The 210,652-nt window shown below is 70.7% G+C and carries 195 protein-coding genes and 2 pseudogenes (1 of these 197 cut by a window edge); 99 read left to right on the forward strand and 98 right to left on the reverse strand.

Annotated features, from left to right (window positions below):
• From NE236_RS08855 to NE236_RS08865, 3 genes are all read left to right on the forward strand, one after another.
• Window positions 1–442, forward strand: the 3' portion of a protein-coding gene (locus NE236_RS08855; protein WP_252841368.1) for a YceI family protein. Its footprint begins 368 nt before the window's first position; 442 of the gene's 810 nt are visible here — the last part of the coding sequence; the start codon falls outside the window, past its left edge; it ends in the stop codon at window positions 440–442.
• A 101-nt stretch (window positions 443–543) separates the two neighbouring features.
• Entirely contained in the window at window positions 544–903 is a 360-nt protein-coding gene (locus tag NE236_RS08860; protein ID WP_252841369.1) for a hypothetical protein, read from the forward strand.
• Window positions 896–1,294, forward strand: a complete 399-nt coding sequence (locus NE236_RS08865) for a hypothetical protein (protein WP_252841370.1) — start codon at window positions 896–898, stop codon at window positions 1,292–1,294. The genes NE236_RS08860 and NE236_RS08865 overlap by 8 nt, the downstream gene beginning before the upstream one ends.
• Before the next feature lie 93 nt (window positions 1,295–1,387).
• Here the strand turns inward: NE236_RS08865 and NE236_RS08870 are convergent, their stop codons facing one another.
• Both NE236_RS08870 and NE236_RS08875 read right to left on the reverse strand, forming a co-directional pair.
• Window positions 1,388–2,479, reverse strand: a complete 1,092-nt coding sequence (locus NE236_RS08870) for a lysylphosphatidylglycerol synthase transmembrane domain-containing protein (RefSeq protein ID WP_252841371.1) — start codon at window positions 2,477–2,479, stop codon at window positions 1,388–1,390.
• 189 nt (window positions 2,480–2,668) lie between these two features.
• The gene (locus NE236_RS08875) at window positions 2,669–4,174 is read right to left on the reverse strand and encodes a hypothetical protein (protein WP_252841372.1); all 1,506 of its coding nucleotides are present in this window, start codon (window positions 4,172–4,174) and stop codon (window positions 2,669–2,671) included.
• A gap of 272 nt (window positions 4,175–4,446) precedes the next feature.
• On the opposite strand from NE236_RS08875, the gene NE236_RS08880 reads away from it, so the two are divergent.
• From NE236_RS08880 to NE236_RS08890, 3 genes are read left to right on the forward strand one after another with little or no spacing between them, the layout of a single operon-like run.
• Entirely contained in the window at window positions 4,447–4,983 is a 537-nt protein-coding gene (locus NE236_RS08880) for a hypothetical protein (RefSeq protein ID WP_252841373.1), read from the forward strand.
• Window positions 4,983–6,056, forward strand: a complete 1,074-nt coding sequence (locus tag NE236_RS08885) for an alpha/beta hydrolase (RefSeq protein WP_252841374.1) — start codon at window positions 4,983–4,985, stop codon at window positions 6,054–6,056. The genes NE236_RS08880 and NE236_RS08885 overlap by 1 nt, the downstream gene beginning before the upstream one ends.
• Window positions 6,023–7,183 (forward strand): alpha/beta hydrolase, encoded by a 1,161-nt coding sequence (locus NE236_RS08890; protein ID WP_252841375.1) that lies wholly within the window; start codon window positions 6,023–6,025, stop codon window positions 7,181–7,183. Before NE236_RS08885 ends, NE236_RS08890 begins: the two co-directional genes overlap by 34 nt.
• Window positions 7,184–7,303: 120 nt before the next feature.
• Here NE236_RS08890 and NE236_RS08895 read toward each other — a convergent pair whose 3' ends face one another.
• A complete protein-coding gene (locus NE236_RS08895) occupies window positions 7,304–10,123 on the reverse strand; it encodes an FHA domain-containing protein (protein WP_252841376.1) in 2,820 nt (939 codons plus the stop codon).
• 276 nt (window positions 10,124–10,399) lie between these two features.
• On the opposite strand from NE236_RS08895, the gene NE236_RS08900 reads away from it, so the two are divergent.
• Together NE236_RS08900 and NE236_RS08905 are read left to right on the forward strand one after the other, a co-directional pair.
• Entirely contained in the window at window positions 10,400–12,013 is a 1,614-nt protein-coding gene (locus NE236_RS08900; RefSeq protein ID WP_252841377.1) for a DUF8823 domain-containing protein, read from the forward strand.
• Between the two features lie 118 nt (window positions 12,014–12,131).
• On the forward strand, window positions 12,132–13,148 hold the full coding sequence (locus tag NE236_RS08905; RefSeq protein ID WP_252841378.1) for an ROK family protein: 1,017 nt from the start codon (window positions 12,132–12,134) through the stop codon (window positions 13,146–13,148).
• Window positions 13,149–13,279: 131 nt separating this feature from the next.
• On the opposite strand, the gene NE236_RS08910 is transcribed toward NE236_RS08905, so the two are convergent.
• The gene (locus NE236_RS08910) at window positions 13,280–13,714 is read right to left on the reverse strand and encodes a DoxX family protein (RefSeq protein WP_252841379.1); all 435 of its coding nucleotides are present in this window, start codon (window positions 13,712–13,714) and stop codon (window positions 13,280–13,282) included.
• Window positions 13,715–13,805: 91 nt separating this feature from the next.
• Here NE236_RS08910 and NE236_RS08915 point away from each other — a divergent pair, with 91 nt between their 5' ends.
• On the forward strand, window positions 13,806–14,324 hold the full coding sequence (locus tag NE236_RS08915; protein WP_252841380.1) for a MarR family winged helix-turn-helix transcriptional regulator: 519 nt from the start codon (window positions 13,806–13,808) through the stop codon (window positions 14,322–14,324).
• A gap of 90 nt (window positions 14,325–14,414) precedes the next feature.
• On the opposite strand, the gene NE236_RS08920 is transcribed toward NE236_RS08915, so the two are convergent.
• From NE236_RS08920 to NE236_RS08935, 4 genes are all read right to left on the reverse strand, one after another.
• Window positions 14,415–15,890, reverse strand: coding sequence for an NADH-quinone oxidoreductase subunit NuoF family protein (locus tag NE236_RS08920; RefSeq protein WP_252841381.1), 1,476 nt, complete (start codon window positions 15,888–15,890; stop codon window positions 14,415–14,417).
• Window positions 15,887–16,789 (reverse strand): hypothetical protein, encoded by a 903-nt coding sequence (locus NE236_RS08925; RefSeq protein ID WP_252841382.1) that lies wholly within the window; start codon window positions 16,787–16,789, stop codon window positions 15,887–15,889. The genes NE236_RS08920 and NE236_RS08925 overlap by 4 nt, the downstream gene beginning before the upstream one ends.
• Window positions 16,776–17,978 carry a M23 family metallopeptidase gene (locus NE236_RS08930; RefSeq protein ID WP_252841383.1) on the reverse strand — a complete coding sequence of 401 codons (1,203 nt, stop codon included), beginning with the start codon at window positions 17,976–17,978 and terminating at the stop codon, window positions 16,776–16,778. The genes NE236_RS08925 and NE236_RS08930 overlap by 14 nt, the downstream gene beginning before the upstream one ends.
• Before the next feature lie 339 nt (window positions 17,979–18,317).
• Window positions 18,318–21,182, reverse strand: coding sequence for a glycoside hydrolase family 2 protein (locus NE236_RS08935; RefSeq protein WP_252841384.1), 2,865 nt, complete (start codon window positions 21,180–21,182; stop codon window positions 18,318–18,320).
• A 249-nt stretch (window positions 21,183–21,431) separates the two neighbouring features.
• Between NE236_RS08935 and NE236_RS08940 the strand changes: the two genes are divergently transcribed.
• The gene (locus tag NE236_RS08940) at window positions 21,432–21,635 is read left to right on the forward strand and encodes a hypothetical protein (RefSeq protein WP_252841385.1); all 204 of its coding nucleotides are present in this window, start codon (window positions 21,432–21,434) and stop codon (window positions 21,633–21,635) included.
• Between the two features lie 81 nt (window positions 21,636–21,716).
• Here NE236_RS08940 and NE236_RS08945 read toward each other — a convergent pair whose 3' ends face one another.
• Window positions 21,717–22,571 (reverse strand): SDR family oxidoreductase, encoded by an 855-nt coding sequence (locus tag NE236_RS08945; RefSeq protein ID WP_252841386.1) that lies wholly within the window; start codon window positions 22,569–22,571, stop codon window positions 21,717–21,719.
• A 142-nt stretch (window positions 22,572–22,713) separates the two neighbouring features.
• Here NE236_RS08945 and NE236_RS08950 point away from each other — a divergent pair, with 142 nt between their 5' ends.
• Both NE236_RS08950 and NE236_RS08955 read left to right on the forward strand, forming a co-directional pair.
• Entirely contained in the window at window positions 22,714–23,157 is a 444-nt protein-coding gene (locus NE236_RS08950) for a winged helix-turn-helix transcriptional regulator (protein WP_252841387.1), read from the forward strand.
• A 232-nt stretch (window positions 23,158–23,389) separates the two neighbouring features.
• The gene (locus tag NE236_RS08955) at window positions 23,390–24,031 is read left to right on the forward strand and encodes a pentapeptide repeat-containing protein (protein WP_252841388.1); all 642 of its coding nucleotides are present in this window, start codon (window positions 23,390–23,392) and stop codon (window positions 24,029–24,031) included.
• A gap of 3 nt (window positions 24,032–24,034) precedes the next feature.
• On the opposite strand, the gene NE236_RS08960 is transcribed toward NE236_RS08955, so the two are convergent.
• Together NE236_RS08960 and pgm are read right to left on the reverse strand one after the other, a co-directional pair.
• Window positions 24,035–24,556 carry a hypothetical protein gene (locus NE236_RS08960; RefSeq protein WP_252841389.1) on the reverse strand — a complete coding sequence of 174 codons (522 nt, stop codon included), beginning with the start codon at window positions 24,554–24,556 and terminating at the stop codon, window positions 24,035–24,037.
• 23 nt (window positions 24,557–24,579) lie between these two features.
• Window positions 24,580–26,229 carry a phosphoglucomutase (alpha-D-glucose-1,6-bisphosphate-dependent) gene (gene pgm, locus NE236_RS08965; protein ID WP_252841390.1) on the reverse strand — a complete coding sequence of 550 codons (1,650 nt, stop codon included), beginning with the start codon at window positions 26,227–26,229 and terminating at the stop codon, window positions 24,580–24,582.
• Between the two features lie 153 nt (window positions 26,230–26,382).
• On the opposite strand from pgm, the gene NE236_RS08970 reads away from it, so the two are divergent.
• Window positions 26,383–27,144, forward strand: a complete 762-nt coding sequence (locus NE236_RS08970) for a pirin family protein (protein ID WP_252841391.1) — start codon at window positions 26,383–26,385, stop codon at window positions 27,142–27,144.
• A gap of 408 nt (window positions 27,145–27,552) precedes the next feature.
• Here the strand turns inward: NE236_RS08970 and NE236_RS08975 are convergent, their stop codons facing one another.
• Entirely contained in the window at window positions 27,553–28,128 is a 576-nt protein-coding gene (locus NE236_RS08975; RefSeq protein WP_252841392.1) for a hemerythrin domain-containing protein, read from the reverse strand.
• A gap of 348 nt (window positions 28,129–28,476) precedes the next feature.
• On the opposite strand from NE236_RS08975, the gene NE236_RS08980 reads away from it, so the two are divergent.
• Window positions 28,477–29,661: an MraY family glycosyltransferase gene (locus NE236_RS08980; RefSeq protein WP_252841393.1), complete on the forward strand. Its 1,185-nt coding sequence runs from the start codon at window positions 28,477–28,479 to the stop codon at window positions 29,659–29,661.
• 153 nt (window positions 29,662–29,814) lie between these two features.
• Here the strand turns inward: NE236_RS08980 and NE236_RS08985 are convergent, their stop codons facing one another.
• Window positions 29,815–30,831, reverse strand: coding sequence for a hemolysin family protein (locus NE236_RS08985; protein WP_252841394.1), 1,017 nt, complete (start codon window positions 30,829–30,831; stop codon window positions 29,815–29,817).
• Window positions 30,819–32,261, reverse strand: coding sequence for a hemolysin family protein (locus NE236_RS08990; RefSeq protein ID WP_252841395.1), 1,443 nt, complete (start codon window positions 32,259–32,261; stop codon window positions 30,819–30,821). Before NE236_RS08990 ends, NE236_RS08985 begins: the two co-directional genes overlap by 13 nt.
• A 407-nt stretch (window positions 32,262–32,668) precedes the next feature.
• Between NE236_RS08990 and NE236_RS08995 the strand changes: the two genes are divergently transcribed.
• From NE236_RS08995 to NE236_RS09030, 8 genes are all read left to right on the forward strand, one after another.
• Entirely contained in the window at window positions 32,669–33,679 is a 1,011-nt protein-coding gene (locus tag NE236_RS08995) for a LacI family DNA-binding transcriptional regulator (RefSeq protein ID WP_252841396.1), read from the forward strand.
• 52 nt (window positions 33,680–33,731) lie between these two features.
• Window positions 33,732–35,018 (forward strand): ABC transporter substrate-binding protein, encoded by a 1,287-nt coding sequence (locus NE236_RS09000; protein ID WP_252841397.1) that lies wholly within the window; start codon window positions 33,732–33,734, stop codon window positions 35,016–35,018.
• Between the two features lie 55 nt (window positions 35,019–35,073).
• On the forward strand, window positions 35,074–36,084 hold the full coding sequence (locus NE236_RS09005) for a carbohydrate ABC transporter permease (RefSeq protein ID WP_252841398.1): 1,011 nt from the start codon (window positions 35,074–35,076) through the stop codon (window positions 36,082–36,084).
• Complete coding sequence (locus NE236_RS09010) at window positions 36,081–36,950, forward strand: carbohydrate ABC transporter permease (RefSeq protein WP_252841399.1); 870 nt, start codon at window positions 36,081–36,083, stop codon at window positions 36,948–36,950. Before NE236_RS09005 ends, NE236_RS09010 begins: the two co-directional genes overlap by 4 nt.
• 33 nt (window positions 36,951–36,983) lie before the next feature.
• A complete protein-coding gene (locus tag NE236_RS09015) occupies window positions 36,984–38,618 on the forward strand; it encodes a glycoside hydrolase family 13 protein (RefSeq protein ID WP_252841400.1) in 1,635 nt (544 codons plus the stop codon).
• 248 nt (window positions 38,619–38,866) lie between these two features.
• Window positions 38,867–41,482 carry a glucosidase family protein gene (locus tag NE236_RS09020; protein WP_252841401.1) on the forward strand — a complete coding sequence of 872 codons (2,616 nt, stop codon included), beginning with the start codon at window positions 38,867–38,869 and terminating at the stop codon, window positions 41,480–41,482.
• A 60-nt stretch (window positions 41,483–41,542) separates the two neighbouring features.
• Window positions 41,543–43,678, forward strand: a complete 2,136-nt coding sequence (locus NE236_RS09025; protein ID WP_252841402.1) for a glycogen debranching N-terminal domain-containing protein — start codon at window positions 41,543–41,545, stop codon at window positions 43,676–43,678.
• Between the two features lie 190 nt (window positions 43,679–43,868).
• Window positions 43,869–45,287, forward strand: coding sequence for a serine hydrolase (locus NE236_RS09030; protein ID WP_252841403.1), 1,419 nt, complete (start codon window positions 43,869–43,871; stop codon window positions 45,285–45,287).
• Between the two features lie 230 nt (window positions 45,288–45,517).
• On the opposite strand, the gene NE236_RS09035 is transcribed toward NE236_RS09030, so the two are convergent.
• On the reverse strand, window positions 45,518–45,721 hold the full coding sequence (locus tag NE236_RS09035) for a hypothetical protein (RefSeq protein WP_252841404.1): 204 nt from the start codon (window positions 45,719–45,721) through the stop codon (window positions 45,518–45,520).
• A gap of 105 nt (window positions 45,722–45,826) precedes the next feature.
• Window positions 45,827–45,985 carry a hypothetical protein gene (locus NE236_RS09040; RefSeq protein ID WP_252841405.1) on the reverse strand — a complete coding sequence of 53 codons (159 nt, stop codon included), beginning with the start codon at window positions 45,983–45,985 and terminating at the stop codon, window positions 45,827–45,829.
• 376 nt (window positions 45,986–46,361) lie between these two features.
• Here NE236_RS09040 and NE236_RS09045 point away from each other — a divergent pair, with 376 nt between their 5' ends.
• On the forward strand, window positions 46,362–46,589 hold the full coding sequence (locus tag NE236_RS09045) for a hypothetical protein (RefSeq protein WP_252841406.1): 228 nt from the start codon (window positions 46,362–46,364) through the stop codon (window positions 46,587–46,589).
• Window positions 46,590–46,732: 143 nt separating this feature from the next.
• On the opposite strand, the gene NE236_RS09050 is transcribed toward NE236_RS09045, so the two are convergent.
• Window positions 46,733–47,413, reverse strand: a complete 681-nt coding sequence (locus tag NE236_RS09050; protein WP_308209070.1) for a GNAT family N-acetyltransferase — start codon at window positions 47,411–47,413, stop codon at window positions 46,733–46,735.
• Between the two features lie 59 nt (window positions 47,414–47,472).
• Between NE236_RS09050 and NE236_RS09055 the strand changes: the two genes are divergently transcribed.
• A complete protein-coding gene (locus NE236_RS09055) occupies window positions 47,473–50,958 on the forward strand; it encodes a HEAT repeat domain-containing protein (protein ID WP_252841407.1) in 3,486 nt (1,161 codons plus the stop codon).
• A gap of 282 nt (window positions 50,959–51,240) precedes the next feature.
• Here the strand turns inward: NE236_RS09055 and NE236_RS09060 are convergent, their stop codons facing one another.
• Window positions 51,241–52,203, reverse strand: a complete 963-nt coding sequence (locus NE236_RS09060) for a threonine ammonia-lyase (protein ID WP_252841408.1) — start codon at window positions 52,201–52,203, stop codon at window positions 51,241–51,243.
• A gap of 231 nt (window positions 52,204–52,434) precedes the next feature.
• Between NE236_RS09060 and NE236_RS09065 the strand changes: the two genes are divergently transcribed.
• Window positions 52,435–52,767 carry a YciI family protein gene (locus tag NE236_RS09065; protein ID WP_252841409.1) on the forward strand — a complete coding sequence of 111 codons (333 nt, stop codon included), beginning with the start codon at window positions 52,435–52,437 and terminating at the stop codon, window positions 52,765–52,767.
• Between the two features lie 118 nt (window positions 52,768–52,885).
• Here NE236_RS09065 and NE236_RS09070 read toward each other — a convergent pair whose 3' ends face one another.
• Together NE236_RS09070 and NE236_RS09075 are read right to left on the reverse strand one after the other, a co-directional pair.
• A complete protein-coding gene (locus NE236_RS09070) occupies window positions 52,886–53,623 on the reverse strand; it encodes a 5-formyltetrahydrofolate cyclo-ligase (protein ID WP_252841410.1) in 738 nt (245 codons plus the stop codon).
• 15 nt (window positions 53,624–53,638) lie between these two features.
• Entirely contained in the window at window positions 53,639–54,805 is a 1,167-nt protein-coding gene (locus NE236_RS09075; RefSeq protein WP_252841411.1) for an NsdA family TPR-like regulatory protein, read from the reverse strand.
• A 206-nt stretch (window positions 54,806–55,011) separates the two neighbouring features.
• On the opposite strand from NE236_RS09075, the gene NE236_RS09080 reads away from it, so the two are divergent.
• The 6 genes from NE236_RS09080 (at window position 55,012) to NE236_RS09105 (ending at window position 59,397) form a co-directional block, all read left to right on the forward strand.
• Entirely contained in the window at window positions 55,012–55,335 is a 324-nt protein-coding gene (locus tag NE236_RS09080) for a recombinase family protein (protein WP_252841412.1), read from the forward strand.
• 75 nt (window positions 55,336–55,410) lie between these two features.
• A complete protein-coding gene (locus NE236_RS09085; protein ID WP_252841413.1) occupies window positions 55,411–56,031 on the forward strand; it encodes an ATP-binding protein in 621 nt (206 codons plus the stop codon).
• 67 nt (window positions 56,032–56,098) lie between these two features.
• Window positions 56,099–56,878: a DNA glycosylase family protein gene (locus tag NE236_RS09090; protein ID WP_252841414.1), complete on the forward strand. Its 780-nt coding sequence runs from the start codon at window positions 56,099–56,101 to the stop codon at window positions 56,876–56,878.
• A complete protein-coding gene (locus NE236_RS09095; RefSeq protein WP_252841415.1) occupies window positions 56,862–58,328 on the forward strand; it encodes a B12-binding domain-containing radical SAM protein in 1,467 nt (488 codons plus the stop codon). Before NE236_RS09090 ends, NE236_RS09095 begins: the two co-directional genes overlap by 17 nt.
• Window positions 58,325–58,945: a dTMP kinase gene (tmk, locus tag NE236_RS09100; protein WP_252841416.1), complete on the forward strand. Its 621-nt coding sequence runs from the start codon at window positions 58,325–58,327 to the stop codon at window positions 58,943–58,945. Before NE236_RS09095 ends, tmk begins: the two co-directional genes overlap by 4 nt.
• A 14-nt stretch (window positions 58,946–58,959) precedes the next feature.
• Entirely contained in the window at window positions 58,960–59,397 is a 438-nt protein-coding gene (locus tag NE236_RS09105; RefSeq protein ID WP_252841417.1) for an NUDIX hydrolase, read from the forward strand.
• 315 nt (window positions 59,398–59,712) lie between these two features.
• On the opposite strand, the gene NE236_RS09110 is transcribed toward NE236_RS09105, so the two are convergent.
• The gene (locus NE236_RS09110) at window positions 59,713–60,393 is read right to left on the reverse strand and encodes a GNAT family N-acetyltransferase (protein WP_252841418.1); all 681 of its coding nucleotides are present in this window, start codon (window positions 60,391–60,393) and stop codon (window positions 59,713–59,715) included.
• Between the two features lie 138 nt (window positions 60,394–60,531).
• On the opposite strand from NE236_RS09110, the gene NE236_RS09115 reads away from it, so the two are divergent.
• Window positions 60,532–61,230 (forward strand): AraC family transcriptional regulator, encoded by a 699-nt coding sequence (locus NE236_RS09115; RefSeq protein ID WP_252841419.1) that lies wholly within the window; start codon window positions 60,532–60,534, stop codon window positions 61,228–61,230.
• Here the strand turns inward: NE236_RS09115 and NE236_RS09120 are convergent.
• The 7 genes from NE236_RS09120 to larE form a co-directional block, all read right to left on the reverse strand.
• A complete protein-coding gene (locus NE236_RS09120) occupies window positions 61,209–61,862 on the reverse strand; it encodes a class I SAM-dependent methyltransferase (protein ID WP_252841420.1) in 654 nt (217 codons plus the stop codon). The two genes, NE236_RS09115 and NE236_RS09120, sit on opposite strands and share 22 nt — an antisense overlap.
• Window positions 61,863–61,961: 99 nt before the next feature.
• Window positions 61,962–62,444 (reverse strand): hypothetical protein, encoded by a 483-nt coding sequence (locus NE236_RS09125; protein ID WP_252841421.1) that lies wholly within the window; start codon window positions 62,442–62,444, stop codon window positions 61,962–61,964.
• Window positions 62,445–62,560: 116 nt separating this feature from the next.
• The gene (locus tag NE236_RS09130) at window positions 62,561–63,526 is read right to left on the reverse strand and encodes a lysophospholipid acyltransferase family protein (protein ID WP_252841422.1); all 966 of its coding nucleotides are present in this window, start codon (window positions 63,524–63,526) and stop codon (window positions 62,561–62,563) included.
• Window positions 63,523–65,100 carry an NPN-dependent hydroxyacid isomerase, LarAH14/15/16 family gene (gene larAH / locus NE236_RS09135; protein WP_252841423.1) on the reverse strand — a complete coding sequence of 526 codons (1,578 nt, stop codon included), beginning with the start codon at window positions 65,098–65,100 and terminating at the stop codon, window positions 63,523–63,525. Before larAH ends, NE236_RS09130 begins: the two co-directional genes overlap by 4 nt.
• Window positions 65,101–65,257: 157 nt before the next feature.
• On the reverse strand, window positions 65,258–66,454 hold the full coding sequence (locus NE236_RS09140) for a zinc-dependent alcohol dehydrogenase (protein ID WP_252841424.1): 1,197 nt from the start codon (window positions 66,452–66,454) through the stop codon (window positions 65,258–65,260).
• Window positions 66,451–68,736, reverse strand: a complete 2,286-nt coding sequence (locus NE236_RS09145) for an HAD-IB family hydrolase (RefSeq protein ID WP_252841425.1) — start codon at window positions 68,734–68,736, stop codon at window positions 66,451–66,453. Before NE236_RS09145 ends, NE236_RS09140 begins: the two co-directional genes overlap by 4 nt.
• 147 nt (window positions 68,737–68,883) lie before the next feature.
• Window positions 68,884–69,711: an ATP-dependent sacrificial sulfur transferase LarE gene (gene larE / locus NE236_RS09150; protein WP_252841426.1), complete on the reverse strand. Its 828-nt coding sequence runs from the start codon at window positions 69,709–69,711 to the stop codon at window positions 68,884–68,886.
• Between the two features lie 30 nt (window positions 69,712–69,741).
• On the opposite strand from larE, the gene larB reads away from it, so the two are divergent.
• The 3 genes from larB to NE236_RS09165 are packed head-to-tail and all read left to right on the forward strand — an operon-like array spanning window position 69,742 to window position 72,338.
• Window positions 69,742–70,434, forward strand: coding sequence for a nickel pincer cofactor biosynthesis protein LarB (gene larB, locus NE236_RS09155; RefSeq protein WP_252841427.1), 693 nt, complete (start codon window positions 69,742–69,744; stop codon window positions 70,432–70,434).
• 49 nt (window positions 70,435–70,483) lie between these two features.
• Window positions 70,484–71,686 (forward strand): nickel pincer cofactor biosynthesis protein LarC, encoded by a 1,203-nt coding sequence (gene larC / locus NE236_RS09160; protein WP_252841428.1) that lies wholly within the window; start codon window positions 70,484–70,486, stop codon window positions 71,684–71,686.
• A 37-nt stretch (window positions 71,687–71,723) separates the two neighbouring features.
• The gene (locus tag NE236_RS09165) at window positions 71,724–72,338 is read left to right on the forward strand and encodes a DUF5937 family protein (protein WP_252841429.1); all 615 of its coding nucleotides are present in this window, start codon (window positions 71,724–71,726) and stop codon (window positions 72,336–72,338) included.
• On the opposite strand, the gene NE236_RS09170 is transcribed toward NE236_RS09165, so the two are convergent.
• The 3 genes from NE236_RS09170 to NE236_RS09175 all read right to left on the reverse strand — a co-directional run bounded on the left by NE236_RS09170 (window position 72,328) and on the right by NE236_RS09175 (window position 74,297).
• Window positions 72,328–73,182: a DUF1963 domain-containing protein gene (locus NE236_RS09170; RefSeq protein ID WP_252841430.1), complete on the reverse strand. Its 855-nt coding sequence runs from the start codon at window positions 73,180–73,182 to the stop codon at window positions 72,328–72,330. The genes NE236_RS09165 and NE236_RS09170 overlap by 11 nt on opposite strands.
• Window positions 73,183–73,437: 255 nt before the next feature.
• Window positions 73,438–73,530: a DUF397 domain-containing protein gene (locus tag NE236_RS45000; RefSeq protein WP_372494283.1), complete on the reverse strand. Its 93-nt coding sequence runs from the start codon at window positions 73,528–73,530 to the stop codon at window positions 73,438–73,440.
• Complete coding sequence (locus tag NE236_RS09175) at window positions 73,521–74,297, reverse strand: helix-turn-helix domain-containing protein (protein ID WP_252841431.1); 777 nt, start codon at window positions 74,295–74,297, stop codon at window positions 73,521–73,523. Before NE236_RS09175 ends, NE236_RS45000 begins: the two co-directional genes overlap by 10 nt.
• Before the next feature lie 145 nt (window positions 74,298–74,442).
• Between NE236_RS09175 and NE236_RS09180 the strand changes: the two genes are divergently transcribed.
• The 3 genes from NE236_RS09180 (at window position 74,443) to NE236_RS09190 (ending at window position 76,890) form a co-directional block, all read left to right on the forward strand.
• Window positions 74,443–74,883: an ATP-binding protein gene (locus NE236_RS09180; RefSeq protein WP_252841432.1), complete on the forward strand. Its 441-nt coding sequence runs from the start codon at window positions 74,443–74,445 to the stop codon at window positions 74,881–74,883.
• Entirely contained in the window at window positions 74,880–75,095 is a 216-nt protein-coding gene (locus NE236_RS09185) for a hypothetical protein (protein WP_252841433.1), read from the forward strand. The genes NE236_RS09180 and NE236_RS09185 overlap by 4 nt, the downstream gene beginning before the upstream one ends.
• 376 nt (window positions 75,096–75,471) lie before the next feature.
• The gene (locus tag NE236_RS09190; RefSeq protein ID WP_252841434.1) at window positions 75,472–76,890 is read left to right on the forward strand and encodes a purine-cytosine permease family protein; all 1,419 of its coding nucleotides are present in this window, start codon (window positions 75,472–75,474) and stop codon (window positions 76,888–76,890) included.
• 25 nt (window positions 76,891–76,915) lie between these two features.
• Here the strand turns inward: NE236_RS09190 and NE236_RS09195 are convergent, their stop codons facing one another.
• Window positions 76,916–77,401 (reverse strand): MarR family winged helix-turn-helix transcriptional regulator, encoded by a 486-nt coding sequence (locus NE236_RS09195; RefSeq protein ID WP_252841435.1) that lies wholly within the window; start codon window positions 77,399–77,401, stop codon window positions 76,916–76,918.
• A gap of 101 nt (window positions 77,402–77,502) precedes the next feature.
• On the opposite strand from NE236_RS09195, the gene NE236_RS09200 reads away from it, so the two are divergent.
• Window positions 77,503–79,521: an ABC transporter ATP-binding protein gene (locus tag NE236_RS09200; protein WP_308209071.1), complete on the forward strand. Its 2,019-nt coding sequence runs from the start codon at window positions 77,503–77,505 to the stop codon at window positions 79,519–79,521.
• Here the strand turns inward: NE236_RS09200 and NE236_RS09205 are convergent.
• The gene (locus tag NE236_RS09205) at window positions 79,495–80,895 is read right to left on the reverse strand and encodes a DHA2 family efflux MFS transporter permease subunit (RefSeq protein WP_252841436.1); all 1,401 of its coding nucleotides are present in this window, start codon (window positions 80,893–80,895) and stop codon (window positions 79,495–79,497) included. The genes NE236_RS09200 and NE236_RS09205 overlap by 27 nt on opposite strands.
• Window positions 80,896–81,099: 204 nt before the next feature.
• On the opposite strand from NE236_RS09205, the gene NE236_RS09210 reads away from it, so the two are divergent.
• Window positions 81,100–81,363 carry an ArsR/SmtB family transcription factor gene (locus NE236_RS09210; protein ID WP_252841437.1) on the forward strand — a complete coding sequence of 88 codons (264 nt, stop codon included), beginning with the start codon at window positions 81,100–81,102 and terminating at the stop codon, window positions 81,361–81,363.
• A gap of 290 nt (window positions 81,364–81,653) precedes the next feature.
• On the opposite strand, the gene NE236_RS09215 is transcribed toward NE236_RS09210, so the two are convergent.
• The 3 genes from NE236_RS09215 to NE236_RS09225 all read right to left on the reverse strand — a co-directional run bounded on the left by NE236_RS09215 (window position 81,654) and on the right by NE236_RS09225 (window position 86,097).
• Window positions 81,654–83,360: a glycerol-3-phosphate dehydrogenase/oxidase gene (locus tag NE236_RS09215; protein WP_252841438.1), complete on the reverse strand. Its 1,707-nt coding sequence runs from the start codon at window positions 83,358–83,360 to the stop codon at window positions 81,654–81,656.
• Window positions 83,361–83,659: 299 nt separating this feature from the next.
• Complete coding sequence (gene glpK / locus NE236_RS09220; RefSeq protein ID WP_252841439.1) at window positions 83,660–85,177, reverse strand: glycerol kinase GlpK; 1,518 nt, start codon at window positions 85,175–85,177, stop codon at window positions 83,660–83,662.
• Between the two features lie 92 nt (window positions 85,178–85,269).
• Window positions 85,270–86,097, reverse strand: a complete 828-nt coding sequence (locus NE236_RS09225; RefSeq protein ID WP_252841440.1) for an MIP/aquaporin family protein — start codon at window positions 86,095–86,097, stop codon at window positions 85,270–85,272.
• A 307-nt stretch (window positions 86,098–86,404) separates the two neighbouring features.
• Between NE236_RS09225 and NE236_RS09230 the strand changes: the two genes are divergently transcribed.
• The gene (locus NE236_RS09230) at window positions 86,405–87,172 is read left to right on the forward strand and encodes an IclR family transcriptional regulator (RefSeq protein ID WP_252841441.1); all 768 of its coding nucleotides are present in this window, start codon (window positions 86,405–86,407) and stop codon (window positions 87,170–87,172) included.
• Window positions 87,173–87,206: 34 nt separating this feature from the next.
• Window positions 87,207–88,718, forward strand: a complete 1,512-nt coding sequence (glpK, locus tag NE236_RS09235; protein WP_252841442.1) for a glycerol kinase GlpK — start codon at window positions 87,207–87,209, stop codon at window positions 88,716–88,718.
• Window positions 88,719–88,763: 45 nt separating this feature from the next.
• On the opposite strand, the gene NE236_RS09240 is transcribed toward glpK (NE236_RS09235), so the two are convergent.
• The 5 genes from NE236_RS09240 to NE236_RS09260 all read right to left on the reverse strand — a co-directional run bounded on the left by NE236_RS09240 (window position 88,764) and on the right by NE236_RS09260 (window position 93,384).
• Window positions 88,764–89,450: an aggregation-promoting factor C-terminal-like domain-containing protein gene (locus NE236_RS09240; RefSeq protein WP_252841443.1), complete on the reverse strand. Its 687-nt coding sequence runs from the start codon at window positions 89,448–89,450 to the stop codon at window positions 88,764–88,766.
• Between the two features lie 84 nt (window positions 89,451–89,534).
• On the reverse strand, window positions 89,535–90,509 hold the full coding sequence (locus NE236_RS09245) for a carbohydrate kinase family protein (protein WP_252841444.1): 975 nt from the start codon (window positions 90,507–90,509) through the stop codon (window positions 89,535–89,537).
• A gap of 34 nt (window positions 90,510–90,543) precedes the next feature.
• On the reverse strand, window positions 90,544–91,356 hold the full coding sequence (locus tag NE236_RS09250; RefSeq protein ID WP_252841445.1) for an ATP-binding cassette domain-containing protein: 813 nt from the start codon (window positions 91,354–91,356) through the stop codon (window positions 90,544–90,546).
• A complete protein-coding gene (locus NE236_RS09255) occupies window positions 91,353–92,363 on the reverse strand; it encodes an ABC transporter permease (protein WP_252841446.1) in 1,011 nt (336 codons plus the stop codon). Before NE236_RS09255 ends, NE236_RS09250 begins: the two co-directional genes overlap by 4 nt.
• A gap of 4 nt (window positions 92,364–92,367) precedes the next feature.
• Window positions 92,368–93,384 carry a sugar ABC transporter substrate-binding protein gene (locus NE236_RS09260; RefSeq protein ID WP_252841447.1) on the reverse strand — a complete coding sequence of 339 codons (1,017 nt, stop codon included), beginning with the start codon at window positions 93,382–93,384 and terminating at the stop codon, window positions 92,368–92,370.
• Between the two features lie 171 nt (window positions 93,385–93,555).
• Between NE236_RS09260 and NE236_RS09265 the strand changes: the two genes are divergently transcribed.
• The 4 genes from NE236_RS09265 (at window position 93,556) to NE236_RS09280 (ending at window position 99,530) form a co-directional block, all read left to right on the forward strand.
• Window positions 93,556–94,602 (forward strand): LacI family DNA-binding transcriptional regulator, encoded by a 1,047-nt coding sequence (locus NE236_RS09265; protein WP_252841448.1) that lies wholly within the window; start codon window positions 93,556–93,558, stop codon window positions 94,600–94,602.
• A 276-nt stretch (window positions 94,603–94,878) separates the two neighbouring features.
• Window positions 94,879–96,858 (forward strand): WD40 repeat domain-containing serine/threonine protein kinase, encoded by a 1,980-nt coding sequence (locus NE236_RS09270; protein WP_252841449.1) that lies wholly within the window; start codon window positions 94,879–94,881, stop codon window positions 96,856–96,858.
• 135 nt (window positions 96,859–96,993) lie between these two features.
• Window positions 96,994–98,874 (forward strand): WD40 repeat domain-containing serine/threonine protein kinase, encoded by a 1,881-nt coding sequence (locus NE236_RS09275; protein ID WP_289850109.1) that lies wholly within the window; start codon window positions 96,994–96,996, stop codon window positions 98,872–98,874.
• Window positions 98,859–99,530: a hypothetical protein gene (locus NE236_RS09280; RefSeq protein ID WP_252841450.1), complete on the forward strand. Its 672-nt coding sequence runs from the start codon at window positions 98,859–98,861 to the stop codon at window positions 99,528–99,530. The genes NE236_RS09275 and NE236_RS09280 overlap by 16 nt, the downstream gene beginning before the upstream one ends.
• A gap of 141 nt (window positions 99,531–99,671) precedes the next feature.
• On the opposite strand, the gene NE236_RS09285 is transcribed toward NE236_RS09280, so the two are convergent.
• The 4 genes from NE236_RS09285 to NE236_RS09300 form a co-directional block, all read right to left on the reverse strand.
• Window positions 99,672–102,956, reverse strand: a complete 3,285-nt coding sequence (locus NE236_RS09285; RefSeq protein ID WP_252841451.1) for an error-prone DNA polymerase — start codon at window positions 102,954–102,956, stop codon at window positions 99,672–99,674.
• A 29-nt stretch (window positions 102,957–102,985) separates the two neighbouring features.
• Window positions 102,986–104,527, reverse strand: a complete 1,542-nt coding sequence (locus NE236_RS09290) for a DNA polymerase Y family protein (protein WP_252841452.1) — start codon at window positions 104,525–104,527, stop codon at window positions 102,986–102,988.
• Between the two features lie 211 nt (window positions 104,528–104,738).
• Entirely contained in the window at window positions 104,739–105,401 is a 663-nt protein-coding gene (imuA', locus tag NE236_RS09295) for a DnaE2-dependent mutagenesis accessory factor ImuA' (protein WP_252841453.1), read from the reverse strand.
• Window positions 105,402–105,679: 278 nt separating this feature from the next.
• Window positions 105,680–106,672: a zinc-dependent alcohol dehydrogenase family protein gene (locus tag NE236_RS09300; protein ID WP_252841454.1), complete on the reverse strand. Its 993-nt coding sequence runs from the start codon at window positions 106,670–106,672 to the stop codon at window positions 105,680–105,682.
• 93 nt (window positions 106,673–106,765) lie between these two features.
• Here NE236_RS09300 and NE236_RS09305 point away from each other — a divergent pair, with 93 nt between their 5' ends.
• Window positions 106,766–107,479, forward strand: coding sequence for a TetR/AcrR family transcriptional regulator (locus NE236_RS09305; protein ID WP_252841455.1), 714 nt, complete (start codon window positions 106,766–106,768; stop codon window positions 107,477–107,479).
• 334 nt (window positions 107,480–107,813) lie between these two features.
• On the opposite strand, the gene NE236_RS09310 is transcribed toward NE236_RS09305, so the two are convergent.
• Window positions 107,814–108,233 (reverse strand): VOC family protein, encoded by a 420-nt coding sequence (locus tag NE236_RS09310; RefSeq protein WP_252841456.1) that lies wholly within the window; start codon window positions 108,231–108,233, stop codon window positions 107,814–107,816.
• Window positions 108,234–108,455: 222 nt separating this feature from the next.
• Here NE236_RS09310 and NE236_RS09315 point away from each other — a divergent pair, with 222 nt between their 5' ends.
• Window positions 108,456–108,791 carry a YnfA family protein gene (locus NE236_RS09315; RefSeq protein WP_252841457.1) on the forward strand — a complete coding sequence of 112 codons (336 nt, stop codon included), beginning with the start codon at window positions 108,456–108,458 and terminating at the stop codon, window positions 108,789–108,791.
• Here NE236_RS09315 and NE236_RS09320 read toward each other — a convergent pair.
• The 4 genes from NE236_RS09320 to NE236_RS09335 form a co-directional block, all read right to left on the reverse strand.
• Window positions 108,766–110,235, reverse strand: coding sequence for a sensor histidine kinase (locus NE236_RS09320; protein ID WP_252841458.1), 1,470 nt, complete (start codon window positions 110,233–110,235; stop codon window positions 108,766–108,768). The genes NE236_RS09315 and NE236_RS09320 overlap by 26 nt on opposite strands.
• Window positions 110,235–110,936: a response regulator transcription factor gene (locus tag NE236_RS09325; RefSeq protein WP_252841459.1), complete on the reverse strand. Its 702-nt coding sequence runs from the start codon at window positions 110,934–110,936 to the stop codon at window positions 110,235–110,237. Before NE236_RS09325 ends, NE236_RS09320 begins: the two co-directional genes overlap by 1 nt.
• Window positions 110,937–111,111: 175 nt before the next feature.
• Window positions 111,112–114,012 carry a poly(A) polymerase gene (locus tag NE236_RS44370; protein WP_252841460.1) on the reverse strand — a complete coding sequence of 967 codons (2,901 nt, stop codon included), beginning with the start codon at window positions 114,010–114,012 and terminating at the stop codon, window positions 111,112–111,114.
• Window positions 113,999–115,873 carry an RNA ligase family protein gene (locus tag NE236_RS09335; protein ID WP_252841461.1) on the reverse strand — a complete coding sequence of 625 codons (1,875 nt, stop codon included), beginning with the start codon at window positions 115,871–115,873 and terminating at the stop codon, window positions 113,999–114,001. The genes NE236_RS44370 and NE236_RS09335 overlap by 14 nt, the downstream gene beginning before the upstream one ends.
• A gap of 230 nt (window positions 115,874–116,103) precedes the next feature.
• Here NE236_RS09335 and NE236_RS09340 point away from each other — a divergent pair, with 230 nt between their 5' ends.
• Window positions 116,104–116,667 carry a GtrA family protein gene (locus NE236_RS09340; protein ID WP_252841462.1) on the forward strand — a complete coding sequence of 188 codons (564 nt, stop codon included), beginning with the start codon at window positions 116,104–116,106 and terminating at the stop codon, window positions 116,665–116,667.
• A 73-nt stretch (window positions 116,668–116,740) separates the two neighbouring features.
• Here NE236_RS09340 and NE236_RS09345 read toward each other — a convergent pair whose 3' ends face one another.
• Both NE236_RS09345 and NE236_RS09350 read right to left on the reverse strand, forming a co-directional pair.
• A complete protein-coding gene (locus NE236_RS09345) occupies window positions 116,741–117,796 on the reverse strand; it encodes a DUF2293 domain-containing protein (protein ID WP_252841463.1) in 1,056 nt (351 codons plus the stop codon).
• A gap of 64 nt (window positions 117,797–117,860) precedes the next feature.
• Window positions 117,861–120,059 (reverse strand): molybdopterin oxidoreductase family protein, encoded by a 2,199-nt coding sequence (locus NE236_RS09350; RefSeq protein ID WP_252841464.1) that lies wholly within the window; start codon window positions 120,057–120,059, stop codon window positions 117,861–117,863.
• A 251-nt stretch (window positions 120,060–120,310) separates the two neighbouring features.
• Between NE236_RS09350 and NE236_RS09355 the strand changes: the two genes are divergently transcribed.
• The 3 genes from NE236_RS09355 (at window position 120,311) to NE236_RS09365 (ending at window position 122,713) form a co-directional block, all read left to right on the forward strand.
• On the forward strand, window positions 120,311–120,472 hold the full coding sequence (locus NE236_RS09355; protein WP_252841465.1) for a hypothetical protein: 162 nt from the start codon (window positions 120,311–120,313) through the stop codon (window positions 120,470–120,472).
• 199 nt (window positions 120,473–120,671) lie between these two features.
• The gene (locus NE236_RS09360) at window positions 120,672–121,361 is read left to right on the forward strand and encodes a response regulator transcription factor (RefSeq protein ID WP_252841466.1); all 690 of its coding nucleotides are present in this window, start codon (window positions 120,672–120,674) and stop codon (window positions 121,359–121,361) included.
• The gene (locus NE236_RS09365; RefSeq protein ID WP_252841467.1) at window positions 121,358–122,713 is read left to right on the forward strand and encodes a sensor histidine kinase; all 1,356 of its coding nucleotides are present in this window, start codon (window positions 121,358–121,360) and stop codon (window positions 122,711–122,713) included. Before NE236_RS09360 ends, NE236_RS09365 begins: the two co-directional genes overlap by 4 nt.
• On the opposite strand, the gene NE236_RS09370 is transcribed toward NE236_RS09365, so the two are convergent.
• The 5 genes from NE236_RS09370 to NE236_RS09390 form a co-directional block, all read right to left on the reverse strand.
• A complete protein-coding gene (locus NE236_RS09370; RefSeq protein WP_252841468.1) occupies window positions 122,661–124,205 on the reverse strand; it encodes an MFS transporter in 1,545 nt (514 codons plus the stop codon). The two genes, NE236_RS09365 and NE236_RS09370, sit on opposite strands and share 53 nt — an antisense overlap.
• Window positions 124,202–125,572, reverse strand: a complete 1,371-nt coding sequence (locus tag NE236_RS09375) for a cytochrome P450 (RefSeq protein WP_252841469.1) — start codon at window positions 125,570–125,572, stop codon at window positions 124,202–124,204. Before NE236_RS09375 ends, NE236_RS09370 begins: the two co-directional genes overlap by 4 nt.
• Complete coding sequence (locus NE236_RS09380; RefSeq protein ID WP_252841470.1) at window positions 125,569–126,603, reverse strand: alpha-hydroxy acid oxidase; 1,035 nt, start codon at window positions 126,601–126,603, stop codon at window positions 125,569–125,571. Before NE236_RS09380 ends, NE236_RS09375 begins: the two co-directional genes overlap by 4 nt.
• A 10-nt stretch (window positions 126,604–126,613) precedes the next feature.
• A complete protein-coding gene (locus NE236_RS09385) occupies window positions 126,614–128,146 on the reverse strand; it encodes an NAD(P)-binding domain-containing protein (protein WP_252841471.1) in 1,533 nt (510 codons plus the stop codon).
• Between the two features lie 274 nt (window positions 128,147–128,420).
• Window positions 128,421–129,332, reverse strand: coding sequence for a WD40 repeat domain-containing protein (locus NE236_RS09390; RefSeq protein ID WP_252841472.1), 912 nt, complete (start codon window positions 129,330–129,332; stop codon window positions 128,421–128,423).
• Window positions 129,333–129,435: 103 nt separating this feature from the next.
• Here NE236_RS09390 and NE236_RS09395 point away from each other — a divergent pair, with 103 nt between their 5' ends.
• A complete protein-coding gene (locus NE236_RS09395) occupies window positions 129,436–129,588 on the forward strand; it encodes a hypothetical protein (RefSeq protein ID WP_252841473.1) in 153 nt (50 codons plus the stop codon).
• Window positions 129,589–129,718: 130 nt separating this feature from the next.
• Here NE236_RS09395 and NE236_RS09400 read toward each other — a convergent pair whose 3' ends face one another.
• The 3 genes from NE236_RS09400 to NE236_RS09410 form a co-directional block, all read right to left on the reverse strand.
• Window positions 129,719–130,561, reverse strand: a complete 843-nt coding sequence (locus NE236_RS09400) for a dienelactone hydrolase family protein (RefSeq protein WP_252841474.1) — start codon at window positions 130,559–130,561, stop codon at window positions 129,719–129,721.
• 251 nt (window positions 130,562–130,812) lie between these two features.
• Window positions 130,813–131,157: a hypothetical protein gene (locus NE236_RS09405; RefSeq protein ID WP_252841475.1), complete on the reverse strand. Its 345-nt coding sequence runs from the start codon at window positions 131,155–131,157 to the stop codon at window positions 130,813–130,815.
• A gap of 17 nt (window positions 131,158–131,174) precedes the next feature.
• Window positions 131,175–131,477 carry a hypothetical protein gene (locus NE236_RS09410; protein ID WP_252841476.1) on the reverse strand — a complete coding sequence of 101 codons (303 nt, stop codon included), beginning with the start codon at window positions 131,475–131,477 and terminating at the stop codon, window positions 131,175–131,177.
• A 91-nt stretch (window positions 131,478–131,568) separates the two neighbouring features.
• Between NE236_RS09410 and NE236_RS09415 the strand changes: the two genes are divergently transcribed.
• From NE236_RS09415 to NE236_RS45010, 4 genes are read left to right on the forward strand one after another with little or no spacing between them, the layout of a single operon-like run.
• Window positions 131,569–132,402, forward strand: a complete 834-nt coding sequence (locus NE236_RS09415) for a helix-turn-helix domain-containing protein (RefSeq protein WP_252841477.1) — start codon at window positions 131,569–131,571, stop codon at window positions 132,400–132,402.
• A complete protein-coding gene (locus NE236_RS09420) occupies window positions 132,393–132,488 on the forward strand; it encodes a DUF397 domain-containing protein (RefSeq protein ID WP_252841478.1) in 96 nt (31 codons plus the stop codon). The genes NE236_RS09415 and NE236_RS09420 overlap by 10 nt, the downstream gene beginning before the upstream one ends.
• A 42-nt stretch (window positions 132,489–132,530) precedes the next feature.
• Window positions 132,531–132,641 (forward strand): DUF397 domain-containing protein, encoded by a 111-nt coding sequence (locus NE236_RS45005; RefSeq protein WP_372494289.1) that lies wholly within the window; start codon window positions 132,531–132,533, stop codon window positions 132,639–132,641.
• Entirely contained in the window at window positions 132,632–132,727 is a 96-nt protein-coding gene (locus tag NE236_RS45010; RefSeq protein WP_372494290.1) for a DUF397 domain-containing protein, read from the forward strand. Before NE236_RS45005 ends, NE236_RS45010 begins: the two co-directional genes overlap by 10 nt.
• 208 nt (window positions 132,728–132,935) lie before the next feature.
• Here the strand turns inward: NE236_RS45010 and NE236_RS09425 are convergent, their stop codons facing one another.
• Window positions 132,936–133,487, reverse strand: coding sequence for a YwqG family protein (locus NE236_RS09425; RefSeq protein WP_252841479.1), 552 nt, complete (start codon window positions 133,485–133,487; stop codon window positions 132,936–132,938).
• A gap of 145 nt (window positions 133,488–133,632) precedes the next feature.
• Complete coding sequence (locus NE236_RS09430) at window positions 133,633–134,142, reverse strand: MarR family winged helix-turn-helix transcriptional regulator (protein WP_252841480.1); 510 nt, start codon at window positions 134,140–134,142, stop codon at window positions 133,633–133,635.
• Between the two features lie 73 nt (window positions 134,143–134,215).
• Here NE236_RS09430 and NE236_RS09435 point away from each other — a divergent pair, with 73 nt between their 5' ends.
• The 3 genes and pseudogenes from NE236_RS09435 (at window position 134,216) to NE236_RS43390 (ending at window position 134,983) form a co-directional block, all read left to right on the forward strand.
• A complete protein-coding gene (locus NE236_RS09435) occupies window positions 134,216–134,362 on the forward strand; it encodes a hypothetical protein (RefSeq protein WP_252841481.1) in 147 nt (48 codons plus the stop codon).
• 13 nt (window positions 134,363–134,375) lie between these two features.
• A pseudogene (locus NE236_RS09440) lies at window positions 134,376–134,765 on the forward strand (cupin domain-containing protein); the annotation flags it as partial.
• A gap of 95 nt (window positions 134,766–134,860) precedes the next feature.
• Entirely contained in the window at window positions 134,861–134,983 is a 123-nt protein-coding gene (locus NE236_RS43390) for a hypothetical protein (protein ID WP_289850111.1), read from the forward strand.
• Between the two features lie 151 nt (window positions 134,984–135,134).
• Here the strand turns inward: NE236_RS43390 and NE236_RS09445 are convergent, their stop codons facing one another.
• Window positions 135,135–135,554 (reverse strand): nuclear transport factor 2 family protein, encoded by a 420-nt coding sequence (locus tag NE236_RS09445; protein ID WP_252841482.1) that lies wholly within the window; start codon window positions 135,552–135,554, stop codon window positions 135,135–135,137.
• 89 nt (window positions 135,555–135,643) lie between these two features.
• Here NE236_RS09445 and NE236_RS09450 point away from each other — a divergent pair, with 89 nt between their 5' ends.
• On the forward strand, window positions 135,644–136,213 hold the full coding sequence (locus NE236_RS09450; protein WP_252841483.1) for a TetR/AcrR family transcriptional regulator: 570 nt from the start codon (window positions 135,644–135,646) through the stop codon (window positions 136,211–136,213).
• 228 nt (window positions 136,214–136,441) lie between these two features.
• On the opposite strand, the gene NE236_RS09455 is transcribed toward NE236_RS09450, so the two are convergent.
• Entirely contained in the window at window positions 136,442–136,864 is a 423-nt protein-coding gene (locus tag NE236_RS09455; RefSeq protein WP_252841484.1) for a VOC family protein, read from the reverse strand.
• 309 nt (window positions 136,865–137,173) lie between these two features.
• Between NE236_RS09455 and NE236_RS09460 the strand changes: the two genes are divergently transcribed.
• The gene (locus NE236_RS09460) at window positions 137,174–137,923 is read left to right on the forward strand and encodes a class I SAM-dependent methyltransferase (RefSeq protein WP_252841485.1); all 750 of its coding nucleotides are present in this window, start codon (window positions 137,174–137,176) and stop codon (window positions 137,921–137,923) included.
• 48 nt (window positions 137,924–137,971) lie between these two features.
• Here NE236_RS09460 and NE236_RS09465 read toward each other — a convergent pair whose 3' ends face one another.
• Window positions 137,972–138,226, reverse strand: a complete 255-nt coding sequence (locus NE236_RS09465; protein ID WP_252841486.1) for a hypothetical protein — start codon at window positions 138,224–138,226, stop codon at window positions 137,972–137,974.
• Window positions 138,227–138,786: 560 nt separating this feature from the next.
• Window positions 138,787–139,638 (reverse strand): YwqG family protein, encoded by an 852-nt coding sequence (locus NE236_RS09470; RefSeq protein WP_252841487.1) that lies wholly within the window; start codon window positions 139,636–139,638, stop codon window positions 138,787–138,789.
• 143 nt (window positions 139,639–139,781) lie between these two features.
• On the opposite strand from NE236_RS09470, the gene NE236_RS09475 reads away from it, so the two are divergent.
• From NE236_RS09475 to NE236_RS09485, 3 genes are all read left to right on the forward strand, one after another.
• Window positions 139,782–139,949: a hypothetical protein gene (locus NE236_RS09475; RefSeq protein ID WP_252841488.1), complete on the forward strand. Its 168-nt coding sequence runs from the start codon at window positions 139,782–139,784 to the stop codon at window positions 139,947–139,949.
• 342 nt (window positions 139,950–140,291) lie between these two features.
• Entirely contained in the window at window positions 140,292–140,870 is a 579-nt protein-coding gene (locus tag NE236_RS09480; RefSeq protein WP_252841489.1) for a hypothetical protein, read from the forward strand.
• Window positions 140,871–140,887: 17 nt separating this feature from the next.
• Window positions 140,888–141,112 carry a hypothetical protein gene (locus tag NE236_RS09485; RefSeq protein ID WP_252841490.1) on the forward strand — a complete coding sequence of 75 codons (225 nt, stop codon included), beginning with the start codon at window positions 140,888–140,890 and terminating at the stop codon, window positions 141,110–141,112.
• A gap of 178 nt (window positions 141,113–141,290) precedes the next feature.
• Here NE236_RS09485 and xylB read toward each other — a convergent pair whose 3' ends face one another.
• A complete protein-coding gene (gene xylB / locus NE236_RS09490; RefSeq protein WP_252841491.1) occupies window positions 141,291–142,673 on the reverse strand; it encodes a xylulokinase in 1,383 nt (460 codons plus the stop codon).
• Window positions 142,674–142,707: 34 nt separating this feature from the next.
• Window positions 142,708–143,850, reverse strand: a complete 1,143-nt coding sequence (gene xylA / locus NE236_RS09495; protein ID WP_252841492.1) for a xylose isomerase — start codon at window positions 143,848–143,850, stop codon at window positions 142,708–142,710.
• Between the two features lie 93 nt (window positions 143,851–143,943).
• Between xylA and NE236_RS09500 the strand changes: the two genes are divergently transcribed.
• From NE236_RS09500 to NE236_RS09520, 5 genes are all read left to right on the forward strand, one after another.
• A complete protein-coding gene (locus tag NE236_RS09500) occupies window positions 143,944–145,191 on the forward strand; it encodes an ROK family transcriptional regulator (protein ID WP_252841493.1) in 1,248 nt (415 codons plus the stop codon).
• A 154-nt stretch (window positions 145,192–145,345) separates the two neighbouring features.
• The gene (locus tag NE236_RS09505; protein ID WP_252841494.1) at window positions 145,346–146,194 is read left to right on the forward strand and encodes a hypothetical protein; all 849 of its coding nucleotides are present in this window, start codon (window positions 145,346–145,348) and stop codon (window positions 146,192–146,194) included.
• A gap of 138 nt (window positions 146,195–146,332) precedes the next feature.
• A complete protein-coding gene (locus NE236_RS09510) occupies window positions 146,333–147,172 on the forward strand; it encodes a PaaX family transcriptional regulator (RefSeq protein ID WP_252841495.1) in 840 nt (279 codons plus the stop codon).
• A 293-nt stretch (window positions 147,173–147,465) separates the two neighbouring features.
• Window positions 147,466–148,881, forward strand: a complete 1,416-nt coding sequence (locus NE236_RS09515; protein WP_252841496.1) for a phenylacetate--CoA ligase family protein — start codon at window positions 147,466–147,468, stop codon at window positions 148,879–148,881.
• Complete coding sequence (locus tag NE236_RS09520) at window positions 148,878–149,786, forward strand: hypothetical protein (protein ID WP_252841497.1); 909 nt, start codon at window positions 148,878–148,880, stop codon at window positions 149,784–149,786. The genes NE236_RS09515 and NE236_RS09520 overlap by 4 nt, the downstream gene beginning before the upstream one ends.
• A gap of 39 nt (window positions 149,787–149,825) precedes the next feature.
• Here NE236_RS09520 and NE236_RS09525 read toward each other — a convergent pair whose 3' ends face one another.
• The 3 genes from NE236_RS09525 to boxC are packed head-to-tail and all read right to left on the reverse strand — an operon-like array spanning window position 149,826 to window position 154,467.
• The gene (locus NE236_RS09525) at window positions 149,826–151,433 is read right to left on the reverse strand and encodes a benzoate-CoA ligase family protein (RefSeq protein ID WP_252841498.1); all 1,608 of its coding nucleotides are present in this window, start codon (window positions 151,431–151,433) and stop codon (window positions 149,826–149,828) included.
• 8 nt (window positions 151,434–151,441) lie between these two features.
• Entirely contained in the window at window positions 151,442–152,851 is a 1,410-nt protein-coding gene (gene boxB / locus NE236_RS09530; RefSeq protein ID WP_252841499.1) for a benzoyl-CoA 2,3-epoxidase subunit BoxB, read from the reverse strand.
• 5 nt (window positions 152,852–152,856) lie between these two features.
• Entirely contained in the window at window positions 152,857–154,467 is a 1,611-nt protein-coding gene (gene boxC, locus NE236_RS09535) for a 2,3-epoxybenzoyl-CoA dihydrolase (protein ID WP_252841500.1), read from the reverse strand.
• A gap of 107 nt (window positions 154,468–154,574) precedes the next feature.
• Between boxC and NE236_RS09540 the strand changes: the two genes are divergently transcribed.
• The gene (locus NE236_RS09540; protein WP_252841501.1) at window positions 154,575–155,132 is read left to right on the forward strand and encodes a helix-turn-helix transcriptional regulator; all 558 of its coding nucleotides are present in this window, start codon (window positions 154,575–154,577) and stop codon (window positions 155,130–155,132) included.
• A 27-nt stretch (window positions 155,133–155,159) separates the two neighbouring features.
• On the opposite strand, the gene NE236_RS09545 is transcribed toward NE236_RS09540, so the two are convergent.
• The 5 genes from NE236_RS09545 to NE236_RS09565 all read right to left on the reverse strand — a co-directional run bounded on the left by NE236_RS09545 (window position 155,160) and on the right by NE236_RS09565 (window position 160,920).
• On the reverse strand, window positions 155,160–157,457 hold the full coding sequence (locus NE236_RS09545; protein ID WP_252841502.1) for a CaiB/BaiF CoA-transferase family protein: 2,298 nt from the start codon (window positions 157,455–157,457) through the stop codon (window positions 155,160–155,162).
• Window positions 157,454–158,377, reverse strand: coding sequence for an LLM class flavin-dependent oxidoreductase (locus NE236_RS09550; RefSeq protein WP_252841503.1), 924 nt, complete (start codon window positions 158,375–158,377; stop codon window positions 157,454–157,456). The genes NE236_RS09545 and NE236_RS09550 overlap by 4 nt, the downstream gene beginning before the upstream one ends.
• A gap of 1 nt (window position 158,378) precedes the next feature.
• A complete protein-coding gene (gene fdxA / locus NE236_RS09555) occupies window positions 158,379–158,699 on the reverse strand; it encodes a ferredoxin (protein ID WP_252841504.1) in 321 nt (106 codons plus the stop codon).
• Between the two features lies 1 nt (window position 158,700).
• A complete protein-coding gene (locus NE236_RS09560; protein ID WP_252841505.1) occupies window positions 158,701–159,708 on the reverse strand; it encodes an NAD(P)/FAD-dependent oxidoreductase in 1,008 nt (335 codons plus the stop codon).
• Window positions 159,709–159,879: 171 nt separating this feature from the next.
• Entirely contained in the window at window positions 159,880–160,920 is a 1,041-nt protein-coding gene (locus NE236_RS09565; RefSeq protein ID WP_252841506.1) for an Lrp/AsnC family transcriptional regulator, read from the reverse strand.
• A 137-nt stretch (window positions 160,921–161,057) separates the two neighbouring features.
• On the opposite strand from NE236_RS09565, the gene NE236_RS09570 reads away from it, so the two are divergent.
• The 11 genes and pseudogenes from NE236_RS09570 to NE236_RS09620 all read left to right on the forward strand — a co-directional run.
• Complete coding sequence (locus NE236_RS09570; RefSeq protein ID WP_252841507.1) at window positions 161,058–162,329, forward strand: metal-dependent hydrolase family protein; 1,272 nt, start codon at window positions 161,058–161,060, stop codon at window positions 162,327–162,329.
• 58 nt (window positions 162,330–162,387) lie between these two features.
• Window positions 162,388–163,929: an AbgT family transporter gene (locus tag NE236_RS09575; RefSeq protein WP_252841508.1), complete on the forward strand. Its 1,542-nt coding sequence runs from the start codon at window positions 162,388–162,390 to the stop codon at window positions 163,927–163,929.
• Between the two features lie 87 nt (window positions 163,930–164,016).
• Window positions 164,017–164,805, forward strand: coding sequence for a 2-keto-4-pentenoate hydratase (locus NE236_RS09580; protein WP_252841509.1), 789 nt, complete (start codon window positions 164,017–164,019; stop codon window positions 164,803–164,805).
• A gap of 13 nt (window positions 164,806–164,818) precedes the next feature.
• Entirely contained in the window at window positions 164,819–165,712 is an 894-nt protein-coding gene (locus tag NE236_RS09585) for an acetaldehyde dehydrogenase (acetylating) (RefSeq protein ID WP_252841510.1), read from the forward strand.
• Complete coding sequence (dmpG, locus tag NE236_RS09590) at window positions 165,712–166,737, forward strand: 4-hydroxy-2-oxovalerate aldolase (RefSeq protein ID WP_252841511.1); 1,026 nt, start codon at window positions 165,712–165,714, stop codon at window positions 166,735–166,737. Before NE236_RS09585 ends, dmpG begins: the two co-directional genes overlap by 1 nt.
• Window positions 166,734–167,714, forward strand: coding sequence for an ABC transporter substrate-binding protein (locus NE236_RS09595; protein WP_252841512.1), 981 nt, complete (start codon window positions 166,734–166,736; stop codon window positions 167,712–167,714). The genes dmpG and NE236_RS09595 overlap by 4 nt, the downstream gene beginning before the upstream one ends.
• Window positions 167,711–168,229, forward strand: a complete 519-nt coding sequence (locus NE236_RS09600; RefSeq protein WP_252841513.1) for an FAS1-like dehydratase domain-containing protein — start codon at window positions 167,711–167,713, stop codon at window positions 168,227–168,229. The genes NE236_RS09595 and NE236_RS09600 overlap by 4 nt, the downstream gene beginning before the upstream one ends.
• Window positions 168,219–168,620, forward strand: coding sequence for a hotdog family protein (locus tag NE236_RS09605; protein WP_252841514.1), 402 nt, complete (start codon window positions 168,219–168,221; stop codon window positions 168,618–168,620). Before NE236_RS09600 ends, NE236_RS09605 begins: the two co-directional genes overlap by 11 nt.
• Before the next feature lie 18 nt (window positions 168,621–168,638).
• Complete coding sequence (locus tag NE236_RS09610; RefSeq protein WP_252841515.1) at window positions 168,639–169,391, forward strand: SDR family NAD(P)-dependent oxidoreductase; 753 nt, start codon at window positions 168,639–168,641, stop codon at window positions 169,389–169,391.
• Between the two features lie 40 nt (window positions 169,392–169,431).
• Window positions 169,432–170,694, forward strand: a complete 1,263-nt coding sequence (locus NE236_RS09615) for a metal-dependent hydrolase family protein (protein ID WP_252841516.1) — start codon at window positions 169,432–169,434, stop codon at window positions 170,692–170,694.
• Window positions 170,695–170,883: 189 nt separating this feature from the next.
• A pseudogene (locus NE236_RS09620) lies at window positions 170,884–171,036 on the forward strand (IS630 family transposase); the annotation flags it as partial.
• Window positions 171,037–171,115: 79 nt separating this feature from the next.
• Here the strand turns inward: NE236_RS09620 and NE236_RS09625 are convergent.
• Together NE236_RS09625 and NE236_RS09630 are read right to left on the reverse strand one after the other, a co-directional pair.
• Complete coding sequence (locus NE236_RS09625; protein ID WP_252841518.1) at window positions 171,116–171,793, reverse strand: DUF1963 domain-containing protein; 678 nt, start codon at window positions 171,791–171,793, stop codon at window positions 171,116–171,118.
• A 447-nt stretch (window positions 171,794–172,240) separates the two neighbouring features.
• Window positions 172,241–172,831, reverse strand: coding sequence for a hypothetical protein (locus tag NE236_RS09630; RefSeq protein WP_252841519.1), 591 nt, complete (start codon window positions 172,829–172,831; stop codon window positions 172,241–172,243).
• A 462-nt stretch (window positions 172,832–173,293) separates the two neighbouring features.
• Between NE236_RS09630 and NE236_RS09635 the strand changes: the two genes are divergently transcribed.
• Window positions 173,294–173,770: a DUF4279 domain-containing protein gene (locus tag NE236_RS09635; RefSeq protein WP_252841520.1), complete on the forward strand. Its 477-nt coding sequence runs from the start codon at window positions 173,294–173,296 to the stop codon at window positions 173,768–173,770.
• Between the two features lie 174 nt (window positions 173,771–173,944).
• On the opposite strand, the gene NE236_RS09640 is transcribed toward NE236_RS09635, so the two are convergent.
• The gene (locus tag NE236_RS09640; protein WP_252841521.1) at window positions 173,945–175,054 is read right to left on the reverse strand and encodes a hypothetical protein; all 1,110 of its coding nucleotides are present in this window, start codon (window positions 175,052–175,054) and stop codon (window positions 173,945–173,947) included.
• 613 nt (window positions 175,055–175,667) lie between these two features.
• Here NE236_RS09640 and NE236_RS09645 point away from each other — a divergent pair.
• Both NE236_RS09645 and NE236_RS09650 read left to right on the forward strand, forming a co-directional pair.
• The gene (locus NE236_RS09645) at window positions 175,668–176,630 is read left to right on the forward strand and encodes a hypothetical protein (protein WP_252841522.1); all 963 of its coding nucleotides are present in this window, start codon (window positions 175,668–175,670) and stop codon (window positions 176,628–176,630) included.
• Window positions 176,631–176,647: 17 nt separating this feature from the next.
• Window positions 176,648–177,310, forward strand: coding sequence for an HAD family hydrolase (locus NE236_RS09650; protein WP_252841523.1), 663 nt, complete (start codon window positions 176,648–176,650; stop codon window positions 177,308–177,310).
• On the opposite strand, the gene NE236_RS09655 is transcribed toward NE236_RS09650, so the two are convergent.
• A complete protein-coding gene (locus NE236_RS09655) occupies window positions 177,288–177,707 on the reverse strand; it encodes a hypothetical protein (RefSeq protein WP_252841524.1) in 420 nt (139 codons plus the stop codon). The genes NE236_RS09650 and NE236_RS09655 overlap by 23 nt on opposite strands.
• A gap of 1,839 nt (window positions 177,708–179,546) precedes the next feature.
• Between NE236_RS09655 and NE236_RS09660 the strand changes: the two genes are divergently transcribed.
• Window positions 179,547–179,762: a hypothetical protein gene (locus NE236_RS09660; RefSeq protein ID WP_252841525.1), complete on the forward strand. Its 216-nt coding sequence runs from the start codon at window positions 179,547–179,549 to the stop codon at window positions 179,760–179,762.
• Window positions 179,763–179,834: 72 nt separating this feature from the next.
• Here the strand turns inward: NE236_RS09660 and NE236_RS09665 are convergent, their stop codons facing one another.
• From NE236_RS09665 to NE236_RS09685, 5 genes are all read right to left on the reverse strand, one after another.
• Complete coding sequence (locus tag NE236_RS09665; RefSeq protein WP_252841526.1) at window positions 179,835–180,593, reverse strand: NUDIX hydrolase; 759 nt, start codon at window positions 180,591–180,593, stop codon at window positions 179,835–179,837.
• A 194-nt stretch (window positions 180,594–180,787) separates the two neighbouring features.
• Entirely contained in the window at window positions 180,788–181,342 is a 555-nt protein-coding gene (locus tag NE236_RS09670; RefSeq protein WP_252841527.1) for a hypothetical protein, read from the reverse strand.
• A gap of 273 nt (window positions 181,343–181,615) precedes the next feature.
• Window positions 181,616–183,430 (reverse strand): group II intron reverse transcriptase/maturase, encoded by a 1,815-nt coding sequence (ltrA, locus tag NE236_RS09675; RefSeq protein ID WP_252841528.1) that lies wholly within the window; start codon window positions 183,428–183,430, stop codon window positions 181,616–181,618.
• Window positions 183,431–184,541: 1,111 nt separating this feature from the next.
• Window positions 184,542–184,997 carry a hypothetical protein gene (locus NE236_RS09680; protein WP_252841529.1) on the reverse strand — a complete coding sequence of 152 codons (456 nt, stop codon included), beginning with the start codon at window positions 184,995–184,997 and terminating at the stop codon, window positions 184,542–184,544.
• A gap of 1,451 nt (window positions 184,998–186,448) precedes the next feature.
• Window positions 186,449–187,174, reverse strand: coding sequence for a hypothetical protein (locus NE236_RS09685; RefSeq protein ID WP_252841530.1), 726 nt, complete (start codon window positions 187,172–187,174; stop codon window positions 186,449–186,451).
• Between the two features lie 446 nt (window positions 187,175–187,620).
• Between NE236_RS09685 and NE236_RS09690 the strand changes: the two genes are divergently transcribed.
• Together NE236_RS09690 and NE236_RS09695 are read left to right on the forward strand one after the other, a co-directional pair.
• Entirely contained in the window at window positions 187,621–188,358 is a 738-nt protein-coding gene (locus NE236_RS09690; RefSeq protein WP_252841531.1) for a hypothetical protein, read from the forward strand.
• Window positions 188,355–188,519: a hypothetical protein gene (locus NE236_RS09695; protein ID WP_252841532.1), complete on the forward strand. Its 165-nt coding sequence runs from the start codon at window positions 188,355–188,357 to the stop codon at window positions 188,517–188,519. The genes NE236_RS09690 and NE236_RS09695 overlap by 4 nt, the downstream gene beginning before the upstream one ends.
• 548 nt (window positions 188,520–189,067) lie before the next feature.
• Here NE236_RS09695 and NE236_RS09700 read toward each other — a convergent pair.
• The 6 genes from NE236_RS09700 to NE236_RS09725 all read right to left on the reverse strand — a co-directional run bounded on the left by NE236_RS09700 (window position 189,068) and on the right by NE236_RS09725 (window position 195,114).
• Window positions 189,068–189,877 carry an IclR family transcriptional regulator gene (locus tag NE236_RS09700; RefSeq protein WP_252841533.1) on the reverse strand — a complete coding sequence of 270 codons (810 nt, stop codon included), beginning with the start codon at window positions 189,875–189,877 and terminating at the stop codon, window positions 189,068–189,070.
• Complete coding sequence (locus tag NE236_RS09705; RefSeq protein ID WP_252841534.1) at window positions 189,874–190,659, reverse strand: alpha/beta fold hydrolase; 786 nt, start codon at window positions 190,657–190,659, stop codon at window positions 189,874–189,876. The genes NE236_RS09700 and NE236_RS09705 overlap by 4 nt, the downstream gene beginning before the upstream one ends.
• On the reverse strand, window positions 190,656–191,513 hold the full coding sequence (locus NE236_RS09710) for an alpha/beta fold hydrolase (RefSeq protein WP_252841535.1): 858 nt from the start codon (window positions 191,511–191,513) through the stop codon (window positions 190,656–190,658). The genes NE236_RS09705 and NE236_RS09710 overlap by 4 nt, the downstream gene beginning before the upstream one ends.
• Window positions 191,510–192,466, reverse strand: a complete 957-nt coding sequence (locus NE236_RS09715; RefSeq protein ID WP_252841536.1) for a DODA-type extradiol aromatic ring-opening family dioxygenase — start codon at window positions 192,464–192,466, stop codon at window positions 191,510–191,512. Before NE236_RS09715 ends, NE236_RS09710 begins: the two co-directional genes overlap by 4 nt.
• The gene (locus NE236_RS09720; protein WP_252841537.1) at window positions 192,463–193,785 is read right to left on the reverse strand and encodes a M20 family metallopeptidase; all 1,323 of its coding nucleotides are present in this window, start codon (window positions 193,783–193,785) and stop codon (window positions 192,463–192,465) included. The genes NE236_RS09715 and NE236_RS09720 overlap by 4 nt, the downstream gene beginning before the upstream one ends.
• 129 nt (window positions 193,786–193,914) lie before the next feature.
• On the reverse strand, window positions 193,915–195,114 hold the full coding sequence (locus NE236_RS09725) for a Rieske 2Fe-2S domain-containing protein (protein ID WP_252841538.1): 1,200 nt from the start codon (window positions 195,112–195,114) through the stop codon (window positions 193,915–193,917).
• Window positions 195,115–195,364: 250 nt separating this feature from the next.
• Between NE236_RS09725 and NE236_RS09730 the strand changes: the two genes are divergently transcribed.
• Genes NE236_RS09730 through NE236_RS44375 form a run of 4 tightly spaced genes read left to right on the forward strand, consistent with a single transcriptional unit; the run spans window position 195,365 to window position 198,957 of the window.
• Window positions 195,365–196,348, forward strand: a complete 984-nt coding sequence (locus NE236_RS09730; RefSeq protein ID WP_252841539.1) for an ABC transporter substrate-binding protein — start codon at window positions 195,365–195,367, stop codon at window positions 196,346–196,348.
• Between the two features lie 7 nt (window positions 196,349–196,355).
• On the forward strand, window positions 196,356–197,180 hold the full coding sequence (locus NE236_RS09735; RefSeq protein WP_252841540.1) for an ABC transporter ATP-binding protein: 825 nt from the start codon (window positions 196,356–196,358) through the stop codon (window positions 197,178–197,180).
• Window positions 197,177–198,010 (forward strand): ABC transporter permease, encoded by an 834-nt coding sequence (locus NE236_RS09740; protein ID WP_252841541.1) that lies wholly within the window; start codon window positions 197,177–197,179, stop codon window positions 198,008–198,010. Before NE236_RS09735 ends, NE236_RS09740 begins: the two co-directional genes overlap by 4 nt.
• Complete coding sequence (locus tag NE236_RS44375; RefSeq protein WP_252841542.1) at window positions 198,007–198,957, forward strand: quinone oxidoreductase family protein; 951 nt, start codon at window positions 198,007–198,009, stop codon at window positions 198,955–198,957. Before NE236_RS09740 ends, NE236_RS44375 begins: the two co-directional genes overlap by 4 nt.
• A gap of 130 nt (window positions 198,958–199,087) precedes the next feature.
• On the opposite strand, the gene NE236_RS09750 is transcribed toward NE236_RS44375, so the two are convergent.
• Both NE236_RS09750 and NE236_RS09755 read right to left on the reverse strand, forming a co-directional pair.
• Window positions 199,088–199,522: a hotdog family protein gene (locus NE236_RS09750; protein ID WP_252841543.1), complete on the reverse strand. Its 435-nt coding sequence runs from the start codon at window positions 199,520–199,522 to the stop codon at window positions 199,088–199,090.
• Window positions 199,523–199,557: 35 nt separating this feature from the next.
• Window positions 199,558–200,043, reverse strand: a complete 486-nt coding sequence (locus NE236_RS09755; RefSeq protein WP_252841544.1) for an FAS1-like dehydratase domain-containing protein — start codon at window positions 200,041–200,043, stop codon at window positions 199,558–199,560.
• A 129-nt stretch (window positions 200,044–200,172) separates the two neighbouring features.
• Here NE236_RS09755 and NE236_RS09760 point away from each other — a divergent pair, with 129 nt between their 5' ends.
• A complete protein-coding gene (locus NE236_RS09760) occupies window positions 200,173–201,033 on the forward strand; it encodes an alpha/beta fold hydrolase (RefSeq protein WP_252841545.1) in 861 nt (286 codons plus the stop codon).
• 179 nt (window positions 201,034–201,212) lie between these two features.
• Here the strand turns inward: NE236_RS09760 and NE236_RS09765 are convergent, their stop codons facing one another.
• Window positions 201,213–202,895: a class I adenylate-forming enzyme family protein gene (locus tag NE236_RS09765; protein ID WP_252841546.1), complete on the reverse strand. Its 1,683-nt coding sequence runs from the start codon at window positions 202,893–202,895 to the stop codon at window positions 201,213–201,215.
• Window positions 202,896–202,948: 53 nt separating this feature from the next.
• Complete coding sequence (locus NE236_RS09770; RefSeq protein WP_252841547.1) at window positions 202,949–203,758, reverse strand: SAM-dependent methyltransferase; 810 nt, start codon at window positions 203,756–203,758, stop codon at window positions 202,949–202,951.
• 299 nt (window positions 203,759–204,057) lie between these two features.
• Between NE236_RS09770 and NE236_RS09775 the strand changes: the two genes are divergently transcribed.
• The 3 genes from NE236_RS09775 to NE236_RS09785 are packed head-to-tail and all read left to right on the forward strand — an operon-like array spanning window position 204,058 to window position 205,263.
• On the forward strand, window positions 204,058–204,912 hold the full coding sequence (locus NE236_RS09775) for a Sco1979 family transcriptional regulator (RefSeq protein WP_252841548.1): 855 nt from the start codon (window positions 204,058–204,060) through the stop codon (window positions 204,910–204,912).
• Complete coding sequence (locus tag NE236_RS09780; protein ID WP_252841549.1) at window positions 204,912–205,007, forward strand: DUF397 domain-containing protein; 96 nt, start codon at window positions 204,912–204,914, stop codon at window positions 205,005–205,007. The genes NE236_RS09775 and NE236_RS09780 overlap by 1 nt, the downstream gene beginning before the upstream one ends.
• Before the next feature lie 55 nt (window positions 205,008–205,062).
• Window positions 205,063–205,263: a hypothetical protein gene (locus NE236_RS09785; protein ID WP_252841550.1), complete on the forward strand. Its 201-nt coding sequence runs from the start codon at window positions 205,063–205,065 to the stop codon at window positions 205,261–205,263.
• Between the two features lie 137 nt (window positions 205,264–205,400).
• Here the strand turns inward: NE236_RS09785 and NE236_RS09790 are convergent, their stop codons facing one another.
• The gene (locus NE236_RS09790) at window positions 205,401–206,930 is read right to left on the reverse strand and encodes an MFS transporter (protein WP_252841551.1); all 1,530 of its coding nucleotides are present in this window, start codon (window positions 206,928–206,930) and stop codon (window positions 205,401–205,403) included.
• Between the two features lie 160 nt (window positions 206,931–207,090).
• On the opposite strand from NE236_RS09790, the gene NE236_RS09795 reads away from it, so the two are divergent.
• The gene (locus tag NE236_RS09795; RefSeq protein ID WP_252841552.1) at window positions 207,091–207,711 is read left to right on the forward strand and encodes a TetR/AcrR family transcriptional regulator; all 621 of its coding nucleotides are present in this window, start codon (window positions 207,091–207,093) and stop codon (window positions 207,709–207,711) included.
• A 17-nt stretch (window positions 207,712–207,728) separates the two neighbouring features.
• Window positions 207,729–209,273 (forward strand): AMP-binding protein, encoded by a 1,545-nt coding sequence (locus NE236_RS09800; protein WP_252841553.1) that lies wholly within the window; start codon window positions 207,729–207,731, stop codon window positions 209,271–209,273.
• 2 nt (window positions 209,274–209,275) lie between these two features.
• Here the strand turns inward: NE236_RS09800 and NE236_RS09805 are convergent, their stop codons facing one another.
• Window positions 209,276–210,013, reverse strand: coding sequence for a hypothetical protein (locus NE236_RS09805; protein WP_252841554.1), 738 nt, complete (start codon window positions 210,011–210,013; stop codon window positions 209,276–209,278).
• Window positions 210,014–210,098: 85 nt separating this feature from the next.
• Entirely contained in the window at window positions 210,099–210,398 is a 300-nt protein-coding gene (locus NE236_RS09810; protein ID WP_252841555.1) for a beta/alpha barrel domain-containing protein, read from the reverse strand.
• Between NE236_RS09810 and NE236_RS09815 the strand changes: the two genes are divergently transcribed.
• Window positions 210,393–210,652: hypothetical protein (locus NE236_RS09815; RefSeq protein ID WP_252841556.1), on the forward strand; the 260-nt coding region annotated here is incomplete at its 3' end. The two genes, NE236_RS09810 and NE236_RS09815, sit on opposite strands and share 6 nt — an antisense overlap.

Here is a 210,652-nt window from a genome sequence, read left to right on the forward strand (position 1 = left end):
GCGGATCGCCGAGTTCGGCGGCGAGGTCGTCGTCACCGATCCGGTGGAGAACTCCACCGTGGAGGTCGCCCTGCGGGCCGCCAGCGTCGACACCGGCAACGCCGACCGCGACACGCACCTGCGCAGCGCGGACTTCCTGTACGTCGAGGCCTTCCCCGAGATCGTCTTCCGCAGCAAGGGGCTGCGGCCGCTGGCCGACGACCAGTGGGCGATGGACGGCGAGCTCACCATCCGTGGCGTCACCCGCCCCGTCACGCTCGACACCACGTACCTCGGGACGGGCCCGGACCAGTTTGGCGGCGTGCGCTGCGGCTTCCACGCGGTCACCGAGCTGAACCGTGACGAGTTCGCGGTCGACTGGAACCAGGCGGTCCGGGTCGGGATCGGCATCGTCGGCGGCACCCTGCAGGTCGAGCTCGACATCGAGATCGTCCGCCGCTGACGGCATCGCCGACGCGCCTGTTGCGGGGTGCCGATCGGGAGTACTACATGGCGTAGTACCGTCTTCGTCCGAAGGCGAACCCGGATGAGGAAGGCTGACGTGTGGTCCACGCCCTAGCGGTGTCACTGATCATCGGCGTGCTGGCGCTCGCCGGTCTCGCCCTCGTGGCGGCCGCCCTGAACCGTCGGGTCGGCGTGCTCCTGCTGGGTGCCGCCGCCGTGGGTGAGGCAGGTCTCCTGGTGCAGGTCGTCTGGGCCGTCGTACGGCTGGCGGGCGGTGCCCGCCCGGTCGGCGGGATGGCGATCTTCATCGGCTACCTCGCCGGGTCGCTGGTGATCCTGCCCATCGCCGCCTTGTGGGGACTGGGCGAGCGCAGCCGCTGGGGCCCGGTCGTCGTGGCCGCGGGGTTCCTGGTGACCGCCGTGCTGATCGTCCGCATGCAGCAGGTGTGGCATGGCTGAGGAGGCCGCGCGGCGCTCCGGCCCTGGGCGGGTGCTGGTCGCCGTCTACGGGGTGTTCGCCCTCGCCGCCGGGTCGCGGGCCGGCGTGCAGATCGCCACACGGTTCCACGAGGCGCCGGTCGCCTACGTGCTGTCGGCCTTCGCCGCCGTCGTGTACGTGCTGGCCACCGTGACACTGGCCCGCTCCGGCCGTACGTCGTATCGCCTCGCCGTCGCCTCCTGCACGATCGAGCTGATCGGCGTGCTCGCGGTCGGCACCTACAGTCTCACGGACAAGGCCGCCTTCCCCGACGCGACCGTGTGGTCCGGCTACGGCAGCGGGTACGGCTTCGTGCCCCTCGTGCTCCCGGTGCTCGGGCTGCTCTGGCTGCGCCGCACCGCACCGCGCTGAGCTCGCTGCGCTGGGCGGGCATGACGAAGACCGGCTGCCGCGTACGCCTGGCCGTCTTCGCCGGCCGGTACGCTCTGACCTGACCGGCGGCGGTCACAGCCCGTGCGTGCGGCGAAGGCGCCGGGTGCTGATGATGCCCACCGGGACAGGGGCCCAGAAGGTCATGGCCCGGAAGAGCAGGACCCCTTCGGCCGCCTGGCCGGTCGGGACGTGGGCAGCCGTCAGCGCGGTGATCAGGGCCGCCTCGGTCGACCCGACACCGGCCGGCGTCGGGATCGCGGCACCGGCCGTCGCGCCGACCAGGTAGACGGCCAGGAGCACGCCGAAGGCACTGCCGTCCGTCCCGGGAACGGCGAGCAGGCTCACCGCGAACGCCAGGGCCAGCGCGACGTGCGCGCCGGTCGACGCGACGAGCGTCGTCAGCAGGCAGCGCGGGCGGCGAAGGAGGTGCCGCAGCGACCTGCCGACCCCGGTCACGGTGGTCCGCGTCCAGGCGCGTCCCCGGCCGCCCGGCCAGCAGAACACGACGAGGCCGAGCAGGACCGCCACGCCGGCGACCGAGATGAGGATCGGGACGATGAGTCCGGAGTGGCGGGCGACGAGCCGGTCGAGGCGGATCGCGGGCGCCGACGGGTCGCCCAGGCCGTTCCACACACCGACGGCCAGGGCGACGAGACCGAGCTTCGTCACGCCGCGCACCAGGCCGGCCGCGGCCATCGCCGCGGTCGCCTCGCACATCGGCAGGCCGCGCCGGGAGAGGTACCGGCAGGTGACGGCGGCGGAGCCGAGTCCGCTGGGCGCCAGCCGGTTCGCGGCCGCCCCCGCGAACTGCGCCGACGTCACCTCCCACAGGCGGAGCCGCCGGCCGGACACGCCGTCGGCGGCGGCGCGCACGCCGAGTGCCGACGCGAGGTAGTGCACCGTCGTCAGGGCGGCGATCAGCGGCAGGTACCCCCACTGGATCCGGCTCGCCCCGGAGGACAGCGCCTCGGCCCATTGCCGGACGTCGGCGTCGTCGACGTCGACGTCGGCCAGGCGCGCGCCGGCGACGACCCCGCACAGGGCGGCGGTGAGGAGTCCCGCGACCATCCAGCTCCGTGCCGGGAACCGCGCCACGACCGACCCGTCGAGCCGCTCGATGAGAGGGTCGGGCATCCGTCGGCGGGTGAAGATGCGTCGGCTCATGGCCTCAACCTTCCCCGCCGGATGGAGCATTGGTGAAACACGGGATGAGGGGCGGCTGACGTGATGGGGTTCCTCCAGGTCCGCCGGCGGACGGTGCCGTCGCCGACCAGGGGCCGCCGGGCATCTCACTGGCTGAATGGTACAACGAGGCTGCTGTGCGTGATCATGCCTTCCGTGGAGCCCGGGGCGTCACCCGTGTGGGGCGTACACCGTGCCCGGCGGGACGTAGACGCGCCATCGCCACTGGGCCGGGGTGATGAGGACGTACCGGCGCCAGCCGCGCGCGTAGCGCGGCCGGGCACCGGTCCGCCGCAGGTCGGCGAAGCGCGTGGTCCGGGCGGCTAGCAGGAGCCCGGCGACGCTGGTGGCGGCGTTGTTCCCGGTGACCTCGACGGACCGGCAGCCCGCGTAGAAGGCCAGCGGCTGCGCCCGGTCCCCGGAGAGCGTGCACGGCGGGCGCAGGCCGAGGTCGCGCAGGCCGGCGGCGAGCCAGGAATAGTCACGGCGGGACCGGTCCTCGACCGCGCTCCTGCGCGTGAGCACGATCTGCTGACCGGCGGCGAGGACGACCAGTGCGGCCGCCACGCCTCCGGCGGCCACGACGCGCCATCGTCCCCGCGCCAGGACCACCAGTCCGGTGGCGAGCTCGGCGACCGGCAGGGCCAGCAGCGCGTAGGCGGGGATGAGGAAGCGCGGCGCGGCGTAGCCCACGAACAACAGGTACGCCGCCGCCAGCACGGCCCCGCAGGCGGCGGGCGGTACGAGCAGGCGCAGCCGTCCCCGCCGGGCGGCCAGGACCAGCCCTGCCACGACGAGCGGGGGGAGCGCCGGCCACCAGAGCGCGAGCGTCGGGACGTGCGAGATCGCGGTGCCACAGGGCCGGCACAGGATGGAGTCGTTCAGGGCGCGCAGGTTCATCGCGACGCCCTCGGGATGCCAGCCCAGGCCGCCCTCGACTCTGCTGGAGTCCCGCAGCCGCCGCAGCGGGTCGCCGAACCTCGCGTAGGCCTCCGCCGCCCACGGCAGGAGGCCGGCGGTCAGGCCCAGGGCCATCGCGGCGAGGAGACCGAGCCGGTTCCGGCCGACGATGACGGCCGCCCCCGTCAACGGGAGCACGAGCCACACGGCGTCGCCCGGGCGCAGCAGAGCGGTGCACGCCACGGCGACCCCGAGCCACGCGCACGCCCGTCGCGGGGGGATGCCGAGTGCCCGATGTGGCGTGTCCGGTCCGGAGTTCGCCGCGTGCGCGAACCAGCCGGCCGCCGCGACCGCTCCGTACGCCACGTACAGGTTGGGCATGACCTCATTGCCGTAGAACCGCACCATCCACAGGCTGGCGAGGAGCAACGCGGCGAGCCCGGCCGTGACCGGGCGGAGGAGACGGGCCCACGGCCAGTACGCGACGACCAGTCCGAGGGACGACAGCACGGTCATGTACCACCGCAGCGCCGTCAGCGACGGCGTCGCCGCCACGATCGGCGCGGCCGGCAGGGTGATCCCCCGGGCGCGCGGGGCGCTGAAGAACGCGGCGGGGACCCGCGGGCTCACCTGGCTGATGTAGACGGTCTCGTCCCAGCCGAGCCGCATGTGCGCGGTCGCGCCGACGAGCTGCGCGACGCCGTACACGACGGCGACGACCAGCAACGGCACGCCGGCGCGGGCGGCCGGCGTCGTCGTCCTCCAGGACTCGTTCACCCTGGTCAGGGTAGAGAGGGAGGTCACGCGAGACCCGCGCACCGCGCCGAGGACGCGGCGACCTGTTCCGGCGTCCCGGATCGCCCGGACGCTTTCTCCGCGCGGCCTCTTGATCGCCTGTACGCTGCCTCAGCGTCATCTCAGTGTCGCCCCGGGGAAAGGTGAGCGCGGCGCTAACCATGCGTTGATCCGGTGCTGACCCGGGGGTTCCTACGCTGGCGGCAGCGATTTCGCGTACGAGGGGATCCGTGCACCCGCGGAAACAAGAACACATGCTCAATGCTCATCTGGTCGGCGGCCACTGGTCGCACCTGGCGCTGGTCGGCTGGGCGGCCTTCGGCCCCATCATGTTCGCCGGCCTGCTCGCGGCCGGATGGTGGACCGCCCGTCACCGGCGCGCCGCCGTCATGGCCGCGGCGGCATGGGCGCCGTTCGGTGTCATCGCCGCCGTTCTGGTCAACCAGCCGATCGAGCAGATGCCGACCGTACGGCTGCCGATGGGCACGGCGGGCCACATCGCCGAGCTTCCGGCGCCGAGCGACCACATGGCGGTCGCCGCGGCCACCGCGGCCGGCCTGGTGCTCGTGAGCCGGTGGCTGGTACTGCTGGCGATCGGCGCCGCGGGCGTCATGGCGCTGACCTTCGCCGTCGGAGGCGCCCCGCTGGAGGACCTCGCCGGGGGCGCGGTCGTGGGAGTGACGGTGACACTGATCGGATTCGTCCTGTTCGAAGGACCGGTGCGGCGTCTCGTCGTGCGCGCCCGCCGGACGCGGCTGCGTCCGATCGCCGGGCCGGGGAAGGCCTCTTGATGGGCCTGACCGATGGCCCGTTCGTCGTCCTGCTCGGCGTCCTGGGGGTGGCCGCGTTCGTGGCCTGCGTCGTCCTGCTGCCCCGCGTGGGGGGAGGCGGGCCGCGCCGGGTGGCGGCGCGGGCGGGCCTCGTGGTGGGCACCCAGTTCGTCGCGGTCTTCGCGGTGCTCGTTGCGGTGAACTCCTCGTTCGGCTTCTTCGGGTCGTGGGCCGACATGCTCGGCACGGACAAGAGCCGGGTCCGGATCGTCGGCGGATCGGCGTCGACGCCGCCCGCCGCGGGGTCGCTGCCGTCCCTGCGCCCCAGCTCCGACGCGTTGTCGCGGGCCCTGCCCCCGAAGGAGGGACGCCTGGACGCGGTCGTCGTCCACGGCCCCCGCTCCGGCATCACCTCCGCGGGCTACGTGTACCTGCCTCCGCAGTACTCCGAGCACGCCTACCGGCATCGGCGCCTGCCCGTCGTGCTGGTCATGACGGCGGACGTGCGCGCCGCGCTCACCAGGTTGCGCCTGCCGTCCGTCGCGGCCGGTCAGATCGCCGGGGGTGCCGTGCAGCCGACGGTGTACGTCCTCATGAGCCCGGTGGGCTCCTGCGTCGACGCGCCCGGCGGGCGGCAGGCCGACACGTTCTTCGCCGAGGACGTGCCGATGGCGGTCGCGGCGTCCTACCGCGTGGCCCGGGACGGGCCCGGATGGGGAGTGATCGGCGACGCGGACGGCGGCTACTGCGCGGCCAAGCTCGCGCTGGAGTCCGGCGACCGGTTCGCGGCGGCGGCCTGTGCCGCGGCGGACTACGGCGCCCCGGCCGGCGACCTGTACGGGCGCAGCACGGCGGTCCGCGACGAGAACGACCTGCTGTGGAGGCTGCGGCACCGCCCGCCGCCCCCGGCCCACCTCCTCGTCGTCACCGCCGGCGGTGACACCGAACCGGCGCGGCAACTGACCGCGCTGGCCCAGCCGCCGACCCGTGCCGACTCCCTCACCGTCGCCGGTGGCGGCACGCTCCCGACCTGGCAGCGGGACCTTCCTGCCGTACTGCGATGGCTCAGCGGCCGCCTGAGCACGGAGAACTGACGCCGATGGGCCTCACCGGCACCCCCTTCATCCTGCTCACCTGTCTCCTCGCCGCGGTCGCGCTGGCCGGCGTCGTCTGGGTCGCACCGCGCGCGGCGGGCCGGGTCCCGGCGCGGATCGGCCTGTTGCTGGTGCCCCAGGTCCTCCTCCTGGCCGCCCTGCTCACCGTGGCCAACGCCTACTTCGCCTTTTACGGATCCTGGGGCGACCTGCTCGGCATGCCCGGAGGTCCGGCAGGCGGCATGGGGAATCCCACCCGCCACCTCACCCGGGGCGCGGGCGGACCCGCCGGTCAGGACCCGCCGCTCGTTCCGACCCGGGACGCGTTCATCGACGGGCACCGGCTGCCCGTCAAGGACGGACGGCTGGAGGCGGTCACGATCCACGGGGGGCGATCGGGGATCACCGCCCTGGCCTACGTCTACCTGCCGCCGCAGTACTTCCGCGACCGGACCCGGCGCTTCCCGGTGACGCTCGCGCTCACCGGCTACCCCGGGAACGCCCAGAACCTCATCACCCGTCTGAACCTCCCGCAGACGGCCGCCCGCGAGATCGCCGCCCGCCGCGTCAAGCCCATGATCTTCGTGATGATGCGGCCCATGGTGACCCCGCCCCGGGACACCGAGTGCACCGACGTCCCGGGAGGCCCGCTCGCCGAGACGTTCTTCGCGCGGGACCTGCCCGCCGCGATCCAGACGGCGTACCGCACCGTGCCCGGGCCGACCGGGTGGAGCGCGATGGGGGACTCCACCGGCGGGTACTGCGCGCTCAAGCTCGCCATGCGGCACTCGGACCGGTTCGCGGCGGCGATCTGCCTGTCGGGCTACTACAAGGCGCTGCGCGACTTCACCACGGGCGACCTGTACGGCGGGAGCCCGGCCTACCGGAACGAGAACGACCTGGCCTGGCGCCTCCGGCACCGGCCCGCCCCGCCGGTCGACGTCCTGGTCACGACCAGCAAGGTGGGGGAGAAGGACTACGCGGCGACGCGGCACTTCATCGCGCTCGTCCGTGCTCCGATGCGCGTGTCCTCGATCACCCTGCCGACGGGCGGCCACCACTTCAGCGTGTGGCGCCGCGAACTGACCCCGGCCCTCCGCTGGCTCAGCGGCCGTCTGGGCGTGTGATCCGCCAGTCGGACGTGTCCCGTCTGGGCGGGCCCTCCCCGCAGCCGGCGATGTCCGATCAAGAATATAGAGGGGAACACCGGGTGAACCGCCCGATGTTCCCCTCTCGCGCGCGGCGCGCTACTTGCGCATGACCTCGGGCTCCTGGCGGCGGAGCATCCGCGTGACCAGGAATGTCAGGACCACCACCTGGACGACCATGATCCCCATGTCGAACGCCCACGTGCCGGTGTCCTGCTTCCACAGCGGGTCCGGCGTCTCGCCCCGGTGGGGGATCAGCTCACCGGCGTTGAGCGTGCCGGCCATCGCGGCGAGCGCCCACCGGGCAGGGACCAGCCAGGAGATCTGCTCCAGCCCCGGCTTGCCATCGAGGTGTACGAGGGCGCCGCAGAACACGACCTGGACCAGCGTGGACATCACCAGGAGCGGCATCGTCATCTCGCTGGTCTTGACCAGCGCGGAGATCAGCAGGCCGAGGGTCATCGCGGTGAAGGACAGCAGGGCGATCGCGAGCACCAGCTCGGTCAACGGAGTCGTGAGCACGCCTTTGTCGTGCGTCTTGACGCCGAGCATGGCCACCAGGGTCAGCACGACGCCCTGCCCGATGGTGATCAGGCCGAGCACGAGCAGTTTCGAGGCGAGATACGCGGATCTGGACAGTCCGACCGCACGTTCTCGCTGGTAGATGGCTCGTTCCTTGACGAGTTCGCGCACCGCGTTGGCGGCGCCGGTGAGGCATCCGCCGATGCACAGGATAAGCAGGAGGTTCGCCGCCTGGCTGTCATTGCCGGGAGGCGCCAGCAGGTTGCCGGTGGGCACCGCGCGGGCCAGCAGGCCCATGATGATCGGTAGCAGCACCGTGATGCCGAGGAACATCGGGTCGGCCACGATGCTCCGCACGTAGCGGCGGATCAGCGTGCTCAGCTGCTCCGGCCAGCTCTGCGGCTTGGGCGGCGGCTCGAAGTTGCCGGCGACCGGGCCGGTCTGTGCGACCGGCTGGACCAGCTCCGCCTGGACGTACCGCTGGTGCTCCTGAGAGTGCAGGTAGCGGCCGCCCCAGTCGATGGACGGGTCGTCGAACGCCTGGAACACGTCCGCCCAGTCGCCGAACCCGAGGAACGGCAGCGCCTCTTTCGGCGGGCCGAAGTACGCGATCCGCCCGCCCGGCGCCATGACGAGCAGCCGGTCGCAGATGTCGAGGTTCGCGACGCTGTGTGTGACGACGGCGACCGTACGACCGTCGTCGGCCAGGCCGCGCAGCATCTGCATGACCGACTTGTCCAAACCCGGGTCGAGGCCGGAGGTGGGCTCGTCGAGGAACAGCAGCGACGGCTTGGTGAGCAGCTCGAGGGCGACACTGACGCGCTTGCGCTGACCGCCGGACAGCGCCGAGACCTTGTTGTCCCGGCGGTGGTCCAGACCCAGTTCCTTGAGCACCTCGTCCACGCGCGCCTTGCGCTCGCTCTGCCGGGTGTCGTCGGGGAACCGCAGCTCGGCGGCGTAGAGGAGGGCCCGGCGTACGGTGAGCTGCGTGTGCAGGATGTCGTCCTGCGGCACGAGCCCGATGCGGGAGCGCAGCTCGGCGTAGTCGCGGTACAGGTCGCGCCCGTCGTACGAGACCACGCCCTGGTCGGCGGGGCGCAGGCCGGTGAGCGCGCGCAGCAGCGTCGACTTGCCCGAGCCACTGGGGCCGATGACCGCGACCAGGCACTTCTCCCCCAGCGGGAAGGTCACGTGGTCGAGCAGCACCTTGCCCTTGTCGACGGTGACGGTGAGGTCGTGGGCGCTGAGCCGGACCGCTCCGGCGTCGACGTACTCCATGAGGACGTCGTCCACGAGATGGAACGTCGAGGGCCCGATGCCGATGATGTCCTGCGGGCCGATGGGGGCGCGCTCCACCCGCCGCCCGTTGACGTACGTGCCGCTCCGGCTGCCCAGGTCGACGATCTCGTACGTCCCGCCGGCGGAGCGCAGCTCGGCGTGCTGACGCGACACCCGCAGGTCAGCGATGACCATGTCGTTCTCGGGACCACGGCCGATGCGCACCACCTGCGAGCCGCCGAGGTTCCGGACGTGCGCGGGCTCGCGGTACTGGCCGCTCATCGTCTGCACGATCGGCGACCGCGGGCGGGGGCCCTGAGCCGGGTGATGCGTCGGGGCGCTCTGCCAGGCGGGGGCGCCGCCGGGTCCGGGCGGCGCCGGGTACGCCTGCTGCCCCGGTCCGCCGCCGTATCCCGGCTGCGGAGCGGCACCGCCATATCCGGGCTGCGTCTGAGGAGCGGTGCCGCCGTACGGAGGCGGCTGCTGGTGCGGGGGCGCGGACGCCCCCGGGGGCGGGGCCGCCGCCGGAGGGGTCTGGCCGGGGTACGCCTCCGGCGCGGGCGGGTACGCGTGGGGGGCCGTGCCGCCGGACGCGGCGGGCCGCTGAGGCGCGCGTTCCGGCGGCGGGTACTGCCCGGGGACGCCGGGCTGCGACGGGCCGGCGGGCGGGGCTCCCTGCCAGGGCGCCTCCTGCTGGTACGGCGCGGCCGGCCGGGGGGAGGGCTCAGCGGCGGGCGAGCGGCCCGGAGACGAGACGCCCCCGCCCTGCGACGGGGCGGCGGAGAAACCGGGCGTGGTCGGTCCCGTACCCGCGGCGGGCCCGGCCTCCCCGGCCCGGAAGACGAGGGGGACGCCCTGGTCCGGGTGGCCGAGACGAATCTCACTGCCGGGAGCGACGGCGACCCGCTGGACCCGGCGGCCGCGATCCCACGTGCCGTTCGCGCTGCCGTTGTCCTCCAGGACCCACTGACCGGCCTCGAAACGCAGGATGGCGTGCGACCGGGAGACGCCGTCGACGGCGACGACGATCTCCGATCCCGGGTCCCGGCCCACCCGGTAGGTGCGTCGTGGATCGAGAGCCACCGACGTGCCGTTGCCCTCCACGACAAGCTGAGTCACGAAACCGCCTTCCCGTCACTGCCTCGAGGCCCGTTCGCGTGGCTCGTCGGAGGCGCACACCCACTGGTCCGACGGTAAACACTAAGGCTTCGCCATCAAACGCTGCAATGTTTCGGAAAAGTGGCAAGCATCCCCCACGACCGAAATGCCGGAGGGGAGATTGATGTTCCTCGGCGCGCCTGATTTGCCCCCGGCCCGCCCATCCTCGATGATTGACCGAATGTCCCCCGAGCCTCACGCGCCCCATCAGGCGCTTCCGGAGAGTGCCGCCGGGCGATGACCACCACGCTACAGCCGGCACGCACGGCCGACGCCCCACGCACCCGACGGGTCACCCACCGGCGGTGGCTCTTCCATCCGGTCGTGGTCACGGCGGTGGTCGCGGCCGTCCTGCACCTGCTCTGGGCACGGTACGCCGCGACCGACGGCGGAGACCTCGCCGCGCAGTACGCCTGGACGCGGTTCGCGCTGCGCCACCCCGGCTCCGCCTACGACTTCGCGTGGTACGGCGGCATGCACCCGGCGTCCTACAGCGTCCTCTCGCCGTACCTCATGGCGCTGATCGGCGTGCGTACGACCGCGGTGATCGCCGGGACCGTCTCGGCCGCCCTGGTCGCCCTGCTGCTCGTCCGCTCGGGCGTCTCCCGCCCGCTGGCACCCGCGCTGTGGGCGGCGTTCTCCCTGTCGTGCAACGCCGTGTCCGGCCGCGTGACGTTCGCGCTCGGCGTGCTGTTCGGGCTGGCCGCCGTGACCGTGGTGTTCGTGACCCGGGGCCCGCGGACGCTGCGCGCCGCCGCCGTGATCGGCCTCGGGCTGCTGGCCACGCTCGCCAGCCCGGTCGCCGGGCTGTTCCTGGAGGTCGTCGCCGCGGCGCTGTTCCTCAACCGGCGCCGCCCGGCCGCCTACGCGGTGGCCGCCGGCCCGCCGGTCGTCGTGGCGGGATCCGCGCTGCTGTTCCCCTTCGGGGGAGTCCAGCCGTTCCCCTGGTATCTCGTGGTGGCCCCGGTGGTCGCGTCGGCGGCGCTGGTCGCGTTCGCGCCCCGCGACTGGCGGGCCGTGCGCCTGTGCGCGGTCGTGTACGCCATCGGCACCCTTCTCACCTGGGTGATCCCGTCCCAGGTGGGCAGCAACGTCGACCGGATGGCGCTGCTGTTCGGCGGAACCGTGCTGCTCGCCGCGGCCCTGCACCGGCGCATGGCCGTCCTGTACGTCGCGTTCGCGGCCACCGTGATCTCCCAGGTGGCCCGGCCGGTCTTCGACCTCGTCAACACGGCCGCGAACGTCGGGCACACGGCGAGCCTGGTCAGCGAGCTGCGGCGCGTACGCGCCGACCAGGGCCGCGTGGAGGTCGTACCGGAGCGCACTCACCTGGAGGCGTCCGAGCTGGCCTCGGAGGTGAACCTGGCCCGCGGCTGGAACCGCCAGGCCGACGTGCAGCGCAACGCCGTCTTCTACGACGGCACGCTGAGCCCGGACACCTACCACGCCTGGCTGCGCCGCTGGGCCGTGGGCTTTGTCGTCCTGCCCGCCGCCCAGCCCGACTGGCAGGCCATCGACGAGGCGCACATCGTCCGGGCGGGCCAGCCCTGGCTGCGGCCGGTGTGGCACAACCGCCACTGGCGGCTGTACCGCGTCACCGACGCCGTCCCGCTCGCCGACCCGCCGGCGACCGTGGACCGCGCGCTGGACAACGAGCTGGACGTCACCCTCACGGCCGGGGGATCGGTGCTGATCCGGGTCCCCTGGTCGCCCTGGCTCAAGGTCCTGAACGGCCGGCCCGGCTGCATCGCGAAGGCGGGTGACTGGACGCGCCTGTACGCCTCCGAACCCGGCCACTACCGCATCGGCGCGCCGTACCGCCTCCCGCGCGGCTCCTCCTGCCACGGCTGATCCTGCCGATCGGCGGGTGGCCGGACGCACCTGGACGACCACGCGACCGGAACAGGCCCCTCCCCGGCGCGCGCGTCGGCGCGGGCCGTACCATCATGAGGCCGAAAGGGGATGTGGAATGCCGGAGACGTGGGTGTTTGTCGGTCTGGACAACGGCGGGACCAGCAACAACGCGACACTGCTGGACGCCGCGGGGAACTTCCTCGTCGACCGTCTCGTGGAGACGCCCAGCCGGGTGCTCGAAGGGCCGGAGGTCGCCGTCGAGGCCCTCGCCACGGCCCTGACCGGAATCCTCGAGGTGACCGGAACCGACCCGGCGCGGGTGCGCGCGGTCGGCCTGGACACCCCCGGTCCGGCGAGCGCGAGCGGCGTGATCTCGAGTAGGGGCGCGACCAACTTCCCCCAGCCCGAGTGGTGGGGCTTCGACATCCGCAGCGCACTCGAGGAGCGTCTGCGGCTCCCCGTCGTCTACAACAACGACGGCAACGCGGCGGCCCTCTACGCGCACCACTCCCACTTCGGCGCCGACGCGTCCCGGCACTCGTCGGTCTCCGCGATCGTGGGCACCGGTCTGGGCGGCGGCGTGATCGAGGCGGGCAAGGTCGTCAAGGGCGCCGCCGGGATGGCCGGTGAGCTCGGGCACGTGCACATTCCGATGGAGGGCCTGCTGGAGGACGCCCAGCCGGTGCCCGCCTGCAACTGCAGCTTCACCGCCGACGCCGAGAGCGTCGCCTCGCTCACTGGGATCGCCAACAACCTGCTGCCGTACTGGCTGACCCGGTTCGAGGGGCACCCGCTGGCCGACGAGGCGCCGGCCAGGGCGGCGAAGCTCGTGCGCGGGTACGGCGAGAAGGAAGACCCGCTGGCTCTCAAGATCTTCGAGCAGCAGGCGATCGCGCTCGGTCGGCTGTTCACGATCGCGGCCAACTTCACCGACCCGAGCGCGTATTTCGTCGGCGGCGGAGTGGTCGAGACCGGTCCGAAATTCCGGGAGTGGTTCCTGGACAAGGTCCGCGAGCACACGGTGCTGCGGGAGGAACAGGTCCGCGTCGCGGAGTTCTCCCTGGTCCGCGACCTCGACATGGCGGGGGCCCGCGGCGCCGCCATCGCCGCCCGCGACGCCCTGCCGTCGTAACGGCGACATCTCCGCTCCCGCGGCGACGGGCGTTCACCGCTCACGGGGCCGCCCGCGTCGCCCCATCGCCGTGACGCGGGTACCCGCCGCGCGGGAGCGGTAGGCGGCCGAGACGCCGCTGTGCGGGCCGGTCAGGCCGCGTTCGCGGGCGTGCGCCGCCCGAACAGGCCGTCGACGCTGATGCGGCCGGCGCCCACCGCCGCGAGGGCCAGGGTGACCGCGGCGAGGGTGAGGACGAGTTCGTAGCCGCCCTTGTCGACGAACAGGCCCTTGTCGACGTGCACCGTGAGGAACGCGCCGACCATGTCGAGGAAGAGCAGCGCTCCGGCGATGGGCGTGAGCAGCCCGAGGATCAGGAGGATCCCTCCGCCCAGTTCGACGAACGTGGCGTAGTAGGCCGAGAGCGTCGGAGCGGGGACGCCCATGGCCTTGAACGCGTGCCCGGTCGCGGTCAGGCCGTTGGTGTGCAGCTTCTGCCAGCCGTGGGCGATGAAGACGACGCCGATCGCGACACGGGCGACGAGCAGGGCCACATCGACCGTCGGCGACGGGATTCGGCGGGACATGAGCTGACTCCTCCTGGTTTGCCGGGTTCTTGAACGTTCAAGGAACCTAGCAGCTACTTGAAAGCTCAACAACCCGATAGACTGTCCCGCGATGAACGACACGCGATGGCTGAACCCCGAGGAGGAGCACACCTGGCGCGCGTATCTGCACGCGCACCGGTTGCTGCTCGACGCGATCGACGCGCAGCTCCGCCGCGATTCGGGCATGCCGCACGCGTACTACGAGATCCTCGTGCGCCTCTCGGAGACTCCCGGCCGTGTCCTGCGGATGTCCGTGCTCGCCGAGGGGACCCGTGTCTCCGCGAGCCGGCTGTCCCACGCGATCGCGCGGCTGGAAGAGCGGGGCTGGGTGCGCCGGGAGGACTGCCCAACCGACAAACGGGGACAGCTCGCAGTCCTCACCGACGAGGGGTTCGCCGCCCTGGCCGCCGCCGCACCGGGACACGTCGAGGCCGTCCGGGGGGCGCTGTTCGACGCACTCGACCCCGAGCAGGTCCGGTGGCTCGGCGCCGTCAGCCAGACCCTCGCGGACCACCTCGGCGCGACCGGCGGCCGGGTCGGCCCGCAGGAACCAAACGGCACGGCCGGGGCACCCGTCAGGGAATCCTGAGCCAGAGCCCGGGGCGGGCGTTCCGGCGGCCGGATCGGCCTCCCAGGGCGTCCTGAGGGGGATGCGCATCCGGGCGGCCGTACCGGCGCGTCAGGGCGTCTTGAGCCGTAGGGCCAGCGCGGGGCACATCTCGATCGCCTGATTGGCCTGCCGGAGCAGTCGCTGCGGCACCGTCTTGCTCTCGACGACGGGGAAGCCGAATTCGTCGAGGCTCACGAGGTCGGGGACGAGGTGCCCGCACAGGCCGTGCCCGGCGCACCGCGCCCAGTCCACCGTCAGGCGCAGCCCGGTGTCCTCCGTCTCCTCCGCGGCCGCCTCCTCGCCGTCGATCGGCAGCAGCCCGCGTACCGGGCGGCCGCAGGTCCCGTCGGCCAGGTGGGTGGCGACGTCTTCCTTGAACACCTCGAGCGCCGACGCGATGAAGCGCGACGTGCCGTCCGGGTGGTGGCACGCACCGCGCCCCTTGACGACCTGCATGCCCTGCCGTACGGCCGACACCGCATCGGACCCCGCGTCGCCCTCCGCCAGCGCGCGCAGCGACCGGGCGAGGGCCGGCAACCCCAGGCGGCAGGGGCCGCACTGCCCGGCGGACTCCATGCCCATGTAGGCGGCGACCCGGGCGGCCTCGCCGAGCGGGCAGACGTCCGCGGCGAGCGGCAGGATGATGCCGGCCCCCAGACTCGCGCCGGCGCGCGCGATGTCCTCCCGCGAGACCCGTGCCCGGTTCGCGGCGACGGGCGTGAGCCACGCGCCGTGGTATCCGCCCATCAGGACGCCCTGACCGACGTCGGCCCGGCACAGGTCGAGCACCTGGAACAGCGGGGTGCCGGCCGGGGCCTCGACCACGACGGGCCGTCCGCTGGGCCCCCAGACGGAGAGCAGGACGGTTCCCGGTTCCTCGGCGGTTCCGATCGCCGCGTACAGGTCCGCGCCGAGCTGGGACAGCAGCGCCAGCTGGGCGAACGTCTCGGCGTTGGACAGCAGGGTGGGCAGCCCGTCCACGCCGCGTTCCGCAGCGCGCACCTTGCGGCCCGGGGGCAGCGCGGGGGCGCCGTTGACGCCGTTGACGAGCGCGCCGCCCTCGCCGGTGACGAAACGCTCCGGCAGCCGGACGACGCGGATGAACCCGCCGAGGTTGCCCTCCACGACGGCGCTGCGGATCGACCGGCCGGCCCGGCCCCCGTCGGTCACGCCGATGACCACCTCGCGGGCGCCCAGCGCCAGGGCGGCGAGCATGGCCCCGTCGAGGATGAGGTGCGGCGCGCGGGCCATCAGCAGCTTGTCCTTGGCGCTGGCGGGCTCGCCCTCGGTCGCGTTGACCAGGACGACGGTCTGGGCGTCCTGGCGGCGGGCCGCCGAGACCACCGCCTTGACCTTGCGGGCGAAGGGAAAGGCCGCGCCGCCCCGGCCGCGCAGGTCGACCTTCTCCGCCAGCGCGATCAGCTCGCGCAGGCTGCGCCGCTCGAACTCTCCGTGGATCTCGCGATGGGCCGTCTGGTCGATCCGCTGGTGGCGGTGCAGTCCGCGGCCGAGGCGCGGCGGCCCCACGTACCGGTAGTCCATCATCTCCGGTCACCGCGCCAGGGCCCGGTCTCGGCGCGCAACGCCGCCCAGAACTCCTCGTCCGGCAGCTCGCCGGTGTCCCGGCGCGGGGCGCCGACCCGGTCGCGGGGCTCGGTGGGAGCGCGGCGCGGCGCGGTCCCGGTGCCCGTGACGCGCCCGTCGCCCCTGGCCTTGCGCGTGCGGAGCATGCGCCGGTCACGGGCCAGGCGCGGCAGCCGGCCCGTCGCCGCGATCAGTACCAGGGCGGCGCAGACGATGTAGCTCCAGGTGACCCAGGCCTTCGGTGGACGGCCCGCCGTCAGGCCGTGGATGATCGCCACGGGCCACATCACGTACGCCAGAGCGTGCACCGTTCGCCACAGCCACGGGCGGGGGCCGACGACGAACCGGCCGCGCAGCATCCCGGTGGCCACCACGACGACGAGCAGGTCGCCGGCGATGGTGCCCAGGCCGATCAGGAAGGCCCGCTGCCCGTGGCCGGTGAAGGGCAGGAACGCGTCCAGGACGCTCGCGTGCGCCTCCATGACCTTCAGGACGATGTGCGTGACCAGGAAGCCTACGGCCATCACGGCGGTCGAGCGGTGGGCTCCCTGGGCGAGGATGCGCAACCCGATCGGCAGGATCCGCTGGGCGGCGATCACGCCGGCGACGACCGCCGCGGTCGCCGCCAGGAGGGCGAAGACGCCGACGTAGAACTCCAGGAACACCCGGAGCCGCTCGACCAGGGCCACTCCCTGCGGGGTACGGCCGGCGACCAGCACTGCGGCGAGGAGCACCAGCGTCAGCAGCACCGTCCGGGCGCGCCCGGGTCTTCGGGAGGGGCGGCGCCGTGCCCGGCGACGCCGCGCCCCGGGCTCCCGGGCGGCGTGCCGGGAAGCGGCGACCTGGTCAGACACGGGCATCAGGGCTCCCACCGGGCAGGAGGAGGTCGGGGACGCGCGTGCTCGGTGGGCCGGACTTCGGCGTGCCGCTGGGGGAGGGGCTCCCGGACGCCGGAGGGGTGGGCATCACGCCGAAGTTGAGCACCGGATTGCCCGCGTCGACCCGGACGCCGGCGCGCTCGGCGAACGTCGCCGCCGCCGTCTCGCGCAGCGTCCAGCCGCCGATCTGCAGGCGGTCGAGCCGCGTGGGGCCGTTCGCGTCGCCGACCGCGAACCCGACCATCCGCTGCGGCGCCGCACCGCCACCGCAGGGCTGCTCGGTGCCCGTACGGCCGAGGTAGTCGCCTCGTTTCACGAGGCTGCCGTCCCGTACCGCCGTCACGTCGGTCATCTGGTAGTACTCGGTGGCCAGGCCGTTCGGGTGGATCAGGAGCACGAGCCCGTGGCCGGGGGCGGAGGAGCACAGCCGGTAGATCCGGCCGTCGCCTGCGGCGAGGACCCGCCCGTCGCCGCCGTCGAAGCCCGCGACGCCCTTGTCCGTGGCGAGCAGGGACCAGGACTGCCCGATGCCCCACGGCAGCATGAGGCCGGTGTCCACCGGCGTGTCGGGCGCGTCGCTGAACTTCGCCAGCACCGGCCGTTCGGCGTCCGGAACGACCGAGGCCGGCGCCTTCCCCAGGAGCGTCGTGAACTGCGGCGTCCCGGCCAGGCCCACCTGCCAGCCGGTCCCGGTCAGCTGCGCGAGGTACAGGGAGGACTCCGGCATCGCCGTCATCCCACGCGGCGGAGGAATCGTCTCGGTGCCGAACGCCCAGGTGCGCCGGTGGTCCATCCTGCTCAGCCGCACGATGGGCGCGGACAGCGTGCCGACGCCGTAGTCCCGCCGGGCCACGGGGCTGCGCTCGGCGAGGACGACCTTCTCCACCTTCTGGCTCAGCTGGGCGGCGGGGCTCATCGGTGCCCGGGACGGGGAGGCGTGGCTCGGGACCGGACGGCGCGAACGCGTGTGCGTGGCGTGCACGGGGCGCCGTTCGGCGACCGGGTGCCTCGCGGCCGGCGGCGTGGCGCCCTGCTCGACGATGGCGGCCAGGGCCAGGCCCACCGCGATGACGACGACTCCGCCCAGTGCGGAGATCTTCTCACCCAGTGACGCCGTGAGCCGCTGACGCCGTAGACGATCGAGCCCTTGCCTTCGATGGGTCCTCGGCATCGACCTACCTCTCCAGAGGACGACCGGATGTGATCGAAACCGGATTGCGAGAGGAGTGTAGGGCTTTGTGACCTTTTAGAGCGCAGAAAACGTGAAAAACAGTCACGGATAAGGTGCTCTTCGCGGAGCGGAATGGGATCGTCACGCCGCGCGGCCGATTCAGCCCTGTTCCGGGTATCCGGCCATTTCGCGAAGGGAAAGAACGAACCGCCCGGGGCGCGACCCGGCCGACAGATGATCTTGAGAGTGGTCTTTTCCTCTTGGGCGCGCGCCACCGAGCGGTTCAATTGTCCGGATCCGGTCTGCTTCCGGGCAGTAGGAAATACGTCGCGGAGCGTGTCAGCCTTGCGCGGCCACGGTCAGACCGGCGAGGTTCCAGCCGGTGATGCCGACCACCGGGGCCGCGCCCCGCAGGTCCGCGACGCGGTAGCGCGCGGTCAGCGTCTGGCTCTGCCCCGGCCAGAGGGTGATGTCGTTGTCGCTCCAGCGGAGCGGCAGGACCTGGTCGTCGCCTCCCAGCGCACGGCCGTCGCGCGTCCCCCGGCGCACGTCGGCGCGGGTGAACACCGCGGGCACCGGCTTGGCGCCCACGTTGCGGACGGTCACCGTCGTGATCGCCTCCGCACCGCTCCGGCGGGTCGACGCGGACACCTGGACGTTCGCGGCGGGCAGGCTCCGCAGCCCCGTCAGGTCGGCGTAGCCGCCGGGCTTGAACACCGCTCCGCTGCCCTCGCCGATCGTCTTGGACCAGTCGATGTCATCCGCCTTCGTCGACAGCCAGTAGACGTTACGGCTCACCGTCACGCCCGGACGCGTCAGCGTCAGCTCCAGGAAGTACGTCCGGGAGATGCCGGCCGGCACCTTCGGCGTCAGCACGGTCCGTACGTCCTGGCTCGCGAGCGTGGGAACGGCCCGCCGGACGGTCGCCCGTACCGCGCCGTTCAGGTCGATGAACCGCGCGGTGGCGGTCAGGCCGGTCTGGCTGGTGGTGGTGAGGTTCGCGGCCTTGACCGAGCCGTCGGCGTAGTCGTACATCACGTGCACGGGCTCGCCGGCCTTCTTGGCGCCGAAGTACACGCCGGGCTGGTCGAAGTCGTAGTTGTACAGATTCCAGTGCAGCGACGGCCAGGCCTTGTTCGCCATCCAGTAGATGACACCGGTGCTGGGATTGGCGGGGTCCTTCGAATGCCCGAGGTACGCCTCGAACTGCGCACGCGTGACCTCGTACCCGCCCATCTGGGCGATCTTCTGGTAGGACGCCATGTCCGACCAGTTCCCGTAGCGGTTCCACAACGGAGTGTTGTACTGCCCCATTCGGGCGGTCTTCGTGTAGTCGTTGTACTTCGGATACACGTGGTAGATGTCCGGGCCGGAACCCGGGCCGCCCGCCGTGCTCGGATCCCATATCTTCCGCTGGTCCGCCGGTGTCAGGAACCGGTCGAGGGAGTCCTGGGTCGGCACGGTGTTGCCGGCGCTGGTCTCGGTGTCGTACGCCCACGCGCTGCCCGCGTTGGTGTAGGTGGCGTCGCTCCCCACGGTCTCCGGCCCGTTCGCCCACCAGTAGCCCGGCGGGACGTAGTTGTACGGGCCCTCCTTCGAACCGGACGGGCCGAGTTTCGGCGACGACTTGTACTCCGCGGAGGACACCTGCGGCGTCGGCCAGTCCGCCGCTGTGAACGCCGCCAGGTAGATCGCCTCCTTGGCCGCGTCGGGCGCCTCGTCGCTGCCCTGGTAGAAGGTGAGGACGCTCGGGTGGTCGCGCAGCCACTCGGCGACGTGCCTCGCCTGGTTCGCGGCGTTGGCCTTGAGCGCCTCCGGCCACTTGGAGGACGGGTGCTCCCACCGGTCGCAGCACTGCCAACCCGGCATGACGAGCACGCCCTCCCGGTCCATCTGGGCGAACATGTCGTCGGGCGGCAGGTTCCCCTCGAACCGCAGGGTGTTCAGCCCGAGGTTCTTGATGTACGACAGCTGGTCGTGGATGTTCTGCGGGGAGTAGCGCATGAACATGTCCGGCGACCAGCCGCCGCCGCGGATCACCAGCGGGACGCCGTTGACGACGACCCGCCGCGAGCCGTGCGAGGCGTGGGTGCCCGAGGCGACCGGAGTCAGGGACGAGGTGACGGTGCGGATGCCGAAGTCCTCGTCGGTGCGGTCAGAGACCCGTCCGGCCACGCCGGCGCTCGCGGCGAGGTGGTAGAGCGGCTGCGCGCCGAGCTGGTACGGCCACCAGACGGCGGGGTGTGCCAGGTGGAGCGCCCGGTGGTCCGCCGGCGTCAGCGTCACCGTCCGGGTCGACCTGGCGGGTACGGTGACGTCCGCCGCGACGGCGACGCGCGTGCCGCCGCGGGTGATCGTCGTGTCCAGGCGTGCCTTCTGTTCCGCGTCGGTGTCGTTGCGCAGGGCGGCCTTTACCGTGAGGTCGGAGCTGCCGAGGTCCGCGGCGTTGTGCTGGAGGACGTGCACGTCGCGCAGCGAGACCGGGCCGGCCTGGGCGAGGCGCGGCGCGAAGCGCAGGCCAGTGTTGCGGTCCGGCGCGGGCGGGTTCCAGTCCAGCTGACTGTCGGTCAGGTACGTCTTCGGGTCGTTCTTGGCGATGTCGAGGGCGATCGCGTTCTCGCCGTCCCGGACGTACGGCGTGATGTCGTACTCCAGGCGCGAGTAGGCGCCCTGGAGCTGCGACCGGTCGGCGACCTTCGTGCCGTTGACCCACAGGTCCGCGGTGCCGAGGACACCGTTCATGATCAGGAAGGTGCGACCGTCACGGCGCGGGTGGACGGTCAGCTGCTCGCGGTACCACCAGTTCACGCTGAACTGGTCGGCGGGGACCTTCGCCAGGTTGTCGGAGTAGAAGACGTTCGGGTACCGCCCATTCTCGAGCAGCCCGGCCATCACCGTCTCCGGACTGCTGATCGGCAGCCAGCCGGTCGTCGCGTAGTCGGGCCGGGAGATCGTCGCGCCGGAGCCGCCCGCGACGGCCGAGGACTGGATCTTCCAGCCGGAGTTCAGCTCGGCGGCGGAGGAGGGCGCGGCCGAGGTCGCGCCGGGTACCGGCGTGGCGGCGATCGGCGCCACACCGGCACCGGTCCGGTCCGTCGGGGCGGCTCCGTCGAGGGCCGGGCGGGCGGCCGCCGAGGACGGCGTGGCCACGGCGAGCACGGCGCATGCCGCCAGGACGATCGGGTGCGACCTCAGCCTGGACACGGCGCCTCCTGGAGATCTTGGAATCGCATCCGGTAAGTCCCCTGCGCGAGGTAATCGTTAACCACATTAACAATGGCCGGAAACGGACAGCGGCCGATGTGCGGATTCCGCTTCGAGCGGTGCGGGCGCGGCTGAGCGCACCTGCCGGGCGGTGCCCGCCCCGGCGCTCACCCTCGCCGTACGGCGGCGGTGCGAGCCGGGCCCGGAGCGCCGGCCGCGTTCCTGTCAGCGTACCCGCCGGGTGCCGCCGTGCACCGGGAGCGGTCGCGCGACCCCGCCTGGCCGGGGGCGGTGCGGCCCACCGCCCGGGCGGACGCGCACGCCGTCGGCTACCTCGGGTGGACCTGGAACACCTGGGGCTGCGGCAGCGGCCCGTCGCTGATCAGCTCCTATGACGGCGCCGCCACCGCGTACGGTGCCGGTCTCCGGGACCACCTGCGGTCCACTTCGTGAGAGACCCGCGCGGGCCGGCGATCGGTCAGGAGGGCCGGCCCGCGCGCCCGGGGTGTTCGGGCGGCCGGGGTGGTCGAGACCTCAGGCGGTGAGCGTGGCGGCGACGGTCTCGGAGATCGGGGTGGTCGGACGGCCGATGAGCGCCTTCAGGTCGCCCGGCGTCTCGGCCAGGGCGCCCGCCGCGATGCCACGGTCGATGTCGACGAGCAACTCGGCGACCGCGTGGGGCAGGCCGGCTCCGACCAGGGCCGCGCGGTGCTCCTCGGTGGAGAGGTTCCGGTAGGCGACCTCCTTGCCGGAGGCCCGGGAGATCTCGGCGGCGAGATCGTCGAGGGTCCACGCGACGTCGCCGGCCAGTTCGTACACCCGGTTCTCATGGCCCGTCCCGGTGAGCACGGCCACCGCCGCGGCGGCGTAGTCCGCGCGCGTGGCACTGGCGATCCGCCCCTCGCCGGCGCTGCCGATGACGGCTCCGGTCTCGGCGGCCTGAGTGATCGCCGGAAGGTAGACCTCGTTGTACCAGTTGTTGCGCAGGAGCGTGTAGGTCAGCCCCGTCTCGCGGATGATCTCCTCGGTCGCCTTGTGCTCGGCCGCCAGGCCGAGGACGGACGTGTCCGCGTGGGGCGCGCTGGTGTAGACGATGTGCGGGATGCCGGCCCCCTGGGCGGCCTGGACCGCGGCGGCGTGCTGCGGAACGCGCCGGCCGACGTCGCTGCCGGAGATGAGGAGGAGCCTGGTGCCTCCCTCGAACGCCGCGCGCAGGGTCTCGGGGCGGTCGTAGTCGGCCTCCCGGACGTGCACACCGCGCGCGGCCAGGTCGGCGGCCTTCTCCGGGCTGCGCACGGCGGCCACCACTTGGTCCGCGGGCACCTTCTCGAGCAGCCCGTCGATCACCAGGCGGCCGAGATGACCGGTGGAGCCGGTAACGATGATCATAAGAATCTCCCGTCGATGGTCCTCGGATGCTGGGCGCCGAGGTGAGCACACGTAATGACGGTATAACTAACTTTTCGACAGTGCAATCTGAAGGGAAGTACCAATGGTTCACTCAGTGCGGTCGAGAAGTATGCTGGGCGCCATGGGCAGCCGCGCGACTGACACAACGCCGACGCCGGCCGGCGAGGGTGGACCGGGCTCCGGCGACGACTACGTCGACGTGGTCTTCGACGTGTTCGCCGGTCGGTGCACCTCCCGGGAGGCGCTCGGGCATATCACCGGGCGCTGGGGGATCCTCGCGCTCGGTGCGCTGAGTGAGGGCACCTACCGGTTCAACGCGCTGCGCCGCCGGGTGGACGGAGTGAGCGAGAAGATGCTCGCCCAGACCCTTCAGGCGCTGGAGCGCGACGGCTTCGTGCTGAGGAAGGCCGAGCCCACCATCCCGCCGCGGGTCGAGTACAGCCTCACCCCGCTCGGACGCCAGGCGGCCGAACGCCTCCTGGGCGTCATCGAGTGGCTCGAGAGCGCCATGCCCGAGGTCATGGCCGCTCAGGCGCGGCACGACCGGGCGAAGTCCGGCCTGTGAGAGATTCGTCGCGCCCGTTCCGTGGGGATTTCGGTTATCGCGACGCCTGATCCGCGTCTCCGGTACAGAGCGAACTGGTCCGCGACCACTGGCGCCGGGGCCGAGCCGCGCCGGTGGGCGGCTTGGTGAACGCCCCCCCGGCGGGACGTCGCCGACCCCGGGGGAGCGCCGCAGCACTCACGACTGAGCTGAGCTCAGCCGCCCGGCCCGGCGGGAGTCCTACGCTGTGCGGATGACACCGCCGCAGCAACTGGCCGACCTCCCGTACGCCGAGGCACTGTCCGTCTACGACGGTTCCTGGCGGGAGGACGACTACGACACCGTCCACGTCGACGGCCTGACGGTGACGGACGCCGACGTCTCCGGCGCCCGCTTCATGGAGTGCGCGGTCACGGGGACGACCTTCGAAGGCGGCCGGTTCCGGCGGGTCCGGCTCATCGACACGTGGTTCCAGGAGACCCGCATCGTCGGCGCCGACCTGGCCGAGAGCAACTGGCAGGACGTCACCTTCCTCGGCGGTGTGCTCGCCGGGCCCCAGCTGTTCGGCGCCGAGTTGACGCGCGTCGTCTTCCAGGGCTGCAAGCTCGACTCGCTGAACCTCCGGGACGCCCGGCTGTCCGACGTTCGATTCGACGACTGCCTCCTGCGCGACGTCGACTTCGGCGGGGCCACGCTGCGCCGGGTCACCTTCCCGGATTCTCGGCTCGCGGGGGTCGACTTCTCACGTGTCACGCTGGAGAAGGTCGACCTGCGCGGCGCCGAGCTCGGCCTGTCCGGCGGCGCGGACCGCCTGCGCGGTGCCACGATCAGCGCCGCGCAGCTCATCGACCTCGCGCCCGCCCTCGCCGAGTCGCTCGGAATCACGGTGGAGTGAGCGTCAGCCGCCGCTTCCCGGGTCCGGCCGGGTGATCGCGGGCACCAGCCGGTAGTCGCGCTGGAAGACCAGACTGTGCAGGTCGGCCGCTGCGATCGCACGCAGGGTGGGCACCTCCGCGGCGGCCTGCTCGTCGTCGAAGACGTTGAGCGGCCACTCGCCCACGGTGGCGCCGCGCAGATGCGGATGGTGGAAGCTCCGCTCGAAATGCGCCTCCAGCGTGATCGGCCGGACGCCCGCCGCACGCTGCTCCGGCCATGACAGGGTCCACGAGGCGGTAAGGCCGCCGTCCGCCGTCCGCGTCAACCCGCTCTCGTCGATGTCGCCCGTGCCCCGCAGCAGGTCCCGGTCGACCTCCTCCAGCACCCGCCGGGCATGCGGGCGGAGCAGTACGACCGTGCCGGCGAACCGCTCCTCCTTCCGCTCCCGCGTGACCACGCCGCCGTGCACGCCGTCACGCAGGTCCTCGAAGTGCCGCCGCAGCGCCGGCAGCGTCGTGTTGTCCTCGTGCGCCGATCCGCTCATGCGTCCATTGTGCGTCGCGCGGGTCAGGGGCGGGCGGTGGCGAGGGCGGCGTTGACCAGGGTGCGGGCCTCCTCCTGGACGCGGGCGAGGTGGTCGGGGCCCTTGAAGGACTCGGCGTAGATCTTGTAGACGTCCTCGGTGCCGGACGGCCGGGCGGCGAACCAGGCGTTCTCGGTGCAGACCTTCACGCCGCCCAGCGGGGCTCCGTTGCCGGGGGCGTCGGTGAGGACGGCGGTGATCGGCTCGCCGGCGAGCGTGTCGGCGGTGATCTGCTGGGCGGACAGCTTCTTCAGGACCGCCTTCTCCTCCCGGGACGCGGGCGCGTCGACGCGGGCGTAGGCGGGGTCGCCGTACCGCGCGACCAGGTCGGCGTGGTTCTCGCTGGGCGAGCGGCCGGTGACCGCGGTGATCTCCGAGGCCAGCAGGGCCAGGATGATGCCGTCCTTGTCGGTCGTCCACACCGAGCCGTCCCGCCGGAGGAACGAGGCGCCGGCGCTCTCCTCGCCGCCGAAGCCGAGCGAGCCGTCCAGCAGGCCGGGAACGAACCACTTGAATCCGACGGGGACCTCCATCAGGCGCCGGCCGAGCCCGGCCGCGACCCTGTCGATCATGCTGCTGCTGACGAGGGTCTTGCCGACTCCCGCGTCACCGGGCCAGTCCGGCCGGTTGGCGTACAGGTAGGAGATCGCCACCGCGAGGAAGTGGTTGGGGTTCATCAGCCCGCCGTCCGGCGTGACGATGCCGTGCCGGTCGGCGTCCGCGTCGTTGCCCGTGGAGACCGTGAACTCGTCCTTGCGGGCGATGAGCGAGGCCATCGCGTACGGCGACGAGCAGTCCATCCGGATCTTGCCGTCCCAGTCCAGCGTCATGAATCGCCAGGTCGGGTCGGTGTGGGGGTTGACGACGGTGAGGTCGAGCCGGTGCCGCTCGGCGATCTCGCCCCAGTAGGCCACGCTCGCGCCACCCAGGGGGTCGGCGCCGATCCGGACCCCGGCCTCCCGGACGGCGTCGAGGTCGAGGACGGAGGGCAGGTCGTCGACGTACGCGCCGAGGAAGTCGTACCGGCCGGTGGTGTCCGCCGCGAGCGCGCGGGCGTACGGGATGCGGCGCACCTCCTTGAGGTCCCCGGCGATCAGCGCGTTCGCCCGGTCCTGGATCCATGACGTCGCGGCGGTGTCGGCCGGGCCGCCGGTGGGCGGGTTGTACTTGAAACCGCCGTCCGGCGGCGGGTTGTGCGAGGGCGTCACCACGACGCCGTCCGCGAGACCGGCCGTACGACCGCGGTTGTGGGTGAGGATGGCGCGGGAGACGGCGGGCGTCGGCGTGTAGCCGTCCCGGCTGTCGATCAGCACGCGTACGCCGTTGGCGGCGAAGACCTCCAGGGCGGACACGCGCGCGGGCTCCGACAGCGCGTGTGTGTCGATCCCCAGGAAGAGGGGCCCGTCGACCCCCTGGCCGGCCCGGTACTCACAGATGGCCTGGCTGGTGGCGAGGATGTGCGCCTCGTTGAAGGCGGTGTTCAACGCCGATCCGCGATGCCCTGACGTGCCAAAGGACACGCGCTGCTCGACCCGCGAGGGATCGGGATGCAACGCGTAGTACGCCGTCACCAGCCGCGCGACGTCCACCAGGTCTTCCGGCTGCGCGGGTCGCCCCGCACGCTCATGCACCATCGGATGCTCCTTCGGCCCTCGCGGGCCGTCGACGTTCGGTCTCTTACGCCAGTCTGTCCCAGTAGGGGGGCGGTAATCGAGGCGGCCCGCGATGAGCGGAACAATCCCCGGAGGGATGTGGTTGAAGGTTCAACCAAACCAGGGAGGGACGTCATGAACCTTCGGCCCACGGTCGACATCCGCCGAGCCGGCGAGCGCTCCGCCACGAAGATCTCGTGGCTGGATTCGAAGCACTCATTCTCCTTCGGCCACCACCACGACCCGAACAACACCCACCACGGGCTCCTGCTCGTCAACAACGACGACGTGGTCAAGCCCGGCACCGGCTTCGAGACGCATCCGCACCGCGACATGGAGATCGTCACCTGGGTGCTCCGCGGCTCGTTGGTCCACCAGGACTCCGAGGGGCACAACGGCGTGATCTATCCGGGCCTGGCGCAGCGCATGAGCGCCGGCACGGGGATCCTTCACTCGGAGAAGAACGACCACCGCGGCCCGGCGGCCGGTGACGAGCCGACCGAGCCCGTGCACTTCGTCCAGATGTGGGTGGTGCCCGACGAGGCCGGGATCGGCCCCGGATACGAGCAGATGGAGATCGACGACGAGCTTCTGCGCGGCGGCCTCGTCACCGTCGCCTCCGGCATGGAGCGGCACGACGGCGAGACGGCCATCCGCATCAAGAACAAGTACGCGGCGCTGCACGTGGCGCGGCTGGGGGCGGGCGAGAGCGTCGACCTGCCGGACGCGCCGTTCCTGCACCTGTTCGTGCCGCGCGGCGGCGTCGCGCTCGAAGGCGCGGGCGCCCTCGGCGAGGGTGACGCGGTGCGGTTCACCGCGACGGGCGGTCAGCGGGTCACGGCGGCCGAACCGGCGGAGATCCTGGTCTGGGAGATGCACGCCACGATCGCCGCGTGAACGCGGACGGCGGGCGGGGCCGGAAGGAAAGGGCCGGCGGAATCGGCGCGCGGCGCGCCCCGCGCCCCGGTGGTCGCGGGCCGTGCCCTGGCCGGACCGGCGGGTGAGCGTTGCGGAGGCGGCCGTACCCAGGTCAGTTCGACGCCGAGTGCGGGCCGGCGGTGTGCGGGGCCGTGCCGTGACGGGCGATCGGGATCGCCTCCCGATCGCCCTCCCGGATTCGCCTGACCCGGGATCGCCGGTCGCACGTGACTAGCGATAAATGCGCCATCGCATTCCGAATCGACCGCAATGCGCGGTCTCCTAAACTGTGCCGGGTGACCGTCTGTGACGTCAAGTGCGCAAACTGTAAACAATCGTTTAGCGCTCCTATTCCGCCAAATCCGGGTGGACCGCCCAGCGGTGCCGTCACCTCCGGGCGCGGCCGATGGCCTTTCGGACCACGTCGCGCGTCCGGTCGGCGGCGGCGGCGAACGTGCCGATCAGGATGTTCTTGGAGGCGGACTCCACGCCCGGGTGCGGGTGCGTCGGCGCCATCGCCTCGGCCGCCTTGATCGCCGCGGCGAGACCGCGCAACTCGGCGCCGCCCATCTCCCTCAGGCGGTTGAACTCCTCGCGTTCCTCGTGTTCGGCGTGGTCGATGACCGCCTTGCGGAACTCGGCGAACAGCGGCTCGAAGCCGGCCGACGAGGTGCCCATCTTCTCCAGGGCCTGCAGGACGCGCTTGCCCTCGTTCTCCTCCTCCAGCAGGGCGTCGATGAGGGGGTCGCCGTCCGGAATGACCCGGCGGGCCAAGGGGTGGACGACCTCCTCTTCGGCCGTCTCGTGCACAGCCAGGAAGCGGCAGAGCTTCTCGAACGCCTCCTCGCGGGCGTGGCCCGTACTCCTGTCGACCTCTTCGAAGAGGCGACGGATCTCCCGATGCTGGTGGATCAGCAGGTCGATCGCGTCCTTCTCCGGCATCGTCTCAGGTCGCTGAGTCATCACGCGGTTCCTTCCCCCTGGTGTCTCCCCGTATGTACCTATTGCGACATTGCCGGTGCCGACCTGCTTAAACGCTCGTCCGGGGCGGGCCGAGCGCGTCGCCCGGGCGCCGAGTGGACAGGCGTACCTCGGTCTCCCCGCCTGCGGGCTGACGGCCGAGGACGGGAAGCCGGTACGACCTGGTCGGACTTTCTTTGATCATGTAAGTGGGCCGACCCTGGGTTTGATCGACGATCTCTAGCCTGGTGCACGGAGTGGTCACGCACGGTGACGTCCGTCCGCGTGGCCGTCATCGGATTTCGGGAGGCGCGCCATGCCCGGCACCATCAGACAGGTCGTCGAGAGCCGGTGGCCGTGCCGCCGTGGCTGACGGCGGCCGGCGCGGCGCTCGCGGCGCTCGTGCTGGCCGACGTGCTGAGTGAGGGACTCGGCCGGTACGCCCTGCGGCGTGGCCTTACCGACCGGCCGGACGTGCGCAAGGCCCACACGCGACCGACCCCGTACCTCGGCGGTGTCGCGATCGCGGTCGGTGCGCTGGCCTCGGGCACGGTGTCGATCCCCCACTGGGATCGGCGGATCACGGTCCTCGTCCTGGCGGGCGTCGTCGTCGCCCTGGTCGGGCTGTTCGACGATCTGAGACCGACGCACCCGGCGTTCCGGTTGGTGCTGGAGGGCGGCGCCGCAACGGCGGTCGTCATGGCCGGGGGACGCATCGGCCTGTTCGGGCACTGGTTGGACCCCGTGGTGACGGCGGTGTGGATCGTGGTGCTCACCAACTCCTTCAACCTGCTGGACAACATGGACGGCGCCGCCGCGACGGTGGCCGCCGCCAGCGGCTGTCTCATCGCCGGGGCGGCCTATCTCGGCGGCCAGAGCGGTCTGGCGCTGCTGCTGATGACGCTGTCCGCGGGCTGCCTGGGGTTCCTCGTCCACAACTGGGCGCCCGCCCGGATGTTCATGGGGGACGCCGGCTCGCTGTTCATCGGCTTCCTCCTGGCGGCCGCCGCCGTCATGGTCCGGGTCCCGGCCGGCACGACGGCGAGGCTGGCGGAGCTCTTCCTGTTCACCTTCGTCGCCACGGTGGACACCTGCCTCGTCGTCATCGCGCGCCCGCGCGCCGGCCGGGGGTGCTTCACCGCCGGTACCGACCACGTGTCCCACCGGCTGAGGACCATGGGGTTCACCGTCCCGCAGGTCGCTCTGACCCTGTTCGCCATCGCGGCCGTGGCGGGGCTGTGCGGCGTCGGCGTCGCCGCCGCGCGGCTGCCCGGGATCCTCACACTCGCGGCGGCCGCCACCGGAGCCGCGGTTCTGGTCCTGCTGCTGATGAAGGTCCCGGTGTACGCGGCACCGGACGCCGCCGGGATCCCGCCGGCGACGGCCTCTCCGCCCGGCTCCGGCGGCCTCCCCTTCCCGCGGGCGGTCCGCGTCGTCGACGCCGCCGACGAGCCGGAGGATCGGAGGTCCCGGCGCGAGAGGGGGACCGGCTCCGGCCCGGGATCCGTCCTGCACATCGACGAACGGCGAAAATAAGGGCCGGAATTAAGGGTCCGGAAATAAAGGGCCCGGACAGTCGCGACCCGACAGGGCCGGCGGGCGGCCGGCCCGCACCTGGTCGTCTGCCCAGACCGTCCCCGGAGCGTCTCCAGGCAGCCCCGGACCGTCCCCGGCCGGCCGCCATCCGGCTCAGTGGGGATTGCCGGCGAGCAGCTCGCTGAGCAGGTCGTCGAGGCTGACGATCCCGATGAAGGCGTTCTCCGGCGTCGCGACGAGGGCGAGCTGGGCGCGGGCCCGCCGCAGTCCGCTTACGGCGGCCAGCACGGTGGTGCCGGGCGACAGGGTCGGGACCGGATACGTCATGTCCCCGGCGGTACGGCCGTCGGCCGCGCGGGGGAGGGCGTCGCGTACGTGCAGCAGCCCGCGGATGCGGGCCTGGCCGTCACGGACGAGCAGCCGGGTGTGCCCGCTGGCCGCGGACGCGCGCCTGATCTCCTCCGGGGTGGCGTCGGCGGGCACCGCCGTGACCCGCTCGGCGGGCACGACCAGGTGGTCGATGCCCGCGTGCCGGGTGGTGATGGCCCGTCCCAGCAGGTCGTGCTCGGCGTGGTCGATCAGCCCCATCCGGCGCGACTCGCCGATCAGGTGGGTCAGCCGCTGTGGGTCGGCCGGTGCCTCCGTCTCCTCGCCGGGCCGCACCCCGGCGAGCCGGAGCAGGCCGCCCGTCACCCCGTTGAGGGCGGCGAGGAGAGGGCGCGACAGCCGGGCGAACCCGCGGAACGGGATCGCGAGGATCAGGGCGGAGCGTTCGGGGTGGGCGATCGCCCAGGACTTCGGCGCCATCTCCCCGGCGACCATGTGCAGGAAGGTCACCACGCCCAGCGCCAGGGTGAACGCCACGGCGTGCCCGGCGGCCTCCGGCACGCCCGCGGCCGCCAGCGGCGCGTCCAGCAGGGTCTCGAAGGCCGGTTCGGTGACGACGCCCAGTCCCAGCGAGCACATCGTGATGCCCAGTTGCGCCCCGGCCAGCATCAGCGACAGCTCGTCGATCCCGGCGACGGCGGCCCGCGCCGCCGTGCTGCCGCGTGCGGCGGTCCGTTCGAGGCGCGGTCGCTTGGCCGCGACGAGGGCGAACTCCGATGCGACGAAGAAGGCGTTGCAGGCCAGCAGCAGGAGCGTGACCACGGCGGAGGTCAGCGGGTCCATGACACCTCGTCCGGCGGCGCGGCGGTGGCGAGCGGGAGGGTACGGACCCGTACGGTCCGCGCGACGCGACGGCGCACGCCGAGCACCTCGATCACGGCGCGTCCCGGCGGACCGTGATCGGGATCGAGCTCGACCTCGACCCGGTCGCCCGCGCGCGGCAGGCGGCGCAGCCGCGTCATGACCAGTCCGCTGAGGCTGTCGTAGGCCGCGTCGCCGGGCAGCGCCAGGCCCGTCAGGTCCCGGACCTGCGCTATCCGTGTCGCGGCGTTCAGCACCCAGATCCCCTCGCCACGGGTGGGGTCGGCCTCCGCGACGTCGTTCTCGTCGGCGATCTCGCCCACGAGCTCTTCGGCGATGTCCTCGAAGGTGAGGATCCCGGCGAGGCCGCCGTATTCGTCGACGACGGCGGCGAACTCCTGACCGGCCTCGCGCATCCGGGCCGTCACCGCCCGCAGGTCGAGCGTGTCCGGGACCAGCAGCGCCGGGCGCATCACCGTCTCCACCGGCCGGTCGTCGCCGGGTCCGCCGCCGGGGGCTCCGGCCGCGTCAGTGACGTCGAGGGCGGCCAGTTCCCGTACGCCCACGACGCCGATGACGTCGTCGATGTCGCGCCCCCAGACGGGGTAGTCGGTGTGCCCCGCGCGGGCGACCAGGTCGGTCAGCTCGACCACGGTCGTGGACCGGGAGACGGCGACGACGTCGGGACGGGGCACCATGACCTCCGCCGCCGTGCGCGCCTGGAAGGTCAGCGCGCGCTGCAGCAGGTCGGACAGGTCCGGCGGTAGATGGCCCGCGCGCCGGGACTCGCCGATGATGTCGCTGAGCTCCTCCAGGGTCGCCCCGTGGTGCAGCTCCTCCACCGGCTCGACGCCGAACGACCGCACGAGCCGGGCGGCGGCCGCGTCGAACAGCCTGATCACCGGGCCCGCCGCCGCCAGGTAGGCCAGGGTCGAGGCGGCGAGCGCCTTGGCGACCGGCTCGGCGCGGGCCAGCGAGAGGTTCTTGGGCAGCAGCTCGCCGAGCACCATCTGGACCGTGGTCGCCAGCAGGAACCCGGCGACGACCGCTACGCCCCCGGCCTGGGCTCCGGACAGGCCCGCGTGTTCGAGCGCCGGGGCGATCAGCGCGGACGTGGCGGGCTCGGCGATGAAGCCGACGATCAGGGCGGTGACCGTGATGCCGAGCTGGGCGCCGGACAGCATGAACGACAGCCGGCCCATCACGGCCAGGGCGCGCCGGGCCCGCTTGTCGCCGCGGTCGGCCTCCGCGCCGAGCGCGGCACGGTCGGCGGAGATGTAGGCGAACTCCTGGGCCACGAAGTAACCGGTCGCGGCCGTCAACGCGAGGATCGCGACGACACCGGCCAGGGCGGTCACCATCGCGGTGCCCCCGGCCCAGGACTGGAAGGGTCCGACGCCGCGGACACCCACATCCCCCCTCTTCAGTCACGTCGTTATTACGGCAACGACCCGTGTGCGCCCCGGTGTTCCCGGGGCGGGGCGGGGCGCCGCCGAGCGGGCGGATCCGTGATGGTCTCACGTCCCCCCTTCTGACGCTGCCGGGCGCCCGCCCGTGATGGTCGTACGTCCCTCCTTCCGACACCGCCGGGCGCCCGCCCGTGATGGTCTTGCGTCCCCCTCTTCCGGTGGCGCGTCGTGCGTGGCATCGTCCTGTCCAGGGACGACGAGCTGCCAGGACTCGCTACCGACACGCCCATGTAACGAGCTGGAAACGTGTTCGACATGTCCTTGACATCACTTCTCGCGTGGTGGCAATTTGAACGATCAAATCGCCACGGTTGTGACGGTTTTTCCGAACCGGAACGCGAGGGAGAGGCATGAGCGGCCGAGACGCGAACGGAGTGACGATCTCCGATGTCGCCGCGGCCGCCGGGGTCTCCCGCCAGACCGTCTCGAACGTGCTGAACGCCCCGGCCCGCGTGGCGCCGCAGACCGCCGCGCGCGTACGCCGGGCCATCGAGGAGCTCGGCTACCGGCCGAACCGCGCCGCGCAGAACCTCCGGGAACGTGCCAGCCGGTGCATCGGCCTGAAGATCGCCGCGCCGATCGGCGTCAGCAACTTCCTCGACCGCTTCCTGTACTCGCTCACGGCGGCCGCCGGGGCGGCCGGCTACCACCTGCTGCTGTTCGCCCCCACCGCCGTGGACGAAGAGCTCGCCGTGTACGAGGACCTGATCCGCACCGGCACGGTCGACGGTTTCGTGCTGGCCGACGTGTCGGCCAGGGACCGGCGGCTGCCGTGGTTCGCCGAGCGCGACATCCCCTTCGTCTGCTTCGGCCGCCCCTGGGGACAGGAGGACGGGCCGTACACCTGGGTGGACGTCGACGGGGCGTACGGCATCGACCAGGCGGTCGAGCACCTGATCGCCCGTGGGCACCAGCGCGTCGCCTACCTCGGCTGGCCCGAGGGCACCGGGTTCGGCGACGAGCGGAGGAAGGGCTGGCTGCGGGCCATGGGCCGGCACGGCCTGGACACCGACGGCCTGATCGGTGTGTGCGCCGAGGGCGTCGCGGTCGCGGCCGAGGCGGCCGAGCGGATCCTGGCCCAGCCGGCACCGCCGACCGCGTTCGTGTGCGGCAGCGACACCCATGCCGTCGGAGCCAGGCTCGCGGGCGGGCTCGACGCGAACGGCCGCCCGCGGGTCGAGGTGGTGGGTTTCGACGACTCGCCCGCCGCGACCCTGATATCGCCCCGGATGTCGAGTATCCGGCAGCCGCTGGACGAGGTCGCGCGCCGCGTCGTCGGCCTGCTGACCACCCGCGTCCAGGGCAGTGATTCCCCGCCCGAGGGGGTGATGTTGCGTCCAGAACTCGTGGCACGGGAATGACGAGGGCCGGTATCCGGCCGCTATAGAGAAGAACCCCGAGGATGGAGTAAGAGTGGCATCCATATCGAGAATGACCCGCTGGACGGTCGTCGCGGCGAGCGTCGCTCTTGCTGCCGCCGCGTGCGGCAGCAGCAAGAGTGACGACAACGGCGGGTCCAAGACCGCCGGTGCGCTGAGCGGCCGTGGGCCGATCACGCTGGCGACCGGCAAGGACACGTCGGGCAACCTGCAGAACCTGGTCAACACCTGGAACCAGCAGCACCCGAAGGAGCAGGCTCGGATCGTCGAGCTGCCCGAGGACGCCGACGCGCAGCGCCAGCAGATGGTGCAGAACGCCCAGACCAAGTCCAACGCGTACAGCGTGCTGAACCTGGACGTCGTCTGGACGGCGGAGTTCGCGGCCAACAAGTGGATCACGCAGCTGCCGAAGGACCAGTTCGACCTGTCGAAGTTCCTCCCGTCGGCGACCAAGACGGGTGAGTACCGGGGCAACCTGTACGCCGCCCCCTGGAAGACCGACTCGGGCCTGCTGTACTACCGCAAGGACCTGCTGGACCAGGCCGGGATCAAGACGCCCCCGAAGACCTGGGCGGAGATGCAGCAGGACTGCGCCAAGGTCAAGGGCGTCAACTGCTACGCCGGCCAGTTCGAGAAGTACGAGGGCCTGACCGTCAACTTCTCCGAGGCCGTCAACAGCGCCGGCGGCGTGGTCGTCGGCGACGACGGCAAGCCGAACGTCAACACCCCGCAGGCCAAGCAGGGCCTGAACTTCCTCGTCCAGGGCTTCAAGAGCGGGATGATCCCCAAGGAGGCCATCAGCTACAAGGAGGAGGAGTCCCGCCGCGCGTTCGAGAAGGGCAACCTGCTCTTCTACCGCCAGTGGCCGTACGCGGAGTCCCTGTCGAACAAGAAGGGCGACTCCAAGGTCGCCGGCAAGTTCGACGTCGCCCCGCTGCCGGGTCTGAACGGCCCGGGCTCGCCGACCCTCGGTGGCCACAACCTGGCGATCTCCGACTTCGCCCCGAACAAGGCCACCGCGCTGGACTTCATCAAGTACCTCACCAGCGAGCAGACCGAGCGCGCCAACCTCATCGCGTCATCTGAGGCCCCGACTCTCGCCTCGCTGTACGACGACCCGGAGCTGCAGAAGAAGTTCCCCTACCTGCCGACCCTCAAGGCGTCCCTCCAGAACGCCAAGCCCCGGCCGCAGGCCGTGCGCTACGGCGACGTGACCGCCGCCATCCAGGAGGCCGCCTACGCGGCCCTCACCGGCAAGTCGACCACCGACCAGGCGCTGGCCGACCTGCAGACCAAGCTCGGACAGCTCATCACGTCATAGCCGTGCCCCGTGGCGGGACGCCCGGCGTCCCGCCACGGGCCCCGAGGAGGGCTCCATGACCACTACGACCGCCGAACCGGGAATCGCGGCCCCGGTAAAGCAAAAGAAGCGCGACGTCCAGGGCTCGGGTCGCCTGGCCGCCGTGCTGCTCTCGCCGACCTTCCTGGTGCTCGCACTGGTCGTCGGCTACCCCATCATCGAGGCGCTGCGCGAGTCGCTGTACCAGAGCAGCCAGGGCCTCGACGCCAACGGCTTCGTCGTCAAGGGCGACAAGTTCGTCGGCCTCAAGAACTACACCGACATCTTCACCGGCGCGAAGTCCCACGCCTTCTGGAACGCCTTCTGGAACACCACGTTCTTCACCATCACCGGCGTGATCATCGAGGTCGTGCTCGGCATCGCGATGGCGCTGATCATGCACCGGGCGTTCCGCGGCCGGGCCTTCGTCCGGGCGAGCATCCTCGTGCCCTGGGCGATCCCGACGGCGGTGTCCGGGCTGCTGTGGCGCTGGGTCTTCCAGGCCGACGGTGTGGCCAACGCGATGATCGGCCACCAGATCCTCTGGACCACCGAGGGTTTCCACGCGAAGGTCGCCGTCATCATCGCCGACACGTGGAAGACCGCGCCGTTCGTCGGCCTGCTCGCCCTCGCCGGGCTCCAGCTGATCCCGGCCGAGGTCTACGAGGCCGCCAAGGTGGACGGCGCCACCGCGGGGCAGACGTTCGTCAAGATCACCCTGCCGCTGATCAAACCGGTGCTGCTCGTCGCCGTGCTGTTCCGGCTGCTCGACGTGCTGCGGATGTTCGACCTTCCGTTCGTGCTCATCGGCGCGCACAAGGACTCGGTGAACACCCTGTCCATGCTCGCCTTCGACGAGGCGAACAACCTGCGGTACGGTCCGGCGGCCGCCTTCGCCACGATCCTGTTCGTCTACGTCGCGGTCGTCGCGTACGCCTTCGTGAAGCTGCTCGGCGCCGACATCATGGGTGACGCGCGGGTGCGGAAGACAGCGGCCTCCAAGCGCGCGAAGAAGCGCGCGTCGGCCACCCAGGAGGTAACGGCATGACTGCCATTTCCACCGCCAAGCCGGGTTCCGCGGGGGGCCGGAGCTTCAACCTGCGCAAGGTGCTCTCGTACCTCGGCATGGCCGTCGTGGCGATCTACTGTCTGGCGCCGTTCTACTGGATGGTCGTGTCGGCGTTCCGGCGGCCTCAGGACCAGTTCGACAACTCGCCGATCCCCGCGCCGTTCTCGATCAAGAACTTCACGGCGGTGTTCGGGCATGACGTGGGGTTCCAGCGGGCGCTGCTGAACAGCGTCATCGTGGCGGGCACGACGACGTTGCTCACGCTCGTCGTCGGCACCTTCACCGCGTACGCGCTGGCCCGGCTGGACTTCCGGTTCAAGAACATCGTGCTCGGCATCATCATCGCGACGTCGATGTTCCCGCCGATCTCCCTGATCGTCCCGCTGCTGCACCTGTTCACGAACATCCAGTGGATCAACACCTACCAGTCGATGATCCTGCCGAGCCTGTCGTTCGCGCTGCCGCTGGCGGTCTGGAACCTCACCGCGTTCTTCCGGCAGATGCCGTTCGAGCTGGAGTACGCGGCGATGGTCGACGGGTGCACCCGCGGCCAGGCGTTCCGGAAGATCATCGTTCCGCTCGCGGCGCCGGGCGTCTTCACCACCGCGATCATCGCGTTCATCGCCGCGTGGAACGAGTTCATGATCGCGCTGAGCATGGTGAACAAGAAGGAGATGCAGACGGCCACCGTGTCGATCTCCAAGTTCACCGGAGCGTACGGGTTCGATCAGCCGTTCGGCACGCAGATGGCGGCCGGTGTGCTCGTCACCGTGCCGCTGGTCATCGTCGTGCTGATCCTCCAGCGCCGTATCATCGCCGGTCTGACCGCCGGCGGCGTGAAGTAGCGCGACGCCGTCCCCACCCCCCGAAGGGAAACCGTGCACGTCAACGCCCCCTGGTGGCGCAGCGCCGTCATCTACCAGATCTACATTCGCAGCTTCGCCGACGCGAACGGCGACGGGATCGGTGACATCACCGGCATCCGGTCCCGGCTTCCGTACCTGCGCGACCTCGGCGTCGACGCCGTCTGGATCACGCCGTGGTACCCGTCGCCGATGGCGGACGGGGGCTACGACGTGGCGGACTACACCGATATCGACCCGATGTTCGGCGACCTCGCCGACGCGGACGCCCTGATCCGTGACGCACACGATCACGGTCTCAAGGTGATCATCGATATCGTTCCCAACCACACCTCCGACCGGCACAAGTGGTTCCAGGCCGCGCTCGCGGCCGGCCCGGGAAGCCCCGAACGCGACCGGTACGTCTTCCGTGCCGGTCGCGGCGCCGACGGCGAACTGCCCCCGAACGACTGGCGGAGCACGTTCGGCGGCAGCGCCTGGACCCGGCTGCCGGACGGAGAGTGGTACCTCCACCTGTTCGCCCCCGAACAACCGGACCTGAACTGGGAGAACCCCGAGGTCCGCGCGGAGTTCGAACAGGTGCTGGCGTTCTGGTTCGACCGCGGCGTCGACGGGTTCCGCATCGACGTCGCGCACGGCATGATCAAGCAGGACGGGCTGCCGGACATCGGCGGTGAGGGCGAGGACGTCCTCGAGCCGAGCATGCGGCTCGACCACCCGCACTGGGACCGCGACGGGGTCCACGAGATCTACCGCGGCTGGCGGCGGGTGGCCGGCCGCTACGACGGCGACCGCACGTTCGTGGCGGAGGCATGGGTGGCCACCCCGGAGCGGCTGGCGCGGTACCTCCGCCCCGACGAGCTGCACACCGCCTTCAACTTCGACTACCTGCGCGCCCCCTGGGACGCCGTGAGCCTGCGGGCCGTCATCGACGAGAGCCTGGGCGCCTTCGCCCTGGAGAACGCGCCCGCCACCTGGGTCCTGTCCAACCACGACGTGGTCCGCCACGTCACGCGGTACGGCCGGACCCACACCGGCGGCCGCGGCCCGCAGAACGACGTCGAGGAACCCGTCGACATCGAGCTCGGCACCCGCCGGGCCCGCGCCGCCGCGCTGCTCATGCTGGCCCTGCCCGGCGGGGCGTACGTCTACCAGGGCGAGGAACTCGGCCTCCCGGAGGTCGAGGACCTTCCCGAGTCCGCCTTGCAGGACCCGGTTTGGGAACGTTCCGGCCACACGTCTCGTGGCCGGGACGGCTGCCGGGTGCCGATTCCGTGGTCCGGTGACACCGAACCGTACGGATTCGGCCCGGACGGGAGCACGCCCTGGCTGCCGCAGCCGGACTCCTGGAAGGGCTGCACGGTCGAGGCGGAGGCCGGCGACCCGGCGTCCATGCTGGAGCTCTACCGCGCCGCGCTGCGGATCCGGCATGAGCACGCCGCCCTGGGTGACGGCGGGCTGACCTGGGACGACGACGCACGCGAGGGCGTGCTGCGGTTCACCCGCACGCCCGGCTTCGCCTGCGTCGTCAACCTGTCCGGCACGCCGCACGAACTGCCCGCCGACGCCGAGGTGCTGCTGGCCAGCGGCCGTCTCGACGGCGGGCTGCTGCCCACGGACACGGCCGTCTGGCTGGCCGTGTCGGACTGACCGGTGCCGCCGGCCGGCGCCCACGGTCAGGGTCGCCGGCAGGCGGTGTCCGACTGAGCGGCGCCACCCGCCGGCGGCCCTTCGCCGGCGAACGCGCCTGACCGAGTGACGCGGCCCGCCGACACCGGGATGTCGCCGACCGGCGCCTCGGGCCGACGGGCCTCCGCCCGCGGAGACGGCCGCCTGGCCGGCCGTCTCCACCGACACGCTCCATCCGTCTCGGGGGTCATCTACGAGAGGTGATGTTCTTGCGAGGACATGTCATCAGGCCCGTCTCCGCTGCCGCCGTCGCGCTGGTCCTGATCGCCGGGACCATGGCCGCGCGGACCGCCCCGGTCCGCGCGGCGACCGCCCCCGCCACGGCGGCCGTCCCGGCCGAGCTGTCGGAGACCACCCGGCTCCCGGACCGGCGGTCGGTCGTCAACGGGGACCGCTTCTACTCGGTCTCGACCGAGGACGGGCTCTACCCGGCCGCGGGCTGGCACACGAACGGGGAGATGGGCGGGCTCTGGACACCGCCGCTGAAGCTCCTCGACGGCGTCTGGTTCGGCCTGAACGGTGCCTGGCTCGGCAAGCAGGCCGCCGCCGAACGGTTCACGGCCGGGCACGGCTACACCCGGATCGCGTACGGCGCGGCGGACGGTGTGCGCGCCGAGCGCACGGACGTCGCGCCTGACGGCGTACGCGCCGGGCTCATCGGCATCACCCTCAGCTCCGCGTCCCGCCGGACCGTACGCCTCGACGTGGACGCGCACTCGGAGCTGATGACCGCCTACCCGTGGGGTTGGACGACGCCCGACCAGCAGGCGATGAACCTGCCGGACACCGGCGCGTACGAAAACGGGGGACTGGTCTTCCGTGAGCAGGGAACCCCGAAGGTGCCGAACGCCGCGCCGCACGACTACGCCGCCCTCGTGGCCGCCGACCGCGCGCCGGTCGGGCACGGGCTCGGTGCGGGCCACCGGGGGCCGCAGGAGCCGGCCGTCGTCTGCCCCGCGACCGGCGAGCAGCCGAAGCGCTGCGACGACTCGGCGTTCGGCAAGGGGACCGGCGGGCGCCTCTCCTACGACGTGACGGTCCCGGCGGGTGGCAGGGCCACCGTGTGGATCGCGGTCGCCGGCTCCGACCACGGCGTCTCCGAGGCTCGCGGTGCGCTGCGCACCGCGCTGCGCGACCCGGCCGCACTGCTCGCCCGCAAGATCGCCGCCCGCCGCGCCGTCGCCGCGAACACCGTCGTCGACCTGCCCGGTGACCGGCTGCTGCAGCAGAGCGTCGAGTGGAGCAAGCAGAACCTCGCCGACTCGGTGCAGGAGGCCCGCGATCTGACGATGCGGGTCACCCACGAGGGCAAGGAGTACCCCGCGCCCAAGGGCACCGTCGCCAGGGCGCGCTGGCTCGGCGCGGGCTGGCCGGACTACCCGTGGCTGTTCGGCACCGACGGCGAGTACACCGCCTTCGCGACCGTGGCGGCCGGGCAGTTCGACCCGATCGAGGACCACCTGCGGGCGATCCGCGACACCAGCGACCTCGTCAACGACCGCAGCGGCAAGGTGATCCACGAGGTCGTCTCCGACGGCTCCGTGTACTTCGGCGCCAACGGCGAGGCGGGCAACACCGACGAGACCGCCAAGTTCCCCAGCGCCGTCGCGCTCGTCTGGCGCTGGACCGGCGACCCGGCCTTCCTGCGCGAGATGTACGACTTCACCAGGCGCAACATGCGCTACGTCGTCGACAAGCTGGACGCCGACGGCGACGGCTGGCCCGAGGGCCTGGGCAACGTCGAGCGCACCGGCATGGGCGCCGAGAAGCTCGACAACACGGTCTACACGATCCGCGGCCTGCGCGACCTGGCCGACCTGGCGACCGCCCGGGGCGACACGGCCACGGCCCGCTGGGCCGGCGAGCGCGCCGCGAACCTGGAGCGCCGCTTCGAGACGGCCTGGTGGTACGGCGGTGACACCGACCAGTACGCCGACTCCGTCGACGACCCGGCGAACCCCGCCAACGACAACACCAAGATCTTCCAGCGCCACTGGACCGGCGTGACCCCCATGGACGCCGAGCTGGTCCGCCCCGGCCAGGTCACCCGCCCGCTCGCGAGCGACGAGCACGCGCAGGCCGCCCTGTCCCGCCGCGAGCAGCCCTGCTACACGGGCGTGAACGGCCTCTACCACAGCGGCACCGGCCCGACCTCCGCCGAGGGCGGCAACAAGGGATCGTCCTGTGACACCGCGACATCGGCGGTGCAGAGCGAGCGTGCCACCTACTCCCTCGGCAACGGCATCATGGCCGTCGCCGAGGGCAACTACGGCCGCCTCGCCCAGCAGCGGACGTACACCACCGACAACGCCCGCATCCAGCTCGACCCGTCCCTGTGGGAGATGCCGGGCGCCATGCCGGAGATCGCGCCGAGCCCCGACTTCGACCCGCCGAACATCGACCGCCGGTTCACCGAGCGCTCGATGGTCCTGCAGGCGTGGGGCGCGTACGGCAACCTGTGGCCGGTCGTCCACCAGCAGCTCGGCGTCTCCCCGGACATGGGCCGGGGACGGCTGGAGGTCGTGCCGCAGGTGCCGCCGGGGCAGTCCCGCGTCGCCGGGCGTAAGATCCGGGTCGGCGGCGGCGCGGTCGACGTGACCGCCGAGGCGGCCGGGAAGTCCCTGCGCACGACGGTGACCGGCCGATCCGCCGAGGCCGCGCTGCTGATCGGCCAGGTCCTGCCGGCCGGCGCGACGGTCGCGTCGGCGACCCTCGACGGGCACCCGGTCGCGTACAAGCTCCGGCGCACCGCGCGCGGCACCGAGGTCGTCGCCGACGCCGGATCCCTCCGCGGCACCTCGGTCCTCGCCGTCGCCCTCCGCTGAATCACCCCTGGGGCGCCCCGTCACGACCGGCGGGGCGCCCCCGACCTCCCTGGAGTCGTCGTGCCCCAGCCCTCCCTGAACGAGCACCTGACCTGCGTGGCGGCGCCCGCCATCTGGCTCTCGCCGCCCAGCGGGCGGCTGACCGGAGGCGGTGACGGGCTGTACGTCGCCGACCGGCGTGTCCTGTCGCGTCTCGTGCTGACCGTCGACGGGACCGAGCCCGAGCCGGTGGACGCGGCCGCGCTCGGGGCGAACGGCGCCCGGTTCACCGCCGTGCTCGGCGCCCTGACCGTCGAGCGGACCCGCACGGTCCGCCGCGACGGCGGCACCGAGGAGATCCGCGTCCGGAACACCGGCGCCGAGCCCGTCACCGCGGTGCTGGCGGTGGAGGCGGCCGCCGACCTGGCGGAGATCAGCGCGGTGAAGGCCGGAACGTTCGGCGAGCCGGGCATGGAGGCCATGCCCGGCGGCGACCCGGGGAGTGAGGCGCCGCTGCGGGACGGGGTCGCGCACACCGCACCGGACGGGTACGCGGTGACGCTGACGGGCCGGACCCACGCCGAGCTGTCCCTGGCGCCCGGCGAGGAGTTCACGACCACACTCACCGTACGGGCGACGCCCCCGCCGGTGGAGGGGTTCCGGCAGTGCCCGCCGAGCGGGCCGCCGCCGTGGACGGCCGCCCCGCTCACCGTGAAGTCCGCCGACCGCCGCCTGGAGGCGCTCGTCGACCAGGGGATCGCCGACCTCGGCGCGCTGCTCCTCGCCGACGAGGGCGACCCGTACTGCGCGGCGGGCAGTCCCTGGTACCTCACGCTGTTCGGCCGGGACTCGCTGTGGAGCGCGCGGCTGGCGCTTCCGCTCGGGTACGAGCTCGCCGCCGGCACCCTGCGCGCCCTGGCCCGGCACCAGGGCGCCGGGCACGACCCGGACACCGAGGAGGAGCCCGGCAAGATCCCGCACGAGCTCCGGCCCGTGCACGCGGCCGGCTGGCTGCCGCCGGTGTACTACGGGACCGTCGACGCCACGCCCCTGTTCGTCATCACCCTCGCCGAGGCCTGGCGCTGGGGCATGCCCGCCTCGCAGGTCGAGGCGCTGCTGCCCGCCGCCGAACGCGCGCTGGACTGGCTGGCGGGCTTCGACGGGTTCGTCTCCTACACCGGCTCGCCGGACCGGCTCGTCAACCAGGGCTGGAAGGACTCCACGGACGGCGTCCAGCATGCCGACGGCCGCCTGGCCAAGCCTCCGGTCGCCCTGTCGGAGGTGCAGGCGTACGCCTTCCAGGCGGCCATGCTCGGCGCCGACCTGCTCGACGCCTTCGGCCGGCCCGGCGGCGAGCGCCGCCGCGCGTGGGCCGCCGCCCTCGCCGAGCGGTTCCGCGCGTGCTTCTGGGTGGACGGCTACCCGGCGATCGCCCTCGACGGCGGGGGACACCCGGTCGACGGCCCGGCATCCAACCTCGGGCACCTCCTCGGCACCGGCCTGCTCACCCCGGCCGAGGAGGATCAGGTCGCGCCCCGCATCGCCGAGCTGGACTCGGGGTGGGGCCTGCGGACCCTGGGCACGGGCTCGGCCGGATTCGACCCGCTGTCGTACCACCTGGGCTCGGTGTGGCCGCACGACACCGTCATCGCCGTGCTCGGCCTCGTCCGCGCCGGCCACCGCGACATCGCCGCGAACCTGGCACGCGGCCTGATCGCCGCCGCGCCGAGCTTCGGCTACCGCCTGCCGGAGCTCTTCGGCGGCCAGGCCGCCCCGCCGGGCCAAGGCAGCCGTACGAACCGCGGGTCTCTTACGGGCGACGGCACCCCGGGGGCCTCCCCAGCGGGGACGGACGGCGGCCCAGGTCGCGGCGCCGAGGATGAGGGTGTCCCGGTCCACGGTGGGGGGACGGACGACGGTGGGGGAACGGCCGACGGGGGAGGGGAGGCCGGCCGCCCGGCCGGTCCCGTGCCGTACCCGGCGGCGTGCCGACCACAGGCGTGGGCCGCCGCGGTCTCCCCGGCGCTGGTCACCGCACTGCTCGGGCTCGACATCGACGTCCCGTCCGGCCGCATGGCCGTGTCCCCGATCGGAGGGTTCGGGGCGCTGTCCGTGAGCAACGTGCGCGTCGGCGACGCGACCGTCTCGATCGACGTGGACCCCCAGGGGGCCGTGTCACTCATCGGCACACCTCCCGGCCTGACCCTCGAGATCTGATCCGCGAGCCTCCTCGTTGACTTTGGATGAACCGCCCTTTGCGCGCACCGGCGATGGGCGGTTCTCCCAAGGTCAACGGAGCGGCGGCAGCCGAGCGGGCGGACTGCGTTTCGTTAGCGCGGAGTAAAGGTTCTTATCCCATTTTGTGGACAGCCGGAAGTCATGATCACGTTCGGGTTACTCTGTCGCGATGATCTTGTCTCGAATTCGAAAACACGGTCAGGCCCTGGTCGCGCTCGGCGGCGCGGCCGCGTTGACGGCCACCCTGGTCCAGCCGGCGAACGCGGCCACGCACCGGTCCGGCGACCTCGCCGAACAGCTCCAGAAGACCATGACCGCGCAGAACTTCGGCGACGTCCTGGACACGACCCCGCCCGGATCGGCCCAGGCCCGCGCTCTCGCCGCCCAGCCGGAGTCCGAATCGGGCCGGCCGAAGCACGCGCCCGCGCTGAGCGCGGCCGCCGCCACGTCGATCCACCAGCAGCCGCAGGTCGACGTGTCCGTCATCGAGCTCGACACGAAGGGCCGGCCGGTCTCGTCCGGCACCGTCCTGATGAGCCCGCAGTACAAGAACGGCGTCGTCGTCCCGGTGGACAAGAACCTCCACACCGACGGGGTCCGGTACCGCCTCTGGGACACGGACCAGTGGGACGCGAACAACGGTCAGGGAACGACCGACACCGTCCCCGGCCGCGAGAACGCGCCCATCGACTTCATGGAGCCCTACCCGGCATCGATCATCAAGCTGATGGTCGGCTTCGGGATCCTGCAGTTGGTGGACAAGGGCACCATCAAGCTGAGCGACACCTACGCCTACACGCCGACGAAGGCCTCCGACCGCTGTGAGGGTGCCACCACCCGGACCATCGGCGAGTACTTCGACCGGATGATCACCATCTCGGACAACGGCTCGGCGTGCACGCTCATCAAGGTGATGCACGACCACGGCGGGGTCGACTGGCTCAACCAGCAGTTCCAGGACCTCGGCCTGGACATGCTCCAGCTGAAGGGCACCGACCCGGCCAACGGTGACTGGTCCCCGAACGTCACGATGTCGTCTCTGGACACCGCCAAGCTGCTGATGCTCATCAACGGTGTCTCCGGCACGGCGTGGACCGCTCCGAACGGGAAGCCGGTCACCAGCGGCCTGCTGAGCAAGGCGTCCCGCGAATACTTCATGAAGGAGCTCGGCGAGCAGGGCTGGAACAACGTCCTGTCGACGACGAACTACTGCGGCTACACCTACCCGACGGCCGGCATGCCGCAGCGCATCGCGCAGCGGTGGATCGGCGCCGACGGGACCGTGACGGTCAACGAGGACCCGACCGACGGGAAGTACCTCTACCCGGTGCAGCCCTGCCAGGACGCCGCCGAGGTGACGTTCGCCCACAAGACCGGTCTGACGGCGTTCGCCGCCGGGGACGCGGGCATCGTGCACTCGCTGCCCGGTAAGCCGAAGCGCGACTACATCATCGTCGCCTTCAGCAACCTCGGCTGGCGCTACCAGGACACGAACCGCCCAGACCCGGGCCCCCAGCCCGCGGTGAACCGCACCGACAAGTTCGCGACGCTCGGCCGTGTGATGGACGACTACGAGGCCCAGCGGTAACCACCCGGAAGCGAATAAGGGGCCGGATCTCCGTCCCCTTATTTCATGCGCGAAGGCGCCGCTCTCAGAGCGCCCGCCTCGGCGGACCGTCGGGGGGCGAGGGTCGTCTCGGCGAACGTACGACTGAAAAGCGGAAGGTCGGCGGTTCGACCCCGCCCCTGCCAACCATCTTTGACCTGAAAAAAGACCGTGGAGCGAAATCGCCCCGGGTCTTTTTGACGGCAACGTCCTTAGGCAATCTGTGCGGTTCCCGGCCGAGACGGCTTGTCGAGCAGTTCCTGCCGCTTGCGGAACATCACGCCCATCGCTGTGCTTCCCTTTATGCCTTGCAGGTAGGTGCGCCAGCAGGTGCCCGCCATGCCCGCGCCGAACTTCCCGCACTTCAGGCCGATGAAAGTCGGCCAAGGTACGAAAGAGGTGATTACCCTACGCACAACCCTGATAAAAAAGCGGCCCCCCCGGGTGGGGGGCGGCCGTTGAGCTGAAGAGGCTCGCTGTCAGCGCGACTCACCCGCAGGGGGTGGTCCGACTGGCAGCGGCTAGTTGTGGCTGTGACGGACGTTGGCCTCGGCCGTGTCCTGGTCCTCGCCGGCGTCCTGCTGACGGGCCTCGCTGAGGCCGCCCCGCGTGATCTCGACGCCCCTCTTCGAGGACCCGCTGGGCTCCTGGTTCATCTTGGACGTCTGCGAGTTCACCATCTGTTGCTCCCTTTGTCTGGCCCCGCGAAGCGCGGGCTTGAACTTTGGTCACATGGGACTGTTCCGGCCGCTCTCCGAACGGCATCGTGCTGTTGATCACACGACCCGATGGCCGTTCGAAACGAGATCCAGCTCAAGGTGAGCGGCCTCGGCGCGATTTAGTCAACCCGTTGCACAAGCCGCCATTCGTGCATAGAACCCTAGTAACGGCCGGATTCCGGGTGTCGTTCGCTGACGGGAGGGTGGTATGGCCCACTCCGACAAGGCACTGAGTAGAGGAGCCCTACTGCGCGCGGGAGGTCGCCGCGACAGGACGTACGATGACCGACGAGATCGCCGAGATCGTCGCTCTCACCGAGAGGTCTTCCTGGCGCTGATGAAGCACGATCCGAGCGTTCGCGCGCTGCTCCTCGCCATGCCGGACGTCTTCCCCTGGGTGCGTCATCTGAGCACCGAGGAGGTCCGCTCCTTCACAGTCGAACTGGTCGACGCGCTGTCTGACATCTGGCATGCAGGAACAGCCCTGAGGTCTCGTGTCTCAGGGCTTTCTGACGACAGCAACCGCAGCGCAACGACCGTCCGTTTGTGTCATTCCCATCACTGACAGGTGACAGTTCGTCGTATATGCGCTGATCAGATACCTTTCAGGGGTTTCGATCGAGCAGTCGCGGTGGCGGCGTCTGATCTACGGCTCGTCTCTGGGTGGTAGCCGTTCTCCAGAGAGCCGCTCAGCGACGGCCGGGAAGCTCATGCTTCCCAATCGGCTTTGGTCAGCGCGTACTCGACCACTCCGTGCTCGGAGCCTTCGATGGCGTCCAGCCCGTCGCGGTGGAAGGTGCGGACGAACGTCAGGCCCGACTTCTCCATCACGCGTCGGGAGCCGAGATTGACCGTCATCGTCTCCGCGACCACGCGTTCCACCCCCAACTCGGTGAAACCTTTATGGATCAACGCGCGCGACCCTTCGGTGGCGTAGCCCATGCCCCAGGCCGATCTGCGCAGCCGATAGCCGAGCTCGATCTCGCCGTCACGCGGTTCGTTCAGGTTCGGCCGGAAGTGGAACCAGCCCAGAAACCGTCCGGTGGACTTCTCCTCCGCTGCCCAGTAGCCGAACCCTTCGAACCGCTCGTAGTAGCCGAAGAGTGCCGGCAGCCGGCTCCGTACCTCCTCGCGGGGAGTCGGCCTGCCACCGTTCAGGAAGCGCATGACCTCAGGGTCACTGTCGAGCTCGACCAGGTTGTCTTCGTCAGCCTCGGTGAAACGGCGCAGTGTCAGGCGGTTGGTCTCCAGGAAGATCGACATTCCTCGATTATCGACGGGAAGCACCGGTTGCGGACGGCAAGGGGATCCGTCATCATCGGTCGCATGATCGATGGAAAGGGCGGCCTCCGCCCCGGCCGTTGAGGCCCGCCGAGCCGGTCGGAGCACCGGCCCAGAGCACTGTCGAATTCCTTCACCTCTTTGAATCCCTTCCCTACGCGCGCCGTATGCGGGAACAGGCCCTGTACGCGCGCCGGCACCGCCGGACCTCGGGCTTCAGTGACCTCTTGGCGGACCTGGGACGGCTCGGCCGGTACGAGCGGCGGACCGCTCTGCACCTGGCCATGGCAGCCCGCGACCTGGAGTACGTCGAGACGATCCTCACGGAACCGGACATGGCGTTGCGCCGGGCCGCCCTGCGCGCCGTCCGGACCCTTCCGGTCTCCGACGAGGCGGCGGCCGCAGTCCTCGACGACGCGCCGCTGGACCTGCGGCTGGCGCTGTACCGCACGCTGGCGCACGCGCGGCGCTCGGCCCTGGCGGACCGGCTCCTCACGGAGGTCCGCGATCGCTGGGGCGACCGCGAGGGCGCGGCCCTGCTGCCCGCCTGTACGGCCGCGGTCGTCTCTCGTCATCTCCCGGACCTCACCCACGCCGTGACCTCATGGCGCGCACTGGGCCGCCGCCATCCGAACGCGGTCCTGGACACCGTCGAGAGGGAGCTGTCCGAGGCACCCGGCTGGTGGCGGCGGCATGAGGACGCGGTCATCGCCGCCGCCTCGGCGGAGCCCGGCCGCGTCCTGGCGATCCTGGAACGCCACGACATCGGCTGGCACGCGGCACACCTGCCAGCGGCGGTCGCCGGCGCACTGTTCGAGGTGGACCCCGATCGTACGGCCCGGGTGCTGTTGGGCGCCCGAGGCTGGGGCCTGCCGTGGAACACGCCCTCGCGAACGCTGCTCACCCTCCTGCGCCGATGCTCCGACGAACAGATCGTGGCGGTCGCAAAGGACATCCACCACCACCTGGGCCCGATTCTGCGCGCGCTGCCACCTGCCCGCCGGACGGCGATCTTTCAGTCCGTGCGGGTCGGGGATCGGGCGTTGCCGGTGTGGTGGAACTCCCTTCTGGCGATCCTCCCGGCCGAGCGAGCGGCGGCCGAGGCGCGGCGGTCGCTGGAGTGGCACGCCTCCGTCTGGCATTCGGCCCGTAGCCGGCTGGACGATCCCGATATCCCGCTTCGGCTGACCTCCCACTTGCCGTACGAGGAGGCGGCCGGTTCGCTCAGGGAGGCCGCCTTCGGCGGTGACCCTCGGCGGCGGGGACTCGCCCGCACCCTGCTGGTCGAGTGCGCGGCCCGTAGCGGGGACCGGACGCTGCTCGCGGAACTGCTCGACGAACTGACCCGGCGTACGGAGAACGAACAGGACCCGCTGCGGGGAACCCTTCTGACCGCGGTGCGCGAGCTGCGTCCCGGGCTGCTGGACGATCGATGCGCGGGTGCCCTCGAACGGCTCGCCGCCCGCGTCGCCGAAGCCGGGGACTCCTCTCCCGCCACCTGCGCGGCCCTACGGGGTCTGGCCGCGCGGGTGCTGCGCCACCATGATCCGGGCGTCTCGCCCGACCTGATCGCCTGGGCCTTCGGCGTGTACGACCGGCTCGTGCGGCGTTACGGGGCGGATGCCCTCACGTGGGATGAGGAGGCGTGTTCGACCGTCCGCCGACGGCGGCGCCGCGGGGCGGAGCCGACGCGGGACGACCGGCGGGAGCGCCTGGACACGATCCTGCGCGCGGGCCAGGAGCGCGAACTCCTCACGGTTTTGCGTCCCCACCTGCGAGCCTCCCGGGAACGCGCCGACTTCGCCCTGGTCGTCGCCCTCAGACGGGCGCTCGGCCGGAGGGCCCGGCCACTCGACGAGCTCCAGGACGACCTGCGCCTGGCGGCCCTCCGCGCGCCGGAGCCACTGGCCCGGCAGGCGGCCGAGTTCTGGCTCGCCGACGCACCCGACCGCGACGAGCGGGCGGCCTCCCTCGTGCGCGATGATCCGTCCACCATCGAACTGCCCGCCGTCTGGCGAACGATCGCAGGGCGCCGCACCGACCTGCTCGGCATACCGGTCTCCGACGGTTCGGCGAGTCGTCGCCCTGATTCCGGTCCCTGGGTCCCGGACGCCGGCGGTGGTCTGCCGGGACGATGGACCCCTCATCAGTGCGACCAGGTGCGCGGCCGGCTGCGCCGGGTCATTCAGGACGACCGTCTGCCCGTCGCCGACAGGATGGCCGCGGTTCGGGCGGCCGGCCGGCTTCCCGCCGCCTTGGGCGAGCTCACCACCCTGGCCGAGCGGGCGGATCCGGTCATCGCCGAGACGGCGATCGAGGCACTCGCCGGGACGGACACGCCCGCCGAGGCACTGCCGATCCTGCTGACGTACGCGCGGGGTCCCGCCTCCCGCACCGCCGTGGCGGCCGCGGCGCGGTGCTGCCGGGCCGTCCGGTCGTCACGGCTCCGCCCGATCCTCGAACGCGCGCTGCTCGGCCCGGACACCAAGGTCACGGTGCGGAAGGAGGCGGCCAGGCAATTGGCCGGTTGCCGCGTGCCGGGCGCGGTGGACCTGTTGCTGCGCGCGTGGGAGTCGCCGGACACCCACCGTGACGTACGCGTGGCGGTGGCGGTGGCGCTGCGCCGGGTTCCGGAGGACCCGCGAACCCTGCCGGCGCTGCGGGCGGCCGCGGACCCGTACGCCGGGGAGCTCATGGCGCGGACGTTGTTCCAGGCGAACCCGCATGAATACGGGACGGTTCACCGCCCCGCCTACGCCGACCTCGTCCGCCGGCTGCTGCTGGCGGCGGACGGTCCGGGTGTCCGGTTCCGTGCCTCGAAGGCGTTCGCCACCTGGGCTCCCTGGTACCAAGGCGGGTTCGTGGAGATCATCCGGGCCGCCGGGGATCCGGAGGACCCGGCCGGCGACGGCGAAGTGTCCGTGCTCCTTTCTCTCCTCAGGGCCGGCACGCTCCACGACGAGATCCTCGACGTGCTCGGCCGCTTGGCCGCCGTTCACCGGTTGTTCGGCACGGACACGACCGGGTCCGCGGATCACCGTGACGACACCGCCTCCCGGGCGCCGGCCCGGATACGGTCGATCGTCGACATACTGGCGACCGACCGGTCCGCCGGTCGGCGATTCACGCCCTGGGAGCCGCGGCTCGTGCGGGAGGCGATGCGCCTGCTCGCCGCCGAGCCCCGGCACCTGCCGGAGGCGGCCCGTCTCGGCGTCGCGCTCCTCCCCGTGCCGGAACGCGCCGACGGCGCCGGGCCGGAGTCCGCGAGTTCCGGTGCGGGAGGTGGACCGGTCGCCGAGGCGGCAGAGGGGGACACGAAGGCGGCCCGCCTCGCCGACCACCTCGGCGAGCTGGCCGACCTGCTCGCGAACCGGCCGGTCCTCGCGACCCGGGCGGCGAAACTGGTCGCGAGCCAGTTCCGCGACTACAGGAGTCACAGCAATGCCGATCCCGCGTTGCTCCTGGCCACTCTCCGGCGCCTGTCCGGGCGGATCGACCTCGCGGCCGGACTGTTCGCCGTCGCCCTGACCCGCATCGGCGGGGACCGCGCCGGCTGGCCGGGCGAATGGCGAGAGGTTCTCTGGCACTGGCGCGGCTCCTCGCAACCGGAGGTCGCCCAGGACGCCTGGAACGTCATGATGCTTGATCATTGAGCGGGTACGGCGTCGCCCCCCGCCTCCACAGGACCCCGCTGAAGCTCCCGCCGCCCCTGGACGGTCTGGTCCTCCAGCTCGTCGACATCGCCCACGACGACGAGCGCACGGTGATATCGAAGGAGCACAACGCACCCTGGCTACAGCAAACAGCTCGCCCGCCACCTCCGCGACATCGGACTTCCCACCCATCTCGCTGAAGGTGCGGCAGGGCAGCGCTCTGCCCCAGAACCGGCTTGGCGAGACGGCACTCATCGCGGCATGAGAGTGCATCGGCGCAGATCACCGATAAACCCAGCGGTGATAAGCATCCAGGTCGACGTTGCTGCCGCAGATGACAGTGACGACGTGACGGCCGACGAAACGGTCACGGTCTTCCAGGACGGCAGCGACGCCAAGGGCGGCTGATGGCTCGACGACCAGGCCCGTGTGCTCTAGGAGCATCTGAATGCCCGCGATGATCGACGACTCGTGGACAAGGACGGCGTCGTCAGCCACCGTGAGGAGGTCGTCCAGGACCGCTGGGATGGGGTGCCGGCCGGCGACGCCGTCGGCGATGGTGTCGGTCGATTCGGTGGTGATGACGCGGCGCTCGTGCCAGGAGCGAGTCATCGCTGGTGCACCCATGGGCTGCACGCAGATCACCTCGACTCCGGGTACCAGGGTCTTCAGGACGTATCCCACGCCGCTAGCCATCGCGCCGCCACCCAGGGCGATCAGAACAGCGTCGAACGCGGATTCCTCGCCCGCCAACTCAAGGCCGATCGTCGCGGCGCCCTCGCAGGTCTCAACGTCCAGACTGTCCTCGACCAGCCGAACGCCGCGCCATTGCGCGATACTCGCAGCCCGCTCACGGGCCATTTCGAAGTCGCCGTCCACCAATTCCAACTCCGCACCCAGCGCGCGGATCCGATCGAGCTTGGCAACAGGTGCCCGCCGCGATGCCACGACCGTCACGTTGAGGCCACGGCGGCGGCCTGACCAACTGAGCGCCTGGCCGAGGTTGCCGGCGCTGGCGCACACCACGGCAGTCCGGCCCTGCTCGGTCAGCAGGCTCGCTACAAGCTCGGTACCCCGGGCCTTGAAGCTGCGGACCGGGTTCGCCGTTTCCAGTTTGATACTCACTGTGCAGCCAAGCCGGCGTCCCAGTGCATCGCACTGGTACATCGGGGTACTCAGAAATATGGGGTCGATCACGCGGCGGGCCGCGTGGATCCGGTCAAGATCAAGGCGCGTCTTGAGCACGCCGAGACCATACACACCCGACGGTGCCGTCTTGACCGTCAGTGCCACGGACCCGGCGGACGCGTCCCGCACATTCGCTGGTGCCTCCCCGAAAGCCCGCCCGGCCCATGCGTTAGGACGCCTCGGCGCGGCTGACCCCGGTGTGCGGAGCGTCGGACGCACCGATGAGTTCGGGGCGCGATGAAGGTCAGTACTGGCGAGCAGTCCGGACGGACCAAAGGAGGACCTGCTATGGCGAGATTTGTGACCATCGGGTATGGCGACCAGGAAGGTTACGACCGCACCGACGCGGCGGTCCGCGACCAGGCGCACGCGCATGACACTCGCTTGCGTGCGGCGGGAGCCGATATGGGGATTACCGGCTCGCCCGTACAGGTGCGAAACCACGACGGTGCCGGCATGAGCGTGGAGAGCGGATCGTTCATGTCGTCGGCTCTCCCGGTCGCCGGATTCGCGATCATCGAAGCGGCAACGCTGGAGGAAGCCATCCAGCTCGTGTCACGGACCCCCTGCGCGGTCGCGCACGGTGTTGTCGAGGTCTGGCCGTTGCGGGAAACGCCGTAGGCTGCTGGCTGCGACGTACGCACATCGCAGCGTCAGCACGATGTCGGGCGTGGACAGCAGCCGTGACCCGCTCGGAATCGACTCCTCGGGGAAGACGTCGAAAGCGACACGACCAGAATCACCGCTTCGCTCGCGAGCGCTTCTCTGAAACACGAGCTGCCAGAATGGGTATCGCATCGATCTTCTCCGGAGGAAGATCATTCCAGAGGAGTCCGGCCGGCCGACGCCGCGCGGGGCACTCGATCACCTCATCCGGCGTGACGATGAGGTCGACGCTGAAGTCATGCTCGGTCTCGGGGATCTCCTCGTCCACGACTTGAAGCTGATGAACGGGCGTGATGATGGTCGTCTGTTCCGTCACGAGGCCCGCTTCGATGAGTAGGGCCACTTCCAGGTCCGAGTATCCGGCGCCCTTGCCGATTCGCGCCCCGGACCGGTTCACCGCCACGCTGCCGCAGATCACGATATGGATGGGCTGCATGTCCTCAACGCCGACACGGCGAGCGACCTGCGCGGCCCCCCTTTTCTCGGCCGCCCGCTCAGGGGGAAGGTCGAGGGATGCCGGATCGAGGAGGAAGAACGGCTGGAGGCTGGCCATCCTGGGGACGGCCATGTAAAGCAGCTTCCCGTCCTTGAGCGCCTGGATACGGACCGGGAGTTGCGCCCAGTCCGGGTTCGCCTTGATCGTGCCCGCGCGCTCCCAGAGGCTGAGCTCGGTCAGGCGCTGGGCCGTCGCCTCCGCGCCGTGGAAGCCGGGGATCTTGCCGTACGAGCCTTCCGGCGCCGCACCTTCGCGCTCAAGCAGGCGCCATACCCGGTCGCGGACGGATTTCTTGGCCTGGTCGATGTTGGTCACGCCTCACCACTATCTCTAGATCGCTGCCATAAGGGCCAGCAGGCGATCGTTAATGTCCTGCACCCATGGCTCCTGCCGCCACTCCCGGAGCTCTCTTCCGGCAGCGAACGCCAGGTTAAGCCCGCCGCCACCGCGCGTCAGTTCCACGGCGTCGATCGTCCGGTGCATGGTGGCCGCCGCCTCGTCGAGCTTGTGCTGACGGATCAATGACAGGGTGAGGTTGCCCAAGGCGATGGCCTGGCTCTTCTTCTTCGGGGCGAGCGCCCTGGCGGTCGAGCGCAGGATCGGCTCGGCCCGATCCGGCATGCCAAGGAAGAGATGACACGACCCGCTCAAGCGGTTGAATTCATTGATCGTGTAGCACTCCGCTGCCACGTCATCCGCGCTCACTCGATCGAACTGGCCCTCGGCCTTCTTCAATGCATTTTCGCACGCTCTCACGTCGCCGGTGATGGCGTAGCTTTCGGCTATGTGCAGCAGGCTCAGTCCGGTCAGCGAGGGACTGGTCAAAGTGGCGACCTCGGCCGCCTGCGCAGCCAGTGCGAGGCCCTTGTGCGGATCGTTATCACCGTAGAGCGCGACGAAGCCCTTGCGTAGGATGGCGTACGCCTCGGTACAGGCGTCACGTACCTGGCGCGCCGCAGCGATGGCCTCGTCGAGATAGGCGATCGGTGCGGCATGGTCGCGCCGTTGGCTGACGTCCCACATGAGCTGCCCCATTAAGGTAGCGGACTCGGCCTCCACCTCGAACAGTGCCTTGCGCACGCGGGGGTTGGTCGCGTTCTCTCGAAGGAACTTCACTTGCCCGTGGACTTGTCCGGCGGGACCGAGCAGGGCTGTCGATGGTGCCTTGTCGTACTGCTCGTCGAACTGGCGGATGTGCTCGTGCAGGTAGGCGACCGCCACCAAATCGACCGACGAGGGCTGTTCGAGCACATAGCTCATGCGCTCACTCGGATTAGCCTGCGTGATCGTGACTTCGTCGAGCAGGGCCTGCAACTCTTCGAGTGTCACCTTCAGCGCAGCGGCCAACTTGGGCCGGACCCACGGCTGCGGTTCGCTCTCGGCCGTCTCCCAGCGCACGACTGTTGATCGCTCAACGCCCAGGCGTTCGGCAAGCTTCTCCTGGCTGTAGCCCGCCGATTTCCGGCGCTGGGCAAGGCGTGCGCGCCTACTCGCCATCCACTCTTCCCTCCCACGCATTCCAGGGACGTACCCAACATAGCCACTGAGAGAATGTCCGCCCAGGTCAGAAGCTCTATCGCCTCTTTTTTGCGTCTATCCCGCCTCTCCTCTGCTCTGGTTCTTCGCAGGTCAACCGGCTTTTCTGGTGTACAGCGGCCCGGCGATGCCGAGCCCACCCCCGTTACAGACACCGAAGGAGCACGATGCGACCTGCGATCTACGGCTACATGCGCGTAGTAAGTAGCGAAGAACAAGAGGGCGAAGCCCAACAAATCAGACAAGAACTCGCCGAGTATGCCGAACATGAAGGTTTCACTCTCGACCAGGTGTTCACCGAAAGCATCAGGTGTCAGGAACCTGCGTTCTACACCATGATCGAAGCGCTGAAGCGCCACGACGTCAAAGACATCATTGTTCCCTCTCTCTGGCACTTTGCTCGGCTGCCGGGCCTGCAGAACGCCATGCGCCAGCACATCGAGCAGGAGACCGGAGCGCACATCTGGGTCGTTCAGGGGAAGTGGCGATGAACGAGACAAATCCCCTGGACTGCACTGAGGTCCACGACGCTTATCGCCAGCTGCCCGTAAGCGAGGGCTGAGCACATGTCCCAGCCCCGCTTCGTTGATCGGCTCGACCTGGCAGCCGTAGTGACAGCGGTCAATTGCTCGCGCGTGTTCACCAAGCTCACGCTCGCCAAGTGGGGCGCGTCGACCATCCTCGATGATGCCGTCCTCATCACGAGCGAGTTGGTGACCAACGCCGTGAAGGCAACGGGCGTGATGGAGCCCAACCCCAACTGGAGCAGCCTCGGCAAGCTGAACCTCGTCGGGATACGGCTCCTCGGCTTCAACGCCTCCATCGTGATAGAGGTCTGGGACGCCGCTCCCTGCACGCCTGCCGCGAAGGGTGAAGACCTTGAGGCGGAGTCGGGGCGCGGGCTTAACATCATCGCCGAGATCGCGCATCGCTGGGGCTTCTATCCGACAAATCGCGGCAAGGTGGTGTGGGCGGAGCTGGTCGTTCCGCCGCGATCCCCATGGCTCCATGCTGCCGCCGCCGAAGCGAGTGTTCAGCCAGTACTCGAGCCGACCTGGCCCATCGCCGGGCAACACGACCCCGAACTGCTGAAGTGCCTGATGGAAGGGCACCGCGGGCCAGACGGCAATCGGACGCGGGGCGAGCGAACCGCGTCCGGCCGCTCCCAGACGCCGCAGCCTCGGTAGTCATCGTGGGCACCGGGACCTCGGCTTTCGCCACCAGGAGCGGCTGGAGATGGAGACGATTGGCCGCATGACAGTCGTGATGCGTGAACATCCAGCGTGGTCGCCGATAGATGGTGCCTGGCTGCGGGCATTCGGCCGCGCGGACGAGTGGAGCGCGGTATTGGTCACCGGGGACAGCTGGCGCTCCTACGGCCCGGCAGCGAACGACCCGCAGGTCGTCGAACTGATAGCGCTGCCGTCGACGGTTCCGGCTTCGCTGGCACGAAACCTGGCCGGGCTGGGGGCCGTGGCGCGGTGGCGTAGCCCGGACCTATGGGAGGCGATCGCGACAGCGATCATCCGGCAGGTGATCCGCGCCGACCAGGCCCGTCGACTACACGAACGCTTCCGCACCGCACACGGGACACCGGTCCCTACTCCGCACGGCGCCGCGTATCTGATGCCGGACGCCGCCGCGGTCGTCGAGCTACCGGCCGAGGCTTTCACGTCGCTGGGCTTGGCCTTCAAACGCCGGCCTCTGCAGGCCGCTGCCAAGGCTTACCTGGAGCAGGGCGCGAAGTGGCGTGAACTGCCATCGGCGCGGCTGGTGGAGGAGCTGCAGACCGTATCGCGGATCGGCCCATGGACGGCCGGTGCCGCCGTCGCGGACTTCACCCACGACTGGGCCCTCTATCCCCACGGCGACCTGGCGGTCCGCAAATGGGCCGCTGCCGCCTCCCCCGACATCGACTGGCCGACTAAAGAAGAGGACTTCGCCGCACGGTGGCGGTACATCGCCGCCGACCAACTCGGACCACTCACCCTGTTCACTCTGGCATGGGGAGCACACCATGGAGACTCACCCTGATCCCACGCCCGTCCTGGGCGCCGACCTGACCCGCCCCCTCGACTGCCTGTTCGTCAACGCGCCCCTGCGCGACTACGCGATACGTCCGCGGGTCAACGACTACACCCTGCCGGTGCTCGGCATGGCCTACATCGCCACGTACGCCGCCCACCACGGCTTCAACGTCGGCATCCTCGACGCCGAAGCCCACGGCATGCCGATCACCAAGGTCGTCCGTACAATCAACGGCCTCTCACCCCGATGGGCCGGCTTCAACCTCCTCGCCCCCACCTACGAGATCTCCGCGCAGATCGCCGACCGACTCGACCCGGCGATCATGGTCATGGCCGGCGGCCACCACGCCAAGGCCATGCCGACCGAGATCCTCGCCGACCCACGCATGCGACGCTGCGCGGCGCTGGTCTTAGGTGAAGCCGAGACCCGCGTCGCCGAACTCCTCGTCGATCACCGCAACCGCGCAGATCTTCCCGGCGTGATGTGGACCGATCCGATCCTCGGACACCCCGTGACCGGCGGGCGCCCCGGCACCTCCCGGTATCTGGCCCCTGACATCGACGCCCTCCCGTTCGTCGACCGCACGTACTTGGCCCAGGACCCCTACCCGGCCGCCGGTCGGATCGAGGCCAACATGGTCGGAGCGCGTGGCTGCCCATATGACTGCAGCTTCTGTGGCGCTGCGGTCTCGGCCAATCCCGACATCACCATCCGCACCCGACGCCCCGATCAGGTCCTGCGCGAGATGGAAGCCCTCCGCGACGCCTACGGAGTGACGGCATTCCGGTTCGTCGACGACCTGTTCCTCGGTGCACGGCGAGTCATCGAACAGATGCTGACTGCCTTCACGGCCGCCGGCATCGGCGACTGGGCGGTCTGGGACGCGACCGGCCGGATCAACGTCCTGCACCGCGCGGATGACGCCACTCTCGACCGGCTCGTCGCCAACGGCCTGCGCGAGGTCGCGCTCGGGATCGAGTCCGGCAGCGAGCGGATGCTGTCCTACATCGACAAACGGATCACCCCGGACATGGTCCGTTCGGTCGTCGCCCGGCTCACCGCGCGCGGCATCCGTGTGAAGGGCTACTTCATCCTCGGCTTCCCCACCGAGACCCGCGCGGAGCTGAACGACACTGTTCGGCTCGTGCACGACCTCTGGGAGATGACCGGTCGCCAACCCGGCACCTTTCGGGCTTCGGTATTCGAGTTCCGCCCCTACCCCGGCACCCCCGAATGGTCCCGCCTGATCGCGACCGGCCGGTACACCACCGACCAGCTCCTCGGCTACACCGCCATCGATCTCACCGGCGACGACGTGGACGAGTCGATGCGCCAACGCGACGAGTTCAACTTTTCGGTCGGCATCCAGTTCGGCGAACCAACCATCGCCGAGATCCGCCAGCATCTGGTCGATCTCTCACGCGAGCAGCACGCCCGAACCGGGAGATCCACATGACAACCACGGGATACCTCATCACGATCGACGGACCGGGCTGCGCCGGCAAGTCCACGCTCACCCAGCTCGTCGTCGACCGGCTCGCCCAGGTCGGCCTCCCAGCCCTGGCCACCACCGAGCCGTCCAAGGGCCCAGCCGGACGGCTCGCGCGGCACCACACCGCGATGTTCCGCGGGTATGCACTGGCATGTCTGGTCACGGCCGATCGCTACCACCACCTGGAGACCGAAATCCAGCCCGCGCTCAACTCCGGCACCATCGTCGTCTGCGACCGGTACGTACCGTCCTCTCACGTTCTGCAGATCCTCGACGGAGTCGGCCCGGACTTCGTCACGCAGATCAACGCCCACGCCACGCCGCCGGACCTGGCAGTGATCCTCACCTGCGACGAGGCCGAGCTGCGACGACGATTGACCATCCGGGGATCTCACGGCCGGTTCGAAGACGACCCCCGGATAACGCTCGCCGAGACCCGCCTGTACCGGGACGTCGCGGACATGCTCGCGCGCAATGGCATCCCGGTCCTGCTTCTGGATTCGACCAAGCACGATGCCGATTTCCTCGCCAGGCAAGTCGTCACGTCCATCCAGACGCTAAGGTCGCCCACGCATCAGTGACCAGAGGGGGACACATGCCAGAGCGGTACCGGTCGATCATCGACGTCCACGTCATCCTCGAACGCGGCAGCGAGATCCTGCTCCTGGAACGCCAGGGCACCGGCTACTGCGACGGCATGCTCCACCTGCCCAGCGGCCACCTCGACGAAGGCGAGCCCGTCACCGACGGCGCCGCCCGCGAAGCCTATGAAGAGGTCGGCGTCCGGATCGATCCCACAGACCTGCGACTGGCCACCGTCATCCACCACCGGCAGCGAACCGACCTCGCCAGGGTCGGCATGTTCTTCGCGACCGCCCGGTGGAAGGGCGAGCCGTACAACGCCGAACCCCATAAATGCGGCAAGCTCCTGTGGTGCGACCCGACTGTGCTGCCCTCCAACACCATCGACTACCCGGCAGCCGGCATCAACGCCTACCTGACCGACGCTCCCCTCACACTCCACGGCTGGTAATCAAATAACCGGTGCCCAACCTGCGATTGGAATACAGACGATCCGGCCCGTGAGCCGCCCGTCTTGCTGCGGCGGAGTGGTGTACTAAGCCAAGCCTCGCAAGAACAGCAACTCGGCGGCGCCCTCACAACGGAAGCCGTGTCACGCTAAGCACCTAACGCTTGCGGCCCAAAAGATAGTCGGTGGCATGACCGGCTACCCGGTCAGTCCCCCAGGTGGTCCTCATCGCGGCATGAGAGTGCCCGATGCCGGCCCCTCGACGCGGCGAAGCGAAGCACCCGGGTGCCGGGCGACGTCTCGCGAGGGAGCGAGGATTCAGCGGGCGGGAACTGGCTCGGACGACGGCCGCCATTCCCGCCTGATCAGCCCGTAGACCCACGAGTCAGAGACCTCGCCGTTCACGACGCAGTCTTCCCGCAACGTCCCTTCACGCACGAAGCCGAGCTTCTCCAGCACGCGGGCAGATGCCACGTTGCGCGTATCGGTCTCAGCCTGGACGCGATTTAGGTCCAGCGTGTCGAATGCCCACCGCAGCAAAACGCGCGTGGCCTCCGTCGCGTAGCCGTGGCCCCACGCTGCATCATCAAAGCAGTAGCCTAGCGATGCGCTGCGGTAGTCCGGATTCCACCGGTTCAGGCTGCACCAGCCGATGAACGTCCCGTCGGAGATGCGATCCACGGCCAGCCGCGCCCCGGTGCCTCCCTGTGCCATCTGCCGGCAAGCCGTGATGAAACGCTCGGCGCGCACTCGTTCGCTCCACGGCGGCGCGTCCCAGTAGCGCAGCACGTAGGCGTTGCTGTGCAGCGCGAAGAGGTCGTTCGCATCCGCGTCGTCGAAGGGGCGCAGCCGAAGGCGAGCGGTGTGCAATGTGGGGGTGGGCAGCGCCATGCGCGTCATGTTCCCTCCCGTGATTAATGGCCAGTCAATCAGACTCTCGATGTCGGCCACTCGCAACGGGTTTTCTCGGCGGACGGGCAGAACGAAGTGCCCGCTCATCGGCAGAAGCGGGTACTGCTCAGGATCGACACCATCGCGCGGTCGGCGGCATGAGAGGACGAGGTCGGCGCGACGTCGGTTTGGGCGTCCGCTGCCCTTCGTTGGCGCCGTTCTGGTCTGGCTGGCAGTATCGAGAATGTGAACGCCGGGACGGAGTTGGTGCCTCGCTTCGCCGTCGGCGAGGGTTATGCGGTGTATCGAGGCCCGACGACGGACAGCGCCTTTCACCGTCATGCCGCCTTCCAGATCGCCATCGCGGTTCGGGGCGAGGTCGCCATGGTGGACGCGTCGGCAACCCATCATCGGGCCGTGGCGCTGGTCGTGCCGCCGATGGCGCGGCACCGCATGCTCGCCACGGTGGAACTGCTCACCTTCTTCGTTGAGCCGCATTGCGTGTTCGCCGACCGGCTGCGCGAGCGCTGCGCCAACGGCATCACCGCTGTCCCCGAGATGTGTGACTTGCGGGAGGAAGACATCGGCCGGGCAGGCGTGTGCCCGTCCAGCGAGCTTGATCCTCGACTGGTGGAGGCGCTGAACACGTTGAGGGATCGAAGTGTTCCGATGCCGAGTCTGGCCGCGATGGTCGGGCTCTCACCCCAGCGCCTGCGCGCCTTGGCGCGGCATCAGGTGGGCATGCCGCTGACGCGCTGGCGGGTGTGGGCGCGGCTGCGTCGGGCGGCCGAGGAGCTGCGGGCGGGTCGGTCGCCGGCCGACGCGGCGATCACGGCGGGCTTCGCTGACCAAGCGCATCTCACCCGCTGGATGCGCGAGATGGTGGGCCTCACGCCCGCGGCCGTGCTGCCGGTTCTGCGCGGTCATTCCCGGCGCGCGACGTAGACCGAGATCGAGCCGGTGGCCGTGGGCACCACCTCGGCCTCGCGCACGTCGCGGAACCCGGCGTTGGACATCAGCCCCGGAAGGGCGCCATCGGCGTTGGGCTGGGTGTCCTCCTTTCCGTCCGCGAGCTGGACGGTCCGGAACGCCAGGCGCATCAGCCTCGTCCGTTGCTGCCCATAGTCAGCGACCACCAGCTTCCCGCCTGGGCGCAGTACCGCGGACATCGACGCGAGTACCGCCCGTTTCACCGCGACCGGGCATTGGTGGAGCACGAGGGTGGACACGACGGTGTCCACCGATTCCGCGCCCAGCAACTCCGCCAACGCATCACCCATGCCGACCTGCCACCGCACCGCCGCGTCAGCAACATCGGCCTTACGCCGCGCCACCGCCAGCACATCAGGATCGGGGTCCAGGCCGACAATCCGGGCCCGCGGCTCCACACGACCCAGCAACAGCGCCAGTGAGCCGGTGCCGCAACCCACGTCGACGATCACATCATCGGGCCGCGGCGCCACGTACATGGCGGCCAGAGCCCGCCACAGACGCTCGCGCGTCAGCGCGACCACGTGGTCGTAGAACCTGGTGGGTGCGAAGCGGCCCAGGGCAGGGGTGAAGACGTTCTCGCTCATGCCGGCAGTCTCGACCGCGCGACGGAGCCCGGTCTTGAACGAATCGCTCGCCCTGGCCGATCGTTCGATCTCACGGACATATGGGCGGCCCGCCGGCGCTCAGCGGTGGCGCGTCCGGCCGATGGCGGTGCGCAGCAGCAGGACGCTCCCCGCGAGGACGAGCCCACCCGTGATCAGCGTGGCGACGGCGTCGCCGATCCACACGTGGGAGTGCCTGGGATAGGCGACGCTCGCGTGGGCGCCTGAGAGCTCCGCCGGGATCATCTGGTCGGGGCGGTGCCGCCCGTCGCCGTCGAGGGTCACCAGGCGGCGTACGGCACCGTCGCCGGAGACGAACGATCCCGAGGTCACGTATCCGCCCTTCAGCCGGCGGGTGCTCCACTCGACCGTCAAGACGCCCTTCACGCCGTCATGGGTGGCGCGGTAGGCGTCGACCGTCCGCGTCGCGGCGACGACGGAGCCGATCCCGAGCAGGGAGAGCGGGACGACGATGATGACGAGGACGAACAACGCCGCCGACAGCGGCGGGCGGCGGCGCCCGGTCAGACGCCTCAGCTCGGGAGGTTCGGGGGGCATGCTCATGCGGTCGGTCTCCGTGAACCACGCAGCGATGTCATCGGCGCCGCACCACCGTGGAGACGGTCGTACGCGGGGCGGCGGACGGGTGCGGGCCCCGGCTCGGCCGGGGCCCGCGTCGGTCAGTCGCGCCAGACGCGGCGGCGCCGGCCGGTGAGGGGCTCGGTCGAGGCCCAGACCCGGCGCCAGTCGGCGGGCTTCTCGCCCGTGGCGTTCTCGTCCCGTACGGCGCCGGGACGGGTCGGCTGGGAGCCGCCGGGGATCTCGAGCCGGTCGTCGGCCGCCGCGCGCAGCGCGTCGTACCAGCCCAGGTCCTCCTCGGCGGCCAGCGCGGCGACGGCCTTGGCCATCCGCGCGCGGAACGCCCGGACTTCCTCGCCCTCCTCTGGGATGAGGGGACGGCCATAGCGGACGGTGACGCGCGGCTTGCCCGGCTGCGGCCAGTTGCGCCCGCGCGGCATCGCGGCGTACGAGCCCCGGATCGCGATCGGGACGCACGGGATGCCCTTCGTGACGCACAGCACCGCGGCGCCGAGCTTGAAGGGGTTCATCCAGCCGTCCTCCGACCGGGTGCCCTCCGGGTACAGCAGCAGGCTCCAGCCGTCGTCGACGAGGTCGAGGGCCAGGCTCCGCAGCCGCTTCGAGCCGTAGCGTTCGACGGGGAAGGCGTTGAAGAACACCGCCGTCAGCGTCGCGCGCCAGCGTACGTCGAAGAAGTAGTCGGAGGCGGCGCCGACGGCGACCCGGTTGGCGAACCGCTCCGGCAGCGACCCGAGGATCAGCGGGGTGTCCAGGTGGCTCGAGTGGTTCGCCACGAACACCACCGGCCCGCGCACCCCGTCGAGGTACTCCGAGCCCTCGATCACCGGCGTGATCTGCTTCCAGGCGACCGGCTTGAGCAGCCCCTTGCGCAGCACGGACCGGGCCGCGACGGCGAACGGCGTACGGGCCCACGCCGTCGGGAAGACCCGCTCCTCGGGCTCGACGACGTGCGGCTCCGCCGAGCGGGGAACGGTCGAGCGCCCCCGCCAGTCCCGGCCATGCCGCAGCAGCCGGAGCTCCCCGCGGATGCTCGTCTTCCGCCTCATCGGACGTCCGCCAAAGCCAGCGGCGGGGCGTGCTGGTAGGAGATCGACGGGCTGGACCCGACGGTGTCCTTGGCCATCTCCAGTGCGTCGGCGAGGGTGCTGGCCGCCCGGAAGCCCATCCGCGTGGTGGTCTTCCGGTTGCCGCCCACGAAGATCACGTCGCCGAGGTGCTGCATCGCGTGCGCACCCCAGTACCACATGTAGAAGGGGTGGACGCCGTGGTAGGCGTAGCTGTTGCGGTACAGCTGGATGTACCACGGGTCGGTGGCGAACTGCTCCTCGTACTTCGTCTCCAGGAGCACCGGGTCGGTGCTCTCGGTGAGGATCTCCTCGAAGAAGTCGATGTAGCTCGGGTGGTGCACCGGGTGGAACTCGTTCGGCACCGGGTGGTAGAAGATCGCCACGCCGCCCTGCCGGACGATCGGCCTGTTCTTGTACAGGTTGAAGAAATAGCCGAGTCCGAGCGACATCACCAGGATCGGGTTCATCACCGAGTTGACGTTGTAGGGGCAGATGTACGGCAGGCCCCAGATCGCGATGTCGGACTGGCCGTTGACCTCGGTGAGCTGCTGGCGGTGGACGTTCTGCAGCGTGAGGGGGTGCACCTCGGACTGCAGGCCGGCGTGCACGCCGGTGACGCCGTACGGCGCGGCCGTCGACTGCCAGATCCGGCGCCGCGTCTTCTGCGGCAGCATCTCGTTGGCTCGCTTGACCGCGAGGTAGGACGCCTGGTCGCGGACGTTCCACTCCCACTCGCGCTTGTTCAGGAAGCCCATCGAGGAGGGGAAGGTGTCGTTGTTGAGCGTCGTCTCGATCGTGAAGACCTTGACGTGCTCGTCGATCAGGCCCTTCATCCGCTCGTACGAGTGGTGCATCGCGGAGTTCGGCGGGTCGTTGAAGGAGTTGGAGTGCCGCAGCGTGTGCACGTTGTGGTGGTGCTTCAGGCTGCGGTAGCTCGCCAGGCCGACCGACACCGACTTCGCGCCGCCGCTCATCGCGGTCAGCGTGATGTTGACGTAGACGATGAGATCGCTCTCGGCCGCGCGCCGGTTGATCTCGACGTCCTCCCCGTGGCGGGTCTTGCCCATGTGGAGGAGGTTGTCGTGGTCCTCGGCGTCGTGGTTCTTCAGGTGCTCGGGGAAGAACGCGTGGAACACCCGGTCGCCGACGGTGCGCCGCAGCTCGGCCGGGGTCATCCGGCGGTGCAGAGCGTTGGCCGCGATCAGCTCGACGTCGTCGACGCCCTTGGCGGCCGCCATCTCCAGGACCTGTTCGATGATGCGCTGGCGCACGTCCGGGGTCTGCATCTGAGGCAGCGGCAGCGACAGGTCGTCGAAGACGATCGTGAGACGCATGCCGGACCGCAGCAGCTCCGGGAGCGGCTCGGTGCCGTGCGGGTGCAACAGCGCGTGCCGGATCTCGGCGTCGACGTCGCGGATTCCCGGCAGGGAGTCCGGCGGGTAGATGACCTTGGACCCGAGCGGCAGCCGCTCCAGCCGGAAGCTTTCGCCTTGGTGCATGATGAGCGGCGGAGTCCGCTCATCCACATCGAGTACGAAGCCTGGTCTGCTCACTCGTAATCAGTCCTTTCCCAACCAACCTGCACCCGACCGACCTCCCGGCCCTTCCCAACCAACCTGCACAAGACCGACCTCCCGGCCTTCCCCCGCCAACCTGCACCCGGCCGACCGCCGGGTCCTTTCACGACGAACCTGCACCCGACCGACCTGCCTACCGGGCCAGGTCGAAGGCGACTTTCACGGTACCCAGCCGTCCGGAGTCGGACGCGTGGTTCAGGGCCTCCCGCCAGCGGGCGAGAGGGTAGGTCGTGCCGACGTATCCGTCCAGCGGGGCCGAGCCGGCGAGTCGGAGCGCGTCGGCGAAGTCGGCCCCGTCGGCGCCGGAGCAGTACGCCCCGACCAGTTCGAGCTCACGGAACCACAGCGGCGTCAGGTCGACGCCGCCGGACGGCATGCCCGACATCACGACCGTACCCCCCGCCCGCGCGAGCCGCAGGGAGGTGTCCAGGCCGCTGGCGCCGCCGGTGCACTCGAAGACGGTGTCGACCCCGCCGAGCAGGAAGTCCGCGCCCATCTCGGGGGTGTGCATCCGCGCGGTGGTGACGCGCCGCAGCGCACGCACGGCCTTGCGGGGCTCGATGACGGCGGTGGCGCCGAGCGCCTTGGCCTTCTCCTTCTGGTGCCCGTGCTTGGCGATGACGTACACCGCGCCGACCTCCGTGAGCTCCCGCAGGGCCAGCAGAGTGAGCAGCCCGACCGTGCCCGCGCCGATGACCACGGCGGTGGAGCCCGGCTCGATCGGCATGCGGCGCACCGAGTGGATCGCGCAGGCGAGCGGCTCGGCGAGCACGGCGCGCTCGTCGGGCAGGTCCTCGGGCACCACGTGCAGCTGGCTGGCGTGCGCGACCAGCTGACGGCTCCAGCCCCCGCCGGTGTCGGCGCAGGTGCCGGTCTGGATTCCGGCGGAGATGCGGCCGGCCGTGATGTGGTCGCAGCGGCTCTGGTGGCCGGAGGCGCACCAGCGGCAGGGCTCCATGCCGCGCACGGCGCACGACAGGACCGGGTCCATGACGACGCGGCTGCCCTTCGGGATGCCGGGCAGGTCGTCCATGGTCCGACCGACGATCTCGTGGCCGGGAACGAACGGCATCGACGTCATCGGCGAGAGGTACGGCGAGGAGTGGCCGGTGAGCAGGCTCAGGTCGGAGCCGCAGATGCCGGACAGGATCGGCGTGACGCGGGTCCAGCCGTCGCCGGGCAGCTCCTGCGCCTGGCGGTTGACCAGGCGCAGCGGCGCGACGTTTCCGGCGACCATGCCGCTCAGCCGGCTCCCCACGCGGGTGGAGGTCAGGCCGCGGGCGGCCACGAACCGGCTCGGCGAGCGGTGGTATTCGAGCGAGAGGATCATCGGGCGGACCTCGCTCCCACGGTGTCGATCAGCACGTCGCCCCGTCCACGGGTATGGGCACCCCACTCTTGGATGCGCCAGTGCTTGCGCTTGGCATGGCGGTACAGCGAGGGGTCCGGGTTGACCGCGTTCGGGTTGCCCACGGCCTCCAGCAGCGGCCGGTCGGAGTAACTGTCCGCGTAGGCGTACGACTGGGACAGATCCAGGCCCGTGTCCTCGGCGTGGCGGCGCAGCCAGGCGGCGCGCGCCTCGTCGACCAGCGGCGGCGCGTCGAGGTACCCCGTGAGCACGCCGTCGCGGGCGTGCATGCGGCTGGCGACGACCTCGTCGAACAGCGACGCGAGCGGCTCGACGAACACGTCGATCGTGCCGGTGATCAGGATGGTCTTGTGGCCCGCCGCGCGGTGCGCCCGGATGCGGCGGACCGCCTCCGGCATGACCCGCTGCAGCACGGCCTCGCCCAGCACGTCGTCGACCAGGGACCGCAGCTCGGCGATGTCGGCGCCCTCGTAGCGCCGCAGGAACGCGCGCACGAAGTCGCCGCGGTCGCGGCGCTCGGCCCGAAGGTAGCGGGGGAGCGAGCGGGCCAGGTCGGCGAGCTCACCGCTCCACCGCGAACGCGGCAGCGACGACAGCCGCGCCCACAGGTACGACTCGATGAGGTTCGAGGCGATGATCGTGCCCTCGAGGTCGAAGACCGCCGCGACGTCGGTGCGCTCGGGCAGCACCGGGTCGGCGGTCTTGCGGCCGCCGCCGCGGCTCTTGGAGAAGCCGCGCATCAGCTCGGTCACGCTGGGGGAGTGCACCTCCTGGAGGTAGTGCGCCCAGTCGATGATCGACGGGTCGAAGCCGTACTCCTCGACCCGCTCGGGCGGCACGGCCCGGTGCAGCGCGTGCGTGCGGTTGTCCTCGTAGATGACCTCGGCCTGGGTGTAGGCCTGGTAGAGGTCGGCGTAGCGGCGCAGGAAGTCCAGGTTGGTCTGCTGCCGGTGCACCGACGTCATCCAGTCGCGGGTCTTGGCGGACGCGGGCAGCCGCAGCAGCGCCCGCTCGGCCGCCGAGGTGGCCCGCTCGCTGCCGCTCAGCATCATCTCGACCTGCCGGCTGCCCGGGAACCGCCACTGCGGCACCCGGATGTGGCCGCGCTCGCCGGCCGGCATCGGGTGGCGCCGGAAGTAGTCGCGGACGTTCTCGTACAGGCCGCGGAAGGACAGCGGGTTGCGCGAGCCGGAGCCCACGTGGAAGTAGCCGGTCTCGCCGCGCTCGGGCGGCGTGGCCGCGACGGCGATGGTGGCGTTGACCACCAGGTCGACCGGGATGATGTCGACGACGCTGTCGGGCAGGCCGGGGAACTCCGGCAGGACGCCCCGACCGTACGCGATGATCAGCGGGTCGGCCATCTTGTAGCCGTCGATCCAGCCTGGGTACGGGTGGCGCAGGGAGCTCTCCACGATCGCCGGGCGGACGATCGACAGCCGCCGCTCGCCCCACATCTCCTCGGCCGCGCGCTCGCCTTGCGCCTTGGTGAAGGTGTAGACGTCCGGCCAGCCGAGGCTCTGGGCGCGCGCCCGGCCGTAGTCGACGAGCCGGTCGGTCACCCACTCCTGCCGGGCCTCCTCGGCGGCCGACACCACCGACTGCGGACCCGCCTTGCGGTGCTCGCTCTGTGCCCGCGCCATCGACTTGCGCAGCACCTCGGGCCGCCGCGAGTCGCGCTCGACGTCGGCGCGGGCGGCCAGCGCCCCGGCCATCTCGGTGCGCCAGTCGACGGTGTGGTCCAGCCGGGCCTCCGGCACGACGCCCTTGCGGACGCCGGCGACGTAGGCGGTGGAGACGTGCACGACGTGCGGGTCGGCGCCGGCCTTGTGCAGCGCCTCGTACAGGGTCACGACGCCGGAGACGTTGGTGCGGAAGGCCTCGTCGATCGGCGGGTCGAAGGACACCGTGGACGCGCCGTGGATGACCACGTCGATGTCGGAGGGGAGGGTCACCCCGCCGAGGTCGCCCTCGATCACGGTGACCCGCTCGGCGGCGATGCGGCGCAGCTCGTCATCGCCGATGCGCTCGCGCAGCGTGCGGAAGACCGGCTTGCGCAGCAGGCCGTCGAAGCGGCGCTGCGCGGACGTGCCGCCCCGCGGCCGGATCAGCACTGACACGCGTACGCCCGGATGCGCGGACAGCAGTTTCTCCAGCGTCGCCTGGCCGAGGAAGCCGGTGGCGCCCGTCAGGAGAACGTGGGAGCCGTCAAGAGACGGAAAGTCGTGAGGTCGGTCTGGCGCCATCCGCTGAGTCTCTCCGATCGTGGGCATGAGCCGTCCCGGCCGCGAACTGACAGGGGAAACCCTAACGGTTCGCAGGCACCGCACAAACGGCCGGGCGGGTCACCCGGCGTTCATGTCGCCGACATCCCACCGTCCGGGCCCCTCGGGTCAGCGGCCGGAGGCGGCGAGCCGGTCGTTCATCGAACCGGATCGGAACACCTCGATGTGGACGGGCGCGGCGGCGAACCCGGCCTCGCGGATCGCGGCGCTCACGGCATGGTCGTCGCGGGCGCGCTCGACCAGGTCGGAATCGATCTCCAGGCGCACGGCATCGCCGAGGTCACGGACCCGCAGGTCCCGGAGCGCGCCGCCGAACAGCGCGCGCACGGCCGTCTCCGCCCGTTCGATCCGCGCCAGCCGCGCCGAGGTCACCTCGATGCCGTACGCGACGCGGCTCGCCATGCAGGCCGCGGCCGGCTTGTCCCACACCGGCAGGTCCCAGTGCCGGGCGATGGCCCGCACCGCCTCCTTGTCCAGGCCCAGGTCGGCCAGTGGCGTACGGGCCCCGCGCTCGGACGCGGCGCGGATGCCGGGCCGGAACCCGGCGACGACGTCGGAGGCGTTCGTGCCGGTCGTGATGGTCGAGAAGCCCAGGTGGTCGGCGAGGGCGTTCGCGGTGTCGAGCAGGACGCTCTTGCAGAAGTAGCAGCGCTGCGGGCCGTTCTCCCGGTATCCGGGCACCTCGAGCTCGGAGGTGGCCGGCGTGTGATGGGTCACGCCCAGGTCCGCGCAGAACTCCCGTGCCGCGTCGAGCTCGGCGGCCGGCAGCGAGGCCGACACGGCGGTGACGGCGGCCACCCGGTCGGGGCCGAGCGCGCGGGCCGCCGCCGCGAGTACGACACTGGAGTCCACACCGCCGGAGAACGCCACGAGTGTTCTGCCGTAGCCTGCCATCTCGGCCAGCAGTTCGTCGGAGAGGACCACCACGTCCACCATGCAACCCCGATCCGTTGAGGAACGACTCTCATGACGGTATCCCAGCCGAACGGCGTGACCGATCTGGGCTTCGCGCGGCTCGACGTCGACCGCGCCGCCCGGACCGGGGACCCGGAAGTGGTCTTCGGCCAGGGGAAGACGCCCGATCAGATCGTCACCGCGCTGCGCGCCCTGCATGAGGCCCACCCCGACCGCGCCGTGCTCGCCACCCGGCTGTCGGAGGAGGCGATCACCGCGTGCGTGGAGCGGCTGCCGGACGCCGACGTCGACCCCGTCGGCCGCACGGCGGTGCTGGGCACCGCCGAGACACGGGGAACCGTCGCCGTCGTCGCCGCGGGCACCTCCGACCTGCCCGTCGTCCGCGAGTGCGCGACCACCGTGCGCGTGTTCGGGGCCGAGCCCGACGAGATCGTCGACGTCGGTGTGGCGGGCCTGCACCGGCTCCTGGCCCAGCGCGACCGGATCGCCGAGGCCGACGTCGTCGTCGCGGTCGCGGGCATGGAGGCGGCCCTGCCCTCGGTGCTCGGCGGGCTCGTGGGCACGCCCCTGATCGCCGTGCCGACGAGCGTGGGCTACGGCTGGAATCTCGACGGCGTCACCGCCTGGCTGGCCACGGTGAACAGCTGCGCCCCCGGCGTGGTCTCGGTCAACGTCGACAACGGCTTCGGCGCCGGCGTCGCCGCCGCCCGCATCGCCCGCCGCACCGCTCAGGCGCGCCCATGAGGGCCGAACGGTCGCCGTCGTACGCCGCACGTGAAGGGAAGGCCGTCCGATGAGGACCCTGTGGGTCGACGCGGGCAACGGCGCGGCCGGCGACATGCTGCTCGCCGCGCTCGTCGACGCCGGCGCCGACCTCGACGCCGTACGCTCCGGCCTGCGGGGCCTCGCCGTCGAGCCCGTGGACGTCGAGGTGACCCAGGTGCGCCGGCACGGGCTGCGCGCGCTGTACGCCGACGTGCGCGCCCCGCACAGCGACGTCTCCCGGAACCTCGCCGACGTCACCGCGATCCTGACGGCCGCCGCCCTGCCGGAGGAGGCGCGGGAGTTCGCCCTCGCCGTCTTCGAGCGGCTCGCCCGCGCGGAGGCGCGCGTGCACGGCGTGGGCGTCTCGGAGATCCACTTTCACGAGGTCGGCGCGCTCGACGCCATCGCCGACGTCACCGGCTGCGCGCTCGCCCTGCACGGCCTCGGACTGCTCGGGCCGGCGACCCGGATCGTGTCGCCGGTCGCGGCCGGCTCCGGGGTCGTCCGCGCCGCGCACGGGCCGCTGCCCGTCCCGGTGCCCGCCGTCCTGGAGCTGCTCACCGAGGCGGGCGCGCCGCTGCGCTCGCACCCCGCCGCGATGGAGCTGTGCACCCCGACCGGCGCGGCGCTGCTCGCCACGCTCGCCACCGACTGGGGCCCGGCACCGGACTGCGTGCCGCGCGCCACGGGCACCGGTGCCGGCCGCGCGGATCCCGACGGTCACCCGAACGTCCTGCGGGTCCTGGTCGGCGAGGTCGAGGTCCCGTCCGGCTGGGCGACCGCGGAGATGCGCCGGGTCGACACCACCGTCGACGACCTGGACCCTCGCCTGTGGCCGGACGTCCTGGAGGCGCTGCGGTCCGCCGGCGCGGCCGACGCGTGGTGCGCGCCCGCGCTCATGCGCAAGGGCCGTCCGGGCCAGGTGCTGAGCGTCCTCGTCGACCCGGAACGGCTGGACGCCGTGTGCCGCGTCGTGTTCGAGCAGACCACGACGCTGGGCGTGCGGATCTCGCCGGTGGAGCGCCGCTCCCTGCACCGCGACGAGATCACCGTGAGGGTGGCCGGAGGCCCGGCCGTCGGCGTCAAGCGGGGGTTGCTGAACGGCGAGGTCGTGACCGTGCAGCCGGAGTACGACGACGTTAGCGCCGCCGCGGCGGCCACCGGCCGTCCCGTACGGGATGTGCTCGCCGAGGCCGCGAGGCGGGCGGACGAAGGCGACCGCGCCTCCTAGCGCCGCGGCATCGCCGCGATCATTCGCGGTTCTGCCGTTGTTCTCCGTCGTGCCCAAGACGGGCTACTTCCCGGACTTCCTCACGCCGATGGAGGGGCTACTCGGCCTCGAGGCCGGGATCGAGGCCATGTGCCGCGTCCCGTCCCGGCGTCTCGCCGCGGAGTTGGAGCGGCTGGGCGGCGAGAACGATACGGCATCCTGGCTTCGCGCCCTGGCCGAGCGCGGCACACGAACGCGGGCGGAGCTCGGCGAGAGCTTCCGGACCTACCACGAGGCCGCTCTCCGCCCGTACTGGGCCGACATTCGATCCCGCGTCCACGTCGATCGGGCGCTGCGAGCCCGGCTGTTACGAGAAAAGGGGACCGACGCTCTCTTGGGCGGTTTCGCCCCCTACATGCGCTGGCGAGCCCCGGTTCTGGAGGTGGACTATCCGGTCGATCAGGAGTTGCGTCTCGGTGGACGCGGAGTGCTTCTCATCCCGTCCTATTTCTGCTGGGGACATCCGGTCTCGCTCGCCGATCCCGGACTCTCGCCGACCCTCGTCTACCCCGTCGAGCACGATCCCGAGTGGCTCGCCCCGGCGTCCTTGTCCGACCGCCCCGACGCGGCGCTGGCGCGGAGCCGCTCGTCTCGCAAAGGCCCTACCAGTTAGAGGAGTCGGCCACTACGTGGCTGAAGTCCCCGTCACGTAGCGGGCGGGAGGGGCTGACAAAGTGCAGCGACCCTCCGTCTCCCCACTCGAATTCTCTAGTGCTTGAGAGCTCGAGAATGTGAGTGAACTCCTCTTCGGGCCGCATGCTGGTCTGCAGGCATGAGCCGCCTCCCAGCGTCGGCCAGCCGAAGCATTGGTGACTACGGTCGTCGTACAGGGGCTGCCGGGACGTGTAGTCGGCCCAGGCCGGACCGAACCTCTCTTCGACGAACAGGCCCGGCATCGCCCCGTAGATGCCTTCGGCGGCGTGGGGCCCCAGATCCAGGCCATTGAGCGCCGGGTCGTCCGTGAAGTCCGGAAGCGTGATCCCGGGCGCGGTGTCCAGCGGAATCGAGGAGAAGGAGATCGCGCGCGCCGGTCCGTGCACCTCGGCGGCGTAAGCGGGGTCCGCCGGAACGATTCGGCACGTCAGCGGATTGCCCAAGCCGGGAAGCGCCGCCAGATACGGCTGCACCTCCGGGTCGTCCAGATCGAAGATCTCCAGGAAGAAGAAGTTGAGCAGGCTGGGAGGACCTGGAAGGCTCGCGCCGGCCCAGGGGCCGAGTTGTGCTGTGTCGATCACTGCGAGCAGGCTGAGCGGATAACCCTCATACTCAGGCCACGCGGTACCGGGATCGAGCAGCGCCGGGCCGCCGAGCCGGGACCGTCCGGGCGGTGACCCGTTCGTCGCCGGGATGAGGGCGGAGGCGGGTTCGGCCAGTGCCGCCAACTGCGTCCCGACATGCTCTCCCAGGTGCTCCACGCACAACGCGCGAAGTTCGTCCAGCGCCTCTTCGAGGTCCATGAGCTGATCATGCCGGGTTTTGTGATCGGGAGCACCTTAAGATCGATGCAGATCGCACCCGTCCCGACGGGCCCCGGGCCGCCTCGTTCGGCGGTGTCTACTGAGCGTGCAATTTTCTTGCCTCAGAAGACAGCCGTGGAAGGACGCCCTGCACGGCCCGCGTGATTCGCCGCAATCGTCGGCTTCTGTTGCCCGCCCTACCCGCACGCCGGGCGGATCCGCGCTCCCTGACCGCGGATCCCCGGAGTCGATCGTCTAGGCGTCTGCGAGAACGGTGACCTCGACACAATTACCGCCGTTCTCACTGCTGCGCGCGGACTTACGCCATTCAACGCGGCTCAGGTCCATCTCTCCGCCACCACCTTCATGATGAGGTCGATCGACTCCTGCTGTGACAAGGTGAAAGTCCGGATGGACTCCCATAGGTCCGACAGAACCAGGATGTCCTCCCGGTTGCTCGTGACCATGCCACGGATGGGTGTTTCCACGTAGGCTACCTCGCCGCCGTCGACGGTAGCGAGGGTGAATGCGCCACTTCGGTGTGGATTTGTGGTGGCAGGAACGACTTGAATGGTGACGCGTGGCGATGCGCGGGCGACCAGATGTTCCAGCTGTGTGCGCATGGCGGCTACATCCCCGACTTGGCGGTAGAGGACCATCTCATCGATGATGCAGCGCAGGGTGGGAGGGTTGTCGCGGGAGAGGATCTCCTGGCGCTCCAGTCGGGCGGCTACGGCAGCCTCGTCTCCGTTCAGCAGCGCGCGGGCGTACTCCTCGTGCTGCACCAGGCCTGGAACGATGGATTGCTCGAACGAGCGGAGGATGGTGGCGGTGCGTTCCTCGTCGAGCCAGGGGCGGAACCAGCCGGGCGGGGTCTCCTCGGTAAGTAGATCGTGGAGGTCCATGAGGACCCCGTCGGGCAGGCCGAGTGCCTTCTCGACCAAGCGGACGGCCTGGCCTTTGGGGCGAAGCTGCCCGGTCTCCAGGTTGCTCAGCCAGCCTTCGGAGTAATTGACCCGTTGGGCGAGCTGCGCCTGCGTGAGCCCGTCGGCCTGCCGGTAACGGCGTATCGCCGCGCCGAGTTTGATCAGCGTGGGGCTGGGGGGATTGCCCACTTGCCACCTCCGTGCCGGAGTTCAGTTTCCTTCAAGAACTTCTCGGTCGAGTTTCGTTGTTCGTGATCCGTATTCGAACGTGTACGCATTGTAGTCGGCGCACGGCATTGTTGGGGGCCCAACGGATACGACGGGAGAACGGCGTATGACATCCCGCGAAATGACCGGGCTGAGAATTCTCGGAGAGATGCACATGCCCGCTGTGGCGTCGGAGGTCGGGGGAATGCGGCGGCGGTCGTACGACACGCTCGTACCGGCCTACGAGGCGATCGCCGACGACGTCGTGCTCCTCGCCTGTGAATTGGCGACGAACGCGGTCCGCCATTCCGGCTCCACCACCGTGACCATCACGCTCGTTGTCCTCGCCGACGCCATTCGTGTGGAGGTCGCGGACGACGGGAGCTCCGGTCGGGTCCCCCGGATCGCGGACGCGGGTCCGGACGCGACCGGTGGGCGCGGGCTGCGCATGGTCGACATCCTCACGGGCGGCCGGTGGGGCACCTACACGAGCGACGCCGGACGCGTCGTGTGGTGCGAGACGGCGTTCCCCGAGCCTCGCACCGTACGAGAGGAGCCGACGGCGTGACGCCGGAGGAGCGGCTCCAGCACTCGCTCGAGGAGTACCACGCGGTGCTCGACTCGATGCGGTTCACCGGGGCGTCGCAGGTCGCGGAGGTCCAGCAGCTGCAGATCCTGGTCACCAAGTACCCCGACCACGCCCGGCATTTCCTGGCCGACCTCGACCGGTCCGGCCAGGGAGGCCGCCACCGGGCCGGCAAGGGTAGGCGTCCGACATAGGTTCGACGCGTTCGTGTCCCGTGAGAAGACGCTCCACGCCAATCCCGGCCGCCGCGGATGCGCTCGCCTTGGCGTCGTTGTTGACGCCCGTTTCCGGGCGAATCCGGCGACCTGCCGTCAACAGCGGCGGCAAAGCGGCAACGGCGGCGGCAAGGTGGCGTCGCCCTGCCGCCGCCACCGCCGCCGCACCGCGACCTATCCGGGTTACGGGACGTATTCGTAGCCGGACCATACGGTGCCGCCGCGCCAGGCGGCGCCGTCCCGGTGATGGAGCGCCCGATGGGAATCGGGGGCGAGGTTCTGTTGTCTCGGGTTTCAGACGCTTCGCGGGGGACGGTCCTTGCGGGCCGCCGGGTGTAGGCGTGAGGGTGCGCACATGACAGAACAGCAGGTCAGTGGCGGCGCGCGCGCCGCCGGCGGGCACCCGGAGGGTGGTGCCCTCGGGGTCGAGCGGCGGTCGATCGACTTCGTGCCGCCCGAGGAGCGGCACGGGTCGGTGCGGAGTCTGTTCACCGTGTGGTTCGGCGCGAACATGCAGGTGACCACCGCGGTCACGGGCGCCCTGGGAGTGATCCTGGGGTTGCCATTGCCCTGGGCGATCGTCGCCCTCACCCTCGGCAACCTGCTCGGCGCGGTGTTCATGGCGCTGCACTCGGCGCAGGGACCGAAGCTCGGCATTCCGCAGATGATCCAGAGCCGGGCGCAGTTCGGGTTCTACGGGGCGATCGTTCCGCTGCTGCTCGTCGTGCTGATGTACGTCGGGTTCTTCGCCACCAGCGCCGTGCTCGGCGGTTCGGCGCTCGCGGGCTGGTGGGGGATCGGCCGGACGCCCGCCACGATCATCGTGTCCGCCCTCTGCACGGTCCTCGCCGCCTACGGGTACCGGCTCATCCATCAGTACGAGCGGTGGATCAGTCTCATCGCGGCGGTCGGATTCCTCTACCTGACGTACCGGCTGCTGACCGGGCACCACGTGGGCCGGGTCTGGCACTCCGGGCACGTCGGCGCGGGCACGTTCCTGCTGGTCATGGCGATCGCCGCCACCTGGCAGATCACGTATGCGCCGTACGTCGCCGACTACTCGCGCTACCTGCCGGAGACGACCTCGGTACGGGCGGCGTTCTGGTGGACCTATGCCGGAAGCGTGATCGGCACGGTGTGGATGATGGCGTTCGGCAGCGTCTGCGCCGCCGTGGCGGCCAAGTCGTTCGAAGGCGGCTCGGTGTCGTTCGTCGTCGGCCTGGCCGGCCCGCACTGGGCGTTCTCGCTGATCATCGTGCTGGGCATCATCGCGGTGAACGTGCTGAACCTGTACGGCATGTTCATGTCGGCGACGACGACCCTGACGGCGCTGCGCCCGATGCGGATGAACCGCGGCGTCCGGCTCGGGTTCATCGTCGTGGCCGCCGTCGTCGGCACGGTCGTCGCGCTCGCGGCGAGCGCCGACTTCCTGGACAACTTCGAGAACTTCATCCTTTTCTTGGCGTACTTCCTGATCCCGTGGACGGCGATCAATCTCGTCGACTTCTACTTCGTCCGCAAGGAGCGGTACGACATCGAGGCGATCTTCCGCCCGGACGGCGTGTACGGCGGGGTCAACTGGCGGACCATCGGCGCGTACGTCATCGGCGTCGCCGTCGAGGTGCCGTTCGTCAGCTCGACGTTCTACACCGGGCCGCTCGTGAAGCACCTCGGCGGCGCGGACGTCTCCTGGATCATCGGCCTGATCGTCGCCTCGGTGCTCTACTACGTCTGGATGCGCCCGGTGGCCCGCCTCGCCGGCGACGCAGCCTGACGGCGCGTCGTCGGCCGGGACATCGTCATCGGCTCAGAGCGGGCGAGGCCTGACCGGCACACGCCGACCCGGCGGGCGCGGCGGCGGTGGCCTGGTCCACGACGGACAGCAGTTCGATCAGGCGCCGGCGATCGTCGCCGGAGAGTGGCGCGAACAGGTCCTCGCTGGCCTGCCGCCGGGCTTCGCGCATCCCTTCGCGTACTGCGAGGCCCGCGTCGGTGAGGTGAAGGCGGATCGCGCGCCGGTTCTCCGGATCGACGGCGCGATGGACCAGCCCGGTCTGCTCGAGCGCGTCGACCACGGTGGTGACCGAGCGGGGAACGACGCCGAGCCGCTCGGCCAGCTCCGTCATCCGCAGCGGCTCCTCGCTACGAGTGATCACCCGCAACGCACGCTCCTGGGCCGGAGTGAGGCCGAACGGGGCGAGCCGGGACAGCTGGGCCCGCCGCAGGCGCTTGGTCAGCCGCTGGAGCAGATCGGCCAGCTGCGCCGACGACTCCTCTTGATCCATGGCTCGATCGTATCAGGATGTGACTCAAACTGAGTTAGGCTCATTGTGAGTGTTACTCTGTTTTGGTCGGCATCGCCCTCGATCGTGCTGTGGAGGCGCCTGTGAATGTCCCCGTACGCAAGCACGGCCTGCCGCTCCCGGAGCGGTCTCACCTCGACGGCTCCGGGCCCCGGGCGGCGCGCGAAGGGTCGGCGGCGAACCGGGACGGCGGCGGCGCCCGCGAGGATCCGAGCCCGCCCATCGCGGAGACGGGCCCGTCGGCACGCGTTCCGCTCCGGCGGGTCGTACGCCTGTTCCGGCCCTACCGGTGGAGCCTGGCCTTCGTCGGCCTGCTCGTCCTCACGTCGTCGTTGGTGTCGCTGGTCAACCCGTTCCTGATCCGCCAGGTGATCGACGTCGCCCTGCCGCGGCAGCGCGTCGGGCTGCTGGCCGTCCTGGCCATCGGCATGATCGTCATTTCGGTGGCGAACAGTTCGTTCAGCGTCTCGCAGGCGTACGTGTCGACGAAGGTGGGCCAGCGGGTCATGCATGACCTGCGCACCGGTGTGTACGCGCACCTACAGCGCATGTCCCTGGCCTTCTTCACGCGTACGCGCACCGGCGAGGTCCAGTCGCGCATCGCCAACGACATCGGTGGCATGCAGGCGACGGTGACCACCACCGCGACCACGCTGGTGTCCAACCTCACGACCGTCGTCGCGACCGTCATCGCCATGGTGGTCCTGGACTGGCGGCTGACCATCGTCTCGCTGGTCATGATGCCGGTGTTCGTGTGGATGAGTCGCCGCGTCGGCAAGGAGCGCCGCCGCATCACCGGCCGGCGGCAGCGGCAGCTCGCCACGCTGGCCTCGATCGTCCAGGAGTCCCTGTCGGTCAGCGGGATCCTGCTCGGGCACACGATGGGCCGCTCGCGGGCGCTCACCGATTCCTTCGCCGCCGAATCCGCCGTGCTGTCCGATCTCGAGGTGCGCGCGAACATGGCGGGCCGGTGGCGGCAGTCCATCATCCAGATCGTCATGTCCTCCATGCCCGCGGTGATCTACTGGGCGGCCGGCCTCACCGGGCGGGACGGCCACATGATGATCTCCATCGGGACGCTGGTGGCCTTCACGACCCTGCAGCAGAGCCTGTTCCGGCCCACAGTGCAGCTGCTTCAGGTCGGCGTGGACCTGCAGAGCTCACTCGAGTTGTTCGGCCGCATCTTCGAGTACCTCGACCTGCCCGTCGACATCGCCGAACCTCAACACCCCGCGGGCGTCGGCGAGGTCCGCGGCGACGTGGGGCTGCGCGCCGTCGGATTCCGCTACGCGGGGGCCGAGCGGGAGACGCTGCGCGACATCGACATCACCGTCCCGGCCGGGAGCACCCTCGCGATCGTCGGCGAGACGGGATCCGGGAAGACGACCCTCGGTTACCTGGTCCCACGCCTGTACGACGTGACCTCGGGCAGCGTGGCCATCGACGGCGTCGACGTACGCGACCTGTCCTTCGACACCCTCAGCGCGGCGGTGGGAGTCGTCTCGCAGGAGACCTATCTCCTCCACGCCTCCGTCGCGGCGAATCTGCGGTTCGCCAAGCCGGACGCGACCGATGAGGAGATCGTCACCGCGGCCGAGGTCGCGCAGATCCACGAGCACATCGCCGCGCTGCCCGACGGCTATGACACGCTGGTCGGGGAGCGGGGATACCGATTCTCCGGCGGAGAGAAACAACGACTCGCGATCGCGCGCGCCGTCCTGCGGGACCCGCCCATCCTCGTCCTCGACGAGGCGACCAGCGCCCTCGACACCCAGACCGAGCAGGCCGTGCAGCAGGCGATCGACGCGCTGTCGGCCGGGCGTACCACGATCACCATCGCGCACCGGCTCTCGACCATCAGGGATGCCGATGAGATCGTGGTCCTCGACCGCGGCCGGATCGCCGAGCGCGGCACCCACGAGGAGTTGCTCGCCCTCGGCGGCCAGTACGCCACCCTCGTCGACCGCGACGCCGAGACCGGTCAGGTGATTCGTTCCGCCCGAGGCGAACGGGAAGATCCACCAAGCCCGCGCCGGACCGGCGATGGGGCGGGCTGCGATTGCGGGCCGAGCGGGTCAGGACGGTGTCGTGGCCGCGGGTGAATCGGCTGAATCGGTGGGTTGTGCCTGCGGGGCAGAGACTTCCGCGGGCTTGGAATTCACCAGCCACAGGCCGGTGAACACGGCACTGGCCAAGGTGACGGCGCCGGCCGCGACGAAGGCGCTGCCCAGGCCGGCCTCGAAGGACGCGCCACCGGATTCCCGGGTGCGCACGATGGCTCCGAGCACGGCCACGCCGAGTACCGCACCGATCTGCCGGGTGGTGCTGCTGATGCCCGAAGCGAGGCCTCCCTCCTGCGGGCTGACCGCCTGGATGGCGGCGCCGGTCAGCGGGGACATGGTCAGAGCGAAACCGATGCCGACGACCGCCAGCCGCCACCACACGTTCCCGTAGCCGGTGTGCTCGTGCACGAAGCCCAGCGCCAGCAGCCCCAGCCCGGCCAGCGCCAGGCCGATGGTGACCACGATCCGGAAGCCGTACCTGGCGGCGAACCGGCCCGCGTACGGGCTGACGACCACCATGCCGAGGGAGGCGGGCAGGGTCTGCAGGCCGGCGCGCAGAACCGAACTGCCCTGGACGTACACGAAGAACTGGGAGAAGAAGAAGGACGAACCCATCAGCGCGAAACCCACCACGACCATCGCCGTGTTGGCCATCGTGAACAGTCGCTGCCGGAACAGCCGCAGCGGCAGCATCGGCGTCGAACGACGTCCTTCGACGGCGACGAAGACGGCGAGGATCACGACCGCGGCGGCGAAACTCCCCAGGATCACCGGCGAGGTCCAGCCACGGGAGCCGCCCTCGATCAGCCCATAGGTCAGCGCACCCACGCCCAGGACGGACAGGACCGTCCCCGGGATGTCGATCGCCGGCGCGCTGGGATTGCGGGACTCGCCCAGGATGCGCAGACCGGCCAGCAGCAGGACCGCGCCGATGGGCACGTTGACGAGGAAGATGGCGGGCCAGCCGAAGGCGTCCACCAGAATGCCACCGGCCAACGGTCCGGCGGCCAGGCCGATTCCGCTGAAGCCGGCCCACAGCCCGATCGCCTTGACTCGTTCTTGCGGAACGGGATACGCGGCGGCGAGCAGGGCCAGCGAGGCGGGGCTCAGCGCCGCGGCCCCGATGCCCTGCACCACCCGTCCGATGATCAGCCAGCCGATCGAGGGCGCGACGGAGCACAGCACGGACGCGACGGTGAACACCGCGACGCCGGCCAGGAACATCCGTTTGCGGCCGAAGCGGTCCGCGAAGACGCCGCCGGACAGCAACAGCATGGCGACCAGCAGGACGTAGGCGTCGACGATCCATTGCAGACCGGTCAACTGGGTGTGCAATCGCTGCTGCATGTCGGGCAGCGCCGCGCCGACAATGGTGCTGTCGAGCAGCACCATGAACTGACCCAGGCAGGTCACTGTGAGCAAGGCTGCCCGGTTCGATCGAATGCCTACGGACACAGGTGGTCCCTCCGAGCGCTCGAGATGCGGATGCCCGGGGACGATAGTTCCATAATCCCGAACTGTCGAACGGTGGGGTATCGTCGAGGCATGCGACCGCTCCCCCAGCCCCCGCGCGAGTCACTGACACTCGCGTCAGTACTCCACGCGCTCGGTGATCCGGTGCGCTTGGAGTTGGTGCGGCGGGCCTGGGCCAATCCCGAGTTGACCTGTTCCGTTCTCGCCGACGGTTTGGATGTGCCGATGTCGACGCTGTCCAATCACTGGCGGATCCTGCGCGAGGCCGGGCTGATCAGCATGACCGTCGACGGCCGACACCGGCGGATCCGGCCACGCGCCGACGATCTACACGATCGCTTTCCGGGTGTGCTCGATCCGATCCTGCGCCTCGGTACGGCCGAGTCATTGAACACCGGCCTGCTGTAAAGGTTTCGGCCTGCGCTGAAAGAACTCTGGGTGCGGCCGTCGTCGTCGGCCTGGCCGCTGTACACGATGCGGTGGATCGTGGACCGGCCGACGCCGTACTCGCCCGCCAGGTCGGCCAGGGACACCTCGCCGACGGCATACCGGCGGCGGATCGACCGCTGCGCGGACTCAGGGAGCTTGGGCTGTCGGCTCGGCACTGGGGGACGCGCGGGCGGGGTGGCCCCCGAGGACACCCCGCCCGCACGATCGAGAGCGGCCGTCCGCACGCGGCGGACCGCCGGAGAGAAGGGTCAGGAGGCGGCTCGTTCGGTGAACAGGCCCGGGACCCGGCGGCGGGCGGCGTCCGCGGCGGTGTCGTCCACCTGGCGGCGGGCGTCCCGCTCGGCCTCGACCTGCCGCACGTAGTTATCCGTCTCGCGTTTCACCGTCTCGTCGTTCCAGCCCAGTACCGGTGCGACGAGTTCGGCGACCTCGGCCGCGGCGGCGGCGCCCTGGTCCCGCTCCTCGATCGCGGCGCGGGTGCGGCGGCGCAGGACGTCCTCGACGTGCAGCGCGCCCTCGTGCGACGCGGCGTACACCGCCTCGGCCTTCAGGTAGTCCGTGGCCGCGTCGATCGGTTCGCCGAGAGACGGGTCTCGCTCGATGAGCTCCAGCAGTTCGTCGACGCACGCGCCGTACCGGTTGAGAAGGTGCTCGACGCGGGCGACGTGCAGGCCGCTGCGCCGGGCGAGGCGGTTCCGCTCGTTCCACAGCACCTCGTAGCCGACGGCCCCGATGAGCGGCACCCGGTCGGTGACGGAGGCGGGGACGACGGTGGGCAGGTCCTCGGCCGCCGCGTCCACGGCGTCCTTGGCCATCACCCGGTAGGTGGTGAACTTGCCGCCGGCGACCACGGTCAGGCCGGGCACCGGCTGGGCGACCGTGTGCTCCCGGGACAGCTTGGTCGTGTCGTCCGCCCCGCCGGAAAGCAGGGGACGCAGCCCGGCGTACACCCCCTCGATGTCCTCGGGGACCAGCGGGGTGCGCAGTACCGCGTTGACGTGCTCGAGGATGTAGTCGACGTCGGCCTGGCTGGCGGCGGGCTCGTCCTTGTCCAGGTCGTAGGCGGTGTCGGTGGTCCCGATGATCCAGTGCCGGCCCCACGGGATGACGAACAGCACGCTCTTCTCCGTGCGCAGGATCAGCCCGGTGTCGAGCCGGATCCGGTCGCGGGGGACGAGGAGATGCACGCCCTTGGACGCCGTGACCTTGGGACCGCCCCGCGCGTCCGCCAGCCGGCCGGCGTCGTCGGTCCACACGCCGGTGGCGTTGATGACGTGGCGGGCGCGTACGGTCAGCTCCCGGTCGTTCTCCAGGTCGCGGACCCGCGCCCCGACGACGCGGTCCGCCTCCCGGAGGAAGCCGACCGCGCGGGCCCGTGTCAGCACGGAGGCGCCGTAGGCGGCGGCCGTACGGGCCAGCGTCATCGTGAAGCGCGCGTCGTCGACCTGCGCGTCGAAGTACTGGATCGCGCCGACGAACGTGTCGCCGCGCAGCGCCGGGGCGATCTTCAGGGCGCCGCGGTGGCTCAGGTGCCGGTGGCGGGGCATCGCCCGGGCCCCGCCCATCGTGTCGTACAGCCCGACGCCGGCGCCGACGTAGAACCGTTCCCACATCCGGTGCTTCAGCGGGTACAGGAACGGCACCGGGTGCACGAGGTGGGGGGCGAGGCGGTTCAGCAGGAGGCCGCGTTCGCGCAGCGCCTCGCGTACGAGGCCGAAGTCGCGCTGCTCCAGGTAGCGCAGTCCGCCGTGGATCAGCTTGCTGGACCGGCTGGACGTCCCGGCCGCCCAGTCCGCGGCCTCGACCAGCGCGACGGACAGGCCACGTGACACGGCGTCGAGCGCGGCACCGGCGCCCACGACTCCGCCGCCCACGATCAGCACGTCGAACTCGTCGGCCGCCACGTCGCGCACGGCCTGTGCGCGGTAGGCCGGTCCGAGGGATACGGCTTTCACGTTCGGTTCTCCTCCGAGGTCGGATGCGGCGAGATGGTGTGGAGCAAGGGTCACCATCCCGGCCGCGAGATGGGGGGAAGGGCGTCTGCGGGGGCCGGGCGCCGGGGCGGTACGAGGGGCACCACCCCGGCCGCGAGGTCGGGGGAAGGGGCGTCTGTTGAGGTCGGGCGGCGGACAGAGTGGCACCGGGGGCACCACCCCGGCCGCGCTCTGGCGGAAGGGGGCGGGCGGCGGACGGGGCGATGCCCGGGGGAGCGGGGTGCGGGGGTGCACCGCTCCGTCCGCCGCGAGGGCAGGGTCTAGTCGACGTCGACCCAGTCGAGGGTCCGGGTCACGGCCTTCTTCCAGCCGGCGTAGCCGCGTTCACGTTCCTCCTCGCTCCAGCGCGGCTCCCAGCGCTCGGCCTCGTTCCAGTTCTGCCGCAGCTCGTCGGTCGAGTTCCAGAACCCGACGGCCAGGCCCGCGGCGTACGCGGCGCCGAGCGCGGTGGTCTCCGCGACGACCGGCTTGGAGACCGGAACGCCGAGGACGTCGGCCTGCAGCTCCATGCACAGGCGGTTGGCGGTCACGCCGCCGTCCACCCGCAGCACGTCGAGCGCGACGCCGGAGTCCTGCCGCATCGCCTCGACGACGTCGCGGCTCTGGTAGCAGATCGCCTCGAGGGTCGCCCGCGCGAGGTGGGCGTTGGTGTTGAAGCGGGACAGTCCGACGATCGCGCCGCGGGCGTCGGAGCGCCAGTACGGGGCGAACAGGCCGGAGAAGGCGGGCACGAAATAGACGCCGCCGTTGTCCTCGACCTGCCGGGCCAGTGCCTCGCTCTCGGCGGCGCCGGAGATGATGCCGAGCTGGTCGCGCAGCCACTGGACCGCCGACCCGGTGACGGCGATGGAGCCTTCCAGGGCGTACGTCGGCCGGTCGTTGCCGAACTGGTAGCAGACGGTGGTGAGCAGCCCGCTCTTGGAGCGCACCAGCTCGTGGCCGGTGTTGAGGAGCAGGAAGTTGCCGGTGCCGTAGGTGTTCTTCGCCTCGCCGACGCCGAAGCAGACCTGCCCGACGGTCGCCGCCTGCTGGTCGCCCAGGTCGCCGGTCAGCGGCACCTCGCCGCCGAGCGGGCCGAGGATGCGGGTGACGCCGTAGTAGTCCGGGTTGGACGACGGGCGGATCTCCGGCAGCATCTGCCGGGGGATGTTGAAGAACGACAGCAGCTCGTCATCCCAGTCCAGCGTCTCCAGGTTCATCAGCATCGTGCGGCTGGCGTTGGTGGGATCGGTGACGTGCACGCCGCCGTCGACACCGCCGGTGAGGTTCCACAGCAGCCAGGTGTCGGTGTTGCCGAAGATCGCCTCACCCGCTTCGGCCGCCTTACGCACGCCGTCGACGTTCTCCAGGATCCACTGGATCTTGCCGCCGGAGAAGTACGTCGCCGGCGGCAGCCCGGCCTTCTGGCGGATCACGTCGCCATGGCCGTTGCGCTCCAGCGCCGACGCGATGCGGTCGGTGCGGGTGTCCTGCCAGACGATCGCGTTGTAGTAGGGCCGCCCGGTGACGCGGTTCCACACGACCGTGGTCTCGCGCTGGTTGGTGATGCCGAGGGCGGCCAGGTCCGTGGCGCGCAGGTTCGCCTCGCGCAGGCCGGTTTCGACGACCGCCCGGGTGCGCTCCCAGATCTCGGTCGGGTTGTGCTCGACCCATCCGGGGTTCGGCAGGATCTGGTCATGCTCGAGCTGGTGCTTGGCCACCTCGTTCCCGCCGTGGTCGAAGATCATGAAACGGGTGCTCGTGGTGCCCTGGTCAACCGCTCCGACGAAGTCGGCCATGGGTATCGCCTTCCTTCTCGTCCATTTCGGGCCGTCCGGCCGGCCGCCGAGGGCGTCCGGCCGGACTGTGTCGTTGTGCCGCGCGGAGGCGGTCAGGCCTTCTCGAGTTCCGCGTCGGTCGGTATCCGGCCGGGTTCCGTAGCCTCCTCGGAGGGCAGGAAGCGGCCGACGAGCACCTGGTAGAGGCCCGCGCCGAGCACCGCGCCGATGAGCGGGCCGACGATGGGCACCCAGAAGTACAGCCCTCCGTACTGGTCGCGGAACGCGGTGCCGTACCCGGTGAAGAACGAGGCGAGACGCGGCCCGAGGTCGCGCGCCGGGTTGATCGCGTAGCCGGCGTCGGTGCCCCACGCCATGCCGATGGCCACGACGATCAGGCCGACGATGAACGGTGCGAGGTTGGCGGCGGGGGAGGAGTTGCGCAGGTCCGTCACGGCGAGGATCAGGAAGAGCAGGATGGCGGTGCCGATGATCTGGTCGCGGAGGGCACCGCCGGTGTGCACGGGCAGCGCGCCGTTGCCGGGCAGGGTCGAGAAGACGCCCTGGGTCTTGATGGTGTGACCGGGGTCCAGCTTGGCCAGGACCTCGCTGTAGTTCCAGCGCACGATCAGCGCCGCCGCGAACGCGCCGACCAGCTGGGCCAGCGAGTACGGCAGGACCTTGCGCCAGGAGAACCCCTTGAACACCGCCAGCGCGACGGTCACCGCGGGGTTCAGATGCGCGCCGCTGATCCGGCCCGCGACGTACACGCCCAGCGTGACGCCGAGGCCCCAGGCCCAGGCGATGCTGTCGTGGTCGCCGATCCCGCCGGCCACGACCTGCGCCACCACGCCTGTGCCGAACAGAATGAGCACCATGGTGCCCGCGAATTCGGCGGCCAGTTCCCCGGCCAGCCCGGGGATCTTGAGTCGCTCTGCCACGTCTCCTCCTTGGGGACGATGCCCAGCTCGGGGGCACCGTAGACACCGTCCGCGAGGAGGCTGCGAGCTTCCTCGCGACTGTCGGGACGCTAAGTCGCCCGCAGGGCCCGGTCAACAGACATGTGCCGACATTGTCGAACCCGCGCCGAACGCTGGTCGGCTTCCTCTGGGGCGACTAGTGTCGGCCGCAGTGACGCAATTCACAGATCACACCCGAATACCCCGGCCTCGCCGTCAAATGGGCGGCCAGGGGAGTGAAAAGTGCCGACATTGTCGAATAGGTGCCGACTTGGCTACCATGGCCTACGTGCCAGGTCCGGTGCAGTCCATCGAGCGAGCCGCCGCGATCCTCCGCCTGCTCGCCCGTGGTTCCGGGCGTCTCGGGGTCAGTGAGATCGCGGGCTCTCTCGGGCTGGCCCGGGGCACCGCCCACGGACTCCTGCGGACCCTCCAGGGCGTCGGCTTCGTCGAGCAGGACGAGGAGACCGGCAAGTACCAGCTCGGCGCGGCCCTGCTCCACCTCGGCACGAGTTACCTGGACGTCAACGAGCTGCGCTCCCGCGCGATCAACTGGGCAGACGCCCTCGCCGCCCGCAGCGGTGAGGCCGTCCGGATCGGGACCACACTGGACGGCAAGGTCCTCGTCGTCCACCATGTCTTCCGGCCCGACGACACCCTCCAGGCCCTCGACGTGGGCGCCCTCCTTCCGGCGCACGCCACCGCGCTGGGAAAGGTGCTCCTCGCCTATGACGCCAACGCCATGGCGGCCCTGCAGGACACCCCGCTCGAACTCTTCTGCCGGCGGACCATCACCCAGCCCCGCGAACTCGGCCGGGCGCTGGTCGAGGTACGGGAGATGGGCTGGGCGGCCGAGGTCGAGGAGTTCACCGTGGGTGAGGCCGGCCTGGCCGCGCCGATCCGCGGACAGGGCGGCCTGGTCGTCGGCGCGATGGGCATCTCGGGGGCCGTCGAACGCCTCTGCGATCCGAGGGGCCGGCCGAAACCGACGCTGGTGACGTACGTGCGCGACGCCGCGCGCGCCGTCTCCCGAGACCTTGGGGCCTCCCGCTGGTGAGCACCGCCAACGGCGCCCGGAACGGCAGGACACGATGGTAGAGCGTTATGTGATGTCCGTTGACCAGGGCACGACGTCGACGCGCTGCATCCTGTTCGACCACGGGGGGCGGCTCGTCTCGGTCACCCAGCGAGAGCACAAACAACACTTCCCGAAACCCGGCTGGGTCGAGCACGACGCCATGGAGATCTGGCGGAACCTCGAGCGGATCGCGCCCGAGGCCCTCTCCCACGCTGGCGCCACCCCCGACCAGGTCGCCGCGCTCGGCATCGCGAACCAGCGGGAGACCACGGTGCTGTGGGACCGGCATTCCGGCCGGCCCGTCGGCCGCGCCGTCGTCTGGCAGGACACCCGCACGGATTCCCTCGTCGACGAGCTCGCCGCCCGCCCGAACGCCGACATGGTCCGCGAGCGGTGCGGGCTGCCCCTCGCGACGTACTTCTCGGCCACGCGCGTCCGCTGGCTCTTCGACCACACGCCGGGCCTGCGCGAGCGCGCCGAAAGCGGCGACGTGCTGTTCGGCACGATGGAGAGCTGGCTCATCTGGAACCTCACCGGTGGGCCGGACGGCGGCGTGCACATCACCGACGTCACCAACGCCAGCCGCACCCTGCTGATGAACCTCACCACGCTCGCCTGGGACGACGACCTGCTCGCGTTCTTCGACGTGCCGCGCGCCATGCTGCCGGACATCCGCCCCTCGACCGAGACGTACGGCCGCGCCAGCCGCGTGCTGCCCGGCGTGCGCATCGCCGCCGCGCTCGGCGACCAGCAGGCCGCGCTGTTCGGCCAGACCTGCTTCGCCCCCGGCGAGGCCAAGTGCACGTACGGCACGGGCAGCTTCCTGCTCCTCAACACGGGCACCGAGCCGGTCCGCTCCACCCACGGCCTGCTCACGACCGTCGGCTACCAGATCGACAAAGAGCCGGCGGTGTACGCCCTCGAAGGCTCGATCGCCATCACCGGCGCGCTCGTCCAGTGGTTTCGCGACGGGCTCGGGCTGATCGCCAGCGCGCCCGAGATCGAGACGCTCGCCCGCACGGTCGAGGACAACGGCGGCTGCTACATCGTGCCGGCGTTCTCCGGGCTGTTCGCGCCGTACTGGCGCAGCGAGGCGAGGGGCATCATCGTCGGCCTGACCTCCTACATCACGAAGGGACACCTGGCGCGCGCGGTCCTGGAGGCGACCGGCTGGCAGACCCGCGAGGTCGTCGACGCGATGAACGCCGACTCCGGGCTGGCGCTCAAGGCCCTGAAGGTCGACGGCGGCATGACCGCCGACAACCTGCTCATGCAGTTCATCGCGGACGTCCTCGACGTCCCCGTCATCCGCCCCATGGCGGCCGAGACGGTGTCCCTCGGCGCGGCGTACGCCGCCGGGCTCGCCGTCGGCTACTGGGCCGATCTGGAGGGGCTGCGCCGCAACTGGCACCGGGCCGCGCAGTGGCTGCCGAGCATGGACCCCGGCCGCCGCGAGACCGAGTACGACTGCTGGAGGCGGGCCGTCGAGCGCACCTTCGACTGGATGAAGCCCGGGAACACGTGACCCGAGGCCCGGGAGTACGTGACCCCGAGGCGCGGGAGGGCGCCGTCAGTACCAGCGGTGGGCCTGCCACCAGCCCCACGCGCGGCAGGGGTCGCCGTAGCGGGAGCCGATGTAGCTCAGGCCCCAGGTGATCTGGGTGATCGCGTTGGTGTGCCAGTCGGACGCGACCGAGGCCATCTTCGAGCCGGGCAGTGCCTGGGCGATGCCGTAGGCGCCGCTGCCGGGGTTCTCGGCGTGCTCGTTCCAGCCGCTCTCGTGGTTCCACATCGTCAGCAGCGAGGGCCAGCACCGCCCCCAGCCCTTCAGGGCGTTCATCTTCTTGGCGTACTTCTGGTTGTCCGCCGCGCTGGGGTCGTGGCTCATCTTCTTCTTGAACGCCTCCCACTCGCGGCGCTTGGCCTCGGCCGCCGCGCGCTTTTTGGCGTCGCGCTCGGCGGCGAGCTGGGCCTGGTAGGCGCGTTCCCGCGCGGTGGCCTGGGCCTGGGCCATCATCGGGTCCATCGTGTAGCCGCCCAGGGACCGCGCCAGCTCGTTGGTGGAGACGTCCGCCGCGGCACCGGAGGGAGGCTTGCCACCCTTGCCGAAGTCGACGTTGGCGACGGCCACGACCGCGGCGACGATGAGGAGCGTCAGGATCACGCCGGTGCTGCCGGCCGTACGCCGCAGGATTCGCAGGGCGCGCGAACCCTGCGGCCGCTCGGGGATGGAGGACTTCCGCCGCGTGCGAGACATGCGCTCTAGCTTGCACCAGCCGCGACGTACGTGACCCCGTTTGTCCGGATATTCGGCTGTGACGTCTGTGACGAAAGCGGAAGGTCAGGTGGCCGGAGCGGCGGCGAGCTCGGCGCGGGTCGGCGGGTCGGCCCCCCGCCGCCCGCACGTGATGGCGGACGCCCGCGCCGCCTCCGCGCACACCTCCATGATCACCGATCCCGAGGCGGAGCGGAGCGCGTGGCGGCGTTCGGCTCCGAGCAGCCCGCGTTCGTGCAGGCCGGCGAGGACGGCGCTCATGTAGGAGTCGCCCGCGCCGACGGTGTCGACGACCTCCACCGGAGACGCCGGCAGGTGGACCGGCGGCAGGCGCGGCGCGGCGACCAGGGCGCCGTCCGCCCCGAGCGTCACGATCGCCACGCTCACGCCCCCAGCCCCCTCGACCAGCTCGGCGGCGAACCGCCGGGGATCGCCGCCGGGCCGCAGCCACTCCAGATCCGCGTCGCTGATCTTGACGATGTCCGCCGTGCGCATCAGCGTCTCGACACGGGAGCGGGCGTCCGGCAGGCGGTCCATGACGTCCGGGCGGCAGTTCGGGTCGTAGCTCACCGTCGCCGTCTCCCGCGCCCGCCGGGCGAGGCCGGCGAGGGCCTCGGCCCCCGGCGGCATCACCATGGCGAGCGAGCCGACGTGGAGGGCGGCGACGTCGCCGAGCGGTACGCGGGCCAGCTCCTCGGCGGTCCACTGCCAGTCGGCGGTCCCCTCGAGCCGCAGATCGTACGACGGCGGCCCGCCCCCCTCGTGGTGAACGAACGCCACCGAGGACGGCTCCGCGGCCGGCGCGACCGCGCGGGTGTCGACCCCGTTCCGCACGAGGTGGGCCCGGAGCGTCCGGCCGAACGGGTCCTCGCCGATACGGGCGATCATCCGGGTCGGAACGCCGAGCCGGGCCAGCCCGACGGCCACGTTGGCCGGGCTGCCGCCGGGCAGCGCCAGGTACGGGCCGCCGGACTTCTCGGCGACGAGATCGATGATCGCTTCACCGGCGACAGCGACGACGCGGGCGTCAGGGATCTGCACACCACTCTCCTTGGTCGTGGCCGCGCGGGCGCGGTCAGGAGCTTCCGTTGCCGTTGGCGGCGACGTCCAGGTTGCCCGGCGCCGCTCCCGTCATGATCGCAACGGTCTCGGCCATGTTCGTCTCCGCGGGGCGTACGACGGCCACCCGCCGGCCCAGGCGCTGGATGTGGATCCGGTCGGCGACGTCGAAGACCGCGGGCATGTCGTGGCTGATGAGGATGACCGGCAGGCCCCGGTCGCGGACCTGCCGGATCAGCTCGAGCACCATGCCCGACTCCTTGACGCCGAGCGCGGCCGTCGGCTCGTCCATGATGACGACGTGGCGGGCGAACGCGGCGCTGCGCGCCACGGCGACGCCCTGGCGCTGGCCGCCGGACAGCGTCTCCACCGCCTGCTTCATGGACTTGATGCCGATCTTCAGGTCCTGCATGTGACCGCTCGCCTCGGCCTGCATCCGCTTGTGGTCCAGCAGGCGGAACACCTGGCCGAGGACCCCTTTGCGGCGCACCTCACGCCCGAGGAACATGTTGCTTGCGATGTCCAGGGCCGGCGCCACCGCCAGGTCCTGGTACACCGTCTCGATCCCCGCCCGGCGGGCGTCCGCCGGGCTGTGGAAGCGCACCGGCCGGCCGTCCAGCAGGATGCGGCCCTCGTCCGGGACCAGCGCGCCGGACAGCGCCTTGATCAGCGTGGACTTCCCGGCGCCGTTGTCGCCGATCACGGCGAGGATCTCGCCGGGCAGCAGCTCGAAGTCCGCGCCGGACAGCGCCGTGACGTGGCCGTACCGCTTGATGAGACCGTGCGCCTCCAGCACCGGGCGCACCTCGGTCCCGTCCGTCTCGCTCATGCGCGCCTCCTTCGGGCCAGCTGGTCCACGCTCACCGCGAGGATGACGAGGATGCCGGTGATGAGGACCTGGTAGATGGACGGGACCCCGGTCAGCTGCAGGCCGTTGCGGATCACGCCGACGATCAGCGCGCCGCACAGGGCGCCGCCGATGCTGCCCCGGCCGCCGAACAGGCTGACGCCGCCCAGCACCACCGCGGTGATGCTGTCGAGGTTGTCTGTCTGCCCGGCCTGCGGGTCGCCGACGGACGTACGCCCGATGAGCAGGAGCGCGGCGACGCCGTAGACCGCCCCGGCGACGGTGTAGACGGTGAGCAGCAGGCGGCGGGTCGGGATGCCGGTGAGGCGCGCGGCCTCGGGGTTGTCGCCGACCGCGTACACGTGGCGGCCGGCCGAGGTCTGGCGCAACACGTACCAGGCCCCCGCGAACAGCACCAGCATCAGCACCGAACCGTACGTCACGTCGGTGTTGCCCAGCGGGAACGTCTCGCCCAAGAAGGTCAGCGACTTCGGCAGGCCGGTGACCGTCTGGTCCTTCGAGTAGACGTGCGTGAGGGCGAAGGCGATGTTCCACGTGCCCAGCGTCACGATGAACGGCGGCAGCTTCGCCATCGTCACCAGCGCGCCGTTGAGCGCGCCGAACACCGTGCACACGGCGATGCCGATGAGGATCGCCACGATGCCGGGCATTCCGCCGCTGACCGCCAGCTTGGCCATGAAGATCGAGCCGAGCGCCATGACCGCGCCGTTGGACAGGTCGATCCCGGCGGTCAGGATGACGATCGTCTGGCCGACGGCGAGCGCGCCGACGACCATGACCTGCTGCACGATCAGCGACAGGTTGGCGCCGGTGAGGAACCGGTCGGTGCGGACGGAGAAGTAGACGCAGGCCAGCAGCAGGGCGAAGAGCGGGCCCACGGCCGGGAGGGTCAGGAAGTGGGAGGCGCGGGACAGCAGGCTCCGCTGCTGTGACACCTCGGCGCGGTCGGTCGCGGTAGCGGTCGACATCGGCTCAGCCCCAGCAGTTGGACAGCCCGAACTGGACGTCCTTGGAGTCCACGCCCGGCTGCGCCTTGCTCGTGACCAGGTTGACGCCCGTGTCGGTGTAGCCGGTGGCCTTCTTGCCGCCCTTGGCGAAGTCGACGACCGAGTCCACGCCCTGCGCGGCCATCTTCAGCGGGTACTGCTGCGAGGTGGCCGCGATCTGGCCGGACTGCACCGCCTTGACCCCGGTGCATCCGCCGTCCACCGACACGATCATGACGTTCTTCTCTTTGCCGGCCGACTTCAGGGCGGTGAACGCGCCCAGCGCCGCCGGCTCGTTGATCGTGTAGACGAGGTTGATGTCGGGGGCCTTCTGCAGGCAGTTCTCCATGGCGGTCTGGCCCTTGGCCTGGTCGCCCTGAGTGTCCTGCTGGCAGGCGATGCTCGGGTCGCCCTGCTTGATCCCGAAGCCCTGCAGGAAGCCGTTGTGGCGCAGCACGCCCACCGTGATGCCGGGCGCGAGGTCCAGCATGGCGATCTTCGCCGGCTTGGTGCCGAAGGCGGCCTTGGCGTACTTGCCGATCAGGACGCCGGCGTTGAGGTTGTTCGTGGCGAACAGCGCGTCGGCGGAGCTCTGCGGGTCCGGCGGCGTGTCCAGGGCGATGATCTCGATGCCCTTCGCCTTCGCCTTCTGCAGACTGGGCACGATGGCCTTGGTGTCGCTCGGGGTGATGAGGATGCCCTTGACGCCCGCGGCGATCATGTTCTCGACCGCCGTGACCTGGCTGGCGTTGTCGCCGTCGAACTTCCCGGCCGCGGTCATCAGCTTGACGCCCTTGGCCTGGGCCTCCTTCTGCGCGCCCTCCTTCATCTTGACGAAGAAGGGGTTGGTGTCGGTCTTGGTGATGAGGCCGACGGTGATGTCACCGCCGGAGCTGGAACCCTTCGAGCCATTGCCACAGCCGGCCGCCACGAGGGACAGGGCGGCGATGGCGACGATCGCGCCGGTACGGCGGCGACTCGACGCCGAGATGTAGCGCTTCATTTCTGCTTCCTCCAACCACGCCGTGGACCGCGCCGCGGCAGGTGACTGAGCTGTTGCCACAAGATTTCGGAAACGTTTCCAGGAAACGTTTCCAGGAATGTAGAACCTGGGCGTACGGTCTGTCCAGAGCTCCGGCACAATTGGCGCGGGGCACGAGGGGGCGGAGGACGTGTGGGAACGAGACCGGGCGAAGATCAGCCACGGGGCCGCATCACCATGCGCGATGTCGCGACGCGCGCCGGCGTCGGGCTCGCGACCGTCTCGCGCGTGATCAATGACAAGCCGGGCGTCGCCGCCGAGCTCGTCGAGCGCGTCAACGAGGCGGCCCGCGCCCTGGGCTATCGCCATGACGTGACCGCCAGCAGCCTGCGTCGCGCCGACCGCCGCACCGCGACGATCGCCCTCGTCCTCGAGGACGTCGCCAACCCCTTCTCCTCGGCCCTGCACCGCGCCGTCGAGGACGCCGCCCACGCGGAGGACATCCTCGTGCTGACCGGCAGCAGCGACGAACACCCCGAGCGTGAGCGCGAGCTCATCGACACGTTCACCCTACGCCGGGTCGACGGCCTGATCGTGATCCCCGCCGGCGGCACCGACGGACAGCTGGCCACCGTCCGCCGCCAGGGCACGCCCATCGTCTGCGTCGACCGGCTCGTCGAACTCGACCGCGTCGACACCGTCACCGTCGACAACCGGGAGGGCACCCGCGCCGCCGTCCGCCGCCTGCTCGACCTCGGTCACCGCCGCATCGCGTTCCTCGGGGACATGCGGTCGATCTGGACCGCGCGAGAGCGCTACCAGGGATACGCCGAGGCGCACGCCGGTGCCGGGCGGCCGGTGGACGAACGGCTCGTCCGCCGCGACATCCGCAGCGCCGAGGCCGCCGAGCGCGCGACCGGCGAGATCCTCACCGCGGACGATCCGCCGACGGCCGTCTTCGCCGCGCAGAACCTCCTGACCATCGGTGGTCTCCGGGCCCTGCAGCACCTCGGCCTGCACGATCGCGTCGCGCTCATCGGTTTCGACGACTTCCCGCTGGCCGACATGCTGCGTCCCGGCGTGTCGGTCGTCTCCCAGGACCCCGCCGAGATCGGCCTCATGGCCGCCCGGCTCCTGCTGGGCCGCATCAACGGCGGCGACCACCGCCCCGCCCGGCACGCCGTCGTCCCGACCGGCTACATCGCCCGCGGCTCCGGCGAGATCCCGCCCGCCCGCTGAGTATTTGATCTACATTGTAAAGGTGCCATCTCGGGTCCAGGCGCCGGGTCGCCGCCGAACTCGTCGAGCGCGTCAACGAGGCGGCCCGCTCGCTCGACTACCGGCACGACGTCACCGCCGGCAGCCTGCGCCGGGCCGACCGCCGCACCGCGACGATCGCGCTGTGGAACGTTCCATTGGCCCGTAGGTCGGCACAAGGCCGCACCGGCTGACAAGATTCCCTCTGCCGCGTTCGTTGACGCTTGCCCGGTTCTCCTTCGATGGGGAGGTGCGTGGATGGATCCGTTGTTCCCTGGCGACCCCAGGGACATTGGTCCCTATCGGCTGGTGGGCCGGTTGGGTGAGGGCGGTATGGGTCAGGTGTTTCTTGGCTGGTCTCCTGGGGGTCGCAAGGTGGCGGTCAAGGTGATTCGGCCGGAGCACGCTGGGGACGTGGAGTTCCGGGTGCGGTTTGGGCGTGAGGTGGAGGCGGCTCGTCGGGTCGGTGGTTTTCATACCGCGCAGGTCGTTGATGCTGATCCTCAGGCTGATCCGCCTTGGTTGGTGACGGCGTTCGTGGAGGGTCCGTCGTTGCTGGAGTTGGTGAGGGGTGGTGGTCCGCTGGGTGTGGATGCGGTGCGGGTGTTGGGGGCGGGGTTGGCGGAGGGTTTGTCGGCGGTTCATGGTTGTGGGCTGGTGCATCGTGATCTGAAGCCCGGGAATGTCATCATGTCCGCGGACGGGCCGCGCATCATCGATTTCGGTATCGCCCGGGATGCCCATGCCAGTACTCTCACCGCTGCCGGCGTGGTGATGGGCACGTTCTCGTTCATGTCACCGGAGCAGGTGCGTGCGGAGGTCGCGGGGCCGGGGAGTGACGTTTTCTCTCTTGGGTGTGTGCTCGCGTATGCCGCCACGGGGCGGGGTCCGTTCGATGCCGGCACCATCCCGGCGATCGTTCATCGCGTCCTTTATGAGCCGCCCCGCCTGGACGGCATCACCGGCGATCTGCAGTTGACCATCACCGCCTGCCTCGCCAAGAACCCTGCCGACCGTCCCACCGTTCCTGACCTCCTCACCCAGCTCACCACTCCGGGCGCCGGGCCTAAGACCGATCCCGCCGCGATCGTGGCCGCGGCCGCCGCGCCGGTACTGCCACCGAGGCCGGACCCGGTGCCACCGGCCGGCCCGCTCGCGACCAAGCACACAGAGCCGCCGACGATGGACCTGGCCGGTGAGCGGCAGCCGACGAAGCTCGAACCATCTCCTTCGGGCCTGAGCCGGCGCGCTCTGCTGCTCGGTGCGGGCGCGGTGACCGGAGCGGCCGTCGCCGTCGCCGTCCCCGTGGCCATCTTCTGGCCGCGATCGAACGCCTCCGGTGGGTCCAGCGGTCCCATCGCCGTCGTGGCGATGACGTTCAGCGCGGACGGCAAGACTCTGATCGCCGTGGGCGGCGACGGTGCCGACAGCGTCTGGCGCTGTGACGTGACCACCGGGCGGGGCTCCGTCACCCGTCTCGGTACGACTGGCAACGTTCTGGCGGTGGCGTTGGGCCCGGACGGGAAGAGCTTGGCCAGGTCCGAGGGAAACACCATTCAGTACTGGAATGTGGCGACCGGCAGCAGCGTCACCCTCAAGGGGCACACCGCGGGCGTCAGAGACGTGTCCTTCAATCGGGGCGGTACGGTCCTGGCCAGTGTCGGCAACGACAAGACTGTCCGGATCTGGAACCTGACCTCAGGGGACACCACCGCGTTCTTCCGCAACAAGGACACGGACGCCCTCTCTGCGCTGGCGTTCAGTCCGGACGGCACGCTCCTGGCGGTAGGCAGCAGCGACGGTAACAACGTCCGGCTCCTGGACGCGAAGTCCGCGCACCTCAAGGCCACCCTCAAAGAGTTCAACTACGTCCGTACCGTGGAATTCAGCCCGGACGGCGGAACGCTGGCGATCGGTGGCAGCGGCACCCGGTTGTGGAACCTGGACCCCGGCTCCCACACCACGAGCTTCGGCGATCAAGCCGACACCGGCGTCAACGCGGTTTTCAGTCCGGACGGCAGGACCCTGGCCAGCGGCGGTTTCAAGGATCTCCAGGGTGGCGCGGCCGACAGCACCGGTGTCCGGATCTGGGACGTGGCTTCCTCCCGCCTCATCAGATCTCTCTCCCCTGCCGCCCCGCCGCTGGCCTTCAGTCCGGACGGCAGGACCCTGGCCACCGGCGGCGACAAGGTCCGGCTGTGGAACGTGACCACCGGTGCCTTGATCAGGACGCTTTGATCAAGCGCCGGGTGTTCGCGCCCGGCGTGAGCCGGATCATCTAACGGACATCACTGTTTTTCTGTAAGAATCGGGTCCGCGGCGCGCAAAGAGGCGGCCGCGCTGGTTACCGCTTCGATGTCTGGGTGAGTGCAGATGGAGCCGTTGGGGCCCGATGACCCTGGCCAGATCGGCCCGTACCGGCTGGTGGGCCGGTTGGGTGAGGGCGGTATGGGTCAGGTGTTTCTTGGCTGGTCTCCTGGGGGTCGCAAGGTGGCGGTCAAGGTGATTCGGCCGGAGCACGCTGGGGACGTGGAGTTCCGGGTGCGGTTTGGGCGTGAGGTGGAGGCGGCTCGTCGGGTCGGTGGTTTTCATACCGCGCAGGTCGTTGATGCTGATCCTCAGGCTGATCCGCCTTGGTTGGTGACGGCGTTCGTGGAGGGTCCGTCGTTGCTGGAGTTGGTGAGGGGTGGTGGTCCGCTGGGTGTGGATGCGGTGCGGGTGTTGGGGGCGGGGTTGGCGGAGGGTTTGTCGGCGGTTCATGGTTGTGGGCTGGTGCATCGTGATCTGAAGCCCGGGAATGTCATCATGTCCGCGGACGGGCCGCGCATCATCGATTTCGGTATCGCCCGGGATGCCCATGCCAGTACTCTCACCGCTGCCGGCGTGGTGATGGGCACGTTCTCGTTCATGTCACCGGAGCAGGTGCGTGCGGAGGTCGCGGGGCCGGGGAGTGACGTTTTCTCTCTTGGGTGTGTGCTCGCGTATGCCGCCACGGGGCGGGGTCCGTTCGATGCTGGCACCATCCCGGCGATCGTTCATCGCGTCCTTTATGAGCCGCCCCGTCTGGACGGCATCACCGGTCCGCTGCTGCCGATCATCGTAGGCTGCCTTGCTAAAGACATCGCCCAACGTCCCAGCATCCCCAACCTCCTCGCACAACTCGGCACGGCGGGCATACCGGCTCCGGGCCCCACTCCGGCGGTCGCCTCTCCACCGATTCCGCGCCGTGCGCTGCTGGCCGGAGCAGCGGCAGTCGTCGGTATCGCCGCCGTCGGCACCCCCGCGGCGCTGCTCTGGCCCAGCTTGGAAAGCAAGGGCGCTTCTAAACGGAACGAGCCCTCCCGCCTGGGCAACGCCTCAGCGCGGGGCACCGACCCCGTCGTCCTTCGAGGCCCCAATCGCCCGGAGACACTGGTGTTCAGCCAGGACGGCAAGACCATCGGGGCATCGGGTACGGACGGAGCGATCTGGTTGCTGGAGGCGGCCACCGGCCGCAGCATCTCGGTCGCCCACGTCGACGTACCCAAGTACGTGCAGCCGATCGAGTTCAGCCCGGATCTCAAGCTCCTGGCCCGGGGCGAGGAGAAGGTCGTCAGGGTCTTCGACGCGGCCACCGGCCGTGCTGTCGACACCCTGAGCGGCTACACGGAGAACGTCCGTGCGATCGCGTTCAGCCCGGACGGCAAGACGCTGGCGGTCAACGCCGGCGGCGAGACCATCCGGGTCCGGGACATGACCACGCGCCGCGAGACCACCCTCCGCAGCAAGGTCGGTCCCCTCGACGCGGCGGCGTTCAGCCCGGACGGCAGGCTTCTGGCCTTCGGCAACAACAACAACAGCGAGCTGGTGCGGGTGGACGGCGGCCGCTCCGTCGCCATTCTCAAATGGAGCCGCGCCCATTCGCTCGCCTTCAGCCCGGACGGCAAGACCCTGGCCATCGGTGGTATCGACGGCGATGTCGGCCTTTGTGATGTGGCCGAAGGTCGTGTCACCGCGAAACTCGGCGAGGAGGACATGTTCAGCGGGCCCGGCATGGTCTATTCGTTGGCGTTCAGTCCGGACGGCAAGACTCTGGTGGTCGCCCACGCGGCGCCCGGGAGCGCCACTGTCCGGGTATGGGACCTGGCCGGCCGCCGCATCAGGACCACTCTCGCCAATGCCGCGGCGCCGGTGGTGTTCAGTCCGGACGGCAAACTCCTGGCCGCGGCCGCCTACGGAGTGGAGGGCGGTGTCCAGCTTTGGAAGGCACCCTGAAACGACGGCGCCGGCTGATCGTCCTGTTGCCCGCGTTCCTGCTGTTGCCGGTCATCGGTGGCGTCACCGTGGTGGTCCTCGCCGGCAGCGATGACGAGCCGAAGGCGCCGGCCGCGATCACCAAGGTGGGCAAGGCGACCGAGATGCTCAAGGCGGCAACGGTCCAGAAGTACACAGCCCAGGCCACATGCATTGAGGGTCCGTCGTTCCAGTCCACGACCATCCACCGCCAGGGCGGTTGTACCGGGTGGGCCTGGACGGCGTCGGGCCACAGGGGCGGGTGGACGATTTCCGTTGACGTCTATCCGCCCTCACCGGCGCTCTCTGTTCAGCGGGCGGAATCGGCCGCACGTCAATTCTTCACCGGCGTCAAAGACGGATTCTTCAAGAGCGACACGAAGTTCGTCCGGATCACCGACTCGCGGCCTGTCACCGGCCTGGGCGACGAAGCGTTCGTGATCGATCAGGTCGGTAAGGACTCGGGCGACACGGGGACGACCAAACTTCTCGTCAGGTGGCGCAACGCCTTCGTTCTGGTCGAGTACAGCGGATCGAGCCGGGTGTCATCCGATCCCATGAAGCGGACGCCCGACCCTCTCTATGCCGAGACCGCCGCGACCGCCGCGGCCCGCGACGTCCTCAACGCACTCGGCTGACCGTTGAGCCGGGCGACGGCGCGGTCACATGTCTTACTACGGTGCCTGGGCCGGGAGTTCCGCGAGGCTCAGCCCCAGCAGTTGGCGAGGCCGAACTGGACGTTTGCCTGATCTACAACGTAAAGGACGTGGCCGGTGGGGTCAGCGGAAGTCGCGGCTGCGGGTCGTCGTGGCGACGGGGAGGCGCTGCAGGCGGGTGGCGATGAGGTTCGCGGCGCCGTCGTGGCGTTCGAGGCGGCCGTGGATGAGCAGGGCCTGCGCCTGGAAGGCGATGTTGCGGAAGCGCTCCCAGATCTGCGGGCGGCACAGGACGTTGAGCATGCCGGTCTCGTCCTCCAGGTTGAAGAAGATCACGCCGTTGGCGGTCCCCGGGCGCTGCCGGTGCGTGACGACTCCGGCGACCAGGATGTTCGTGTCGCCGGGCACGCCCTTGACGGCTGCCAGGGGGAGGGCGCCGCGCTCGTCGAGGGCGGCCCTGACGTGGGCGATCGGGTGGTGCTGGGACGTTCCGGTGGCCCACAGGTCGGCGATGGTCTGCTCGATCACGGTCATCGCCGGCAGCTCGGGCGCGGCGGTGCCCGGCGCGGTGCCGGGCAGGTGGTCCGGGCGGGTGTGGGACAGCGCGCCCGCCGCCCACAGCGCCTCGCGGCGGCCGAGGCCGAAGCAGCCGAACGCGCCGGCCGTCGCGAGCGCCTCCAGCGCCGCCGTGGACAGCGGCACCCGGCGCACCAGGTCCTCCAGGTCCGCGTACGGCCGGCCGGCGGCGATCCTCTTCGCGGCGTCCTCGCCGAGGTTGCGTACGGCCGACAGGCCCAGGCGGATCGCGGGCTGCGGCTCGCCCGGAGCGTGCGGGAGGTCCCCGGCGGGGGTGTACGGGCCCTCCAGGGTCGCCTGGTCGGAGCTGGCGTTGACGTCGACGCCGAGGATCCGTACGCCGTGCCGGCGGGCGTCGCCGAGCAGGGTCTGCGGGTTGTAGAACCCCATCGGCTGGTTGCGCAGCAGCCCGGCGGTGAACGCCGCCGGGTAGTGCCGCTTCAGGTACGCGCTGGCGTACACGAGGTGCGCGAAGCTCTGCGCGTGCGACTCGGGGAACCCGAAGCTGGCGAAGCCGAGGATCTTCTCGTACACCTCCTCGGCGATCCCGGCGGGGATGCCGCGCTCGGCCATGCCGCTCAGCAACCGGTCGCGGAGCCGCTCGACGCGCTCGGGCGCGCGCTTGGCGCTCATCGCCTGCCGCAGCGCGTCGGACTCCGCCGGGGTGAACCCGGCGCAGTCCACGGCCAGCTGCATCATCTGCTCCTGGAACAGCGGCACGCCCATGGTGCGCTCCAGCGCGTTCCTCATCAGCGGATGCGGGATGTCCGGCGGCTCCTGACCGTTCCGGCGGCGCAGGTACGGGTGGACCGAGCCGCCCTGGATCGGGCCGGGCCGGATCAGCGCGACCTCCACGACCAGGTCGTAGAACGTCTTGGGCTTGAGCCGGGGCAGCGTCGCCATCTGCGCGCGGGACTCGACCTGGAACACCCCGACCGTGTCGGCGTCGCACAGCATCGCGTACACGTCCAGGTCGTCCGGCGGGATCGTGTGCAGGTCGTAGCGCCGCCCGTGGAACTCGCCGACCAGGTCGAACGTGTCGTGCAGCGCCGCCAGCATGCCCAGGCCCAGCAGGTCGAACTTGACCAGCCCGACGGCGGCGCAGTCGTCCTTGTCCCACTGCAGCACGCTGCGGCCGGGCATCCGCGCCCACTCGACCGGGCACACCTCGCCGATCGGCCGGTCGCAGATGACCATGCCGCCGGAGTGGATGCCGAGGTGGCGGGGGAGCCGCTGCATCCGGTCGGCCAGCGCGGTGACCGCCTCCGGGATGCCGTCCGGTGGCAGGGGTTCTGGGGGGCGGCGGGGTGTGGCCACGGGGGTGAAATACAGCGGTGAGAGCTGCCGGGACCAGGCGTCCTGCTGGCCGGGGGAGAAGCCGAGCGCGCGGGCGGCGTCGCGGACGGCCATCCGCGGCCGGTACGTGATCACGTTGGCGACCTGGGCGGCCCGGTCGCGCCCGTACTTTTCGTAGACGTGCTGGATGACCTCCTCGCGGCGGCGGTTCTCGATGTCCAGGTCGATGTCAGGCGGCCCGTCCCGGCCGGGCGACAGGAACCGCTCGAACAGCAGGTTGTGCTTCACGGCGTCGACGCCGGTGATGCCCAGGGCGTAGCAGACCGCGGAGTTCGCCGCCGATCCCCGGCCCTGGCACAGGATGTCGTTGTCCCGGCAGAACTCCACGATCTCGTGCACGATGAGGAAGTAGCCGGGGAAGCCGAGCTGCTCGATGACGTTCAGCTCCCGGGCGATCTGCCGGTACGCCTTCGGCGCCTGCCGCCGCGTTCCGTACCGCTCGCGCGCCCCCTCGGCGACCAGGTGACGCAGCCAGGTCGCCTCGGTGTGCCCGGGGGGCACGAGCCAGTCCGGCAGGTTCGGCGCGACCAGGTCCAGGTCGAAGACGCAGGAGCGGGCGAGCTCAACGGTCCGCTCCAGCACGCCGGGGAAGCGGGCGAGCCGCGCCGCCATCTCCTCCGACGACCGCAGGTGCGCGGTGCCGGTGGCGGGCAGCCAGGACTCCATGTCGTCGAGGCCGCGCCGGGCCCGTACGGCGGCGAGCGCCTGGGCGAGCGGGGCGTCCCGCGGCGCGGCGTAGTGCACGTTGTTCGAGGCCACGACGCCGATCCCGGCGCGCCGGGCGAGGTCGTACAGGGCGTCGTCGCGCGCGTCGTCCAGGGGCTGATCGTGGTCGATCAGCTCGGCGAAGACGTTCTCCCGCCCGAACAGCTCGATCAGCGCGCGCAGCTCCCCCTCGGGGTTCTCGCCCGCGTGCACCGCGCCCTTGCGGCAGCCCGTGAGGATCACCCAGTGCCCCCCGTGCGAAGCCGCCAGCTCGGTCAGGTCGTAGACGGGACGGCCCTTCTCCCCACCGGCGAGCTGCGCCCGGCTGATCGCGGCGCTCAGCCGCGCGTACCCCTCGACGTCACGGGCCAGCACCAGCAGGTGCCGCCCGCCCGGATCGGGCTCGCCCGGAGCGGCGGCGGGCAGGTCGAGGCTCAGCTCCGCGCCGAAGATCGTGCCCACGCCGGTCCCCTTCGCGGCCTCCTTGAGCCGCACGGCCCCGTACATGCCGTCGTGGTCGGTGATGGCCAGGGCCTCCACGCCGAGCCGGACCGCCTCCTCGACCAGCTCGGCGGGGCTGGAGGCGCCGTCGAGGAAGCTGTACGACGAGTGGCAGTGCAGCTCCGCCCACCCGCCCGCGCGCGGCGGCAGGCGCACGGGCCGCGCGGGCCGTTCCGCCGGGGCGGCGGGCCGCTCCACGGGCGGGGGCGAGCCCCAGGAGAGCCGCCGCTCGAACTCCCGCCACGGGATCCGCGGGTTATCGAACCCCATGACGGCTCCCGGAAGCGTGCCGATAGCGGTCAGGCATAGTCGGCCTCGATGTACCAGTTGCCGCCCTCGACGATGAGCAGGCGCGCGCCGCCGTCGGCGGTGACGACCTGGAACCGCGCGCGGCGGCGGAACCGCGCCGGGTCCCACCAGCGTTCCCGGGCCGGCCATGGGCCCGTCCACGCGGTCACCGGCAGGACGCGCCCGGCGATCTCGATCTGGCGGGGCGGGGCGGAGACCACGCAGCGGGCGCTGACCGTGACCGGCGCGCCGTCGGCGCCGGTCACGCGGACGGGCAGCGGTTCGGGATGGACCACCGCCGGCGCCGGGTCGGGGATGCGCCCGGGCCACTGGCCCTCCGACGCGCCCGGCTTGGGCGGGAGGTCGCCGACCGGCACCCGGACGACGCGCTCGCCGGGCCCGCGCCCGCCCACCGGGAACGGCCGGACGATCGCCTGATGGCCGAGCATGGCCTGGACCCGCGCGGCCGCCCGCATGATCCGGTCGGAGACCGTGACCTGTCCCCACAGCGCCTCCTGCCGTCCCTCGTCGGGGACGAGCTGGTCGGGCAGGAGCCGCAGCGAGACGATGCCGCCGACGCCCTCCTCGTCGGGGGAGGTCTCCCAGGACGACAGCTGCCAGCGGACCCGTTCGGCGACGGCGAGGGCGGACAGCGCCCCGTCGTGCCGCCACAGCCGTGACTGCGTACGCCCGTGGGCGTCCGTCACCTCGACACCGATCCGTACGCAGGTCAGGGCCTCGGTGGCGAGCGCCTCGTGCAGGTGCTCGGCGAGCGTCTTGGCGGCGAAGACGACCTGTTCGGCCGCCACGGCGGGCGGGTCGAACTCCGTCGTCACACTCAGATCGGTGTGCGGCGGCCGGGGGGCGGGCGGCCGGGCGTCCAGGCCACGGGCCAGCCGGTGCGCGCGTACCTCGTCGGTGCCGAAGCGGCCCGCGACGTGCCGGGCCGGCAGGGCCGCGAACGCGCCCAGCGTACGGATGCCGAGCCGGGGCAGCAGGTCGGCGAGCTCCGGCCGGTCCAGGACGCTCACCGGGTACGGCGCGAGGAAGTCCGCGGTGCCGCCCGCTGGCACGATCAGGCCGCCGTTCGCGGTGCGCGCGGCCAGCTCGGCGGCGAACAGGCCGTCGGCGATGCCCACGCCGCAGTCGAAACCCCGCTCGACCACGGTGTCCTGGACGTGGATCCGCAGCGACTCCTCCGCCGTGTCCCGGTCGGTGCCGCCGTGGTAGCGGGCCGCGCCGCGCACCGGGATGGCGCAGACGCCGGGCCGTACGACCTCGACCCAGGGGGTGATGGCCGAGACGGCGGCGGCCACCGTTTCGAAGAGCCGCCCCTCCGCGTCGGGGTCGCGGTCGTGGATCACCAGGTCCGGGCAGTGCCGCTGGGCGTCGCGCAGCCGCTGATCCCGGCGTACGCCCGCGGCGCGCGCCGCCGCCGAGCACGCCGCGACCCGGCCCGAGGCGACCACCGCGGCGGGGGTGCTCGCCTCCAGGCCCACCGCCGTGACCGGCCAGTCCGGGCACCACACGACGAGCACGCGCGGTACGGTCACCGGCCCACCGCCGCTGCCTGGCGCGCGGCGAGTGCGCGCGGCGGGGTGGCCGGTCCGCTGCCGGGGGCCGACGGGACGAGTGCGCGCGGTACGGTCACCGCCCAACGCCGCATGGTCATCGGCCCGCCGTCGGGTTCTGGCCTGAGGAGTGCGCGGCGTGTGGTCGCCGGCTCGCCGCCGGGACCCGGCGCGTCGGAGAGTGGTGGACGCGTCATCCCGCGACGGCCTCCAGACGCGCCGGTCCCTCGTGCTCGGCGACGGCAACGGCACCGTCCGGGCCGGGCAGCCACAGCCAGACCCGGTGGCCGGGGGCTGCGGCGCCGCGCCCGGAGACGGCCACGAGCGCACGGCGTCCGCGCAGGTGGCCGGTGCCGTCCCCGACGCCGGACCAGTGGTTCGTCTCGACGCGCAGCCGCAGGGCAGCGCCCGCCCACGGCCCGGTCGTGACCAGCGCGCACCCGTTCCGGCGCGCCAGCGTGGTCAGCCGCCGGGCCACGTGCGCGGGAGGCTCCTCCGGTGGCCGCACGAGCACCATCGCGCAGCCGTCGGTCAGCGCGGCGACCACGTCGGCCCACCGTCGTCCCGGATCGTCGACGAGCAGGACCCGTGTCGGGTCGAGGCCGCCGTCCTCGCCGCCGAACGCCGTCGCGGCGAGGACGTGCGCCTCCGGCAGGCCGACGATCGCACACCACCGGTCCCCGAGCCCGGCCGCCAGCGCGAGGGCCAGAGTGGTCGAGCCGTCCACGCCGGTGACCGTGCCGGGACGCAGCCCGCCCCCCGGGACAATCGCGCGCAGCGCAGGCAGCACAGGGATCGGCTCCATGCCGGCCAGAGCCGAGAAGCCCTCCGTGACCTGCGACGATAGCTCGCTCACTCGACAATCATCGAACATCTATTCGACTGAAATCAAGTCGATCGCCGCGCGCAACGTCGGACCCGGCCGACCGCGCGGACCGTTCCAGCGCCGAAGACGCCATGGTCACGATGGATATGTCGGCGCCATGACGGTGTGGATCGCCTGTGTGAGAGCGCCGTTCTCCCGGCGTCGGGCTGGGAGAACGGCGCCAGGTGGTGGCTGGCTGATCAGGCCGAGTCGATCAGCTGGTGCACGAGATCGGCATGGGCGCTGCTCGCAGGCGTGTTCCTTCGCTGTCAGTGCTGGACGGTGACGACGATCTTGCCGAGCTGGCCGTTCGCTTCCATGTGCCGGTGGGCATCGGCGATGTCGGCCAGGTCGAAGGTGGCGTCGATCACCGGCTTCAGGGCGCCGGAGCGCAGGCCGGCGTTGATGAACGCCTCCCCGCGGCGCAGGGCGGCCGGGTCGTCGGTGACGACGTTGAGGCCGAATCCGAAGATGTTGAGCGGCCAGTTCATCGGCAAGGGGGCAGGTCGCGGGTCGAGCCAGCCGTAGACGATCAATATGCCGTCCCGGGCCACCGTCCGGGCGAGGTCGGCCAGGCCGGGCCCGCCGACGGAGTCGAAGACCAGCCGTGCGCCACGGTCTGAGGTGAGAGCGTGGACTCGTTCGACCAGGTCACCTTCGTCCATGGCCAGGACGTGCGCGGCTCCGGCCCGCAGCAGCCGGTCTGTCTTGGCGGCGGTGCGGGTGACGGCGATGGGGACGGCGCCGAGATGGTCGGCGATCTGGATGGCCGCCATTCCGACGCTGCTGGAGGCGGCGGTGATGACCACCTCATCGCCCGGGTTCATCCGGCCGACCTCCACCAGAGCGCCGTAGGCGGTGAGGTAGGACAGCCATACGGCGGCTCCGGTGATCGCGTCCACCGAGTCCGGTCGTCGCAGGAGGCTGCGGGCGGCGACGTTGACCCGGTCGCCGTAAATGCCGTGGCTGGACATGTTGATGCCGGTGGCCAGGATGCTGACCGCGTCACCGGGAGTGAAGTCGTCGACGCCCGATCCGACGGCCTCGACCACTCCGGCGGCCTCGGTTCCGAGCCGTGAGGCGGGCAGTGTCGGCTGGTAGTAGTACCCGCCGGCGCGGAACAACGCCTCGGACCGGTTCAGCCCGATCGCATCGATCCGGACCTGTACCTGTCCCTCGCCGGGTTCGCCGATCCGTACCTTCTCCAGGCGCAGCGCTTCGGGGCCGCCCAGCTCGTCGAACAGCACCGCCGTGGCCATCATCGGCATCCCATCCTTATCGGGCGGCGCTCGTTTTCCGTGCACCGTTCAATATTCATGCGGCGTACTGTACTGGAGCGCTGTAAGGTGTCAAGCGTGGACGAGCAGATACCTGGCAGGCGGGCGCGGCTTCGGGCGCAGACCATCGCGGAGATCAAGGCGATCGCGTTGAAGCTCATGACCGACGGCGGTGCGGATGCAATCTCGCTGCGCGCGATCGCTCGCGAGATGGCGATGAGCGGCAGCGCGATCTACAGCTACTTCGAAACCCGTGACGCGCTCATCACCACGTTGATCAACGACGTTTACACGTCACTGGTGGATCAGGTGGAGGCCGCCCGTGACGCCTGCCCGCCGGACGATGCCGCCGGCCGGATCCTGGCCTGGGGACAGGCCGTACGCGAGTGGGCGCTGGCCAACCCGGAGGGCTTCCGGCTGATCTACGGCGATCCCGTCGCCGGATACCAGGCACCCGAGACCGGGCCCGCTCCCGAAGCCGCCAAACGGGCCTGCCTGGGGCTTGCCGGACTGGTGGCCGCCGCCTGGCCGCACGCCGAGAACCTCCAGTCCACCGGCGATCATCAATGGTCCGACTTCGCCCCGACCCTGGTGGCGACGGTCCGTGAGGCATTCCCCGACCTTCCGCCCGCGGCCCTTGCCCTCGCCCTCCGCGTCTGGGGCCGCATGCACGGCCTGATCGCCCTGGAGATCTACGGTCACCTCGGCCCGCAGACCCGCGAGCCCGCCAAGCTCTACCACGCCGAAATGCTCGACCTGGCCAAATCGCTGGGCCTCAAACCACCGAAGTAAGCAGGCGGGCCTTCCCGCCATCAAGCGACCGACCCCTCACACCCCAGGGGCTCCCCGGCGCGGCACGCGACCTTCCTCGGCCCGCCGACAGTGCTGGAAATCGAGCCCGATCGCCAACTAACGCTGGGAGATCCCGGCGGGGGAGCGGCGTGCGGAGCGCTCGGTAAAGGTCGCCGAGTGAGCGGACTTCGTCCCGATTCGCCTGCCGACACGGCTCCGTTCACCGAGCATTCCGCACGTCCTGCGATTCGCCGACCGCGTCAGTGGAGCGGCGCTCCGAAGTGGTCGGCCAGACCCCGGCCGGTCGTGCGGGCCTCCTCCGCCTCGGGTGCGACTACGGGGTTTCCGCCGGCTGGCTGATATTGACCATCCACGAGACGCCGAACTGGTCGACGCACATGCCGAACTCGTCACCCCAGGCCTGCTTCTGCAGCGGCATCGTGGTGGTTCCGGCCGCGGACAGCTTCTCCCAGTAACCGCGCAACAGATCGGCGTCGTCGCCGCTGAGGCTCAGCGAGACACCCGACATGGGCCGGTACTCCATGCTGCTGGGGATGTCGGCACCCATGATCGTGTAACCGGCGTCGGTCTCGAGCATCGCGTGCATGATCCGGTCGGCGTCGGGTGAATCCTCGGCGCCGAACCCGGCGTAGGTGTTGACGGCGAGGTTTCCGCCGAACACGTCGGCGTAGAACTCCATCGCCTGGCGGGCGTTGCCGTTGAAGCTGAGGTACGGGTTCAGTCGAGAAGTCATGATCTCTCCAAGGACTGTGCTCCGGACGAAAGCCCGGTCGGCCGAGGCGGCGGCGTAGATGAGAGCTACGCGGGCGCGCTGTCATGACCAGCGTAGGCCGTCGGTCCGGCATCCAGCCGGTTGCCTGGCGGGCCAAGGCCGGCCTCGCCGATCCTGCGAGGGAGAATCGGCCGGAGGACGATCCGTCGTCCCTGGATCCGCTGGGAAAGGACCTCTTTCGCCGTGCTCGTCGCCCGTTCCGTCGCCCTGTTCGTCCTCGCGGCCCTGTTCGAGATCGGCGGGGCGTGGCTGGTGTGGCAGGGAGCCCGTGAGCATCGCGGCTGGCCCTGGATCGGCGCGGGCATCGTCGTGCTGGGCCTGTACGGGTTCGTCGCCACGTTCCAGCCCGACGCCCACTTCGGGCGGGTCCTCGCCGCCTACGGCGGGGTCTTCGTCGCCGGGTCGCTCGCCTGGGGAGTGGTCGCCGACGGATACCGTCCCGATCGTTTCGACGTCATCGGCGCCCTGATCTGCCTGGCCGGGATGGCTGTCATCATGTACGCCCCGCGCGGTCACTGAAACCCGTATCACCCGGGCGCTCCGCACAGGACGGGGCTCGGGGGAGGCGGACGGTGAACGTCGCGCCCTTGTCCGGCGCCGACGTGACGCCGACCGTGCCGTCGTGCGCCTTGGCGACGGCGGCGACGATGGACAGGCCGAGGCCGGCCCCGCCGTGTTCGCGGGAGCGGGAGTGGTCGGTCCGGTAGAAGCGTTCGAAGACCCGCTCGCGCTGGCCCTCGGTCAGTCCGGGGCCGTGATCGGTCACGGCGATCTCCACCTGGCCGTCGGCGACGCCGATCCGTACCGTGGCCGGGGCGCCCGCGGGCGTGTGCCGCCGTACGTTGGCGAGGAGGTTGTCGAGGACCTGGCGCAGGCGCATCGCGTCGCCGAGCACCACGGCCCCGCCCGCTGTTTCCAGGTCGATCGGCCGGTCGGGTTCGACGGCGTGGGTGCCGGCCACGGCCTCCGCCGCGAGCCGGGCCAGGTCGACGGGTTCGCGTTCGAGCGGGCGTCCCTGGTCGAGCCGGGCCAGAAGGAGCAGCTCGTCGACGAGCACCCCCATCCGCTCGGCCTCCGCCTCGATGCGGGCCATGGTCTTGGCCAGGTCGTCGGGGCGTTCGGCCGCCCCTCGGCGGAACAGCTCCGCGTACCCGCGGACGGTGGCGACGGGCGTGCGCAGCTCGTGGGAGGCGTCGGCGACGAACCGCCGGAGCCGTTCCTCGGACGCCTCGCGTTCCCGGAACGCCGTCTCGATCTGGCCGAGCATGTCGTTCAGCGCCTGGCCGAGGCGCCCCACCTCGGTGCGCGGCTCGGCGCGGCGCACGCGGCGGGACAGGTCGCCGGCGCCGATCGCGCGGGCCGTGTCGCTGATCTCCTCCAGCGGGCGCAGGCCGCGGCGGATGGACCGGAGCGCGAGGAGGCCGACGGCGGCCAGCGCGATGGACGAGACGATCATTTCGACCCTCGCCAGGTGCCTGATGGCGCTCTCGGTGTCCCTCGTGGGCATGCCGATGAGCAGGATCCGCCCGCTGGGAAGCCGGGAGACGCGGATCCGCCAGTCCGTCTTGGGGTGCAGGCCGTCGACCTTGAAGAACCGTGCGCCGTCCGTGTTCCGGGCCGTCGCGGGCCGGGGGGCCGGGTGTTGTGGCAGCGGCGGCGTGTCCAGCGCGGTGAACGTCTGGAGGATCCGGCCGTCCGCCATGCGGATCTGCATGAAGGACGGGATGGCGTCGCTGGCGGCCAGCGCCTGGACCAGCCAGACGCCTTTCGTGGCCACCCGGACGGAGCCGTCGGCACGGTCGCCGAGCGCCGTCTCCATCGCCAGGCCGACCGCGTTCAGCTGCCGGTCGGTCCGGCGGCCGATGTCGTACCGCAGCGCCGCGAAGCTGCCCACCGCGGCGACCGCCAGCCCGGCGGCGAGCAGGCCCAGCAGCGTCAGGATGAGGCGTCTGCGCAGGGACATCACGACGCCCGGGGCAGGCGCAGGACGTATCCGATGCGCGGCACCGTGTGGATCAACGGCGGATCGACGGCGTCGACCTTGCGGCGCAGGTAGCTGATGTACGTCTGGACGACGCCGTCGTTGCCGCCGAAGTCGTAGTTCCAGACGTGGTCGAGGATCTGCCGTTTCGACAGCACCCGCCCGGCGTTGATGACGAGGTACCGCAGCAGCTTGAACTCGGTCGGCGTGAGCTCCAGGGTCGTGCCGCCCCGGGACACCACGTAGGCGTCCTCGTCGATCTCCAGGTCGGCGAAGGCGAGCCGTGCGGTGGCGGCGCCGCCCGGGCGGCTCGTCCGGCGCAGTACGGCGCGGATCCGGGCGATGAGCTCCTCGAGGCTGAACGGCTTGGTGACGTAGTCGTCACCACCGACCGTCAGCCCGGTGATCTTGTCTTCGGTGGCGTCGCGGGCGGTCAGGAACACCACGGGCGCCTCGCACCCGTTCCGGCGCAGCCTTCGGCAGGTGTCGAGCCCGGACCCGTCCGGCAGCATCACGTCCAGCACGATGAGGTCCGGCCGGAACGCCGTCACCTGGGTCAGGGCCTCGGCGCCCGTGCCCGCCACGGCGGGCTCGAATCCCTCGTACCGCAGCGCCGTGGCGACCAGATCGGCCAGGTAGGGCTCGTCGTCGACGACGAGCACCCGGATGGTGGGGTCGGTCACGGCGCCCAGTGTCCCGCGCCCTTCTGTGAGAACGCTGTGAGAATCCTGTGACAGGGAACTCCCAGAACGGGCACACGGCGCCCGACAAGCAGGCTGCGCGTCCGGCCCGCCCCGCTGCCACTTGAGCCCGGACCCGAGCCGGTGGCGGCCGGTCGCTGACACCGCCCACGCAGGGTCAGAGGAGCGTCGGCACCTCACCGCATTCGGCCCACTCGACGCCGACGCCGCGCAACGTCGAGGCCCAGGGGCCCGCGATCGCGGCGAGCCCGGTGGCGTCCGGGGGCCTGCGGCCCAGCCCCACCGCGAAGCGCGTCGGCCCCGGTCCCGTCTCGTACGGCCGGGGCCAGGCGTGCGCGTCCGCGATCCCGGCGTCCTCCAGTGCGGCGAGCAGGGCCCGGGCCCGGCCTCGTACGCGGCCGAGCGTCACGCCGAACTCCTCCGCAGGCGTCTCTCGTACGGTGATGACGGCCCACGCGGCGTGCCGCCGGTGCATCGGCGGGGGCGACAGGAGCCCGGCTGGCGGCTCCCGGTCGGTTCCCGCCCCCTCCAGGATCTCCCAGGCGCGGTAGAGCTCCCGCGTCAGGAGGTCCCGCCCGCCGTCGCCGACCTGGTCGGCGCACGACCGGACGGGAGCGGTGGGGGTCATGATCCGGACGGCCGCCGGCACCACAGGGTCCGGCCCGGACCGCTCCGGCCGGAGCAGGACCGGGTGCCGCCAGTCCCAGGCGGCCCAGGTGCCGAAGAAGTGGCGGAGCAGGTCGCTCTCCTGGAGGCCTCCGGCCTCCCGGGCCGTGCGCGCCGCCAGGATCGTCCAGGCCAGGCCGGGCAGGCCGCCGAACGGAGCCGAGTCCAGGCCGCGTGACCTCGCCCATGCCTTCACCCACCGGGCGAGCCCGGTGAACCGGTCGCGGTGCTCGCCGACCGCCGTCAGGAGCGCGTCGGCGTCGCTGACGGCGCTCAGCGCGATCGCGGACGCCTCGTCCAACTCCATGCGGCGTGTCACCGCCTCGGCCGGGGCGATGCTCCCCGCGGCGACCACCATGAGATCGACGTCCAGCCCGGCGTACCGGAACCGGAGGCCGGGTACCCGGGCGCCGGTCACGTGCCGCATCCCGGTCGATTCCGGCAGCGCCGCCGTCACACGCGCCCGGACGTCCGCCGGGCCGGGCGTCCCCGGCAGCGCCACCACCACGTCCAGGTCCGCGCCGGTCAGGGCACAGTCCATGCGCCGGGACCCGATGACCTCGACGACGCCCTCCGCCAGCAAGGCGCGGAGCCGCTCCGAGACCGGCTCGGCCGCGCGCGGCCGAGCCGGCGCGGGGCGCGGATCGGTCTCGACCGTCCGCGCGGGTGTGTCCCCGGGGTGCCGCTTCGGCGACGTTCCCCGGCCCTTTACGGGGGGCGCCCCGTCGTCGAGCCAGTGGATCTCGCCCGTTCCCAGGGCGACGGTCGCCCTGGGGCGCATCGGCTCGTCGCCCCGGCGCGACAGCAGTACGAGCTCGCCGACGTGGGCGGACACGCCACCGAGCCGCGCGGCGCAGCGGGCGATGAGACGCTCCGCGTCCCGCGTCCTTCCCAGGGTCAGGTGCGGAACACGACTCTCGCCCCGGCAGCGCGGGAACGCGTGCTCCAGCGCGTCGCGCAGATCCGCCCAGGGGGCCGCTCCGCCCGCGGCCGGGTCGAGCCAGATCGTCGCGCCGTCCCGGTGGTGAAAGGCGCGGACGCCCTCGAGCCGCGCCGTGAACGGGGCGGTCGCGGTCGCGGCGGCGGACAGCAGCGGCGCCGCCCGGTCGAACTCGGACTCCGGCACGAAGCCGAACATCAGGGTCACGTGCGGCGGCCACCGGTCGAACCGGGGGTCGTGGTCCCGGCGGATCTCCTGGATCGCCGGCCGGACGTCCTCCGGCGGGATCCACACCACCGCCGTCCGCGCCGTCGGCCGTACGTCGGACAGGCCGGAGGACGGCTGCGCACCGTCGGCGGAGACGTCGACGGCGACGCCGTAGTGGTCGGACGGGAACAGGCCGTCCGGCGTCATCGGGGAGTCCCCGCGGAGACGCGCTGCGGTGGCGCGAAGGCCGGAGCCGCCCAGGAACACCCGGTCGAGCCGGGACGCCCGGCCGGAGAGCGACGACACGGCGGCCAGCGGATTGGCCGCCGGGTCGAAGGTCACGGCCGGGTCGGCGGGGCCGTGGACCTCGGTCCAGGCGTCCCGCACGCCGAGTGCGTCGGCCGGGCCGGCGCCGCCGTCGTTGAAGTCGCCGAGGAGGACGACGTCCCCGTCCGCGCCGGCCAGGACCTCGGCGAGCCGCGCGAGCTCCGCCTCGCGCCGGGCGGCGCCGTTCTCGGCGTGGTCGCTGGTCAGATGGGTCGCCGCCACGACGACCGGCCCGGCGGCGGACTCCACGGTGACGGCCGCGACGCCCTTGTGCGGGCCGAGGACGTGCAGGCCCGCCTCGCGTACGGGCAGGCGGCTGAGCAGGAGGAGCCCGGTCTCATCGACGTCGGGCCCCGCCGGATCGGTGCCCAGCGTGTAGCCGGAGCGGACCCAGGGTGCCCGCAGCAGCATGTCGAGCAGCCCGGCCTCGACCTCCTGCAGCGCGATGACGTCCGCGTCGGCCCGTTCGAGGGACTCCAGCAGCAGCGGCCTGCGGCGGGCCGTGTCGATGCGGTCGGCGTCGTAGCGGTCCCACAGGGTGTTCCACGTCAGCACCCGCAGGCGGGCCGGCGCCGGGCCGGCGGGCACGGGCTCGGCCGGACGCCAGCCCGCGACGGGGTCCCACGCCACCGGCGTCCTGGCGGTGAAGAACGGCGCCCGGAGCCTGCGGGCCTCCCGCACCCGGCCGGCCGGTGACACGTCGACGCGGTCCACGCCGGCCCGACGGTCCCAGACCACCTCGCCGTCGGCCTCGATGAAGAGGATCCGGTGCCACGGGACGTCGCCGCCGGGCACGAACGCGGGCAGCGGGACGCGCTTGGGCGGAGCACCGCGGACGTTGATCCCCAGCAGGAACCGCGCGGGGTCGAAGCGCGGGTCCCAGCGGATCCGGTGGTAGATCTCCTCACTGGTCCGCACGGTCGCTCCTGGTGTTCGGGTGGATCTCGTCGTCGATGGCACCGGCGACGTCGCCGACGGTTCCGTCCGGGCCGACGTACCAGGTGCGGTGCGCCTCACCGGGATAGGGCGGAGAGAAGCGGCGAAGCTGGGCCGAGAGCACGTCCGGGGGCACCGGGTGATCGCGGTCGGCGTTACGCCGCGTTAGCAGGTCGCCGGGGACCAGCATGACCGCGTGCGTCGTCAGCGCGTCGTGCCGGTGGGCCACGGCGTGGACCAGGGAACGCTGGTGCCGGTTCAGCGCCGTGGCGTCCCAGACGACGGTCGTGCCCTCCGCGAGGAGCACGCCGAGCCGGTGCAGCCCGGCCCGGAGGACCTCCGGATTGGCCCGCTGGTCCGCACGGGAGCCACGGGCCTGGCGCAGGTCGTCGAGCGAGACGACCGCGCCGATGCCGGGAAGGCCCGCCGCGAAGGTGCTCTTCCCGCTGCCCGACGGCCCCGTCATGACGACGAGCCGGGGGAAGGCGCCGGACCGCCATCGCCAGGTGAGGGCCAGGGCCTCCTCCGGCGTGGAGATCCGGCCCAGCGCGTACGCCTCCCGCGCCTCGGCCCAGCAGCGGTCCGCCGCGTCCCGATCGATACCGGGGGCGTCGTCGAGCGCCTGGCGCAGGCCGGCCCGCAGCGGCTCCAGGGGCGACTCGGCAAGGAGCCCGGCCTCGTCGGCGTGCAGTTCGGACCAGCCGACCTGCTCGCGCGCCTCGGCGGCCTCGGCGTCGTCGCGCCCGGTCAGCGTCGCGGCGGCGACCGCGTGCAGCACGCCCACGTCGGCCATGGCCGACAGGCGTCTCAGGCCGGTGCGCCGCGCCTCGTCGGGGAAGGGACGGTGCAGGCCGGTGTGCAGGCCGACGAGGTCCGCGACCCGGCGGGCGAGGGGCACGCCGAGCGGCCCGGCCAGCCGCGGCATCAGCCGGGCCCGGTCGGCATCGTGGAGGAGGGCCGCCAGCAGGCCCGCCAGCCGCTCGTCGCCGGAACGCCCCAGGAGGTCGAGGCGGGCGGACACGTCGTCGGCGCGCTCGCCGGCCGCCTCCCGCGCCGGGAGCAGCGCTTCGGACGCGCCGGGGACGGTTTCAGGAGCACTGGAGACGGTTTCGAGTGCGCCGGGGGCGACCGCGGGGGCGGCCAGGTCGGCCGTCGTCATCCCCACCGCGCCGAGGAGGGCCGCCGGGTCCGGAATCGCCCCCGAACGTGCCTGCCACAGCGCGGCGGCGGTGCCCAGGCCGTTCTCGACGACGGGACCGAGCATCCAGTGCCGGTCCGTGCGCACGTGCCTGCGCCGTACCCACTTGGCGACCCGGCGGGCGAACTCGTCGCGGTGGAAGCCGCCGACGGTGCGCACGACATAGCCCTCCTGCCGCTCCGTGTCGAGATGGAGCGCCCGGATGGCCCGCGCGTCGAAGACGCCGCGCCAGAGCACGGTGGGGACGGGCAGGCCCAGCCGCCGGGCGAACCGCACGGTGCGGTCCCAGTCCAGGCAGTGGTCGCCGTCCCACACGGAGAAGGCGTAGAACCAGCCCTCCAGGTCCCGGTAGGCGATCGAGTGCCGGGCGTAGAGGTTCTCCCCGCACACCCGCGTGCCGTCCGGTATCCGGTGGGCGATCCTCCCGTGCAGCGCCTTGACCCAGGCGCGGGACGGGTGGTGCCCGCTGTCCGTCGAACGGGCGTGCAGCCCGTCCGCGTACATCGTGGTGTTCTCCCCGTCGAGCTTCTCGGTGACGACGACGTCCCGGCCCGCGAAGCCGGACAGGTCGACGGCGCGCACGTCGTCCGGGCCGACACCCGGCGACCAGGGCAGGTGGGGAGTGCGGGGGTAGTGCACTCGCATGATCCGCTCCTGCCGACGACCTGGTGACCGATTCTCAGGGCCGCGACGACCATAAAGGCGGGCGGGTCGGCGAATCCATCGGATTTCCGGCGGCCCGTGCGTTCGCCGGTCCGTGCCCGGCGGGACGACCGGTGACGCGCACGGTCTTGAATGGGCGGATACCGCGCGACCGGTCCCGACATGTCGGAGGACGGACACATCCGGTGGCCCGCGGCCCGTAGACTGCCCGGGTGTCGCTTACCCGGATCACTCTCTCCCGAGTCCCCGCGCCACTGCGCCCGCTGCTGATCAAGCACCGTGAGCTGGTGAAGTTCGCCTTCACCGGTGGCGTCACCTTCGTGCTGACCGCCGGGGTGAACTACGGGCTCAAGCTGACCGTCATGAAGACCAAGCCCGTGACGGCGCTCACGATCGCGATCATCGTCGCGACGATCGCGTCGTACCTGCTGAACAGCGGCTGGTCCTTCCGGGCCCGCGGGGGCCGCAGCCGTCACGTCGAGGCGGTGCTGTTCTTCGCGGTGAGTGCCCTGGGGATCGCCGTCAACGTCAGCCCGCTCGGCCTGGCGCGCTACGCGTTCGACCTGAAGTACCCGAACGTCAGCCACGTTACCCAGGAGGTCTCCGACTTCCTCAGCGGCATGATCATCGGCACCCTGATGGGGATGGCCTTCCGCTGGTGGGCGATGAAGAAGTGGGTGTTCCCGCACGAGAAGACCGCTGGCGGCACCGTCACGGCGGCGAGCGCCGGGAGTCTGCCCACCCCCGCCGACGAGGAGTCCGAGCTCGTCGCCTGATCCACGCCACTGAGGTCTGCGCGCTCACCCACCCGGCGGGCGTGTGAGGCGGCGGGCCGGTCTTATCAGCGGGTCAGCCCTGCCAGCGCTCCAAGACGGCGTCGACGTCGGCTCGGATCCGCTCCCGTGCGGTCATCCGCGGCACTCCGGACATCAGCAGCGTGTCGTAGCCGGTGTCCTCGTGCCGGATCGACGCGACGACCGCGGCTTTGACCGCCCTCTCGTCCAGGGCGCGCCCGGCGGCGGACCGCCCGACGCGCCCGCTGCCGCGCGTCCCGGCATGGCGGGCGATCGCCTCCGCCCGGTCGGCGGGGCACCCCGGGAACATCAGCCTGATCTCGCCGGCCATCCTCGCCTGGAACTCCAGGTCCTCATCGGCGCGCCGTTCACGGTCACGCTCCCGCCGCCGGGCCCGTACGTCCTCGTCGGCGAGGCACTGCTCCTCGGCCAGCTCCAGCGCGGGCTCCTCGACCAGCAGCCCCTGCCGTTCGTACCGCTTGCGCCGCCGGTTGAATCGGACGACCACGGCGGACAGGGTGCTCGCCTTCTTCGCCCGCCGGGTGAGCGCGGCGTCGCCCGAGGGCAGGAAGACCAGGTGATCCATGTCGGCGCAGGTCAGGCAGGTCGACTGGTCGTCCTCCAGGATCATGAGGTCGCCGGTGCCGTGACAGACCGCGCAGTTCCAGTCCTTGAGCGGCATGACGACCACCAGGTCCGGAGCGCGATTCTGCCGTTCGATCAGCCGTTCGCGCCTCGCCTCCGACAGGTCGGGGGACAGCCAATGCGTCCGGAACGCCCGCTCGACGACCTCGTCGCCATCGGAGGTGAATCGTAGGGGTCGGCGATCGCGGGCGGCGGCGACGTACGCGGTTTCGCTCGGCCTCAGCCCCTGGCGCTCCGCCCATTCGTGGAGGGTCGCCAGCGCGGTGGCGAGCTTGTCGGCGCGCACGCTGAGCGCCTCTTCCAGGTCGGCGATGCGCCCCTGACGCCACTCGTCCACCCGCCGGCCGGGCAGCCAGCCCAGTCCGGTCAGGACGTCGATCATGGACACCGACCTGGAGTCGGCGAGGGCGGCCTCGGCCGCGGCGACAACTCGGCGTTCGAGAGCCGAGGTGATTGCCCGGTTCATGACAAGCAAAAATACTGGACCGGCCACCCCTGCGCCGATCGATCTGGGGCGGGCTCCCCGTCCGTCAGGCGGGCTGAATCTCCACCGGCACCCCGTTGAGCACGGCGTTGCCCGACAGCGGGTCGAGGGCGAGCGGGTCGGTGAGGGCGTTGGCGTTCGCGCCGGGGTGCGCGGCGGCCACGGACATCCGGGTGCCGGGCAGGCCGTGACCCCAGCCGTGGGGAAGGCTGACGACTCCGGGCATGATCTCGGCGGTGACCTCGACCTCGGCCTCGATCGTGCCGCCGGCGCTCGTCACCTTCGCCGTTCCGGCGTCCGTGAGCCCCAGCCGACGGGCGTCCTCAGTATTGACCTGGAGCGTGCAGCGGTTCGAACCTCGGACCAGGCCGGGCAGGTTGTGCATCCAGCTGTTGTTCGACCGCAGGTGGCGGCGGCCGATGAGGACCAGGCCCGTACGGCGGCGGGCGAGGCCGTCGCGGAGGCGGCCGGTGTCCTCGGCCAGCGGCGGCGGGCACAGCTCGATCCGGCCGGACGGGGTCCGCAGGACCTCGGGCAGCCGGGGCTTCAGCGGGCCGAGGTCGATGCCGTGCGGCGCGTCCCGTAGCGCCTGGAGGGACAGGCCCCCGGGGCTCGCGCCGAAGCCGTCGCCGTACGCGCCGAGGCGCAGCATGAGGTCGAGGCGGCGCAGCGCCGGGGTGTCGCCGGTGAGCAGCGGGCGCAGCTCCGCCGGGTCCCGCCCGTGGACGGGGGAGGACGGGTCGGTGATGGCCTTGCCGAGGAGGTGGGCGATGACCGAGTCGTCGACGTCGGCGTCCTGCCCGGACACGATGCCGATGAGGCGGGCCAGGATCGCGCACTCATCAAGCTCCCCGTCCTGGAGGGGGAGTGCTGGCGGGGAGTACCGCGCGTTGTTGCGCACGGCGAACTCCCCGAACGCGATGTCGTAGTGCGGCGACCGGCTCGGCGGGGGCGGCGGGAGGATGACGTCGGCGTGCCGCGTCGTCTCATTCAGGTACGGATCGACGCTGACCATGAACTCCAGGGTGTCGAGCGCGTCCCCGAGGCGTTCGCCTCCGGGCGTGGACAGCACCGGGTTGCCGGCCACCGTGATCAGGGCGCGCACCTGGCCCTCGCCGGGGGTGAGGATCTCATCGGCCAGCGTGGTGGCGGGCAGCTCGCCCTTCACCTCCGGCAGCCCGCGCACGCGGCTGCGCCAGCGGCCGGTCCGGAAGCCGGGTCCGGTGCCCTTGCCCGGGCGGCGGTGCGCGCCGAGGGGGAACATCGCGCCGCCGGGCCGGTCGAGGTTGCCGGTCAGCACGTTGATCACGTCGACCAGCCAGTTGGTGAGCGTGCCGAACTCTGCGGTGCAGGTGCCGATGCGGGCGTAGACGGCGGCGCTCGGGGCGGCGGCGAGCTCGCGGGCCAGCCGCCGGATCTCCTCGGCCGGGACGCCGCAGACCTCCGCGACCCGCTCGGGGGCGAAGTCACGGCTGAGCCGCTCCACGTCCGCCACGCCGTCGACGCCGGGAGTGTCGGCGACCAGCCCCTCGGCGAACAGGGCCTGCACCACGCCGAACAGCAGGTAGGCGTCGGCACCCGGCCGGATCGGCAGGTGCCGGTCGGCGAGGCGGGCGGTGCGGGTCAGGCGCGGGTCGACGACGACCAGGGTGCCACCGCGCCTGCGGAGCGCCTTCAGCTTCCCGGGAAAGTCGGCGGCGGTGCACAGGCTGCCGTTGGACTCGAGCGGGTTGGCGCCGAGCATCAGCAGGTAGGAGGTGCGGTCCAGGTCCGGCACCGGGATGGCGAGGGGGTCGCCGAACAGCAGCCCGCTGGAGACGTGCTTCGGCATCTGGTCGACGGTGCTCGCCGAGTAGATGTTCGTGCTGCCGAGTGCCCGCGCCAGCGGTCCGGCGTACAGGCCGCCCGCCAGGGTGTGCGCGTTGGGGTTGCCGAGGTAGAGGGCGAGCGCCTGGCGGCCGTGGCGTCCGACGACTCCGTCGAGGCTGCGGCGCACCGCCGCGAAGGCCTCCTCCCAGTCGGCCTCACGCCAGTCGTCGCCGTCGCGGACCATGGGGGAGCGGAGCCGGTCCGGGTCGTTCTCCAGCTCGTCGATGGTCGCGCCCTTGGGGCAGATGAAGCCGTGGCTGAAGACGTCGGCGCGATCGCCGCGGGCGCCGGTGACCCGGCCGTCGGTGATCGTCAGCTCGAGACCGCAGGTGGCCTCGCACAGGGGACAGATCCGGTACGCGGTCGTCTCGGGCATCGGCCCTCCACAGCACGGGGTTGCCTGATGAAACGATATGGGCTGTGGCCGCACTGATGGAACCCGATTCGGGTTTCAGTTTTTTCGGAGGCTCGCCGGCCTGCTCGTCGGTGCGCGAAGGCCGCCGGATGCGCCTGCGGAAACCGCCGAGGGCCGGATATCCGCGTTGCCGACTGCACCTTGCCCTAGACAGTCCTCTTCAAGTCGTCCCGGCAGCTCGTGCGGGACCCAAATCAGAGGAGATGGTCAACATGCGCCGTGTGCAGCAAGCCCGGCGAGACCGGCAGGTCAGGAAGCTGACAGAGGCCCTGGACGGGATGGAAGAAGCGCTGAACGCCGCCGGGTGGGGAAAGCCCGCTGAGGCCGAGTCCGGTAAGGGCGAGTCCGGTAAGGGCAAGTCCGGCAAGCAGTGACGGAAGCCTGATCGCACCACGACATCGGAGGGCCCGGCCACTGGCCGGGCCCTCTTCTTCGTGCGATCGCTCCGCCGAAGCCGCCGAACAAACGTGAAGATCACCACCTGGCCGGAGTGCTGGACGCCGGTGGCGTCAAGGACCTGCCGTTTTGTCGGAATCCTGACAAAGATCCACTCTGGGATGACACGGTGGTGTCATGATCCCCGAAGTCGAGCCGCGCGCCGCGTCGCGCTGCCGTCTCCTGCTCGTGGAGGACGACGACGAGCTCCGCGAGATGCTGGTCCGGCTCTTCGCCGAAGAGGGCTACTCCGTCGACGTCGCGCGCGACGGTCAGCGCGGCCTGCACCTCGGCCTGAGCCGGGCGTACGACGCGATGATCATTGATCGGGGGCTGCCCGCGATCGACGGTCTGGACCTGCTGATCCGGCTGCGCCGCCGCGCGGTCGCCACCCCGGTGCTGGTCCTCACCGCGCTCGGCGCCGTCGCCGACCGCGTCGCCGGGCTCGACGCGGGCGCCGAGGACTACCTGGTCAAGCCCTTCGAGATCGACGAACTGCTGGCACGGGTACGCGCGCTGCACCGCCGCAACCGCGACAGCGCCCAGGTCCTGCCGCTGGGAGCCGGCCGCTTCGACCTCACGACTCGCATGGTGACCCTCCCGGACGGCGGGCAGGTGACCCTGTCGGGACGTGAGTACGAGCTGCTGCGAGTGCTGACGACCAGCCCCGGCCAGGTGCACACGCGCGCCGCGCTGCGCGAACACGTCTTCGACGCGGCACAGGCCGAGTCCATCGTCGACACCTACGTCTACTACCTGCGCAACAAGCTCGGCCGGAAGGTCGTGCGCACCGTACGCGGCGTCGGCTACCGGGCGGGTGAGCTGTGACCAGGCCACCAGACCTCGAGCGCCGGCTGCTGATCCGCGCCCGTGCCGTCATCACCGCCCAGGTGGCCGCCGCGGTCACGGTCGTGGTCGCACTCGTCGGGACGCTCGTCTACTGCATGACGATCAAGGGCCAGGACACCTCCGCCCGACGGGATCTGGCCGTCGCGGTCGCGCGCGCCGACATCGCCCACCCGCCGCCGTGCATCTGGCTGTTCGAGCTGCGCGGCGCCACGCTGACCACCTCGCCCGGCGCGCCCGCGGACCTGCCCGTGCGCACGGCGCTGCGCCGGGTCGCGGCCGACCACCGCACCAGGGTCGACCGGGTCACGGTCGGCGGCCGGGCCTACGTCGTACGGACGGCGTTCCGGGACGGCATGGTCCGCCAGGCCGTCATCGACCTGCGCTACCAGGCGGAGGAACGGCGTCGGCTCTACGGCGCGCTGGCCGCGGCCGAGGCCGCCGGGCTGGTGGCGGCGCTGCTCGTGGGCCAGCTGCTGTCCCGCCGGGCGATCGCGCCGCTGGGCGAGGCCCTCGCCCGCCAGCGGCGGTTCGTCGCCGACGCCAGCCACGAGCTGCGCACCCCGCTCACCCAGCTGCACACGCGCGCCCAGCTGCTGGAACGCCGGCTGCGTCAGGACACCGACCCGTCGGCCCTGGCCGACGAGGTGCGGCGGATGGTCACCGGCACCCGCCAGCTCGGCGAGGTGATCGACGACCTGCTCCTGTCCGCGCAGCTGCGGCAGGCCCGCGGGCTGTTCGGCACGGTCGACCTCGGCGCCCTCGCCGACGGACTGATCGCCGCCGAGAGCGCCCGCGCCGAGGCGCGCGAGCTGATCCTTCAGGTACGGCGCCGGGACGCCGGCCCGCACATCGTGCGCGGCGTCGAACCCGCGCTGCGGCGGGTGGTCACCTCGCTGATCGACAACGCCTTCGGCCACACCACCCCCGGCGGGCACATCACGGTGACGCTCGCCCGCGTCGGGGCCACGGTAGAGCTGGAGGTCCACGACGACGGCGTGGGGCTCGACCCACGGGACGCCGAGCGGCTGTTCACCCGGTTCGCCCGCGGGGAGCACGGGGCGGGCCGCCGGTTCGGCCTCGGGCTGGCCCTCGTGCGCGAGGTCGTCGACGGCCACGGCGGGACGATCGAGGTGGACGGCCGCCCCGGTGCGGGGGCGGCCTTCACCGTCCGGCTGCCCGCCGAGCCATCCGTCCGTACGGACCCGGCCGCGCGGCCCACCGGCGTCGAGCCGGCTGAGCCGTCCACCCGCACCGAGCCGGCCGAGCCCGCCGACCCGGTCAGCCCGTCTCCGCCTCGACCAGCGGCCGCCCGGCGGTCTCCATCCCGGTGACCCACAGCACGAGCCCCGCCGCGCCGACGGGCAGCGCGACGATGAGCGCCATGGTGCGCAGCTCGGGCGCCGACGTCAGGAGCAGCGGGCCCAGCATGCCGCCGACCTTGCCCGCCGCCGCGGCCAGGCCGCTGCCGCCCGCGCGCAGGGCGGTCGGATAGACCTCGGTGGCGTACGGCGACAGCAGCGCGATCATGCCGCCGGCCCCGGCGAGCAGCGAGACGAGCAGGACGAGGAGGAGCCCCCGGCCCTTGTCCCCGTCCACGCCGAGCACCGGGAACAGCACGAGCACCCCGCCGGTGATCCCCGCGTAGCAGAACATCGTCCGGCGGCTTCCCCACCGCCCGTACAGGTAGGCGGCCAGCGCGGTGTTGGGCACCGCGAACAGCGAGGAGAAGAACAGCAGCCCGCTGGCCGAGGACTTGCCGTCATGGCCCAGGAACGTCGGCAGGAACGTGATGAACCCCCAGTTCACGATGCCCCATCCCAGGCCGTACAGGGTGATGGTGGCCGTGCGCCGGCGGAACGGCGGCACCACGAGCGCGCGGACCCGTGACGGGAACGACGACCAGGCGGGCGGTGCCGCGGGGGCGGCCCCGGACGCGCGGGTCGTGATCCCGTACCGCGCCATCACCCGCGCGGCCTCCTCGTCCCGGCCCACGGACAGCAGGAACCGCGGCGACTCCGGGATCCAGCGGCTCAGCAGGAGCAGGAGCGCGCCGGTGGGCGCGCCCAGGACCCACAGGATCCGCCAGCTGAAATGGGGGACTAGCAGGGTGGAGGCGCCGCTGGCCACGAGGTACCCGAGGGCGGCGCCCAGCCCGCTCTGCAGCACGATGAGCCCGCCGCGCCGCCGCGCCGGGATCGACTCGGCCATCAGCGAGTAGACGGTCGGCAGCATGCCGCCCGCCGACGCGCCCATGAAGAAGCACATGACGAGGTTCCACCCGAGGCTCGGCATGAAGCCGCAGATGGAGGTGGCGATGTAGATGATCGCCGAGAGCAGGATCGTGGACCGGCGGCCGAAGACGTCCGCGAGGAACCCCCACAGGATGGAGCCGACGACGGTGCCGGTGATGGCGACGAACGGCAGCGTCGCCGCCTCACGCGTGCTGATCCCGTACTCCTTGGCCATGCCGGGCACCACGAAGCCGAGCGAGGCCGGCTTCATCGTGTCGACGACCAGCCCGACCGTGAGCACCACGACGAGCAGCCAGTGCGCCCGCGTCAGCGGCGCCTCGTCGAGGGCGGCGTACGGCGCGGCCGGGGCGCGCCGCGCGCGGGCGGCCCGTTCCTCCCGCGCGGGCAGCAGGCGCCACACGCACAGGGCGAGGCCCGCGACGATCAGCGCCATGCCGACCGACATCGTGCGGCCCATCGGCATGCCGGCCATCATGAAGTGGTCGTGCCGGGCCATCACGTAGTCGGGCACGTGCAGCAGCACCCCGGCCGCGAACAGCAGCGATCCGATCCAGAACGCGTGTCGTTTCACTGCGACCTCCCGGTGACGGGGCAGGCCGAGGCCGCCTCGATGTGCGCGAAGTGGCGCTCGCACAGCCGCTGCCGGCGGGCGTCCCACACCATGTAGCCGCCGAGGACGAGCTGGACGAGGCTGCGCCAGACGTCCTCCCAGCGGTCCCGGACGCGCATGACCGCCAGCGGCGCCGCCCGCCGTACGCCCGTGGACGTCTCGCCGCGGGGGATCAGCAGGCACGGCCCGCGGTTGGGGACCGAGCGGGTGTGCGCGGCGGACGTCCGCAGCGTGAAGCAGCGGACGACCTCGCGCGCCGCGACCCGCATCGTGATCGGGGTCAGGTGCCAGGCCGGGCACGGCCGGTTGGCGGCGACGCCGAAGGGGATGTGGTTGACGTCCCGCACCGACAGCGTCTCCCAGCGCTCGGGACGGAACGCGTCCGCGTCGTCGAACCCCGCGCGGTGGAAGTCCGGATAGGCGAAGCACAGGACCGACCCCGCCGGGATCGTGGTGTCCTCGCCGACCCGGATCTCGCCCGAGGTGACCCGGTGCGCGACGCCGAACAGCGGGTACAGCCGAAGCGTCTCGTCGACCACCCGCTGGGCGTACCGGTCGTCGGCGTCGCGCAGCCGCTCCTGCACGTCCCGGCGGTGCGCGAGGACCATCAGCAGGTGGGTCATCGCCTCCGACGTCTGCACGATCGCCGTGTTGAAGAAAGTGCCCTGCAGGTACAGCGCCCGCTCCCGCGCCGGCATCCCCTCCGGCAGGGGATGCCGCACGTCGGGGAGGCGGCGCTCCAGGTAGTCGGTGAGCCGGTGCCGCCGGTCCATGTGCCGCAGCCCGCAGCACTTGAGCGCCGTCACCACGTCGTCGGCGTTGGCGACGATGAGCTCGCGGGCCTCCGGCGGGCACCGCTCGCCGAACACCACCTCGTAGTAGAACTCGGCCCAGATCGGCATCATCAGGTCACGGAGCCGTACGGTCGTCGCCCGGTCGATGGCGCGAAGGCCCCGCTCGACGCACAGCGAGGTCAGCTCCTCCGCCCGCGCGGTGGGCATGGCCAGGAACGCGCGGGTCGTCCTGGCGACCTCCTCGTACATCGGGCCGGGCTCCAGGTGCTCCTGGTGGATCTCCGGGCCGGGCGCGAGCCAGTACCAGAACAGGTCCGACAGGGCGGCGCCCCGGCTGCGGCCGTCGGCCGCCGGGTCGGCGTACACCTGCTTGAACCGGGACACGTCCACCAGCGGCCCGGGGACGGTGATGCCCTCGTCGCCGTTGACGCGGGCGAAGATCCACACCCGCAGCGCGACGATCCGGCCGGGCAGCCAGTACGGCAGGCTCAGGACGAGGGCCGCCGCGACGACGGCCACGACGGTGGTCATCATCGGACGAACGTCCGGTCGAGGTCGCCGACCGACGCACAGCCGCACTGGACGAGGGCGTGGTCGACCTCCTCACGGATCCGCTCCAGCACGCCCTTGACGCCCTGTTCGCCCTCGGCGGCCAGGCCCCAGACCACCGGGCGGCCGAGCGCCACCGCGCTCGCGCCCAGGGCCAGAGCCTTGAGCACGTCGGTGCCGCGCCGGATCCCGCCGTCCATCAGCACCGGCAGGCCGCCGGCGGCGTCCACGATCTCCGGCAGGACGTCGATCGTCGCGGGCACGGTGTCGAGCTGGCGGCCGCCGTGGTTGGACACCAGCAGGCCGGCGACGCCGGCCTCGGTCGCGAGCCGGGCGTCCTCCGGGTGCAGGACGCCCTTCAGCACGATCGGCAGGTCGGTGATCTCCCGCAGCCACGCGATGTGGTCCCAGGAGATCTCCGGGGACATCGCGATCTGCCGGACGTCTCCAGGGGCGTCGCCGATCCGCAGGTTCTCGCAGCGCAGACCGTCCGGAAGGTCGTGGAAGGCGTTGCGGTCGTCGCGTTCGCGCCGGCCCAGGGCGGGGGAGTCGACGGTGACGACGAGGGCCGTACAGCCGGCCGCCTCCGCCCGCCGGACGAGGGCCTCGGTGAAGCCCAGGTCGGGCTGGACGTACAGCTGGAACCACAGCTTCGCTCCGGGCGCCTCGGCCGCGATGTCCTCCACCGCCACGGTCGCGGCCATGCTCACGATCATGATGGTGTCGGCGGCGGCCACCGCCCGTACGGTCGCGCGCTCGCCGTCGGGGGCGGCGAGGCGGTGGAACGCCGTCGGCGCCACCAGCACCGGCATCGACGCCCGCGTGCCGAGCAGGGTCACGCCGAGCTCGCGCCGCTCACTGCCGCGCAGGATGCGCGGGACGAGCGCGAGACGCGCCAGCGACGCCTCGTTCGCCCGCAGGGTGATCTCGTCGCCCGCACCGCCCGCGAAGTAGTCGTAGTACACGGGGTCGAGGCGCTCGCGCGCCACGGCCTCGTACTCGCGCAGGGTCCGCACCGCTCCTCCCTCAGGCCGGCACGGTCGCGGCCTGCGCGGCGAAGAACGCCCGGAGCGGCTCCCGGTGCGTCGTCGGGGAGTCCCACTCGTTCTCGAGGTTCTCCGTGATGTGGTGCGTGGCCACGAGCTCGGTGCCGCGGTAGTGCCGCACCACCGGGTGCAGGTAGTGGCCCTCGTCCGCGCGGCCGGAGTCGCTCTGGGCGATACGGCGGACCGAGATGTCGAACGGGTCGTGCTTGTCGTGGTCCGGGCCGTAGTCCAGGGTGATCCGGTAGTGGTCGGGGAGGTCGACGTGGTCGAACGGCATCTCCTCCAGGTAGCGCGCGCCGTCCGCGTCGACGGCGATGACGTCGGCCAGGAACCCGAACTGCTGCCAGAGCGCCGACGTGCGGTTGACTCGCTCCAGGACCGCGTCCGCCAGCGCGTCCGGCGTGGCGGGGAGGGTGCGGTGCGGCCACTCGACGCCCTCGTACCGGCTCTCCAGGATCCGGTGGAGGGCGCGCACGCCGTACCGGAACCCGTGGATGAACCCGCTCGTCCCCTTCTTGAAATCCCGGGACTGGGTGATCGTCCCGGCGAAGTACAGGTCCGGGACGTTCACCGACTCCCACGCCGGCGTCAGCGCGGGGAACCGGTCGCGGATCGTCAGCTCGGGCCGGCACGCCTCGTCGAAGATCGAGGCGTCGAAGCGGAAGCCGGTGCACGCGATCACGCGGTCGTACGGCACGTCCTTGGTGACCTCGTCCGCGCGGGAGAAGCCCACGGTGACGAGGTAGCCGTCGTCCCGCTTCTCGATCTTCTTGATGTTCCCGTCGAGGATCGCGTTCTGCGACTTGAGCTGGTACGTGTCGAGGAAGTTGTTGTTGACGGCCCGCAGGTGCCCGACGAAGTGCGTCCGCCACGAGAGCCGTACGGAGCTGGGCCCCGCGACGTGGATCACCGCCGCCTTCTCGATCAGGTTCTCGGCGGTCTCGAACGCCGAGTTCCCCTTACCGATGATCAGCACCCGCTGGTCCGTGAAGTCACCCGGCTCCACCGACACGGTCGTGTACGGCTCGGCGGTCTCAATGCCGGGGATCGGCGGGATGTACGGCCGGGAGACCCCGCTCGCCGCGATCAGCCGCCTCGCCCGGTGCACCTCACCGTTCTCGGTCCGCACCGTGAACCCGTCGCCGTCCCGGGTCACGTGCACGACGCGACTGTCGTACGCGACGCGCAGCCCCGTCGCCTTGGCGAAGTCGGCCAGGTAGCGCACCATCTCGTCGGCGGGCGGGAAGTAGCGTTCCGTGTAGCGGGTGAACAGCAGCTCCGGGTCGTCGGACAGCAGCGAGTTCCAGTCCATCCGGAGATTCAGCTCCGGGTCGGTCCACCCGGTGTGCACCTTGTTGCTGGAGATCAGCGTCCGGTGCCGGGGAAAGGTCTTGAAGAAGGTGCCGGGCGTCGAGCCGGCCTCGAGGATCAGATAGTCGCGGCCCGCCTTCTCCAGCAGATATCCGAACTGGAGCCCGGCCGGTCCCGCTCCGATCACCAGGTAGTCCTTCACCACGCCCACCTCAGAAGTTCGATCAGGGGTCGGACGCGGCAAGCATGGGGTCGCGAATCTCAGAGAATCCTCAGAGCCCGCCGGGAACGGTGAGCGGCCACGGCCCCAGGACGTAACCCGCCGAGAAGGCGGTCGAGCCGATGACCATCGCGGCGGACGCGGGCTGAGTCTGGGGCCTGGGCACCGTGCTTCACGACGGCGCCCGGGCCGGTGAACTTGCTCCATCACCGCAGTGCTCGCCGAGGCGTGCGTCAGGTCTCCGGAGTCCGGCGGATCACCACGCGACGCCGGGTGCGTCGCCCTTGCCCTGCCGCTTCCCGGTCGGAACGGGGAACGACGCCGTACGCCCGGTGCTGAGGTCGACCCGGTGGATGCGCCAGCCCTGGGTGTACAACGCGAAGCGGCCGGAACCGTCCAGGGTCAGACCGCCGAGCCCGTCGGCGCTGCTGTCCAGGCGCGCGAGCGTCCGTGCGGCCCCGCCGCTCAGGGGCCGTCGTTCGATGCGCGACCCGTTGAAGACGATCACCGCTTGGTCGTCCGGGGTGACCACTCCGTCGAACGCGTTGGGGAGGGTGGTGACCGGTCGCGCCGCCTGCGCCAGCGGGGCGCCGGGGCGCGTCGTGTCCAGGACCTTGAGCGTCTCCGCCATCCGCAGCCACAGTCGACGCCCGTCCTTCGCCCATCCCAGACCGTGCACCCACGATCCGGGATCGGCCCACGTACGGCCCATGCCCGTGACGATGTCCACCACGGTGACGCCGCCCGAGGCCGTCGAGGTGTACGCGAGTCGCCGGCCGTCCGGGCTGAGCGCAAACGTCAGTTCGCCGTCAGGGGAGTTCCGATCGGCCGTCGGCAACGGCGCGAGGACTTTGCGGGCGGTCCCCGGCCGGCCCTGGTCGTCCAGGTGCACCGTGTAGAAGGCGAAGCCGGCGCCCGGTCCTGTCGTGCCGCCGATGACGAAGGTCCGGTCGTCCGGGGCCGCGGCGACCGCCGACCACGAAGAGAAGATCCCCGGCGGTGCCGTGATCGTGTGCAGTACCCGCCCGCTCTCGGCGTCGAGCACAACGGCATGCGCGGGAGTGTAGGACGTCGGCTCCTTGGCGCTCGGCGGATCGAACACCGCCACCGGTCCTGCGGCCGCGACGATGAACTTCGGCGTCCCCGACGGCCGCAAGCCCGGATACATGGGCAGTCTCTGAGCCGGCGGCGTGTTCTGCGCTGCCATCGGGGTCGCCGCCCCAGATCGCACCGACCGTGTCGCCTGATCGGCGGGAGGATCGCTGCAGCCGGTGAGCACCGACGCCACGGCGATCACCGCGGACACCGAGAACCGCACGCCCCGACCCTTTGAATTCGACGACGTCATCGTCTCTGCCGCCTCCCCGCGCCGGCGGGCACCCCATTTGCCCGAGTTTGGATCATCATCCGTCCCGGAGCAGTGACGCAAGGACGGCAGGTCCGAATGATCCTTCTTCCGCCGACCGTAAACGGACCTGTTTCGCGTTGGGACGATCACGTCGGCATCTGTGCGGGGTGGCGACTACACCGCCGCTTGGGCCAGTAGCTCCTCCATCACCGCGAGCTGTTCGTCCGGCTGCGTCCGCATCGCCCACAGGACGTGCGCGGCGCCCAGCTCACCCACGGCGGGCCCCGACGGCCAGGTGGCGTGCGATGAAGTCGCGCCAGAGGGCGGTGGCCGTAGGGCTGGTCTCGCTGTGCGGTCCGGTGTAGCCGGCCAGTTGCTTTGTCCCGTGATCCCAAGAGGTCGAACAGAGCCAGTTGCCCGTCCCGAGGGAAGATCTCGTCGTCCCACTGGATGTGGAAGAGGGTGGGGGCGGTGATCCGTCGGGCATCGCTCGCGACGCGCTCCGGGACGGCCAAGCCCTCATGCATGGCCGCTGCCTGCCGGAGACCGAACTTCCCGAACACCGCGCAACGAAGCTCGTCGCCCATGGCGGCCGTGACGGGAAGGCCGAACCGTGTCCCCATGGACATTCCCAGATACCCGAGGTTGGCGGTGTCCACGATGCCCAGAGCCCCGAGGGCGTCCACGGTCGACCGCCATTCGCCGGTCATTCGATCGAGGACGACCGCGATTCCCTCTGTCGCCATGCGCGCCTGATAGTCCGCGGCGGCCATCGGGGAGGGAACTCGCTCGCCGTGGTACGGCCCGTCGATCGCCAGCGCCGCGAGACCGGCATGGGCCGCGAACCAGTGGGCCCGATCGACGATTCGCTCGCTTCGCTTGTGCCCGCTGCCGCCGTGCCCCAGCAGGACCAGGGGAGGGGTGGAGACCGAAGGCGGCAGCCACAGCACGCCTGGGACGGTGCTCCCTGCCCGCACGATCCGAAACGACCGCTCGACGACACCGCCGTGAGCCACCCGGCGTCCGACCCACTCCAGCGCCTCATACACGAAGACATCGAACCAGCCGCGGCTGGAGAGCGCACCTCGGTGTCCGCCTCTGGCCGTGGCGCGTCGGCTTGCAAGGCACCTGGTTCCGGCTACCGGCGGCGATCAACTCGGTGCGCTCTCCTTATGCTCCTCCACCCGGACGATCGTCTCCGGCGACGCCACGGATCCGTACAGGGGGGTGAGCCCGAAGTCCAGGTGCGCCCCCACCCTCTGGCATGGATCACTCCTATCGGCGAGCCTGTCCGTCGGAGTCATTCCCGCAGGTAGGCGTGCAATTCTTCGGCGGTCATCCGATCGAATCGGGAGAGAGCGGCACCAATGAATCGCAGCTGGTCGCGGTCGCGGTCGCCGGTCGCCACGTAGACCGGACGGCCGCCGTGCCACCGCCACAACGGAACTCCGTTCAGATCCGCCGATGACCAGCCTGGAGGAGCCGTGAGATCAACCGTGAGATGTTCCGCGAATTGCAGACTCATGCGTGCGGCGGCCGGATACTTGCGGACGAGAAAGTCGAGTTGGAGCAACTCGGTGGATGCGGAGGGCGGTCGCTCCGTCAATGAGTCGATCGACTTCCGAAGCCGGGACAGTGAGCGCATGAGCTCTTCTTCGGGCGTCACCGTCGGCGGATCGGAATGGAGACGACGTTCTTGATCGCCGCCACGAGATCGTCGACTTCGTCCGGCGTGAGGATCCGCGTTGTGTCGCGGAGATGGGCGATCGGCTTGCCCCAGGACCAGTACCAGCGAAGGGCGCCGCTCTCGTCCGGCCGGCATGTGACCTGCTCGGACAGGTGGTGATCCTCGGCGATGATCAGCACCGTGTGGCCGTGCAGCTCCGCGTCCAGGCCGGCCATCTGGCAGGCCTGCGTCAGCCACTTCGCGTAGGCGTGTATCTCTTCTGTCGTGTGCTCCACCATGGAAGCGCTCCTTTCTTGAAAGCCTCACCAGGATTTCTGTTGACCACTTATGATCGGAATGCTTAGGGGTGCTTGTCATAGCACGGCCACGATGAGGCGGCTCAAGGTAATGCGCGTTATGGTCCGGCGAAAGGGGACAAAAATGGGCAGGGTGCCGAGCCCGGCGCTGATCACTCTCGGGCGTCAGATCCGGCGATACCGCGATGCCGCCGGGCTCCGTCAGCGGGAGCTGGCCGAGCTTCTCGGCTACAGCGAGCCGTGGCTGAGCGCCCTGGAGACGGGACGGCTGCTGCCGAAGGCCGACCAGGTCGCGGTCATCGAGGGCGCGCTGCACATCCCAGCGGGCGTCCTCATGGAGGTCTGCAAGCAACTCGACATCGACCCCACGCCCCAGTGGTTCCGAGAGTGGCGAGACGTGGAGACCACCGCGGACGTCCTGCGCTGGGTCGAGCTCTCGAACATCCCAGGGCTACTCCAGACCGAGGACTACGCGGCTGTCCTACTCGGAAAAGATCAGGCGGCAGTGGCCGCGCGGATGGAACGCCAGCAGATTCTGACCAGAGAGTCTCCACGACCACCGACGCTGCACTTCGTCATGGACGAAGCGGTCCTTTATCGAGGTGTAGGAGGGGCCAAGATCATGCACGACCAGGTAAAGCAACTTGTCGACTCCATAGGGCCGCGGCTCACGGTCCAGGTTGTACGCTCGGAGACGAACCCGCAATCAGCAGGAGCGTTCATCCTTGCGACTGCGGACGGACGCGACGTGGCATACCTGGAGACGGCCGTGCGTGGACTAGTCACCACCACCGGAGAAGATGTTTCGATTCTCTCGCGCGCCTGGGAGTCTGTCCGGTCGTACGCCATGTCACAGCACGAGTCGATCGAGTTCATTCGTAGAACGGCGGAGGAACGATGGGTCTGATCACTGATTGGCGGAAGTCCGAGCGCAGCGCACAGAACGGCGGCGCCTGCGTCGAGGTCGCCGTTGTGGAGAAGGCGGCCAAGTAACTCAAGGCAAAGCTCGCCGGAGCCCAAGCCAGCGGAGGAGTGATGGGCTTGATCACTGATTGGCGGAAGTCCGAGCGCAGCGGACAGAACGGCGGCGCCTGCGTCGAGGTGGCGGTTTCCTCTGGGAGGACGGCGGAGGAGCTATGGGTCTGATCACTGACTGGCGGAAGTCCGAGCGCAGTGCGGAGAACGGCGGCGCATGTGTCGAGGTTGCCATCGCGGAGAAGGCGGCCGGGTAGTCGGCTTTCGTCACTGGTGGTGGAAGAGGGCCGGGTGGTGGGGGTCGGCGGTGCAGAGGAAGAATCCTCCGTGGCCGCCGCCCCGAGTGGGGGGACACCCGCCGGGGGTGCCGGTCACCACCGACGCCGCGCACACCCGCGCCGGAACCGCCCGCTATCGCCCTGGCCTCGTGTGATAAATGCCCATGTAATGGGCGCCGACGGCACGTCACCGCCTCAGCCGCCTTCCACTGAGACGATAATTTTCTTGTCTGAGTAGACGCCGTGGAAACACACGGGTCCCCCCGAGAACGGCGGCGCCTGCGTCGAGGTTGCCGCCGGGGAGAAGGCGGGCGGTCGTAGAATCCCGGCAGCTCGCCCTCCAGGTCCGGAACCGGCGGCTCTTCCAGGATGTCGGTGACGTCCGATGCCCGTCGCCAGACCGCGCGGCAGGGGGCGTGCTCGGGCAGCAGTGGTAGCCGACGCACCAGAGGATCTGCAGCAGGTCGGCGCCGCGCGGAAACGTGATCTCCGGGAAGTCGGCGGCGGTCAGCTGGGCCACCGCGACCATCGGGATCTCCTCGTACTGGTCACAGTCCGGCGCCTCGCAGTGCGGCCACGGCTCGGCGGCCGGCCACAGGAGAGGGCCGCCGACGTGGCTCTCATGCGGGCCGAGACTGCCGGGGCGAGGGTGCAGCCGCACCGTCGCACGGGTATGGGCGCCCATGCCGGGAATGGCCCGTGCGAGGTCCACCGGGGGAGCCGGGGTCGTACGCGTCACCGGCCCATTCTGTCCTGCCGGTACGGCTTGCTCGGTGAAGGCCGGAGCCGGATGGTGATCTCAGACGGTTTGTCCTGGTTTCTGGCCGTGCTTACCGAGCGTTCGGCGCGCACATGAGGCGGCCCACGGCCCGGCGCGGCGGGCGTCAGCCGACGGTGTGCAGCATGGCACGGAGGATGCGCGTCAGCGTGGTGACGTCCTCGGCTGGGAGGCCGGAGATGAGGCGCTTCATGGTGGCCGCGTGGTCGGTGAGCGTGGCGTCGATGATCCGCCGGCCTTCGTCGGTCAGTGTGACGCGGAAGCTGCGGCGGTCGGCGGGGTCGAGGGTGCGCTCAACCAGCCCGGCGGCCTCCAGGCGGTCCAGCCGGCTGGTCATACCCGCGCGCGACATCATCAGGGTCGCTGACAGCTCTGAAGGGATCAGGGTGTACGGCGGGCCGGAACGGCGGAGTGCGGCGAGCACGTCGAACTCCCCGCGCCCCAGACCGTGACGTGCGAGTACCTCGTCCACCTGCGTCTCCACGGCCCGGGTGAGCATCGCAAGGCGGCCGAGGACGCCCATGGCCGAAAGATCCAGATCGGGGCGTTCTCGCCGCCACTGGTCGAGGATCGCGTCGATCGCATCCCGGGGCTCCCTGTCCGCCTCTCCCGCCATGCCACCGATCCTATTCGACACAAGATAGTTAGTAATCGTACTATCAAGCAGCGAACTACTGGGAGGGCGGCACATGACAGCGATCGATTCCGGCGACGGCCGGCCGGTGCTGGTGCGGGCGGGAGAGGCCGAGATCCTCGGCGACCCACCGAACACGATGGAACTACTGGCGGACGCCGAGACGACGGGGGACTGGTCAGCGCCATCCGCAGCAAGATAGGAAGGGCGCCGACGGGCCGCCGCCGCACTACCACCACGAGGCGGCCGAGATCTTCTACATCATCGACGGCGGCCTGCGCGTCCTGACCGGCGACCAGGTCGTCACCGTCGGCACGGGCGACTTCCTGCTCGTGCCGCCCCGAACCCCGCACGCCTTCAGCACTCCAGCGCACACCGGCGTGGACATGCTGATCTTCAAACCGGGAGCCGAGCGATTCGGCTACTTCCGGCTCGGGGACCGGGTCCGCCGAGGAGAGGCCGGCCCGCAGGAGATCCTCGACGCCCAGGACCTCTACGACAACCACTTCCCCGACAGCCCGGTCTGGCGTCGTTTTCCGGGGCGGCGAGGCGGAGGGCCGCCTCCTCACCCTGCCACCCCACGACGACGCGGCCCCGGCCCGTGAAGGAGACACCCGGTGGACATGACGACTCATCGGCGTCGGAGAGGTGGCCGCCGCGGCAGGGCTGCTTGCCCGGGGCGGTCGCAGGCTGTTTCTCGGTGGACTATCCCTACGCGGACAACGCCGAAGCCGCCGCCTGGATCGAACGGGCGCCGATCAGCGAACTGGACCGCCGCAAGATCGCTCACGGCAACGCCCGAGCCCTGTTCGGACGGGGCTGACGCCTCACCACCGGCCAATCAGGCACCACATCCGGGATCGCGGCGCAGTCCAGTGCGGGCAGGGCGGCGGGCGACCTCCGCGTTTACTCACCAAGCGACCGAAGCTTGAGAGCCGGTCAATGGAAGGGAGATCAGCGCTCGTCCAGGACGGTCACACGACGGTGAGGTCCGGCAGGGTGTGGGCGCCTACGTAGTCGCGGAACAGCAGGATCCGGCCGTCGTGAATCCGGAAGACCTGGATACAGGGGACCTCGAAGGGCTCCCCCGTCGTAGTGACGCGCCCGACGGTCGTGAGCTCGACGATCACGACCTCGGGGTCCGACGTCCGGTGGACCTGCCGGGTGCGCAGGTCCATGATCTCGAACGGCATGTCGCGGGTACGCGCCGAGAACTCCCGGATCGCCTCTCGGCCCTCCAGACGGGCGGGAAGCCCTTTGGCCGCGAACGGCATCTCGATCAAACCGTCCGCCGCGAACAGGTCCGCGAACGCGTCCATGTCGCGTGCGAGCAGCACGCGCCGCCGCCGTTCCAGGACCTCCAGCGGACCCTCTGTCGATCTCTGCTCGTCCACGCGAGCCTCCGTTCAACGCTCGTTCAATGACTCGTTCAACGACTGTAGAACGGAGCCCGCTCTCAGTCAACGTCCGTAGAATGATCCGCGTGAGCGATCCCTCGGCGCAGCCGTCCCGGGCCGAGCAGCGGCGCAACACCGAGGCCCGGATCCTGGCGCAGGCCCGCAGGCTGTTCGCCGAATCCGGCTACGACCGGACCACCATCCGGGCGGTCGCGGCGGCCGCCGACGTGGATCCCGGCCTGGTCATGCACTACTTCGGCAGCAAGGAACAACTGTTCACCCGGGCGACCGAGGCCGGGAACCCGCCGCTGCCCGGCGGCACCGCCGACCAGGTCGCCGAGCAACTCCTCGACCGTCTCCGCGGATCACTGACCGACGAACCCGTCGAGTCCCTGGCGGTCCTGCGGTCGATGCTCACCCATCCCGAGGCGGCCCACGAGGTCCGGGCCGCGTCCCGCGTCTACAAGGACCGGATCAGTGAGGCCATCCCCGATGACCAAGCCGACCTGCGTGCCGCCATGGTCAGCGCCGTGCTCATCGGCGTCGCCCTCGGCCGGCACATGATCAAGCTCGACCACCTCGCCGACGCCGACCCGGAACAGATCGTCGAGATCCTCCGCCCGGCCATCCGCTCACTGACGAAGGCCGACGACTGATCTGTCGCGGCGGTCACGTCATGAGGCTGCCATCGCGCCGTGATCGCGACCTGCTACTTCGACGACGTCAAACCCCTGTGGGCGCGCGCCTATCGTGACCTGGACCGCCATCGGCTCGCCGACCGGCTCGACGCGGCGGACATGACGACTCATCGGCGTCGGAGAGGTGGCCGCCGCGGCAGGGCTACTTGCTTCCTGCCGCGGCGGCCGAATGACCGGTGAGACCTTTTATGGACGTACGTAGGTCCGGGTCATGATCTCCATGTTGTGGCCGTCCGGATCGGTGAAGTACGCGCCATGGCCGCCGAAGAGATCGTTGGTTCGGCCGGGTTCGGTGTGGTGGGGATCGGCGTAGTACGTGACCCCGGCCGCCTCAAGGCGGGCGATCATGCCGTCGAACCGCTCGTCGGGTACGAGGAACGCGTAGTGCTGCGACTGGATCGGTTCGTCGCGCTTCTCGTAGAAGTCGAGCGTCACGCCGTTGCCGAGGTCGACGGGCAGGAACGGCCCGAACGGCGCGCCGACCCGCAGGTCGAGGATCTCGGCGAGGAACTCCGCCGACACCCGCCTGTCCCTGGCGTAGACGGCGGTGTGATCGAGCTGAACGGTGGCGACGTGGGTCTCGGGAGCGTGCTGCTGGTCATGTGTCATCGGTGATGCCTCTCTCCGGTCCTGCGGTGTGCCTGGGTGAGCGGCGCGGTGGCGCCGAGAGTCAAGACGGGGAGAGGAGAGAGGCGGGGCTCGTGCCCGCCCCGCGGTCACGCGGCAGCCGGGCGCCTCACTCGTGTGTGGCCCATGGCCGACCCGGCAGTCACACGCTCGACCCTAGTCGCCGGCATGGGCAGGGACAAACGCTGTCGGGCGGCTCCGGTCGGTACGGCCGTGCTTGATCATTCGTGCGGGTCGTTCGGTTACAGTCGGGGCGGGATGCGGCGGAGACCTTCGGCCGAGGAGGGGGACGTGACGACGATCGCCCGGCGTGGCTCTTACGGGGTGGACGCTCCGTACGTCCTGTTCGGCCTGGCGTGCGGCGCGGTGGGCTTCGTGTTCGCCGGCATCGGCACGGCGATGGGCCCCGGTCCTCTGTTCGCCGCGGTGTTCTACCTCCTCGCCGCCGTGATGGCCGTCAGTTTCGTGCTGTACCTGAACGCGACCCGGCGCGGGAAGTTCCAGACCTGGGCGGAGATCCTCGACGAGCTCGGGCTGCGCGGCGACGAGCGGCTGCTCGATCTCGGCTGCGGGCGGGGCGCGGTGCTGCTCATGGCGGCGGAGCGCCTCACGACGGGCCGTGCGGTCGGCGTCGACCTGTGGCGCACCGTCGACCAGTCGGGAAACGCCATCGACGTCACCGAGCGCAACAGTGTGGCGGAGGGCGTTGGCGACCGGGTCGAGCTGCGGACCGGGGACATGACGGCGCTGCCGTTCGGCGACACGGAGTTCGACGTGATCGTCTCGAACCTGGCCATTCACAACATCAAGTCCGCCGAGGGACGCGCGCGGGCCATCGATGAGGCGGTGCGGGTGCTCAAGCCGGGCGGCCGGCTGGTCATCGCGGACATCGTCGCCACCGCCGGGTACCAGCGCCGGCTCACGGAGCTCGGCGTGGCCGACGTACGCGTCCGGTCCCTCGGTCCGCGCATGTGGTGGGGCGGACCGTGGATGGGCACCCGGCTGGTCAGCGCCACGAAACCGGCCGAACCCGGATCCTGACCGACCTCCTTGCCCCCGTGCGCTGCCACACGTCCAAGGTCGCGGTGATCATTGTTGAGTCGGCGCGTCGTCCTCGGTGCGGCCGTCCAGGTGTTCGATCAAGCGGACCTCGTTGTGGAGAAGCCGATCCCGGTGTTCGGAGGTGAGAGATGCCAGCGCATCGGTGAGCGCCGTGGTCCGCGGCACGTGGACCATCGCCCCGGTGTAGACGCGGCAGCCGGAGCACCAGGAGAGCCCGATGCAGCGTTCGTAGTGCGGCGATCCGGCCGGGTAGTGACGGTACTGATACGAGCGCACAGCCATGCGACAGGCGGCGCAGACCCAGCGATCGCCCTCCCGGACGAAGTTCGACAGGTCGACCTTGCGCCAGCGCCGCGCCCCGGGCGTTCCTCTTCAATTAGCCATACGGGCATTGTGCTACAAGTGTCCGCCCGTTGAGCGCTCCTCCGGTGGCGGTCCCGTCATCGCCGGGACCGCCACCGGTAGGGCTCAGCGGTCTGGTCAGCGACCAGCTGAGGACCACACCAGCTTGCCGTCCCTGCGCACGCCTGGACAGTGTCACACGGCCCCCTAACAAGAAGAGGGTCCCGCGCTGAACGCGCGGACGATCAAGACGCAGGAGATGCCATGACGACGTCCAGCGGTAACTCGACCGAGAAGAAGGAAGAGTCGTCCAAGCAGGAGTCCGGCTCGCCTTCGGGTGCCCGCGGCTCCAAGTGACCTGACCGAAGTCGGGTGGCCATATAGGTGTCCCGGCGGGGCGACGGCTGTACGCCGCCTCCTCCGCCGGGACACTTTTTTGCTACAGGCCTGCCAATAGGCCGCAGAATTGCAAGCGCACGTCGCGTCGCGGCGTCGAGTCGTCAGTGGGAGTGGAAGAGGACCGGGTGTTCGGGGTCGGCGGAGCAGACGAAGAATCCTCCGTGGCCGCCCCGGGCGAGCTCCATGCCGGTCGGGTGTTCCGCCCGCTCGTACTCCGGTGTCCCGAAAACGAGGTGACGCTCCTCGAGCGGCTGCCATCGGCCGCCGGCGGCCTCGTAGCTGTCGGCCTGGAGCAGCAGGACGGTGGGCGCGGCACAGGTGACGCACTCCAGCCGCGCCATGTCGCTCACCGACCAGTCCATGCTGCCGCCGACCTTGAATCCGGGAGCGGTGGCCACCTCGTCGTACAGGCCCTTGCCCTCGTCCCAGGCCCACAGCCGGTCCCGCAGGTCGGCGGGAAGCTCCTGGTGCCAGGGGTACTCGGTGACCCGCTCCGGGTGCAGTACGCACGGACGCGGAATCGCGCCGTCGTAGAACCCGGGCAACTCGCCCTCCAGGTCGGGAACGGGCGGCGCTTCCAGGACGTCCGTCACCTCCGCCGCTCGTCGCCAGACCACCCGGCACGGGGCGTGCTGCGGGCAGCAGTGGTAGCCGACGCACCAGAGAATCTGCACCAGGTCGGTCCCGCGCGGAAAGGCGATCTCCGGGAAGTCGGCGGCGGTCAGCTGGCCCACCGCGACCATCGGGATCCCCTCGTACTGGTCACAGTCAGACGCCTCACACTGCGGCCACGGCTCGGACGCCGGCCACAGCAGAGGACCGCCGACATGGCTCTCATGGCGGCCGGGACTGCCAGGGCGAGGATGCAGCCGCACCGTCGTACGGACATGGGCGCCCATGCCGGGAACGGCCCGCGCGAGGTCCACCGGGGGAGGCGGCGTCGTGAACGTCACCGGCCCATTCTGGCCTGCCGGGCCGACGTCGCATCACAGGCATCGGACTTTGTTGCACATCTCGGTCACTCCCGGACAGTACTGGTCGCCCCCTCACAAAGAGGATGGCCCGCGCTGACGTGCGGTTGACGAAGGAGACGGGAATGAGCAAGGAGAGCAGCGACAGGAACGGTCGCGACGGGGGCGGCGGTACCTCCCGTACGGTCACCACCACCGGCAACCACAGGCCGTTCAACTCGCCCAACAAGTCGGGCGGCTCGGACAACAAGTCGGGCGGCTCGGACAACAAGTCGGGCGGCTCGGGCAGCTGAGGGAACTCGAACCCGTGCCTGATCCCTGATCGGAGCAGGTGAACATAAGACGTCCTGGCGAGGCGGCGGCTCAAGCCGCTGCTTCGCCAGGACGTTCTTCGTTGTCAGGTGTTTGAAACCACCGGCGGATCTCTCCGCAACCTGCGCCTTCGCGCCGAAACCTTCTAGGGGCGTACGTAGGGCCGGGTCATGATCTCTATGTTGTGGCCGGGTCGTCGAATTGCTCGGTGAAGGACCGAGCCGGGCGGCGGTCCGCGGTGTTTGGTAGCGGTTTCCGGCTGCGGTCACCGAGCTTTCGGCGCGGACCTGGGCCGGGTCGTGGGCTTGGCACGATGGCCTCACGTGACGGACGCCGTTGGTACGGTGCGCGCCATGGCCGATCACGCGTTCCCGCTGCTGGACCGCATCCGGGAAGATCACGAACTCGCCGCGCTCATGGCCTGGTTCGAGTTCGACCTGAGGGGAGCGGATCACGTCGAGTTCGTGGAGCTCGCCTCGGGCGCCAGGCTCGACCCGGTCGCGGGCTGCGGCGCCGGCGGCACCTACTTCCTCTGTGGGGACGGCACCGGTGAGGACCGGCCCGTCCTGTATGCCGACTCCGAAGGAAGCGCCGCCCTCTTCGCCGACGACCTGCGCGGCGCGCTGACGATCCTCGTCGGCCTGCCCGCGTGGCAGAACTGCCACTTCTCCCGGCCTGGAGGCATTGAGGCGACGATCGCCGAAGCCGAGGAGTTCCATCAGGAACGCCTGGAAGACGATCCGGACTACGGCGACGACAGCGCGACGGTCGCCGAGGCGCTCGGCCTCGACCTCGCGCCGCGCCCTGAACTCATCCGGCGGCTGCACGCCGCCTGGTCGCGGACCCTGCCGGACTACGTTCTCCTCAACGAGGAGAACGGCTCCTACCACGTGTTGTTCTGATCGGTCATGATGCCGACATGGTTGCTCCAGAGGGCTTCGACTACACGGTCCGCGCGGATGGCTCGGTGTTCATCGAGCACCGGGGCCGCCCCGCGACGACTGTGCGCGGCGACCGGGCGGCGGCGTTCCTGAACGAGGTCGAGTTGGACGACCCGCAGGAGGTCATGGCGCGTTGGACGGGTAACTATCGGCGCGGCAACGAGCGCACCGCGAAGAACCACCCGCGTAACGCCCACCGCTGAACGCGGCGCACGGCGGTGGAGGTGCGCCGGGTGCGGTCCACACGCCGGTCGCTGAGCTGTTCGCGCCGCTGGTGTCCGTTCCGGCCGATGGTCGCATCGGACCGACTCGCTGAGTCGCGGTCCCCTTTGGTGGCGGTTCCGGCGGCGGTCCCGCCGGGGGGACCGCCGCCGGTAGGGCTCAGCGGGACAGGATGTGGTCGCGGGCCTCGGCGTACCGCTCCCGGATCGCCGGGACCGCGTCGGCCTCGTACGTCTCCAGGCCCTTGCGCTCCCAGCGCGGCGGCTCGGCCGCTCCGGACAGCGCCCACGCGGCCTGGGCGGCCGCGCCCTCGGCGACGTACTCGCCGGTGGGCGGGACCAGCACGGGCCGGCCGAAGATCGTCGGCGCGATGCGGCGTACGGCCTCCGAGCGCGCGGCGCCGCCGATGAGCAGCACCCGCTCGGCCCGTACGCCTTGGGCGAGGAGCGCGTCGAGGCCGTCGGCCAGGCCGCACAGCATGCCCTCGATCGCCGCCCGCGCGAGGTGCGCCGGCGTGGATGTGGACAGGCGCAGGCCGTGCACCGATCCGGTGGCGTCCGGCCGGTTCGGCGTGCGCTCGCCCTCCAGGTACGGCACGAGCACCAGGCCGTCCGCGCCGGGCGGCGCGGACAGCGCCAGCCGGGAGACCTCCTGGTGGTCGACGCCGAGCAGGGTCGCGGCGGCGTCGAGCACTCGGGCTGCGTTGAGCGTGCAGGCCAGCGGCAGGTACCGGCCGGTCGCGTCGGCGAACCCGGCGACGTCCCCGGCCGGGTCGGCGGACGCGCGCTCGGCGGCGGTGAACACCGTCCCGGACGTGCCGAGGGACACGACGACGTCACCGGGCCGGATGCCCAGGCCGAGCGCCGCGCCCATGTTGTCGCCGGTCCCGGCCGACACGAGCGCGCCGGACGGCGTACGGCCGGCGGCCTCGGCCGGGGCCAGGACGCGCGGCAGCGCGGGGACCCGCCCGAACGCCATCTCCAGCAGGTCGGTGCGGTACTCCCCGGTGGCGGGGGACCAGTAGCCGGTGCCGGAGGCGTCGCCCCGGTCGGTGACGAACTCGCCGGTCAGCCGCCAGGTGAGGTAGTCGTGCGGCAGGCACACCGACGCCGTACGGGCGGCGGCGTCCGGTTCGTGCCGGGCCAGCCACCGCAGCTTGGTCACCGTGAACGACGCGACCGGCACGCTGCCGACCGCGGCCGCCCACTTTCCGGGCCCCCCGAGCTCCTCGACGAGGTCGCGGGCCGCGTCGGCGGAGCGGGTGTCGTTCCACAGCAGCGCAGGACGGACCACCTCACCCGCCTCCGACAGGCACACCATGCCGTGCTGCTGCGCCGCGACGCCGATCGCGGCGACGTCGTCCAGGCCGCCCGCCGCCTCGACGGCGTGGCCGAGCGCGTCCCACCAGGCGGCCGGGTCGGCCTCGGTGCCGCCGGCGTGCGGGGCCTGGCCGGCGCGCACGACCACGCCGGTGGCGGCGTCGGCCACGACCACCTTGCACGACTGGGTCGACGAGTCGACCCCCGCCACCAGCGTGCTCATCGTCGCCTCCGGATCGGCGCCGTCATGCGACCGTTCATCGGGCGCCGAGGATGTGCTCGACGGCCAGCTGGTCGAGGCGCTCGTAGTGGTACGCGCGCTGCCCGGCGGCCTCGACGTCGAAGTCGTCCTCGGCCAGGTGCTCGTACGTCTCGCCGGGCCCGAGGGTCGGCACCGCCAGCTGGTCGGTGCGCGAGGCGGCGAGGGCCTCCTGCACCTCCGGGTCGGCGCGGAACGCCCGCGCCCGCTCCTTCAGGATGAGGTACGTCCGCATGTTCGCGGCGGCCGAGGCCCAGACGCCGGAGATGTCCTCGGTGCGGCTCGGCTTGTAGTCGAAGTGGCGCGGCCCCTCGTACCCGCCGTTCTCCAGCAGGTCGACGAGGAAGAACGCGCTCTTCAGGTCGCCGTGGCCGAAGACGAGGTCCTGGTCGTACTTCGGGCCGTGCTGGCCGTTCAGGTCGATGTGGAAGAGCTTGCCGTGCCACAGTGCCTGGGCGATGCCGTGCACGAAGTTCATCCCGGCCATCTGCTCGTGCCCGACCTCGGGGTTGAGGCCGACCATGTCGGCGTGCTCGAGCGAGCCGATGAACGCCAGCGCGTGGCCGATCGTGGGCAGGAGGATGTCGCCGCGCGGCTCGTTCGGCTTCGGCTCCAGCGCGAAGCGGATGCCGTAGCCCTTGTCGGTGACGTATTCGGCGAGCAGGTCGATGGCCTCGCGGAACCGGTCGAGCGCGACGCGCACGTCCTTGGCGCCGTCGGACTCGGCGCCCTCACGTCCGCCCCAGAAGACGTACGTCTCGGCGCCCAGCTCGGAGGCCAGGTCGAGATTGCGCATGACCTTGCGGATGGCGTAGCGGCGGATGTCGCGGTCGTTGGAGGTGAACGCGCCGTCCTTGAACACCGGGTGGGTGAACAGATTCGTGGTCGCCATCGGCACCTTGAGGCCGGTCTCGTCGAGGGCCTTGCGGAACGCCGCGATCGCCTTGTCCCGGTCCGGCTCGACCGCGAGGAGGTCGTCGTCGTGGAACGTCACCCCGTAGGCGCCGAGCTCCGCGAGCCGGTGCACCGACTCCACCGGGTCCAGCGGGGGCCGGGTGGCGTCGCCGAACGGGTCGCGCGCCTGCCAGCCGACGGTCCACAGCCCGAAGGTGAACTTGTCCCCAGGGGTGGGTTCGAACATGTCGTCTCCTCAATTCGTTCAGGCTCTGGACTAATTAAAACCCGCAGGTGCCAAGTGTCAACAGGGAGGACGTCTAATGATTAGTCTGTGAGCATGCGGAATGAGATCACGCCCGTCAGGCACGGCACCATGCGCGCCCGAAACCTGGCCGTGGTGCTGGGTGAGATCTCCCGCCGGCAGCCGGTGAGCCGTGCCCGCCTCGCCGACGTCACCGGCTTCACCAAGACCACCGTATCCAGTCTCGTCGCCGCGCTGAAGGACGCCGGCCTGGTCCGGGAGGACGGGCCCGTACGGGACGGCGAACGCGGCCGCCCCGCCACGGCCGTGTCGGTCAACGGCGACCGCGTCGCGGGCCTCGGCCTGGAGGTCAACGTCGACTACCTGGCCGCCTGCGTGCTCGACCTGGGGCGGCGGATCCGGCACCGGCACATCGTCGCCGCCGACAACCGGGCCCGAGACCCCGAGCGCGTCATCGGCGCGCTGACGGACCTGGCCGAGCGGGCGATCGCCGCGGCGGGGGAGCAGGACCTGACGGTCGCCGGCGCGGTCGTCGCGCTGCCGGGCACCCTCGACCGGGCCGGCGGCCGCGTGCGGACCGCCCCCAACCTGGGCTGGCGCGACGTCGCGGCCGGGGACCTGCTGACCGCCGGCCTGCCGCCGCTCGCGCTGCCCGCCGACCAGGACAACGAGGCGAACCTCGCCGCCCTCGGCGAGCTGTGGTTCGGCGACGGCCCGGAGCTCGGCTCGTACGTCCACGTCTCCGGGGAGATCGGCGTCGGCGCGGGCATCGTCGTCGACGGCCGGGTCTTCCGCGGCGCGCACGGCTTCGCCGGCGAGCTCGGCCACGTCGTCGTCGACCCGGCCGGGCCGCCCTGCGCGTGCGGCGGCCGCGGCTGCCTGGAACAGGTCGCCGGCCAGGAGGCGATCCTGCGGGCGGCGGGCCTCCCCGACGTCACCGCGACCTCCACCGCCGGCCCCGACGGCCCCCTGTCCGCCCTCGTCACCCTCCTGAACGACGGCGACGAGCGCGCGCTGTCGGCGGTACGCCGCGCAGGGGACGCGCTGGGACGGGCGCTCGGTGCCGCCGTCAACCTCCTCGACCCGGACACCATCGTGCTCGGCGGCATCTTCTCCGCCCTCGCCCCGTGGGCGTGCCCCGCCGTCGAGGCGGCGCTCGCGGGCGGCACCGGCGTCGTCCGGAGCGCGCCGCCCCGCCTGGCCGTCTCCCGCCTGGGCGGCGACGCCGCCGCCCTGGGCGCCGCCGCGCTCGTCGTCGAACGCGTCATGAACGACCCCGCCCGCCTCCTCACCGAGGGATCGCCGAGGCCGCACGAACGGTGACGAAGGCGAACATGTCAGAGCCGCGGAAAACGACGGCATGGCGGCTTGTTTCCATTTTGTGATCATGCGTCGGACAACCTGATGTCGGAGGGGTTCGTCCTCTCTTCCGCGTGAAGATCACGCGAACCATTCATTCGACCCTTAGGTGATTAGTTTGCGACGTATCACCCTCGGCATCCTCAGCGCTTCGGCGGTGATGTGCACGCTCGCGGCCGTGCCGCCCGCGGCGCTCGCCGAAACGAACGCGTCGGGCGTGTCCCATGCGCGGCTCGACCCGGCGCCGCTGCAATTCGATCATTTCACCGTCTCGTACGACCCGTGGGGGAACGTGACGGCCGACGGGGCTCTGCGCAGCGATTCCGCAATCTCCAGCGCGCTGCCGCTCACGATCGAGTACTCGTCCGATGGGCAGACGGGTTGGACCGTCAAGAAGACCGTCACGACGGACACGGGCGCCAACGCGTTCCACAGCACCTTCTTCAACAACTGGTCCGGTTACTACCGAGCGCGCTTCGCCGGTGACGCGACGTACCAGGCGGCGACCAGCCCGGTGCGCAAGGCCTGGCGCTGGCGCACCGAGATCCACTCCTTCAAGGTCTCGCCGAAGAAGGTGCGCAAGAACCACTACGTGACGGCCAGCGGCCGCCTGGTCCGCTGGTTCACCAACACCAAGCACGGCGCGTACTCCGGCCGGAAGGTGGAGATCATCTTCCGGTTCAAGGGGAAGAAGACGTGGTACCACCTCGCGTGGGCCAAGACGAACAGCAAGGGCAACTTCACCAAGAAGGTCAAGGCGTACGGCAAGGGCTACTATGCCGCGGTCTTCCGGGGCGGCAAGGGCACCTTCGCCACCGGATCGTCGAACACGCCGTACGTGAAGACCTACGGCATCGGTGGCGGGTCCATCGCGGCGCAGGCGGCTCCCGGCCCGGTCGTGAACTGGACGCCCTCGCTTCCCGGGCCGTTCGTGACGGGCGGCTCGATCGCCGCCCGCCGGGACTGACCGGCGGCTGATCGACGAACCGGCCGGACGCCGACGGTCACCACGGTGGATCCGTCGGCGTCCGGCCGATGTGCTTTCGTAATCCGCGTATGTTCGACGAAATGCCGATTATGGGTGTCATTTATGTAGGATTAAGCGGTGACCGCCCCGCGACCTACGCTGACTCGACGGCACGCCCTGGGCGAGACGAGCGCGCGTTCCCTGTTGCTGACCATACTCGGCGAGTTCGTACTGCGTCATCAAGAACCGGTATGGACCTCCACACTCGTCGAGGTCCTCGACGAACTCGGCGTCGAGGAGAAATCCGCCCGGCAGGCGCTGGCCCGTACGGCCGCCGACGGCTGGCTCACCTCCGAGCGCGTCGGGCGTAGCGTCCGCTGGTCCCTCACCCCTCCCGGACGGCAGCTGCTCACCGAGGGCGCGGAGCGCATCTACACCTTCGGGACCGCCACCGAGCCGTGGGACGGAGTCTGGCTCATCGTCTACGTCTCGGTCCCCGAGTCCAAGCGCCGGCTCCGCCACAAGCTCCGTACGAAGCTGAGCTGGGCCGGCTTCGGATCCCCCGGCCCGGGGATGTGGATCGCGCCGTCGTCGGCGCGTGAGGCCGAGGCGCGCTCGGTCATCGAGGGCCTGGGGCTGGAGTCCAACGCCATGTCGTTCACCGCGCGGTTCGCCGGCGTCGGCAGCGAGAAGGCGATGGTCGAGCGGGCGTGGGATCTGGACGGGGTGGCCGCCCAGTACGAGGCGTTCATGAACGCGTTCGGCGCCCCGCGTCCCGCCTCGCCGGCGTCGATCATGCTGGCGCAGACGCGGCTCGTCCACGAGTGGCGGCGGTTCCCGTTCCTGGATCCGCAGTTGCCAGCGGCCCTGCTGCCCTCCGGCTGGATCGGCGCCCGCGCCCGCGAGTTGTTCGACGCCCAACACGGCGAGTGGGACGCGATCGCCCAGCGGCGCTGGTGCGAGCTCGCCAGCGGCTGAACCGGCCGGGATTGACCGGCCATCTCACTGCGGTTGACTGCCGATTTTCCGCGTTCTCCCAGGTAACTAGGCATTCCCTTCAAGATCACCTGCGGGCTATGGTGATCATGAAAACCCTACCTACCGAGGGAGAGGATCCCGATGGTGGCAGTAAAGAGCAGTGTCAAGCAGGTCCGGTACGTCATGGGCGCCATGACCGCCGTGTTCTTCCAGTCCTGCAGCGTTTCCTGACGCAGCGGCGTGCGGAGGGCCGTCCCTCCGCACGCCACCCCCTGACGATCGAAGGAGATCAGGTGCTCGAGGCCGGGATTCGCCAGGTCCGGGTGGCGCTGGCCATGGTCCTGGGGCGGCCCATCAATCCACGGCTGGTCGAGCGGCTCATCGAGGACGCGCTCGCGACGATCGAGGAGTTCGGCTCGCCGGGAGACGACGTCGAGCAGTTGATCGACGGTCCGTTCGCCGACCCCGCCGAACGCCGGGACCTGCAGACCCGAGCACTGCAGCGGACCGCGCGCCGGTTGGCGCGGCGATCGGTCTTCTACCGGGAGCGGTTCGAGGCGGCGGGCGTCGAGCCGGGCGCGCTGACCCCGGACTCGCTGCGGAATGTTCCAGTCACCCGCAAGGCGGATCTGGTGGCCAGGCCGCACGACTTCATCTGCGGCGAACCCCAGATCGTCACCCAGACCACCGGAACGACCGGAGCGCCCGCCCGGGTCTGGCTGTCTCGCTACGAGATCGAGCTGTGGCCCGCGCTGATCGCTCTCTCGCTGGTGCTGCGCGGCGAGGCCCGGCCCGGCGACTGCATGCAGATCAACATCAGCTCTCGGGCGACGGCCGCGGTGCAGGAGGACATTGAGGTCTTCCGGCTGCTCGGCGCGGCGACCCGGGTGGTCGGTCAGGTGCCGCCGGACGAGTCCCTGGATCACCTGCTGGACACCGGCGGGGTCACGCCCACGCTGCTGAGCGCCTACCCCAGTTACGTCGCCCAGATGGTGTCCGCGGCGCGCCGCCGCGGTCTCGGCCCGGCCGACTTCCGGCTGCGCGGGGTGTTCCTCGGCGGGGAGGTCCTGTCGCCCTCGCTCGCCCAGGCGGTGCGCGAGACGTTCGGCGTGGACCAGGTCGGCGACGCCTACGGCATGACCGAGTTGCTTCCGGTCGGCGGCCGGATCTGCCGCCAGCGTCACCTGCACATGGACCCGAACATGGGGTACGCCGAGGTCGTCGACCTCGAGACCGGGGAACCCGCCGAACCCGGCCGGCTCGGCACGCTGACCGTCACCCCGTATTTCCCCTACCGCGAGTGCATGCCGGTCTTCCGCTACGACACCCGCGACGTCGTACGGGCGCTCCCCGAACGCCTCGACTGCGAGCTGGCCGGTGTTCCCGCCGTGTCACAGGTCCTCGGCAAGGCCGGCCGGCTGCTCGACACGGCGGCGGGCCTGGTAGCGCCCCGCGACATCGTCGAGGCCCTCGATGAGCTGCCCGGCACGGAGTGGCCGGTGCGGCACCGCGCCCAGGTCACGGACGGGAAGCTGCACGTCACGGTCGTCTCGGAGCACGCGTCGCCGGTGGATGTCACCGAGCGGCTGGGCGCCCGGGGGATCGACGCCGTCGCCGAGGTCGTACGCCTCGGGCCCGACGAGGCCCGCGCGCTGTGCCCGCTGCGCTGCGACCTGGAGGAGAAGACGTTCGTAGGGGGCGCGGCATGAGTGCCGGGCAGACGCTGTTCCTGGCGTGCGTCGACTCCGCGTACGCGCTGGCGGTGCCATTGGCCGCGGTGCTGTACTTCCGCAAGGTCCGCATCCCTCGTCCGCCTGTCGGTACGTTCAACAGCCGAGACATCGTGGTGATGATGGGCTTCGTCCTCGCGATCCCGTTTCTCTATCTCGCCCTCCCGGGGGCGGCGCTTCCGGTCGTGCTGGGTCTCGTCTTCGCGGGCGGGCTGACGGTCGGCTACCAGCCGGTCGTCGCGCGAGGCCTCCTCCGATGGAGCGCGATCCTGACCCTCCTGGCGGCCGATGTCACGACCCGGCTGCTGCTCGGCTGGGATTCACCCGTCTACTGGCTGGCCAACAGCTGCGTCGTCGGGCTCATGGTCATCTCCGCGACGAACCTGAACGTCCAGGGCGGCATGCGGCTGCGCAACGTCGCGTGGTTCGTCCTGCTCCTCGGCGTGTACGACCTGACGTTCGCCACGGTGCTGCCGCTCAGCCAGGAACTCGCGGACGCCGTCCAGGGCTATCCGTTCGCGCCCTCGGCCGGTCTCCGCGTCGGCGGCCTGGGCGCCGTGATCGGCATGGGCGACCTCCTCGCCTACTCGCTGTACACGACGGCGGCGTACAAGGCGTACGGCAGGGCCGGCCTGCGTACGGCACTGCCGCTGGTCGTCGTCTTCGGCGCGCTCGTACCGGCGGTGGCCCCGCCCGTCGTCGACTGGCTCACCGGGCACACCCCCTCGCTCATTCCCGCCCAGGTGTGCTTCGCGCCGGCGGCGTTCATCGGCTTCCTGGTGCTGCGGCGGCGCGGCCCGGAGCGCCGGATGCGGGACTACCTCGCCCGGGCGGACGCCCGGCCCGCGCCCGGCCTCGTGGCCGCGGTGGAGCCCGCCGCCTGATCGCACGCGGGACACGACGGGCCGGACAGGGGCCGTGGCTCAGGACCGGGTCTCGTCCAGGAGGCCGCGTGCGCCGTCGTCCGGCGCCGGCGATGTGAGACCGTCCTGCGCGAGGTGTTCGCGGACGAGGTAGCGCTTGATCTTCCCTGTCGCCGTCGTCGGCAGCGAGTCGACGAAGTGCACCGACCGCGGCCGTTTGAAAGCGGCGAGCCCCTCCCGGCAGAACGCGATGATCTCCTCCGTGGTGACGGCGGAGCCGGGCGCGCGTACGAGGGCGGCGGCGGGCTTGTCCAGGCCGTCGCCGTCCGGCAGCGCGACGACCGCGGCCTGGGCGACGCCGGGGTGCTCCAGCAGGCGTGCCTCGACCTCGCTGGGGGAGACCCAGATCCCCCCGGCCTTGATCATGTCGTTGGACCGGCCGAGGAAACGGTAGGACCCGTCCTCGTCGAGGACGTAAGTGTCGCCGGTGCGCAGCCACTCGCCCTGGAACACCTGCCGGGTCACCGCCGTACGGCACCAGTAGCCGGTGGCGATCGAGTCGCCGCGCACCAGCAGGTGGCCGGGCGTGCCGGATGGCACGTCGGCACCCGCGTCGTCGACGACGCGCACGTCGTACCCCGGGACCGGCACGCCGGTGCTGCCCGGCCGCACCTGGCCCGCGCGGTTGGAGATGAAGATGTGCAGCGCCTCGGTCGCGCCGATGCCGTCGAGGATCTCCACGCCGAACCGCTCGGCGAACCGCCGCAGGATCGGTGCCGGCAGCGGCTCGCCCGCCGACACGGCCGTACGGACCGGCGCGAACGTCTCGGCGGGCAGCCCGGCGGCCAGCAGGGCGGCGTAGAAGGTGGGCACGCCGAAGAACAGCGTCGGCCGCTCCCGCGCGACCCGCTCGGCGATCAGCGCCGGGGTCGGGCGGCCGGGCTCCAGCACGGCCGACGCGCCGGCGGCGAGAGGGAAGAAGCAGGCGTTGCCGATGCCGTACGCGAAGAACAGCTTCGGGACCGAGAAGCACCGGTCCTCCGGCCGGATGCCGAGCACCTGCGCGCCGTACGTCTCGGCGATCGACCGGATCGAGGCGTGCCGGTGAACGGCCGCCTTCGGCAGCCCGGTCGTCCCGGAGGTGTAGAGCCACAGCGCGCTGGAGTCCGGGTCGGTGGAGTACGGGTCGCCGCCCCCCTCGTCGCCGGCGACGGCGTCCAGCCGGTGGCCCTCCGCCCACGCGGGCGGTCTCGGCGCGGCCGGGCCGCTCAGCAGCAACGCGGCCAGCTCCGGCGCGGACTGCGCGGCCTCCTCGGCGGACGCGGCGAACTCGGGGCTGGCGGCCAGGACCCGCGCGCGGGAGTCGCGCAGCAGTTCGGCGAGGTCCTTGGCGGTCAGCATCGTGGACACCGGGACCGGCACGGCGCCGATGCGCATCGCCGCGAGGATGAGCGTGAGCAGGTCCGGGCCGTCGGCCATCGAGAGCATGACCCGCTCCTCGGGCCGCACGCCGAGCTCGCGCAGGCCGGCGGCCGTACGCCGGATCCGGCCGAGCAGGTCCGCGTAGGTCAGCGTGCCGCCCGGTCCCGTGACCGCGATCCGGTCGCCGTCACCGGCCTCGACATGCCGGTCGACGAGATAGGTGCTGGCGTTGAACACCGGACTCACGCCCTCGCTCAGAGGTGGACGTACTCGTAATCGAACGGCTTGCCGTTGATGCCGTTACGCGGCGGCTCCAGCCAGCTGGCGATCTTACCCGGCTCGTAGACGGGCCGCATGAGAGAAGCGACGAACGCCTTGTCCGTCTCGGTCGGGAGCCAGGCGTCCTTGCGCGCCTCCCACTCCTCGTCCGGCAGCACTTCGCCGTCGGGCGCGACGTTGACCTTGGCGAACGCGCCGACGAACCGGTTGAACCCCCGGTGCGGCAGGCGCAGCCGGTGGGGGAGGCCGGAATCGGCCAGGATGCGGTTCCAGCGCTTGACGCCGCTCTCGCAGTCGGCGATGTACTCGTTGCGCAGGTCGGTGTTGAGCGCGGTCAGCGCCTCGACCTCCACCGTCGTCGGCTCGCCGTCCACGACGGCGTCGACGTGCGCGCCCCGGTCGGTGAGCCGGTGGTCGTCCTTGCGGCGCTCCTCCTGCCAGCGGCCCTTGATCCCGGCCGTGAAGTAGTTGGCGACGTTCGTCGACGTCTCACCGCCGAACAGGTCCAGCGACACCGAGTAGTGGAAGTTCAGGTACTTCTGGATCACGTTGAAGGGGATGGCGCCGTACGGCCCGGCGTCGTCGGTGTCGTGTTCGACCATGAGCCGCGCGGTGCGGCCCACGACGCGGTCGATGCCGGTGGTGCCCACGAACATGTGGTGGGCCTCTTCCTTCAGCATGAACTCGCAGGTGCGCGACAGCGGGTCGAAGCCGCTCTCCTTCAGCGTGCCGAGCTGGTACTTGCCGTCCCGGTCGGTGAAGTAGGTGAACATGAAGAACGACAGCCAGTCCGGCGTCTCCTCGTTGAACGCCCCCAGGATGCGCGGGGAGTCCTCACTGCCGGAGTTGCGGCGCAGCAGTTCCTCGGCCTCGGCCCGGCCCTCCCGGCCGAAGTGGGCGTGCAGCAGGTACACCATGGCCCACAGGTGACGGCCCTCCTCCACGTTCACCTGGAACAGGTTGCGCAGGTCGTACAGGCTCGGGGCGGTGAAGCCGAGCCGTCGCTGCTGCTCGACGCTGGCCGGCTCGGTGTCGCCCTGGATGACGACGAGCCGCTGCAGCTCGGCGCGGTACTCCCCGGGGACCTTCTGCCAGGCGGGCTCGCCCCTGTGCTCGCCGAACGCGATGCGGCGGTCCGGCCGCGGCTCGGCCAGGAAGATGCCCCACCGGTAGTCGCCCACGGGCACGTGCCCGAAGTGCGCCCACCCCTCGCGGCCGACGTTCACGGCCGTGCGCAGGTAGACGTCCTCGGTGGGCATCTCAGGGCCCATCTCGGCCCACCACTGCCGGAACCTCGGCTGCCACGACTCCAGCGCCCGCTGCAGCCGACGGTCGTCGGCCAGCCCGACGTTGTTCGGGATCTTCTCCTGATAGTCGGCGTGCATGGGATTCAGACCCGCTTCCGGTCGAAGCTCGCTCGTTTGCCGGTGCCGTACCGGTTGAGGGCCCCGTCGGGCCCCGACGCACCCGGCCGGTTGAAGATCCAATTCTGCCAGGCGGAGAGCCGCCCGAAGATCTTGGTCTCGAGGGTCTCCGGTCCGGCGAACCGGAGGTTGGCCTCCAGGCCGGTCAGCGCGTCGGGGCTGAGGGACGCCCGCTCCTCGAGGATGATGCGGATCTCGTCCTCCCAGTCGATGTCGTCGAGGGCGAGGGTGACGAGGCCGGCGTCCTCGGCCTCGCCGGCCTCGAGCCGCCGCCCGCGCAGGTCGCGTATCCGCCGCAGCGCGGCCTCGTCCGCGTGGAACCGGGAGGCCAGGCGGCTCAGGCCGTTCGCCATCGGGAACGCGCCGAGGTTCGCGTCGGTGACCACGACCTCCGCCGGTTCGAGGAGGTACTGCCGGTCGCAGGCCAGTGCCAGCTCCAGCAGCGGTCCGGCGAAGCAGCTCCCGGGCTCGATGAGCGCCACGAGGCTGCGGCTGGTGACGTCCAGCCGCTTCAGCGTCCGCTTGTAGTAGTGCCGGATCTCGCCTGCGAGCCAGTCCTTGTCGCCGGTCATCGACTCTTCGTACGCCAGGACCGCGTCGACGTCGCCGACGGTCCGGATCACCCAGGTGCCGCGCTCGGGCTCGTTGACGCGCAGCCACAGGATGAGGTCGTCGAGCTCGCGCGTCATGGCGAGCGGCCAGAAGTCCGCGTCGATGCCCGGCGGGACCTCGCCGTCCGGGCCGTGCACCGTGATGGTGACCACGTCGCCGTCGAGCTCCGCCGTCACGTGCCGGTACGCGATGCGGTCGGCGGTGATCTCCGGTTCGAGCGGGGGAAGGGCGACGCCGCCCTCGCCGGAGCGGGAGGACCGCGCGGCCGCCTCCCGCGCGCGCTCACGTACGGTCTCCTCGAACCGGCTGCGCGGGATCGCCTCGTCGACCAGGCCCCACTCGACGGCGGTCCGGCCCTTCAGGCCCTCCGCCTTCGTGGCGAACACGTCCGCCCGGTCGCGGCGCACCCTCCGCTTGTCGGTGACCCGGGTCAGCCCGCCCGTGCCCGGCAGCACGCCGAGCAGCGGCACCTCCGGCAGGGACACGGCGGCGGAGCGGTCGTCGATCAGCAGGATGCGGTCGCAGGCCAGCGCGATCTCATAGCCGCCGCCCGAGGCCGTGCCGTTCACCGCCGCGAGGTAGGTCTGCCCGGAGTTCTCGGTGGCGTCCTCGATCCCGCAGCGGGTCTCGTTGGTGAACTTGCAGAAGTTCACCTTCCAGGGATGGCCCGACGCGGCCAGCATCCGGATGTTGGCGCCCGCGCAGAACACCCGGTCGCTGCCGCTGGTGATCACCACCGCGCGTACCTCGGGGTGCTCGAACCGAAGCCGCTGGACGGCGTCGTACAGCTCGATGTCGACGCCGAGGTCGTAGGAGTTCAGCTTCAGGTCGTAACCGGGGCGCATCCCGCCGTGCTCGTCGACCAGCATGACCAGCCGGGCGACCTCGCCGTCGAGCTCGATGCGCCAGTGCCGGTACAGCTCGGGCCGGGTCTGGAACGACACCGGCGGCGTGGAGTCGGACATGGCTCCCTCCTCCCGACCATCATTCTACGTTTTGGTGATGCCGCGTTCGGGTTCTGTCGAAAAACAAGGCCCTGCAAAATGTCAGTGTTCGAACGTATGATCGAACCATGGCCGAGAACGCGACGCTCGCAAGCCGAACCCGTCCCCAGCTGCCCGCCCCCGAGGTGGCCGCCCTCGCCCTCTCGCTCGCCCACCTGGGCGCCGGCCCGCAGTCCGCCACGGCCCGCCGGGCCCTGCGGCGCCTCTTCGACGACCTCGACCCGGCCGAGACCGCCGACACGACCCTCGACACCCTCGCCCGCCCGCTCGACCCCGCGACGGCGCACCGGGCCCGGACCGCGGCGAGCGCGATCACCGCGCGGCTCGTCGTCCGCCTGCACTACGCCGACGCCAAGGGCAACGTCACCGTCCGCGAGGTGGAGCCGGTCACCTGCCTCGTGCACCGCGACCACTGGTACCTCGTCGGCTGGTGCCGGCTCCGCCGCCACATCCGCGCCTTCCGGTTCGACCGGATCCTGGCGGTGGAGAGCACCGACATCCCGGCGCGCCCGCACCGCGCCGACCGCTTCCTGCCCTTCCAGCCGCGCTCGTCCCGCCCGGCCCGCACCCGGCCGGACGGCACCGGGCCGGGCCGGAGCCGGGTCACCCCGCTCCGGACGCGCTGACCCGAGCCGCCCGCGGCCGGGGTCCGTTCACTCCAGGACGCCGGCCGTGCGCAGCGCCGCCTGCTCCGCCTCTCCCAGGCCGAGCAGGCCGGTGAGCAGCTCGGCGGTGTGCTCGCCGAGGCGCGGCGCGGGCGTGTGCACGCCGCCGGGAGTGCGGGTGAGCCGTGCCGGGAGCCCCTCGTGGAGGAAGGTGCCCGCCGAGGGATGGGTGAGCGGCGTGTAGAAGTCCCACGCGCGCAACGCCCCGTCGTGCTCGACGAGGGTGCGGCCGTCGCGGACCGGGTAGGCGGGGATCCCCTCGCGCTGCAGGACCTCGGCGACGCTCTCGGCGGGCCGGGACCGCGTCCACGCGGCGACACGCTCCTCGATCGCCGTCTCGTCCGCCTTGCGCCCGGCCAGGGTCGCCCAGCGCGCGTCGCCGGCGAGCCCGGCGACCTCCGCGAGGCGGGCGAACTCCTCGTCCGACCGGACCGCGAGGGCCACCCACGTGCCGTCGCCGAGGCAGGGGAAGACGCCGTGCGGGGCCATGCGCGGATGCCGGTCGCCCAGGGGCTCGACGGTCTCACCGAGGTCCGCGCGCAGGATCGCGTCGCCCAGGTGCGCGGCGGCGGTCTCCAGCTGCGCCAGGTCCACGTGCTGTCCCGCGCCGGTGCGGTCGCGTACGGCCAGGGCGGCCAGCGTGGCGAGGGCGGCGTGATGCCCCGCGATGATGTCGGCCAGGCCGTACACCACGCCGACCGGCTGCTCGCCCGGTTCACCCGTGAGCGCCGTCCAGCCGGACAGCGCCGAGACCGCGTCGGCGTAGGACACGTAGTCGCGCCACGGGCCCGTGTGGCCCATGCCGGACATGCTCACGACGACGATGTCCTCCCGGACCTCCCGCAGGCGGTCGTAGCCGAGCCCGAGCCGGTCGAGCACGCCCGCCGCGAAGTTCTCCACCACCACGTCGCACTGGGCGGCGAGCCGCAGCGCGAGGGCTCGGCCCTCCTCCGTGCGGAGGTTGACGGTGACGCTCTTCTTGTTCCGGTTGACGTTGTTGAAGTAACCGCTCGTGTCGGGGTCGGTCTCGGCGGACCGGGAGAGGTGGAAGCCGGGGGAGAACCGGGTCGGGTCGGGGCGGTGCCGCGACTCGATCTTGATGACCTCCGCGCCGTGGTCGGCGAGGGTCTTCGTCGCGTACGGCCCGGCGAGCACCCAGGTGAGATCGAGGACCCGGATCCCCTCCAGGACCCCGCGCCGTGGACCCGCCGGAGCGGCGGCCCGTGGCCGTCCGCCGGTGGACGGCCAGGTCGGGCGCTCGCCGGGCTCCGGGACGCGCAGCCGGTCCGGTGGGGCCGATCCCTGGACGCGGGCCGCGAAGCCCGCGTCGCGCGCCGTGCCCGAGGGGGTCGCGACGTCGACGAAGAAGCCACGGTCGACCAGCTGGGCGTTGCCGGTCAGCTCCTCGGGGCGCAGGACCGCCGCCCAGGGGAGCCGGCGCGCCTGGCCCTCGTGGAAGAGCTGGTCGCGTTTCAGGTCGCCGACGACACGGGCGAGCAGATCGAAGATCTCCTCACGATGTTCGACCCGGTACACCGGGTCCTGCCACCGCTCGTCGGCCAGGTCGCCCGCCGTACCGGTCTCGGTGAGCCAGGCCAGCATGGCGTCCCACATGCGCGGGCTGCCGCCCAGTCCGCCGGCGATGAGGCCGTCCGCCGTGGCGAACAGCGTGTGCGGGGCCAGCGGGTGCGTGCTGCCCGTGCGCTCCGGAACCCGGCCGGTGTGAATGTAGGTGATCGCGCCGAACTCGATGCTGGCGGCGACCGCGGCCTGCCCGGACACGACCACGCGCTGACCGCCGCCGGCACGCGTGGCGATCAGGGCCGCGATCGCGGCGTTCAGCCCCGCGAGCTGGTCCGCCTGCTCGCCGTACGGGCGCAGCGGCGGGCGGTCCGGCCGGCCGATCAGCGCGAGCATGCCGCCCGCGGCGCCGACGGTGAGGTCGGTGGCCGCCCAGTCGGCGGCCGGACCGCCGTCCCCGTACGGCGTGAGCACGACGTGCACGACCCCGGGACCCGCGGCCGTCACCAGGTCGGCGGCGACCCCGGCGAGGGGCCCCTCCCCCGTGCCGTCCAGGATCACGTCACAGCGCGGAGCGAGGGACAGGGCGTCCTCCGGTGACACGGAGGACTTCCCGGCCGCCCGGTGCGCGAACCCGATCGGATCGCCGCGGCGGGCCGCCACACCACCGGGCGGCTCGACCACCGCGACGTCCGCGCCGAGACCGACGAGCATTCGCCCGGCGTCCGGTGCGGCGTAGTCTCCTACCTCCAGGACACGGATCACGCGAGCACCTTTCCGAGGGATTCCATCAGCTCGTGGGGGAGGGTGTAGGAGCCGACGTGCTGCAGCAGGACGCCGGTGACACCGAGCCGTTCCAGGCCGGCCATCCGGTCGGCGATCTCCACCGCCGTGCCGTACAGGCAGAACTCCCTGGCGAACCGTACCGCGTCGGCGTCGCTCACCCAGGCCGAGCAGACCTCGACGGCATGCGCCCAGTCCTCGGCGTGCAGCAGGTCCGGAGTGACTTCGGGCACCCGCCGCGGAACTTCCACGTCGATGCCCGCGGCGGCCAGCGCTCCGGCGCCGCCCTTCTGCGCCATCGCGGCGCACACCGGCTTCAGGGCGCGCGCGTCCCGCTCGAGGTCGTCGGTGACCTGGCAGAACGCGGAGACCGTGACCTCCGCGGGCGCGCCGTGCGCGCCGACGGTCGCCAGCGCCGCCTCGACGAGCGGCACGGACGCCCCCGCGAGCAGGATCACGCCGTCGCCGAGTTCGCCGCCGACGGCGAGATTGCGCGGCCCGCTCGCCGCGACGTGGACCGGAACGCCCGGCGTCGCGTCGCGGAGCGCGGCGACGCCGGCGCGCAGCTCCGCGGTGGTCGAGGACCGCAGCCCGATCGGCTCCACGGAGCTGTTCCCGACGCCGACGCCCAGCACGAACCGGTCCGGCGCCAGCTCCGCGACGGTGCGCGCGGCGGCGGCGACGACGCTCGGATGCCGGGTGACAAGATTGGTGACGGCCGTCCCGAGACGGACCCTCGTGGTGCGCAGGGCCGCGCAGGCGAGCGTGACGTAGGCGTCCCGCCACAGCGTCTGGGAGTCGGGGATCCAGACGTCGTCGAAGCCCAGGTCCTCGGCACGTCGCGCCGCATCGGCCATCTCGTCCGCCGGGCGGCAGGGCGGCAGGCGGATCCCGACCCGCACGTCAGACCGCACCGATGAGGGAGGTGTCCACGCCGATCGCACCGGCCTTGGCGGCGCCTCCCGGCGAGCCGACGGGCTCCGGCCGGCCGGGCAGCGGCTCCTCGAAGAACCGCCGGTTGTCCAGCCGGTGGTCCGGGTCCGCGGCCCGGTCGGCCGAGATCGCCTCCTCCGGGCAGACCTCCGCGCAGGCGCCGCAGTCGATGCACTCGGTCGGATGGATGTAGAGCTTGCGCGCCCCTTCGTAGATGCAGTCGACCGGGCATTCCTCCATGCACGACCGGTCCATGACGTCGACGCACGCGGCGCCGATGACGTAGGTCATCTCATTTCCTCTCTGCCGGGCCGTCCGTGGAGTGGCCGGGGAACAGCTCCGCCTCCGGGTCGATGACGGTCGCGGCGTTGTTGACCGCCGTGGCGACCTCTCCGAAGCCGACCGCGATCAGCCGGACCTTGCCGGGGTACTCGGTGATGTCGCCCGCCGCGTAGACGCGCGGCAGGTTCGTCGCCATGTCGGTGCCGACCAGGATTCGCCGCGACCGGAGTTCGAGACCCCAGTCGAGCAGCGGTCCCAGGTCGGCGGTGAAGCCGAGGGCGGCGATCAGGGACTGCGCCTTGATCTCCCGTGCCGTTCCGTCGGGCAGGTGGGTGACGTGCACCGTCTCCAGGAGGTCCGCGCCCTCGGTGGCGGTGATCGCGCTGTTGACGAGGATCTCCACGCCGGCGTCCCGCACCCGCTCGACGGTCGCGGCGTGCGCCCGGAACCGGTCGCGGCGGTGCACCAGGGTGACCGAGCGGGCGAGGGGAGCGAGGCTCGCCGCCCAGTCGAAGGCGCTGTCACCGCCGCCGACGATCACGACGTCCTGGTCCGTGTGGTCGGCGAGCCGCCGGACGAAATAGACGAGCCCCCGCCCCTCGAACGCGTCGGCGGTGGGCAGCGGCCTCGGGGTGAAGGTCCCGATCCCGCCGGTGACGACGACCGCGCCGGCGCGCACGATCGCGCCCTGGGCGCTGCGCACGACCGGCAGACCGTCGTCGTAGGTCAGCTCCACGGCCTGGTGACCGAGGAGGTGGATCGGCTCGTACGGGGCGGCCTGGGCCAGGAGGTTGTCGACGAGGTCCCGGCCGCGCACCGAGGGCAGCCCGGCGATGTCGAAGATGGGCTTCTCGGGGTACATCGCGGTGATCTGGCCGCCCGGCTGGGGCAGCACGTCCATGACCGCCACCCGCAGGCCGCGGAAGCCGGCGTAGTACGCGCCGTACAGACCGGCGGGCCCGGCGCCGACGATCAGGATGTCGACCTCGGTCGGCGAGGTCTCGGCAAGCGTGCTCATGACCGATGACCGTAGGGACGCCGCGGTGCGTCGCCAACGGATCCGGTCCGGTGAGCAGGACGGGTGCGCAGGACGAGTCCTCACGGCGCGTGCTCAGGACGGGTGCTCACGGCGCGTGCTCAGGACGGGTGCTCACGGCGCGTGCTCAGGACGGGTGCTCACGGCGCGTGCTCAGGACGACGCCGACGTGGCCGACCACAGGTCCATCGGGACCGTGCCGACGCACCGGCCGTCGCCGCCCAGCACCCGCCCCATGTGCTTGGAGGTGTTCAGGACGACGCAGCGGTCGTGGACGACCAGCCGGGTGATCCGCCCGGACAGGTGCGCCTCGAGCGTGTACACCTCGGAGAGTTCCCGCAGCCACGCGTCGATGATCAGGTTGTGCGGACCGGCGAAGATCCCGCAGGAGCGGATCTCCGCCACCCGGGCGAGCGCCTCCGTGGTCTCCTGCGCGCGCTCGGCCGGGACCGAGGCGAAGTAGACGGCCGAGACGGGCCAGCCCGACATCGGGCGCGCCAGGTCACAGCGCAGGTTGACGCGCGAGCCGATCAACGCGTCCAGGCGCCGCCGAACGGTGGTGACGCTCGTACCCGCGCCCGCGGCGAGATCCGCGGCGGACATGCGGCCGTCGGTGCTGAGCAGGGCCACCAGCCGCGCGTCCACCTCCTGCCAGGGGTCGGCCGGCCGCGGCCGGACGTCGGGAGCGGCCTGCTCCATCCGCACGCGCTGTTCGCGGTCCAGGCTGCGCAACCGCCACCGGCTGCCCTCGGTGGGGATCAGCGTCGCGAGATGCGTCCGGGTCGCGCGTACGCCGGGGACCGTGGACATGCTCCGGGAGAGGCGGCCCGTCAGCGAGTCGAGGTCGGGCGCCTGCACCGTCACGACGAGGTCCCGCGCGCCGGTCGTGTGTTTGATCGTGACGATCCACGGCTCGGATGCCAGGCCGGCCGCCACCTGGCGCGCGGCACCGGCCTCGGTCTCGATCTCGACGACCGCGGTGACGGCGTTGCGGGCGTCCGACAGCCGCGGGTAGGCGGTCACCCAGGCGAGCCCGCGCGACTCCAGCCGCCGCCAGCGCCGGGCGACGGTGACCGGGTCCACTCCGAGGACCTCGCCGACGAGCCGCCAGGGCGCGCGGGGGTGGATCTGCAGCGCGTGCACCAGCTGGCGGTCGAGTTCGTCCAGCTCAGCAGTGGAATACTGCGTCTCCATGGGATGGCATGATCCTGCGTTTTCGTGGCGGATATCAAGAGGATCCTGCGTCGTAACCGTCCCGTCATCCACCACGCCCGACATTCGTGCGACCGGGAGCGACCCGGACGATCGATATGGAAGGTGACGGCCTGTATATGATCCCCTCTACCCCCAGTGACCTGCGCATCGTGCGTGCGCGCCTGATCGACGGCACCGGCGGCGCGCCGGTCGACGACGCCGTCCTGTGCGCCGACGCGACCGGCGTCATCGGTTACGCGGGCCCCGCCGCCGGGGCCCCGGCGGCCGTCCCCGGTGAGCGGGTGATCGACGCCGGCGGCCGTACGGTCCTGCCGGGATTCTTCGACTGCCATGTGCACCTCGGCTTCGCCGCCGGCAGGCCCCCCGGCCGGCGCGGCGAGGAGGACCCGGTGCACCTGGTCTTCGACACCGCGCGGCGGCTGCGGATGACCCTGGACGCCGGCATCACCAGCGCCCGCGACCTGGCGGGTCTGCCCGCCGGGTACCGCACCGCCGTGGAGACGGGCCGCATCGAGGGGCCCCGGATCCACACGGCCGTCCGCGTCATCAGCCACACCGGCGGGCATGGCGACGTACGGCTGCCGGACGGCACGGACGTGAGCCAGGGCATGACGGAGTTCGCCGACTCGGTGGACGAGGTGCGGCTCGGTGTCCGCCGGGTGCTCCGGGAGGGCGCCGACCTGATCAAGGTCTGCGCGACCGGTGGCATGGGCAGCCCCTACGACCAGCCCGACGACGAGGAACTGCTGGAGGAGGAGATCCGCGCCGCCGTCGACGAGGCGCGCCGGCACGGCGGCAAGGCCGTCGCGGCGCACGCGCAGGGCACCGCGGGCATCCTCACCGCGCTCCGCGCGGGGGTCACCAGCATCGAGCACGGCTACGGCCTGGACGACCGGGCCTGCGACCTCGCGGGGGAGAGGGGCGTCTTCGTCGTTCCGACCCTGTCGACCGTCTACCTCGGCATCGACAAGGACGCGATGCCCGACTACCACTACCAGAAGAAGGTCCGGTGGTCGGGCATCACCAAGACCAACATCGCCCGCGCCATCGACCGCGGTCTGCGGTTCGCGATGGGCACCGACGCGGCGGTCGGCCCGCACGGCCGCAACCTCCTGGAACTCTCCTATCTCGTCGACCTCGGCATGACGCCGATGGACGCGATCGTCGCCGGGACCCGCACCTCGGCGGAACTGCTCGGCGTCGACGACCGGCTCGGCACGCTCACACCGGGCATGGTCGCGGACATCGTGATCTGCGCGGGCGACCCGCTCGCCGACATCGGCGTGCTGGGCGAGCCGGACAACATCCACTACGTGATCCAGCAGGGCGTCGTCCGCAAGGCGCCGACCGCCCTTTCCTCCGACCCTTCCGGGCCGGACCAGGCCTGACCACCCCTTCGGACGGGCAGCCGGAGGTCCGCCCGCCCGCCGTATCACGAGGGAACCCATGACCGAGAACGTCGACACCGCTCCTGAGCGGCCCACCGTGCTCGACCGCGTGCTCGGTCGGATCGAATGGGCCGGCAACAAGCTCCCCCACCCCGTCCTGCTCTTCGTCTCCCTCTTCGCGCTGGTCGCCGTCCTGTCCAGCGTCCTGGGCGCGCTCGGCACCACCGTCACGATTCCGGGCGCCCACCAAACCAAGACCGTCCAGGGGATGCTGACCGCCGACGGCGTGGTGTGGCTCCTCCAGAACCTGGTCGAGAACTTCGCCGGCTTCCCGCCGTTCGCGACCGTCATCATGCTGATCATGGCAGTGGGGCTGGCCGAGCGGAGCGGCCTCCTCGAGGTCGCGGTGCGGGCCACGCTCGCGCGCGTTCCCCGGGCGGTCCTTCCGTACGCCCTGGCGATCGTCGCGTGTCAAGCGCACATGATGAGCGACGTCGCGAACATCGTCATCCCGCCGCTGGCCGCCCTGGCGTTCAAGGCCGCGGGGCGGCACCCCGTCGCCGGGCTGCTCGGCGGCGTGGCCTGCGTCGGCGCCGGCTACTCGGCGGGCTTCACCGTCGGCTCGCTCGACGCCCTCCTCATCGGCATCACGCAGAAGTCGGTCGCGGTCCTGCCGGGCACGTCCGGTATAGAGGTCAACCTCCTCGCCAACTACTTCTTCACGGCCGTCAGCAGCATCGTCCTCGGCCTGCTCGGCGGCTTCCTGATCTCCCGGGTCCTCGAGCCGCGCCTCGGCGCCTACCAGGAGCAGGACGGGGAGCCCGAGCAGGTCGGCATCTCCGCCGAGCAGCGGCGCGGGCTGCGCGTCACCAGCGCGGTGCTCGCCGTCTACGTGGCGACCGTCCTGACCGCGTGGCTGTGGCCGGGCAGCCCCCTGCGCGGGCCGGGCGGCTCGCTGGTGCCGTCCCCGGTGCTGTCCGGGATCGTCACCCTGATCTTCGTGGCGTTCCTCATCGCCGGCCTGACGTACGGCATCGTGTCCGGGACCGTGCGCTCCGCGCAGGACGCCGTCACGATGTCCACCGAGGCCGTCAAGAGCATGGCGGGCTACGTCGTCCTCGTCTTCGTCGCGGCGCAGGTCATCGCGCTGTTCAACTGGTCCAACCTCGGCATCGTCCTGGCGGTGAGGGGCGCCGCGCTGCTGAAGTCGGTCGGCCTCACCGGCTTCGGCGTCATCGCGCTGTTCGTCGTGCTGACCGCGCTGCTGAGCCTGTTCATCGTCTCCGGGTCGGCGCTGTGGTCGCTGCTCGCCCCGGTGTTCGTCCCGGCGTTCATGCTGCTGGGGATGAGTCCCGCCCTCAGCCAGGCCGCCTTCCGCGTCGGCGACTCCGCCATGCACATCGTCACGCCCATGAACCCGTACCTGCTGCTCGCCCTGGCGATGCTGCGCGGCTACGAGCCCGAGGCGCGGTTCGGCACGATGATCTCCAGGCTGTCGATCTTCGTCCTGCCGTTCCTCGTGGTGTGGCTTCTGCTCCTCGCCCTCTTCTACACGCTCGGCCTTCCCCTGGGCCCGGGCAGCGGCATCCACCTGCACTGACACCGGCGGTCCGCTGAGCAGGACGATCGGCTGTCCGGTGCCCGGCCGCGGCTGTAATCCTCACCCCCTGACAGGAGGGAAACAGACATGACCGTACCCGGTGAGGTGCGCGCCGAGGCGGCGCGAGCACTGGCCGCCGCCGAGCGGGACCGTGCCGCGATCCCGCCGCCGACCGAGACGTGGCCCGGTCTCGACACGGCCGACGCGTACGAGATCCAGCTGGTCAACACCCGGCGGCGGATCGCCGCGGGGGAGGTGGTGCTCGGCCACAAGGTGGGCCTCACCTCCGCCGCCATGCAGCGGATGCTCGGCGTCGACCGGCCGGACTACGGCGTGCTGTTCGCGTCGATGTTCACCGAAGACGGCGGCAAGGTCGCCGCGGCGGACCTCCTCGCGCCGAAGGCCGAGATCGAGATCGCGTTCGTGCTCCGGGACGAACTGCGCGGGCCGGGCGTCACGGTCGGCGCCGTCCTCGCCGCCACCGACCACCTGCGCGCCGCGATCGAGATCGTCGACAGCCGGATCGCCGACTGGCGGATCACCCTGGCCGACACCGTCGCCGACAACGCCAGCAGCGCCGGCGTCGTCCTCGGCGAACGCCGAGTGCCGGTCGGCGACGTGGACCTCGAACGCGTCGAGGGACGGCTGCTCAAGGCCGGCGAACTCGTCGAGCGCGGACCGGGCTCGGCCGTGCTCGGCAACCCCGCCGCCGCGGTCGCCTGGCTCGCGAACACCCTCGCCGAGCGCGGCGTGTCCCTCGAGCCCGGGCACGTCGTGCTCCCCGGCGCGTGTACGCGGGCGGTCGAGGTGACCGCGGGCGACGTCGTGACGGGCGACTTCGACGTGCTCGGCCCGGTCACGGTCACCTTCGGCTGACAGAGAGAAGCACATGACGAAGATCTCGGCCGCGATCGTCGGATCCGGCAACATCGGCACGGACCTGCTCTACAAGCTGCTCCGCTCGGACCTGGTCGAGCCGCGCTGGATGATCGGGGTGGACCCGGCCAGCGCGGGGCTGGCGAGAGCCGCCAAGGAGGGCCTCACCACCTCCGCCGAGGGGGTCGACTGGCTGCTGGAGGGGCCGGAACTGCCGGGGATCGTGTTCGAGGCGACCTCCGCCTACGTCCACGTACGGAACGCGCCGAAATACGCCGCCGCCGGAATCCGCGCGATCGACCTGACCCCGGCCGCGCGCGGCCCGTACGTCGTGCCGCCCGCCAACCTGCGCGAGCACCTGGACGCGCCCAACGTCAACATGGTCACGTGCGGCGGGCAGGCGACGATCCCGATGGTGTACGCGGTCTCGCGGGTCACCGAGGTCGCGTACGCCGAGATCGTCGCGTCGATCGCCTCCCTGTCCGCAGGGCCGGGCACCCGCCAGAACATCGACGAGTTCACCCGCACCACGTCGCAGGCGATCGAGGTGCTCGGCGGCGCGCGGCGCGGCAAGGCGATCATCGTGCTGAACCCGGCGGACCCGCCGGTGCTGATGCGCGACACCGTGTACTGCTCCATCCCGGACGACGCCGACGAGGCGGCGATCACCGCGTCGGTGAAGGAGGTCGCCGCCGAGGTGGCGGTCTACGTGCCGGGCTACCGGCTGCTGTCGGACCCGCAGTTCGACTCCGACGGAGACGGCAGACGGGTGGCGATCTTCCTGGAGGTGGAGGGCGCCGGTGACTTCCTGCCCCCGTACGCCGGGAACCTCGACATCATGACGGCCGCCGCGGCGCGGGTCGGCGACGTCCTCGCGGAGCACCTGCTGACGAAGGAGCGTTCCTGATGGCGTTCGACGACGACCTCGACATCCGGGTCACCGACTCGACCCTGCGGGACGGCAGCCACGCCGTCCGGCACCAGTTCACCGAGGAACAGGTCCGCAGCGTCGTGCGCGAACTCGACGCGGCCGGCGTGCCGGTCATCGAGGTGACCCACGGCGACGGGCTCGGCGGCTCCTCCTACGTGTACGGCATGTCCGGCACCGACGAGCGGGTCCTCATCAAGGCGGCGGTCGCCGAGGCCCGGCAGGCGAAGATCGCCGCGCTGATGCTCCCCGGCGTCGGCACCAAGGACGACATCCGGGCCGTACACGACCTGGGCGTCTCGGTGATCCGCATCGCGACCCACTGCAGCGAGGCCGACATCTCCGAGCAGCACTTCGGGCTCGCCCGCGAGATGGGCCTGGAGACGGTCGGCTTCCTCATGCTCGCGCACCGCCTCAGCCCCGAGGAACTGGCCAAGCAGGCGCGCGTCATGGTCGACGCCGGGTGCGAGTGCGTGTACGTCACCGACTCGGCGGGAGCGCTCGTCCTCGACGAGGTGACCGACCGGGTCGAGGCGATGATCGCCGAGATCGGCGGCGAGGCGCAGATCGGCTTCCACGGCCACCAGAACCTCTCCCTGGCCGTCGCGAACACGATGTTCGCCTTCCGCGCCGGCGCCGTGCAGGTCGACGGCTGCACGCGCGGCCTCGGCGCCGGCGCCGGGAACACCCCCACCGAGGCGCTCGTCGCGGTCTGCGACAAGCTCGGCCTGCGCACCGGCATCGACACCTTCGGCATGATGCGCGTCGCCGAGGAGGTCGTCCGGCCCATCATGGACCGCGAGTGTGTCGTCGACCGTCTCTCCCTGGCGATGGGGTACGGCGGCGTCTACTCCTCCTTCATGGGGCACGCGGCCCGTGCCGCCGAGCGCTACGGCGTCGACCCGGCCCAGATCCTGCTGCGCTGCGGCGAACGCCGGCTGGTCGGCGGCCAGGAGGACCAGATCACCCAGATCGCGCTTGAACTCGCCGAGGAGAAGTCATGAATCCCATGATGCGGCGCGTCCGCACCACCGTCATCGCCGGTGCCGCACTGGTCCTGGCCGCGTCGTGCACGTCGGGGTCGACCGACGCCGGAGCGGCGAACGCCGGGGCCAAGGGCCCGGTCATCCGCATCGCCGTCGGCGTCGACCCGTCCTACGCGCCGCTCTACCTGGCCGTGGAACGCGGGATGTTCGCCAAGGCCGGGCTGAACGTCCAGCTGATGCAGACCGAGGGCGGGCCGGCCGCGGCCGAGGCCGTCGTCGCGGGGACGGCCCAGATCTCCGCCAACGCGGACTCCACCGCGCTGTCCCTGATGGCCAACAACGCGAACCTGCGCTCCATGGGCGTCTTCCAGTCCTCCGACCGCTACCTCAAGGTCGTCCTGCGCAAGGGCATCGACTCGCCGAAGCAGATCAAGACCATGGGCTCCATCCAGGGCCTCGGCCTGTACGCCACCCACGCGTACCTGAAGCACAACGGCATCGACCCCAACAGCATCAAGATCGTCAAGGGGTCTCCGCCGGACATGCCGGGCCTGCTCGGCCGCGGATCGATCGACGGCTACGTCCTGTTCGAGCCGTGGGCGGCCAACGGCGTCAAGGCCGGCGGCCACATCGCCGCCCGTATCGGCGACTTCGGCGTCGGCTACGTGCAGTGGCTCCTGGCCGACCAGAAGTGGCTGAGCGGCAACAACGACGCGGCCGGCAAGATCTTCAAGGTCGTCGCCCAGGCCGACCAGATCGTCACGAAGGACCCGAAGGCCGCGGCCGAGGCGACGCAGAAGCAGGTCAAGCTACCGGCAGACACGACCGCCAAGGTCCTCCCCGAGATCGACTTCACGGCGCGGGGCTTCACGAGCGCCGACGACGCCTCAGCCACGAAGGAGCTGGACTTTCTCCTCGGGCAGAAGCTGATCAAGGCGCGGCCCGACCTCAAGACCGTGATGCTCCACGGCTGGTACGAGAAGTACACCGGATGACCGGCGACCCCTTGGAGGAGGTCTGCGCCCGCGCCGCCCGGCTGCGCGGCCGGGCCGAGCGCGTCCGCCTCGGCGAGGTCACGGTCCGGGACCTGTGCCGGTACGCCATCGCGGTCGGCGACGACGAGTACGCCGTCGCCGCCCGCGCGGCGGAGGCGGCGGGCCGTACGGTCGTCGCGCCGCCGATGTTCCTGACCGGCATCCTCAGCTGGGAGGACGGCCCGCCCGAGGACGAACTGCGACCGGACGGCCTGGGCGCGCACGAGTCACCCTGCACCGAGGGCCTGCCGGTCCGGCAGGTCCACGGCGGGCAGGCCGTACGGCTGCTCGCCCCGGTGGCGGCCGGCATGACCATCCACGCCGAGCGCTCCCTGACCGGCGCGGACCGCAAGCGCGGCAAGACCGGGGACTTCGTCGTCCTCGGGCTGCGCACCGAGTACTTCGACGACTCCGGCACACCGCTCGTGGTGTCGGAGGAATCGGTGATCGTGCTGGGAGACGTCGATGGAGGCTGAACCGGGCGCCGTGTGCCCGCCACTGCAGTTCACGCCGACGCGCGTGCGGCTGTTCCGCTTCAGCGCGGTGAGCTGGAACTCCCACCGCATCCACTACGACGTGGAGCACGCCCGCGCCGAGGGGTTCCCCGACGTCGTCGTGCAGTCGACGCTCCACGGCGAGATGTTCGCCCGCACCGTGCTGCGCTGGGCCGGCCCCGGCGCGGTGCTGCGCCGGGTCGAGTGGCGCAACCGCGCGACCGCGTACGCCGACGTGCCCCTGACCTGCTCGGGCACGGTCACGACGGTACGGGAGGCCGACGACGGCCACCTCGTCGAACTGACCCTCACCGAGACCGCCGCCGACGGCACCGTCTGCGCCACCGGCACCGTCGAGGTGCACATCCCCTGAAAGAGGACGGACCGCCGAATGTCAGACGTGTTCTCGCTCGCCGGCCGGACGGCGCTGATCACCGGTGGCGCCTCCGGCATCGGTCTCGCGGCCGCGCGCGCCATGGCGGCGGCCGGGGCACGTGTCGCGATCACCTCCCGGGATCCCCGCCGGGCCGAGAAGACCGCCGAACGGATCGGCCCGGAGGCCATCGGGCTGGGCTGTGACGTCTCCGCCGAGGACCAGGTGCGCGCCACGGTGGAGCAGGTGGCCGAGCGCATCGGCGGGCCAGACATCGTGGTCACCAGCGCCGGGACCCTCGCCCGCGGCAGCGTCGCCGAGCTGGACACGGACACGCTGCACGCATGCATGGCCACCAACTTCTTCGGCACCTGGTACACCGTGCGGGAGGCGAGCAGGCGGATGACCGCCGCCGGTTACGGGCGCATCGTGACGATCGGCTCAGTGCTCGGCGTCGTCGGCGCCCCCGAACGCGCCGGATACGCCGCGTCGAAGGGCGCGGTGGTCCAGCTGACCAAGTCCCTCGCGCTGGAGCTGGCCGGCACGGGCGTGACCGCCAACTGCCTGCTCCCCGGACCGGTGCTGACGGAAATGAACGAGGCGTCCCGCGACGACCCGGTGGCGCTCGCCATGGTGCGCCGGGAGGTGCCGATGGGCCGCTGGGGCGAGACCCACGAGCTCACCGCCGCGCTGCTGCTGCTCGCCGGCGAGCACGCCGGCTACCTGACCGGCGCCACGCTGCCGGTCGACGGCGGCTACCTCGCGCACTGACCCCGAAGCCACGCCTCCTGTCGCAGAATCGGAGAACGAAATGACGGAAGACAGAGCACGTCGATCACCGGCCTCGACCGTGTTCACCGGTGCCCGCCTGATCGACGGAACCGGCGCGGCACCGGTCGAGTCGGTCGCCGTGGTGGTGGACGACGGCAGATTCACCTACGTCGGCCCGGAGGATTCGCGGCCGCAGATCGACGGCGCGACGATCGTCGACCTCGGTGGACGCACGCTGCTGCCGGGGTTCTTCGACTGCCATGTGCACTTCCTCATGAACAGCAACACCGACTTCACGGGGAGACTGCTGACCAACCGCCCGACGGTCACCGTCTTCGAGCGGGCGCAGCAGATGCGAACGACGTTGCATGGCGGCGTCACGACGGCGCGGGACCTCGGCGGCATCGACGCCGGCTACCGGGACGCGGTGGCGCTCGGCCTGATCGACGGGCCCCGGCTGCACGTCGCGCTCCGGCTGATGAGCCACACCGGCGGGCACGCGGACTTCAGTCTGCCCACTGGTTTCGACCCGGGCCCTCTCGTCGGCCCGGTCAGCGAGCTGGTCGACGATCCGGCGGAGGCCCGCCTGGCGACGCGGCGGCTGCTCCGCGACGGCGCCGACGTCATCAAGGTCTGCGCGACCGGCGGCGTGAACAGCCCGAGCGACCAGCCCGAGGACGAGGGCCTGAGTGTTGAGGAGATCGCGGCGGTCGTGGAGGAGACACGCCGGCACCGTGGCCGGCCGGTCGCCGCGCACGCGCAGGGTTCCCAGGGCATCAAGAACGCCCTGCGGGGCGGCGTGTCCAGCATCGAACACGGCTATCTCATCGATGACGAGGGCATCGACCTCATGCTGGAGAAGGGCGCGTTCCTGGTCCCGACCCTGTCGACGTTCCACGTCGCGCGTGAGCACTTCACGCCCGCGGCCTATGCGAAGAAGATGCGCATGGCCGAGGCCGCGACGGAACGGCTGAGTGAGGCGGTCCGGCGTGGTGTGCAGGTCGCGCTGGGCACTGACTCGGGTGTTCTCGCGCACGGCCAGAACCTCAAGGAACTCGGCTACATGACGAAGCTGGGCCTGTCTCCGCTGGAGGGCATCCGCGCCGGCACGCTGAACGCCGCCCGGCTGCTGGGACTGGACGAGACACTCGGCACCATCGAACCGGGAAAGACCGCCGACCTCGTGGTGTGCGACGGCGACCCGGTCGCCGACATCGACGTACTCGGCGACCCGGCGAACATCGTCCTGGTGATGCAGGAGGGCCGCCTGATCAAGCGAACGCTGACCGAAGCCGTCCGGTAGCAAAGCAGAGCACCGTGGGTGGCCCGGCCGCAGGGCGTACGGAAGATCGTCAGGCGCATCGGCATGCCTCGCGGTCAGGCCGAGGGCTGGAGGGTTCGGGATACGCCGAGGCCGGCGGTGCGTAGTACGCCGGTGAAGCGGCCGAGGTTCATGCGGCAGGAAGGATGCGGGAGAGAACGTCGTGGTGGGACCTCGCCCGCCCGCCGGCTGCACGCCTACCTGCGGTGGCGGAACGCCAACGCCCGCCACCCCGACGTCCTGGCCGCCCATCGCCGCGAACGCGCCCGCATCCGCAGCGAACGCCAGCAACGCTGGGGCCGCCCACGACCCAAAGCCGCGTGATCAAACCCGGCCGCTCGTGGTCACCGCACGGAGTAGATGGTCGGCGTCGGTCATCGCCACCTGGGACGCCGACAGATGGTCAGGAGTCTTGTACGAGCAACCGTCCCTGCTTGGCGTCCGGCGAGACGAACGCGAACGCCGTAGGTGCAGCACCGAGATTGAGGTAAAACGGCTGGAAGTTCGGGCTCAGCTGCAACATCAGTTTCCAGGGGCCGCCGTCAGGCCAGTCATCGCCTTGGAAGAACGCGGGCGTCCCGCCGATCTTGTCGCTGCTGATCTGTTCCCAGTAGTGATCGTGATCGTCGGTCGGCAGCCTCGCGTGGTCGTGCTGAGGACGGAAGTCGGGATCCTTGTCCGGCTGGAGCCGGACGGTGTATTCGGCGTCGGACCCGTCCTCGACGTGGTACAGGCTGGGCCCGGTGGCCAGCGGGAGCGTTGAACCGCCGTAGATACCGCCCGGCTGCACGATGACCGCGTTCGCACCCTCGTCGGGAAGAGCGATGTCGGGGTCGAAGAACGCCTCGTCGCCATGCTCCGCGTGGGTCACGAAGACGTACGCCAGCTTGCCTCGCCCCGCGTCGCCGAGCACCGGCCCGAGCTCGATCTGGCAGACGAACCGCATCGGCTCCCCCCACGCGTCGTTGACCGGCCACTGCGGCTCGGAAAGCCACACCGGCTGCCCCCCGAACTTGGTGACCGGGGTGGTAATCGGCACGCTGGCGGGAACGAACGCCTCGATCCTCAACGTCGGTACCATGAGCGCCCTCCTCGCCGTGACGGCCCAGGATTCTGCCACTCCCACGGCTACTTGCCACAGCCGCTGACCCTCCTGGTCGGTCAACCGCCGTGCCCGCGAACCGGCTCTGCCACCCGATGGCCTCGCTCTCAATAACGATCTGTTCGCCGTCGAGACTGAGGCCCACAAGCCATGGCATCGCGGACGCCGACCGGCGTGTCACCAGATCCGGTGAACGTATGTGGTCAGCGCACTAGCGAGAATTGGTGACGGCGTTCAATTCCGCCAGGCGGCCCGTCCGTGAAGAGGGCGTCTCCCAAGGGAGACGCCCTCTTCGCTTCCACGGGACAGCGACCTCGGGCCGCCCAGCGAGGCTCCTTTGGTTGCAGTCGGCCTCAAGCCGCGGTGATCATTGGCGCGTGCTGCGCCTCTTGACTCACCACCTGCCGGGTGCGGAGGACGGTCCGTTCAGGCGGCAGGGATTGGCTTGAGGTAGGTGACCTCGACGTTCAGATAGGTCGCCAGGCCGTAGTCGTGGCCGCGGATGGCGAGCAGGTTGCCGCATTCCAGGTCGTTCGCCGGGACGACGGCGTTGATCGCGCCTCCGATGCAGTTGCCGCTCTTGGCGGTTTGCAGGAGGTGGCCGTTGAAGTAGACCTGCGCGTCGTTGTCTATCGTCCCTTGGATGCGGACCTGTTGTGCGTCGCGCGGGATGTGGACCCAGTGGCGGACCAGGATGTCGGTGTTCACCGCCCAGCGGGTTTTGACGTGGGCGGGATTGTTCCAGGAGCAGCCGGCGCCGACAGTGCCGAAGCCCTCCTGTCCGGTCGGCCAGCCGCTGTCGTCGAAGCTCCGCTCGTAGAACAGCGGCTCGCTGGTCGCGGGTGGTACCTGGATGTATTTCCAGTCGGTGCTGTTGTAGCCGAGTGCGGTGAAGGCGGTCTGACGCATTCTGGCTGATGATGTGGATGCGAGTGCCGGGGCGGACAGGGCCATGGCGGCCAGCAGCGAGCCCGCCGCCAGGCTGGTGGGCAGGAAACACAGTGGTCTTTTGAACATGGCGATCTTCCTCGTCGGTTGTTCGAAATGTCGTGATCCTGTGGGCGTTCAAAGCGGGTCATGGCCCTGCATGTCGTGACGCTGTCACTGCACGCCCGCCGGAATGCGAGGAAAGCAAAGCATGTTCACGTCGTCGGCGAACAGATTTCCCATGGCAAAGCTTAATTGATGCTTGCAGAGAGACGGCCGCATGAGGCGGCATCGAATTACGTGCTTTATCTCCGATTTCTGGGAAAGTGTCCGTAAGATCTACTGCCGGATAACCCGTTAGGTCTCTGGAGTTTTTATGATGGACCGGGCGAAAGGCTCGGTAAAGGCATATCGGCGACGAAGATTCGTGGCATTCGCCCTATCCGGTGGCACCCGTCACCGAGCATTTGGTACGAAGCCTTGCGGGCCGCCGCCGACCGGGCCGGAGCGACCCCTGCCGGCGACGCGGGCGGTCGTCGGTAGGGTGCCTGCGTGCGCGTTTCCCAGTACGCCTACTTCGCCTTGTCTTCAACGCAGATGTCCGCGACCGAGATCACCGCTCGGCTGCGTGTCGAGCCCGACGAGGTGACAACACGCGGTAGCCGTATTGCCGATCCGCCCCGACCGGCTGCACACACGTGGAGGGTGGTCTGCCGTACGGCCCGCCTCACCGTGGACGAGCAGATAGCACGGATCGTGGACAGGTTGTTCGAACACGCCGAACGCATCGGCGTCCTGGCCGCCGAGCTTGACCGGATGGATGGACAACCAGGCGCCAGCAGACTGCAAGTCGTTCGGATATATGAACATCCGGACGGCGAGGAAGAAGAGGACACCAACCCGGTTGAGGGTCTTGAGAAGTTTCCGGGACAACATCAGTTGCTGGGCTGGCATCTTGACGCCAGGGCGCTGGAGTTCCTCCGGCTGACGCGAGCGGAACTGGATGTCGACGAGTATGCCTATGGATGACGTCCGCCTCGTCCTTGATTAACCCCTCGTAGGTGTCCAGCGCAGTCGTGGCCTCTGCCGGGGTGCGGTCGATCATTGGCACTCGCGAGCGTATCGGCCGCCACAATTGCCGATGGCAGCGACGCCCGTCGAAGTGCGGCGCTCCACGCCGAACGGCCTGGCTTTTTGGCGGGTTTATAGCGGTGGGATGGGTGTAGGGAGAGTTCCGGCGCGGATGGCTGCGGCTTGGTCGAGAGTGAAAGGTGATTGGAGCAGGCTCTGGTTTTGTTGCCAAGACCGGAACAGGTCCGCTAGGAAGTTCATCCGGTCGCCTAGCTCGGCCCAGTCGTCGGCGGCACTGCCCAGCACGGTGTTGGGGGTACGGTCGATGTCGTATAGCAACGCCTTGAGTTCGATGTTGGAAAGGTGGGTCAGGTCGGGCGGGAAAGTCGCTGCGAGGGCGGCCCGGCCGACGTTGACGCCCAGGTTCTGAATGGTGAGGCGGCGGGTCTGCTGGAAGTCGGGGGCGGGCATCCGGACGTCCATCAGGTGGGCGGTGGCCATGGTCCGCCATAGCTGTGTCAGGCGCTTACGTAGCAGGGGCGCGGCAAGTGGGGAAACCTGCACCGGAACCAGCGCCTCGGCGATGGTCTCTTGCAAGCGGATCTGCTCGTGCAGACCGATTCGCAAATTGGCCAACAGGATGTGCTCGGCGCGTTCGGCGGCGTCGCGGGCTCGCATGGCGGCGTGATGGCTGTGCACGGCGGCGATCAGCAGTTCCTGGCCGCCCTGTCCGGTCGCGCCGGGGCGCAGCGCGGCCACGCAGCGTTCGAGCGCGTGGTCTTGGGCGGTGGGATCGGCGGCGCCGGTGTACTCCTGGATCAGCCGGGCGTACAGCAACCCCAAGTCCTGGAACACCATGTGGTTACCGATCGCGACGTTGTCGCCGACCTGCCGGACGGCACGGGCGACCAACTGAGGAGCGACCGCCTGGATACGTTCGGGAACACGGTGGGCGAAGGCGGTCATGAGGCGGACCATCCGCGGAATACCTTCCCCGCGGATGAACCGGCCGGCCGTGCGGGAAGCCCAGGTTCCAAAGCAACACCAGCTGACGTTGTCGGGACCCAGCAGTTCGGCCATCCCGATCGACAGGTCGTGGTACGCCTGGGTGATGCGCAGATTGCGCAGCACAGGGTCGGTGGTGGCCGCTATCTCGGCGACCTCCTCCAAGGTGACCCGGTGGGCCGCATCCCATGCGGACGAGGTGGGAGTCGGCCAAGTGCTGGCGGCGTCGAGGGGCATGCGCGGACGATATCCAGCGCGCTGCTCACCATGACAGTCACTAAAGGTGACACTAAAACTACTCATCGAGCGTAGATGGCTACCGTCCGCGCCATTCACGTTGCTGCGAGTGATGCGGCCAAGCGCGTCGTCTGCCTCGGTCCAGGGACAGATGATGCCACGTCGTGAGCTGGCGATCGCCGACACGGGATGGGCGACACAGATCATTGGCGCCTGCTGCGTCTCTTGACGCACCACCTGCCGGTGATCAATCGCTCGCTGCCTCCATCGCCTCCGCGGGCCTGGAAGCTCGATGCGGGACGGCTGTCAGCGGCACGGTCCGACGCCAAGGGTCCAGCGCGCGCCTTGGCGTGGTGCGGGCTCTTCCGTTGGTTAAGATCGCCGCGGAGCGACACGGCCGGACGCGCATCACTCAGCCCTGGATTGATGCCGAGCCGTATGAGGTGGCGGCACAGTTCGACCAGCGTCTCGAGCTCGGCGTTCTGTTTGGCGTTCACGATTACGAGCGTCGCTGAGTGAGGTGTTGCGCTGCGAGATCGCCTCTATTTCGTCTCGGGCGTCTAGTTCTCTCTTCCGCCTCATCTATGTCTCGCCTCGTGTTACGTTCGCCGTGATGGAAGGGCAGGCGATGACGAATCCCCCCGTGCGGTTGAAAGCACTACTCCGCGAACGCCACTGGCAGACCCATCGGACATTTACCCTTGAATACGACAAGGCTGCTCGTAAGGTCGACCCGTCTCTTGTCGGCAGGGGACCCAGCCGGGCGCAGCTTCACCGCTGGACCTCTGGAGAGGTCAAAGGACTTCCGTACCCTGACCACTGCCGGGTGCTGGAGAAGATGTTCCCCGGATGGACTGCGGAGCAGCTATTCGAGCACATCAATGATGAGCAGGATGCACATGAAGGCATCGTCATCCCCGCCAGCCCGAACACATCAGGCACCGGGCTCCCCGTTGAGGCATCGGTTGCCACCTCACCGATCCACATCAGGCCCTACGTCGAAGCCGCCTTTGATCGGGAGCACGTAGCGATCGACTTCTTCGGTTTCTCTGGCGAGACGCTGCACGGCGTCATCCAGGAACCACTCGACAAGATTCGCGCCGGGCAGCTCAAACCGCGGAATCTCACGCTGCGAATCCTCGTACCCGACGTGTCCAAGCCGATGGCCGTACCGTGCCGCAGTGAGGATCTGGGCGATGACCCGGAGTTTCGTCAACGCGCGAGCAGGATCATGCTGCGCCATGGGCAAGCCATCCTCGACGCCGTCGAGGAACTGGCCGACCTGGGCATCGTCGACAGCGCCAAGGCCGAGATCCGCGTGCATGACTGCCCGCCGCTGTTCAAGCTGTACGTCTTGAACAACGAAGAGGTCTTCTTCGGCTTCTACCCGATCAGGCAACATGTCGTGCAGATCAAGGGCACGCCACATCCCATGTTCGATCCCATGGGGAAGGAAACAAGCTTGTTCCGACACACGGTCCACGATGGCTCAGCCATCGGGCCGCAGTACGTCGCCCAGGCACGCCAGTGGTTCGACACCGTCTGGGAGACGATCAGCCGCGAGTTCACCGGATGACCGTCCCGAGTACAGCCTTGGCGGAGGTCCTCGCCCGCAGCCAGCATCTCCTGTTCGACTTCGACGGCCCCATCTGCAGCATCTTCTCCGGACTCACCGCTCCCGCTACCGCTGCCCACCTACGCGAGCTGGTGACCAGCCAGGGCATCGACATCCCTAGCGACGCTGCAGCGTCCGGTGATCCATTCGACGTCTTGCGGTTCGCCGCGACCATCAGTGCCGATCTCATGCACGCCGTCGCGGCAGAGCTACGCACGATGGAACTCCGCGCCGTCGAGGTAGCAGACGCCACACCGCACGCTCGACAGGTGATCCAAAGAGCTCACTACGACGGCCGCGTCATAGCCGCCGTAAGCAACAACTCCCGCGAAGCCGTGACCCGCTACCTCACGACCGCCAGCCTCGCACCACTGTTCACCGCCGTCATCGGCCGTACCGATCCAGACCCCCGGCTGCTCAAACCCGACCCTCACCTGATCAGTCAGGCCGTCAAGGAACTGAACGCGGCCCCCGCTGACTGTGTCTTGATCGGGGACTCCCTCAGCGACATCGAAGGAGCACGCAGCGCCGGAACCCTCAGTATCGGCTACGCCAACAAGCCTGGAAAACTAGAACGCTTCGCTGCGGCCGACGCCGTCATCACGAACATGGCAGAACTCATACCGGGCCTAACCCCGTGACAGCCTGCGACCGACTGCCAGGAGAGACCGAGACAGTGGCGCGAGCCCCAGCCTCGTCCGTGTCGGTCGCGATGACGCCGGCGTTGCGGCCCCGGGCGGTGACCAGGTCGAGCGCGGCCCGAATCGTCGCGACCGCCGTTGCGGTCTCGGAGTTGATGCCGGTGCCGGCGAGGGTGACCATCTCGTCTTCGAAAACCACGATGGCCGGCGGGCTTGTGGGCCAGTGGGCGCGGACCTCGCCGCCGGTGGCACCCGCGTGGAGGGTCTTGTGGGCGCGGTCGGCGAGGAGCTCGGCGGCCCGGTGGGCCTCCTCGGCAGTGACCGACCTGGCGCCAGCGGGGATGCCGAGCATCCAGCCGAGCAGGCGATTCAAGCTCTTGGCTTCGCTGATGTTCATTTCAACTCCTCGGCCATCTACATCGGGATCGCCCTCGGCGGCGGCCTGGGCGGACTGGCCCAGGAGTGGTTTGCCATCGCGCCCGCCGCGCTGGGACTGCCAGCCGCCGGTGTCACGACCCGGGCGCTGCTCTACCACCTGACAACCGCACGCCACCGTGCGCCCACAGCACCTCAGCCGACCCCCTCCACCCGGAGAAGGCCGAGGCGTAACCCCCCTGCTGGGGCCCCCAACGGTCAATGCATGAGCGAGCCGGCGATATCGCCGGGTGAGATCAGGGTCAGTGCTGAAAAGTGTCCGGAACTGTCCCGAAGCTATCGCCGACCTGCATGGACAGATTCGTACAAGGTCGAACACGCCTGTCCTTGCCCGCGGCGCCCCGCCGACTTATGTTTTGTCCACACCAAAGGCAGGGCGATTCTTCAGGGCAAACTCCAATTCGCCCAAAGACTAAAGATGCAAAGGAGGCACACCGAAACAAGATCTTGAAATAGGAAAAGTGGGAGATTATGACGATCACGCGTCGCGTTGACCATCGCGGCCACGAAGACTGGGAGACATGATGGCATCGAAGCTCGTCCGCACCGCAACATTCCTGGCGTCCTGCGTCACCCTGACAGGTACACTGGCCCTCACGGCGTACCCGGCGTCCGCCGACTCCGCATCAAGCAGCGCAGTGACGACCCGTACGGCATGGCAGCAATGGAGCCCGTGGGTCAAGTTGGGGTCGAGAAAGTGCCGTACCTATATCGACGCCACTCTCGTAGGTAACCGGATCCTGTTCGGCTCCCAGTCCGAGTGCACCAAAACAAAGGATGTCCTGGGCACCTGGCTGGTCCTCCGAAACCACGGGGTCAAGAAGCTGGCATGCCGGCAGGCAACGCAGTGCCATGTCTCCTGGTACGTCCGGAATCCCCGGGGCGCTCAGAGGTGGGTTGCCGCCACCTCCGCAACCGCTGGGATGAATCAACTACCCGATGTCAGGATCAGTTTCAAGGCCTGATCCGGCACCTTTCCGTGATCGGCCGGGGCGGCGGCCGGTCACGGGCCAGCCGAAGTGGCGCGCAGCGGGCGGCCTCCTCGGCCGTGAAGGCCCGTCGAGTTACCGGCGGTACAGGCTGCCACTGCCCGCGCCGGGCGGATACACCGACCGCGACAGTCCCGTCCACGCCGAGCTCATCGGCGAGGGCGACCGGCTCCGCCAGCCCGCACCTGTTCCAGTTCCACGTTCACCACATCCGAGGAGATCGTCCCGTCCGACAGGCCCGCAGCCGCCCGCGCGACGACCTGCCGTGCGCCCGATCCGCCGTGATGTCCTCATCTTGGCTGCTGCGCGGCCACGTCCTGCCCGGCGGGGCGCAACCCGAGGGCGGTGAGCTGACGCCGTGTCGCGTACCCAGCGGGTGCGCAGCTCCACGGCCAGGTCGGGATGCCGTACCGGTCGCCGGCCGGATCCCAAAACCGCACGTTTGGCCGGCGACCGCACGACTTAACGCCCGGTGGCGCTGGGGTCGGTCCTCGCCGTCTAGTCCTTGACAGCGGGCGGATCAGCGGGGGCGGGTTTGGTGAACCGCCGGTGCCCGAGGCAGTTCTTCTCGACCAGGCGGGTGGTAGTGCGGTCGTACACGGTTCCTCCAAACACGGGCGGGTTCGGGTCGACGACCGAGCCCCGCACCAGGAATGGCGCGGGGCGCGAAGAAGCAGGGGGTGTCAGCGGCGGCGGCGCCGCGGCTGCGAACTGGCCGCGCCCGGGGGCTGCGGGGTGTGGACGCGGCCGGTCATGGTGCGGGTCTGTACGTTCAGGTCCGCGTCGAGCGCGGCCTCGGTCGAGGTGGCCTGGTGGCCGCGGCTGAGACACACCTCAAACGCGGCGGCATCGAGCAGGCGTGCGTCACCTGGCACCAGGCCATCGACCACATGGACGGCGTGCGGTCCGTCCGCACCCGCAAAGCCGTTAGCCGTATGCGTGCAGACCTCGCCCGCTTCCGTGCCCGCGGCCTGCGCTGCGCACCCGAACTCGACGAACGTGCGCGCGACTTCCTCACCAGCACCTGACGACCCGTTCCACAGCCCCGGCCGCAGGCAGTACCGCCCCAGAGGATCCAGCGATCGAAGTACCGACGTAACTCAGGCATCGCGCCGGACCGATGCCTCCGCATACCGGCGCACGACCGGCTCCAGATAGTCCACGTGCGGACCCTCCAGGTCCGCAACCTCCACTGGAGAACCCACCAGAGCGATCCGGTCCAACTCCGGTTCACGCCCCAGGGCTCGCTCAGCGGCCGTCACGGCCTCGAAGCGCTCACGCAGCACCGTCTCTGGCCGAGGCGGGGCGAGAAAGACCAGGCCGATGCTGCGGTTCTCGCCGCGGGTGACGAGCCACAGGCGCAGCTCTTCGGGCCCGAGGCCGACACCGATCTCCTCTGCCAACTCTCGCGCGGCGTGGTAACGCAAGGCAGCCTCATCGAGCGCTCCGTTTCCTCCAGCGGGCTCTGCGGAACCGCCGGGAAGCTGCCACCGGCCCGGAGCAGCCGTTGACGAAGACATCCGGCCCACCAGCACGCGCCTGTCGTCCGTCGGCTGTACGACGTTCACGAACAATGACGGCAGCCACGAGGTGTTGCCTGGAACCCGACGCAGGGCGTAGTGCCGGTAGGTCACACGCGCCCAAAAGAGGACGAAACCGTGGGGTCCCTCCCTCTCCATCCCCGCACACGCCACCGCTGGACCGTCGAACAAACACGGGTTGGCCTGGAGGGCCTCGCCCCATACGCGATCCCTGGCCGGTTTGTCGTCGGGCGACAGTCGCGGCGCTTCGACCTCCGCCAGGCGGAGCCTGTGAACAGCAAAGAGGTCAACACCCACAGGGGGCAGGGTCTCGCTCACCGGCGAATCGTAGGGCTGACCAGGACGAGGAAATGCCGGCACCTGCCGTCCACTGTCAACAGCCGTCGCGCATCCCATAGAAGACCAGCGTGGGCAGGTGGCGGGCGGCGGTACCTCGCGCACTGACTGCGGAGACCCGACGTCGCCCGCTCCTCGCGCGGCACGCGGCCAGCGAGATGGCGGCGAAGCAAGGCTCAGTGTTTGACGAACATCTCGAAGTCGTTGAAACCGTCGGAGAATATGTACTCGTATTGCTCATTGAACAACTCGTGCCAGTTGTTGTCGGTGTCCTGTGCCCAGATGTTCTCCTTAATTATTTTCACGTTCTTTTGGCGACCTACCGGTGTATTCGGAGTGGTCACCGTCAACGTCAAGCTCGTGAGGTCTTTCCAGTGCAAGTGCTGGGCCGGCTTCGGGCCGCCCAGTAGATTGACCCTACTGTGGGTGTTTTGAAAATCGCCAAATTTCTGCAGATGCTCCGGGTCGGAGTCGCAGCCGTTCGTGTTCGTCCGAACGAGTCGGGTCCATGTATCGCTGCCGGATGCGTCCCGGTAGCGCGCCGTGACCCATGCAGGAATGCATTCATTGGTGTTGGAGAGGTCGCCGATGTCGAACGACATGGAGAATGCCTTGAAATCCTCGTCGCCGGAAGCTGACGCGGGCGCTGCGTTGATCGGTACGGTGATCAGTGTCACCCCCAGCAGTGCCGCGGCTGCCTTCCGGAATCCTCGAGTAGTGCGTATGTCCATGGTGATCCTCATTTCTCTCTCTCTTGGCATGCCACTCCAGAATCCCCCGCGCATCGCCGCAGGAAAATCCCCAGGTTTAGGGGGGTGCCCCCGCTTTTTTGCGGTGAATGTCCGTAATTCCACGCCTGCCTCAGAAATCCGCTATGGAGGATGCCGGCGTCAGGGCATGGGCGGGCGGGGGTCGGGTAGCGGGAGCGCATTGCTGCGCCCCCGCCCCCTCAGAACCGGACAAGCCCGCTTTCCGGGCATCTCGGCTCAAGCAAGCCCAAAGGCTCACGGGCAGGCAGAAGTGCCTTCCCTTCGCGCGCGATTCTTACTGCTGATTCGTCGCGCGCAGTGGGTGTGTATGAGTTGGAGTGCGATGGTTTCATCCGATGTGCCGAAACTCGCATCGGCGGTGATCGCCTGGCGGCGGATCGCGGTGCGGGTGACCTTGACCCACTGCTCCCATTCGGAGGGAGTTTGTGGCTCGTGGTCGGCGTGCAACAGCAGCCCTCGGCAGAGCGGACAGCGCCCGTGTTGCGCCTGGATCAGGCGCAGCCGGGCATTGTCCAGCGGTGGCTTGCGGCGACGACGCCGTTCGGCCCAGTACTCGGTCAAGGCGGGATCGTCTGGCGACGCCGAGCCTTTGACCACCTGGTGTCGGACGATCGGCGTCCAGGCGAACTTGTGGAGGTAGGCGCCGCTGTCGCGGTCACCGAACACCCACCGGTCGTTCCTGGACTTTCTGAACGCGCCGAAGTGCCGGTCAACGACCCAGCAGCTCGACTTGTTCGGGTGGCTTCGCTTCGCCCAGCTGAAGGCGAGCTTCCACATGTGGGTGTCCAAGTGGACGAAGGTCTTCTTGGACACGACCGTCCGGTAATACGCAGCCCAGCCCCGGATGATCGGGTTCAGCCTGCGGACCACCGCCTGCGCGTTGGCCCCTCGCAGAGCCCTCATTTCGGCGGTGAGTCGTGCCCGGAACCGTTGCACGGCCGCTTTGCTCGGCTTGATCAGCAGCTTTCCATTGCTATACCGGCGGATGTGAAACCCCAGAAAATCAAAGCCGTCTTCGAGGAAGACGACACGCGTCTTATCCTCGTTGATCCTCAACCCTCTGGGCGCCAGCCATACGGCCAGTCGCTGTTTGACCTGATCGGCCTGCTCGCGACTGCCGCACATCGCGACAAGGTCGTCAGCGTATCTCACCAGCACGGGGCTGCCCGGCATCACCCGGTCGGCGTTGACGCCGGACGTGCGATAGCGGACACCAGCGGCCTTTTCCATACCGTGCAAAGCGATATTCAGTAGGACAGGGCTGATCACGCCGCCTTGGGGTGTTCCCTCCTCGGTCGCCGTGAACCAACCCTTCTCGATCACACCGGACTTCAACCATTTCACGACGAGCCCCCTGGCTGGGAACGTGCCGATCTGGTCGAGGATATGGCCGTGATCGATGCGATCGAATGCCGCCGCCAAGTCCGCGTCGAGTATCCACCGCCGTTGCGGGTTCTTTCCGCTTACGGTGTTGAAGATGGCCTCGATCGCGTCATGGCAGCCGCGGCCCGGACGGAAGCCATAGGACTTCGGCTCGAACCGCGCCTCCCACTCGGGCTCCAAAGCGCTGACCGCAATAGCCTGAAGCATCCCGTCAGCGATCACAGGAATTCCAAGTGGCCTCCGTTTTCCGCCTGGCTTCGGTATATACACACGGCGAACGGGTTTGGGTGTCCACGATCGTGACCTGAGCTGCGCCCAGTCGGCCCACTCGGCCTTGTCCCGGGACAGCAATACCGTCTTGCCGTCGACACCCGCCGTTTTCCGTCCGGCGTTCAGTTCCGTCACCCGCCGCACGCTCAACAGTGCGTTGGCGCGAGAGCGGAGCATGAGCTTCTGCAGGTTGCGGACGTTTTTCAGGTCCCCTGCCTGTGATGCCGCAAAGATCCGTTGTCGAAGCCGTCGTACGTCCTCCTCGACCTGCCGCCAGTCCACAGCGTCCCAGTCCAGAGGCTCGCCCTCGGGTCCGTTCACCACAGCGTCAGTCACGGCCGCAGCCGTTTCCGTCATGGCGTCCAACTTGTCCCTCGGTTCCGATGCTTCGATCATCAAGTCTTCGCAGGCTCACCCGACGCGCGTCAGCGCCCTTTCGGGCCAGGTCATCAAGACCCGTATCCGGGCGGTTATGCGGCACCTCGCAGGGAGGCTGCGGTATCCGATGCCGTTTTCCCGTTGCCTTTCGACATCCCGGCCTTCGCTTTTCACGTCATCCTGTACCCGCTGAGGAATTGAAGCTTTCCTTGCGGTCGGCCTACCAGGCAGGTGTTGCCTGGACCTCAACGGGGTTGCCACGTTTCGCAGGTGTGAGACGTGATCGGGGTGGGCTTCTCCTCTATCCCGGGGTGGCGGTGTCCTCCCGGCCGACAGGGCATAATCAGCCGGCGCCTGCCGCTTCCCAGCGACCAACCCTTCACCCTCGCCGCCACATTCCATCGCAGAGGGAGGCATTGACGAGACATCAACGGAGATTCACGCGATTAGCCCGTCCGATCTTTCCCTGACCCGTGACCCCCGGATGGAGCGGGAATCCTTCGGCTTTCCCCTGGGCTTCACACCCCACCGTTACCAGCGACGCATGCCAAGGTGGGAACTGGTCTCACGGACACTGACCAGGGACTACACCTTCGATATCAACCGAACCTCCATCGGTAAGTCCACTCACAACCTGCGACCTCGTGTCGCACTGCCCAGCTATGCCCCTGCGGCATCGCTCTGGCTACGCCGTAGACCTTCACCAGAGCCTCCCGGCCAAGGGCGACAGCCGACCCAGGAGTTCCCCGCCGGGCAACGCCCGGCGAGTACGCACCGCAACCCAGCCCATATCCGCCAGATTTGAGCTGGTGGAAGCCTTGAAGGGCTTTACAACGCTGGTTCCTCACGTACACCTTTCCCGCTCGTTAACCGGACCCGCACCGTCCGGCAGTACCGGCACGTCCCGACGTCGTCGAGACTGCTCCCGCCCTCACCCGCGACTCCGAGATCAGGCTGCCTCCAACTCCAAACGACCCGCTACGACGGGCCATCGGCGGAGTCCTTTCACCTCCGCACGGTCAAACAGCGCCTCGTGGCGCACGCCGCCCCCGCTTCCGTTCCTCGGGCCGTGGCCGGCCCTGCGGTACGGGTCGGGGTTGCCCCCGAATTACGGCGGTGCTGTCGCAGGTCAGATGGCGGCGGCCAGAAGGCAGGTAGCCGCGCGTTCGAGCTGGGGGCGGTCGAGTGGGCTGGATGTCTGGTCGGCACAGACCTGGAAGCCCGACCCCGTGCCAACGATGAAGCCCGCCGGAGCTACCGTGAGTTCTTCCGGACCATCGGGCTGCTCGCGGCCGAGGTAGATGCAAACATCCAGTTTGGTGTTCTTTGAGGTGTAGGGGGCCGCTCGCACGAGGTGGAACTCCGTCTCATGGGGGCCGGTGGGCGGGGACGCCAGGAGCCAGCGGGCGAAGTCAGCGAGGTGGCCCGGGCCGTCGGGCAACGTGACTCGTCCGATGCCGATGTATCGAGCTTCGAACCACCAGCCGTTGCCGTCGCGGCCGAGCGACAGCCACATGTGGGTGTTCCGGTCCCCGATGTCCCGGAAGTTGTCGTCTTCGAACGCGTAGCGGAAGATCTCGCTCATCGAACGGCTTTCGTGATCAGCTTTCAGAGGTCCTAGATTTAACACGATCGCCGCGCCGGCCCTCGCCGCACGGGGCTGGGGTCGATTGGCCGTCGTCCCCGCTTTCGTTCCTCGGGCCGTGGCCGGCCCTGCGGTGTGAGTCGGGGTTGCCTCCGAATTATGGCGGTGCTGTCGCAGGTCAGCGCGATTGCTGTACAGCACGGAAGTACAGCAACACCGCCGTACACCACCTGTCGTCGCCACACGACACCGTACGTCGGAGCAGGGCGAGGCAGCGCCGACCATGATCATGCCGAGAGTTCCGGACGAAGGGGTAGGGCATGTCAACAGGATGGAATTGATTCCAATGAGAATGGAATGCTGGTAATTACCGAAGAATATTGACAGTCCTTACCTCGAAAGTGTTACTAATTCGTTACATTCAGCGGTAGGGGTGGCTCTCGGCTAGCGTTTGCCCAGGTAGTGGTTTTAAGTATTTCGCTATCAATTTCATTCAATAATGTTGTTCTGATATAGTGTTGCATTTTTGGGCGTGCTAGAGAGGCTGCGCTGCTTGAGCAGTGAAGGCCGGCCGCGCCCCAAGTCCCACCGCCAAGCAGATCTTGGGGAGCGGCCTCGAACTCAAAGGAGAGTTCTTTGGACAGAGTACCGCCAAGGGACAGCCTTGCCGCTGTGCTGGGGATCCTGGCAACGTTCGCTACCGTGCTCACAATTCTCGGCGTCCCCGCCGCCGACACGCGGCAGATGATCGGGGATCTTTCCGGCATCATCCCCCTGTACGTACTGCACAAGACGGGAAGAGGTCCCGGGCTAAAGCCGTGACGATCGCTTTGGGTTGCTGGTCGCCGCACTGGCTAGGGCGATCGGCCGCCGCCCCCGCTGTTCCTCGGGCCGTGAACGGCCCTGGGGCACGGGTCGGGGTTGCCCTCAGAGATCGGCGGTTCTCGCCGTTGGGCTAAAGAGTGGGTGCGGGATATTCGCGGGATGGGTGGACGTTCGTTCGGCCGAACGGGCGGTCGAAGCCCAGGTCAGCGGAGGAGCAGAGGGGGAATCGCCGACCCTCTGTAAATCCGCCGGCCGCCAGCGCGGGTGACAGCAGCGCTGACAACAACGACAGCTACCAGCGGCACCCCTGCCCGCACGTGGGACGCCGTCTACCTCGGTGCATGAGGCGCGAGCAGGGGTGTCCGTATTCCTTGTAAGCGGCAGGTCGCCGGTTCGATCCCGGCCGGAGGCTCCCACCTGACCAGCGAAAAGACCCCGAGCGAAGATCCCCCAGGGTCTCTTTGACGGCAACGGTGTCAGCCGAGGGCATCCCCCAGCTCTTCCAGCGCCTTGCGCTTCTCGCCGATCGCCGCGTGTGCGTAGATCCTCATGGTGACCTCGATATCCCTGTGGCCGACGATGTAGTCGTAGCGGTCAGCCCCTCACACGGCGGAGGTTGGCGCAGGTCAACCCTCAGTCATTTCAGGGCTCTCGGCCTCCGGCGGTTCAGGGATCCGCCAGGTGATCAGAAAGCGCTGCTCTGGGGGAAGCCCCGGTCGGCCGACTGTTTTGCCCTCCTTGACGAGGTAGCTGAAGACCAGCCAGTGGGCCTCCTCGGAGACTTCCGGCCAGCTTTCCGGGGAGAGTGTCATAACTTCCCTCACGAGGCTCGGGTCCGACTCTGCTCGCATGACCTCCTCCCGTTCGTCCTCGTCCAGGCTGTCGTCGCTATGAAATGCCTTGATCGAACGCGCCAGCAGGTTCGGCTCGGCCCGCAGGCGCCGCACAATCTGGTCGCAGGCGAAGTCGAAGGCCTCGCGGGCCTCGTCTTCGTCCATCTCCTGGCCGGAGGGCTGATAGCCGTAAGGGCTGCCCGCCTCGCCGCCCACGTACTCGCCCTTAAGGATGCGCAGTAGGGCGTGCAGGAAGAACTCAGCGCCGTACTCCTCGATGACCCGAAGGTTGATCTTCACCCACTCTTCTTCGGAGAACAGTGGCTCGTGTTGGGCGGTGAGCGTCGGGTCCAGCTCCACCGCGTTGAAGGGGTTGATCATCACTCCGGCAAGCATCTCGGGAGTCCAGGAGCCGCTGTCCTCGCCCCAGCTCTGTGCTAGGACAAATTCCCGGGCCGACTTCAGAGCGCCCGCATCACCTTCCCTGACTGCGCGCCACAGCGGAAGGAAGCGTGCCACCTCGGTATCAGGGTCTCGCGGCGGTCGGCAGGAGCCCGCGAGGACCGAGGCAATCGACTCGACAGTCTCCCAGCGAGGCGTACGCAATCCCTTGAGCGTAGTCCGAACGCCCTCGTGGCTCACCGTCGCGGGATAAGGACCATCCTTGATCAAATCGCTAACCCGGCGGTGGTGGGCCGCCCCGCCGCCCGGTGGAGCTCCTGAAGCGCCGTTGTCAGCTCCCGAAGAGCCTCGTGCCCCTCCACGTTCGGTGAGGTCGACACTGGTAGCACCCTCGCTTTCAGGTGTCAGATTTTGCCAACAGTCTAGGGAGGGTGAGGAGCGTGCGCGTCAGATTTCGGCAATTTCCGCGAGTGGCTGTCAACAGACGACACCCTCAGCTAGAGGGCAGCGAAGATGGTTGAGGCGACAGGAAGTCGCTCGCGCCGTTCACTGGTGGAGTCGCTATGCATATTCCCGCATACGCTCAGGATGAACTCCTGGACGCAATGCCGACTGAACCGAGCAAGAATCAAGCGCTAGGCGTGAATTGCTCCCTGTGCGACGAGCCCTTTGCGGGCCCCGGGAAGCAGCGCATCGCAGTGGAACCTGGCAACGAAGATTCGCTGTACGCGTGCCGGGACTGCCTCACTGCATTCGTCGCACAGGTCCGCCGGCAGCGCCACGCTGCGAGTCGACGCGCCAAGCAGGGGTACAGCGGCACATCGCCGCCAGACCTAAAGCGCTACCTGTCGTCGATCGAGAACGTCCGGCGCGCGGCAGAGGCGGTACAGCGCCTTGCCGAGACTGAAAGCCTGGAGCCGCTGCAACTCGCTTGGCTGGTGGTCTCCCTGGAATCCGCACACGCCTGGGCGGTGGACGAGCGCCCCGAGCCGTTGTCCGCGGCCACCGAGGACGGCGCCGAGGCGAAACGCGCCGAGCTCGCACTCTTCATCCAGATGCACCAGGTCAGGAACCTGGTGGCGAACGTCTTCACCTACTACCTCATTAACGAGGCTGCCCCGGCCGAGCCCGAGATGTGCCCTGAGTTCGAGTGCCCGTCGGACTGCCAGGGGCGCCACGACGCCACACACATCGACTGCGGACCCGACGACATCTATGAAGCCTTGGCGCGGCATGGCATGGCCGTTCGGAAAGAGGACCCTGGTCAGGGAGACGACATGAACGCGGAGGTGGCCAAGTGAACTGGAACACCCTGACACTCTCCATGCTCGCCGGTTTCGGCTTCCTCACCCTCGTGATCACTCAACTGAGGGAGGTCATGGCCAAGCTCCCAGAGCTGATTCGGACGCTCCGTGCGGTTCGCCACGCGATCGACGAAGAACGGAATGAAGCACCTAAGTAACCGACTGGTTTTCCCACGGTGTATTCCGAGTCCGTTTACCACCGTACACAGGGCCTTTCGCAGCACGGCGCTTGCTAACGGTTCTGCTAACAACGGCCTTGGGCCGTCATGGACGCACATGGACAGGGCAGCGATCAGGCAGCAGGTCAGCAGACACGTGTGGACAGCCGTGGACGCTCCTGATCTTGCTACGGATCAGATAGGAAGGGGGATGCCGCCGTCCTGTACGTGGCGGCTGTGTCCAAGTCAGCTCTTCCGGACGCTCAGGAGTGCTCACCCACAGGACGGTACCGGCCCTGTCCTGCATGTCCAGCGCGACCCTGGCTTGCTACGAGAAGGAACTGGAAGTCGGTACGGCCCTCCCACTGGTGCGCAGGTCGTCCGGGATCGGCCGGCCGTCCGGGCGCTCACGAGAGAACTCGGCGAGCCGCTCTTCGTACATGCTCCTGCCTCACTGATCGTTTGGAAGATCAGCCGACAGTAGCGGCGGCCCCCGACAGAGCCGTTGGCCCGGGATCAGGTGTCGACGTGGCCGGCGGCCGATCGTGTCAGGTCTGGGACTGGAGGGTGCGGGAGATGCCGAGGCTGGCGGTGCGGAGGGCGCCGGTGAAGCGGCCGACGTTCATGCGGCAGGTCGGGGCCGTGATCGACAGCGCCCCGGCGAGTGTCGTGGGGGCGCTGAAGACGGGGACGGCGACGCTCATGTAGCCGAGCCGGGTCTCCTCGACCTCCAGGGCGACCCGGTCGGACCGTACCTTCTCCAGCTGGGTGTGCAGCAGCCCTGGCTGGATTACCGTCTTGCGGGTGAGCGGCCGCATGCCGTTCCGCAGGACCTCCTGGAAGAGGGACCCGGGGGAGAACGCGAGGATCACCTTGCCCGTGGCGGTGCAGTAGAGGGGGAGCCGGCCGGCGATGCGGGACTGTTTGTTCAGGCCCCGGTGAACGACCAGCTTCTCGACGTACAGCACGTCGAGTCCGTCGTGGATGGCGAAGTGGATGGTCTCCTGCGTGGCGATCAGCAGGTCCTCCATGTACGGAAGGGCGGCCTCGCGGAGGGTCCGCTGCCGGGGCACGCGCTGGCCGATCTCGAAGAGCCGCAGGCCGAGGCGGTAGCGGTTGCCGGCCCGCTCCAGCACCCCCCATTCGAGGAGCTCCTGGGCGAGCCGGTGCACGCTGGCCTTCGCCACCCCGGAACGCCGCACCAGCTCGGCGAGCGACAGGACGTCGTCCTCCGCGGTGAACGCCTCGATGATCAGGCGCGCCTTGCCGAGGACCGAGTTCATTACGTCGGCGTCGGTGCCGTTCTGCGCAGCGATCGGAGCCGTATCAACGGGTCTGGCGAACGGAACCACGGTCACGATGCGAACCTCGCGATCAGATCGGCTACCTCGGAGGGGTGAAGTTCCATCAAAGGAACCATGCCGCCCTCCACCACCGCAATGGTCGGGCTGTTAAAACGTGATGACAGCGCCTCCAGCTCGGGGAAGCTGAACGGATCGGCCGACGCGCCGACGCACAGCACCGGGCAGCGGACGAGACCGATCCGGTCCTCCATCCGGTAGGCGCTGACCGCCTCGTGCCCCTTCTCCACGTCAGGGCCCAGGACGAGCGCGTCCCGGACGAGCCGCGTGAACAGGTCCGGACGGTCCGTGGGATAGAAGGACTGCCGGCGCCGCCACAGCTCCGTGAGATGGCCGCCGCCGGGATCGACCTCGACGTGGTCGATCGCGGGGCGGTGCCGCCGCGTCTCGCGGGCGGCGGCGTCGACGTACGGCGTGGACGACAGCACCAGGCGCTCGACGCGTTCCGGCGCCCGCGCCGCCACCTCGATCGCGACGACGCCGCCAGTGTGGTGGCCGGCCAGCGTCGCGCGGTCCAGGCCGAGCGCGTCGAGGAACTCCACGACGGCGGCGGCGTAGTTCTCGATGCGGTGCTCGGCGAGCGGGGCGGAGGCGCCGAAGCCGATCGTGTCCATGGCGATCGCGCGGTGCGTCCGGCCGAGGAGGGGGAGCACCTCACGGTACTCGTCCCAGGATCGCGGCGTCTGGTGCAGGAGCACCACGGGCGCGCCGGATCCGCACTCGGCGTAGTGGACCTGCCCGAAGGACGTGTCCGCGTAGCCCTTCCGGACTGCCGTCATCGCGCCTCCGCGAGGAACGCGAGGCTCAGCGGGTTGTAGCGGCCGGCCTGCTCGTGCTGGGGCCAGTGCCCGCACTCGTTGAAGATCTCCAGCCGTGCGCCGGGGATCGCGTCGGTGATCGCCTGCGCCTCGGGGACGTCGCCGAACGGGTTCTTGTTGCCCCAGACGACCAGCGTGGGGGCGGTGATCCGGGCCATCCGGTCCGGGCGCAGCAGGTTGCGCTCGCGGATGTCCACCTCCTGCAGGGCCAGCAGGTTCGGCAGGTTCTTCTGGAAGTCCGGGCGGTGGTAGATGGCGTACCGCGCCTCGGTGAGCTCGTCGCCGAACTCCTCGTCCCACTCGGCCCACAGCAGCCGCAGCCGGTTCCGGGTGAGCTCGATGTCGTCCTCGAGGGAGGCGGCGGTCGTCGTCTTCTTCAGACGCTCCATCACCTCCGGGTTGACCTTGGTCCCGCCCATGCACAGCAGTTGCAGCGACGCGACCCGTTCCGGGTGCTCGCTCGCCAGCCACGCCGACACCCACCCGCCGAGCGACTCGCCGACCAGGTGCGCGCGCTCGGCGCCCACGGCGTCGAGGTAGGCGATCAGGTGGTCGACGTACGCGGGGATCTCCTGGGGGACGTCCGGCTTGCCGGTGTACCCGTGGCCCAGCATGTCGATCGCGTGGCAGCGGTAGCGCCGGGCGTGCTCGGGGATGTTGCGGACGAACGCCTCGAGGTGGCCGCTGGTGCCGTGCAGGAAGACGACGTGCTCGCCGTCCTCCGGCCCCGCCTGCAGCGCTCGGGTCCGGATCCCGCCCGCGTCGACGTAGGTGTGCCGGTAGTCGACATCGGCCAGTGCGTTCCAGATGCTCATTCGGGGACCTTTCCGTGGGTTTCGGGATCGATGACGGCGACGCCCATGCCGGTGAGCCATTCGGGGATGACCTCGTACGCGAGGCGCCGGCCGGGCGCGTGACCGAGCGCGGCGGCCATGACCAGCCAGGTGCGCACCTCCTGCGCGCCGTTGCCGGCCACCTCCTCCAGGCGTTCGGTGGTGTACGCGGTGATCCGGTGCAGTTCGCCCTTCTCGACCATGGTCAGGAGCTCGTCGTCGAACTCCGGGTTGATCGCCGCCTGGGCGGCCCGGATGATCTGGCGGCGTCGCGCGTCGTAGTCCTGCCAGTTGTTCCGCCCGTCGAGCCAGGCCCGCACGATGAACTCCTCGTCGTCGCCGTCCGGGCTGCGCCAGTCGGGCCAGGGGAGCCGGTGCGACAGGCCGCCGGAGCCGATCACGGCGACGCGGCGGTCCTCGGGGAAGGCCGCGATCGCCTCCCGGATGGCCTGCCCCAGCGCGTCGCAGCGGGCGAGGGTGGGCAGCGGGGGCGCGAAGACGTTCACGACGATCGGGACGATCTCCACGTCCAGCCCGGCGAGCAGGTACTGGATCGCGTGCGACTGACCGTGGTCGATCTGCAACCGGGCCGAGAACGCGACGTCGAAGCGGCCGCCGTCCACGAGCGTGCCCGCGATGTGCCGGGCCAGTTCCACGTCGACCGGCTGCGGTCCCTTCGGTGTGCCCGACTCGCCGCTCGCGACGCACTCGCCGACCCCGATCGTGAAGCTCGGGATGAGGTCGAGCCAGAACCCGCGGAAGTGGTTGGAGCCCACGATGACGACGGTGTCCGGACGGGCCGCGGCGATCCGGTCGCGCGCGGCGTACAGCGCGTCGCGGAACCGCCCGGCCTCGTCCTTGTGGACCGTCTCTTCCCAGTGCGTGTTCATCAGCGTGCTGTGCGACGCCCCGACTCCGAGCACGATTTCACTCACAGTCCCACCTCCGATCGGGTGCGGGTGACGGTGTCGACCGCCGTACGGATGAGGTGCCGCGTGAGGCGCTCCATCTCCCGGACGTCGACGGTGTTCATGCCCATGGCGAAGTCGATCTTGAAGGGCGCCTCGGCGACCTTCGGCATGCCGATCCGTACGGTCGGGACGCCCCGGTTGCGCAGGATGTTGGCGTCGGTGGCGCCGCTGTTGCCGCGGATCACCTCGTGCTCGCGGCCCTCCAGGGCCTCCCAGCCGGCGACGGCGCTGCGTGACACCCACATGTCCGGATCGGACGCGGTGCCCGGGATGGCCAGCACCATCTCCGACGTCAGCTCGACGCCGGGCAGCTCGGCGCGGATCCGGTCGAGCGCGGCGGCGAACTCCCGCTTGGCCTCCATCGGCGTCGTACGAGGGCTCAGCCGCAGGTCGACGAGCAGGCGGCAGGAGGCGGGGGTGACCGCCGCCATCCGCGACCGGCCGCCCTCGATCGCGGCGACGATGCCCTGCGGGGCGACCGTGCCCTCGGTGTGCCGCTCGGCGTACTCGGCGAACCAGCGCTCCAGGCGTACGGCGACCTCGCCCGCGCGGGCGATGGCGTTGTCGTACGGCAGCCGGTGCCGGGACCCGACATAGGTGTGGATCCCGCCGACGGTCACCTCGAACCAGGCCAGCCCGACCTCCTCCCAGGAGACCGTCCAGCCGGGCTTGGCGATCACCGCGAAGTCGGTCCAGTGGCCCTGCTCCAGGAGGAAGGAGCAGCCGGCGCCCTGGCCGGTGTTGCGCCGGTCGCCGCCGGGCAGCGCGTTCGTGGGCATGCCCCCGGCGCCGAACGCCACCAGGAGGTCGCCGGTCAGCGGCAGCCCCGCCTGGTGGATCGCCTCGGCGGCCATCAGCACGCACGCGGCGTGCCCCTTCGGGTTGGAGGCGCCGAGCCCGACCACGAGGTCGCCCACGACGCGGGCGGCGGGCCGCATGTCGGGCCGCAGGTCCGGGCCGGTCCACGGCGCGTCCTCGCGTGCGTCCCCGGTGGTCAGGGTGTCGATCGGCGCGTACAGCATCAGGTCGGGGCCGGTGCCGTCGCCGTGGAGCCGCCCCCACGCGTTGGCCTGCCGGTCGTCGAGCGGCTGCGTCGCCGCCGTGATGCCGGCCGCCGTGAGTGCGCCCGCGATGTACTCGGCCAGTGGCCCCTCGCCGCCGGTGGGGCTGGGCTCGTTCACGAGGCCGACGACCAGTTCGCGCAGCCGGGTCGTGGTGACGTGCTTCCAGGCGGCCGCGGCCAGGTCCCGGCGCCGCTCGTCCAGGCCCTCCAGCCCGCTCACTGGTTGATCCGGTGGACCTGGGTGTTGCTCGTACGGGCGATCCAGCGCCACAGCGGCGGTGCCGCCGCCGCGAGGGCCGCGCCGATGGTCAGGGTCAGCAGGGTGCGTCGCACGAAAACTCCTCGGGGGTCATTTGGCGCCGGTCTCGGCCCGCTTCTTGGCGAACTCCTCTTCGGCGAGGGTGCGCCAGGCGGTGAGCGACACGTCGGGGCGGTAGAGCTTCTCCGGCGGCGCGTCCGTCACGTCGACCATCCACGCGTCCTGGCCGGAGAACTGGCCGTGGAACAGCCAGCGGATCGCGCCCAGGTACTTCGCGTAGAAGCCGACGGTCTTCAAGCCTTCGGTGAAGTTGACCATCACGCCGACGTACTGGTGGTTGTCGGCGTCGACCGGGACGTAGAACTCGTAGTGGATGAAGTTCGGGTACGCGATGCGCAGCACGCCCGGCATGGACAGCGAGGCGAAGCCGGGGAACCCGCGCGACTCGATGACCGGGTCGACCTTCTTCGGCTTTCCGGTGTTGCCGAGGTTGAAGGTCTCCTTGGGCGGCTGGATCTTCCACCAGCGCTTGCTCGTCCACCGGCCCACGCCGGGGAAGTCGGCCTCCCAGTGCACCTCGTCCTGCACCCGGAAGATCCAGCGGCCCTCGGGGACGATCCGGGTGATGTTCCAGGTGGGCATCGCCTTGAACAGCCGCCACAGCGACGTGCGGTGCAGGTACTTCGCATGCCCCTCGTCGAAGCCGTTCTCGCACGCGAAGCGCCAGTTCCCGGTCCGCGGTTCGATGCGGCCGCCCATCATGAAGGCGTTCTCGACCAGTTCCTCGGGCAGCTGAGAGTCGATCGGGTGCGGTTCCTCGTCGGCGAGCGGGACGTACACCCACACCATGCCGAGGCGTTCGGCCACCGGATAGGTCTGCACCCGGACCTTGCCGCAGACGCGCGACTGGGGCCCGTCGGTGATGACCGCGCACAGCTCACCGTCGCCGAGGCGGAACGTCCACCCGTGGTACGGGCAGCTGAGCGTGCCGGGGAACTGCTGGTCCCCGAGCGACAGGGGAACACCCCGGTGCGGGCAGCGGTCGTGCAGGGCGTGCACCTGTCCGCCGTCACGGATCAGCGCGATCTTCTCCCCGCAGAGGGTGACCGCCAGCGGCTTGCCGGTGACGTGGCTGGACCAGGTGACCGGGTACCAGTACCCGCGGAAGCCAGCGGCGGCGGCGTCGTACTCGGGCCACGACGACCAGTCCTGCCGTCCGGGCCCCTTGGACCGTCGTTTCGCTGGGCGGGTGCCCCCGCCCTCCGGCGCGGGTGCGTCGGGCTCGGTCATGGGTCGTCCTCCCGAATGTCCATCTGAGCGATGCCGAGATGATCGGACGCCGGGAAGGGCTTGCCTACGGAAACGTCTCGCTGAGCAGACCGGCGCCGTCGACGCGTCGTCGCGTATGACGATCCCGTGACGTTCCGGTGAGCGGACCCCCGGTCATGCGGCGCAGGTGCCGGGGACCTTACGGTTCAGCGAACTTCGGCCTACGCCCCACCCACCGCCGGGGTTCCGCACACTGCCATCGAGGTGCTCATTGAAAGCACGGGACATCACCTGGCGCGCCGCCGTCGCCGCCATCGCGCTGATCACATCCGCGTCCGCCTGCAGCGCCGCCTCGACCGACTCGGCCGGCGGCGGGGGAAAGGCCGCCGGGCCCAAGATCCGTCTTGCCGTCGGCATCGACCCGTCGTACGCGCCCTTCTTCCTCGCCGACGAGAAAGGGCTGTTCGCGAAGCAAGGGGTCAATGTCGAGGTCGTGCAGTTCGGCAAGGGCGGTGACGCCGACGACGCGATCGCCTCCGGCCAGGTGCAGCTGGCCGGCAGCTCGGACACGACGGCGATCGGCAAACTCCAGCAGAATCCCGACCTTCGGGCGCTCCTCGTCTACGAGAGCTCCGGGAAGTACCTGAAGGTCGTCGAGCGCAAGAACATCGGCGACCCCTCCCAGATCAAGAAGATGGCGATCGTCCCCGGCCTGTCGGAACTCGCCGCGACGCGTTTCCTCGAGTCCAAGAAGATCGACCCGAAGAAGGTCACGTTCGTCACCGCCGACCCGCCGGAGATCCCGGCGCTGATGCAGAAGGGGAACATCGACGCGTACGTCCTGTGGGAGCCGTGGCCGACCAAGGGCGCGCAGCTCGGCGGGAAGATCGTCGAGACCACCGGAGACTACGGCCTGTCCTACGGCCAGTGGCTCATCGCCGGCAACAAATGGCTGAGCGCCAACCAGAGCGCGGCCGCCAAGGTCGCCAAGGCCCTCGACGAGGCCGCCAAGCTGACCGAGAGCGACCCGCAGGCGGCCGCGCAGGCCACGCAGAAGGCCGCGAAGGTCCCGGCCGACCAGACCGTCACCGCGATCAAGGAGATCGACTTCGGGGTCCGGGACATCACCGCCGCGGACCTGAAGGGCTACGACGCGACCGCCGACTTCTACCTGCGGACCGGCAAGGTGAAGGCGAAGCCGAACGTGACCGCCGCCGTGCTCCAGAACTGGTTCAGCGGGCACGCCGCCAAGTGAGGAAGCCATGACCACAGAGATCGACCGGGAGTCCGCCCGCGGCGCGACCACGACCATCGACGGCGTGGGCATCCGCTTCGGCTCCTACCACGCCGTCGACGCCATCTCCCTCGACATCGAGGCCGGGGAGTTCCTGTGCCTGCTCGGCCCGAGCGGGTGCGGCAAGTCCACCCTGCTGTCCGCGCTGGCGGGTTTCACCCCCGCCACGGTCGGCGCCATCTCCGTCGACGACGAGCCCGTCGCCGGGCCGTCGCCGGAGCGCGGCATGGTCTTCCAGAACAGCGACGCGCTGTTCGACTGGCTGACCGTGCGGCAGAACGTCGCCTTCGGCCCGCGCATGCGCGGCCAGTCGCGGAAGGCGCAGGCCGCGCTGGCCGACGAGTACCTCGGCCTCGTCGGCCTCCGCAAGTTCGCCGACAAGTTCCCCGACCAGCTCTCCGGCGGCATGCGGCAGCGCGTGCAGATCGCGCGGGTCCTCGCGAACCGGCCCCGGATCGTCCTGATGGACGAGCCGTTCGGCGCGCTGGACGCCCAGACCCGGCAGGTCATGCAGCAGGAGATGGACCGCATCTGGCGCGAGTCCGGGTGCACGGTCGTGTTCGTCACCCACGACATCGGCGAGGCGATCATCCTCGCCGACCGCATCGCGGTCATGACGGCCGGACCGGCGGCCTCGATCAAGAACATCTACAGCGTGGACCTGCCTCGTCCGCGCGACGAGACGTCTCCGGAGGCGATCGCACTGCACCAGAAGCTACGGCAGGACATCGGCCACGAAGTCCGTACCGCCCTGCGCGAGCAGGGCCTCGCCACCGAGGAGGACGGTCGATGACGAGCGTCGGAACGGTGGCCTCCAAGGACTCCACCACGGCCCCCCGCGCGCGCAGACGGCGCTCGGACGCGCTGTCCGGCCGGCTGCGCACGGTCGGCATGTACATGCTCTCCATCGCGATCGGCGTCGGGGTGTGGCAGCTCGTGGCGATGCGGTACGGCTCCGCGCTCGTCGCCTCGCCGGCGCAGACCCTCGTCGCCGCCAAGGACCTCGCGGCGGACGGCACCCTGCTGAACTCCGTCATCGCCTCGAGCCGCCGGATCCTGATCGGATGGGGCCTCGGGCTCGTCGTCGGGGTGCCGATCGGGCTGCTCATGGGACGCCTCACGGTGATCCGCCAGTTGCTCGACCCGTACATCGAGTTCTTCCGGTTCATCCCGCCGGTCGCCTTCGTCACCCTCGCCGTCGTGTGGCTCGGCATCGGGGAGGCGTCGAAGGTCGTACTGATCTTCTACACGTCCGTGTTCATCGTGACGCTGAACACCATCGCGGGCGTGCTGTCGATCAACGAGTCGAAGCTGCGCGCCGCCACGAGCCTCGGCGCGAGCCGTTGGCAGATCCTGCGGTTCATCGTGCTGCCCGCCACCGTGCCGCACATCGTCACGGGCGCCCGCCTGGCCATGGGCAACAGCTTCCTCACCATCGTCTCGGCCGAGATCGTGGCGGCCCAGGTCGGGCTCGGCGCGCTGATCTGGACGTCGCGCAACTACGGTCGTATCGACTGGGTGTTCGTCGGCATCATCACGCTCGGCATTCTCGGGTTCGTGTTCGACCGGATCCTGCGCGTCGTCGCCTCCCGGGTCCTTCGCCGATATGGAGTGAAACTGTGACTGAAAGCTCCCGCGCGCTCATTCTCGAGCGCTTCGGATCGCTGCCCCGGCTCGTGGAGCGGCCCGTGCCGCCACGCGCGCCGGGCGAGACGCTCGTCCGGGTGCACGCCGCCCAGATCGGCCACCTCGACCTGAACATCGTGGACGGCCGCTTCGGCATCCTGCCCTCGCTGCCGTTCGTGCCGGGCACCAACTCCTGCGGCACGGTCGTCGCGTCGGACGTCCACCCGGTCGGCTCACTGGTCCGGGTGAACGGCGCCGGACTGGGGCTGCGCCGTGACGGCGGCTGGGCCGAGCACGCCGTGGTCCCGGACAAGGCCGCCTTCCCCACACCGCCCGGCACCGACCCCGCACTGGCCTGCTCCTTCTTCTCCCCGGCGGGTACGGCGTGGGCGGCCGTGCACGACGTCGCGACCATCGGCGCGGGGGAGCGGGTCCTGGTGACGGGCGCGGCCGGTGCTGTCGGGTCCATGGCGGTGCAACTCGCCGTACGGGCGGGGGCGGAGGTGATCGGCGTCGTCGGCCGGCCGGCCAAGCTGGAACACGTCCCCGCCGGAGCCAAGGCGATCCTGGCCGCCGACCTGTCGGCGGAGGCGCTCGGCGGGCCCGTCGACGCGCTCATCGACACCGTCGGAGGGTCCGTCCTCGCCGCCGCGCTCGGGCTCGTCCGGTCGCGCGGCCGGGCCGCCCTCATCGGCTACTCGGCCGGCCGCGAGTTCACCGTCGATCTCGCCGACTTCCTGCTCGCCGACGTCGCGCTGCTGCCGGTCAACCTCATGGCGCGCGGGCGTGGCCTGGCCGAGGTGGGGGAGCGCCTCCTCGCCGAGATCGCCTCCGGAGACCTGACCCTGAACATCGAGCGGTACGGCCTCGACCGGCTGGAGCAGGCCGTCGAACGGCTCCGCGGCGGCGCGGCGATCGGGAAGGTCGCCCTGACGCTCGACTGAGCGGGCAAGAGACGATCGGCGCCGCTCCGGCTGACACGGGGGAGTGGCGCCGATCGTGCGCGGAAGCGACCAGAAGGGCGCCCCGGCCGCGGATCGACCAGCCGAGGCGTTCTCCAGGCGGACGGCGGGTTCAGGGCACCACGACGGCGTATCCGCGGCAGCAGACCGTGCCGTCGTCGAGCCGTTCCTCCAGGTCGAGCGTGACCTCGCCGGTCGCCTCGTCGGTCTCCCGTACGGTGCCGGTGACGACGAGGCGCGCACCGGCGCGGGCGGGGGCGCGGTTCTGCCACCCGAGCGCGCGGACCGCGCCGGGGTCGCCCCGGGCGAAGGCGGCCGCCGCCCGGTGGAGGAGACAGCCGTGCAGCTGCGCCATCACCACGGGTCCGTCGAGCCCTTCGGAGCGGGCGAACTCCGCGTCGTAGTGGATGCGGTGCGCGTTGCGGGTGATCGCGCCGAACCGCAGCAGCCGCACCGCGTCGGGCGCCGACTCGACCGGCGGCACCTCCTCGCCGGCCGCCCGTTCGGCGCCGCCGACCGGCGGCGGAGTCTCGTGTGGTCCGCGCATCGGTGTCCCGTCCTCCTTCGGTGTCCGCCCGGCTCTCACCGGACGATGAACCTCTCCGTGACCTCGGCGAGGGTGCCGCGCTCCGCCGTGCCGTACGTCTTCACGACGGTCAGCAGCAGGAACCCCGCGCCGCGCCCCTTGCGCTCGACCCCGGTGAGGGTGCGCCGAACCTCGATCGCGTCGCCGGGCCGTACGTCCCCGGTCCAGCGCACGTCCTGTCCGCCGGCCATCAGGGCGACGTCCAGCCCGTCCGTGCCCGGCACCTCGTCCCGGTACATGCCGTCCGGGCGGTACTCCTCGTCGGCCGCGCCCGGCGCGCCGCGCAGCAGGCTGACGACGTACATCGGATGGACGACGAAACCGGCGTGATCCGGGTCGGTCAGGCGGCGGGAGGTCTCCCCGGCGGCGCGCGCGAACTCCGCCGCGTCGCCGGCGCGGACCACCCTGAGCGATCTCCGCTCGACCCGCCCGACGAGGGCACGGGCGCGTTCCTCGGCGAGGTCGACCGCCGTCGTTTCCACGTCACACCTCCGAAGCGGTTCGCTGGAGGCGCACGCTACGCGCGGGCCCGGCCGGGCGGTAAGACGCGCGGACCGCTCAGCGGACCGCCGGCCTTGGGGCGCCGGGCGCCCTGCCGCGAGGATCCCGCCATGGACATCCAGCCGGCTCCTGAGGGGGCGTACGCCGACGCCGACGGCGTGAAGTACCACTACGCGCGGATGGGTGCGGGCAGCCCGACGATCTTCCTGCACGGCGGCGGGCCGGGCTGCACCGCCTGGTCGGACTTCGGCGCCGTCGCTCCGTTGTTCGCGCGCGACCGCGACTGCTACCTGGTCGACATCCTCCAGTACGGGCGCTCGGAGAAGTGCATCATCACCGGACCGATGTGGGACTTCCACGCGGCCAAGACGGTCGCGCTCATGGACACGCTCGACATCGCCAGGGCCGACTTCATCTGTAACTCATGGGGCGGCACGATCGCGCTCAACCTGGCGGCGAAGTACCCCGAGCGGGTGCGGTCGCTGGTCGTGACCGGCAGCATGCCGGTCTTCTACGGCCCGCTCGCGCCGTTGCCCGAGGGCGGACGCCGCGGCCGCAACGCCCGCGACGCCTACTACGGAGGTACGGGTCCGTCCCAGGAGAAGATGCGCGACCTCATGGCACGGCTGGAGTGGTACGACGCCGACGCCATCCCGGACGAGACCGTCAGCCTGCGGCACGAGCAGAGCCTCGACCCGGAGGAGATGGCGCTCGCCGCGGCGTCGGACAACCCGCGCGGCGACTGGCAGGACCTCACCGACGAGCTGGGCCGGATCACGGCCCCCGTGCTGTTCGCCTGGGGAATGTACGACGCGTTCCTCACGCCCGACTATCCGCTGATGCTGGCCCGCATGGTGCCGCGCGGTCACCTGTACGTCATGGACCACGCCTCCCACCACCTGCAGGAGGAGCGGCCGCACGACTTCCACTCCGTCGTCACCGGCTTCCTGAACCAGGACCACGACGGCTGAGACGGGTTTCAGCGGGCCGGCCCGCTGGGCCCCGCGACGGCGCACCGGCCTGGACGCGCTGACACCGCCCCGCCGCAGCGCCGTGTCGGCCCCGTCCGGATGGGTGCGCTGTGGCTGAAGCCGGGCGTCCCGCGGCGGCGGAGGCCGGACCTCCCGGTCCGGCCTCGGTTCGAGACCGGTCAGCCGATGAGCTCGGAGCGCAGGCGGGTCTTGAGGATCTTGCCGGCGGGGTTGCGGGGCAGCTCGTCGTCGCGGAACCAGATGTGGGCCGGCACCTTGAAGGCCGCGATCCGCTCGCCGAGGAACGCCTGGAGCTCCTCCGGCGTGACGGTCGTCCCGGGGTGGAGGCGGACGACGGCGCCGACCTCCTCGCCGAGCACCTCGTGCGGCACCCCGATCACGGCGGTGTCGGCGACCGCCGGGTGCTCGTAGATGGCGGCCTCGACCTCGGCGCAGTAGACGTTCTCCCCGCCGCGGATCAGCATGTCCTTGGCCCGGTCGACGATGTAGATGAAGCCGTCCGCGTCGACGCGGGCCAGGTCGCCGGTGTGGAACCAGCCGTCGCGGAACGCCTGGGCGGTGTCCTCGGGGCGGTTCCAGTAGCCCTTGATGACGTTCGGGCCCTTGATCAGCAGCTCGCCGACCTCCCCGGTGGGCAGTTCCTCACCGACGGGGTCCACGACCTTGATGTCGCACACCGGCACCGGCGGCCCGACGCTGTCCGGATGGGTCAGGTAGTTGATCCCGCTGTTGTAGGCCGTCACCGCCGACGTCTCAGTGAGGCCGTACCCATTGTTCGGGACGCGCTCCGGGAGCAGCTCCTTGATCTTCTCGACCAGCGCGGGCGGCGCGGGCGCACCACCGTACGAGACGTTCACCAGGCTGGAGGTGTCGTACTTGTGGAACTCGGGGGAGGTGAGGACCTGCCACGCCATCGTCGGCACCCCGCCGAACGCCGTGACCCGCTCGCGCTCGATGAGCTGCAGCGCGCGTTCGGCGTCCCACTTGTACATGAGCACGACCGTGCCGCCGAGGACCGCGCTGGCCACGAGCATCGCGTGGCAGCCGGTCGCGTGGAACAGCGGCACGTTCAGCAGGGCGACGCGCGGCTGCGGGGCGGCCGCCTCCTCGATCGAGCGGCCCCCCCGCACGGCGGCGGCCAGCATCGCGTACCCGAGGCAGAAGGTGTTCCCCGTGATGTTGCGCTGTGTGCCGAGCGCGCCCTTCGGCCGGCCGGTCGTCCCGGAGGTGTAGAAGATCGTCGCGTCGTCCTCGGGGCCGATCTCCGCCTCGGGAAGGGTCACGTCGGCGGTGACGTCGCCGAGCACCGACGCGTACGCGTCCGTGCCGGGCGGCGGCGCGCCCTCGGCCCGTACGACGATCGTGGGGATGCCGAGGCCGGGCAGTGCGTCGCCGAGTCGTCGGGCGCGCTCCTCGTCGGCGACCAGCACCGTGGCGCCGCTGTCGCGCAGGCCGTACTCCAGCTCGGGCCCCGTCCACCAGGCGTTGAGCGGGACGACGACGGCGCCGGCGGCCGCGGCGGCGAAGAACGCGACGGACCATTCGGGGAAGTTGCGCATGGCGATCGCGACCCGGTCGCCCTTCCGCACGCCGTACCGCTCGATGAGCCGGTGCGCGAACGTCGCGGCGTGCCGGAAGTGCTCCTCGAAGGTCAGGCGCTCGTCCTCGTAGACGATGAACGGCGTCTCGCCGTGGAACCGGCTGATCTCCAGGACGGACCGCAGTGACGGGGGAGCGTGTTTCCAGACGCGGGTCCGCGCGCCGCGGATCTCGACCTCGTCCATCTCGAACAGCTGTCCCGGCGCGGTCAGCTGGGCCCTGACGTCGTCCAGACTCTTCATCGGCACCTCCGGACGGGAGCCTACGATCCGAACGCCGTTCTGGACCAGTCCGTTCATGGTTTGCGGGCGACTCCCGCGTAACAGACGGAGCGGGCGGGGTCGTCGAACAGGGGGCTCGATGCCCCGTCGGGGCGCCAGATCGGGGTCCACACCACGCCCGGCTCGATCAGCTCGAGATCGTCGAAGAACGCCTCGACCCGCGGGCGCGTCCGGACGTGGGCCGAGCTGGAGGTCTTGTAGTTCTCCTCCAGCGCCTTCTCCACGTCGTCGTCGCCGTCGTCGGTGCCGTGGGAGATCACCAGGTGGCTGCCCGGCGGCAGCGGCTTCATGAGCCGGCGGACCACTTCGTCGGGGTCCTCGGAGTCGGCGACGAAGTGCAGGACCGCCACGAGCAGGAGGGCGACGGGCCGGTCGAAGTCCAGGAGCCGGTGCAGCTCCGGATCGCCGAGGATGGAGTCCGGGTCGCGCAGGTCGTGCCGCAGGATCGTCGTGCCGTCGACCCCGTGCAGCATGTCCCGCCCGTGGGCCAGCACGACCGGGTCGTTGTCGACGTACACGACACGGGACTCGGGCGCGATGCCCTGGACGACCTCGTGGACCTGCCCGTTCGAGGGCAGGCCGGTGCCGATGTCGAGGAACTGCCGGAGCCCGGCCTCTGCGGCGAGGTACCGGGCGGCGCGGCGGAGGAAGCCGCGGTTCTCCAGGGCGGCGTCGCGGGCGCTCGGGATGGCCGCCATGGTGTTCTCCGCCACGACACGGTCGGCGGGATAGTGGTCCTTGCCGCCAAGGATGTAGTTGTACACGCGCGCCGGGCTGGGGATGTCGGGCCGGAACTCGCCTTGCCGGTCGTCGCTGTCCGTCACGAGGAGCCTCATCGCCGGGGATGTCGGAGGCGGTCGATTCTTCCACGAACACCCGTGCTCGGCGGCTGGATCCGGGAACACGCCGCCGAGCACGGGAGGACCGCCGGGCGGCCGTTCGACCGCCCTCATCACCATCACACGCCTGGCCACGGCTGCCAATGGGATTGCATCCGACTGTGGGATAGCATTGCGGCACGACGCTGAGGATGCAAGCCCGTGAGGTGATGGGATTGCATCGGCGGCCGATCTCCGGCGGGTCATGGAAGACTCGGGGATCCGCCGCGAGGGAGGTCCAGGTCATGGCGAACGCTGGAGCGAGCGGCCCGACGGCGCTCCGCATCCTTCTCGGGTCCGAGTTGCGCCGGCTCCGGGAGAAGGCCGATGTCAGCTCGGTCGAGGCTGCCAGGGCGATCGGCGGATCCGAGTCGAAGATCAGCCGGATGGAGCTCGGCCGCAGCGGCTTCAAGGAGGCGGACGTCGCGATCCTGCTGTCGCTGTATGGCATCACCGACGAGGAGGAGCGCGACCAGCTGCTGTCCCTCGCCCGCCGGGCCAACCAGCCCGGCTGGTGGCACAGCTACGGCGACGTCCTGCCCTCCTGGTTCCAGTCCTACATCGGGCTGGAGCAGGCGGCGGCCCGCATCCGCACCTACGAGCCGCACTTCGTCCCCGGCCTGCTGCAGACCGAGGACTACGCGGCGGCCGTCATCTCCCTGGGCGACTTCCCGCCCGAGGAGGTGGAGCGCCGGGTCTCGCTGCGGGCCACGCGGCAGCGGCGGTTCCGCGACGGCGCGCTGCGGCTGTGGGCGGTGATCGACGAGGTCGCGCTGCGCCGCCCCGTCGGCGGCCCCGAGGTGCTCCGGGGACAGCTGGAGTACCTCATGGCCGTGGCCAAGCAGCCGGGGCTCACGCTCCAGGTCACGCCGTTCGCCGCCAGCGCGAAGCACGCCGCGCCCGGCGGGTTCACCATCATGCGGTTCGCCGACCCGCAGCTGCCCGACGTGGTCTACGTCGAGCAGCTCGGCAACGCCCTCTACCTCGACAAGCGCGAGGACGTCGACCGCTACACCCTCGCCATGGACCGCCTCAGTGTCGTCAGCGCCATCCCCGACGAGTCCATCGACATCATCGGCACGATCCTGGAGGGCATCTGATGCGCACCGACGACCTGTGGCGAAAGAGCTCCAAGAGCACCCCCGAGGGCAACTGCGTCGAGGTGCGCGTCGCCGGAGCGCGCGCACTCCGCTGACACGCCGTCTCACGGAAGTGGAGCACCCCGCTACCGTCCGTGTACGGTGCGGGCCGTGGAGAACCTGCGGATAGGCGTGGTCGACATCGCCCACGACGATCAGACCACCAACGATCACCTGTCCTGTTCGGTGTGCACGTGGCGGCTCGGGGTGTCACCGCGCGAGTACGCCCTGCGCCTCGCCCGCCGCCACGACGAGTCACACCAGAACGGACCTCGTCGCGCTCGTCCGGGCCGTCCGGACCAGGGGAGGTAGTCAGCCGGCCGGTTCGGCGGCGCGGCGCGCCAGGCTCACCAGGTCGTCGCCGCGCCGGCCTGTTCACTCGTCAGCATCACTGATACGGACGTCCGGGCGACCGGCATGGTTCCGTGAGCGGGCCGCGGCCCGCGGCCTCAGTCCTGGGAGCCGGTCAGCCGCGCCACCTCCCGCGCGTGCGCGTCGGCGTCGGCGCGGGCGGCCCGGGTGCTCCACCGGCCGGCCAGCGGCAACATGAGGACGAGGAAGAGCAGCTCGGCGACGACGCAGATCCACCACCAGGTCTGCCACTGGTGGGGCGCGTCGGCCGCCGCCTTCTTGAGCTCGCCCAACTCGTGGAGCAGCGTGGGCGGCGGAGACGTGCCGGCCGGGACCTTCTTGGCCGCGGCCAGGACCTCCGGTGCCCGGGTCAGCGTGTCGACGGCGCCGACCACGTACGGGAGGACGAAGTAGGAGACGCACACGACGATCCGCAGGATCCAGCCCCAGACGGCCAGGCCGGTCGCGGTCAGCGCGGGGTTCCGCCGCTCGATCGTCTCCGTGAACGCCGCCATCCACGGCGTGTACGCCACCCCCAGGCCGATGGCGAGCAGACTGATGATCCAGATGAGGCTGGACGCGCTCGTGTGCGGGTGGGTCGTGCGGGTCAGGAACAGGAACGTCATGACCACCGCGAGGAGCGTGCCGCCCACGATGAAGGGCTTGCGTACCCGCAGCCGGTCCGACACCACGCCCACGACGACGAGGGCCACCGCGTTCATGGCCCAGTACCAGCTGTTGACGCCGTTGGCCCGCGCGGTCGTGAGGCCGAAGTTCGACGTCAGGTAGATCGTGAAGAACGCCACGGCGGTGTAGTAGATGAGCAGGAACACGCTGACGCCGAGGGCCGGAGCGAGGACGTCGAGCCGCATCATCTGCCGCCAGGGGTGCCGAAGGTCGGCCTCCCGCTCGGCCGCCTCGGCCCGTGCCTCGACCAGCGCGCGGTCCGCGACGCTCACCATCACCTGGTCGCGGAGCCCCGGCCGCAGCTCCCGCAGGCCGAACAGCGCGACGGCGAACGCCACCAGCCCGACGATCCCGACGATGTAGTACTGGCTGGCCCAGGAGTCGTCGAAGCGCGGCAGGGTGCGGTTGGCCACGAAGCTGACGACCAGGCTGCCGATCACCGGTCCGAGCGTCCAGAAGCCCATCGCCGACGCGCGGCCGATCTGCGGTGAGAAGTCGCGGACCAGGGCGGGCGTGGCCACCAGGCACATGCCCTCGACGAGGCCGATCAACGTGATGACCACCGCGAACGCCGCCTTGTTCGGGGCGAGCGGTGTGAGGATCGTGAGGACGCCCGTGCCCAGCAGCCCGTACGTCACCAGGTTCGCGCGGCCCCACCGGTCGGCGACGCCGGCGGCCAGCGATCCGAACGCGCCGACCAGGTTGGAGACGACGAGAACGTTCACGTAGTAGAGGAACGACATCTTGAAGTGCGCGAGCATCAGCGGGGCGACGCCGCCGGCGACGTACAGCTCGTAGTACAGGACGATCGTGACGAACACCGCCACGGCCAGGTAGCGGTAGCGGGCCGCGGTGTCCGGATAGCGGTCGAGACCGCGTCGCCAGAGTCGGTCGATAGAGAGGCCGTCGGACGGGGTCGTCGTCGGATCGGTGGGGGCCATCGCCACCTCGTTTCGTGAGGGCCGACATTCGGAGCGCAACGGCGCTCCGCCCCCGACGATCGGATGGTCTGTGGCATCTGGTGAATGAGCGTTCATTCACATCGTGGAAATAATTAGTACGCTCGGGTCGGGTGGCCGTCAAGAGCGAGGAGCGGTGCGGGTGACCGAATCGGAGTTGCCGCTCGGCGGGTCACGAGTGCAACGCCGGCTCGCCGCGGCCGCGATCGAGCTGTTCTACCGCCAGGGCGCGCTGGCGACGCCCGTTCGGCAGATCACCGAGGCGTGCGCTCTGACGCCGGGCGCGCTCTACAACCACTTCGGTTCCAAGGACGAGCTGCTGTACGTCCTGGTCCGCGACATCCACCTGCGGCTGGAGGCCGAGGTGACGGCCGCTCAGGAGGCCGTCGCCGGTGACCCGGTCGCCGAGCTGAGCGCGATCGTCGGGGCGTACGTGACACGGCACGCCGACAATCAGGGGACGGCGCGGGTCGCCAACCGTGAGTACCCCCTGCTCACCGGCGCGTGGTACGACGAGGTCGTCGCGATCCGCCGGCGGCTGCGCGACCGCCTCACCGACGTCCTGGCCGCGGGGAACCGCAAGGACCTGTTCCGGCTGGTGGGCGGCGACGACCGGGCCGCCGTGCTCACCGCGATCCCGATCCTCGACATGTGCGTGCACATCAGCGAGTGGTTCCACGAGCGCCGTCCGCTCGGCGCCGAAGACCTGCGGGCCCGTTACGTGGACCTCGCGCTGCGCATGGCCGGCACCAGAACCGACTGACCGAACTGGAGGTCGCCGTGGCCGAACTTCTCCGCCCCCACGCCCAGGCCCGGCCGGACGAGGCCGCCCTCACCGACGAGCACGGCGTCACCACCTGGCGCGCGCTCGACGAACGCGTCGACCGGCTGGCCGGGGCGCTGCGCGGGCTCGGCCTGCGGACCGGCGACTCCATCGCGATCCATTCCGGCAACCGGCGCGAGTACTTCGAGGTGATGGCCGCCGCCACGCACATCGGGCTGCGCTACGTCCTCGTCAACTGGCACTGGACCGCGGACGAACTGGCGTACGTGCTGGCGGACTCGGGGGCGAAGGTCCTGTTCTCCGAGGACCGCTTCGCCGGTGTCGCCGAGGCGGCCGCGTCGGGGGCCGGCCTGGTGGCCCGCGTCGGCTTCGGCGAGGTCCCCGGCTTCCGGCCGTACGAGGACCTCCTCGCCACCGGGCCGGATGGCGAGCCCGCGGACCAGGTGCTCGGCTGGCCGATGATGTACACCTCGGGCACGACGGGCCGGCCCAAGGGGGTCCAGCGGAAGATCGTGCGGACCGGCGCGCCGATCGAGACGATGGCGCTGACGGCCGCCGGCTCCTGCGAGGTGCTCCGCATCCCCGAGGGCGGCCGGTCGCTGCTGGTGGGGCCGGCGTACCACTCCGCGCAGTGGCTCTTCTCATGCGGCCTGCTGTGCGCGGGACGCCCCGTGGTCATGCGGCGGGCGTTCGACCCGGAGGAGACCCTGCGGCTCATCGAGCGTCACCGGATCACCAACGTGCACCTCGTGCCGACCCAGTTCGTCCGGATGCTGCGCCTCGACGAGGCGACCCGCGCCGCGTACGACCTGTCCAGTCTCGCCGCCGTCTGGCACGGCGCCGCGCCGTGCTCGCCCGAGGTGAAACGCCGGATGATCGACTGGCTCGGCCCGGTCGTGTACGAGTACTACGGGTCGACCGAGGCGTCGGTGAACACCGTCGTGACCGCCGAGGAGTGGCTGCGCCGGCCGGGCACGGTCGGGCGGCCGCTGCCCACCGTCGAGGCCCACGTCCTGCGTCCCGACGGCACCCCCTCCGGTCCGGGCGAGCCGGGGCAGCTGTGGTTCCGCTACGCGAGCGGCGACGACGTCGAGTACTGGGGGGACCCGGAGAAGACCGCGTCGATCCACCGGAACGGCCTCTTCACGACGGGGGACATCGGCTACTTCGACGACGACGGATATCTGTTCCTCGCCGACCGGGCCATCGACATGATCATCAGTGGTGGCGTCAACATCTATCCCGCCGAGATCGAGGGCGTGCTCATCACGCATCCTGCGGTACGCGACGTCGCGGTCTTCGGGGTTCCCGACGAGGAGTACGGCGAGCAGGTGAAGGCGGCGGTCGAGCTGGAACAGGGGCATACCGCGTCGCCGGCCCTGGCAGAGGAGCTCATCGCCCTCTGCCGCGCGTCGCTCGCCGGCTACAAGGCGCCCCGGTCGGTCGACTTCGTCACCGCCCTGCCGCGCACCCCGACCGGCAAGCTGTACAAACGCCTCATCCGCGAGCCCTACTGGGCCGACCACGGCAAGCGGATCTGAGGTCAGCACCAGTGGCGCAGCTCGGCGTCCTCCAGGGCGCTGCGCAACTCCTCCTGGGCGGCCCGCCAGCCGACCAGGTCGTAGTAGCGCTCCGACGGCTCACGGACGACGGGGACGCCGGGCGCGTGCAGGCGCATCGTCTCCCTCACCCGCGCAGCGTCGTACCGCCATCCCCGGGCCTCGGCGTGGACGCTGACGGCGAACTCCAGCCCTGCCCCTGACGGCCCGCGGTCGAGCCGGCGGAGGCGTTCCCAGACGTCGAGCGGGAGGTCGTGGCGGGACACCGCCTCCTCGAGCTCGGCACGATGCCGCTCGGGGGAACCGGGCGCCGTCGGATGCAGCCGGACCCCGACGCACCGCACGGTGCCGTGGACGAACTCCGTGCGCCGGGAGAACAGCACCAGCGCGCTCACCTCGTCCCACCCGAACCGTCTCGGCACCCCGTCCGGCCAGGTCACGAGGAGGATCCCGTCTGCGTCGACGGCGAAGGCGACCCGGCCCGTGCGACGGCCCCGGGCGAGCCGCCCCGCCCCGAGAGCGGCCGACACGATCGACGCGACGGCCAGCGCCAGGGGCGGGGGCACGCGGTCCGGATGCCCGTGGAGCGCGGCACTGGCGATCCAGCGCACGGACATCGCGAGAGCGAGCGTCCCGGCCGCGACCATGAGGATCGGCGGGAGACGACGGAACCGCGCGACGTACGGCGCCGGGAAGGAACCGTCCGGGGGCTCGGTGGTCACCGCGTGAATCCTCCGCCCACGAGGCAATGATCCCTCCGGCGCACTGTACTGCGCGGCCCCCCGGACCGTACGGGGATCGGCGGGCTCAGCCGCCGAGCGCCGGATAGTCGGTGTAGCCGCGGTGGTCGCCGCCGAAGAAGGTGGCCGGGTCGGCCTCGTTGTACGGGCCGCCCGCCGTGATCCGCGACGGCAGGTCCGGGTTGGCGAGCCACAGGCGGGCGTGCGCGATCGCGTCGGCCAGCCCCTCCCGCACCGCGTCGGCGCCCGTCTCGGGGGACGACGGGAGCGGCGTCGGCTCCGGGTGCGGGTTCAGGATCAGCGCGCCCGGCCACGCGGCCCGGATCGCCCGTGTCGTGTCGCGGTCGCCGCCCTCCATCACGTGCACGTAGACCAGGCGCTCGCCGCCGCCGCGACGGACGCCGACTGCCGGGCGCGCCACCGCGCCGCGGCCGCGACCGCGCCCGACGAGGACGTCGCGGCCGACCTCGAGGCGGCCGCCGTACGCGCCCGGGACCGCGCCGCCGGAGCGGCCGCCGCGGCCCTGTTTCAGCAGGCGGCCCAGCTGACGCCCGAGCCCGGCGGCCAGGCCCGGCGCCTGATCGAGGCTGCGAGTGCGGCCCTGCTCGCGGGCGGCGCCGA

This window comes from Actinoallomurus purpureus (assembly GCF_024055795.1).
Lineage (GTDB): Bacteria > Actinomycetota > Actinomycetes > Streptosporangiales > Streptosporangiaceae > Actinoallomurus > Actinoallomurus purpureus.

Excerpts from the sequence above, each read along its gene's own strand:
- tmk (WP_252841416.1), top strand. The coding sequence starts at position 58,325 with ATGACAACCACGGGATACCTCATCACGATCGACGGACCGGGCTGCGCC.
- NE236_RS09605 (WP_252841514.1), top strand. The coding sequence starts at position 168,219 with ATGGAGGCTGAACCGGGCGCCGTGTGCCCGCCACTGCAGTTCACGCCG.
- NE236_RS09140 (WP_252841424.1), bottom strand. The coding sequence starts at position 66,454 with ATGATCCTCTCGCTCGAATACCACCGCTCGCCGAGCCGGTTCGTGGCC.
- NE236_RS09415 (WP_252841477.1), top strand. The coding sequence starts at position 131,569 with ATGAGGCGGCTCAAGGTAATGCGCGTTATGGTCCGGCGAAAGGGGACA.
- dmpG (WP_252841511.1), top strand. The coding sequence starts at position 165,712 with ATGGCGTTCGACGACGACCTCGACATCCGGGTCACCGACTCGACCCTG.
- NE236_RS09090 (WP_252841414.1), top strand. The coding sequence starts at position 56,099 with ATGACAGTCGTGATGCGTGAACATCCAGCGTGGTCGCCGATAGATGGT.
- larC (WP_252841428.1), top strand. The coding sequence starts at position 70,484 with ATGAGGACCCTGTGGGTCGACGCGGGCAACGGCGCGGCCGGCGACATG.
- pgm (WP_252841390.1), bottom strand. The coding sequence starts at position 26,229 with ATGGTGCATGAGCGTGCGGGGCGACCCGCGCAGCCGGAAGACCTGGTG.
- NE236_RS08995 (WP_252841396.1), top strand. The coding sequence starts at position 32,669 with ATGAGCGGCCGAGACGCGAACGGAGTGACGATCTCCGATGTCGCCGCG.
- boxB (WP_252841499.1), bottom strand. The coding sequence starts at position 152,851 with ATGCACGCCGACTATCAGGAGAAGATCCCGAACAACGTCGGGCTGGCC.
- NE236_RS09595 (WP_252841512.1), top strand. The coding sequence starts at position 166,734 with ATGAATCCCATGATGCGGCGCGTCCGCACCACCGTCATCGCCGGTGCC.
- NE236_RS09345 (WP_252841463.1), bottom strand. The coding sequence starts at position 117,796 with ATGAACCGGGCAATCACCTCGGCTCTCGAACGCCGAGTTGTCGCCGCG.
- NE236_RS09195 (WP_252841435.1), bottom strand. The coding sequence starts at position 77,401 with ATGGATCAAGAGGAGTCGTCGGCGCAGCTGGCCGATCTGCTCCAGCGG.
- NE236_RS09790 (WP_252841551.1), bottom strand. The coding sequence starts at position 206,930 with ATGGCCCCCACCGATCCGACGACGACCCCGTCCGACGGCCTCTCTATC.
- larE (WP_252841426.1), bottom strand. The coding sequence starts at position 69,711 with ATGGTGGACGTGGTGGTCCTCTCCGACGAACTGCTGGCCGAGATGGCA.
- NE236_RS09190 (WP_252841434.1), top strand. The coding sequence starts at position 75,472 with ATGACAGAACAGCAGGTCAGTGGCGGCGCGCGCGCCGCCGGCGGGCAC.
- NE236_RS09735 (WP_252841540.1), top strand. The coding sequence starts at position 196,356 with ATGACCACAGAGATCGACCGGGAGTCCGCCCGCGGCGCGACCACGACC.
- NE236_RS09630 (WP_252841519.1), bottom strand. The coding sequence starts at position 172,831 with ATGTTCAAAAGACCACTGTGTTTCCTGCCCACCAGCCTGGCGGCGGGC.
- NE236_RS45005 (WP_372494289.1), top strand. The coding sequence starts at position 132,531 with ATGGGCTTGATCACTGATTGGCGGAAGTCCGAGCGCAGCGGACAGAAC.
- NE236_RS45000 (WP_372494283.1), bottom strand. The coding sequence starts at position 73,530 with ATGGACCTGAGCCGCGTTGAATGGCGTAAGTCCGCGCGCAGCAGTGAG.
- NE236_RS09410 (WP_252841476.1), bottom strand. The coding sequence starts at position 131,477 with ATGGTGGAGCACACGACAGAAGAGATACACGCCTACGCGAAGTGGCTG.
- NE236_RS09575 (WP_252841508.1), top strand. The coding sequence starts at position 162,388 with ATGACCGAGAACGTCGACACCGCTCCTGAGCGGCCCACCGTGCTCGAC.
- NE236_RS09170 (WP_252841430.1), bottom strand. The coding sequence starts at position 73,182 with ATGGACCTCGAAGAGGCGCTGGACGAACTTCGCGCGTTGTGCGTGGAG.
- NE236_RS09130 (WP_252841422.1), bottom strand. The coding sequence starts at position 63,526 with ATGAGGCGGAAGACGAGCATCCGCGGGGAGCTCCGGCTGCTGCGGCAT.
- NE236_RS09420 (WP_252841478.1), top strand. The coding sequence starts at position 132,393 with ATGGGTCTGATCACTGATTGGCGGAAGTCCGAGCGCAGCGCACAGAAC.
- NE236_RS09705 (WP_252841534.1), bottom strand. The coding sequence starts at position 190,659 with ATGACGGCAGTCCGGAAGGGCTACGCGGACACGTCCTTCGGGCAGGTC.
- NE236_RS09240 (WP_252841443.1), bottom strand. The coding sequence starts at position 89,450 with ATGTCTCGCACGCGGCGGAAGTCCTCCATCCCCGAGCGGCCGCAGGGT.
- NE236_RS09680 (WP_252841529.1), bottom strand. The coding sequence starts at position 184,997 with ATGAGCGAGATCTTCCGCTACGCGTTCGAAGACGACAACTTCCGGGAC.
- NE236_RS09250 (WP_252841445.1), bottom strand. The coding sequence starts at position 91,356 with ATGAGCGAGACGGACGGGACCGAGGTGCGCCCGGTGCTGGAGGCGCAC.
- NE236_RS08915 (WP_252841380.1), top strand. The coding sequence starts at position 13,806 with ATGAACGACACGCGATGGCTGAACCCCGAGGAGGAGCACACCTGGCGC.
- NE236_RS08880 (WP_252841373.1), top strand. The coding sequence starts at position 4,447 with ATGCTCAATGCTCATCTGGTCGGCGGCCACTGGTCGCACCTGGCGCTG.
- NE236_RS08885 (WP_252841374.1), top strand. The coding sequence starts at position 4,983 with ATGGGCCTGACCGATGGCCCGTTCGTCGTCCTGCTCGGCGTCCTGGGG.
- NE236_RS09565 (WP_252841506.1), bottom strand. The coding sequence starts at position 160,920 with ATGGAGACGCAGTATTCCACTGCTGAGCTGGACGAACTCGACCGCCAG.
- NE236_RS09145 (WP_252841425.1), bottom strand. The coding sequence starts at position 68,736 with ATGGCGCCAGACCGACCTCACGACTTTCCGTCTCTTGACGGCTCCCAC.
- NE236_RS09375 (WP_252841469.1), bottom strand. The coding sequence starts at position 125,572 with ATGATGACCACCGTCGTGGCCGTCGTCGCGGCGGCCCTCGTCCTGAGC.
- NE236_RS08985 (WP_252841394.1), bottom strand. The coding sequence starts at position 30,831 with ATGGACCCGCTGACCTCCGCCGTGGTCACGCTCCTGCTGCTGGCCTGC.
- NE236_RS09010 (WP_252841399.1), top strand. The coding sequence starts at position 36,081 with ATGACTGCCATTTCCACCGCCAAGCCGGGTTCCGCGGGGGGCCGGAGC.
- NE236_RS09455 (WP_252841484.1), bottom strand. The coding sequence starts at position 136,864 with ATGACACATGACCAGCAGCACGCTCCCGAGACCCACGTCGCCACCGTT.
- NE236_RS09610 (WP_252841515.1), top strand. The coding sequence starts at position 168,639 with ATGTCAGACGTGTTCTCGCTCGCCGGCCGGACGGCGCTGATCACCGGT.
- NE236_RS09670 (WP_252841527.1), bottom strand. The coding sequence starts at position 181,342 with ATGGACATACGCACTACTCGAGGATTCCGGAAGGCAGCCGCGGCACTG.
- NE236_RS09055 (WP_252841407.1), top strand. The coding sequence starts at position 47,473 with ATGCGGGAACAGGCCCTGTACGCGCGCCGGCACCGCCGGACCTCGGGC.
- NE236_RS09485 (WP_252841490.1), top strand. The coding sequence starts at position 140,888 with ATGGTTGCTCCAGAGGGCTTCGACTACACGGTCCGCGCGGATGGCTCG.
- NE236_RS09750 (WP_252841543.1), bottom strand. The coding sequence starts at position 199,522 with ATGCGCGGACCACACGAGACTCCGCCGCCGGTCGGCGGCGCCGAACGG.
- boxC (WP_252841500.1), bottom strand. The coding sequence starts at position 154,467 with ATGTCCGACTCCACGCCGCCGGTGTCGTTCCAGACCCGGCCCGAGCTG.
- NE236_RS45010 (WP_372494290.1), top strand. The coding sequence starts at position 132,632 with ATGGGTCTGATCACTGACTGGCGGAAGTCCGAGCGCAGTGCGGAGAAC.
- ltrA (WP_252841528.1), bottom strand. The coding sequence starts at position 183,430 with ATGATCGAAGCATCGGAACCGAGGGACAAGTTGGACGCCATGACGGAA.
- NE236_RS08945 (WP_252841386.1), bottom strand. The coding sequence starts at position 22,571 with ATGATCATCGTTACCGGCTCCACCGGTCATCTCGGCCGCCTGGTGATC.
- NE236_RS09125 (WP_252841421.1), bottom strand. The coding sequence starts at position 62,444 with ATGAGCATGCCCCCCGAACCTCCCGAGCTGAGGCGTCTGACCGGGCGC.
- NE236_RS09095 (WP_252841415.1), top strand. The coding sequence starts at position 56,862 with ATGGAGACTCACCCTGATCCCACGCCCGTCCTGGGCGCCGACCTGACC.
- NE236_RS09475 (WP_252841488.1), top strand. The coding sequence starts at position 139,782 with ATGAGCAAGGAGAGCAGCGACAGGAACGGTCGCGACGGGGGCGGCGGT.
- NE236_RS09320 (WP_252841458.1), bottom strand. The coding sequence starts at position 110,235 with ATGTCCCTGCGCAGACGCCTCATCCTGACGCTGCTGGGCCTGCTCGCC.
- NE236_RS09405 (WP_252841475.1), bottom strand. The coding sequence starts at position 131,157 with ATGCGCTCACTGTCCCGGCTTCGGAAGTCGATCGACTCATTGACGGAG.
- NE236_RS09275 (WP_289850109.1), top strand. The coding sequence starts at position 96,994 with ATGGAGCCGTTGGGGCCCGATGACCCTGGCCAGATCGGCCCGTACCGG.
- NE236_RS09310 (WP_252841456.1), bottom strand. The coding sequence starts at position 108,233 with ATGACTTCTCGACTGAACCCGTACCTCAGCTTCAACGGCAACGCCCGC.
- NE236_RS09085 (WP_252841413.1), top strand. The coding sequence starts at position 55,411 with ATGTCCCAGCCCCGCTTCGTTGATCGGCTCGACCTGGCAGCCGTAGTG.
- NE236_RS09285 (WP_252841451.1), bottom strand. The coding sequence starts at position 102,956 with ATGGGGTTCGATAACCCGCGGATCCCGTGGCGGGAGTTCGAGCGGCGG.
- NE236_RS08905 (WP_252841378.1), top strand. The coding sequence starts at position 12,132 with ATGCCGGAGACGTGGGTGTTTGTCGGTCTGGACAACGGCGGGACCAGC.
- fdxA (WP_252841504.1), bottom strand. The coding sequence starts at position 158,699 with ATGACCTACGTCATCGGCGCCGCGTGCGTCGACGTCATGGACCGGTCG.
- NE236_RS09065 (WP_252841409.1), top strand. The coding sequence starts at position 52,435 with ATGGCGAGATTTGTGACCATCGGGTATGGCGACCAGGAAGGTTACGAC.
- NE236_RS08970 (WP_252841391.1), top strand. The coding sequence starts at position 26,383 with ATGAACCTTCGGCCCACGGTCGACATCCGCCGAGCCGGCGAGCGCTCC.
- NE236_RS08910 (WP_252841379.1), bottom strand. The coding sequence starts at position 13,714 with ATGTCCCGCCGAATCCCGTCGCCGACGGTCGATGTGGCCCTGCTCGTC.
- NE236_RS08890 (WP_252841375.1), top strand. The coding sequence starts at position 6,023 with ATGGCTCAGCGGCCGCCTGAGCACGGAGAACTGACGCCGATGGGCCTC.
- NE236_RS09580 (WP_252841509.1), top strand. The coding sequence starts at position 164,017 with ATGACCGTACCCGGTGAGGTGCGCGCCGAGGCGGCGCGAGCACTGGCC.
- xylB (WP_252841491.1), bottom strand. The coding sequence starts at position 142,673 with ATGAGCACGCTGGTGGCGGGGGTCGACTCGTCGACCCAGTCGTGCAAG.
- NE236_RS09255 (WP_252841446.1), bottom strand. The coding sequence starts at position 92,363 with ATGTCGACCGCTACCGCGACCGACCGCGCCGAGGTGTCACAGCAGCGG.
- NE236_RS08870 (WP_252841371.1), bottom strand. The coding sequence starts at position 2,479 with ATGAGCCGACGCATCTTCACCCGCCGACGGATGCCCGACCCTCTCATC.
- NE236_RS09040 (WP_252841405.1), bottom strand. The coding sequence starts at position 45,985 with ATGGTGAACTCGCAGACGTCCAAGATGAACCAGGAGCCCAGCGGGTCC.
- NE236_RS09645 (WP_252841522.1), top strand. The coding sequence starts at position 175,668 with ATGGAAGGGCAGGCGATGACGAATCCCCCCGTGCGGTTGAAAGCACTA.
- NE236_RS09030 (WP_252841403.1), top strand. The coding sequence starts at position 43,869 with ATGATCTTGTCTCGAATTCGAAAACACGGTCAGGCCCTGGTCGCGCTC.
- NE236_RS09430 (WP_252841480.1), bottom strand. The coding sequence starts at position 134,142 with ATGGCGGGAGAGGCGGACAGGGAGCCCCGGGATGCGATCGACGCGATC.
- NE236_RS09005 (WP_252841398.1), top strand. The coding sequence starts at position 35,074 with ATGACCACTACGACCGCCGAACCGGGAATCGCGGCCCCGGTAAAGCAA.
- NE236_RS08900 (WP_252841377.1), top strand. The coding sequence starts at position 10,400 with ATGACCACCACGCTACAGCCGGCACGCACGGCCGACGCCCCACGCACC.
- larB (WP_252841427.1), top strand. The coding sequence starts at position 69,742 with ATGACGGTATCCCAGCCGAACGGCGTGACCGATCTGGGCTTCGCGCGG.
- NE236_RS09710 (WP_252841535.1), bottom strand. The coding sequence starts at position 191,513 with ATGAGCATCTGGAACGCACTGGCCGATGTCGACTACCGGCACACCTAC.
- NE236_RS09270 (WP_252841449.1), top strand. The coding sequence starts at position 94,879 with ATGGATCCGTTGTTCCCTGGCGACCCCAGGGACATTGGTCCCTATCGG.
- xylA (WP_252841492.1), bottom strand. The coding sequence starts at position 143,850 with ATGTTCGAACCCACCCCTGGGGACAAGTTCACCTTCGGGCTGTGGACC.
- NE236_RS08955 (WP_252841388.1), top strand. The coding sequence starts at position 23,390 with ATGACACCGCCGCAGCAACTGGCCGACCTCCCGTACGCCGAGGCACTG.
- NE236_RS09045 (WP_252841406.1), top strand. The coding sequence starts at position 46,362 with ATGAAGCACGATCCGAGCGTTCGCGCGCTGCTCCTCGCCATGCCGGAC.
- NE236_RS09355 (WP_252841465.1), top strand. The coding sequence starts at position 120,311 with ATGCGCCGTGTGCAGCAAGCCCGGCGAGACCGGCAGGTCAGGAAGCTG.
- NE236_RS09080 (WP_252841412.1), top strand. The coding sequence starts at position 55,012 with ATGCGACCTGCGATCTACGGCTACATGCGCGTAGTAAGTAGCGAAGAA.
- NE236_RS09465 (WP_252841486.1), bottom strand. The coding sequence starts at position 138,226 with ATGGCTGTGCGCTCGTATCAGTACCGTCACTACCCGGCCGGATCGCCG.
- NE236_RS09360 (WP_252841466.1), top strand. The coding sequence starts at position 120,672 with ATGATCCCCGAAGTCGAGCCGCGCGCCGCGTCGCGCTGCCGTCTCCTG.
- NE236_RS09540 (WP_252841501.1), top strand. The coding sequence starts at position 154,575 with ATGGCCGAGAACGCGACGCTCGCAAGCCGAACCCGTCCCCAGCTGCCC.
- NE236_RS09520 (WP_252841497.1), top strand. The coding sequence starts at position 148,878 with ATGAGTGCCGGGCAGACGCTGTTCCTGGCGTGCGTCGACTCCGCGTAC.
- NE236_RS09260 (WP_252841447.1), bottom strand. The coding sequence starts at position 93,384 with ATGAAGCGCTACATCTCGGCGTCGAGTCGCCGCCGTACCGGCGCGATC.
- NE236_RS09600 (WP_252841513.1), top strand. The coding sequence starts at position 167,711 with ATGACCGGCGACCCCTTGGAGGAGGTCTGCGCCCGCGCCGCCCGGCTG.
- NE236_RS09765 (WP_252841546.1), bottom strand. The coding sequence starts at position 202,895 with ATGAAGAGTCTGGACGACGTCAGGGCCCAGCTGACCGCGCCGGGACAG.
- NE236_RS09435 (WP_252841481.1), top strand. The coding sequence starts at position 134,216 with ATGACAGCGATCGATTCCGGCGACGGCCGGCCGGTGCTGGTGCGGGCG.
- glpK (WP_252841439.1), bottom strand. The coding sequence starts at position 85,177 with ATGGCCGACTTCGTCGGAGCGGTTGACCAGGGCACCACGAGCACCCGT.
- NE236_RS09585 (WP_252841510.1), top strand. The coding sequence starts at position 164,819 with ATGACGAAGATCTCGGCCGCGATCGTCGGATCCGGCAACATCGGCACG.
- NE236_RS08865 (WP_252841370.1), top strand. The coding sequence starts at position 896 with ATGGCTGAGGAGGCCGCGCGGCGCTCCGGCCCTGGGCGGGTGCTGGTC.
- NE236_RS09640 (WP_252841521.1), bottom strand. The coding sequence starts at position 175,054 with ATGCCCCTCGACGCCGCCAGCACTTGGCCGACTCCCACCTCGTCCGCA.
- NE236_RS08960 (WP_252841389.1), bottom strand. The coding sequence starts at position 24,556 with ATGAGCGGATCGGCGCACGAGGACAACACGACGCTGCCGGCGCTGCGG.
- NE236_RS09560 (WP_252841505.1), bottom strand. The coding sequence starts at position 159,708 with ATGAGCACGCTTGCCGAGACCTCGCCGACCGAGGTCGACATCCTGATC.
- NE236_RS09655 (WP_252841524.1), bottom strand. The coding sequence starts at position 177,707 with ATGAACATCAGCGAAGCCAAGAGCTTGAATCGCCTGCTCGGCTGGATG.
- NE236_RS09110 (WP_252841418.1), bottom strand. The coding sequence starts at position 60,393 with ATGAGCGGGCACTTCGTTCTGCCCGTCCGCCGAGAAAACCCGTTGCGA.
- glpK (WP_252841442.1), top strand. The coding sequence starts at position 87,207 with ATGGTAGAGCGTTATGTGATGTCCGTTGACCAGGGCACGACGTCGACG.
- NE236_RS09390 (WP_252841472.1), bottom strand. The coding sequence starts at position 129,332 with ATGTATCCGGGCTTGCGGCCGTCGGGGACGCCGAAGTTCATCGTCGCG.
- NE236_RS09775 (WP_252841548.1), top strand. The coding sequence starts at position 204,058 with ATGGCGAACGCTGGAGCGAGCGGCCCGACGGCGCTCCGCATCCTTCTC.
- NE236_RS09500 (WP_252841493.1), top strand. The coding sequence starts at position 143,944 with ATGCGGAATGAGATCACGCCCGTCAGGCACGGCACCATGCGCGCCCGA.
- NE236_RS09760 (WP_252841545.1), top strand. The coding sequence starts at position 200,173 with ATGGACATCCAGCCGGCTCCTGAGGGGGCGTACGCCGACGCCGACGGC.
- NE236_RS09780 (WP_252841549.1), top strand. The coding sequence starts at position 204,912 with ATGCGCACCGACGACCTGTGGCGAAAGAGCTCCAAGAGCACCCCCGAG.
- NE236_RS08950 (WP_252841387.1), top strand. The coding sequence starts at position 22,714 with ATGGGCAGCCGCGCGACTGACACAACGCCGACGCCGGCCGGCGAGGGT.
- NE236_RS09300 (WP_252841454.1), bottom strand. The coding sequence starts at position 106,672 with ATGATGGCCACGGCGGTGCTGTTCGACGAGCTGGGCGGCCCCGAAGCG.
- NE236_RS09075 (WP_252841411.1), bottom strand. The coding sequence starts at position 54,805 with ATGGCGAGTAGGCGCGCACGCCTTGCCCAGCGCCGGAAATCGGCGGGC.
- NE236_RS09690 (WP_252841531.1), top strand. The coding sequence starts at position 187,621 with ATGCATATTCCCGCATACGCTCAGGATGAACTCCTGGACGCAATGCCG.
- NE236_RS09570 (WP_252841507.1), top strand. The coding sequence starts at position 161,058 with ATGATCCCCTCTACCCCCAGTGACCTGCGCATCGTGCGTGCGCGCCTG.
- NE236_RS09105 (WP_252841417.1), top strand. The coding sequence starts at position 58,960 with ATGCCAGAGCGGTACCGGTCGATCATCGACGTCCACGTCATCCTCGAA.
- NE236_RS09725 (WP_252841538.1), bottom strand. The coding sequence starts at position 195,114 with ATGACCGAGCCCGACGCACCCGCGCCGGAGGGCGGGGGCACCCGCCCA.
- NE236_RS09120 (WP_252841420.1), bottom strand. The coding sequence starts at position 61,862 with ATGAGCGAGAACGTCTTCACCCCTGCCCTGGGCCGCTTCGCACCCACC.
- NE236_RS08975 (WP_252841392.1), bottom strand. The coding sequence starts at position 28,128 with ATGACTCAGCGACCTGAGACGATGCCGGAGAAGGACGCGATCGACCTG.
- NE236_RS09740 (WP_252841541.1), top strand. The coding sequence starts at position 197,177 with ATGACGAGCGTCGGAACGGTGGCCTCCAAGGACTCCACCACGGCCCCC.
- NE236_RS09350 (WP_252841464.1), bottom strand. The coding sequence starts at position 120,059 with ATGCCCGAGACGACCGCGTACCGGATCTGTCCCCTGTGCGAGGCCACC.
- NE236_RS09180 (WP_252841432.1), top strand. The coding sequence starts at position 74,443 with ATGACATCCCGCGAAATGACCGGGCTGAGAATTCTCGGAGAGATGCAC.
- NE236_RS09615 (WP_252841516.1), top strand. The coding sequence starts at position 169,432 with ATGACGGAAGACAGAGCACGTCGATCACCGGCCTCGACCGTGTTCACC.
- NE236_RS09625 (WP_252841518.1), bottom strand. The coding sequence starts at position 171,793 with ATGGTACCGACGTTGAGGATCGAGGCGTTCGTTCCCGCCAGCGTGCCG.
- NE236_RS08925 (WP_252841382.1), bottom strand. The coding sequence starts at position 16,789 with ATGCCCGTGTCTGACCAGGTCGCCGCTTCCCGGCACGCCGCCCGGGAG.
- NE236_RS08930 (WP_252841383.1), bottom strand. The coding sequence starts at position 17,978 with ATGCCGAGGACCCATCGAAGGCAAGGGCTCGATCGTCTACGGCGTCAG.
- NE236_RS09335 (WP_252841461.1), bottom strand. The coding sequence starts at position 115,873 with ATGCGAGTGCACTACCCCCGCACTCCCCACCTGCCCTGGTCGCCGGGT.
- NE236_RS08920 (WP_252841381.1), bottom strand. The coding sequence starts at position 15,890 with ATGATGGACTACCGGTACGTGGGGCCGCCGCGCCTCGGCCGCGGACTG.